Source organism: Streptomyces sp. CB02009 (assembly GCF_001905825.1).
GTDB lineage: Bacteria > Actinomycetota > Actinomycetes > Streptomycetales > Streptomycetaceae > Streptomyces.
This window is the reverse complement of record NZ_LIVV01000002.1, coordinates 729,627-960,312: the sequence shown is the minus strand read 5'-3', so window position 1 is coordinate 960,312 and position 230,686 is coordinate 729,627. Positions and strand designations below refer to the sequence as shown.

Annotated in this window: 172 protein-coding genes and 1 pseudogene (1 of these 173 running past the window's edge); 104 read left to right on the top strand and 69 right to left on the bottom strand. The window is 73.2% G+C overall.

What is annotated here, in order from left to right; all coding sequences use genetic code 11:
- Positions 1 to 342, bottom strand: the beginning of a protein-coding gene (locus AMK27_RS11350; RefSeq protein ID WP_073905196.1) for an alpha/beta fold hydrolase. Its footprint begins 495 nt before the window's first position; only the first 342 of its 837 coding nucleotides appear in the window; its start codon is at positions 340 to 342; the stop codon falls past the left edge of the window.
- 368 nt (positions 343 to 710) lie between these two features.
- Here AMK27_RS11350 and AMK27_RS11345 point away from each other — a divergent pair, with 368 nt between their 5' ends.
- A complete protein-coding gene (locus AMK27_RS11345) occupies positions 711 to 1,703 on the top strand; it encodes an AraC-like ligand-binding domain-containing protein (RefSeq protein ID WP_073905194.1) in 993 nt (330 codons plus the stop codon).
- A 136-nt stretch (positions 1,704 to 1,839) separates the two neighbouring features.
- Positions 1,840 to 2,790: an alpha/beta hydrolase gene (locus tag AMK27_RS11340; protein WP_107425552.1), complete on the top strand. Its 951-nt coding sequence runs from the start codon at positions 1,840 to 1,842 to the stop codon at positions 2,788 to 2,790.
- 55 nt (positions 2,791 to 2,845) lie between these two features.
- Here AMK27_RS11340 and AMK27_RS11335 read toward each other — a convergent pair whose 3' ends face one another.
- The 11 genes and pseudogenes from AMK27_RS11335 to AMK27_RS43565 form a co-directional block, all read right to left on the bottom strand.
- Positions 2,846 to 3,487, bottom strand: coding sequence for a GPR1/FUN34/YaaH family transporter (locus AMK27_RS11335; protein WP_241847467.1), 642 nt, complete (start codon positions 3,485 to 3,487; stop codon positions 2,846 to 2,848).
- A gap of 134 nt (positions 3,488 to 3,621) precedes the next feature.
- Positions 3,622 to 5,517 (bottom strand): amidohydrolase, encoded by a 1,896-nt coding sequence (locus AMK27_RS11330; protein ID WP_073905189.1) that lies wholly within the window; start codon positions 5,515 to 5,517, stop codon positions 3,622 to 3,624.
- Entirely contained in the window at positions 5,514 to 6,467 is a 954-nt protein-coding gene (locus AMK27_RS11325) for an alpha/beta hydrolase (protein WP_073905187.1), read from the bottom strand. Before AMK27_RS11325 ends, AMK27_RS11330 begins: the two co-directional genes overlap by 4 nt.
- A 104-nt stretch (positions 6,468 to 6,571) precedes the next feature.
- Positions 6,572 to 7,150, bottom strand: coding sequence for a Dps family protein (locus tag AMK27_RS11320; protein WP_073905185.1), 579 nt, complete (start codon positions 7,148 to 7,150; stop codon positions 6,572 to 6,574).
- Between the two features lie 193 nt (positions 7,151 to 7,343).
- Complete coding sequence (locus AMK27_RS11315; RefSeq protein ID WP_073905183.1) at positions 7,344 to 7,850, bottom strand: DoxX family protein; 507 nt, start codon at positions 7,848 to 7,850, stop codon at positions 7,344 to 7,346.
- Between the two features lie 4 nt (positions 7,851 to 7,854).
- Positions 7,855 to 8,517 (bottom strand): hydrolase, encoded by a 663-nt coding sequence (locus AMK27_RS11310; protein WP_073905181.1) that lies wholly within the window; start codon positions 8,515 to 8,517, stop codon positions 7,855 to 7,857.
- Positions 8,518 to 8,828: 311 nt separating this feature from the next.
- On the bottom strand, positions 8,829 to 11,087 hold the full coding sequence (locus AMK27_RS11305) for an ATP-binding protein (protein ID WP_073905179.1): 2,259 nt from the start codon (positions 11,085 to 11,087) through the stop codon (positions 8,829 to 8,831).
- Between the two features lie 231 nt (positions 11,088 to 11,318).
- Positions 11,319 to 11,747 carry an STAS domain-containing protein gene (locus tag AMK27_RS11300; protein ID WP_073905177.1) on the bottom strand — a complete coding sequence of 143 codons (429 nt, stop codon included), beginning with the start codon at positions 11,745 to 11,747 and terminating at the stop codon, positions 11,319 to 11,321.
- A 173-nt stretch (positions 11,748 to 11,920) separates the two neighbouring features.
- The gene (locus tag AMK27_RS43575) at positions 11,921 to 12,421 is read right to left on the bottom strand and encodes a hypothetical protein (protein WP_241847422.1); all 501 of its coding nucleotides are present in this window, start codon (positions 12,419 to 12,421) and stop codon (positions 11,921 to 11,923) included.
- Positions 12,422 to 13,153: 732 nt separating this feature from the next.
- A pseudogene (locus AMK27_RS43570) lies at positions 13,154 to 13,981 on the bottom strand (M20/M25/M40 family metallo-hydrolase); the annotation flags it as partial.
- Between the two features lie 185 nt (positions 13,982 to 14,166).
- A complete protein-coding gene (locus AMK27_RS43565) occupies positions 14,167 to 14,475 on the bottom strand; it encodes a hypothetical protein (RefSeq protein WP_241847421.1) in 309 nt (102 codons plus the stop codon).
- A gap of 242 nt (positions 14,476 to 14,717) precedes the next feature.
- Here AMK27_RS43565 and AMK27_RS11280 point away from each other — a divergent pair, with 242 nt between their 5' ends.
- From AMK27_RS11280 to AMK27_RS11235, 10 genes are all read left to right on the top strand, one after another.
- Positions 14,718 to 16,739 carry an acyl-CoA dehydrogenase family protein gene (locus tag AMK27_RS11280; RefSeq protein ID WP_073905173.1) on the top strand — a complete coding sequence of 674 codons (2,022 nt, stop codon included), beginning with the start codon at positions 14,718 to 14,720 and terminating at the stop codon, positions 16,737 to 16,739.
- Positions 16,740 to 16,963: 224 nt separating this feature from the next.
- Positions 16,964 to 18,502: an eCIS core domain-containing protein gene (locus tag AMK27_RS11275; RefSeq protein ID WP_073905171.1), complete on the top strand. Its 1,539-nt coding sequence runs from the start codon at positions 16,964 to 16,966 to the stop codon at positions 18,500 to 18,502.
- 362 nt (positions 18,503 to 18,864) lie between these two features.
- Positions 18,865 to 19,701, top strand: a complete 837-nt coding sequence (locus AMK27_RS11270) for an SAM hydroxide adenosyltransferase (protein WP_073905169.1) — start codon at positions 18,865 to 18,867, stop codon at positions 19,699 to 19,701.
- Positions 19,702 to 19,911: 210 nt separating this feature from the next.
- A complete protein-coding gene (locus tag AMK27_RS11265; protein ID WP_073905167.1) occupies positions 19,912 to 20,799 on the top strand; it encodes an ABC transporter substrate-binding protein in 888 nt (295 codons plus the stop codon).
- 10 nt (positions 20,800 to 20,809) lie between these two features.
- Positions 20,810 to 21,718 carry an amino acid ABC transporter permease gene (locus AMK27_RS11260; RefSeq protein ID WP_073905165.1) on the top strand — a complete coding sequence of 303 codons (909 nt, stop codon included), beginning with the start codon at positions 20,810 to 20,812 and terminating at the stop codon, positions 21,716 to 21,718.
- Positions 21,715 to 22,458, top strand: coding sequence for an amino acid ABC transporter ATP-binding protein (locus AMK27_RS11255; protein ID WP_073905163.1), 744 nt, complete (start codon positions 21,715 to 21,717; stop codon positions 22,456 to 22,458). The genes AMK27_RS11260 and AMK27_RS11255 overlap by 4 nt, the downstream gene beginning before the upstream one ends.
- A gap of 369 nt (positions 22,459 to 22,827) precedes the next feature.
- Positions 22,828 to 23,922, top strand: a complete 1,095-nt coding sequence (locus tag AMK27_RS11250; RefSeq protein ID WP_073905161.1) for a UDP-glucuronic acid decarboxylase family protein — start codon at positions 22,828 to 22,830, stop codon at positions 23,920 to 23,922.
- 116 nt (positions 23,923 to 24,038) lie between these two features.
- Positions 24,039 to 25,928 carry a glycosyltransferase family 2 protein gene (locus AMK27_RS11245; protein WP_073905159.1) on the top strand — a complete coding sequence of 630 codons (1,890 nt, stop codon included), beginning with the start codon at positions 24,039 to 24,041 and terminating at the stop codon, positions 25,926 to 25,928.
- A 34-nt stretch (positions 25,929 to 25,962) separates the two neighbouring features.
- A complete protein-coding gene (gene galE, locus AMK27_RS11240) occupies positions 25,963 to 26,985 on the top strand; it encodes a UDP-glucose 4-epimerase GalE (RefSeq protein ID WP_073905157.1) in 1,023 nt (340 codons plus the stop codon).
- Positions 26,986 to 27,030: 45 nt separating this feature from the next.
- Positions 27,031 to 28,467 carry a UDP-glucose dehydrogenase family protein gene (locus tag AMK27_RS11235; protein WP_073905155.1) on the top strand — a complete coding sequence of 479 codons (1,437 nt, stop codon included), beginning with the start codon at positions 27,031 to 27,033 and terminating at the stop codon, positions 28,465 to 28,467.
- 180 nt (positions 28,468 to 28,647) lie between these two features.
- Here the strand turns inward: AMK27_RS11235 and AMK27_RS11230 are convergent, their stop codons facing one another.
- Positions 28,648 to 30,363, bottom strand: coding sequence for a right-handed parallel beta-helix repeat-containing protein (locus tag AMK27_RS11230; protein WP_241847420.1), 1,716 nt, complete (start codon positions 30,361 to 30,363; stop codon positions 28,648 to 28,650).
- A 209-nt stretch (positions 30,364 to 30,572) separates the two neighbouring features.
- Here AMK27_RS11230 and AMK27_RS11225 point away from each other — a divergent pair, with 209 nt between their 5' ends.
- Together AMK27_RS11225 and AMK27_RS11220 are read left to right on the top strand one after the other, a co-directional pair.
- Entirely contained in the window at positions 30,573 to 32,003 is a 1,431-nt protein-coding gene (locus AMK27_RS11225; RefSeq protein WP_241847419.1) for a TerD family protein, read from the top strand.
- A 104-nt stretch (positions 32,004 to 32,107) separates the two neighbouring features.
- Complete coding sequence (locus AMK27_RS11220; RefSeq protein WP_073905151.1) at positions 32,108 to 33,022, top strand: aminoglycoside phosphotransferase family protein; 915 nt, start codon at positions 32,108 to 32,110, stop codon at positions 33,020 to 33,022.
- Between the two features lie 81 nt (positions 33,023 to 33,103).
- On the opposite strand, the gene AMK27_RS11215 is transcribed toward AMK27_RS11220, so the two are convergent.
- Complete coding sequence (locus tag AMK27_RS11215) at positions 33,104 to 33,745, bottom strand: HPP family protein (RefSeq protein ID WP_274535741.1); 642 nt, start codon at positions 33,743 to 33,745, stop codon at positions 33,104 to 33,106.
- Positions 33,746 to 33,987: 242 nt separating this feature from the next.
- Here AMK27_RS11215 and AMK27_RS11210 point away from each other — a divergent pair, with 242 nt between their 5' ends.
- Positions 33,988 to 34,269 (top strand): DUF6296 family protein, encoded by a 282-nt coding sequence (locus AMK27_RS11210; RefSeq protein WP_073905149.1) that lies wholly within the window; start codon positions 33,988 to 33,990, stop codon positions 34,267 to 34,269.
- 16 nt (positions 34,270 to 34,285) lie between these two features.
- Here AMK27_RS11210 and AMK27_RS11205 read toward each other — a convergent pair whose 3' ends face one another.
- Positions 34,286 to 36,502, bottom strand: a complete 2,217-nt coding sequence (locus AMK27_RS11205; protein WP_073905148.1) for a SpoIIE family protein phosphatase — start codon at positions 36,500 to 36,502, stop codon at positions 34,286 to 34,288.
- Between the two features lie 183 nt (positions 36,503 to 36,685).
- Here AMK27_RS11205 and AMK27_RS11200 point away from each other — a divergent pair, with 183 nt between their 5' ends.
- Positions 36,686 to 37,930 (top strand): PP2C family protein-serine/threonine phosphatase, encoded by a 1,245-nt coding sequence (locus tag AMK27_RS11200; protein ID WP_073905146.1) that lies wholly within the window; start codon positions 36,686 to 36,688, stop codon positions 37,928 to 37,930.
- A gap of 60 nt (positions 37,931 to 37,990) precedes the next feature.
- On the opposite strand, the gene AMK27_RS11195 is transcribed toward AMK27_RS11200, so the two are convergent.
- On the bottom strand, positions 37,991 to 39,325 hold the full coding sequence (locus tag AMK27_RS11195; protein ID WP_382510331.1) for a geranylgeranyl reductase family protein: 1,335 nt from the start codon (positions 39,323 to 39,325) through the stop codon (positions 37,991 to 37,993).
- A gap of 123 nt (positions 39,326 to 39,448) precedes the next feature.
- Between AMK27_RS11195 and AMK27_RS11190 the strand changes: the two genes are divergently transcribed.
- Both AMK27_RS11190 and AMK27_RS11185 read left to right on the top strand, forming a co-directional pair.
- Complete coding sequence (locus AMK27_RS11190; RefSeq protein ID WP_338014302.1) at positions 39,449 to 40,276, top strand: SMI1/KNR4 family protein; 828 nt, start codon at positions 39,449 to 39,451, stop codon at positions 40,274 to 40,276.
- 217 nt (positions 40,277 to 40,493) lie between these two features.
- On the top strand, positions 40,494 to 41,687 hold the full coding sequence (locus AMK27_RS11185; RefSeq protein ID WP_073905144.1) for a hypothetical protein: 1,194 nt from the start codon (positions 40,494 to 40,496) through the stop codon (positions 41,685 to 41,687).
- A gap of 106 nt (positions 41,688 to 41,793) precedes the next feature.
- On the opposite strand, the gene AMK27_RS11180 is transcribed toward AMK27_RS11185, so the two are convergent.
- From AMK27_RS11180 to AMK27_RS42685, 9 genes are all read right to left on the bottom strand, one after another.
- On the bottom strand, positions 41,794 to 43,317 hold the full coding sequence (locus tag AMK27_RS11180; protein WP_073906021.1) for an MFS transporter: 1,524 nt from the start codon (positions 43,315 to 43,317) through the stop codon (positions 41,794 to 41,796).
- A gap of 204 nt (positions 43,318 to 43,521) precedes the next feature.
- A complete protein-coding gene (locus AMK27_RS11175; protein WP_241847418.1) occupies positions 43,522 to 44,235 on the bottom strand; it encodes a hypothetical protein in 714 nt (237 codons plus the stop codon).
- A gap of 59 nt (positions 44,236 to 44,294) precedes the next feature.
- Positions 44,295 to 45,137: a hypothetical protein gene (locus AMK27_RS11170; RefSeq protein WP_073905142.1), complete on the bottom strand. Its 843-nt coding sequence runs from the start codon at positions 45,135 to 45,137 to the stop codon at positions 44,295 to 44,297.
- A 190-nt stretch (positions 45,138 to 45,327) separates the two neighbouring features.
- The gene (locus AMK27_RS11165; protein WP_073905140.1) at positions 45,328 to 46,449 is read right to left on the bottom strand and encodes a glutamate--cysteine ligase; all 1,122 of its coding nucleotides are present in this window, start codon (positions 46,447 to 46,449) and stop codon (positions 45,328 to 45,330) included.
- Positions 46,450 to 46,510: 61 nt separating this feature from the next.
- Positions 46,511 to 46,684, bottom strand: a complete 174-nt coding sequence (locus AMK27_RS11160) for a CsbD family protein (protein ID WP_073905139.1) — start codon at positions 46,682 to 46,684, stop codon at positions 46,511 to 46,513.
- A gap of 83 nt (positions 46,685 to 46,767) precedes the next feature.
- A complete protein-coding gene (locus AMK27_RS11155) occupies positions 46,768 to 47,499 on the bottom strand; it encodes an HAD family hydrolase (RefSeq protein ID WP_079188345.1) in 732 nt (243 codons plus the stop codon).
- A 143-nt stretch (positions 47,500 to 47,642) separates the two neighbouring features.
- Entirely contained in the window at positions 47,643 to 47,828 is a 186-nt protein-coding gene (locus AMK27_RS11150) for a CsbD family protein (protein ID WP_073905137.1), read from the bottom strand.
- 144 nt (positions 47,829 to 47,972) lie between these two features.
- Positions 47,973 to 49,598: a phospholipase D family protein gene (locus AMK27_RS11145; RefSeq protein ID WP_073905135.1), complete on the bottom strand. Its 1,626-nt coding sequence runs from the start codon at positions 49,596 to 49,598 to the stop codon at positions 47,973 to 47,975.
- 144 nt (positions 49,599 to 49,742) lie between these two features.
- Complete coding sequence (locus tag AMK27_RS42685; protein WP_158076915.1) at positions 49,743 to 49,883, bottom strand: hypothetical protein; 141 nt, start codon at positions 49,881 to 49,883, stop codon at positions 49,743 to 49,745.
- A 120-nt stretch (positions 49,884 to 50,003) separates the two neighbouring features.
- Here AMK27_RS42685 and AMK27_RS11140 point away from each other — a divergent pair, with 120 nt between their 5' ends.
- Complete coding sequence (locus AMK27_RS11140) at positions 50,004 to 51,041, top strand: hypothetical protein (RefSeq protein ID WP_241847417.1); 1,038 nt, start codon at positions 50,004 to 50,006, stop codon at positions 51,039 to 51,041.
- 72 nt (positions 51,042 to 51,113) lie between these two features.
- On the opposite strand, the gene AMK27_RS11135 is transcribed toward AMK27_RS11140, so the two are convergent.
- A complete protein-coding gene (locus AMK27_RS11135; RefSeq protein WP_073905133.1) occupies positions 51,114 to 51,944 on the bottom strand; it encodes a RimK family alpha-L-glutamate ligase in 831 nt (276 codons plus the stop codon).
- A gap of 321 nt (positions 51,945 to 52,265) precedes the next feature.
- On the opposite strand from AMK27_RS11135, the gene AMK27_RS11130 reads away from it, so the two are divergent.
- From AMK27_RS11130 to AMK27_RS11095, 8 genes are all read left to right on the top strand, one after another.
- A complete protein-coding gene (locus AMK27_RS11130; RefSeq protein ID WP_073905131.1) occupies positions 52,266 to 54,200 on the top strand; it encodes a glycoside hydrolase family 5 protein in 1,935 nt (644 codons plus the stop codon).
- Positions 54,201 to 54,407: 207 nt separating this feature from the next.
- Positions 54,408 to 55,478 carry a mechanosensitive ion channel family protein gene (locus tag AMK27_RS11125; RefSeq protein ID WP_073906015.1) on the top strand — a complete coding sequence of 357 codons (1,071 nt, stop codon included), beginning with the start codon at positions 54,408 to 54,410 and terminating at the stop codon, positions 55,476 to 55,478.
- A gap of 367 nt (positions 55,479 to 55,845) precedes the next feature.
- Positions 55,846 to 56,226: a hypothetical protein gene (locus tag AMK27_RS11120; RefSeq protein WP_073905129.1), complete on the top strand. Its 381-nt coding sequence runs from the start codon at positions 55,846 to 55,848 to the stop codon at positions 56,224 to 56,226.
- A 70-nt stretch (positions 56,227 to 56,296) separates the two neighbouring features.
- Positions 56,297 to 56,878, top strand: coding sequence for a carbonic anhydrase (locus tag AMK27_RS11115; protein WP_073905127.1), 582 nt, complete (start codon positions 56,297 to 56,299; stop codon positions 56,876 to 56,878).
- Positions 56,875 to 58,398, top strand: coding sequence for a SulP family inorganic anion transporter (locus AMK27_RS11110; RefSeq protein ID WP_073905126.1), 1,524 nt, complete (start codon positions 56,875 to 56,877; stop codon positions 58,396 to 58,398). The genes AMK27_RS11115 and AMK27_RS11110 overlap by 4 nt, the downstream gene beginning before the upstream one ends.
- 182 nt (positions 58,399 to 58,580) lie before the next feature.
- A complete protein-coding gene (locus AMK27_RS11105; RefSeq protein WP_073905124.1) occupies positions 58,581 to 58,898 on the top strand; it encodes a DUF3040 domain-containing protein in 318 nt (105 codons plus the stop codon).
- Positions 58,899 to 59,122: 224 nt separating this feature from the next.
- Positions 59,123 to 60,238, top strand: a complete 1,116-nt coding sequence (locus AMK27_RS11100; protein WP_073905122.1) for an AI-2E family transporter — start codon at positions 59,123 to 59,125, stop codon at positions 60,236 to 60,238.
- A gap of 167 nt (positions 60,239 to 60,405) precedes the next feature.
- On the top strand, positions 60,406 to 61,941 hold the full coding sequence (locus AMK27_RS11095; RefSeq protein ID WP_073905120.1) for an amino acid permease: 1,536 nt from the start codon (positions 60,406 to 60,408) through the stop codon (positions 61,939 to 61,941).
- Between the two features lie 49 nt (positions 61,942 to 61,990).
- Here the strand turns inward: AMK27_RS11095 and AMK27_RS11090 are convergent, their stop codons facing one another.
- Positions 61,991 to 62,677, bottom strand: a complete 687-nt coding sequence (locus AMK27_RS11090; RefSeq protein WP_073905118.1) for a TetR/AcrR family transcriptional regulator — start codon at positions 62,675 to 62,677, stop codon at positions 61,991 to 61,993.
- Between the two features lie 300 nt (positions 62,678 to 62,977).
- On the opposite strand from AMK27_RS11090, the gene AMK27_RS11085 reads away from it, so the two are divergent.
- From AMK27_RS11085 to atzF, 4 genes are read left to right on the top strand one after another with little or no spacing between them, the layout of a single operon-like run.
- A complete protein-coding gene (locus AMK27_RS11085) occupies positions 62,978 to 63,739 on the top strand; it encodes an urea amidolyase associated protein UAAP1 (RefSeq protein ID WP_079188343.1) in 762 nt (253 codons plus the stop codon).
- Positions 63,736 to 64,377 carry an urea amidolyase associated protein UAAP2 gene (locus AMK27_RS11080; protein ID WP_073905116.1) on the top strand — a complete coding sequence of 214 codons (642 nt, stop codon included), beginning with the start codon at positions 63,736 to 63,738 and terminating at the stop codon, positions 64,375 to 64,377. The genes AMK27_RS11085 and AMK27_RS11080 overlap by 4 nt, the downstream gene beginning before the upstream one ends.
- On the top strand, positions 64,374 to 67,961 hold the full coding sequence (uca, locus tag AMK27_RS11075) for an urea carboxylase (protein ID WP_073905115.1): 3,588 nt from the start codon (positions 64,374 to 64,376) through the stop codon (positions 67,959 to 67,961). The genes AMK27_RS11080 and uca overlap by 4 nt, the downstream gene beginning before the upstream one ends.
- Positions 67,958 to 69,652 carry an allophanate hydrolase gene (atzF, locus tag AMK27_RS11070; protein WP_073905113.1) on the top strand — a complete coding sequence of 565 codons (1,695 nt, stop codon included), beginning with the start codon at positions 67,958 to 67,960 and terminating at the stop codon, positions 69,650 to 69,652. The genes uca and atzF overlap by 4 nt, the downstream gene beginning before the upstream one ends.
- Before the next feature lie 101 nt (positions 69,653 to 69,753).
- Here atzF and AMK27_RS11065 read toward each other — a convergent pair whose 3' ends face one another.
- Together AMK27_RS11065 and AMK27_RS11060 are read right to left on the bottom strand one after the other, a co-directional pair.
- Positions 69,754 to 70,260 (bottom strand): sortase, encoded by a 507-nt coding sequence (locus tag AMK27_RS11065; RefSeq protein WP_073905112.1) that lies wholly within the window; start codon positions 70,258 to 70,260, stop codon positions 69,754 to 69,756.
- A 382-nt stretch (positions 70,261 to 70,642) separates the two neighbouring features.
- On the bottom strand, positions 70,643 to 72,304 hold the full coding sequence (locus tag AMK27_RS11060) for an FAD-dependent oxidoreductase (protein WP_073905110.1): 1,662 nt from the start codon (positions 72,302 to 72,304) through the stop codon (positions 70,643 to 70,645).
- Between the two features lie 233 nt (positions 72,305 to 72,537).
- Between AMK27_RS11060 and AMK27_RS11055 the strand changes: the two genes are divergently transcribed.
- The 7 genes from AMK27_RS11055 (at position 72,538) to AMK27_RS11025 (ending at position 77,859) form a co-directional block, all read left to right on the top strand.
- Positions 72,538 to 73,659, top strand: coding sequence for a SchA/CurD-like domain-containing protein (locus AMK27_RS11055; protein ID WP_073905109.1), 1,122 nt, complete (start codon positions 72,538 to 72,540; stop codon positions 73,657 to 73,659).
- A gap of 66 nt (positions 73,660 to 73,725) precedes the next feature.
- On the top strand, positions 73,726 to 74,196 hold the full coding sequence (locus AMK27_RS11050) for a cupin domain-containing protein (RefSeq protein ID WP_073905107.1): 471 nt from the start codon (positions 73,726 to 73,728) through the stop codon (positions 74,194 to 74,196).
- Complete coding sequence (locus AMK27_RS11045; protein ID WP_073905106.1) at positions 74,193 to 75,461, top strand: beta-ketoacyl-[acyl-carrier-protein] synthase family protein; 1,269 nt, start codon at positions 74,193 to 74,195, stop codon at positions 75,459 to 75,461. The genes AMK27_RS11050 and AMK27_RS11045 overlap by 4 nt, the downstream gene beginning before the upstream one ends.
- Positions 75,458 to 76,705: a ketosynthase chain-length factor gene (locus AMK27_RS11040; protein WP_073905104.1), complete on the top strand. Its 1,248-nt coding sequence runs from the start codon at positions 75,458 to 75,460 to the stop codon at positions 76,703 to 76,705. The genes AMK27_RS11045 and AMK27_RS11040 overlap by 4 nt, the downstream gene beginning before the upstream one ends.
- Positions 76,706 to 76,729: 24 nt before the next feature.
- A complete protein-coding gene (locus AMK27_RS11035; RefSeq protein WP_073905103.1) occupies positions 76,730 to 76,990 on the top strand; it encodes an acyl carrier protein in 261 nt (86 codons plus the stop codon).
- A gap of 2 nt (positions 76,991 to 76,992) precedes the next feature.
- The gene (locus AMK27_RS11030) at positions 76,993 to 77,472 is read left to right on the top strand and encodes an SRPBCC family protein (protein ID WP_073905101.1); all 480 of its coding nucleotides are present in this window, start codon (positions 76,993 to 76,995) and stop codon (positions 77,470 to 77,472) included.
- Positions 77,473 to 77,526: 54 nt separating this feature from the next.
- Positions 77,527 to 77,859 (top strand): TcmI family type II polyketide cyclase, encoded by a 333-nt coding sequence (locus AMK27_RS11025; protein ID WP_073905086.1) that lies wholly within the window; start codon positions 77,527 to 77,529, stop codon positions 77,857 to 77,859.
- Positions 77,860 to 77,940: 81 nt separating this feature from the next.
- Here the strand turns inward: AMK27_RS11025 and AMK27_RS11020 are convergent, their stop codons facing one another.
- A complete protein-coding gene (locus AMK27_RS11020) occupies positions 77,941 to 78,990 on the bottom strand; it encodes a methyltransferase (RefSeq protein WP_073905085.1) in 1,050 nt (349 codons plus the stop codon).
- Positions 78,991 to 79,042: 52 nt separating this feature from the next.
- Positions 79,043 to 80,107 (bottom strand): right-handed parallel beta-helix repeat-containing protein, encoded by a 1,065-nt coding sequence (locus tag AMK27_RS11015; protein WP_073905083.1) that lies wholly within the window; start codon positions 80,105 to 80,107, stop codon positions 79,043 to 79,045.
- Positions 80,108 to 80,316: 209 nt separating this feature from the next.
- On the opposite strand from AMK27_RS11015, the gene AMK27_RS11010 reads away from it, so the two are divergent.
- The 8 genes from AMK27_RS11010 (at position 80,317) to AMK27_RS10975 (ending at position 102,018) form a co-directional block, all read left to right on the top strand.
- Positions 80,317 to 81,840, top strand: coding sequence for an MFS transporter (locus AMK27_RS11010; RefSeq protein WP_241847416.1), 1,524 nt, complete (start codon positions 80,317 to 80,319; stop codon positions 81,838 to 81,840).
- A gap of 466 nt (positions 81,841 to 82,306) precedes the next feature.
- Positions 82,307 to 85,573, top strand: coding sequence for a non-ribosomal peptide synthetase (locus AMK27_RS11005; protein WP_073905080.1), 3,267 nt, complete (start codon positions 82,307 to 82,309; stop codon positions 85,571 to 85,573).
- Positions 85,574 to 85,674: 101 nt separating this feature from the next.
- A complete protein-coding gene (locus AMK27_RS11000) occupies positions 85,675 to 91,467 on the top strand; it encodes a non-ribosomal peptide synthetase/MFS transporter (protein WP_073905079.1) in 5,793 nt (1,930 codons plus the stop codon).
- Entirely contained in the window at positions 91,464 to 94,967 is a 3,504-nt protein-coding gene (locus tag AMK27_RS10995) for a non-ribosomal peptide synthetase (protein ID WP_073905077.1), read from the top strand. The genes AMK27_RS11000 and AMK27_RS10995 overlap by 4 nt, the downstream gene beginning before the upstream one ends.
- A gap of 152 nt (positions 94,968 to 95,119) precedes the next feature.
- Entirely contained in the window at positions 95,120 to 98,179 is a 3,060-nt protein-coding gene (locus AMK27_RS10990; protein WP_241847415.1) for a class I adenylate-forming enzyme family protein, read from the top strand.
- 141 nt (positions 98,180 to 98,320) lie between these two features.
- On the top strand, positions 98,321 to 99,829 hold the full coding sequence (locus AMK27_RS10985; protein ID WP_073905074.1) for a DUF4246 domain-containing protein: 1,509 nt from the start codon (positions 98,321 to 98,323) through the stop codon (positions 99,827 to 99,829).
- Positions 99,830 to 99,882: 53 nt separating this feature from the next.
- A complete protein-coding gene (locus AMK27_RS10980) occupies positions 99,883 to 100,629 on the top strand; it encodes an ABC transporter permease (protein WP_073905073.1) in 747 nt (248 codons plus the stop codon).
- Positions 100,630 to 100,770: 141 nt separating this feature from the next.
- The gene (locus AMK27_RS10975; protein ID WP_073905071.1) at positions 100,771 to 102,018 is read left to right on the top strand and encodes a DUF2254 family protein; all 1,248 of its coding nucleotides are present in this window, start codon (positions 100,771 to 100,773) and stop codon (positions 102,016 to 102,018) included.
- 159 nt (positions 102,019 to 102,177) lie between these two features.
- Here the strand turns inward: AMK27_RS10975 and AMK27_RS10970 are convergent, their stop codons facing one another.
- From AMK27_RS10970 to AMK27_RS10960, 3 genes are all read right to left on the bottom strand, one after another.
- Complete coding sequence (locus tag AMK27_RS10970; RefSeq protein WP_073905070.1) at positions 102,178 to 103,326, bottom strand: DUF475 domain-containing protein; 1,149 nt, start codon at positions 103,324 to 103,326, stop codon at positions 102,178 to 102,180.
- A gap of 244 nt (positions 103,327 to 103,570) precedes the next feature.
- Positions 103,571 to 104,338: an SDR family NAD(P)-dependent oxidoreductase gene (locus tag AMK27_RS10965; protein ID WP_073905068.1), complete on the bottom strand. Its 768-nt coding sequence runs from the start codon at positions 104,336 to 104,338 to the stop codon at positions 103,571 to 103,573.
- Between the two features lie 189 nt (positions 104,339 to 104,527).
- A complete protein-coding gene (locus AMK27_RS10960) occupies positions 104,528 to 105,451 on the bottom strand; it encodes an NADP-dependent oxidoreductase (protein WP_073905067.1) in 924 nt (307 codons plus the stop codon).
- Positions 105,452 to 105,593: 142 nt separating this feature from the next.
- Here AMK27_RS10960 and AMK27_RS10955 point away from each other — a divergent pair, with 142 nt between their 5' ends.
- Together AMK27_RS10955 and AMK27_RS10950 are read left to right on the top strand one after the other, a co-directional pair.
- Entirely contained in the window at positions 105,594 to 106,637 is a 1,044-nt protein-coding gene (locus tag AMK27_RS10955) for a GlxA family transcriptional regulator (RefSeq protein WP_073905065.1), read from the top strand.
- A gap of 174 nt (positions 106,638 to 106,811) precedes the next feature.
- Positions 106,812 to 108,038 carry a cation:proton antiporter domain-containing protein gene (locus AMK27_RS10950; protein WP_073905064.1) on the top strand — a complete coding sequence of 409 codons (1,227 nt, stop codon included), beginning with the start codon at positions 106,812 to 106,814 and terminating at the stop codon, positions 108,036 to 108,038.
- An 82-nt stretch (positions 108,039 to 108,120) separates the two neighbouring features.
- Here AMK27_RS10950 and AMK27_RS10945 read toward each other — a convergent pair whose 3' ends face one another.
- Genes AMK27_RS10945 through AMK27_RS10920 form a run of 6 tightly spaced genes read right to left on the bottom strand, consistent with a single transcriptional unit; the run spans position 108,121 to position 115,440 of the window.
- Positions 108,121 to 109,095, bottom strand: coding sequence for an ABC transporter substrate-binding protein (locus tag AMK27_RS10945; protein WP_198955836.1), 975 nt, complete (start codon positions 109,093 to 109,095; stop codon positions 108,121 to 108,123).
- 1 nt (position 109,096) lies between these two features.
- The gene (locus tag AMK27_RS10940; protein ID WP_073905062.1) at positions 109,097 to 111,064 is read right to left on the bottom strand and encodes an ABC transporter permease; all 1,968 of its coding nucleotides are present in this window, start codon (positions 111,062 to 111,064) and stop codon (positions 109,097 to 109,099) included.
- On the bottom strand, positions 111,061 to 111,342 hold the full coding sequence (locus AMK27_RS10935) for a hypothetical protein (RefSeq protein ID WP_073905060.1): 282 nt from the start codon (positions 111,340 to 111,342) through the stop codon (positions 111,061 to 111,063). The genes AMK27_RS10940 and AMK27_RS10935 overlap by 4 nt, the downstream gene beginning before the upstream one ends.
- Positions 111,342 to 112,412: a quaternary amine ABC transporter ATP-binding protein gene (locus AMK27_RS10930; RefSeq protein WP_073905059.1), complete on the bottom strand. Its 1,071-nt coding sequence runs from the start codon at positions 112,410 to 112,412 to the stop codon at positions 111,342 to 111,344. Before AMK27_RS10930 ends, AMK27_RS10935 begins: the two co-directional genes overlap by 1 nt.
- Positions 112,409 to 113,935, bottom strand: a complete 1,527-nt coding sequence (locus AMK27_RS10925; protein ID WP_073905058.1) for a GMC family oxidoreductase — start codon at positions 113,933 to 113,935, stop codon at positions 112,409 to 112,411. Before AMK27_RS10925 ends, AMK27_RS10930 begins: the two co-directional genes overlap by 4 nt.
- Entirely contained in the window at positions 113,932 to 115,440 is a 1,509-nt protein-coding gene (locus AMK27_RS10920; RefSeq protein WP_073905057.1) for an aldehyde dehydrogenase family protein, read from the bottom strand. Before AMK27_RS10920 ends, AMK27_RS10925 begins: the two co-directional genes overlap by 4 nt.
- A gap of 265 nt (positions 115,441 to 115,705) precedes the next feature.
- Between AMK27_RS10920 and AMK27_RS10915 the strand changes: the two genes are divergently transcribed.
- The gene (locus AMK27_RS10915; RefSeq protein ID WP_073905056.1) at positions 115,706 to 116,047 is read left to right on the top strand and encodes a YkvA family protein; all 342 of its coding nucleotides are present in this window, start codon (positions 115,706 to 115,708) and stop codon (positions 116,045 to 116,047) included.
- Positions 116,048 to 116,216: 169 nt separating this feature from the next.
- Here AMK27_RS10915 and AMK27_RS10910 read toward each other — a convergent pair whose 3' ends face one another.
- The gene (locus AMK27_RS10910; RefSeq protein WP_073905054.1) at positions 116,217 to 116,885 is read right to left on the bottom strand and encodes a flavodoxin family protein; all 669 of its coding nucleotides are present in this window, start codon (positions 116,883 to 116,885) and stop codon (positions 116,217 to 116,219) included.
- Between the two features lie 71 nt (positions 116,886 to 116,956).
- Here AMK27_RS10910 and AMK27_RS10905 point away from each other — a divergent pair, with 71 nt between their 5' ends.
- Positions 116,957 to 117,325: a MerR family transcriptional regulator gene (locus AMK27_RS10905; protein ID WP_073905053.1), complete on the top strand. Its 369-nt coding sequence runs from the start codon at positions 116,957 to 116,959 to the stop codon at positions 117,323 to 117,325.
- 52 nt (positions 117,326 to 117,377) lie between these two features.
- Here the strand turns inward: AMK27_RS10905 and AMK27_RS10900 are convergent, their stop codons facing one another.
- The 3 genes from AMK27_RS10900 to AMK27_RS10890 all read right to left on the bottom strand — a co-directional run bounded on the left by AMK27_RS10900 (position 117,378) and on the right by AMK27_RS10890 (position 121,750).
- On the bottom strand, positions 117,378 to 118,973 hold the full coding sequence (locus tag AMK27_RS10900) for an alpha/beta hydrolase (RefSeq protein WP_073905051.1): 1,596 nt from the start codon (positions 118,971 to 118,973) through the stop codon (positions 117,378 to 117,380).
- Between the two features lie 268 nt (positions 118,974 to 119,241).
- Positions 119,242 to 120,123, bottom strand: coding sequence for a diacylglycerol/lipid kinase family protein (locus AMK27_RS10895; RefSeq protein ID WP_073905050.1), 882 nt, complete (start codon positions 120,121 to 120,123; stop codon positions 119,242 to 119,244).
- A 31-nt stretch (positions 120,124 to 120,154) separates the two neighbouring features.
- On the bottom strand, positions 120,155 to 121,750 hold the full coding sequence (locus AMK27_RS10890) for an FAD-binding oxidoreductase (protein ID WP_073905048.1): 1,596 nt from the start codon (positions 121,748 to 121,750) through the stop codon (positions 120,155 to 120,157).
- 75 nt (positions 121,751 to 121,825) lie between these two features.
- On the opposite strand from AMK27_RS10890, the gene AMK27_RS10885 reads away from it, so the two are divergent.
- The 3 genes from AMK27_RS10885 to AMK27_RS10875 all read left to right on the top strand — a co-directional run bounded on the left by AMK27_RS10885 (position 121,826) and on the right by AMK27_RS10875 (position 126,346).
- Positions 121,826 to 122,425: a TetR/AcrR family transcriptional regulator gene (locus tag AMK27_RS10885; protein ID WP_073905047.1), complete on the top strand. Its 600-nt coding sequence runs from the start codon at positions 121,826 to 121,828 to the stop codon at positions 122,423 to 122,425.
- Positions 122,422 to 123,999: a glycerol-3-phosphate dehydrogenase/oxidase gene (locus tag AMK27_RS10880; RefSeq protein WP_073905045.1), complete on the top strand. Its 1,578-nt coding sequence runs from the start codon at positions 122,422 to 122,424 to the stop codon at positions 123,997 to 123,999. Before AMK27_RS10885 ends, AMK27_RS10880 begins: the two co-directional genes overlap by 4 nt.
- 253 nt (positions 124,000 to 124,252) lie before the next feature.
- Entirely contained in the window at positions 124,253 to 126,346 is a 2,094-nt protein-coding gene (locus tag AMK27_RS10875) for a SpoIIE family protein phosphatase (protein ID WP_073905044.1), read from the top strand.
- Between the two features lie 130 nt (positions 126,347 to 126,476).
- Here AMK27_RS10875 and AMK27_RS10870 read toward each other — a convergent pair whose 3' ends face one another.
- Positions 126,477 to 127,541: a LacI family DNA-binding transcriptional regulator gene (locus AMK27_RS10870; protein ID WP_073905042.1), complete on the bottom strand. Its 1,065-nt coding sequence runs from the start codon at positions 127,539 to 127,541 to the stop codon at positions 126,477 to 126,479.
- A gap of 210 nt (positions 127,542 to 127,751) precedes the next feature.
- Between AMK27_RS10870 and AMK27_RS10865 the strand changes: the two genes are divergently transcribed.
- The 23 genes from AMK27_RS10865 (at position 127,752) to AMK27_RS10755 (ending at position 159,415) form a co-directional block, all read left to right on the top strand.
- Positions 127,752 to 130,217, top strand: a complete 2,466-nt coding sequence (locus AMK27_RS10865) for a polysaccharide lyase 8 family protein (protein ID WP_073905041.1) — start codon at positions 127,752 to 127,754, stop codon at positions 130,215 to 130,217.
- A 99-nt stretch (positions 130,218 to 130,316) separates the two neighbouring features.
- On the top strand, positions 130,317 to 131,102 hold the full coding sequence (locus AMK27_RS10860) for a heparin lyase I family protein (RefSeq protein WP_073905039.1): 786 nt from the start codon (positions 130,317 to 130,319) through the stop codon (positions 131,100 to 131,102).
- 573 nt (positions 131,103 to 131,675) lie between these two features.
- The gene (locus tag AMK27_RS10855; RefSeq protein ID WP_073905038.1) at positions 131,676 to 133,157 is read left to right on the top strand and encodes a sugar transferase; all 1,482 of its coding nucleotides are present in this window, start codon (positions 131,676 to 131,678) and stop codon (positions 133,155 to 133,157) included.
- A 73-nt stretch (positions 133,158 to 133,230) separates the two neighbouring features.
- Positions 133,231 to 134,550, top strand: a complete 1,320-nt coding sequence (locus AMK27_RS10850; RefSeq protein ID WP_073905036.1) for a nucleotide sugar dehydrogenase — start codon at positions 133,231 to 133,233, stop codon at positions 134,548 to 134,550.
- A 1-nt stretch (position 134,551) separates the two neighbouring features.
- The gene (locus AMK27_RS10845; protein WP_107425530.1) at positions 134,552 to 135,805 is read left to right on the top strand and encodes a glycosyltransferase family 4 protein; all 1,254 of its coding nucleotides are present in this window, start codon (positions 134,552 to 134,554) and stop codon (positions 135,803 to 135,805) included.
- Positions 135,802 to 137,208, top strand: a complete 1,407-nt coding sequence (locus AMK27_RS10840; protein WP_073905033.1) for a polysaccharide biosynthesis protein — start codon at positions 135,802 to 135,804, stop codon at positions 137,206 to 137,208. The genes AMK27_RS10845 and AMK27_RS10840 overlap by 4 nt, the downstream gene beginning before the upstream one ends.
- Positions 137,205 to 138,728: a Wzz/FepE/Etk N-terminal domain-containing protein gene (locus tag AMK27_RS10835; RefSeq protein ID WP_073905032.1), complete on the top strand. Its 1,524-nt coding sequence runs from the start codon at positions 137,205 to 137,207 to the stop codon at positions 138,726 to 138,728. Before AMK27_RS10840 ends, AMK27_RS10835 begins: the two co-directional genes overlap by 4 nt.
- A gap of 3 nt (positions 138,729 to 138,731) precedes the next feature.
- Complete coding sequence (gene asnB / locus AMK27_RS10830; RefSeq protein WP_073905030.1) at positions 138,732 to 140,666, top strand: asparagine synthase (glutamine-hydrolyzing); 1,935 nt, start codon at positions 138,732 to 138,734, stop codon at positions 140,664 to 140,666.
- 16 nt (positions 140,667 to 140,682) lie between these two features.
- On the top strand, positions 140,683 to 142,863 hold the full coding sequence (locus AMK27_RS10825) for a bi-domain-containing oxidoreductase (RefSeq protein ID WP_073905029.1): 2,181 nt from the start codon (positions 140,683 to 140,685) through the stop codon (positions 142,861 to 142,863).
- Positions 142,860 to 144,821, top strand: coding sequence for an alginate lyase family protein (locus tag AMK27_RS10820; RefSeq protein WP_073905027.1), 1,962 nt, complete (start codon positions 142,860 to 142,862; stop codon positions 144,819 to 144,821). The genes AMK27_RS10825 and AMK27_RS10820 overlap by 4 nt, the downstream gene beginning before the upstream one ends.
- An 8-nt stretch (positions 144,822 to 144,829) precedes the next feature.
- Positions 144,830 to 146,428, top strand: a complete 1,599-nt coding sequence (locus AMK27_RS10815) for a right-handed parallel beta-helix repeat-containing protein (protein ID WP_073905026.1) — start codon at positions 144,830 to 144,832, stop codon at positions 146,426 to 146,428.
- Between the two features lies 1 nt (position 146,429).
- A complete protein-coding gene (locus AMK27_RS10810; RefSeq protein ID WP_073905024.1) occupies positions 146,430 to 147,722 on the top strand; it encodes a hypothetical protein in 1,293 nt (430 codons plus the stop codon).
- A 7-nt stretch (positions 147,723 to 147,729) separates the two neighbouring features.
- Positions 147,730 to 149,010, top strand: coding sequence for a glycosyltransferase family 4 protein (locus AMK27_RS10805; RefSeq protein WP_073905023.1), 1,281 nt, complete (start codon positions 147,730 to 147,732; stop codon positions 149,008 to 149,010).
- Entirely contained in the window at positions 149,007 to 150,242 is a 1,236-nt protein-coding gene (locus tag AMK27_RS10800) for a class I SAM-dependent methyltransferase (protein WP_073905021.1), read from the top strand. Before AMK27_RS10805 ends, AMK27_RS10800 begins: the two co-directional genes overlap by 4 nt.
- Positions 150,239 to 151,042 carry a glucose-1-phosphate cytidylyltransferase gene (locus AMK27_RS10795; protein ID WP_073905020.1) on the top strand — a complete coding sequence of 268 codons (804 nt, stop codon included), beginning with the start codon at positions 150,239 to 150,241 and terminating at the stop codon, positions 151,040 to 151,042. The genes AMK27_RS10800 and AMK27_RS10795 overlap by 4 nt, the downstream gene beginning before the upstream one ends.
- Complete coding sequence (locus AMK27_RS10790; protein ID WP_073905018.1) at positions 151,039 to 151,686, top strand: PIG-L deacetylase family protein; 648 nt, start codon at positions 151,039 to 151,041, stop codon at positions 151,684 to 151,686. Before AMK27_RS10795 ends, AMK27_RS10790 begins: the two co-directional genes overlap by 4 nt.
- 3 nt (positions 151,687 to 151,689) lie before the next feature.
- Positions 151,690 to 152,715: an NAD-dependent epimerase/dehydratase family protein gene (locus AMK27_RS10785; protein WP_073905017.1), complete on the top strand. Its 1,026-nt coding sequence runs from the start codon at positions 151,690 to 151,692 to the stop codon at positions 152,713 to 152,715.
- Positions 152,716 to 152,756: 41 nt separating this feature from the next.
- Complete coding sequence (locus AMK27_RS10780; RefSeq protein ID WP_073906009.1) at positions 152,757 to 154,010, top strand: DUF4910 domain-containing protein; 1,254 nt, start codon at positions 152,757 to 152,759, stop codon at positions 154,008 to 154,010.
- 1 nt (position 154,011) lies between these two features.
- Entirely contained in the window at positions 154,012 to 155,325 is a 1,314-nt protein-coding gene (locus AMK27_RS10775; RefSeq protein WP_073905015.1) for a hypothetical protein, read from the top strand.
- On the top strand, positions 155,322 to 156,269 hold the full coding sequence (locus tag AMK27_RS10770; protein WP_073905014.1) for a glycosyltransferase family 2 protein: 948 nt from the start codon (positions 155,322 to 155,324) through the stop codon (positions 156,267 to 156,269). The genes AMK27_RS10775 and AMK27_RS10770 overlap by 4 nt, the downstream gene beginning before the upstream one ends.
- Positions 156,266 to 157,504: a polysaccharide pyruvyl transferase family protein gene (locus AMK27_RS10765; RefSeq protein WP_073905012.1), complete on the top strand. Its 1,239-nt coding sequence runs from the start codon at positions 156,266 to 156,268 to the stop codon at positions 157,502 to 157,504. Before AMK27_RS10770 ends, AMK27_RS10765 begins: the two co-directional genes overlap by 4 nt.
- Positions 157,501 to 158,049, top strand: coding sequence for a dTDP-4-dehydrorhamnose 3,5-epimerase (gene rfbC, locus AMK27_RS10760; RefSeq protein WP_073905011.1), 549 nt, complete (start codon positions 157,501 to 157,503; stop codon positions 158,047 to 158,049). Before AMK27_RS10765 ends, rfbC begins: the two co-directional genes overlap by 4 nt.
- A 22-nt stretch (positions 158,050 to 158,071) precedes the next feature.
- Positions 158,072 to 159,415, top strand: a complete 1,344-nt coding sequence (locus AMK27_RS10755; protein WP_198955835.1) for a glutamate-1-semialdehyde 2,1-aminomutase — start codon at positions 158,072 to 158,074, stop codon at positions 159,413 to 159,415.
- Positions 159,416 to 159,456: 41 nt separating this feature from the next.
- Here AMK27_RS10755 and AMK27_RS10750 read toward each other — a convergent pair whose 3' ends face one another.
- The gene (locus AMK27_RS10750) at positions 159,457 to 160,077 is read right to left on the bottom strand and encodes a phosphatase PAP2 family protein (protein ID WP_073906005.1); all 621 of its coding nucleotides are present in this window, start codon (positions 160,075 to 160,077) and stop codon (positions 159,457 to 159,459) included.
- Between the two features lie 194 nt (positions 160,078 to 160,271).
- On the opposite strand from AMK27_RS10750, the gene AMK27_RS10745 reads away from it, so the two are divergent.
- On the top strand, positions 160,272 to 160,820 hold the full coding sequence (locus tag AMK27_RS10745) for a GNAT family N-acetyltransferase (protein ID WP_073905009.1): 549 nt from the start codon (positions 160,272 to 160,274) through the stop codon (positions 160,818 to 160,820).
- 58 nt (positions 160,821 to 160,878) lie between these two features.
- Here the strand turns inward: AMK27_RS10745 and AMK27_RS10740 are convergent, their stop codons facing one another.
- From AMK27_RS10740 to AMK27_RS10730, 3 genes are all read right to left on the bottom strand, one after another.
- Positions 160,879 to 162,144: an MFS transporter gene (locus AMK27_RS10740; RefSeq protein WP_073905007.1), complete on the bottom strand. Its 1,266-nt coding sequence runs from the start codon at positions 162,142 to 162,144 to the stop codon at positions 160,879 to 160,881.
- Positions 162,141 to 163,535 carry a GH1 family beta-glucosidase gene (locus AMK27_RS10735; RefSeq protein ID WP_107425529.1) on the bottom strand — a complete coding sequence of 465 codons (1,395 nt, stop codon included), beginning with the start codon at positions 163,533 to 163,535 and terminating at the stop codon, positions 162,141 to 162,143. The genes AMK27_RS10740 and AMK27_RS10735 overlap by 4 nt, the downstream gene beginning before the upstream one ends.
- 203 nt (positions 163,536 to 163,738) lie before the next feature.
- A complete protein-coding gene (locus tag AMK27_RS10730; RefSeq protein WP_073905004.1) occupies positions 163,739 to 166,078 on the bottom strand; it encodes an LPXTG cell wall anchor domain-containing protein in 2,340 nt (779 codons plus the stop codon).
- Between the two features lie 201 nt (positions 166,079 to 166,279).
- Between AMK27_RS10730 and AMK27_RS10725 the strand changes: the two genes are divergently transcribed.
- The 4 genes from AMK27_RS10725 (at position 166,280) to AMK27_RS10710 (ending at position 170,132) form a co-directional block, all read left to right on the top strand.
- Positions 166,280 to 166,864: a hypothetical protein gene (locus AMK27_RS10725; RefSeq protein ID WP_241847414.1), complete on the top strand. Its 585-nt coding sequence runs from the start codon at positions 166,280 to 166,282 to the stop codon at positions 166,862 to 166,864.
- Positions 166,865 to 166,945: 81 nt separating this feature from the next.
- Complete coding sequence (locus AMK27_RS10720) at positions 166,946 to 167,368, top strand: hypothetical protein (RefSeq protein WP_073905001.1); 423 nt, start codon at positions 166,946 to 166,948, stop codon at positions 167,366 to 167,368.
- The gene (locus AMK27_RS10715; RefSeq protein WP_073905000.1) at positions 167,365 to 169,257 is read left to right on the top strand and encodes a GMC family oxidoreductase; all 1,893 of its coding nucleotides are present in this window, start codon (positions 167,365 to 167,367) and stop codon (positions 169,255 to 169,257) included. Before AMK27_RS10720 ends, AMK27_RS10715 begins: the two co-directional genes overlap by 4 nt.
- On the top strand, positions 169,254 to 170,132 hold the full coding sequence (locus tag AMK27_RS10710; protein WP_241847413.1) for a hypothetical protein: 879 nt from the start codon (positions 169,254 to 169,256) through the stop codon (positions 170,130 to 170,132). Before AMK27_RS10715 ends, AMK27_RS10710 begins: the two co-directional genes overlap by 4 nt.
- 53 nt (positions 170,133 to 170,185) lie before the next feature.
- On the opposite strand, the gene AMK27_RS10705 is transcribed toward AMK27_RS10710, so the two are convergent.
- Positions 170,186 to 171,067, bottom strand: coding sequence for an endo alpha-1,4 polygalactosaminidase (locus AMK27_RS10705; RefSeq protein ID WP_073906000.1), 882 nt, complete (start codon positions 171,065 to 171,067; stop codon positions 170,186 to 170,188).
- Between the two features lie 329 nt (positions 171,068 to 171,396).
- Here AMK27_RS10705 and AMK27_RS10700 point away from each other — a divergent pair, with 329 nt between their 5' ends.
- Complete coding sequence (locus AMK27_RS10700) at positions 171,397 to 175,113, top strand: discoidin domain-containing protein (protein ID WP_241847411.1); 3,717 nt, start codon at positions 171,397 to 171,399, stop codon at positions 175,111 to 175,113.
- 100 nt (positions 175,114 to 175,213) lie between these two features.
- Here AMK27_RS10700 and AMK27_RS10695 read toward each other — a convergent pair whose 3' ends face one another.
- Together AMK27_RS10695 and AMK27_RS10690 are read right to left on the bottom strand one after the other, a co-directional pair.
- Positions 175,214 to 177,088: a CAP domain-containing protein gene (locus AMK27_RS10695; protein ID WP_241847410.1), complete on the bottom strand. Its 1,875-nt coding sequence runs from the start codon at positions 177,086 to 177,088 to the stop codon at positions 175,214 to 175,216.
- Positions 177,089 to 177,251: 163 nt separating this feature from the next.
- Positions 177,252 to 178,286 carry a multicopper oxidase domain-containing protein gene (locus tag AMK27_RS10690; RefSeq protein WP_073904998.1) on the bottom strand — a complete coding sequence of 345 codons (1,035 nt, stop codon included), beginning with the start codon at positions 178,284 to 178,286 and terminating at the stop codon, positions 177,252 to 177,254.
- A 206-nt stretch (positions 178,287 to 178,492) separates the two neighbouring features.
- Here AMK27_RS10690 and AMK27_RS10685 point away from each other — a divergent pair, with 206 nt between their 5' ends.
- Together AMK27_RS10685 and AMK27_RS10680 are read left to right on the top strand one after the other, a co-directional pair.
- On the top strand, positions 178,493 to 180,985 hold the full coding sequence (locus AMK27_RS10685) for a ThuA domain-containing protein (protein ID WP_073904997.1): 2,493 nt from the start codon (positions 178,493 to 178,495) through the stop codon (positions 180,983 to 180,985).
- 53 nt (positions 180,986 to 181,038) lie between these two features.
- Positions 181,039 to 183,207 (top strand): OmpL47-type beta-barrel domain-containing protein, encoded by a 2,169-nt coding sequence (locus AMK27_RS10680; protein ID WP_079188401.1) that lies wholly within the window; start codon positions 181,039 to 181,041, stop codon positions 183,205 to 183,207.
- Positions 183,208 to 183,320: 113 nt separating this feature from the next.
- Here the strand turns inward: AMK27_RS10680 and AMK27_RS10675 are convergent, their stop codons facing one another.
- Complete coding sequence (locus AMK27_RS10675; RefSeq protein WP_073904995.1) at positions 183,321 to 185,120, bottom strand: ATP-binding SpoIIE family protein phosphatase; 1,800 nt, start codon at positions 185,118 to 185,120, stop codon at positions 183,321 to 183,323.
- Positions 185,121 to 185,255: 135 nt separating this feature from the next.
- Between AMK27_RS10675 and AMK27_RS10670 the strand changes: the two genes are divergently transcribed.
- From AMK27_RS10670 to AMK27_RS10655, 4 genes are all read left to right on the top strand, one after another.
- Positions 185,256 to 185,630, top strand: coding sequence for a PadR family transcriptional regulator (locus tag AMK27_RS10670; RefSeq protein WP_241847409.1), 375 nt, complete (start codon positions 185,256 to 185,258; stop codon positions 185,628 to 185,630).
- Entirely contained in the window at positions 185,627 to 186,190 is a 564-nt protein-coding gene (locus AMK27_RS10665) for a hypothetical protein (RefSeq protein ID WP_073904993.1), read from the top strand. Before AMK27_RS10670 ends, AMK27_RS10665 begins: the two co-directional genes overlap by 4 nt.
- Before the next feature lie 99 nt (positions 186,191 to 186,289).
- Positions 186,290 to 187,708, top strand: a complete 1,419-nt coding sequence (locus AMK27_RS10660) for a diacylglycerol/lipid kinase family protein (protein ID WP_073904991.1) — start codon at positions 186,290 to 186,292, stop codon at positions 187,706 to 187,708.
- Positions 187,709 to 187,788: 80 nt separating this feature from the next.
- A complete protein-coding gene (locus AMK27_RS10655) occupies positions 187,789 to 188,181 on the top strand; it encodes a hypothetical protein (RefSeq protein ID WP_073904990.1) in 393 nt (130 codons plus the stop codon).
- A 38-nt stretch (positions 188,182 to 188,219) separates the two neighbouring features.
- Here the strand turns inward: AMK27_RS10655 and AMK27_RS10650 are convergent, their stop codons facing one another.
- From AMK27_RS10650 to AMK27_RS10635, 4 genes are all read right to left on the bottom strand, one after another.
- Positions 188,220 to 189,521: an MFS transporter gene (locus tag AMK27_RS10650; RefSeq protein ID WP_445194846.1), complete on the bottom strand. Its 1,302-nt coding sequence runs from the start codon at positions 189,519 to 189,521 to the stop codon at positions 188,220 to 188,222.
- Positions 189,522 to 189,658: 137 nt separating this feature from the next.
- Positions 189,659 to 190,588: a hypothetical protein gene (locus tag AMK27_RS41760; protein ID WP_073904988.1), complete on the bottom strand. Its 930-nt coding sequence runs from the start codon at positions 190,586 to 190,588 to the stop codon at positions 189,659 to 189,661.
- 4 nt (positions 190,589 to 190,592) lie between these two features.
- Positions 190,593 to 191,174: an RNA polymerase sigma factor gene (locus AMK27_RS10640; RefSeq protein ID WP_073904987.1), complete on the bottom strand. Its 582-nt coding sequence runs from the start codon at positions 191,172 to 191,174 to the stop codon at positions 190,593 to 190,595.
- A 79-nt stretch (positions 191,175 to 191,253) separates the two neighbouring features.
- On the bottom strand, positions 191,254 to 191,730 hold the full coding sequence (locus tag AMK27_RS10635) for a hypothetical protein (protein WP_073904985.1): 477 nt from the start codon (positions 191,728 to 191,730) through the stop codon (positions 191,254 to 191,256).
- A 941-nt stretch (positions 191,731 to 192,671) separates the two neighbouring features.
- On the opposite strand from AMK27_RS10635, the gene AMK27_RS10630 reads away from it, so the two are divergent.
- The 10 genes from AMK27_RS10630 to AMK27_RS10585 all read left to right on the top strand — a co-directional run bounded on the left by AMK27_RS10630 (position 192,672) and on the right by AMK27_RS10585 (position 209,837).
- Positions 192,672 to 194,759 (top strand): BTAD domain-containing putative transcriptional regulator, encoded by a 2,088-nt coding sequence (locus AMK27_RS10630; RefSeq protein WP_073904984.1) that lies wholly within the window; start codon positions 192,672 to 192,674, stop codon positions 194,757 to 194,759.
- A gap of 154 nt (positions 194,760 to 194,913) precedes the next feature.
- Positions 194,914 to 197,169: a TOMM precursor leader peptide-binding protein gene (locus tag AMK27_RS10625; RefSeq protein ID WP_073904982.1), complete on the top strand. Its 2,256-nt coding sequence runs from the start codon at positions 194,914 to 194,916 to the stop codon at positions 197,167 to 197,169.
- Positions 197,159 to 199,228 carry a TOMM precursor leader peptide-binding protein gene (locus AMK27_RS10620; protein WP_073904981.1) on the top strand — a complete coding sequence of 690 codons (2,070 nt, stop codon included), beginning with the start codon at positions 197,159 to 197,161 and terminating at the stop codon, positions 199,226 to 199,228. The genes AMK27_RS10625 and AMK27_RS10620 overlap by 11 nt, the downstream gene beginning before the upstream one ends.
- 41 nt (positions 199,229 to 199,269) lie before the next feature.
- Positions 199,270 to 200,997 carry a nitroreductase family protein gene (locus AMK27_RS10615; protein WP_073904979.1) on the top strand — a complete coding sequence of 576 codons (1,728 nt, stop codon included), beginning with the start codon at positions 199,270 to 199,272 and terminating at the stop codon, positions 200,995 to 200,997.
- Between the two features lie 12 nt (positions 200,998 to 201,009).
- Complete coding sequence (locus tag AMK27_RS10610) at positions 201,010 to 203,826, top strand: lantibiotic dehydratase (protein ID WP_073904977.1); 2,817 nt, start codon at positions 201,010 to 201,012, stop codon at positions 203,824 to 203,826.
- Complete coding sequence (locus AMK27_RS10605; RefSeq protein ID WP_073904976.1) at positions 203,814 to 204,986, top strand: lantibiotic dehydratase C-terminal domain-containing protein; 1,173 nt, start codon at positions 203,814 to 203,816, stop codon at positions 204,984 to 204,986. Before AMK27_RS10610 ends, AMK27_RS10605 begins: the two co-directional genes overlap by 13 nt.
- Positions 204,983 to 206,089: a M50 family metallopeptidase gene (locus AMK27_RS10600; RefSeq protein ID WP_073904974.1), complete on the top strand. Its 1,107-nt coding sequence runs from the start codon at positions 204,983 to 204,985 to the stop codon at positions 206,087 to 206,089. Before AMK27_RS10605 ends, AMK27_RS10600 begins: the two co-directional genes overlap by 4 nt.
- A gap of 21 nt (positions 206,090 to 206,110) precedes the next feature.
- Positions 206,111 to 207,100 (top strand): ABC transporter ATP-binding protein, encoded by a 990-nt coding sequence (locus tag AMK27_RS10595; RefSeq protein ID WP_073904973.1) that lies wholly within the window; start codon positions 206,111 to 206,113, stop codon positions 207,098 to 207,100.
- 2 nt (positions 207,101 to 207,102) lie between these two features.
- Positions 207,103 to 207,858 (top strand): ABC transporter permease, encoded by a 756-nt coding sequence (locus AMK27_RS10590; RefSeq protein WP_073904971.1) that lies wholly within the window; start codon positions 207,103 to 207,105, stop codon positions 207,856 to 207,858.
- A gap of 5 nt (positions 207,859 to 207,863) precedes the next feature.
- Positions 207,864 to 209,837: a TOMM precursor leader peptide-binding protein gene (locus tag AMK27_RS10585; protein ID WP_241847408.1), complete on the top strand. Its 1,974-nt coding sequence runs from the start codon at positions 207,864 to 207,866 to the stop codon at positions 209,835 to 209,837.
- Positions 209,838 to 209,976: 139 nt separating this feature from the next.
- On the opposite strand, the gene AMK27_RS10580 is transcribed toward AMK27_RS10585, so the two are convergent.
- Positions 209,977 to 210,147 (bottom strand): thiazolylpeptide-type bacteriocin, encoded by a 171-nt coding sequence (locus AMK27_RS10580; protein ID WP_030757923.1) that lies wholly within the window; start codon positions 210,145 to 210,147, stop codon positions 209,977 to 209,979.
- 154 nt (positions 210,148 to 210,301) lie between these two features.
- Here AMK27_RS10580 and AMK27_RS10575 point away from each other — a divergent pair, with 154 nt between their 5' ends.
- Positions 210,302 to 211,609 carry an amidohydrolase gene (locus AMK27_RS10575; protein ID WP_445194845.1) on the top strand — a complete coding sequence of 436 codons (1,308 nt, stop codon included), beginning with the start codon at positions 210,302 to 210,304 and terminating at the stop codon, positions 211,607 to 211,609.
- Here the strand turns inward: AMK27_RS10575 and AMK27_RS10570 are convergent.
- The 6 genes from AMK27_RS10570 to AMK27_RS10545 form a co-directional block, all read right to left on the bottom strand.
- Complete coding sequence (locus AMK27_RS10570) at positions 211,599 to 212,486, bottom strand: DUF1684 domain-containing protein (RefSeq protein ID WP_073904968.1); 888 nt, start codon at positions 212,484 to 212,486, stop codon at positions 211,599 to 211,601. The genes AMK27_RS10575 and AMK27_RS10570 overlap by 11 nt on opposite strands.
- Positions 212,487 to 212,873: 387 nt before the next feature.
- A complete protein-coding gene (locus tag AMK27_RS10565) occupies positions 212,874 to 213,962 on the bottom strand; it encodes a chitinase (RefSeq protein WP_107425528.1) in 1,089 nt (362 codons plus the stop codon).
- A 126-nt stretch (positions 213,963 to 214,088) separates the two neighbouring features.
- Positions 214,089 to 215,231 (bottom strand): S1 family peptidase, encoded by a 1,143-nt coding sequence (locus AMK27_RS10560; protein WP_073904967.1) that lies wholly within the window; start codon positions 215,229 to 215,231, stop codon positions 214,089 to 214,091.
- 196 nt (positions 215,232 to 215,427) lie between these two features.
- Positions 215,428 to 216,324 carry a geranyl diphosphate 2-C-methyltransferase gene (locus AMK27_RS10555; RefSeq protein WP_107425527.1) on the bottom strand — a complete coding sequence of 299 codons (897 nt, stop codon included), beginning with the start codon at positions 216,322 to 216,324 and terminating at the stop codon, positions 215,428 to 215,430.
- 3 nt (positions 216,325 to 216,327) lie between these two features.
- Positions 216,328 to 217,782 carry a family 2 encapsulin nanocompartment cargo protein terpene cyclase gene (locus tag AMK27_RS10550; protein WP_073904964.1) on the bottom strand — a complete coding sequence of 485 codons (1,455 nt, stop codon included), beginning with the start codon at positions 217,780 to 217,782 and terminating at the stop codon, positions 216,328 to 216,330.
- A gap of 310 nt (positions 217,783 to 218,092) precedes the next feature.
- A complete protein-coding gene (locus AMK27_RS10545) occupies positions 218,093 to 219,514 on the bottom strand; it encodes a family 2B encapsulin nanocompartment shell protein (RefSeq protein WP_073904962.1) in 1,422 nt (473 codons plus the stop codon).
- Positions 219,515 to 219,970: 456 nt separating this feature from the next.
- Here AMK27_RS10545 and AMK27_RS10540 point away from each other — a divergent pair, with 456 nt between their 5' ends.
- Both AMK27_RS10540 and AMK27_RS10535 read left to right on the top strand, forming a co-directional pair.
- Positions 219,971 to 221,431, top strand: a complete 1,461-nt coding sequence (locus tag AMK27_RS10540; RefSeq protein ID WP_073904961.1) for a basic amino acid/polyamine antiporter — start codon at positions 219,971 to 219,973, stop codon at positions 221,429 to 221,431.
- Positions 221,432 to 221,493: 62 nt separating this feature from the next.
- Positions 221,494 to 222,756, top strand: a complete 1,263-nt coding sequence (locus AMK27_RS10535) for an arginine deiminase (RefSeq protein ID WP_073904959.1) — start codon at positions 221,494 to 221,496, stop codon at positions 222,754 to 222,756.
- An 85-nt stretch (positions 222,757 to 222,841) separates the two neighbouring features.
- Here the strand turns inward: AMK27_RS10535 and AMK27_RS10530 are convergent, their stop codons facing one another.
- The 5 genes from AMK27_RS10530 to AMK27_RS10510 form a co-directional block, all read right to left on the bottom strand.
- On the bottom strand, positions 222,842 to 223,345 hold the full coding sequence (locus AMK27_RS10530; protein WP_073904958.1) for a DUF1269 domain-containing protein: 504 nt from the start codon (positions 223,343 to 223,345) through the stop codon (positions 222,842 to 222,844).
- A 39-nt stretch (positions 223,346 to 223,384) separates the two neighbouring features.
- Positions 223,385 to 224,026: a hypothetical protein gene (locus tag AMK27_RS10525; protein WP_073904956.1), complete on the bottom strand. Its 642-nt coding sequence runs from the start codon at positions 224,024 to 224,026 to the stop codon at positions 223,385 to 223,387.
- A gap of 64 nt (positions 224,027 to 224,090) precedes the next feature.
- Positions 224,091 to 225,185, bottom strand: a complete 1,095-nt coding sequence (locus AMK27_RS10520; protein WP_073904955.1) for a baeRF3 domain-containing protein — start codon at positions 225,183 to 225,185, stop codon at positions 224,091 to 224,093.
- A gap of 50 nt (positions 225,186 to 225,235) precedes the next feature.
- Complete coding sequence (locus tag AMK27_RS10515; protein ID WP_073904953.1) at positions 225,236 to 225,724, bottom strand: DUF1269 domain-containing protein; 489 nt, start codon at positions 225,722 to 225,724, stop codon at positions 225,236 to 225,238.
- Positions 225,725 to 225,981: 257 nt separating this feature from the next.
- A complete protein-coding gene (locus AMK27_RS10510; protein ID WP_073904952.1) occupies positions 225,982 to 226,563 on the bottom strand; it encodes a TetR/AcrR family transcriptional regulator in 582 nt (193 codons plus the stop codon).
- Between the two features lie 383 nt (positions 226,564 to 226,946).
- On the opposite strand from AMK27_RS10510, the gene AMK27_RS10505 reads away from it, so the two are divergent.
- From AMK27_RS10505 to AMK27_RS10495, 3 genes are all read left to right on the top strand, one after another.
- Positions 226,947 to 228,131, top strand: coding sequence for an agmatine deiminase family protein (locus AMK27_RS10505; protein WP_073904951.1), 1,185 nt, complete (start codon positions 226,947 to 226,949; stop codon positions 228,129 to 228,131).
- A 73-nt stretch (positions 228,132 to 228,204) separates the two neighbouring features.
- Positions 228,205 to 229,086: a DUF4436 domain-containing protein gene (locus AMK27_RS10500; protein ID WP_079188337.1), complete on the top strand. Its 882-nt coding sequence runs from the start codon at positions 228,205 to 228,207 to the stop codon at positions 229,084 to 229,086.
- Between the two features lie 182 nt (positions 229,087 to 229,268).
- Positions 229,269 to 230,519, top strand: a complete 1,251-nt coding sequence (locus tag AMK27_RS10495; protein WP_073904949.1) for a serine hydrolase domain-containing protein — start codon at positions 229,269 to 229,271, stop codon at positions 230,517 to 230,519.
- Positions 230,520 to 230,686: the final 167 nt, after the last annotated feature.

The following is a 230,686-nucleotide window of genomic DNA, read 5'->3' as shown; positions in this document are numbered from 1 at the left end:
GGAGCCGTACCGGGAGATGTACCGGGCCACCTCGCCCGTACCCATCGAGAAGCCGACCAGCACGACGTCGTCGAGATCGAGGGTCTCCAGGACGGTGTTCAGGTCGGCGGCGAAGGTGTCGTAGTCGTAGCCGGTGGCCGGCTGGGAGGAGCGCCCGAATCCGCGGCGGTCGTAGGTGATCACCCGGTACCCGGCGTCGAGCAGCGCGGCGGTCTGCCGCTCCCAGGAATGCCCGTCGAGCGGGAACCCGTGGATGAGGACGATCGGCTGCCCCGTGCCCTGGTCCTCGAAGTAGAGCTCGACGGGGCTGGTGTTCTCCTGGCCCACGGTGATGAACGGCATGGTGTCTCTCCTCGGTATGCGGTGGTGTTCCACGCTTCTGCGCTGCCCGGAACACCGTCACGCTAAGCCGCCCGGCGGCACGTCTGTTGCCGTGTGGCGCACGGCGTCTTGCCCGAGGGCGCAGATCCTCCGCCAGGGCCGACCGGAGCTCGGACGTGCACATCGGGCCCGGTCATTCCTGCCTGCGGTTCTGCCTGGAGGCGGAAAAGTCCCGCTGGTTGGCTGATCAGTGCGGGCAGGCGCCCGGGGTCCGCCGGCAGGTTCCGGTCGCACTCCGGTGAGCGCGCCGCGTCCCGCGCCTTCCGGGGAGACAGCGACGGTTCCCGCATGCCGTGCCCCGGGTCTCTTCCCCCTGACCGGAGAACAACGTGAGTTTGGTGTTGACGACCGCTTCCGTACCCGACCGTGACAAGGTCGCGTACTGGAACGACGCGGTGAGCAGGACGCTGGTGCCGATGACGGTCACCCCACGGGGCGACGGACCGTTCGACGGCCGGATCGCCACCGACCGCCTCGGGTATCTGCAGGTCTCCACGATGGAGGCCGACGCGGAGCGCGTCCGCCGCACCCCTGCCCTGATTGCCGCCTCGTCCGACGCGCTCGTCGCCGTCGGCGTGCAGGTGTCGGGCACGGCCACCTTCGTCCAGGACGGCCGACGGGCCGAGGTGAGCGAGGGCGACCTGGTGGTGTACGACACCGCCCGCCCGTACTCCATCGACTATCCGCGGCGGTTCGCCACGCACGTCTTCCAACTGCCGCGCCACGCGCTGGGCGTGCCGGACGGCGACATCCGCCGGGTCACGGGCCGGGCCATCAGTACCGGGGACGGTTTCGGGGCGATGCTGCTCCCCTTCCTGGCCGCGTTGGCCTCGTCCCCGTCCGGCGGCTACCCGCCGACCGTCGCCAACCGGCTGGCGGGAAACGTCGTCGACCTGTTCGCCACGCTGATCGAGGAGCGGGCCCACGCGGATCGCCCGGACGGGGGCGAGCGGGGCCACCTGCTGCCGCGTGTCCTCGACCACATCAACCTCAACCTGGGGGACCCGGGCCTCTCTCCGGAGCGCATCGCGCACCACCACGGGATCTCGGTCCGGTACCTGCACCGCCTGTTCCAGGGTGAGGGGATCACCGTCGGCCGGCTCATCCGGCAGAGGCGCCTCGAGGAGTGCGGCCGGGAACTGGCCCGCCGCGGCCGGACGGCGCCCACCGTGTCCGCGGTGGCCCAGCGGTGGGGCTTCGTCAGCCCCGCCCACTTCAGCCGGGCCTTCCGCGACGCGTACGGCGTCTCCCCCCGCGAATGGCGCGGCCTGCGTGCCGCGGGGGACGACCTCACGGCCGCCCCTGCGGTCTCCGGTGGATGACACCCGCCGCCCCTCACACCCGCACACCCTTTTCGCTTCAGGACATCCCGTCAGGAGACCGCGTGTGGCCGCCTTCGACCCTCCGTCCGTTCCGTCCGCTCGGCGGCCGGAACTGGACGACGTGACAAGGGCGTTCGTGGCCCGCCACGCATGCCCCCCGGCGGCCCACGACCCGGATCCGGAACGGGCCCGACGGGACCTCGCCCGTCTCCAGGACCAGGACCCTCCCGACTCTCCCGACCCTCTCGACGCTCTCGACGAGGAGGCCACCCACACGGAGTGGTACGCGCTGCCGGGAGGACCGACCGGTCACGTACGGGTCCAGGTCGTCAGGCCCGCCGGGAGTGTCGGCGCGCTCCCCGTCGTGCTCTTCCTGCACGGCCTGGGCTGGGTCCTGGGCGACGCCGCCACCCACCGGCGCCTGGTGCGCGCCTTCGCCCTCGGCACGGACGCGGCCGTGGTCGTCGTCGACTACGAACGGTCCCCGGAGGCCCGCTACCCGATCGCCCTCGAGCAGTGCTACGCGGCCGCGCGGTGGATCTGTGAGGAGGGCGGCGAGATCGGTTTGGACGGCGGCAGGATGGCCGCCGTGGGTGATTCGGCGGGAGGCAACCTGGTGGCGGCGCTGACCCTGCTCGCCAAGGAGCGCGGTGGGGTGCGGATCCTCCAGCAGGTGCTGCTCTGCCCGGTCACCGACGCGGGCTTCGACACCGCCTCGTACGAGGAGTTCGCCGAGGGCTCCTTCCTCCGCGCGGAGACCATGCGCTGGTTCTGGGACCAGTACCTGCCCGACGTACGACTGCGGGGCCGGGCCACCGCGTCCCCGCTCCGGGCCTCGCTGGAGCAACTGGCCGGACTCCCGCCCGCTCTGGTGGTGACCAGCGAGGCCGACGTGCTGCGCGACGAGGGTGAGGCGTACGCGAGGAGGCTGCGGGCGGCCGGGGTGCCGGTGGTGTCCGTGCGCTATGCCGGGACGGTCCACGGCTTCCTGGTGCTCGATCGGCTGCGCGACACGGACGCCGCGCGCGCCGCCCTCGTCCAGGCCCTCGACACCGTGCACGTCGCCCTGCACCGGCACGACCTCTGAGACCTCGCTGAGCGGGGAGCCTGGGCGGCTAATCGACGGGGTGGACCGGGTGCCGTCAGAGCGTGCGGCGTACGCCGGCCTGGCGTTCGAGGTTGCGGAGCTGGACGGACAGATCGCCCTCGACGGCGAGGTGGGCGGGACCGCTGCGCCCGATCGGCAGGACCTCCCCGCTGCGCATGTCCTCCAGCATCAGGGCGAACGCCGTGTACATCGCGACGAGCGCCACGGCGAGACCGAGGGCCCCGGCGGTGCGCGTGAGCCAGTCGGCTCCGGTGACACCCGCGAGGCCGGTGGCCGCCCAACGGGGCAGGGACACCACCAGGACGAGCCAGAGCGCGCGCTTCGGTCGCGTGACGGCGGTCATCAGGGCGCCGAAGACGAGCAGCGCGAGGTTGAACACGCCCAGGACCCGGGGTCCGTCGGCCGCGCCGCTGAGCACCACGAGCGCGTAGGCCGGCCAGCTGCCGGCGAAGACCGCCATCAGCGTCGCCGCGATCACGTCTCGGGCACCGAAGGCCAGGTGGGCCACCAGGAGTTGCAGGACGAAGGCGGGCAGCACGGTGAGGGCGACGGCGGTGCGGGCCGCTTCGCCGAGCAGCCCGAGCTGGAGGCAGCCCGTCATGACGGACGCGATGGCGATCGTGAAGAAGCCGAGCGGCATGGGTGAGGCGATGGGGCGCAGGTTGATGCGGGTCATCGTCCGGAGGTCGGGCTCGAAGCGACGACCCGGCGGAGCGTCCGTCCGGACGGGCCGGGCGTCGTCGCCGTCGTCGCCACTGTCGGCGGCGGCAGCGTCGGAGGAGGAGGCTGCGGGCATGGGGGCTCTCTCTTTCAGTGCGCGAAGCAGGGGTCGACGAACGACGGCGGATTCTCCGGGGCGGCGCCGCGCGCGACGCGCCACCGCCGGTGCTGCTCGGATTCGGCGGCGGCCTCCGCGACGAGCGCTGCCTGACGGGCGCCGGTCCGGTCCCGCTGGTAGCCGCCGAAGCGCGCCACCGGGCTCCACTCGGGGCCGACCGGCGGAAGCTCCTCGTCGAGCCCTTCATACTCCGAGGCCGCGTAGACGATCCGGCCGCCGACGACGGTGAGGACGGACTCGATGTCGGGGATGTCGTCCTCGGGCACGGTGAGGAAGTCGGCCGACAGCACCGCGAGATCGGCGTAGCGGCCCTCGCGCAGGGTGCCCTTGACGTCCTGCTCTCCGGTGAGCGCTGCACCCCCGCGGGTGTAGAGGCCGAGGGCGACCTCCCGGTCGATCAGGTTGCCGGCCGGGTACAGCGGCGTGCCGCCGATCGTTCGCCCGGTGACCAGCCAGTGGAGGGAGAGCCAGGGGTTGTACGAGGAGACGCGGGTCGCGTCGGTGCCCGCGGCGACGGTCAGCCCCCGGTCGAGCATGCCGCGGACCGGTGGGGTGCGCGCGGCGGCCTCGGCGCCGTAGCGGTCGAGGAACGCGGCGCCCTGGAAGGACATCCGGTTCTGCACGGAGAGGGCGCCGCCGAGCGCCGCGATGCGGTCGAGGCTGGCGTCGGAGACGGTCTCCGCGTGGTCGAAGAGCCAGCGGTTGCCGCCGGGGAACAGCCCCTCGGCCGCGAGCTTCTCGAACACCGCCAGGTCGCGGCGGATCGTCTCGTCGTACGTGGCGTGCAGCCGGAACCCCCAGCCGTTCTCCAGCAGCAGCCGGACCGCCTGCTCGAACTCGGCCTCGTATCCGGCGGCGAGTTCGGGACGGGGCTCGGAGAAGTTCTCGAAGTCGGCGGCGGCCCATGTCAGGTTCTCCCCCGCGCCGTTGAGCCGTAGCCACTCGTCCCCGCCCCCGGGCTCGACCGTCTCGGTCCAGCGCCGCAGGTCGGCGAGTTCCTGTCCGGCCGTCTGCGGGAAGAGGTGGTAGGCGATCCGGAGGGACAGCTCTCCCGACCGGGCGAGGTCGGCGACCGTGGCGTAGTCGCCGGGGAAGTTCTGGAACCCGCCGGCGGCATCGACCGCGGACGTCAGGCCGAAGCGGTTCAGCTCGCGCAGGAAGTGCCGGGTCGACGTCCGCTTGTCGGCCGCGTCGAGGGTCGGCGCCTTGGCGAGGGTCGAGTACAGGATCAGGGCGCTCGGCGCCGCGAGGAGGACGCCGGTGGGCTCGCCGTTACGGCCCCGGACGATCTGGCCGCCGCGGGGGTCGGCGGTGTCCTTGGTGAATCCGGCGGCGCGCACCGCGGCCCGGTTCATCAGCGCCGACTGGTACAGGTGGAGGACGAACACCGGGGTGTCGGGAGCGGCGGCGTTCAGCTCCGCCACGGTCGGCATCCGGCGCTCGGCGAACTGCTCGGCGGTCCAGCCGCCGACGACGCGGATCCACTGCCCCTTGGGGGTGCGGCCGGCCTGTTCGCGGAGCATCGCCAGAGCGTGCCGAAGGCTGCGCACCCCGTCCCAGCGCAGTTCCAGGACGTAGTTCAGTCCGCCCCGGATCACGTGCAGGTGCGAGTCGTTGAGCCCGGGGACCACCCGGCGGCCCAGGGCGTCCACGACCCTCGTGCCCGGCCCGACGAGGCGGGAGAGGTCGTGGTCGTCGCCGAGGGCCGCGATCCGGCCGTCGCGGACGGCGACGGCACGGGCCTCGGGGCGGCGGGGGTCGCCGGTGTACACCTTGGCGTTGCGGACGAGGAGGTCGGCGTGGTCCGCCTCCCGGTGGGGGGCGGGCACGAGGCCCGCCACCGGCATGCTGGTCGACGGCAGCGTCATGCGAGGGCCTTGCGCAGGGTGCTGGTGGCGAGACCGATGGCGAGCTCCGCGGCCTGCGTACCGCGCAGCGCGTTCAGCATGACGAAGTCGTGGATGGTTCCCAGGATGCGCAGCGCGGTGACGGGCACCCCGGCGGCGCGGAGCTTCGCCGCGTACGCCTCGCCCTCGTCGCGCAGGACGTCCGCCTCGGCGGTGATGACGAGGGCCGGCGGCAGGCCGGAGAGCTGCTCGGTGGAGGCACGCAGCGGGGACGCGGTGGCCAGGTCGCGCTCGGCCTCGTCGGTCGTGTACTGGTCCCAGAACCACCTCATGGCGTCGCGGCGCAGGAAGTAGCCCTCGCCGAAGGCGTGGTAGGAGTCGGTGTCGAAGCTCGCGTCCGTGACCGGGTAGAAGAGGACCTGCTGCACGAACGTCACATCACCGCGTTCCTTGGCCATGAGGGTGAGCGCGGCGGTCATGTTGCCGCCGACCGAGTCTCCCGCGACGGCGATCCGGGTGCCGTCGAGCTGCCTCTCCCCGCCCTCGCGGGCGATCCACCGGGCCACGCCGTAGTTCTGCTCGACGGCCACGGGGTACCGGGCCTCGGGCGAGAGGTCGTACTCGGGGAACACGACGGCCGCGCCGGTGCCGACGGCGAGTTCGCGGACGAGCCGGTCGTGGGTGTGGGCGTTTCCGAACACCCATCCGGCGCCGTGGACGTACAGGACGACGGGCAGCGGTCCGGTCGCGCCGCGCGGACGGACGATCCGCGTACGGACGTCGCCGGCCGAGCCGGTGGGGACGGTGACCCACTCCTCGTCGACGTCGGGGAGATCGGTTCCCCCGCCGCTCTGTACGTCGTCGACCGCCTTGCGGCCTTCGGCCACGGGGATCTGGTACAGGTACGGCGGCTGGGCGGTGGCGTCGGCGAACGCCTGCGCGGCGGGTTCGAGGATCGGGCGGTTCTTCATCGGGGATTCTCCTCCGAGAGATGGACGGGGGTGGGTGAACAGGGGTGGGTGAACGGGGTCCGAGGGAACGGGATGCGGGTGGGCAGGACGGGCGTCCGAGTCCGTCAGCCACGCACCAGGGGGGTGTCCACCAGGTGCTCGGCCAGGAACCACACCTGCGCCTCTCCGGTGCGGATGACGTCGGACACGAGCAGGTCCGCGCTGCCCTCGTCGCCCGCCTCGGAGAGCCGGACGACGGCGTCCCTGACATCGACGAGGATCCGCTCGTGCGCGTCGAGCAGCCGGGACAGCATGACCGGGACGGGCTCGACGCCGTCCGGGGGACGGGGAACCGCCGTCAGCTCCGCGACGTGGCGCGGATCGCCGACGGCGACGCCGCCGAGGCTCTGCACGCGCTCCGCCAGCGCGTCGACGATGGCCAGTTGGGCCTCCGCGTGCTTGTCGAGCATCAGGTGGAGCGCGTAGAAGGTGGCCCCGCGCATGAGCCAGTGGTGCTTCTTGTAGAGGGAGTACAGGACCTGCGTGTCGGCGAGGACACGGTTCAGTCGCTGGCAGGCGTACAGCCGGGTGTCATGGGCGAGGGCGATCGGCAGCAGCTTCAGCGTGCCGAACTCCTGGGTCTCCGCGCCCTTCTGGTGCAGCAGCGGCTGACCGCCGCCGTACGCGGGCATGGGGGTGTCCATCGATTGCTCCTCTTCGGGAGGGAGGGGGAGAGGGAGGGGGTGGGGGTGAGAAGGGAAGGCCGTGGCAGGGAGGAGCGGGGTACGCGAGCGGCGGGGCCGGTTCGCGCGGGGGCTTCGGCCGGGGGCCTCGGGCGGCGGGGTCGACAGCGTGCCGGAGCCCCCCGGCGACGGACCGGTCCCTGGTGCCACGGCCTCACCGCCCGGCGGCCGCCCGGGCGGTGGGCCGGTGCAGGACGATCCGGGTGAGCAGGCCGCTGCCGGTTCCCGCCGCCAGCACGACGGCCGCCCACCACGACGGGTACGGGGTGAGACCGAGGACCGCGTCGAGGGACCAGGCACCGGGGCCGGTGGCGCTCAGGGCGGCGGCGGTGCCGATGAGGACGAGCGGGTACTCGTACCCGTCGTTCTGCACCCAGAGCCCGTTGTGCCGCTTCACGGTGAGCGCGACGGTCATGACGCCGACGACCCCGGTGGCGGCGAGCGGGGTGAGGAAGCCGGCGGCGAGGAGCAGCCCCGAGCCGATCTGGCCGCCGCCCGCCGCCAGGGCGGTGAGGGCCCCGCCGCGGAAGCCGTCCGCGCGGAACTCCTCGGTGCCGCCCTCCAGGCCCTTGCCGCCCAGGTGCCGGCTCACCTTCTGCACACCGTGGCCGGCGACGAGCAGTCCGACCAGCAGCCGCAGGATGAACAGGCCGGTGTCCACGGGGTCAGCCGGCCGCGTGCTCGCCGATGACGCTCTGCGCGTACACGACGCCGAGGCCGTACGCGCCCGCGTGGGCCTTGACGATCTCCATGACAGCGCCGTAGGTCTCCTGGCGGGCCCAGTCGCGCTGCAGCTCCAGCAGGACCTGGACCCAGGTGACCGGCACCGCGCCTGCGGCGGTCATCCGCTGCAGGGCGTGCTCGTGGGCGGCCGGGGTGACGCCCCCGGAGGCGTCGGAGACGACGTACACCTCGTACCCCTGCTCCAGCGCGGAGAGGGCGGGCAGGACGAGGCAGACCTCGGTCCACAGACCCGAGAGGATGATCTTCTTGCGGCCGGTCGCCCTGACGGCCGCGACGAGTGCCTCGTCCTCCCAGGCGTTCATGCTGGTGCGGTCGATGATCTCGTTCTTGGGGAACACCTCGGCGAGCTGCGGCAGGAGCGGCCCGGAGAACGACTCGGCGGCGACCGTGGTCAGGACGGCCGGTACGTCGAAGGCCCGCGCCGCCTTGGCCAGACCCACGGTGCTGTTGATGATGGCGGTGCGGTCGCCGCTGCCGGTGCCGAAGAACATCTGCGGCTGGTGGTCCACGAAGAGCATGACCGCGTTGTCGGGCGTGAGCAGGTCCTTGCCCGGGGCGGCGCTCACCTGGTCGATGTCGAACATGAGGGGTCCTCTCGGAGCGATCGGTGGCGTGCCCGCCGCTTCCGCGGCCCGGCACCTCTTCACGCTACGAGCGACCCGGTCGACCGGTTTGACCTTCTGCGACCGGGAGTTGTACCGACAGCGCACGACCGGTCCGGGAGGTCACCGGTCACCGGTCACCGGCCCGGGAGGACGCCGGTCCCCGGTCCGGGAGGAGGGACGAGCGCTGCCGGTCACCTCGCACGCGGCCGCGGGGCACCTCGCACGCGGCCGCGGGGCACCTCGCACGGGCCCGTGGGCGGACCGTCGGTTCGGCGGTCGGCCGGGAAGGATCACGGGGTGGCCTCCAGTGCGGTGAGGCGTTCCCCGGCCTCGGTGAGGCGGGTCGGGTCGGCCGTGGTGCCGAGGGCGAGGCAGGCGGAGAACGCGTCCCGGGCCTCGGCGAGGTGCCCCGCGGCCAGCAGACTGTTGCCGAGGTGCACCAGGGCGCGGCTCTCCAGGGCCGTGTTGCCGCTGGCGCGGCACAGGTCCACGGCGATGCGCAGATGGGTAGCGGCCTCGGACCAGTTCTCCAGGTGGGCGTGGGCGCCGCCGATGACCACCTGCAGATTGGTGCGGGTGAAGTCGGCGATGTGGGGCTCGACGCGGTCCCCGACCTCGTCGAGGAAGGACAGGGTGTCCAGGATCTCCGCGATGGACTCCTCGTACCTCCCCGCGTCCACGAGGATCTGATCGTGTTCGACCCTGCACTGGAGCGCCCCGTGAAGGTCGCCGGCGGCTTCGAAGAGGGTGGCCGCCTCCCGGTTGTGGCGCACCGCCGCGGCGTAGTCGCCGAGCAGTCTGAAGGCCCAGGCGGTGTACTTGTGGGCCCACCCCTGCTGGGAGGGATCGCCCGCCAGCAGTGCCGCTGCGAGGGCCTGGGCGGAACGGGCGAGGCTGTCGTGGTGGCGGCCTTCGCAGACGAGCAGGGCCCAGGCGTGGTAGTTGAGGTGGGTGGCCTCCAGGAGGGGGTCGCCCAGGGCCTGGGCCGAGCGGGCGGCGGTCGCGAAGACCTCGGGCCAGTGCCCCCAGAAGATCCACTGGTCGGAGAACCAGTGCAGGGCCTCGGTCACCTCCACGACGCCGGCGTGGTCGCCCGCGGCAGCGGCCGCGCGGAGGGCGGCCAGCCAGTTCGGGCCCTCGGTCTGAAGCCACTGGCGGGCGTGCTCGGCGCTGGACAGGTCGACGCTGCCCCGCCACGTGACGGGCGGGGCACCGTGGTCGGGTTCGTACCAGCGGCCCGCCATGACGGTGTTCTCCAGCAGCCAGCGGTGCAGCGCCGACCGGGCCGCCTCGGCGTCCCCCGCCGGCTCGTCGCTCCGCAGCCGGCCCCGCGCGTACAGGCGCAGCAGGTCGTGGAAGCGGTAGCGGTCCCGGTCCGTGTCCAGAAGACCGGTCTCGACGAGCTCCTCCAGGGTGTCCTCCGCGTCGAACAGCGACTGCCCGGTGAGCTGGGCGGCGCCGGCGGCCCCCGCGTCGGGCCCCTCGACCAGGGACAGCAGCCGGAACATGCGGGCGGCGGCGGGCGTGAGCTGACGGTACGAGAGGTGGAAGGCGGCCGGGAGGTGGAGGTCACCGGCGGTCAGGGCGTCCAGGCGGCGCTCCTCCAGCGCGAGACGGTCGGCGAGACGACGGACGGCCCAGCCGGTGCGGGTGGCGAGCCAGTTGCCCGCCACGCGCAGGGCCAGGGGCAGGTGTCCGCAGTGGCCGGCCACCTCCGCCAGCGCTCCCGGATCCGCGTCCGCGCGTTCCCGTCCCACCAGGGCGGTGAGGAGGACGGCGGCCTCGGCCGAGGACAGCGTGCCGAGGGACAGCCGGTGGACGCTCTCCAGTCCCGTGAGCATCCGGCGGCTGGTGACCAGCACCATCGAGTCGCCCGCGCCCGGGAGCAGCGGACGCACCTGGGCCTCGTCGCGGGCGTTGTCCAGCACCAGCAGGCAGCGCCGCTCGGCCAGGACCTGCCGGCACAGCCCGGGGTGCCCCTGCGGGCCGGTCATGGCCAGCTCCCGGTCGGCGACCCCGAGCGCCTTCAGTACGCGGAGGAGGAGTTCGGCGGCGTCCGGTGGGTCGTCGTCCATGCCGCGCAGGTCGAGCATCAACTGCCCGTCCGGGAAACGTTCGGCCAGCTCGTGGGCCGCTCGCAGCGCCAGAGTGGTCTTGCCCGTGCCGGGTGGCCCGGACACGGCGACCACCACGGGTATCCCCGCACCTTCCCGTGCGGCCAGCGCGGCCAGCCGCGCGAGTTCCGCCTCCCGGCCCACGAAGTCGTCGATGCCGCGGGGGAAGGCCCGCAGCCCCTTCGGGTGCGGACGGGGGTTGCGGCCGGCGCGGGCGGTGGCGAGCAGGTGCTCCCGCTCCGTCCTGCCCAGCCCCAGCCCGTCGGCGAGTGCGGCCACCGTCCTGCGCTGGGGGGTGGCGACCCGTCCCCGTTCCAGGTCGCCGATCCCCCGGACGCTCACTCCCGAAGCCTCCGCCAGTCCTTCCAGCGTCAGCGAGGCCTCCACGCGCAACCGCCGCAGCAGCACGCCGAACTCCAGACCTGCCTGGGTCACGTCCTCATTCCTCCACCACTTCCCCGACCTGCAATGATGTGATCATCTTGCCCGAGCGCGCACCGCGCCCGGACCACGCGGGGAAGGCACGGTCGCGGGAGTGCCGCGAGCGGCGGCCCGCGGTGGTGGAGGGTGGAGCGGAACGCCGTCAGGTGCGGGTGAGCCGGTCGTACGAAGTCCGCCGCCCTCCCCCCGTGCAGGGGCGTGGACGGCGGACTTCTCCCAGGAGCGTCACGCCCCTTGCCTGGCCTTCCCCCTTCCGATGTGCGCGTGCCTGCGGCAGGTGGACGGGCATCCCCAGGCCGCCGCCCTCAGTCGCTCCATCGCGGGCGTCACGCCGGTCAGGCGCAGACGGCATCCGTGGTCGGTCCAGTCGCGCAGGATCCTCAGCAGGGCGGAGTCCGCGAAGGTGACGAGTGACGTGTCCAGGATGAGGGAGCGGTATCCGAGCCTTCGGGCCGAAGCCAGCAACAGGCGCAGGGGGCCGGCGCTGTGATGGTCGATCTCGCCTTGCAGCGCGACGGTCAAGCCGTCGTCGCCGTGCGCGGTGAACGAGCGGACGCTCGTTTCGCGGGGCGCGGCGTCCGCGTCGTCCTCGCGCGGCGTGAGTTCGGGAGCGCGGGAGCCGGACAGTATCGGAGGGTTGTTTGATGAGGTCACGCCCCCTCAACCGGCCTGCCTGCGGACCGGACACGGCAACTCACCCGACCGCGAGATCACTTCGCACGTACGAGGGTATTCACCTCCGAGCCGCATCCACGACGACGGGTTCGACACCGCGGCACACGCGGGAGGGCGCGGGGCGCGGCTCCCTCGGCGCGCCGGGGTGACGGCTAGTTCGGGGCGATGCCGACCCGCAGTCCGATCAGGGTCTGCGGGCTGCCCTGGGTGTCGGACCACGCGGTGAAGCCGAACGGCTTCGTCAGGGTGACGGTGAAGCCGGGACCGGTCTCGTACGTCGTGGCCGTGGCGCGGACCTGGACGCGGGCCGCGAGTTCACGGGCCGTGGTACGGAACGCGTAGGGGCGGCCGTCGGGGTTGGCGGCCGAGAAGAAGACGTCGCGGTTGACCGGCACGGGGGTGGTGTCACGCGGGATCAGCAGCTTCTTGTCGCGTGCGGGGAAGGCGGACCAGCTGCGGGCGAGGTAGCGGTCGCCGTCGGTGAGGTAGGAGTAGCGGGCGTCGCGCACGGACCAGCCGGCGGTGGTGGTGCGGGCACGGGCCTGGCGCAGGTCCAGGATCGCGACGCCGTTCGGGCCGAGGACGGACAGGCGCTCGTCGGTGGTGCCGGGGTTGTCCACGACGAGAGCGGTGTTCTCCTCGAGGGCGTACACCCGGTCGTGGTGGGTGTCGGCGGCGAGGCGCAGGGCGCGCCCCTCACGGCCGTAGGCGCCGGTGTGGGTGTCGACGAGTAGCGGTACTGGTCGCCGCCGCCGAAGAAGAAGCCGGTCATCTCGTTGACCTGGGCGACGACGCGGTCGGAGTCGGCGTTCGCGATGTGGTCGAGGTCGATGGGGATCCACTGGGCGTCGGCGGCGCCGTGCCGTGTGAAGAGCTCGGCGTGATAGGTGCCGTTGCAGGCGGAGTTGCTGCACCGGTCCGGGTCGGCGGCGTCCGGGTCCTGGCTCTCGGGCACGGAGGCGGCGGTGATGACGCCGATACGGGCCTTCGCGCCGGCGCGCTTGATGATCTCGCCGTAGATCTGGGTGTCGTCGTCCTTGAGGCCGCCTCCCACGAGCACGAGCGAGCCGGGGTGGTGCGGGGCTGCGGGGGTGGCCTGCGCGGCGGGCGCTGCGGAGACGAGACCGAGGACGAGTGCGGTGCTGCCGACCAGGACGACGCGACGTGCGGGTCCGGGATGTGCGCGCATGATGCCTCCGTGAGGGGTGCTGACGGGGGGACTCAATGAGTGGATGACTGGATGACCAGGGCCTTGCGGCCGACGCCGCAGGGCCCTGGTCGTGCCCCGGCAGGGCGACGGGGAGAACTGCCGGGGAGTCGGCGGGGCGGACTGCTGTGCCGGGCCCGCCGGGGGGCTGCCTCGCCTCGCCCGGTGGGCCGGGCGGTCAGGAGTCGTTGCCGGCGCTGCCGAGCGAGACGATGAGGCAGGCCAGCATCGCGACGCGGTGCGGGACGCTGGACGTGTCGAGCCATTCGCCGGGGGTGTGGTCGGACCCTCCCACGGGGCCCAGGCCGTCGAGCGTGGGAACTCCCGCACCGGCGATGAGGTTGGCGTCGCCGACTCCGCCGGTGGCCGCCGCTCCCAGCCGCAGCCCGTAGTCGGAGGCGGCCCTGCGCGCCGCATCGAAGACGCGCCGCGAGGAGGGGGTGTCCTCCATCGGCGGGCACAGGTCGATCTGCGCGACGACGACGGCGGTGCCGGGGACGGCGGGGTGGGCCGCGGCACGGTGGATGGCCTCGGTCGTGCGCCTCATGCCCGCGCCGGTGGCGGCCCGCACCTCGATGTGCAGTTCGGCTTCGGCACACACGATGTTGGGGCGGGTGCCCGCGCGGACGACTCCGACGTTGACGGTGACGTCGTCCCAGAGCCCGTTGAGCCCTTGCAGCTCCACCGTGAGGTGAGCGGCCGCGAGGGCCGCGTTGGCCCCGCGCTCCGGCTCGATGCCGGCGTGCGCGGCGCGGCCGGTGACCGTCAGCCGGAAGTCGGCGACGCCCTTGCGGGCGATGACGAGGTCGCCGTTCTCCCGCGCGCACTCGAGGCCGAGGCCGTAGTGCATGCCGCGCGCGGTCCGCTCGATGAGCGGTCGGCTGACCTGCGAGCCGATCTCCTCGTCGGGGGTGGCGAGGAACACCAGCTCGCCGAAGTCCTCGACGGAGGCCTCGTGGAGGATCTCCAGGGCGGTGAGGCCGGCCAGGAGTCCTCCCTTGTCGTCGCTGACTCCGGGCCGGACGAACGCGACGTCACGCCGCCGTGAGCGGCCCTCGGCGGCGCGGACGGCTGCCTACAGGGGCATGTCCGTCTCACCGCACGTGGCGACGCTGACCGGCGCGAGCCACGGGTTCAGGTGAGGCGCGAAGGGCTGAGAAGTCCCCCGATCCGCCACCCGTCGCCTTGTCGTCACGCTCGTTGGATGAGGCCTCCGTTCACCGCGCGAACGAAGAGCCGCTGGTGCCACTCGTTGGCGTCCGGTCCGGGATCTGCGGCCAGGACAGGGTTCGGGCCGGTCTCTATGAGGTGCATGAGCGCCCAGGCGACGCCGTAGCAGTCGTCTGGGCCGAAGCAGGAGACGAGCGCTCGGGCTTCCTCTCTCGTGACCGGCTTGGGGATCGCATCGAGTTGCTCTGCGCGCCTGTCGATCTCCTCTTCGCTCGCGTCCCAGTCGGGGAGCGGACCATCGACGACGAAAGCCTGCACTTCGGGTCTCATCGGTGAATGATCGGTTACCTGCGCCGCCCCGGGCAAAGTGCAGACCGGCCGTCGCCCGTCCTCTTTCGCCGGCGGATCACACCAGTCCTTCGTCCGGGCCGGTTCCGGACGGACCGGAGCATCGCAGCGGAGTGCGCGGCCCTCGTACCGAACGCAACGGTCCGCCGTCAGCTTCGCCGTGCCGCCCCCGGCGCGCGGGTCAGGTCCGGTATGACCGGCGGCCGGGAGGGTAGCGGAGATCCATGGCACCTGACGACACTTCCGCCGCCGCGAGCGGCTATGTCCAGCCCGAGATCGACGTCAAGGCCCTGGCAGGGCTGCTCGACGGGGAGTACGCGGAGATCCGCGACCTCGTCCGGACCAATCTGGCGGCCCATGCCTCCGTCCTCGATGACGCCGAAGCGCTCGGCATGGACGCGTTCCGCGAGCGGGTCCGCGACGTCGTCGTCGAGATGGCCGGGACCGGCCAGACCGGGATGGGCTTCCCCGCGTCCTACGGCGGCGGCGACGACATCGGCGCGTCCGTCGCCGCCTTCGAGACCCTGGCCTTCGGCGACCTGTCGGTGCTGGTCAAGGTCGGGGTGCAGTTCGGGCTGTTCGGCGGCGCGATCCTGCAGCTGGGCACCGAGCGCCACCACGACGCCTACCTGCCGGACCTCATCGCCGGCCGGCTGATGGGGTGCTTCGCGATGACCGAGACCGGACACGGTTCCAACGTCCAGGCACTCGGAACGGTCGCCCGCTACGACGCCGACGCCCAGGAGTTCGTCGTCACCACCGAGGGCGACGCGGCGCGCAAGGACTACATCGGCAACGCCGCCCGCCACGCCGAGCTCGCCGTCGTCTTCGCCCAGCTGGAGGTCGGCGGCGAGGCCCGCGGCGTCCACGCCCTCCTCGTACCGCTGCGCTCCGGCGGCGAGGTCCTGCCCGGCGTCGAGATCGAGGACGACGGCCGCAAGATGGGCCTCAACGGTGTCGACAACGGCCGCATCCGCTTCCGCGGCGTCCGCGTCCCCCGCGAGGCGCTCCTCAACCGCTTCGCCGACGTCACTCCCGACGGCACCTACGTCAGCTCCATCGACAACCCCAACCGCCGCTTCTTCACGATGCTCGGCACGCTCGTCCAGGGCCGCGTCTGTGTCGGCGGCGCCGGAGTCGGCGTCGCCAAGGTCGCCCTCACCCTGGCCGTCAAGTACGCCGTGCGCAGGCGTCAGTTCGAGGCCTCCACGGATACCTCAGGTACGTCGCGCACCTCGGGCTCCTCGGGCGCCCCCAGTTCCTCAGGTGCCTCGGGTGCCGAGGAGCAGCTCCTGCTGGACTACGGGCTGCACCAGCGCCGTCTGCTGCCGCTTCTCGCCCGTACGTACGCGCTCCACTTCGCGCAGGACACGGTCCGCGGGCAGCTCCACGGCGTGTTCTCCGGCGACGAGGACCCGCAGGCGCGCCGGCGTCTGGAGTCACGCGCCGCCGGCACCAAGGCGCTCGCCACCTGGCACGCCACGAGCACGGTGCAGGAGTGCCGCGAGGCGTGCGGCGGCGCCGGCTATCTCGCGGTGAACCGCTTCGCCGCCCTGAAGGCCGACAGCGACGTCTTCACCACCTTCGAGGGCGACAACCACGTCCTGCTCCAGCTCGTGGCGAAGGGCCTGCTCACCGACTACGCCAGCGAGTTCGAGGACCTCGACCAGCTCGGCATGGTCCGTTACGTCACCGGCCTGGCGGTCGAGACCGTCATCGAGAAGGCCTCGGTCCACAAGCTCCTGGAGCGGGTGCGCGACCTGCTGCCCGGTGGCGACGAGTGGGACCGGGAGGCCGGGCTGCTCGACTCGGAGTACCAACTGGCCATGCTGCGCTACCGCGAGGAGCACATGCTCGCCGGCCTGGCCCGCCGTCTGAAGGCCGGCGTCGACCGGGGGCGTGATCCCGGCGCGGTCTTCTCCCAGGTCCAGGACCACGTCATCGCCCTCGCCCGGGCCCATGTCGAGCGGCTGGTACTCGAGTCGTTCGTCGACGCGTGCGGGACCCACCCCGAGGGTGGCAACAAGGCCGCGCTGGGGCTGCTCTGCGACCTGTTCGCCCTGTCGACGATCGAGGCGGACCGGGCCTGGTTCATGGAGCACGGCCGTCTGACCGTCCAGCGCTCCAAGGCGATCAGCCGCGAGGTGAACGACCTCTGCCGCAAGATCCGTCCCCTCGCCGTCGACCTGGTCGACGCCTGGGCCGTCCCGCCGCAGATGCTGCGGGCACCGGACCTGCTGGCCTGAGGACGGCCGGCCTGTACTCCCCGCGGACGGGCCGCCAGCACGCCCGGACCGGACACCGCGTACGGACCGGGCCCCTCCAGCGAGAGCGGTCGGGCCTCGGAGCCCGGTTGTACGGGGTCGGCGCGGGGGCGTTAGGGAACACTAGGCCCGCGTTAGCGCGGTGTTCCAGACTGTCCGACGACCTCCGTCACCTCAGGCGATCCGGGCACGTGAAAGGCGATCGAATGACTGCAAGGCGTCCCCAGGACGGACCGGCCCGGGAGAACGGCGACCAGGGGCGGCCCCCGTCCCACAGGGCCGCCGAGCAGGGGCGCGGGGTGGAGACGGGTCGCCTGACTGCCCTTCAGTCCGTCGCGGGCAACGCGGCGGTGGTGCAGATGCTGCACCGCGCGGGCCACGGCTGGGTCCACGAGCAGCACCAGCACGGCGCCGGCTGCGGGCACCAGCAGGCCGTGCAGCGTTCGGCGGTCCACGAGGTCCTCAGGGCTCCCGGTCGGCCCCTGGACGAGGCGACCCGTACGGACATGGAGTCCCGGCTCGGGGCGGACTTCTCCGACGTCCGTATCCATGACGACGCCGCGGCCAGGGCTTCGGCCGGGGAGGTCGGGGCCCATGCCTACACCTCGGGCAGTCATGTCGTCATCGGCGACGGTGGCGCGGACAAGCACACCCTCGCCCATGAGCTCACACATGTGATCCAGCGGCGGCAGGGGCCCGTGGCGGGCACGGACAACGGCGGCGGCCTCAAGGTGTCCGACCCGGGAGACCGCTTCGAGCGGGATGCGGAGGCCAACGCGCGCCGGGCCATGGCGAGTTCGCCGGTGCAGCGGGACGCCGTGGAGGGCGCGGAGGCCGTGGAGAGTGCGGAGGCCGTGGGGACCTCGGCAACCGTGGGGACCTCGGGAACCCTGGGAACCTCGGAGGTCGCACAGGAGCGGACGCCCGCGCTCGGTCCCGCCGTCGTTCAGCGCTACCACGAGGGCTCTCTCGTGGGCCCGGGCAATAAGCTGGTGCACCTGAAGGTGTCGCAGACCGGCCAGTACTTCATGATCGTCGACAGGTACGACACCACCACCATCTGGGGCAGTGTGAACGCTGCCGTGCCGCGCTACTGCAGGCCGACCGAGCAGCAGAACGTGACCCTCACCATCCACGTGGGAAACCAGCCCCTCACCGGCGCCTATACGGAGTACGAGCCGGAATCGGCGTTCCTGGCGGACTGCTCGCACACCGCCGAGGAGATCATGCACCGCAGGCGCCTCCAGATGGGGCAGGACGCCAGCCGGATCCGCGGCGGTGCGGTGTTCGGGGGCGAGGGGCACAACGGCAACGTCCAGGAAGCCCTCGCGTACGCGTGGCGACGGGGAGCGGGGAACGGCGAGGAGCGGCCGAACCCCGGTGAGGCGTTCTCCATCATCGAGACCATGTGGGACATGGACGACGCCGACCATGAGCACGCCTCTCCGTCGAACGAGTCCGGGTGGCCCTATCACGTCGCCGCGGTCGTGGCCGTGGACGGCGACGACCGCATCACGATCGAGCAGACCGCGGGGTCGAGCGACGCCGTCCAGAACCAGGGCTACGAGGGCATCATCGACATCTACACGTCGGGAAGCCTCGCGGGCGGTGCGGCGCTGCCGGCCAGCTTCCACGGGCGGCACGGCGGAGCGTTCTCCCAGGGGGCCGTCACCGTCACGCTCGCCCCGATCAACGAAGGCCGGCTGCGACAGGAACGCGGCGCCCGGCGGTATACGGCGGGCTAGGGACCGCGTAGCAGCCGGCCGGCCGTACGAAACCGGCCCGGCCTCGGGTTCTGAGCGCTCCGCCCCACCGACCGGCCGCCCGGAAAGACGTGTCCACCATGTGGAAGGGTGTCTGAGACGGCGCTCCCCGGTGTTAGCGTGCACCCATGCAGCACACCGCCACCCTCGCCATGATGCGAATGATGCCCCCGCCCCCGGAGGCGCTTCGCTAGCGAAGCCGTGTGCGCGCAGGACGCGACGGACCCTCCGGAAACGGAGGGTCCGTTTTTTGTTGTCCCGACCCGCCGCCGAGCCCGTCGGCCCCCGCACCTCCACCCCCACCCACCCCGTGTCCTCCTCCGCCAGAAGGGCGAAGTACCACCATGACCCCTCCCCCGGTCGTCTCCCTCACCGACTGCGCCGACCCCAACGCCCTCGCCCGACAGTCCACCCGGATCGCCACCCTCTTCGGCTCGACGCCGACCGTCCTGCCGCTCGGCGGACCGGACCCGGAGGGCGCCGCCGCCCTCACCCTGCTCGACCTGCTCCGCTCCACGGACCTGATCGGCGGTCCGAGCCGACCCGTCGTGGTCCTCGTCAACATCGCGCCGAGGGACGGGCACTGGCCCAACGGCGTGCCTTTCTGCTCCTTCCGGCACGGGAACCACCTGGTCGTCAGCACGCTGAACCAGCGGGTCCTCGCCCCGCTGGCGACCTACCTGGACCTGAAGGAGGTCCAGGTCACCGACGTCCGCGAGGTGCTGGAGGCCGCCGCAGGCGACTGGGCCGAGCTGACCCCGGCCGAGATCGAGGAGATGGTACGGACCCAGTTCCGGAGCCTCTGGTACGCGCCGCTGCTGGCCCGCTGGCTGGTGGACGGCCACCCCGTTCCCGCGCGGCCGACGGCGGTGCGCCCGTCCGTCGCCGACGAGGTGCGGATCGCCGTCGTCGACAACTTCGGCAACTGCAAGCTGGACCGCCCGGCCGCCGAACTGCCCGGCTACGACACCGCCGAGGGCCTTCTCGTACGCAACCGGCTCGACGGCCGCGACATCCGGGTGCGCTGTTACGACCGGCTCCCCGACGTCCCGCTCGGCGAGCCCGGAATCACCGTCGGGAGTTCCGGAGTCGGATTCGCCGAACTGGTGGTCCGCGGAGGTTCCGCGGCGGAGGTATTCGGACTGCGCCAGGGCGACCGCGTATTCGATCTCACCAGCTGACATGTTATCAACGCGTTACCCCGGCAAGGGTCTTCCCGATTGACGCCGGTCTCCGCGAGCCGGAATGCTGAATAGCATGTCCGGAACTCTCCTGCTGGTACGCCGCCGCCACGTGGACCACGTGCGCTGTGCGGCCGATCTGTGTCGCTGAGCGCACAGCACCGGCCCTCTTTCCCGTACCTTTCCCGGACTTCTCCCTAAGGACCTCCGATGTCCCGTACCCGTACCCGTACCCGTATCTCCCTGGCGGCCTCCGCCGCCGCCCTCCTCGCGCTGGCGGCCGTCGGCTGCGCGCCGCAGCCGCAGAGCACCCCCGAAGCGGCCGGGTCCAAGGGCGGCGCCCGGTGCACGACCGACAACCCGGGCCTCCACAAGCGCGGCCAGCTCACCGTCGCGACCGACTCCCCGGCCTATGAACCGTGGTTCGACAGCAACACCCCGTCGAACGGAAAGGGCTTCGAAAGCGCCGTGGCCTATGCGGTGGCCGGCAAGCTGGGCTTCGAACGCGACCAGGTGAAATGGGTCATCGAGCCCTTCGCCCATTCGTACGCCCCCGGCCCCAAGGCTTTCGACTTCGACATCAACCAGATCTCCATCACACCGCAGCGCGCGAAAGCCGTTGATTTCTCCACCAGTTACTACACGGCCAATCAGGCCATTCTCACGCTCGACGGATCCGCGTTCGCGAAGGCCACGTCCCTGAGCGCCTTCAAGGACGCCAGGATCGGCGTGCAGGTCGCGACGACCAGCTACCAGGCCGTGCTCGACCAGATCAAGCCCTCGAAGCAGCCGAACGTCTTCAGCACCACCAAGGACGAGGTGACCGCGCTGCGGAACGGTCAGATCGACGCGATCGTCACCGACCTTCCCACCGTCTTCTACCTGGCAGGGGCGGAGCTGGAGAACGGCGAGATCGTGGGCCAGTTCGGCTACGCGGGCGGCACCCCCGAGAAGTTCGGCCTGCTGCTGCCGAAGAACAGCGGGTACACCTCCTGCGTCAACCAGGCCCTCGACGCGCTCAGGGCCGACGGCACGCTCGCCCGGCTCACCACGCAGTGGCTCTCCGCCTCGGCGAACGTCCCCGAGCTGAAGCGATAACGGGCCGGCTGTGGACATCAGCAAGACGGCCGTACCGGACCGGTCGGCCACCGCTCCCGGCACTCCCGACACCGGCTACCGGCCCAGCGACCACGAACAGGAGCGGCAGCGGTACCGCCGCTCCCGCAAGCGCCGCCACACCTGGGTCTCCACCCTCTGCACCCTGCTCGCCCTGGTGGCGGTGGGCGCGGCCGCGGTGGCCTCACCGGGCTGGGAGCGCGTCGACACGCTGTTCTTCGACGGCGCCGAGTTCCGCTCCGCCTTCCCCGACCTCCTCCGGGGCTTCTGGCTCAACATCCAGATGTTCCTCGTCGCCGAGGTGCTGATCCTCGTCCTGGGGCTGCTGATCGCCCTGGTGCGGGTGACGCGCGCACCGGGTCTCCAGCCGCTGCGGCTCGCCGCTACGGTCTACGTGGACGTCTTCCGCGGCGTACCGACCCTGCTGCTGGTCTTCCTCGTCGGCTTCGGACTGCCGGCGCTGCAACTGCAGGGCACGCCTTCCGAGCCCTGGATCCTCGGCGTGATCGCCCTCACCCTCTCCTACACCGCGTACGTCGCCGAGGTGTTCAGGGCGGGACTGAACTCGGTCCACCCGGCGCAGCGGAACGCCGCCCGGGCCCTGGGCCTCAACGAGCGGCAGACGCTGCGGCACGTCGTCCTGCCCCAGGCCGTGCGCAACGTGCTGCCGCCCCTGCTCAACGACTTCATCGCCCTGCAGAAGGACACGGCCCTGGTCGCCGTCCTCGGTCCGCTCGAGGCGCTGCGGGCCGCGCAGATCAAGGCGGACTACGACTTCAACTACACCCCGTACCTGGGAGCGGCCCTCTTGTTCATCGCGGTGACCATCCCGCTGACCCGCTTCGCCGACCGGCTCCAGCTGCGGGCGGCGCGGCGCACCTGGGCGGGGGCGGGCCGATGAGCGGGTCGCTGCTGCGCATCCGCGGCCTCCGCAAGCAGTACGGGGAGCGGCTGGTGCTGCGCTCGATCGACCTGGACGTCGCCGAGCACCAGGTCGTCTGCCTGATCGGCGGCTCCGGTTCGGGCAAGTCCACCCTGCTGCGCTGTGTGGACCTGCTGGAGGTCGTCGACGACGGGACCGTGCACCTGAGCGAGACCGAGCTGACCGATCCGCGTCTCGACCCCGACGTCGCCCGCCGTCGGATCGGCATCGTCTTCCAGGCGTACAACCTCTTCCCGCATCTGACCGTGCTGGACAACATCACGCTCGCGCCCCGCCGGGTCCACGGCGTCCCCCGCCGGAAGGCCGAGGCCTCGGCCCGCGAGCTGCTCGACCGCCTCGGGCTCGGGGACAAGGCGCACGAGCACCCCGACCGGCTCTCCGGTGGACAGCAGCAGCGGGCGGCGATCGCCCGTGCCCTGGCCACCGAGCCGGAGCTGCTGCTCTTCGACGAGATCACCTCGGCCCTCGATCCGGAGCTGGTCGGCGAGGTCCTGGACGTCGTCGCCGATCTGAAGCGGCGCGGGCTGACCATCCTGATGGCCACCCACGAGATGGACTTCGCGCGGCGGGTCGCGGACCGGGTCTGCTTCCTGGAGGACGGCGTGATCGTGGAGCAGGGCACCGCGGAGCAGGTGCTCACCGCTCCCCGGGAGCAGGCCACGCGGCGGTTCCTCGCCCGCGCGCTCGACCGTTCGTAGCACCGTCTCCCTGACGGCGGAAGCCGGTTCCTCCCCCTGCGGCGGGGAGGGACCGGCTTCCGCCGTTCGAGGTGCTCCCGTATGTCCCGCACGGGGTGTCAGGACACGTGCGGGTGACACCGTCCGCGTACGCCATTCGACATGTGACACAACCACGCACCAGGCGGTCGGGCTTCCCGCGCCCCCTTGAGGCACCCGCCGATCAGCCTAGTTTCCGAATTGCCTCCGCAAAAATGCCTACATATGCCCATACTCTCGTCGTGCGTGTTCCGGGACGGCCTGATGCTCGGATCGTCAGGCCGTCCCGTCATTCGGTGGTCCGCGCGAGCGGATCTCGAGGTCAATCCGCTTCTCATTACTGGAGAACACATGCGCGTTGCCGTGACCGGTGGCGGTGGTTTCCTTGGGTCTCACCTGTGCGAGGCGCTCCTGCGGCGCGGCGACTCCGTGGTGTGCCTCGACAACTTCTCGACGGGCGACCCCGAGAACATCGCCCCTCTCCTGCCCCATCCGGCCTTCGAGTTCCAGCACGCCGACGTGAGCGTGTCCGTGGAGGTCGCCGGCCGTGTGGACGCCGTCGCCCACCTGGCGTCCCCGGCCTCCCCTCCCGACTATCTGCGCCACCCGCTGGAGACGCTCGCGGTCGGGAGCCGCGGCACCGAGAACGCCCTCCGGCTGGCCCAGCGTCACAACGCCCGCTTCATCCTCGCGTCGACGAGCGAGATCTACGGCGATCCGCTCCTCCACCCCCAGGAGGAGACGTACTGGGGCAACGTCAATTCCATCGGCCCGCGCAGCGTCTACGACGAGGCGAAACGATACGCCGAGGCGGTCTCGGCGGCGTACCGCCGCACGCACGGAGTCGACGTGGGCATCGCCCGGATCTTCAACACCTACGGTCCCCGCATGCGCCCGCACGACGGTCGTGTGGTGTCCAGCTTCATCACCCAGGCCCTGACCGGTGAGCCGCTCACGATCTACGGCGACGGCGGGCAGACCCGCAGCTTCTGCTACGTCGACGACCTGGTCCGCGGCCTGGTCGCCCTCCTCGACTCCTCCGAACTCGGCCCCTTCAACCTCGGGAACCCGGTCGAGCGCACCGTCTCCGAACTCGCCGGCCTGGTACTGGAGATGACCGGCTCGGCATCCGAGGTGAAGCACCACCCGCTGCCGGTCGACGACCCGGTCCGCCGCCGCCCCGTCATCACCCGCGCCCGCGAGGTACTGGGCTGGGAGCCGGAGATCGACATCACCGAGGGCCTGCGCCGCACCGTCGCGTACTTCGCCGCCCACGCGGACCGCCTCGCCGCCTCGGCCGCGTCGATCCGCGGCGGCCAGGACGAGACGGTCCCCCTGGCCGCGGCTTCGCCGGCGCCCCTCGCCCCGCAGACGATCCCCGGACCGGCCGGCGCCGCCACCGGCGTGCCGTCCTCCGCGCCCGGGGCCACCGTCGCGGGCGGCTGATCCGCCTGCCGCGGCGGGACCGGCGGGCCTCCCGCCGGCCCCGCCGCGGCTCCGAGTCCGTCGGGCCTGCTCTCCCGGGCCCCCACCTTGTCGCACCGCCTGGAGAACCTGCTGCCATGACGTCGTTGGAGCAAGGTCCCGCCCATGGGACCGGCACCGCCCAGGAACCGCCGCTTCCCTCACCGGCTCCCGGTTCGCCGGCGGAGTGGGAGGCGCTCGGCGCGCAGATCCACGCCCTGTCGCACGGCGCGGTGGCCTCCATCGGCCCGGACGGCCCCGTCCTCGCCCGCCCGGCCCACGGATTCACCGCCCTCCCGTCCAGCTTCGTCCGGGCGTTCTCGCCCTCCGACCGCTTCCTGGTCGCGCTGCTGTCCCTCGGCTGGGCGGCCTGCCTGGTCTGGTTCTGGGTCTGGTGGCTCGAACCGTCCCACCGGATCGGTTGGACGGGCCTGATCGTCAACAGCGCCCTGCTGCTGTACCTGACCTATCTGCCGGTGCACTTCCTCGTCGCGCTGCTGGGGATGCGCCGCTTCGATCCGGCGGTCCGGGTGCCCCGGCTCCGTACCGCGTTCGTGGTCACCCGCGCCCCGTCCGAGGGCTGGGACATCGCCCGGCGCACCCTGGAGGCGATGGTCGCCCAGGACTTCCCGCACACCTACGACGTCTGGCTCTGCGACGAGGACCCCAGCGAGGAGATCCTCGACTGGTGCCGCACCCATGACGTGAACGTCTCCTGCCGCCGCGGCCGCGCCGACTACCACCGGGCCGACTGGCCCCGGCGCACCCGGTGCAAGGAGGGCAACCTCGCCTTCTTCTACGACCACTGGGGCTACGAGCTGTACGACGTGGTCGCCCAGCTCGACTGCGACCACGTCCCCGGGCCCACCTACCTCGCCGAGGTCGTCCGCCCCTTCGCCGACTCCGCCGTCGGCTACGTCGCCGCCCCCAGTGTCTGCGACTCCAACGCCGACGAGTCCTGGGCGGCCCGCGGGCGGCTCCACCGCGAGGCCATGTTCCACGGACCCGTGCAGTTGGGCCACTCCGCCGGCCTCGCGCCGGTCTGCATCGGCTCGCACTACGCCGTCCGCACGAAGGCGCTGCGGGACATCGGCGGTCTGGGCCCCGAGCTCGCCGAGGACTTCTCCACCTCGTTCCTGCTGACTTCGGCGGGCTGGCAGGGCGCGTTCGCCATCGACGCGGACGCGCACGGCGAAGGCCCCCTCACCTTCGGCGCGATGATCACCCAGGAGTTCCAGTGGTCCCGCAGCCTGGCCGTCATGCTCCTCGGCATGCTGCCGCGCCATCTGGGCCGCATGCCCCTGAAGCTCCGGGTGCGCTTCGCCGCGGCGCTGATGTACTACCCGCTGCTGGCCGGCGCCACGGTCATGGGGATCCTCCTGCCGCCGATCGCCGCGATCACCGGCGCTCCGTGGATCGACGTCAACTACTTCGCCTTCCTGGCCCACTTCTGGAGCATGTCCGTCTGGCTGATCCTGCTGACGCTGCTCTGCCGCCGCCGCGGTCTGATGCGCCCCAAGGACGCGCCGATCCTCAGCTGGGAGATCTGGCTCTTCGGACTCTCCCGATGGCCGTACGTCGCCTGGGGCGTCCTGGCCGCGGTGACCCAGAAGGTACGGCCCCGCCAGATCACCTTCAAGGTCACCCCGAAGAAGCGCGACGGCCTTGAGCCGCTTCCGCTGCGGACCGTCGCCCCGTACCTGCTCATCACGCTCTTCCTGTCCGGCTCGGCCCTCGTCGGCCAGTTCACCGGCCCCGCCGTCGGCTATGTCTTCCTCTGCCTCCTCGGCTCGGCCTCGTACACCGCGGTGACGCTGGCGGTCGGCGCGCTCCACGTCAAGGAGACGGCACGCGCCACCGGTGTCCCCGCCCTCCGGGCGCTGCGCACGGCCGCGCTGCCGCTCCTCGCGGGCCTGCTGTCGCTGGCCCCGCTGGGGTTCGCGGCCGCCGTCTTCCCCACCTACCTCACCGGCTTCTACGCCTGGTGAAGGACCCTGCGACCGATCCAGAAACGAGGTTCCCGTGCCCCAGACCGTCCTGGTCACCGGCGGCGCCGGTTTCATCGGCAGCCACACCTGTGTCGAGCTGCTCCGCGCCGGCCACGAGGTCGTCGTGCTCGACGACCACTCCAACAGCTCGCCCGAGGTCCTCGAACGGGTCGCGAAGATCGCGGGCCGCCCCATCGCGGCGGCCCACGTCGCGGACGTGCGGGACCGCCGGGCCCTCGACGCCGTCTTCACGAGCCACCCGATCGACGCGGTGATCCACTTCGCCGCGAAGAAGGCCGTCGGGGAGTCGGTCCGGATCCCGCTCGCGTACTACGACATCAATGTCGGCGGCACGACGGCCCTGGTCTCGGCCATGCACGAGCACGGAGTGCACCGGCTGGTGTTCTCGTCCTCCTGCTCGATCTACGGCGACGTCACCACCGTCCCGCTGACCGAGGAGTCGCCGGCCGCGCCGACCAACCCGTACGCCACCACCAAGTGGACCTGCGAGCAGATCCTCGCGGACGTCTGCCGGCACGTGCCCGAACTCCGGGTGCTGGCCCTGCGGTACTTCAACCCGGCCGGCGCCCACCCCACCGGGCTCCTCGGCGAGGACCCGAGCGGTGTGCCGAACAACATCATGCCGTTCCTCACCCAGATCGCCGTGGGCCGCCGCGACGAACTCAGCGTCTTCGGCGACGACTTCCCCACTCCGGACGGCACCGGGATCCGCGACTACGTCCACGTGGTCGACGTCGCCGAGGGGCACCGCACCGCCCTGGACCACATCGACGACGAGCCGGGCATGCGGGTCTTCAACCTGGGTACGGGGCGCGGCGCGTCCGTCCTGGAGCTCGTCCGCACCTTCGCGCAGGTGACGGGGCGGCCGATCCCGCACCGCGTCACCGAGCGCCGCCCCGGCGACGTCGCCGAGCTCGTCGCCGACCCCTCGAAGGTCGCCTCGGCCTGGAACTGGACCGCACGGCGCGACCTGGCCTCCATGTGCCGCGACGCGTGGGCCTTCCAGCAGCAGAACCCCCACGGCTACGCGCCCTGACCCGTCGTACACCCCCGCTTTCGCGTTCAGACAGGAGAGCACCGCATGCGGTTGACCGTCATCGGAACGGGCTACCTCGGAGCCGTGCACGCCGCGTGCATGGCCGACATCGGACACGACGTCCTCGGCGTCGACGTCGACGCCGACAAGATCACGGCCCTCGCGGAGGGCCGTCCCCCCTTCTACGAACCGGGCTTCGACGAGGTGCTCACCCGCGCCCTCGCCTCCGGGCGTCTGCGCTTCGGCACCAGCCTGCGCGAGGCCGCGACGCACGGCGAGGTCCACTTCATCTGTGTGGGCACGCCCCAGCGGGCCGGCTCCCACGCGGCCGACCTGCGGTACGTCGACGCCGTCGTCGACGGGCTCGTGCCGCACCTGCCCGCCTCCTGCCTGGTGGTCGGCAAGTCGACCGTGCCGGTGGGCACCACGGCGCGCCTGACCGACCGCATCGCGGGGCTCGCCCCGGCCGGTGTACGGGCCGAGGTGGCGTGGAACCCCGAGTTCCTGCGGGAGGGCTTCGCCGTCGAGGACACCCTGCGGCCGGACCGGATCGTCGTCGGCACGGTCGGCCGGGAGGCGGACGAGACCCTGCGCCGCGTGTACGCCCCGATGCTGGAGGCGGGCGTCCCGTACATCAGCACCGACCCGAGCACGGCCGAGCTCGTGAAGGGCGCGGCCAACTCCTTCCTCGCCACGAAGATCTCCTTCATCAACGCGATGGCCGAGGTGTGCGACGCCTCGGGAGCGGACGTGGTCACCCTCGCCGACGCCCTCGGCCACGACACCCGGATCGGCCGGCGGTTCCTCAACGCCGGCCTCGGCTTCGGCGGCGGCTGCCTGCCCAAGGACATCCGGGCGTTCACCGCCCGTGCCCAGGAGCTCGGCGCCGGCCCCGCGGTGGACTTCCTGGCCCAGGTCGACGAGATCAACGAACGGCAGCGGACACGGACGGTCGACCTCGCCCGTCGACTGGCCGGCGGCGACCTGGCCAACCGCCGGACGGCCGTCCTGGGCGCCACCTTCAAGCCGAACAGCGACGACGTGCGCGACTCGCCGGCGTTGGCGGTGGCGGCGGCGCTGCACCGGGAGGGCGCCGACGTCCGGGTGCACGACCCCGAGGGCATCCCGAACGCTCGCCGCGCCCGTCCGGAACTGCACTGCGAGGCCGACCTCCTGACGGCATGCCAGGGGGCGGAGCTCGTCCTGCACCTCACCGAGTGGGGACAGTACCGCGAGCTGGACCCGGTGAAGCTGGCCCGGGTGGTCCGCAGGCCCGTCCTCGTCGACGCGCGCAACACGCTCCCGCACGACGAGTGGCGGGCCGCCGGCTGGACCGTCGAGGCGCTCGGCCGTCCCGTACCGGCGGACCGGGCGCAGGCCGCCCGGGCGGACAAGCCGCTCCGGGCCACGATCGCCTCGCCGACCGTCGAGACCGCCCCCACCGACCTCCGGTCACCGGCTCTGCCGACCGGCCGGTCCTAGACCGCCCCGGCACGCCGACGCCGTCCCGCCCGTCCGGTCGTCGACCGGGCGGGCGGGACGGCGTCGTGGCACGTCGGGTCGGCGAGGGCGTCGCCGGGAACGCGCCGGAGAGTCGGTGAGTCGGAGACAGACGTCGTGTGCCCGGCCCCGGGGGGGGCGATGTCCGGCTCGGCGGTTGCGCTACTGGGCGGCGCCGGGGCGCAGGACGTCCGGGAGCCGGTGGCCGAAGTAGTCGACGGGACCCGCGTCGATGCCCGAGGCCTGCGGGCCCATGCTCACGGACACCTCGTCCTCGCAGCGCGGCACCATGTTCTCGGCCCCGGCCGGGTCGGTGACGGGTACCGTCAGCGCGCGCAGACAGGGGTCGTCGCCGGTTCCGGTCGCCCCACCGTCGACGAGTTCCTGACCGGAGGCGGTACGCCAGTCGGCGAGGTCCGTGAAGCGGCGGCTCCCCCAGCCCAGCGACCAGGGGCCCATGCTGTGGTAGACGTTGCGCCGCAACTGGTGCGTGCCCGGAAGGTACGACGACTCGGCCTCGACCAGCGGACCCCCGTCGGTGGCCAGGATGTTGTCGTGGATACTGACGCCGCTCATGCCGTCGCGCAACCGCAGGGCCGGAGGCCGGTTTCCCGCCGCCTGCGCGGAGGCGAGGTTCCGCGTCCGCATCACGACCGTGTTGTGGTAGATGTCCAGGTTCTTCATGAGGGAGCCGTAGGCGACGATGCCGCCGTACTCGGGGAGCTTCCGCGCGTCGTCCCAGCTCATGTTGAAGCGGACGACGTTGTCCCGATGGGCCCCGGTCGCCTGTCCGGAGTAGACGAGGAACCCGGGCCCGTCGTTGCCGTAGGCGAGGTTGTACTGCACGACCGAGTGCGACACGTTGTTGTCGAGGCCGAAACCGCCGCCGTCCACGCGCGAGCCGGTCCGGTTCCGGTAGGAGCGGTTGTTCTCCAGGACCACGTCGGTCGAGTCGTAGACCCAGATGCCCTCGGGGCCCTCCTGGGCGTCTGCGGCGGAGCGGGCGCCGTTGTCGTGGGCCACCGAGCGCGTCACCCTCGCGTCCCGGACGCTGCCGAGGGCGATGCCACTGCCGGTGTTGCGCCCGGCGCTGTCCGGGTCGCCGGTGTTGGAGTACGCCGTGACCCGCTCGATCCGCAGCCCGGAGTGCGCGTAGGCGGGGCCGTCCGCCTCGAACTCCGGTCCGTAGAAGACGAGTCCGGCCTCCAGGTTGTGATGCACGGAGACATCGCTGATGCGCACGTCGCTGTAGCCCGTGACGGCGTCGCCGTCCGTGCCGACGCTGATCCCGTTCTGGAAGCCCCGTGCCTCCACGTTCGTGATCCTGACGTGGGCGAGCCTCCGCTCCCCGGGGCGGGTGGCGCGAAAGGCGATCCCCACTCCTTCGCGCAGCGCCGTGCGGTCGCCGACCAGCGCGATGTTCCTGATCTCCACGCCCGCCGTGTCGTGCACGGTGATGCCCGAGGTGCCGCGGGGCTCGATGGTGGCGCGGCCCGTGCCGTACGACTCGATCACCACGGGCCGCGCGGCGCTGCCCGCCTCGTCCTCCTCCAGGGTGACGGTGCCGGGGAACCGTTCGCCGCCCTTGAGCCGGAGCCTGTCGCCGGGCCGGAAGTTCGCGGTGTTCGCGTGGTCGAGGGTCCGCCAGGGCCTCTGCGGCGTCATGCCGTCGTTCTGGTCGTCGCCGTCCGGACTCACGTAGAAGGTGAACGGACCACCGCTCGCGGGGCGGGCGGGGCGGTAGACCCCCGGCACGTCGCATCCCGCGAGCAGCAGGAGCACCGCGGCCGAGACTCCCGCCGCGGTCCTCGTCGTCCGGCTCCGCTTCACCGCGTTCACCCGCACCCCCTGGGGATGTTCCAGTGCCCTGTCAGGCATATGAAGCAGCAGACTGCCAGAAAAGGGACATACGAAACGCCGACGAACGCGCGGCATCCGAGTCACGTACGGCCCGACACGTCGTCAGGGGGTGGCGTCGTGGCGGCGGCAGGGGCTCCGCCGCGGTCAAGAGCGCGTCCCGGCCGGAAGGATGTGTTCCGCGCCGGAGATCTTCTCCGGGCATCCGCTCCGCTGTCACCATGTGCCGTATGACGTACATGATCAAGGGTGCCAACGCGCCCGTCCCCGCCGTCCCTCTGCGTGTCGCCGTGGGCCGGCAGTCGGTGCCCGGTGCGCCGACCGTGTCCGCCGCGGCCCTGCTGCTCGACGCCGCCGGAGCGGTGCGCGGCGATGCCGACATCGTCTTCCACCACCGGCCCGTCCACCCCTCGGGCGCCGTCCGGCACGTCGGTACGGGGCAGGGCGCCGGACAGCTCGCCGAATGGCTGGAGGTGGACCTGCTCCGCGTCGAACCCGACGTCCAGCGGGTCCTGATAGTCGGATCCTGCGCGGACGGGACCTTCGGGCAGGTGCCCGGTCTCTACGCCCAGGTGAGCACGTTCGACGCCGCCGTCGTCGCGCAGTACGCGGTCACGGACGCCACCGCCGAGACCGCGTTCGTACTCGGTGAGCTGTACCGGCGCGACGGCGCATGGCGGTTCCGCGCGGTGGGGCAGGGCTACGAGGACGGGCTCGCGGGCCTGACCAGGGACGTGGGGGGCTCGGGGGCGGTGACGGCAGCGACGGCGGTGACGGCAGTGGCTGCACCGGCGCCGGTGACCCCCTCGCCTGCGCCGGTGACCCCCTCGGCGTCGCCGGCCGTGCCCTCCGCGCCCGGCCCGGTGCCGCTCGCCGGGGTGGGCAAGGTGTCGCCCGCGCCCGGTACGTCGAGCGACGCCGCTCCGTACGCCGCCTCACCCGTCCCGCTCGTCTCTGCGCCCGCCGGGTTCGTGCCCGCGTACGCCGCCGGGGCGCCCGCCGTCGGCGCATCCGTCGAACCCCCCTCCTGGGCGGCCGGCTTCTTCACGTTCGAACCGCGCGTCTATCGCGGCAAGGGGGCGAAGACCGTCACCGTGGACCTGCCGTTCCCGCCCAACGGGGAGCCGGTGATCCTGGAGGCACGAACGGAGGAGTACAACTTCCTCTCCGTCAAGATCCCCGGCCGCGAGGACGATGTCTTCCTGTCAGACCTGCCCGATCACTACGGCCGGCAGCTGATGGTGCCCCACCGCAAGGGCGGGCCGCTCACTCTGAAGGTGCGCAACTCCGGGGCCTGGCAGCTCACGGTCCTGCCCCTGTCGGCGGCCCTGCCGCTGGACTTCGGCACCGTCACCGGCAGCGGCCATGAGGTCTTCCTCCGCACCGGCCCAGCGGCCGAGTTGAAGGTGCGGGCGGAGGACCCCCACAAGGGCTGGTTCCAGATGCACTACCACTGGGGTGACACCCCCGGTGACCTGAGGCGCCCGGCCAAGCGGATCGTGTACGAGTGGAACGGTCGCCGGGTCAGGGAGAAGGTCGCCCTGCCCAGCGGGCCCCTCCTGGTCACCATCGACAAGAGCAGGCACCAGTGGGAACTTACCCTCGACGCGGCCGCCCCTGACGAGCCGGCCCGAGGGGCACGGAAGGGCTGGCTTCGCTAGGGGGTCCGGCCGGGCCCGCTGGGCCTGCGAGCACGCCCCGGGGCCGGATCGACAGGCGATTGCGGGCGATCCTCCCGTCCCCTGCCTCAGTACTGTGACTCCGCATGACCGACACCGAGTTCGAGATCACCGCAGACCTGGTCCGCGACCTGCTGCGGGAGCAGCATCCCGACCTTGCCGGGCTCGCCGTCCGCGAGGTGGCGGGCGGCTGGGGCAACCAGATGTGGCGCCTCGGAGACGAGTTGGCCGTGCGCATGCAGCGCATGGACCCCACCCCGGAACTTCAGCTCAAGGAGCGGCGCTGGCTTCCCGTGCTGGCCCCTCGCCTGCCGCTCCCGGTGCCGACGCCGGTGCGGTCCGGCGAACCGTCCGAGCGCTTCCCCAAGCACTGGACCGTGATGACGTGGGTTCCCGGCGAGCCGCTGGACCACGGCTCGATCAGCCGCGGCGCCCACGCGGCCGAAGCGCTGGCCGGGTTCCTCCGGGCGCTCCATGTGCAGGCCCCCGCCGACGCGCCGGCTCCCCGGGACCGCGGCGCCCACCCCCGGGACTGCACGGACGGCTTCGAGCAGTTCCTGCGGGCCGCCGCCCCCGACGACCTCGTGACCGGCCTCCGGGCCGTCTGGGACGAGGCCGTCGCGGCCGGGGCGTGGGAGGGCCCGCCCTTGTGGGTGCACGGCGACCTCCATCCCGCGAACGTCGTCGTCTCGGACGGGACGCTCGCGGGCGTCGTCGACTTCGGCGACATGTTCGCCGGCGACCCGGCGTGGGACCTCGCTGCCGCGTGGGTGCTGCTCCCCCCGGGCACGGCCTCCCGCTTCTTCGACGTGTACGCGGTCGCGGACGACGCGGCGATCCGGCGTGCGCGCGGGCTGGCCGTGCTGAAGAGCCTCTTCCTGATGCTCATGGGGCAGAGCGGAGATCGGGGTCTTCCCGGAGGCAAGTCGCACTGGGGACCCGTGGGCCGGGCGGCACTCGATCGCGTGCTGGCCGAGCGGGGCGACCGTCGGCGCTCGTGACGCCCGCGGGGAGCCCGGCGAGGACGACCGGAGCGGCCTGGGGACCGGAGCGACGGGAGCGACCGGGGCGACCGGGGCGGCTCACCACCAGTAGGCGGGGTACCTCGGTGCCGCGCGCCGGACGCGGGACGCGGCGTACGCGGTCAGGACGAGCAGCACCGTGGACCCGAACAGCAGGGGGACGAACCTGCCCGGCGCGGGATCCTGGAGGACGATGACGACGGCGGTGGCGCAGGCGGGCGAGTGCGGAGTCCGGGCCAGGGTCGTGAGGGCGAGGGTGACACCTGCGGCGAGCGCGGCGGCCCATGCGCTGCCGTGCCCCGCGAGGCCCACCGCGTATCCGGCGGCGGCGCCGAGGAGGTGGCCGACGACCACGCTTCGCGGCTGGGCCAGCGGCAGCGCGGGGGCGCAGTGGACCAGGGCGGCGCTGGCGGCGAGCGGGGGTATGAGTACGGGCTCGTGGAGGGCGGCGCCGATCGCCACGAGCGCGAGGAGGGCCGCGGTGGCGGCGCTGACGTTGTGGGCGGCGGCCGCGGGCGCCGGCCGCGCCGGGGCACGGCCGGCCAAACGGGCCAGGCGCGACCGGCGGCTGAGGGGGACGGCGCCGGAGCCGGTCACGGAGGGATCGGTCGCGGCGGGATCCGTCGTGACGGAGCCGGTCGCGACGGGGCCGGTCACGGCAGGGGCGATGGCGGCGGTGTCGGTCACAGCGGGTTCGGTCACGGCGGGGTCGGTATGCGGAGCGATGTCGGTACTCATGTGATGCGGTGTTTCCGGGGCAGGCGGCCGTGGGCCGTACGAGGCGGAGTGGGGGCGTTCGTTCTCCCGGGCCCCTGTGGTCGACAGTCGGCCCGGTCCCGCGCCCGGCCCTCGTGCGGCGGCGCGGCCCGGCACCACTCTAACCAGCGGGTTCTCGGCCGGTCGGCCGGGGGCGGGCCGGGGGCTCGCGGCGTAGAGTGGGCGAAATGAGCCCAGTCCGATACGAGCTGGTATTCGCCGACGAAACGGGTTCGGCGCAGGACGTCGTGACCGTCGAGCGCACCTCTTCCAAAGGGCCCGGCGGCCACGCGGTCTACGCCGACGCCACCGGCATCATCCGAGCGGAGATCAGCGAGCAGGACGAGGTGCGCATCCTCGCCTCGGGCGGGCACCAGGCTCCTGCCCAGCACGTCCTGGCCCGCCGCCTCACCGAGACGGATCCGAACGATCCCCCCGGTACCGCCGGTACCTCCGCGGCCCCGGCCTGACGATCCTCGGCCCCAGTCACGCCTCGGTGGTCGTTCCCTCGGTGGTCGTTCCTTCGGTGGTCGTTCCCTCGGTGGTCGTGTCGAGGGTCCTGGACGCCCAGAGCGTCTTGCCGCGGCCTGAGGGCCGCACGCCCCAGCGCTGGGTGAGGTGGGCGGTGATGAACAGGCCCCGGCCGTTCTCGTCCGTGTCCAGGGCGCGCCGGAGGTGGGGACTGGCGCTGCTGTCGTCGGAGACCTCGCACACGAGCGCGCCGTCGTGGATGAGGCGCAGCTGGATCGGCCCCTTCGCGTAGCGCACGGAGTTGGTGACCAGCTCGCTGACGACGAGGGCGGTGTCGTCGATGACGTCCTGGGCCATTCCCCATTCCGCGAGCTGGTCCACGACTCGTTTGCGGGCCTGCCCGGCGCTCTCCGGAGCGTTCGGAAAGGTCCACGCCTTCGTCTGGGAGTCGCCGAGGGTGCGGGTTCGGGCCAGCAGCAGATACGCGTCGCGAAGCGGCTGCTCGGGCACGAGGGCCTCGGCGTACCGGTCGCACGCGGCCTGAAGCGAGGGATGCGGGTCGGTGACGAGGTCGGGCAACCGGCTCAGCAGCGCGTCCCGGCCGCCGACCGCGGTCAGCAGAGCGGTGTTGCAGATCAGCAGGGTGCTTCCTTCGGGCAGGACGCGTTCGGTCAGCCTGTACTCCGCGAGGCCCTGCCCGAGAGGGGGTCCGGCCGCGACGTCCAGCGGTTCGACGGTGCCGCCCGGGTGGACCAGGACGGGCGGCGGGTGGCCCGCGCTCGCCGCGGTGCACAGGCGGGTGACCGGATCGTAGACGAGGCAGAGGCAGGTGGCGCGCGCTCCGTCACCGTCGCTGCCATCGGCATCGGCGCCGTCGCTGTCCCCGGCACGGACGTGGGCATGGACATCGGGCGCGGCTGCGTCCGGCGGGGTGCTCGGGCGGCTGGCGAGGTCGTGCAGGCGCTGAAGGATGTCGTCCGGCGGCAGGTCGAGGTCGGCCAGCGCCTCGATCGCCGCGCGCAACTCGCTCGTCGCCGAGGGACGCGACGTCCCGGAGGTGGTGTCCCCGGCCACGAGGGCGACCCTGGAACCGGAGAGGGAGATGGCGTCGGACCAGCCGCCGCCCGTGCCGGCCGGCAGGTGGGTGCGGGCGAGTTCGACGGCCGTCACCACGGACGCCTGCGCCTGGGCGAAACCGCCGGACAGGACGCGGGCGGCCGAGCGCTCGCGCCCGTAGAGGCGCGCGTTGTCCAGGCACTGGCCCGCGAGCGTGGTGAGCTGCTGCGCGAGCCGGAGGTGCCGGTGGTCGAACGGGGTCGGTTCGCGCCAGCGGTAGAAGCAGGCCAGGCCGAGCACCACACCGCGCGCCCGGATCGGAACCAGCAGCATGGAGTGCGTCCGCGCGTTCAGGATCCGGGCGTACCGGCGGCGCCGGGGGTCGAGCCAGGGGGCGTCCGGGCGCAGTCGTCGGATCAGTTTGGGGGCCAGGGTGTCCAGGGCGGTCCGGTGGGGCGTGCCGGGCGGGTACACGTCCACCTCGCCGACGGCGGGAACGCCCTGCCGGTCCGGTCCTGCGACCGAGCGGTATCCCACGCGTCGCACGGTCTGGTCCCGGTCGCGGGCGTCCGCGGCGGGCGCCCGGCCGCGCAGGACCACGTCGTAGACGTCGACGGTCACGGTGTCGGCCAGGGCCGGGGAGACGACCTCGCAGAACTCGGCCGCCGTACGGAAGACGTCGAGCGTGGTTCCGATCCGCGCGGCCGCCTCGTTCTGCAGGCGCACCTCCGCCTCGGCCCGTTCCCGGGCGGTGATGTCGGTCAGGGCTGCGGCCAGCCCCAGCACGGTGCCGTCGGCCCGCTGCAGGCGGAACGCGGACGCCGAGGAGACGGTCTCGACCGGGGGGTCGCGGCGGTCGCGGAACCGGATGCTCATGTCGAGCTCGGGCACGCCGGTCTCCAGCACGCGGCGGGCGGCCCGTTCCACGGCCGCGGGGTCGGTGATGTCGAAGGACCCCAGGATCTCCGGCAGCGTGCGCCCGAGCACCTGGTCGACCGGGAACTCCCGCATCAGCCGGGCCGCCGTGTTCACCCGTATCAGACGCAGCTCCGCGTCGTACACGTGCAGGCCCAGGGGCGACTGGGAGAACAACGCGTCCAGTACGGCGTCCCCCAGCCCCTCGGGGACGGACCGGCCGTCCGGATGATCTTCACCGACCACTGTGTGAACGCCCATTCGACGAGACGGGTGGACCAGGCTCCCTCCCATGCAACGCCCACCCCGCGCACCCGGCCACCGCAGAGGGGTGGCCGGGTGACGGCGGCCGGTCCCGCCGGGCGGGCCCGCTGGGGCGCGGGCGGCCGGAGCGCTGCGTACGCTGGTCGGAGGGGGCCTCTCGGGACGAGGAGCGGAAGGTCTGTGAGGCCTGAGATCGACCACGGCGCGTTGTTCGCCGCGACGCCCAGCCCGTATCTGGTCCTGGCACCGGATCTGGTGATCGTGGATGTCAACGACGCGTACCTCCGGGCCACCGGCCGCACCCGGGAGGATCTCCTCGGGCAGCACATGTTCGACGCCTTCCCCGACAATCCCGCCGATCCGGGCGCGGACGGCGTGAAGAACCTCGGAGCGTCGCTGCGACGGGTCCTGGCCACCGGCGAAGCGGACACCATGGCGGTGCAGAAGTACGACATCCCCGTCGTCGCGCAGCCCGGTGTGTTCGAGGAACGCTGGTGGTCCCCCGTGAACACCCCGGTGAAGAACGCGGACGGGCGGGTCTCGTGGATCATCCACCGCGTGGAGGACGTGACGGCGTTCATGCGGTCCCGGCGGTTCCGGGGCCGGAGCGAGGGGCGGCGGATGACCGAGCGCGAGGAGGGGATGGAGGCCGAGCTGTATGTCCGCGCCCGGGAGCTGCAGCGGCTGAACGAGGAGCTGCGGGCGGCGCACGCCCGTGAGCGGGAGGTCGCCGTCACCTTGCAGGAGGCGATGCTGCACTCCCCCGACCTGGCCCGGCACAGCGACGTGGCGGTGCGCTACCTGCCGGCGATCGGTTCGCTGAACGTGTGCGGCGACTGGTACGACACCGTCGACCTGGCCGAGGGGCGCTTCACCGTCGCCGTGGGCGACGTCGTGGGGCACGGGCTGGAGGCGGCCACCGTCATGGGCATGCTCCGCAGCGCGCTGTCCGCGGCCAGCCGGGCGGTGGCCGGGCCGGCCGGGGCGCTGGAAGTGCTCGGCATGTACGCCCGCTCGGTGGACGGCGCGCTCGCGGCGACCGCGGTCAGCGTGCTCGTGGACACCCGCTCCCATCTGCTCGTGTACTCCAGCGCGGGGCATCCGCCGCCGGTGCTGCTGCACGCGGACGGCACGTGCGAGCTGCTGGACCAGGCCACCGACCCGCCGCTCGGAGCCAGACCCGAGCACGTTCCCCGGCCGCAGGCAGGCATGCCCTACCACCCGGGTGACACCCTCGTCCTCTACACCGACGGGCTGATCGAACGCCGTGACGAGGACATCGACACCGGCCTGGACCGGCTCACCACCGCCCTGGGCGACCTCGCAGGCCGCGAACCCGATCAGCTGGCCGACGCGCTGCTCGCGCGCCTCGACGTCGCCAGCGGGGCCCGCGACGACATCGCCCTCGTCATCGTCCGTGTCTGACCCCCGGAGGTCACCGGGCGCACGGCGTCCGGGCGTTGCGTCCTCCGAGCCGGGTGGTGACTACCTCCGTGGAAGGGGAACGAGCCGCAGCAACCCGTGGAGGACGGCGTCGATGGTGTCCTGTGCGGGCTCGTCGGCCACATGGGTGAGCAGCCGGGCCAGGGTGCGCAGCACGTGGGGCGAGGCCATCACACGGGGGTGCAGGACGGGCCGGAAGCCGTAGCGCGAGAGGATCAGGTCCCCCGCGAGGTTGCCCAGCCGGTAGTAGCGCGCCCAGCGCCGCTGGATCTCGGCCGGGTACTGGTGCAGGGCGTGTTCCCGGCGGGGTCCGGCCGGGCGGGCCAGGGCCAGGGCGATGATGTCCGCCGCCACCTCGGCGGCCTCCATGGCCTGGGCGATGCCCTCGCCGCTCCACGGACTGACCATGCCGGCGCTGTCGCCGACGAGCAGCACGCCCCGCCGGTACTGCGGGCGGCGGTTCAGTCCCATCGGCAGCGGCGCGCTGCGCAGCGGCGAGTCGGCGGTCTCCTCGTCGAGCCCCCAGTCCGCGGGCAGGCGGGGCAGCCAGTGCTCCAGCGTCGCTCGCAGGTCCACCGGCCTGCGTCGCCGCTGCTGCGGCAGGACGCCGAGGCCGACGTTGACGCGGCCGTCCCCGAGGGGAAACACCCAGCCGTACCCGGGCAGATCCCGACCGGTGCGGGGACAGCGCAGGTCGGCCCAGAGCTCCAGGTAGGGGTCGTGCGTACGGGCCTCGCTGCGGTAGTACCGGCGGGCGGCGGCTGCGACGGGCCGCTTGTCGTCCCGTTCGAAGCCGAGGCCGAGAGTCGTCCGCGCCGAGGCTCCGTCGGCGGCGACCACCAACGGCGCCCGGTAGCGGACCGGCTCCTGCCCCGGCCCGCGGGAGGCGGACACTCCGACGACGTGTCCTGCCCGGTCGGTCAGCGGGCCCGTCACCTTCACATGGGTACGGAGGCGCGCGCCGGTGGCGCGGGCGTGAGCGGCGAGCAGGTCGTCGAAGTCGTGCCGGCTGCGGGTGAGCCCGAAGTCGGGAAGGGCACCCAGGCGCGGCCAGTCGATCTCCGCCTGGTGGCCGCCGCAGACCCAGCGCATGCCCTTGTTGCGCATCCAGCCCGGCGCGTCGATGTCGATGCCCATCCGCACCAACTGGTAGACGCTGCGCGGTGTCAGCCCGTCGCCGCACACCTTCTCCCGGGGGAAGCCGCCCTTCTCCAGGAGCAGCACGTCCACACCCGCTCGCGCGAGGTGCACCGCGGCGGAGGAGCCCGCCGGGCCCGCTCCCACCACGATGACCTGTGCCTCTTCGTCACCGGCGCCGTCGGAGCCCGAGCTGTCGGCGTCGCGGCCGTCGCCGGCCTCGCCACGTTTGGTGATCACCCCACCACTATGCCCAGGGCGGAAGCCGGCGGAACGTGCGGCACGGCCGAAGCCGCCGCGCGTACGGACCAGGTCACTATCCTGGACGTCCCCAGGCCCTGAGCCCGCTCCCGGAGACATCTGATGCACCCTCACGTGGAACGGCTCACGCGCGTCGTCCCGCCGCCGGCGGGGCAACGGCCGCGGGCCTGGACCGAGATCGAGGAGCGCCTGGGCGGTGCGCTGCCGGTGGACTTCAAGGACCTCGTCGACACCTATGGCGGGGGCGTCTTCGACGAGACGATCTGGATCCTGGAGCCCGACTGCGCGGAACCCGGCTACGACCTCCTGGCCGTGAAGGAGGAGCGCGCCGAGGTGGTGGCCCGGCTGTGGGAGATCGGCCCCGAGCCCCGCCCCGAGCAGCTGGAGACCCCCGGAGCGGGGTTGCTTCCCTTCGCGTACATCGAGGGGACCGGCGCCCACCTCTACTGGCTCACCTCCGGGGACGTGCACCCCGACGACTGGACCGTCCTGGCGAACGCGGGCCGTGGACCGGAGTGGGAGCACCACCCGGTCTCCCGCGTCCGGTTCGTCCTGTCCGTGCTCACGGGCGAGATCCGGTCCGGCATCCTCGGCGACCTGCCGGCCGACGACCACGGCTTCGATCCGAACGCCGAGGTCCTGCGGCTGACGGGCCGTCTCCCCCGCCCCACCGAGGCGGGGCAGGGTCTCCCGGGAGCCCGCACGGCTCTCAGGCCCAGCCGCCGCCCCGGACACGAGCAGGAACGCAACATGAACCGTCCTCGCGTACCCGCCCGGCTCCTCGCCCGTCGCTCCACGTGGAGCGCCCCGTCCGCGGACGGCGCCGACGTCGCGTACCCGCGGACGCCGGGCGTCTCCGCCGTGCCGCTCGGCGACGGCACGTGGCTCACCCATGACGAGGAGACCGTGCGGCGCTGGACCGCCCCCTGACGACGCGACCGCGTCCCGGCGTCGGTGCCCCGTGCGGCCCCGCCTCGCGTGCAGCCCCGCCCCGAGACAGGCGGCATCGTCCGTACGGATGACCGAATGCGTTCACCTGCGCCGGGCCGCCGTACGCGATCCACGACGCCATGGAAGGGGTACCGCTTCCCTCGCCCGGACTGCGGAACCATACTGGTCGGGACCTGCTCGCCCACCGAACGGTTCCATGGCCAAGAACAGCACTTCATCGACCACCGTCCCCGGCACCGCCTGGCTCGGGCGCGGGCGTCACCTCGGGCCCGAGCCCGAGCGGGACGTCCGGCGCAATCTGCTCGCCCTCAAGGCGGCCCGGGTGATCGACGACTTCCTGGACCTCGACCCCGTCGAGGCGGCGACCTCCACCGACCTGTACCCCCGGGACGAGTCGGCCGACCCCGGCCCGTCCGCGCGCCGCCTCTTCGAAGCCCGCTGGCGCGTGGCCGACGACGTCACGGTGCGCGCACAACTGACCACGTACGAGCCCGAGTCCCGCCGCGCCAAGGCCGGGGGTGTCTCCTGGGCGCTCGCCGCCGAGGCCGAGCGGGCGTGGGAACCGGGCTGGCCCTCGCCGGCCACTGTGTTCTGGCCCGACAGCGAGCAGGTCCCGTGGGACCACGAGACGGTGCCGGACGTCCGTCTGCGGTCGGCGAACCACCTCCCGAAGGACGACGACGAGCTGCGCCGTCTGCTGCGGGCCTGCACCCGGCAGAGCTGGTTCATCCATGTCGTGGTGCACGAGGCGATGACGCCGGACGCCCTGGGGCGCCGGCCGATCACGGCGTTCCTGCCGCCGAGCCTGCGGCACCGGGTGGTCGAGCACCGTGCCACGCCGGACCAGGCGCTGATCGCCGACTTCGTGATGAAGCGTGAGCTGGGCGTCGGGATACCGCGCGGCGGCGCCGTCATCCTGCCCCCGACACCGCAGGCCGTCGACTACGACGCGGAGCGCTTCACGGTCCCCAACGTCTTCCTGGACGGTACGGAACCCACCCGACTCCTGGAGAGGATCCAGGAGTTCGCCGCGCTGCCGCAGCCGATGCCGACCGAAGCCGAACAGGTGCTGACCCGGCTGCGCCAGGGCTGGCACCTGCTCACCCCCGACGAGGAACTGGCCCACGCGCGGGCCATGGTCACCAGGTACGCCAAGGCGCTCGAAGCCATGACGGCATCCTGCGACCTGTACCGGGAGGCCGCAGAGTCGGCGCTCGAGGCCCTCGCCGAGGCGAACGGCGGCGACGGCGCCCCCCGGTCGGTGTCGCAGGCGACGGCCAGGCAGGATCCCTCCCCCTGGAAGAGCCTCACGAAGAGCCTCTCCCGCTTCCGGGGCCCGACCCCCCAGACACCGGATCCGGAGGTCCCGCAGCGTCCGCCGGGCGAGTGAGAGCGGCGCGCGGCGTCGGTCGCGGGTTCCTCACGGGGTGCCCGCGGCGCCACCGTCCGCCGACACCGAGGCGGATCACGGTCGGGCGCCGGGCCCTGTCGGTCCGTCACTTGGGAGGGGTGGGCTCCGGGTCCTTCGGGGTGGCGCGGTCGCCAGGGTGGCGGACGGCGCACAGGAAGCCGAGTGCCAGGGCCACGGCCATGCCGTAGAAGACCCACTGGTTGGCCTGGGCGAAGTCCATCTGGATGGACGACATCGCGTCGCGGGTGGCCTCGGCGACCTGGCCGGTGCCGGTCGGCGGGGTGGCGTCGCCGTGGCCGGAGACGGAGTCGGTGATGCCGCGTGCGACCTGGTCGGCGACGGCGGGGTCGATGCCCCTCCCCCGGAGCGTGTCGGTGACGTTCTCCGTCATGGCGCGGGACAGCAGGGTGCCGAACACGGCCAGGCCGATGCTCGCCGCGTAGTTGCGGACGGTCTGCGTGATGCCGGTGACCTCGCCGTACGAGGCGCCGATGGCCCGGTTGACCGCGTCCGTCGAGGCGGGGGCCAGGATGAAGCCGATGCCCGCGCCGGCGAGGGCCGCGTAGGGCCACTGGTCGTGCATGGACAGGTTCGTCAGTTCGTTGGCCCACAGGGCGAAGCCGACCGCGCCCAGGATCGTGCCCGTCTTCAGCGCCGGGCGCGCGCCCCGTTTGTCGAGGATCCGGCCGCCCCACTGGGAGGCGAGGGCGAAGCCGACGAAGAAGTACAGCAGGAAGAGCGCCGCCTGGTTCGGAGAGGCACTGAGGGACACCTGCGCGTAGACGGAGGAGAAGAAGAACACCGGCACGAAGGCGAGCATCGCGAAGAACAGCACGGCCGAGTCCACCGTGAACGCCTTGTCCTGGAAGACCCGCAGGTCGATCAGCGGGTGGCGGACGCCGCGCTCGTACCGTACGAACACGTAGAGGATCACGAGGCCGCCGACGACGCACAGCCAGGTCGCCCAGTTCCCCCATCCCCATGACCAGGCCTGCTGGAAGCCGAGGACGCTCAGGCCCATGCCTGCGGCGACGAGGACGGCGCCGGGCACGTCGAGCGTTCCGGGGCGCGGGCGGTCGGCGATGTGCGCGAGGCCGGTGAGGATCAGGGCGATGATCGCGACCGGCACGTTGACCCAGAACACGGCGCGCCAGGTCCACGAGGCCGTGAGCCAGCCGCCGAGCAGCGGACCGACGGCGGTCAGCGCTCCGGAGATCCCGAAGAACAGGGCGAGGGCCCTGCCCCGCCGTTCGACCGGGAACACCGCCACGACCACGGCCAGCGCGGCCGGGAAGAGCAGTGCCGCGCCGAGACCCTGCACGGCCCGGAAGGTGATGAGCCAGGGCTGGGCGTAGTCGCCGGAGGGGACGCATCCGCAGAGGACGGACGCGATGACGAACACGAGGGTGCCGATGATGACGATGCGCCGTGGCCCGTAGAGGTCGGCGAGACGACCGCCGAGGGCGAAGAACGCGGCGAGGGCGAGGAGGTAGGCGTTGACCACCCATTGCATGCCCGCGCTGGAGAGTCCCAGTTCGCGCACGATGTCGGGGGCGGCGATGGAGACGATGGTCTGGTCGATGAAGGTCATCGCGACCGCGAACATCATCGCCGCGAGGGCCACCGTCTGGTTCGGGAGTCGCGCGCCCTTCTGCTGCGTGGGGTGCGGCTGCGGATCAGGCTCTGTGCGGCTGCTCACTCTGTCCAGTCTGAGCCCGTCCGCGGCGTCGCGCACGCCGCGCGCGGGCAGGCGGGTGCCGGAGGGAGCGGCCGAGAGGACGGGGCGGCGGAGTGGGAGTGGGGCGGTGCCGTCTCAGAAGGGGTACTGGGCGCACACCTCGCCGTCGAGGCAGTGGGCGGCGTGACGGCGCATCCGGGGCCCGTAGGTGTCGTGGCGGGACAGGGACGTGTAGGAGCCGGGGTCGCGCGTGACGAGGCCGGCGGTTTCGGCCAGGTAGACGTCGAAGCCGGGGTACATCAGTCCGACGAAGGGCAGGTCGTCCATGTCGAGGGCGAGAACGGGGTACTCCCCTTCCTCGTCGGGCTCGGTGACCGCCAGGACGCGCCGGGAGTCGGAACCGCCGGGCAGCAGGAAGCATTCGGGGAAGCGTTCCGCCAACGGGGCGAAGTCCTCCGTCCACCAGGCGCCGAACTCGTCGCCCACGAGCCGGTCGAGCGGGCGCGGGGTGAGTACGCCGCCGCCCTCCGGCGCGAACCAGCCGTGCCGCTCCAGCAGGGTCGTGTCGAACCGGAGCCAGGCGCGCAGACTCGGCGACAGCGGGCGGCCGGACGGGAACACGGTCCGGGCGAGGACGTCCTCGGGGAGCGGGCGAGGCGCGGCGCCGGACACCCAGGGGACGTCCCGGTAGTCCAGGGCCGAGGCGCCGGGGTCCTGCCGCACCTGTTCGATGACCCGCCGGGTCAGTCCGGCGCCGTGGTGGGCGGTGCGGGCAGAGGTGTGAGGGGTGGTGTGGGCAGGGGTGTCGGTGGTGGTGTGCGCAGGCGTGTGCGCGCCCTCGATCGTCATGGGGCGGACCCTAACAAGCCGGTCCGACAGTCGGAGGGCGGTCGGTGCGGCCCGTCCCCCTAGGGACGTTCGAAGGCCTGTAGTACGCCGCCGAGTGCGAAGCACAGCGCACCGCACAGCGTCCCCCAGTTGGCGATGTCGGCGTTGACCAGGCTCTGGGTGGCGGGCCGGGTGAAGGCGGCCGCCGCGGAGACCATGAAGAGCACCGACCCGAACTGGTTCACCACGACCACCCACCAGCCGAGGCTGCGCGAGCGGACGCAGGGCCGGGAGCGGTGGCAGATCTCGGCGAACGCGAGATGGCCCGACACCAGGAACAGCACGCAACCGACCACGTCGGGGGCCCAGATCAGGCGGTTGGTCTGCTGGACGGTGAGCCCCTGCAGGAAGGAGTCCAGCAGGTTGACGCCGAACACGAGCGTCCCGGCGAACAGCACGAACGTGCTGAGCCAGTCCAGACGCATCGGCTCGTAGCCCCACCACCGCCAGCCGGTCGTCGCCGGCGGGCCGCCCCGGGGTGAGTGGCGGGGTGCGTTGAGCACCTGGAGGAGCGAGGTGTAGCCCCCGACGTTGAAGAACAGTCCGCCCGCGAAGTAGACGGAGGCGCTCTCGGTCGGGTCGCCGGAGCCGAACTGGGCGAGGGCGGCGCCGAGCGCGAAGAGGATCCCGCCGAGGAAGAACGCAGCCGATGCGACGGAGTTGAGCCTCCGGAGGCGGTCGAGCGTCTTCGCGTCGGCGGTCGGGGAGAGGGTGACCGTGCCCCCGGGGTCGCGGACGGACAGCGCCCCGCGCTTGCGCGCGAGCCGCGACTCCCATACGACCGTCCCCCCTTCGGGGTGGTGCCAGGTGAGCCGGGTGGTGAACGGTCCCGCGCCTTCGGCGCGGTGCGCAGGCTGTTCCACGGCACGAGCCTAGTTTCCGTTCCGCTGACGTGCGGCCAGCGAAACGGGGACGTTGCGCGTCGACCCACCGCATGTGTCGGATCGCCGTCTCCCTCGCCGCATCGCCGTCTTCCCCTTCGGATCGGCGTCTCTTTCTTCGGATCGGCGTCTCCCTCGTCGGGATCGGCGTCTCCCTCGTCAGGATCGCGTCTCAGGCCGGGGAGTCGCCCGTGATCCCCGCGCAGTGGGTCACCACCGAGGCGAGGCTGCCCTGCGTACGCAGGAGATCGCGCTGGACGCGGGCCCCGTTGCCCCGTTCCAGCAGAGCGGCGATGCCCGCGCGGACCCGCTCGTCGTCGCCGCTCTCGACCAGGGCCTCCCGGACATGGGCCTGGAGGGCCCTGACGACGTCCGCCGCCGGTTCCTGCCGCAGGGTCGCGGGGTGGAGGAGGGGGCCGTCCATGCCCGACCGGCCGGCCCGCCACGCCGCCAGCCGGAGCAGGCTCGTGCTCACGCGCGAGGGCGGCTCTCCGGCCCGCCAGGCCCTGGCTGCGGTCTCGACCAGGCCCCGTACCAGGGCGGCGAGGAGTACCGGCATCGACGCGTCGAGGCACACGTCCAGCGCCCTGACTTCCACGGTGGGGTAGGTGGCCGAAAGGCGGGCGTCGAAGTAGATCATTCCCTCGTCGCGCAGGACGCCGGTGTCGAGCATCGCACGGACCTGCTCGTGGTACCGGTCGGCGGATCCGAAGACGTCCGTCGGCCCGGCCGAGGGCAGCCGGTTCCACACTCTGCTGCGATAACTCGCGTACTGGCTGTCCTGGCCCTGCCAGAAGGGCGAGTTCGCGCTCATCGCCGTCAGAACGGCGAGCCAGGGCCGCATCCTGTCCAGGACCGCGACACCCTCCTCGTCCGACTCGACCGACACGTGGACGTGGCACCCGCAGGTGAGCTGCTCCTGTGCGGTCAGGCCGAACTGTTCCCCCAGCCAGGCGTATCGCTCGCCCGGGTTCAGCGAGGGCAGGGCCGGCAGCGGTGAGGTGGCGAGGGCGGCGACGAGGGCGCCCGCGGAGGCGGCGTGGCGACGTGCCTCGGCGCGGCAGCGGACGATCTCCTCCTGGAGTTCGCCCATCTCCGTCACCGGCTCGGTGGCGAACTCCACCTGCTCCTTCTGCAGTTCCTTCTCGAAGGCGTGCTCCGGCTCGCCCTCGTCGTCCGGCCGCCGGCCCACGGACCGGTCCGCGGCCGCGAGGACCGCGCCGGCCAGCGCGAGCGGCTCGCCGCTGCGGGCGTGCACCAGCAGCAGCTCTTCCTCCACGCCCACGCTTCTCATCGGGCCACCGCCGTTCGACCCCGCAGGTGAGGGCGAGCCGCCGTCTCCCACCGCGGCCGGGTCAGCCCTTGAAGACGTCCTTGATCTTCTCCTTGGCCTGCCGGGCGTTCCCCTTCGCCTTCTCGGCACGCCCCTCGGCGGTCATGCGCTCGTTGCCCAGCACACGGCCGACCATCTCCTTGAGCCTGCCCTTGACCTGCTCGGCCTTGGCCCGGCCCTTCTCCTTGTCCGACACGACCGATCACTCCCCGGAAACGGGAACAAACGCTACATAGGGGTTCTGGCCGACCTGGCGCACGGCAAACCTGGCACTCCATGTCATCCCTCGGCGGCCTCGGTGCCCTCGACGGCTTCGATGCCTGCGACGGCCTCGACGCCGTCGCTCCCGCCGGGGAGGGCGAACGGACTGTCACCGAGCCGGGCCAGCAGATCGGCCGGATCGCGGTACACGGCGGCGGCACCGGCCTCTTCCAGGTCGGCCCTCGGGATACCGCCGCAGAGCAGGCCCACGGCGGTCACACCGGCGCGGGTCGCCGCCCGCATGTCCCACACGGTGTCGCCGACGAACACGGCCCGCTCGGGTGGCACCCCCGCGCGTCGAAGGGCGTGCCGGACGGGTTCCGGTGCGGGCTTGCCCTGCTCGACGTCATCGGACGTGCCGGCTTCGGCGATGGCGTCGTCGGCGCCGATGGCTCTGCGCAGGGCCGAGAGTTCCCGGTCCTTCGCCGACGTGACGAGCACGACCAGCCAGCCGCTGCCGGCGAGGGTGCGCAGCAGGTCGGCGGCCGAGGGCAGGGCGGGCAGGCGGTCGAACCAGGTGGCGTACAGGGTGTCGTGCGCGGCGCTCAGGCGGTCGTCCCGGGTGCGGTCGCGGTCGTCTCCCAGGAGGTGGTCGAGCAGGTCCTCGCCGGGCAGCCCGATAGCCCGGTGGACGGAGTGCGCCGGCACCCGGTGCCCGGCCTGGCGCAGCGCCTCGGACCAGGCGACCACGTGTGGGTAGTTGGTGTCGGTGAGGGTCCCGTCGATGTCGAAGAGCGCGGCGCGGTCCATGGTTTCGGTCTTCCTCCTCACAGCGGCGCGGGGCGGAGCGGGCGTGCCTGCTCCTTGCCACGGAAGGGCGACAGGCTCGCGAGAGTGCCGTCACGGCGACCGACCGCGTCCGCAGCCCACCGAAGCGCGAACCCTCCGTCGGTCTACCTCTCGGGATCCAGGGAGTCGCGGACGCCCTTGGCCCGCTCGCTGACCGCCTTGCCCGCTTCCCTGACCTTTGCCTTCACCTGGTCCGTCTTGCCTTCCGTCTCCAGGCGCTTGTCGCCGGCGGCCTTTCCGGCGGCTTCCTTCCTCTTGCCCTTCGCCTTCTCCGTACCCTTGCCTGTCATGATGCGGCCGCCCCTTTCATATGGATTGGTTCCACGGGTCACGCTAGTCATGCAGCGGGAATCCCGCCCGTCGGCGATCGCACGACCCAAGAAGCACGTTCGGCCGTCCTCACGGAGCCGACCGCACGAGAGGTCACGAGGTGTTCAGAACGCGTTGTGCCGGCGCAGCCGGAGCGGCCGTCCGTCCGGATCGACCAGAACGTGGTGCAGGGGAGTCGCCAGCGCCCGCCGCACCGCGGACAGGTCCGGGGGCGTGTAGCGGCGCAGGCGGCCCGCCGGGCGCGGACCACCGCGGCCGGTCGCGTGCCAGGCGTCGAGTGCCGCGGCGGCCGCCTCGAAGGCACGGAACGCGCTCGCCGGGTCGCACAGCGCGTCCGGCTCCGCCGCCGCCCGCCGCCCCGGGTCCTCCCCCACGTCCAGGTGCTCACGCATCAGCCCCAGGCGCAGCTCCCGGGCGAAGACCCGCGCTCCGTCCCCGAGCCCTCCGGGATCGCGGGGGCGCCGCTGGTCCAGGCTGCCGTCGACGACCGCGCAGCTGAGCTCGGAGTCGTGGGTCCACGAGCGGAGGTTGATGTTGTCGGAGCCCACGGAGGCCCATACGTCGTCGATCACGCAGACCTTGGCATGGACGTACACGGGGGTCCCCGCATGGTTCTCCAGGCCGTAGACCGCGACCCGGTCGCCGCCGGCCCGGCGCAGCTCGTCGAGTGCCGTGATCCGCCCGATCAGGTTCATGGGCAGGGTGAGTCTGCCGTCCTGCTCCGGGACCGTGGGGATGACGCCGATCATCAGCAGTCCGGGGTTCCTGGCCAGTGCCTGGGCGAAGGAGCGCACCACCCTCGGGGACCACAGGTACTGGTCCTCGACGTAGATCAGGGCCCGGGCCCGTCGCAGTGCCTTGAGGTACCCCCGTGCGATGCTCCGTTCTCCGTCGGGTGCGAAGGGATACCCGTGCAGCAGCCGGTTCGGGTACGTACGGAGCAGCTGCACGGTGTGCGTGCCGCACGGAGCGGGATCGGGGTTCTGCGGCGGCAGTCCGTCCGCGTCGGCGTCCTCCCGGTGCATCAGCGCGCGCAGGCGCGTGGCCGGGCTGCGACTGAGCGGAGCGGGGTCCTGCCACCGCTCGCGGAACACCGCCTCGACGTCGCCGACGACCGGGCCGCGAAGGGCGAGCTGCACGTCGTGCCACGGCGGGTGCGGACCGTAGGCGGAGGCCAGGGGCAGGGACTGGCGGTCGCCGGAGTGGGTGGCGTCGTCGTTCCGGTTGTGGCAGAGGTCGATCCCTCCGACGTAGGCGACATCCAGTTCCGGCCGGCCGGGGTGGCGCAGCAGCACCATCTTCTGGTGGTGCGAGCCTCCGGGCCGCACCCGCATGTCGAGCAGGCACTCACCGCCCGCCTCCTCGATCTCCGCGCCGAGGCGGCGGTTCTCCTGCTGGCTGAACCGGAGGCCGTCCACGTGGGAGCGCCACAGCAGCCCCTTCACGACGACGTGGCGTTCGGCCGCCTCACGCAGGACGGTGCCGATCTCGGTGCCCGGACCGGCGAGCCGCTCGTCGCGATCGCCGCGCCAGTCGGTGAACAGGAGGAGGTCGCCGGGGCGCAGGGCACGGACGACCTCCAGCAGCTCCGCGAAGTACGTGGAGCCGTGCACCAGCGCCTGGGCGCGATTCGCCTCGGACCAGGCCTTCCCGTCCTGGCGGCGCGCGTCCAGGCGTGTCGCGGAGTTCCCGCGTTCGCCGGCTGCCAGAAGCCACTCCGTGCGCGTCACGTCGTCGGACCTCCAAGGCCCCTCCAGGGCCCTCCCGCCACCGGTCGCGGTGGCGGGTCCCTGCCACCACCAGTACCGGTGGCGGCGGACGGGGTGCCGCTTCGCGTCCGGCTCTGCCGGGCCTCGCCGGTACCACCCTCACCTTCAGACTGCCACTCCCCGGCGGCTCGCGACATCACGGCGTGTCGAGGAGTCGTCCTCCCCCGGCGTCTCGTGGACGTCCTCGGAGACCTCGCCGGAGTCCTCCTCACCGACCTCAGAGTCCTCGTCAGGCCCCTTGTTCATCGCGATGACCTCCTCAAGGGGCGAACGCCTCGCCTGTCTCGCCGGACCTCGTCCGGGTGGACGTAGGGCAGGACCTAGGATGCCGGGGTTCGGACGTGCGGGACATCGGGGGTACGTGGCATGAGCGGTTACGGCAGTGGCGGGTACGGCGACGGGGCGGCCAGCGGGGGCGGCGGCGTGCACCTGCCGCAGGGACACCCCTACGCTCCTCCCGCGCCCCCGCGGGGACACCCGAACTCCCCGCCCGCGCCCCCGCAGGGACAGCCGTACGCGCAGGCCGGGCCTCCCCCGGGGTACCCGTACACGCAGTCCGGCCCTCCCACGGCCTATCCGTACCCCCGGTCCGGCCCGCCGCCGGGTTACCCGTACCCGCCGGTCCACGGCCCCGTCCCGCCTCCGCGGGCGGAGCCCTCGCGGGCCCGGAACATCCTGCGGGGCCTCTACAACCCGCTGTACGCCGCCCAGCGGGCCTTCCGTCCCTCGCGCCCCGGGATCGTCCACGACCCGGAGGTCCGCAGGCTCCAGCTGTGGCGGACGGGGCTGGGGCTCCTCGCCTGGGTGGGTCTGACGGTCACGTACAACGCCGTCGCGAGCGCCGACGGCGTCCAGGGAGTGGCGGGAGAACGGCTCGACCAGAGCTGGTCCAGTGTGCTGGTCCTCGTCTGCACCTTCCCCGTGGTGGTCGGCGCCTTCGTGGCGGCCGCACGGGGCGGCCTGCGCCGGATGTACCTGCGCCGGACCCTGCGCCCCCTCGGTTCGGTCCTGGCCGTCATGGGGTCCATGGGCACCTCCGCCCTCGCCATGGCCCCGGAGTTGGCGGGCTTCCGGGACGCCGTGGGGCTGCCCGGGAGGGTCGCCCTCATCGTGCTGGTCCTGTGGTCGATCGGCTTCGCGCTCTACGGCATCGGGCTGTCACTGGTGCACGTGTTCCGCACCGCCGACATCCACGAGGTGCTGCCGCCGATCCTCGCCGGTGTCCTGGTGTGGGAGATGGCCCTCCTCGATGTCGTCACCGGGTCCTACGACCAGGTGCCGACCGGTGCCCGGGTGGCCTTCGTCCTCGGTGCCCCCCTCACGGTGACGGCCCTGTCCTGGTGGGAGCTGTACCGGCTGCGGCGCGACCACGGCCTCACGCTCCGCACGGCACTGGGACGCTGACCCGCTGTCGCCGGAGGCAGCGGGTCCGGGGGCAGCGGGTCCGGGGGCCGCAGGCCCCGGGACCAGCAGCGCTCACCCCTCCGCGTCGAGACGGCTGCGGCAGGCGGCGGCGACGGCTTCGGCGATGCCGGGCATGTCGGGCCGCCAGGTGGGGTTGCAGTTCACCTCGCACACGGTGAACGAGCCGTCGGCCTCGAAGAGGAGGTCGACGCCGGCGACGCCGAGGCCGATGGCGTCCGCCGCCTCGACGGCCAGCGCCTCCGCGTCCGGATACCGGCCGGTGCAGACGGTGTGGGTGCCGCCCTGCGCCAGGTTGGAGACGAGGCGGTCGTCATCGGCCGTGCGCACGGCGGCGGCCACGGCCCGGCGGTCGACCACGACGACGCGCAGGTCCCGGCCGTGGGAGTGGGCCACGTACCGCTGCAGGAGGTAGGGGTGCCGGTCGTCCAGACTGCCCGCCACTGCGCGCAGCCCCGTGTCGTCGGGGGCGAGGAAGACCCTTCGGCCGCGGTGGCCGCGCACCGCTTTCACCACGCAGGGCTGCGGTGCGCCGGCGTCGAGTACGTGCTCAAGGGGCGCGTCGGTGTGGGTGCGGGTGTCGGGCACGGGGATGCCCGCGGCGGCGAGCTGCTGGAGCTGCCAGAACTTGTTCACCGCCGCGAGGACCGCCTCCGCGGGGTTGATCAGTCGGGTGCCCATGGCGGCCAGGTGCCGGAGCAGGGTGATCTCCCGGTCGGTCGACAGCCGCGGCGTCGACAGGCGGGCGTACGCCACGGCGGGCGCGGCGACGGGTCGTCCGCCGGTGTCGGCGAGGGTGAGCAGCCCGCCTTCCACCCCGAGCACGAGCCGGCTGCTGTGGACCACCGCGGCCCGGTGCCCGAGTTCCGCGGCGAAGGCGGCCATCAGCGAGGACGTAACCGGGCCCGGACCTCTGCCGGGGCCGCCCTGACCGCCCCTCCTGAGCCCGGGGCACAGGAGCAGCCAGGCGCATGCTGCGTTCGCTGACGACATGCCGGTCCCTTCGTCCACGGGTGCCCTCTGCCGGTCCCGACCGATCATAGGGCGGGCGTCCGCCGGAAGGCGTGCGCCGTGGTCCTGGCGAGGCATACCAGCCAACAGGCCGTGAAGTAAGGTTACTTGTGGGTACGGAGTCTTGTCAGCCGCCCGTTGTTCTCGCGAACATACTGCGGCACGGCCCCCGCCCGTCACCCATCGAAGGCCTTCATGAAGAAGTCACTGCTGGGAGTCGCGCTCGCCGCGGTCCTCATCGCCGCCGGGTCTCCGGCCGGCGCCGCACCCGCCCGCGCGCATGCGCCCGCACCCGCACCGACACCCGCGTCCTCGTCCGTCTCGTCCGTCTCGCCCGCCGGCTCCCTGCTCGCCGAGAGCTGGCAGCCCCCGCTCAGCACCCGCGGCCGGTACGTCGTGGACGCCCGCGGAGCCCGCTTCAAGCTCAAGTCCGTGAACTGGCACGGCGCCCAGGGCTCGTACAACGGCAGCGGAGACGTGAACGACCCTGCCAGCCACCACGACGCCGAGAAGTCCGACCAGGTCCCCCTGGGCCTCGACCGCGTCCCGCTCGCGAGCATCCTCGCCGACTTCCACCGGCTCGGCGCCAACAGCATCCGTCTGCCGTTCTCCAACGAGATGCTGCACGACCAGCGCCCGGTGCCGGACGCCGCCGTCGCGGCCAATCCGGCCCTCCGGGGCAGGACCCCGCTCCAGGTCTTCGACGCGGTGATCGCCGCGACCACCGCCGAGGGGTTCGCGATCGTCCTCAACAACCACACCAACACCTCCCGTTGGTGCTGCGGCCTGGACGGCAACGAGCGCTGGAACACCAGCCAGTCCACCGCGCAGTGGGAGGCCGACTGGCTGTTCCTCGCCAAGCGCTACAAGAGCGACAAGCGGGTCGTCGGCGCCGACCTCTACAACGAGGTCCGCCGCACGGTCATGGACGACGCCAACTGGGGCTGGGGCAACGACCACGACTGGTGGGCCGCCTCCCAACGGGTCGGCGACCGGCTGCTCACCGAGGCCAACCCCGACCTGCTGGTCGTCGTCGAAGGCATCAACTGGCAGGGCATCCCCACCGATATCACCCCGCACGGGCGGCCCACCCTGGAACCGGTCCGCGAGCTGTCCCACACCCTGGTCGCCTCGGACAAGCTCGTCTACTCGGCCCACTTCTACGGCTACACCGGCCCCCGGCACACCGGCGCGACCGGCACCGGCGAGACCAGCGACTGGCGCTACCAGGAACTCCCCCGCGACGAGCTGTTCCAGACCCTGCGGCGACAGGCCCTCTTCGTCGCCGACGACACCCGGCGCCACTACACCGCGCCCGTCTGGATCAGCGAGTTCGGCATCGGCGCCGACGAGACGAACCCGCAGGGCAGGACGTGGTTCGCGAACTTCGTCGACTACCTCATCACGCAGGACGTCGACTTCGCCTACTGGCCGGCGGTCGGCTTCACCGGCCACGGACGCTGGAAGCTGCTGGACTACGACCTCCAGGGCCGGCGCTCCGGCGTCCTCGACGGCGACGACTGGCGCACCCCGCACTGGCAGCGGCTCGTCGACGCGACCGGCAGGTCCGGCGCCGTACCCGTCACCGATTCCTGGGACATGCTCACCACGGACCACACCGACTTCGTCCAGTCGCTCCGCGCCCGCGCGAAGGGCGACTGGGACCACGGCGCCCGCAAGGCGGCCTGCCCCGACGGCCAGCGGATCGTCGGGCTCTCCCACGACAGCGGACGGGGTCTGTGCACCGACACCGGAGCCCGCGGACTCGCCTCCCCCGTCGGCGCGTTGACCGTCGTGACAGACGAACGGCACGTCACCGACGGGGACTGGGCCGGCGGCTACACCAAGTTCCAGTGCCCCGCGCAGCAGTTCATGGTCGGCTACAGCCTCCGGGGCAAGGCCGTGTCCGCCGTGCTGTGCGCCGAGGCCGCCCGGGCCCTGCCGAAGACCGGCCGCACCCTCTGGTTCGACCGCGGCGACAACCGTCCCACCGGAGCGCCCGGCGGCGAGTTCGCCCTCGGCGCCTACAAGGGCCAGTGCGGCAGCGACGAGTACGCCGCCGGGGTCGCCCACAGCGGCGCCTGGGCGCGGGGCAACAAGCCCGCCGCCCTCCTCTGCCGAACCCTCTGAGCGCCGGCCGGCCGCCGTCCGGACCCCACGGACGGCGGCACGGTGCCGGCGGGCATCGGACGCAGCCGTCCGCGGCGTCCGCCGGCATCGGCGGCCCTGCCGGGGCCGCCGCCCGTGCTCCGGCTCGGCGCGGCCCCGATGTTTGACGACCTCGACGGCGGTGAGGCGTACGGGACGACCGCGTCCGACTCATTCACTGGGGAGCACATGGAGACCGTAGTTCGCCTGGCGATTTCCGTCGGCGGCTCGGCACTTGCCGCCTTCGTCCTCTGTCGCGCGGCGGACGTGCTGGCACGGTTCGCCGACGCGCGGCACCCGGAGACCCCGCTGTGGGGGCTGCTGCGCCGCTGCCGCACGCCGCTGTACGTCGTCGTACTGACCGCCCTGCTCAGATGGACCTACCCGGTGGCGGCACCCGCGGAGGGGCCGCTCGCGGAGCACGGGGAGGTGGTGAGCCGCGTCCTGCTGCTGAGCCTGATCGGCGGCGGCGCCTGGCTGACGGTGCGCATGGTCGCGGCCGTCGTCGAGTCCTCGTACGCGCGGTACGCAGGCCGTTCGCGCGACGCCGCCCGGCTCCGCCGGGTCCGCACCCAGGTCACCCTGATCATGCGGGTGGTGACCGTAGCCGTCGGGGTGATCGCCGCGGCCGCGGCCCTCGTCACCTTCCCCTCCTTCCGCACCCTCGGAACGTCCCTGCTCGCGTCGGCCGGCATCATCGGCATCGTGGCCGGCGTGGCGGCCCAGTCGACGCTGAGCAACCTCTTCGCCGGGTTCCAGATCGCGTTCGGCGACATGGTCCGCATCGGTGACACCGTCGTCGTGGACGGCGAATGGGGTGTGGTGGAGGAGGTGACCCTCACCTTCCTCACGGTCCGGACCTGGGACGAGCGCCGGGTCACGCTCCCCGTCTCGTACTTCACCTCGCGGCCGTTCGAGAACTGGTCGCGCGGCGGCGCGGAGATGACGGGGGCGGTGTTCCTGCACTGCGACCACACGACACCGGTCGCGCTCGCGCGGGCGCACCTCGAGAAGTTCCTCACCACGTGCGACACCTGGGACGGGCGCGGCTGGGACCTCGCCGTCACCGACACCTCGCCGACCGGCATCACGGTACGGGCGATCGTGACCGCCAAGGACCCCGACGACCTGTGGACGACCCGCTGCGCCGTACGGGAGGAACTCGTCGGCTGGCTGGCCCGCGAGCATCCGGGCGCCCTCCCGAAGGTCGTCACCGCTCCCGCGGCCGATGTCTTCGAGGAGGCGGGGGCCGACCGGTAGCGGGAGGCGCGTCCGGAGCCTCCGCGAGGCTCCCACCGCCGAACGACAGGGCGCCCACCCGACCGGTGCGGTCGGGTGGGCGCCCTGTCGTTCCCCGGGCGGCTCCTGCTCCCGTGGCGCGGTGCGGCGCCGGGGGTTCGACGGCGTGGCCCCGGCGCCCGCGAACCTGACGGATTCCGGGAGCTCCGGCCGTCCCGACGCTGCCGTTCGCGTCAACATCAGGCTGATTCCATTCGAAAACGTTCGTACAGCACGGGTGTCGCAAGATGCTGTTCACATGGGCGCATTACCCTTCGTTGACCCAACCTTGGGCTTGCGTTGGTGAATTCTGATGACGGTGTGACCAGAGGAAGGAGCGTTCCTGCTGATGTCAGTCCGCGCCTCCGCGGTCGTGCGCGCCGCCCTCCTTCTCGTCCTCGCCCTCGTCTGCGGCACGTTCGTGCTGCCCACCCCCGCCGGCCCCTCGCTCCAGCCCGCACAGCCCCGCGTCCAGCAGGCCGCGCCGGCCGCCGCGTACGAGTCCGCGCACGCGGGGGACGGCGAGGCCGACGCCCCCAGGGGCTCGGTCCTCCACCGCGACCGGCGGCGGGCCGGCGCCGCGGCCGCCGGTCCTCCCGGCCCGCCGCCGGTCCTCACCCGCACCGCTCCGTTCACGGACCCGCCGGCCGGCCGGACCGGCGGCGCGGACAGTCGGCCGAGACCGTTCGCCGCCCACGACTCCTCCACCCTCCAGGTGTTCCTCTGCTGACAGGCGGCACCACCCCTGCGCCGACCTGTCAGCCCGACGCGCCCCAGCGGCGCGCCAGGAGGAAAACTTCATGCAGCCCCTCATCGACCACGCCCGCCGATTCGGACAGCGCCCTGAGGAGTTCGCCCCGCACGCCGCGGGCCAGTCCCCGGCCGTGCTGTTCGTCACCTGCTCCGACTCCAGGGTCGTCCCCGCCCTGATCACCGGTGCCCGACCGGGCCAGCTCTTCGAACTGCGCACGGCCGGCGGCATCGTGCCCCCCTACGGCCCCGGCAGCCCCAGCGGGGAGGCCGCCACCATCGAGTACGCCGTCGAGGTCCTCGGCGTCGAGGACGTCGTCGTCTGCGGCCACTCCCACTGCGGTGCGGTGGGCGCCCTCGTCCGGGGCGAGGACCTGAGCGCCGTGCCCGCCGTACGGGACTGGCTCGCCCACGCGGCGCCCGACGGAGCCCCGGGCCGCCCCGACGACCCGGCCGTCACCGACGCCGTCCACGGCCATGTCCTCGCCCAACTGCTGCGCCTGCGCTCCTATCCGTGCGTCGGACGGAAGCTCGCGGACGGCGGTCTCCGCCTGCACGGCTGGTACTACGAGGTGCACACCGGCGCCGTCCTCGAGTACCGCCCCGGGTCCGACGCCTTCGAGGCGCTGTGACCGGGGACGTCCGGACGCCGCGCTCCTTCCCGTTCCTGCGGCGGGACTTCGCCGCGTCCCTCGTCGTCTTCCTCGTCGCCCTCCCGCTCTGCATCGGCGTCGCCGTCGCCTCCGGCGTCCCCGCCGAACTGGGTCTCATCACCGGCATCGTCGGCGGCATCGTCACCGGTCTGATGCGGGGCAGCAGCCTCCAGGTCTCCGGCCCGGCCGCCGGTCTCACCGTGCTCGTCCTCGAGGCGGTCCGCACCTTCGGCCTCCCCGCGCTCGGAGTCATCGTCCTCGCGGCCGGCCTGCTGCAGATCGCCATGGGCCTGCTCCGCTGGGGCCGCTGGTTCCGCGCGATCTCCCTCTCCGTCGTCGAGGGCATGCTCGCGGGCATCGGCCTGGTCATCATCGCCGGGCAGCTCTACGCGGCGGCGGGAATCCCCGCCCCCGACTCCGGAATCGCCAAGCTCACCGGCCTGCCGGGCGCCCTCGTCGACGCCCTGGGGAGCCGGACGGCCCTGGTGTCGCTCGCCATCGGGGTCGGCACCGTCGTCCTCGTCGTCGGCTGGCGGCGGATGCCGCGCCGGGCCCGAGCGGTGCCCGGCGCCCTCGTGGCGGTCCTCCTGGCAGCCCTCGCGACCGCGCTGTTCGACCTCCCGGTGGAGACCGTGCGGGTGAGCGGGGTCCTGGAGGCCGTCCACCTGCCGGGCTCCGAAGCCCTCTCGTCCCTCGCCGACCCGGCCCTCCTCGGCACGGTCCTGGCGTTCGCCCTGATCGCCTCCGCCGAGTCGCTGTTCAGCGCGGCGGCGGTCGACCGGCTGCACTCGGGTACGCGCACGGACTACGACAGGGAACTCGTCGCACAGGGAGCGGGCAACACCCTCTGCGGTCTGCTCGGCGCCCTGCCGCTCACCGCGGTCATCGTGCGCAGCTCGGCCAATGTCGAGGCGGGCGCACGGACGAAGGCGTCCCGGGTCCTCCACGGGGTCTGGCTGCTGCTCTTCGTCGCCCTGCTGCCCGCCGTGCTCGCGTACATCCCGCTGGCGGCTCTGGCGGGGATCCTCGTGCACGCCGGCTGGAAGCTCATCCCGTTCAAGGGCGTCGTGACGCTCTGGCGCCGTCACCGGGGCGAGGCCCTCGTCCTCGTGGCGACGGCGACGGCCATCGTCGCGGTGGGCATGTTCGAGGGTGTCGTGATCGGCCTCGCCCTCTCGGTCGCGAAGGCCGCCTGGGAGGCGTCGCACCTCAGGATCGAGCACAGTGACGACGGGCGCGGCGCGATCCGCGTCCGGCTCCAGGGGACCATCACCTTTCTGCGGCTGCCGCAGATACTCGACAGCCTGGAGGCCCTGCCCGGCGACCGCCGGGTGGTCCTGGACCTCACCGGGGTCCACCACCTCGACCACGCCTGCCGGGCGGCACTCGAGACCTGGGCCGAACGCCACGGCGGCGCGGACGCCGAGGCCGTCCGCGCCGACACCTCCCCGGGCCGCCACGACGACTCGGCCGCGGGCTCGGTGAGCACCCCTCGCTGAGGGCCGGACGGGCACGGGGGCGGCGCTTCGCGCGTCGCCCCCGTGCGCGGACGTGCAGGTGGAACCCGCTCCCGTCGTCTGCGGAGGCCCTCCGGGGCGCGAGCCGTCACAATGAGACGCGGGTGCGGTCGAGGAAACGTCCAACCTCCGATCCGCCTCCGCGTGGTACCGAGGAGGTCGCCATGAGTCACTCCACGGACGACCGGCGCGTGCTCGCCGAGATCGAGCGGCGCCTCGCACACGACGATCCCGAGCTCGTCGCGCTCTTCGTCACGCTGGTCCAGCAGTTCCCGCCCGCACCGGAGGAGCCCCGCCCGGCGGCGCGTCCGGAGCGGAGGAGACGCCTCCGCCGCAAGCCGGCCGTGATCGTCTTCCTGCTGATCGCGGTGCTCGGCCTGATCCTCACCGCGGTCCTGAGCGCCCCGCCGTCCCCGTCGCCCGGCGAGGACGCACCCTCGGGCACCCACTCCGGGTCCGTCCTGGATCCTCCGGGCCGGTGACCGCGCGTGCCGGATCGAGGCCGTGATCGATCGACGGCACCACGTGCCGCCCCGGTGCGCTCGACGCCGCCGGAGGGCCGGGGGCGGGGGTGACCTCACGCCCTGAGCCCGGTGCGACGTCACACCCTGAGCCCGGTGCGACGTCCCACGTGGCGGCGGGCGGATGATCCCCGTGGTGGGGGCGGGGGCGGGGTAAGCACCGGCGGGTCCCTAGGGTGAGGCCCATGTCTGCCCCCTTGAGTCCCGTGAAAGCCGCCGCCGCCCTGCGTACGGCGGCTCGCGTGTCCGCCGAGTCCTTGTTGGTCCTGCTGATGGCCGGGGTGGCCCTGTGGGTCCTGGGCCGGATGTGGCCGGTCATCTGGCCCCTGGTCGTCGGGCTGATCCTCACGACCCTGACCTGGCCGCCGGCCCGCTTCCTCCGCCGGCACGGCTGGCCGCCCGCCCTGGCGGCGGCGGTCGTCACGGTGTCGTTCGTCCTGGCCGTCGTCGGCATCGTCGCGCTCATCTCGGTGCCGGTCGCCTCCCAGTCCGGGGAACTCTCCGACGGTGTGGTCGAAGGAATCCAGCGCCTGCGCGAGTGGGCCGCCGGGCCGCCGCTCAACATCGGCGACGACGAGATCTCCGGCGCTCTCGACTCGGCGATGGCCCGCCTCCAGGACAGCGTGGGCAGCATGGTCACCGCGATCGCGACCGGCGTGGGCACGGTGTTCAACGGGGTGGTCACGGCCTTCCTCGCCCTCTTCCTGATGTTCTTCTTCCTCAAGGACGGCCCCCGGTTCCTCCCGTGGCTCACCCGCCAGCTCCCCGGGCGGCTCGCCGTCGACGTCCCGGTCGTGGCGGAGCGGAGCTGGAACACGCTGGGGGCGTTCGTGCGCAGCCAGGCCTTCGTCGGGCTCATCGACGCCGTGCTCATCGGCATCGGCCTGTGGTTCCTCGACGTGCCCCTGGTGCTGCCGCTCGCCGTCCTGACCTTCGTCACCGCGTTCGTACCGATCGTGGGCGCCCTGTTCGCCGGCCTGGTCGCGGTGCTCATCGCGCTCGTGTCGAACGGGGTCACCGACGCGCTGATCGTGCTGGCGATCATCGTCGTGGTCCAGCAGTTGGAGGGGAACGTGTTCCAGCCCATGATCCAGAGTCGCGGACTCGGCCTGCACGCGGCCGTCGTCCTGCTCGCCGTCACGCTCGGCGGGAGCCTGGCCGGCATCGTGGGCAGCCTGCTCGCCGTCCCGGTCGCCGCGCTCATCGCGGTCTTCTGGAACTACCTGCGGGAGCAGCTCGGCGACGAGAGGCCCGAGCGGGACCCGGACGAGGCGGACAGCCCCGTCCCCGTCGTGTCCTGAGCCGACGGCCGACCCGGCGGCCGGAGGGGGTCCCTCGGCGGTCGCGCCCCGGAGAGGAGTCACTAACGGTCGGGACATGGACGCGACACGCGGCGGAAACGGGCCGTCCCTAATTTCTGTCAACCGACAGGAACTCGCAGGACCTCACTCCGCGACAGGGGACCGCCATGACCGTGACCACCGATCCCACTCCCCCGGCTCCTCCCCCGGCCGGCGCGCGGGGCGAAGGCCCGCCCGGCGGATCGCCCGACGCCTCGCTCGCCTCGTTCGGCTATCCGCAGGAGCTGCGCCGCAGGATGGGGCGGTACGCGTCCTTCGCCGCCGGGTTCTCCTTCATCTCCGTACTGACCACCGTGTTCCAGTTCTTCTCCCTCGGCTACTCCTTCGGCGGGCCGGTCTTCTTCTGGACCTGGCCCGCCGTCCTCGCCGGCCAACTCCTGGTCGCCGCCTGCTTCGCCGAACTGGCAGCCCGGATGCCCATCTCAGGGGCGATCTACCAGTGGGCGAGCAGGCTCGGCAGCCCGTCCTTCGGCTGGTACGCGGGCTGGATCATGGTGACCGGGCGGATCGTGGTCGTGGCGGCCGCCGCCCTCGCGCTCCAGGTGGTGCTGCCGGCCGTCTGGCCCGGCTTCCAGGTCGTCGGCGGCGACCCGTCGCCCACGACGACCAGCGGCGCCGCGAACGCGGCCCTCCTCGGACTGGTCCTGCTCGGGCTCACCACCCTGCTCAACGTCCTCGACAACCGGGCGCTGTCGGCCGTCAACACGGTCGGCGTCACCGCCGAGATCGTCGGCGTCGGACTCATCGTCACCCTCCTGGCCACCCACGCGGAGCGCGATCCCGGCATCACCCTGCACACCGGCGGCCACGGCGGTCCGATCGCGGCGCTCCTCGTGGGCTCGTTCACCGCCGCGTACGTCCTCATCGGCTTCGAGAGCGCCAGCGAGATGAGCGAGGAGACCGTCAACCCCCGGCGCACCGCCCCCCGTACGACGCTCAGCGCCCTCACCACCTCCGGCGTCTGCGGCGGGCTGCTGCTGCTCGTCGGGCTGCTCGCCGCGCCCAGCCTCACCGACGGACGGCTCGCGACCGAGGGACTGGGGTACGTGCTCACCAGCACCCTGGGCGACGGTCTCGGCCGGGTGCTCCTGGCCGACGTGGCCCTGGCCGTCTGCGCGGCGACCCTGGCCATCCAGACCTCGGCGACCCGGATGCTCTACTCGATGGCGCGCGACGGTGTCCTGCCGTTCTCGGCGCGACTGGCGCGGGTGCCCCGGCGGACCGGGATGCCCGGCACGGCCGCCGTCGTGGTCGGGGTCTGCTCGGGACTCCTGCTCCTGCTCAACCTCGCCTCGCCGCAGGCGATCCTGGCCATCGGCACCACGTGCATCGCGATGGTGTACCTGGCGTACGCGATGGTCACGGGTCCGATGCTGGTCCGCCGTCTGAGGGGCGAGTGGCCGCCGCCGGCCGACGACGCACGGGACGAGCTCGGCCGACCGCTGTTCTCGCTCGGCCGCTGGGGGCTCCCCGTCAACGCGCTCGCCGTCGTGTACGGGATGTTCATGACGGTCAACCTGTCCTGGCCGCGCGCCGAGGTGTACGACCCGGAGGGCGGCCACTGGTACTTCCGGTGGTTCACCGTCCTGGTCCTCGGCGCCACGGTCGCGACGGGAGCGGCGTACCGCCGGTACCGCCGCTAGGGGGTGTCTTGTCGATCATGCCGGGCTCGCCTGATCGGCAAGTCACCCCCTAGTTCTGTGCCGCGAGGAGCAGCTGCCCCTCGCGGCGCAGTCGTGCCAGGGACCGCTGCGGCACGCCCGCCACCCGCAGTGCCGCGTCGGCCGTCGCCACCGCCAGGGTGCGGGGGTCGCGGTCGGGTTCCGCCCGCCGGATGAGGATCACGCTCTCGGTGAGGCCGAAGAGCAGGTCCGCGCGGAGCGCCAGGTCGTCCTCGGCGAGCCCCGTCCCGGGTTCCGTGGCCGCCAGCAGCTCCGCGTAGCAGGACTTGAGCGCGGACCGGATCCGGTGGAAGTCGGCGAAGCGCTCCGTCCGCACCTCGGGCAGCAGGTAGAGCGCGCCGAGGTTGTGCGGGCCCGCGCACAGCAGTGCCGCGTCGGAGTGGCACAGCGCCCACAGCCGCGCCTCGGGGTTCTCCTCCGTACGGGAGACGAGGTCGCGTGCCACCTCCAACGAGGGCCGGACGGTGCCTTCGAGCAGCTCCGCGAGGATCGCTTCCTTGCCGTCGAAGTAGTGGTAGAGGGATGCCTGGCGCAGGCCGGCGCGCTCGGCGATCGTCCGGGTGGAGGTCGCCGTGTAGCCGTGGGCGGTGAACAACTCGGCTGCCGCCGCCAGGACTTCGTCGCGCGGTGCGAGACCTCCGGCGGGACGCTTCTGGACCCGCGGGCGGCCGACTCTTCTGCTGGTGGGCGTGCTCACTCCGCGATCCTCGCACAGGGTCGCGTGTCGTCTCGGAGCCGAGCTGCGGGGTGAGTTTCCGGTAACCGACGCGAAATCGGCGGGCAACGGCGGCGAAGCGCCCGCTGCCTAATTTCTGTCGAGCGACAGAAATGAGTCCAGCGACCTGGAGGCCCAGCCATGGCGACCCCGTCCGTGACAGCGACCGCGTCGGCGACAGCGACAGCGGCCCCGTCGTCGAAGCCGAAGCCGTCGTCGACATCGACGACGTATCGCGCGCGCGACCATGCCCGTGCCCAGGCGGGCACGGAGGTGGACGCCATGCCCGTGCTGCCCGCGAGCGGCTGCCCGGCGCCTCCCGAGGGCGTCGCCGCCGAGGACGTCGTCTGGGCGGAGACGGTGGCGGGCGGCAACTACACCCACAAGGTCCTCGCCCGCGGCACCGAGCTGCGGCTGACCGACCTCACCGGCGACGCCTGCGCCCATCTCCTCCTCCACTGCGCCGACCGCCCCTGGGAGCGGCTCAACACGGCCGACACCGTCAAGGTGTTCTGGAACGCGTACCTCGGCAAGGGGCACCTGCTGCTCTCCGACCAGGGGCGGGTGCTCGCCTCCGTCACCCGGGACACCTCCGGCCGGCACGACGCCCTCACCGGCACCTCCAGCCTCGCCCGCAACACCGCGCGGTACGGGGACGGGACCGCGCAGTCCGCCTCACCGGCGGGACGCGAGCTCTTCAAGCTCGCCGCGCTCAAGAACGGCCTGACCCCGCGCGACCTCCCCCCGTCCGTCTCCTTCTTCCAGGGCGTACGGATCGCGGAGGACGGCACGGCCGAGTTCACCGGCTCCGTCGGCCCGGGCGGGACCGTCACGCTCCGCGCCGAGCAGGACGTCACCGTCCTCCTCGCCAACGTCCCCCACCCGCTGGACCCGCGCCCCGCGTACACCTGCGGAAACCTCGGCGTCCTCGCCCACCGCGCCCGGCCCACCGCACCCGGCGACCCGCTGTGGGAGGCCACGCCCGAGGGCCGCCGGGCCTTCCTCAACACCGCCGACCACCTCACCGCCCGGGGGATCGCATGACCGCCACCGCCCGTCCCGGCCGTGTCGTCACCGACGACATCGTCCCCGCCCGCGCCGCCTGGTCCGCCGTCGTGCGCAAGGGACAGCTGCTGACCCTCACCGACCTGCACGGCAACCAGGCCGCGGACTTCCTCCTCTACGACGCCCACGACTCCTCCGTGCGCTACAGCGCCCCCGACACCGTCCAGGCGCAGGGCTCCGTCTTCCTCACCACCGGATCGGTGCTGATGTCGGACGAACACACCCCCCTGATGACCGTCGTCGAGGACACCTGCGGACGGCACGACACCCTCGGCGGCGCCTGTTCCAAGGAGTCGAACACCCTCCGCTACGGCCACCACACCTGGTCGCAGCACGCCTGTGTGGAGAACTTCCTCGCCGAGGGCGCCCGGCACGGCCTCGGGAAGCGCGATCTGGTCTCCAACATCAACTGGTTCATGAACGTGCCGGTCGAGCGGGACGGCACGCTCGGCATCGTCGACGGCATCTCCGCCCCGGGCCTGAAGGTCGTGCTCCGCGCCGAGACCGACGTCCTCGCGCTGCTGTCCAACTGCCCCCAGATCAACAACCCCTGCAACGGGTTCGAGCCGACCGCCGTGCGGATGACGATCGAGGACGACGAGGACGGAACCCGATGACGTTCGACACCCTGCTGGTGGCCAACCGTGGCGAGATCGCGGCCCGGATCATCCGCACCGCCCGGCAGCTCGGCCTGCGCACCGTCGCGGTCTACTCCGACCCCGACCGGGGCGCCGCACACGTCCGGCTGGCCGACGAGGCCGTCCGCCTCGGTCCGGCCCCGGCCAAGGAGTCCTACCTCGACGCCGGACTGGTCCTCGACGCGGCCAGGGCCACCGGCGCGGGCGCCGTCCACCCCGGCTACGGGTTCCTGTCCGAGGACGCCGGCTTCGCACGCCGCTGCGCCGACGCCGGAATCGTCTTCGTCGGTCCGACCCCGGAGCAGCTGGAGCTGTTCGGGGCCAAGCACACCGCGCGCGCCGCCGCACAAGCGGCCGGCGTGCCGCTCGCCCCCGGCACCGGGCTCCTCCCCGACGTCGGTGCGGCCCTCGCGGCGGCCGAGGAGATCGGCTACCCGGTGATGCTCAAGGCCACCGGCGGCGGTGGCGGCATCGGCATGCGGGCCTGTCGCGACGCGGCCGACCTCGCCGACGCCTGGGACCGCGTGCAGCGGGTGGCCGCCGCCTCCTTCTCCTCCGCCGGGGTCTTCCTGGAGCGCCTGGTCGAGCGCGCCCGCCACGTCGAGGTGCAGGTCTTCGGCGACGGTCTCGGCAAGGTCGTCATGTTCGGCGACCGCGACTGCTCGCTGCAGCGCCGCAACCAGAAGGTCCTGGAGGAGGCCCCGGCCCCCGGGCTGCCGGACCGGGTGCGCCGCGGACTCGCCGCCGCCGCCCGGGACCTGTGCGCCTCGGTGGACTACCGCTCCGCCGGCACGGTGGAGTTCGTGTACGACGCCGCCCGCGAGGAGGCGTACTTCCTGGAGGTCAACACCCGCCTCCAGGTCGAGCACCCGGTCACCGAGGAGATCTACGGAGTCGACCTCGTCGCCTGGATGCTGCGCCTGGCGCAGGGCGACACCGCGGTCGTCGCCGAGCCGCCCACGCCCTCCGGCCACGCCGTGGAGGCCCGTCTCTACGCGGAGGACCCGTCCCGCGGCCACCGTCCCAGCGCCGGCCTGCTGACCCGCGTCGCCTTCCCCGAGGGCGTCCGCGTGGACGGCTGGGTCGAGACCGGCACGGAGGTCACCGCCGCGTACGACCCGATGCTCGCCAAGGTCGTCGTCCACGGCGCCGACCGTGCCGACGCCCTCGACCGGCTGGACGCGGCGCTCGCCGCGACCCGTGTCGACGGCATCGAGACCAACCTGGGCCTCGTCCGCACCGCGCTCCGGGACGCCGGTGTCCGCACCGCCACCCACTCCACCGCCTCGCTCGCCGCCCTCGCCGACCCGACCCCGCGCATCGAGGTCGTCGCCCCCGGCACCCTGACCACCGTGCAGGACTGGCCGGGGCGCACCGGCTACTGGCAGGTCGGCGTGCCCCCGGGCGGTCCGATGGACGACCTGTCCTTCCGGCTCGGGAACACCGCGCTCGGGAACGACGAGGGCGCGCCGGGTCTGGAGTGCACCCTCCAGGGCCCCTCCCTGAGGTTCAGCCACCCGACGACCGTCTGTGTCACCGGCGCCCCCGCCCGGGTGACGGTCGACGGCAGCCGCGCACCCCAGTGGGAGCCGGTCACCGTCGAGGCCGGGCAGACCCTCGCCGTGGGTGCCCCCGACGGGCCGGGCCTGCGCACGTACGTGCTGGTCGCGGGCGGGCTCGACGTGCCGGAGTTCCTCGGCAGCGCGGCCACCTTCACTCTCGGCGGGTTCGGCGGGCACGGCGGCCGGGCGCTGCGCGCGGGCGACGTCCTGCACGGCGGGGAGGTGCGCGCGGAGACCTCCGTCACCGCCCTCGACGAGCGTCCCGCGTTCGGCACCGAGTGGCGGATCGGCGCGGTCGAAGGACCGCACGCCGCACCCGAGTTCTTCACCGAGGACGACATCCGCGCGTTCTACGCGGCGGACTGGAAGGTGCACTTCAACTCGGCGCGCACCGGCGTCCGCCTGGTCGGTCCCCGGCCTCGCTGGGCGCGGGCGGACGGCGGGGAGGCAGGTCTGCACCCGTCCAACATCCACGACACGCCGTACTCCGTCGGCGCCGTCGACTACACCGGCGACATGCCCGTCCTCCTCGGCCCCGACGGGCCCTCCCTCGGCGGCTTCGTCTGCCCGGCGACGGTCGTCACCGGGCAGCGCTGGAAGCTCGGTCAGCTCCGTCCCGGCGACACCGTGCGGTTCGTGCCCGTGACGGCGGAGGCGGCCGCGCTGCTGCGGAGGCGGCCCGCCGCCGCCCCGCGCGCCGACCGCGGCGCCGTCGTCGACGGCGGGATCCTCACCCGTCGGGCGGAGACCGCGGCCCGTCCGTCGGTCACCTACCGGCGGAGCGGCGACGACAACCTGCTCGTCGAGTACGGGCCGATGCAGCTCGACCTCGCCCTGCGCATGCGCGTCCACGCGCTCGCGGAGGCGCTGGCCGAGCGCGGGATCCCCGGTGTGGTCGACCTGACCCCGGGCATCCGCTCGCTCCAGATCCGGACGGACCCCGACGTCCTGCCGCAGCACGCGCTCCTCGACATCGTGCTGGGCGTGGAGGAGGAACTGCCCGCCACCGACGACCTGGTGGTGCCGAGCCGGATCGTGCACCTGCCGCTGTCCTGGGACGATCCGGCGACGCGCGAGGCCATCGCCCGCTATGTCGCGGGCGTGCGCGACGACGCCCCCTGGTGCCCGTCGAACATCGAGTTCATCCGGCGCGTCAACGGGCTGGAGACGGTCGACGACGTGTACCGGACCGTCTTCGACGCCGAGTACCTGGTGCTCGGCCTCGGCGACGTCTACCTGGGCGCGCCCGTCGCCACTCCCCTCGACCCGCGGCACCGCCTCGTCACGACCAAGTACAACCCGGCCCGCACCTGGACAGCCGAGAACTCGGTCGGCATCGGCGGCGCGTACCTGTGCGTCTACGGGATGGAGGGTCCCGGCGGCTACCAGTTCGTCGGCCGCACCACGCAGGTGTGGTCGGGCTGGCAGCAGCGCGGTGCCTTCGAGCCGGGCAGGCCCTGGCTGATGCGCTTCTTCGACCGGATCAGGTGGTACCCGGTCGGCGCCGTGGAGCTCCTGGAGCTGCGCGCCGACATCACCTCCGGCCGCTTCGTGCCGAGGACCGAGGAGGGCACGTTCTCCCTCGCCGCGTACCAGGACTTCCTCGCCGCGAACGCCGCGTCGATCGCCGCCTTCCGGGACCGTCAGAGCAAGGCGTTCGGCGCCGAGCGCGACGCCTGGGAGGCCGCAGGCGAGTTCGCGCGCGCCGAAGCTGCTTCCGAGGCCGCCGCGCCGGCCGCCGACGTCAAGGTGCCCGAGGGCGGCCGGCTGGTCGAGGCGGAGTTCACCGCCTGCGTCTGGCAGGTGAACGTCGAGGTCGGCGACCGGGTGTCGGCGGGTCGGCAGCTGGTCGCCCTGGAAGCGATGAAGATGGAGGCTCCGGTACCGGCCCCCGCCGACGGCATCGTCGTGGAGGTCCTGGTCAGGCCGGGCAGCCAGGTGGAGGCGGGGACCGCGCTCGTCGTCCTCGCCGCCGTGGAGACCGCGGAGGTGGGCGCATGAGCGGCGCGGTGGAGCGGGTGCGGGCGGCGTACGCCCGGATCGCGCAGGTGGACCGGCCCGAGGTGTGGATCGGTCTCCGGTCGCGGGAGGAGGCGGAGGCGGACGCCGCCGCGATCGACGCGCGCCGCGCCGCCGGGCAGCGGCCGCCGCTGGCCGGGACGGTGTTCGCGGTGAAGGGCAACATCGACGTGGCCGGGCTGCCGACCACCGCGGGCTGCCCCTCGTACGCCTACGAGCCGACGGCCGACGCCCCGGCGGTGGCGCGGCTGAGGGCGGCCGGCGCGGTGGTGCTGGGCACCACGAACCTCGACCAGTTCGCGACCGGCCTGGTCGGTACGCGCAGCCCGTACGGCGCGGTGCGCAACGCCGTCGACCCGTCGTACGTCGCGGGCGGGTCCTCGTCCGGCTCGGCGGTCGCGGTCGCCCTCGGCATCGTGGACCTGGCGCTCGGCACGGACACCGCGGGCTCGGGCCGGGTCCCGGCGGCCTTCAACGGCGTCGTCGGCCTCAAACCGACCCGCGGCCTGGTGCCGGCCGACGGCGTCGTGCCGGCCTGCGCGTCGCTGGACTGCGTGACGGTCTTCGCCCGGACGCTCCCGGAGGCCGAGCGGGCACTGGCCTTCATGGCCTCTCCCCCGGGGCGCGGGCTCCCCGCCCTGGAGCAGCGGCGTCCCGGCCCGTGGCGGATCGCGGTCCCCGGCCCGGGGCAGCTCGGCGAGCTGGACGAGGGGTGGGCCGAGGCGTTCGGGGCGGCGGCGGTCCGGCTGGCGGACGCGGGCGCCGAGCTCCTGCCCGTCGACCTGGCGCCGTTCACCGAGGCGGCCGCGCTGCTGTACGAGGGCGCGTTCGTCGCGGAGCGCTACAGCGCCGTCGGCGGCTTCGTCGACGTGCACGCGGGCTCGGCGGACCTCGACCCGACCGTGGCCGGGATCATCTCCGGGGCCCGCGCCGTCCCGGCCCACCGGCTCTTCACGGACCGGGAGAGGCTGGCCGCCCTGCGCACCAGGGCGCTGGCGTCGCTGGGGGACGCGGACGCGCTGCTCCTGCCGACGGCGCCGGGGCACCCGACGCTCGCGGAGGTGGCGGCCGACCCGCTGGGCGCGAACGCCCGGCTCGGCCGGTTCACCCACTCGACGAACCTGTTCGACCTCGCGGCGGTGGCCGTCCCGGCGGGCGAGGTGGGCGGGCTGCCGTTCGGCGTCATGCTGGTCGGCCGGGCGTTCACCGACGAGCGGCTCGCCCGCGTCGCGGGCCTGCTCACGGCCCCGCCGCTGCGGCTCGCCGTGGTCGGCGCGCACCTGTCGGGTCAGCCGCTCAACGGGCAACTGCTCTCCCTCGGCGGCCGCCTGGTCCGTACGACCGCCACCGCGCCCGCCTACCGGCTGTACGCCCTGGACACCGTCCCGCCCAAGCCGGGCCTGGTCCGGTCCCGTGACGGCGGTGCGCCGATCGAGGCCGAGGTGTGGGAGCTGCCCGCCGAGGGGCTCGGCGCGCTGCTCGCGGCGCTCCCCCGCCCGATGGCCCTCGGCACGGTGGAGCTCGCGGACGGGTCCTTCGTGACCGGCTTCCTCTGTGAGCCCGAGGCCCTCGACGGTGCCCGCGACATCACGGCGTACGGCGGCTGGCGTGCCGCCCTTCCCTCGCTCGGCCGCTCCGGGGCGCCGGGCGGGGGGCGTCCGTCCCGCGGCTGACCGCGGGGTGCGGGTCGTGCCTCCGGCGAACGGCGGGGCCCCGGATCCCTCTCGGGGATCCGGGGCCCTGACGGTGTGGCGTGGGGTGGGAAGGGGTGGGCTCAGGCGGAGTTCCGCGCGGCGACGGTTCGGCGGCGCATCCTCACCAGGACGCCTGCGGCGGCGCCGCCGAGGAGCAGCGCGCCGAGGGCGTACGGGCTGCCGCCGCCGTCCTCTTGCGGGCCGGCCGCCCATCCGAAGCCCGCTTCCACGGCGCCGTTGGGGCGGCCGGAGATCTGGTAGGTGACGGTCTGCTGGATGCGGGGCGGGCACTTGAGGGTCACGGTGTCCGTGCCGGAGGCGGCGTCCAGCGGGAGGGTGAACCGACCCACCAGGACGCCCTCACGGTCACCCGGCAGGAGGTGGAACTTCCCGCCCGCCACCGACTCGCCCTTGCCGTACGTCTCCGTGCCGCAGGCGGTGGTGCTGACGGTGACGGTCGTGCCGGGGGTCGCCCTCCCGGGATTGATCCGGACGTCGCCGCCGGGCGCCGCGACGGCGGAGGGTGCGGACAGGGCGAGGGCGCTCAGGACCAGGGCGAGCTGGGTGCCTGTACGTGCGAGACGCATGCTTCTTCTCTCCTTCGGCGGAGCCTTCCTGGCCGGCTGGGCCGCGCGGCGCCTGTGCTGTGCTCCGTGCACGAGAAGATCCCCGGCCGCTGATCACCGCAACGGGAGGATCGTGGCCGATGTCCCCCGGTCGGAGGCTTGATCATCCCGGCTGGTGATCATCACCGCAGGTCACGGCGGCCCGCGCGGCGCTCGGGATCGAATTGCGTCCTGCACGCGAACGGGTTAGGCACCCGTCCGCCGGCCCCGGACCGGCGGGCTGGCGATGGGCCGCGCCCGCTGTCGGGCGGGGAGTCCGGGGGCTCGGCCGTCGGAGTGACGCACCGGTCGACGTCCGGCCCCCGGGGCCTCCCCGCTGTACGGGCCCCCCACGGGACAAGGGTCAGTCCCTGCTCAGGATCGCCGTGAGGGCCTGCCGCAGCTCCGCTCCGGGGTCCGCCGACGCCCCTTCGGACCGCCAGGCGACGAACCCGTCGGGGCGGACGAGGACCGCGCCGTCGGCGGTGACGCCGTGGGCCTCCGCCCAGTCCGTGTCACTCGCCGGGGAGAGTTCCGCGTCGGGGCCGTCGCCGATCCGGTACGCGTCGAGCGGCACCGACAGCTGCTGCCCGACGTGTGCCGCCGCGGCGTGCCACCCGCCGGCGCCGTCCTCGGAGCTCAGGAGCACCAGGGACCGCTCGTACAGGTCGAGGGTGGAGATCCGGGTGCCGGCGCGGTGCAGCCACACGTGGGGTGCCCGGCTTCCGGGTTCGCCCGTCAGACGCAGTGCGTCGGCGACGACCGGCGCGGTCGGGTCGATGCCGAGGACGGCGCCCTGCGGATAGCGGTAGCCGATCACCTCGTTGAGGATGCCGCCCCGCTTCCCCTTCGGGCCGCCGGCTCCGGGGGCGGGGACGTACCCGGGGTGGCTGTGCTCGACCGACCGCGCCGCGGCGCGGGCGCTCGTCACCTCCGCGACCGGCCGGCGCTCCGCGTCGTAGGACGCGAGCAGGCCGGGGCCGGCCCAGCCGCCCAGGACGGCGGCGAGCTTCCAGGCGAGGTTGTGCCCGTCCTGGATACCGGTGTTGGAGCCGAACGCCCCGGTGGGCGGCATCTCGTGGGCGGAGTCGCCGACGAGGAACACCCGGCCGTCCGTGTACCGTTCGGCGATCCTCTCGGCCGCGTGCCAGGGAGCCCTGCCCGTGATCTCCACATCGAGGTCCGGCACGCCCACCGCCCGCCGGATGTGCTCCTTGCACCGCTCGTCGGTGAACTCCTCGAGCGTCTCGCCGTGTTCGGGGTGCCAGGGGGCGTGGAACACCCAGCGCTGCTGGTTGTCGACCGGCAGCAGGGCTCCGTCGGCCTCCGGGTTCGTCAGGTAGCAGACGATGAAGTGCCGGTCGCCGACGACGTCCGCGAGACCGCGGGAGAGGAAGGTGATGCTCACGTTGTGGAACAGGTCGCCCTGACCCCGCTGGCCGATGGCGAGCCGCTCGCGCACCGGGCTGCGCGGGCCGTCCGCCGCGACGAGGTAGTCCGCGCGGATGGTGGTGTGCTCACCGGTCTCGCGGCTCTTGACCTGTGCGGTCACCCCTTCGGCGTCCTGCTCGAAGGACATCAGTTCCGTCGAGAACCGCAGGTCTCCGCCCAGCTCGCCGGCGCGCTCGCGCAGCACGGGTTCGAGGTCGTTCTGGCTGCACAGGCACCAGCCGGAGGGGCTGAAGCGGGCGACTCCGCCGCCGGGGTCGATCTCCTTGAACAGCCATTCGCCGACATCGCCCACCAGGCTCGGCGCCTGCAGGATGCCGTTGTTGCGTGCCAGGACGGACGCGGCGTCCTGGATGGCCGACGCGATCCCGGAACCGCGGAACAGCTCCATCGTCCGCAGGTTGTTGCCGCGGCCGCGCGGATGGATCGAGGTGCCCGCGTGGCGCTCGACCAGGATGTGCGGCACTCCGAGACGCCCCAGGAACAGCGCGGTGGACAGGCCCACCAACGAGCCGCCGACGATGAGTACGGGCGTGCGGTGACCGGCTTCTTCGCCGGCCACGTCGAATCGGTTCATTGTTCGTCTCCGGCGTCACGTGCGACGCGGGTCGGGGATGGGATGCAGATTCATTCCCTTCGGGGAAGGGTCCGCGTGCCGGAGGCACCCGGATGACACGCGGTTCACTCGTCCGCTCTTTCGGGCTCGCGCGCTGTCGGCGCTCCTGTCAACCATCGACACATCACGACTGCGGCGCTTCGGTCACGCAGGTCGTTCCCACCCCCCCACCGAGAAGAGAAGAGGTGTGCCGGATGGCCCCCTCGGGACGCATCTCACAGTCGGCATTCGACGGCTCCAGGCTCCGGGTGATCCTCCTGCTCGACCTGTACGAAGGAGCGCAGGAGGAGTTCCTGGACGCGTACGAACTCATGCGCAAGCAGGTCGCCTCCGTTCCCGGCCACATCAGTGACCAGCTGTGCCAGTCCATCGAGAACCCCTCGCAGTGGCTGATCACCAGCGAGTGGGAGAGCGCGCCGCCGTTCCTCGCCTGGGTGAACAGCGAGGAGCACGTCGACACCGTCAAGCCCATGCACAGCTGCGTGCGGGACACCCGCTCGATGCGCTACAGCATCCTCCGGGAGACCGGGCCGTCCCAGCAGGCCTCGCCCGCCGCGGCCTCGACGGGCATGCAGGTGGCCGCCCGCGTGGGCGACGGTGTGGCCCGCCACGCCCTCACCTTCACCGTCAAGCCGGGCTCCGAGTCGAAGGTGGCGGAGATCCTGGCGGGGTACGAGTCGCCCCGGGCCCAGGTCGACGAGACCACGCGGCTGCGTCGTACCTCCCTGTTCATGCACGGCAACCGCGTCGTGCGGGCCGTGGAGGTGGAGGGCGACCTCCTCGTGGCGCTGCGGCACGTCGCACGCCAGCCCGAGGTGCGGGCGGTCGAGGAGGCCATCAACCCGTACCTGGAGCAGGACCGGGACCTGACCGACCCCGAGTCGGCCCGGGTGTTCTTCACCCGCGCGGCGCTCCCGGCCGTCCAGCACGTGGCGTCGAGCCGGCCGGCACCGGCCGAACTGCGACGGCACGCGCTGTACTACCCGGCCAAGGAAGGCTGCGGGATGGAGCTGGCCCGGCTGCTCGCCGACCAGGACCGGGACGCCGCCGACGACCCGAACAGCCCGGTGTACGGCAGCACCGTGTTCCAGCGCGACGACATCGTGGTGCGCCTCATCGACATCACGGGTGAGCTCGACCTCGACCCCGCCGCCTCGCTCGGGCTCAAGGACGCCCAGAAGGCCGGGGAGCTGGAACTCCTCCTCGACGGCCCCGCGATCGGCGTCGAGGGCTCCCTGCAGACGGAGCGCAACGTCAACCGGCTCCTGTCGCACTCCGACATGCTGCCCGTCACCGACCGCTCGGCGGACTCCTGACGGCCAGTCGCGGCTCCACCCCCGTCGCTCTCCAGCACGTCACTGCCACATCCGGAGGTAACAACCATGCTCAAGCAGCGTCCACGCATCGTGAACCTGAGCGAGACGGAACCCAACCGCAGGCGCGGAGGTGACCTGAGGGCCATGCTCACGCCGGCCACCGTGGGTTCCACCAGCGGCTTCATGGGCCTGGCCATCGTTCAACCGGGCGAGCGCATCGGCGAGCACTACCACCCGTACTCCGAGGAGTTCGTGTACGTCGTCTCGGGCGCGCTGGAGGTGGATCTGGACGGCGACACGTACGCGCTCCGGTCCGATCAGGGGCTCCTGATCCCGATCGACGTGCGGCACCGCTTCCGCAACGTGGGCGACGTGGAGGCCCGCATGGTCTTCCACCTGGGCCCGCTCGCGCCGCGGCCGAGCCTCGGCCACGTCGACACGGAGGAGACCGAAGAGGCCGAGCTCGCCGCCGCGGGCCCGCACCTGACCGTGGGCGACCCGGGTCAGGTGTCCGAGCGGAGCGGGGCCATCGAGTGACCCGCCGAGTGGCCGTCACCGGCATCGGTGTGGTCGCTCCGGGCGGCACCGGAGCGAAGGCGTTCTGGGACCTCCTCTCCGCCGGCCGTACCGCGACCCGCGGCATCACCCTGTTCGATCCGGTCGGGCTGCGCTCCCGCATAGCCGCCGAGTGCGACTTCGACCCGGCGGAGCACGGCCTCGACGAGGACCTGAGCCGCCACGCCGACCGGTACATCCAGTTCGCCGTCGTCGCCGCCGGGGAAGCCGTCCGCGACTCCGGACTCGACACGGACGCCGAGGACCCCTGGCGCGTCGCCGTCTCCCTGGGCAGCGCAGTCGGGGGCACCACCCGGCTCGAACACGACTACGTGCTGGTCAGCGAGGGCGGGCGACGGTGGGACGTGGACCACCGGGCGGCCGATCCCAAGCTGCACATGGCGTTCTCGCCGAGCACCCTCGCCTCCGTCGTGGCCGAACAGTTCGGCGCCCGGGGCCCGGTGCAGACGGTCTCCACCGGATGCACCTCCGGCCTCGACGCCGTCGGCTACGCCTTCCACACCATCCAGGAAGGCCGGGCGGACGTCTGCATCGCGGGCGCGTCGGACTCCCCGATATCCCCGATCACCATGGCCTGCTTCGACGCCATCAAGGCCACGTCGCCCGACAACGACGACCCGGAGCACGCCTCCAGGCCCTTCGACAACAACCGCAACGGTTTCGTCATGGGCGAGGGTGCGGCCGTCCTCGTCCTGGAGGACTACGAGCACGCCAGGGCCCGCGGTGCGCACATCTACTGCGAGATCGGCGGGTACGCGACCTTCGGCAACGCGTACCACATGACCGGTCTGACCGGTGAGGGCCTGGAGATGTCCCGGGCGATCGACTCCACACTCGACCAGGCCCGGCTCGACCCCACGCTGATCGACTACGTCAACGCGCACGGCTCGGGCACCCGGCAGAACGACCGGCACGAGACGGCCGCCGTGAAGCGGTCCCTGGGCGCGCACGCCTACGACACGCCCATGAGCTCCATCAAATCCATGGTGGGGCACTCGCTGGGCGCGATCGGCGCGATCGAGGTGGCTGCCTGCGTGCTCGCTCTGAAGCACCAGGTGGTACCGCCGACGGCGAACTACGAGACCCCCGACCCCGAGTGCGACCTGGACTACGTGCCGCGCACCGCCCGCCCCCGGAAGCTCAGGAACGTGCTCTCCGTGGGCAGCGGATTCGGCGGCTTCCAGTCCGCGGTGCTCCTGACGGGAACGGGCGGGAGGACACGATGAGCACTGAGCACCTGAGGCGCGCGGTCGTCACCGGCGTCGGTGTGATCGCCCCCAACGGACTGCGTGCCGACGCGTACTGGAAGTCCGTCAGGGAAGGGGTCGGCGTACTGGACCTGATCACCCGCGAGGGGTGCCAGGACCTGCCCCTGAAGGTCGCGGGCGAGGTCCGGGGCTTCGACGCCAACGCCCTGATCGAGGAGCGTTTCCTCGTCCAGACCGACCGCTTCAGCCACTACGCGATGGCGGCGGCGCAGCTCGCTCTCGACGACGCCGGCCTCTCCCGGGAGAACCCCGAGGAGCCGTTCGAGATCGGCGTGGTCACCGCGGCCGGTTCGGGCGGCGGCGAGTTCGGCCAGCGCGAGCTCCAGAAGCTCTGGGGCCAGGGATCCAAGTTCGTCGGCCCGTACCAGTCCATCGCCTGGTTCTACGCCGCGAGCACCGGCCAGATCTCCATCCGGAGCGGCTTCAAGGGTCCCTGCGGTGTGGTCGCGAGTGACGAGGCCGGCGGCCTCGACGGCATCGCCCACGCGGCCCGGGCCGTTCGGCGCGGGACCGGCGCGGTGGTCGTCGGAGCGGCGGAAGCCCCCCTCGCCCCGTACTCGATGGTGTGCCAGCTCGGATACCCGGAGCTCAGCACCGTCGAGGACCCGGATCGCGCCTACCGGCCCTTCACCGCGGGAGCCTGCGGCTTCGTCCCGGCGGAGGGCGGCGGGATGCTCGTCGTGGAGGACGAGTCCCGCGCCCGCGACCGGGGGGCGGCCGTCCGGGCCGTCGTGGCCGGCCACGGCGCGACGTTCACCGGCGCCTCCCGGTGGGAGGAGTCCCGGGAGGGACTCGCCCGCGCCATCCGGGTCGCCCTCGACGAGGCCGGGTGCGCCCCCGAGGAGGTCGACGTCGTCTTCGCCGACGCCCTGGGCGTACCGGAGGCGGACCGCGCCGAGGCGCTGGCGATCACCGACGCCCTCGGGGCGCACGGCCGCCGCGTACCCGTCACGGCGCCCAAGACGGGCATCGGCCGTGCCTACTGCGGCGCGCCCGTCCTGGACACCGCCGCCGCGGTCTTCGCGATGGAGCGCGGCGTGGTCCCTCCCACCCCCAACGTGTTCGACATCTGCCACGACCTCGATCTGGTGATGTCCCGCGCTCGCCCCGCCGAGCTGCGCACGGCCCTGGTCCTCAGCCGGGGACTCATGGGATCCAACGCGGCGCTGGTCGTGCGCCGCGGCGACGACACCGCCCGGTAGGACCGGGCGGGAAGGAGAGTACAGATGCTCACCACCACACTGACCTTCGACGAGCTCGCCGCGCTGATGAAGCAGGCGGCCGGCGTCACCGTGGACGTCCGGGACCTGGAGAAGGCGCCGGACGCGCCGTTCGCCACCCTCGGCGTCGACTCGCTCGGCCTGCTCGGCATCGTCGGTGAGCTGGAGAACCGGCACGGCGTGGCGCTGCCGACGGACGCGGAGCGCTGCAAGACGCCCGCCGAGTTCCTCGGCCTGGTCAACAGCGCCCTGAAGACGGGAGTCTGACGTTGTCCGGTCACACTGACAACAGCATCACCATCGACGCGCCGCTCGACCTCGTCTGGGACATCACCAACGACATCGAGAACTGGCCGAACCTCTTCAGCGAGTACGCCTCCCTGGAGGTGCTCTCCCGCGAGGGGAACTCCACGACCTTCCGCCTGACCATGCACCCGGACGAGTCCGGGAAGGTCTGGAGCTGGGTGTCGGAGCGCACCGTCGACCGGCCCGGGCGGACGGTCCGGGCGCGCCGCGTCGAGACCGGCCCGTTCGACCACATGGACATCCGGTGGGAGTACGAGGAGACACCGGCCGGGGTCCACATGCGCTGGGTGCAGGACTTCGCGATGAAGCCCGAGGCCCCGGTCGACGACGCCTGGATGACCGACAACATCAACCGCAACTCGCGCACGCAGATGGCCCTCATCCGGGACCGCATCGAGCAGGTCGCCCGCGACCGCCGGGGCGCCTCGGTCCTGCCGGGCTGACCGCACACGGCCCCACCGGGCCGCGCACCACCGCACTCCCTGGAAGGAAGGTCTATGCACCACGCTCTGATCGTCGCCCGCATGGCGCCCGGTTCGGCGCCGGCGATCGCCGATGTGTTCGCCGCGTCCGACCGCGGTGAACTCCCCCACCTGGTCGGCGTCACGCGTCGTCGCCTGTTCCAGTTCGGCGACGTGTACCTGCACCTCATCGAGTCGGAGCAGGACCCGGCTCCGGCCATCGCGAAACTGACCGGGCACCCCGAGTTCCGGGACGCGAGCGAGAAGCTGTCGGCGTTCGTCAGCGCGTACGACCCGGAGACGTGGCGTGGCCCCAAGGACGCCATGGCGCAGTGCTTCTACAGCTGGGAGCGGGACGCCGGTTCCTGATCTCCCGTGAGCACACCCGAGGCCGCCCGCCCCGCGATCGACGCGGAGCGGGCGGCCTCGGGTTTCCCTCGTTCGTGCCGGTCAGCCGGGGACGGTGCACTCGAAGGCGTGGAGGTACGCGTTGACCGGCCGGATCTCGCCGATCAGGAGGCCCGCGTCCGTGAGCCGGTCGACCATGCTCTGCCGGGTGTGCTTCGCACCGCCGACGTTGAGGAGCAGCAGCAGGTCCATCGCGGTCGTGAACCTCATCGACGGCGTGTCGTCCACGAGGTTCTCGATCACGACGACCCGGGCGCCGGGGCGCGCCGCCGCGCGGACGTTGGCGAGCGCCCTGCGGGTGCTGTCGTCGTCCCACTCCAGGATGTTCTTGATGATGTACACGTCCGCCTGGACCGGGATGTCCTCGCGGCAGTCGCCGGCCACGACACGGACCCGGGAGCTCAGCGCGCCGCCGTCCCGCAGGCGCGGGTCGGCGTTCCCCACGACCCCGGGGAGGTCGAGCAGCGTGCCGTGCAGGGTGGGGTGCCGCTCCAGCAGACTCGCCAGGACGTGCCCCTGACCGCCTCCGATGTCGGCGACGGAGGCGGCTCCCCGCAGGTCGAGCAGGTCGGCGACGTCCCGGGCGGACTGCTGGCTCGACGTGGTCATGGCCCGGTTGAAGACGTACGCGGACTCGGGCGCCTCCTCGTTGAGGTACGTGAAGAACTCCTTCCCGTACACGTCCTCGAAGGCGTTGCGGCCGGAGCGCACGGCCTCGTCGAGCTTCGGCCACACGTCCCAGGTCCACGGCTCGGTGCACCACAGGGCGATGTACCGCAGGCTGTGCGGGTCGTCCTCGCGCAGCAGGCGGGACATCTCCGTGTGGGCGAAGGTGCCGTCGGCGTTCTCCGTGAAGACGCCCTGGCAGGACAGTGCGCGCAGCAGGCGGCGCAGGGTCCGCGGCTCGGTCCGCACCGCGGTCGCCAGGTCCTCCACGGTCATGGGCGTGTCGTCCAGGGCGTCCGCCACACCGAGGCGGACGGCCGCGCGGACGGCGGCGGCGCGGGCCGCCCCGAACACGAGCTCCCTGAGCCGCATGGGCGGCGGAGGAGCCGGGTCGACAGTCGGGGAAACCGGATCAACAGTCGTCATCTGTCGCCTTGTCTGTGCAGTGGTGCCATGGGTGGGGAAGCGGAGCCGGCCGTCAGCACATGCCCGCGGGCTCCGAGACCCCGCAGGTGTTGCCCCGGAAGGTGTTGCCCTTGCCGGTGTCGCGGTTGGCGAGGTCGGCCGAGCCGTTGCGGAGTACGACGTTGTCGCGGATCTCGTTGCGCTCGTTGAGTGCGCCCACGAAGCTCTTGAAGAGCACGATGCCGCCCGAGAGCGGCGAGGCACCGACGTTGTCCACGATCCTGTTCTCCGCCACCAGCGTCTCCTCGGCGCCGGTGAGGACGATGCCCGAGCCCTGCAGGAAGGGCAGTCGGGGGGTCTTGGGGCAGTGCTTGCTGTTGTCGTGGATGTTGTTGCGGCGCAGGGTCATCGCCCCGGCGCGGGGGGTGGACTCGTCGCCCACCACGAACACGGCGGCGCAGTTGCCCGTCGCCTCGTTGCGTTCGACGGTGAGGTTCCGCAGGCGCCGCACGGTGACGCCGATCCTGTTGCCGGAGACGCGGTTGTGGCTGATCACCGTCCCCCGGGCGTCGACGGCGCCCGACTCCGTGTCGGTGGTGTTGGAGACGAAGAGACCGGCGTCGGCGTTGTCGCGGGCGACGTTGTGCGTCAGCACGCTGCGTACGGACCGCTCCAGGGCGATGCCCCAGTTGCCGTTCTTCTCCGCGGTGACCCGGTGGATCTTCAGCCGGTCGGTCCGCGAGGCCCACAGCCCGTTCTTGGTGAAGCCCTGGAGCTTCAGCGAGCGCACGGTGACGCCCTCCACCGGCCGGTCGGCGGTGCCGGTCACACAGACACCGTGGCCGGCCGCGGCGCAGGTGTCGCCGGCGGCGGCCTTGCCGGGCACGAGGACGGTGGGGAAGACGGTCGAGCCCCGCAGGGTCAGGTTCGACGTGGTGATGCGGACGCTCTCACGGTAGGTGCCCGGGGAGAGGACGATCGTGTCCCCGGGCTTCGCGGCGTCCACTGCTTTCTGGATCGATTCGCCGGGCTTGACCCGGTGCACCGTCAGGTGGCCGGCCGCCGGAACGGCGGCCCCCATCCCCGAGACCACGAGGGTCACGGTGCACGCCAGGTAGGCGATCTGTCGTCTGGTCATACGGCGAAGCTATGAGCGGGTCTTCGGCCACGCCACCGCTGATCGTCCAGGCGGACCTAGGCATACCTCCCTGCGGTCCACACGACGGGCGTGGCGCGCGGGTCCTGCCGGGAGATGCCGCTCCGCCGTGGATCATGGGGCGCCGCCGGGGGCGATTCTCCGGGGCGGCGGGCAGGTAAGGGGTTCGGATGCGCGTGTGGTGGCCTCTGGTGGCGATCTGTCTGGGCACCTTCATGCTCCTGCTGGACGTCACGATCGTGACCGTGGCGCTGCCCGCGATGGCGGCGGACCTCGGCACCACGCTCGCGGATCTGCAGTGGGTGGTCGACGTCTACGCCCTGGCGCTGGCGGCGCTGCTGCTCGGCGTCGGGTCCCTCGCGGACCGGATCGGCCGCAGGAAGGTGTACCTCGCCGGGTTGGTCGTCTTCACCGCCGCGTCGGTGGCGTGCGCGGTCGCCCCGGACGCGGGTGTGCTGATCGGCGCCCGGGCGGTGCAGGGACTGGGCGCAGCCGGGATGTTCGGCACGACGATCGCCCTGCTCGGCACGCACTACGAGGGGCGGCGGCGGGGGGTGGCCTTCGCCGTGTGGGGTGCCACCAACTCGGTCGCCGCGGCGGCCGGGCCGATGGTCGGCGGGCTCCTCACCCAGTACCTGGACTGGCGGTGGATCTTCTTCGTCAACCTGCCGGTCTGCCTGGTCGCCGTCGTGCTGACGCTGCGTTCGGTGCGCGAGGTCAAGGGCGCCGGGCGGCAGCGGGCGGACGTGCTCGGCGTGGTCACCTTCACGGTGGCGAGCGGGGCCCTCACGTTCGGGCTGATCCGCGCCCACTCGGACGGCTGGACGGCGCCCCTCACCCTCGGTCTGTTCGCGACGGTGGCCGTCGCCCTCGCCCTGTTCGTGGTGGTCGAGACGAGGCACGAGAACCCCGTTCTCGATCTGTCGCTGTTCCGCAGGCCGTCGTTCACCGGCATCATGGTCAGCGCTCTTTTCCTGCAGGGCGCCGCGTTCGCGTCCCTGCTGTTCGCGTCGCTGTGGATGCAGTCGGTCCTGGGGTACGAGCCCGTCGAAGCCGGTCTGTACATCCTGCCCATGTGCGCCGCGTCCTTCCTCGTCTCGGCGCTGGCGGGCCGCTTCGGCCCCTGGTCGCCCCGGGTGACCATCGGCGGAGGGCTGGCGCTCACCGCCCTGGGCTCCGCGATGCAGGCCACCCTCGACGCGGGGTCGACGGGCGGTGGCATCGTGGCGGGGCTCGTCGTCTCCGGTCTGGGGGTCGGGCTCGTGACCCCGAGTCTGGCGGCGGCGGCCCTGGGCACGGTGCCGCCGGAGCGCGGAGGCATGGTGGGCGGCGCGGTCAACACCTTCCGCCAGTTGGGCTTCGCCCTGGGGATCGCCGTGTTCGGCCTGATCTTCCAGTCGCGGATCGAGCGTGTCCTCAGGGCCGACGGCGGTGTTCCGGATCCGCACGGGACGGCCGCCGCTCTGAGCGGCGGGCAGGCCCGTTCGATCGTGGCCGGGTGGCCCGAGGGTGAGCGCGCCGAGCTGGCGCACCTGGTACGTGAGGCGTTCGCGTCCGGTCTGAACGCGGTGCTGGTCGTGGCGGCGGCGCTGGGGGCGGTGGGCTCCCTGCTGGTCGTCGCTACGGTGCGCGTCCCGGCGGGCGGAGCGGAGCGGCGGCCGGAGGCGGGCGCGAGTCCGCACGGTCAGGAGACGCGGGCGGACGCCGCCCTGTGACGGCGGCCGGCGGAACCTGAGATTCGACTGATGTTCCCCCGGATGTACGGATGTTGACGTTGCATCAGGGCCGATCATACACACGGATGTTTGGGTGCAAGTCGGTTGACCACGGCGCGGACATGGAGGTTCATTCCGGGCAGCGGACGGCTCTTGACGGTGCTGGGGCGGTGTGCGAATCTCTCGACAGGTCTGGACCAATGGTCTGCATCGGACGGGGCCGTCGATACCAGACGCCTCGGGGCATCCCGGCATGTCCTGCGGTCCCGACCAGTCACGGCCGTCGGCCGGTCCCCGGGGGGTGGACCAGGTCGCACGACGGCCGTATCCGTCACCGAACCCGGTGCCGCGGGCTGCCCTTGGCGCCCGAAGCGCCGAGTCGCGGTAGTCCGTGCCCCACGCCGGCGTCCGCGCGTTCCCCCGCGCTGCTCCTCCGCTCTGCTCCGACGTCCTAAGTGAGCCGCCGATGTCCGAAGTCCTGCCCTTGACCGACCGCATTCCGGCCTCCCCCGCTCAGCAGGGGGTCTGGCTGACCGATCGGCTGGGACTGGCCCGCGAGGCGTTCCACATGCCTGTGCGGATCTCCTTCGACCAGGTCGACACCGCGGCGCTGGTCCGCGCCGTGACCGCTGTGACCAGGCGCCATCCGGCCCTTGCCGCCCGTCTGGTGGAACGTGACGGGCAGGTCTGGCAGGAGCCCGCGGAAGACCGGCCCGTACTGGAACAGCGCGAGGCACCGCAGGACCGGGCCGATGTGGAGAAACTGCTGGAGGAGGAGGCCGCTCGCCCGTTCGCCCTGGAGACCGGACCGCTCAGCCGCTTCACGCTGTACCGCCGCGCCGACGGGAGCGCCGAGCTGCTGGTCACCGCCCACCACGCGGTCTTCGACGGCAACTCCAAGGACGTGCTGACCCGCGACCTCGCGGCCGCGTACGGATCGGCGGCCCTGAACGCGCCCACCCCGCCGGTCGGACCAGCGGCGCTCACCGCGCCGTCGGCGGATCCGGACACCGTGCGGCGGGCCGCCGAGTGGTACGGGCCGCGCTGGGCGGGCGCCACCGAGCCGGTGCTCCCCGGCACACCGCGCGGCCCCGTCTCGACCGGGGCCGGAGGTTCCGCCGGGTCCGCCGGGACCACTGGACTTGCCGGATCCGCCGGCTCCGCCGGACCCGCGAGTTCCGCCGGATCCGCGGGCTCAGGCGAAGCCGTCGAATGGCGTCTCGACGGCGCCGAGGCCGACGAGTTGGCCGCAGCGGCCGCGCTCTCCGGCACCACGGTCTTCGAGTTCCTGCTCGCGGCCCTGCACGGGCTGCTGCGCCGCTACGGCGGGGAAGCGGTGCCGGTGTCGGTCCCGCTCTCCACTCGGACTTCCGAACTCCGCGACGAGATAGGCATGTTCGTCAACGAACTGCCCGTCCACCCGCCCGCGGCGGACGCGTCGCAGACCTTCGCCGACTTCGCGGCCGCCGTCAGAGCGGAACTGCGGGCCGGATACGCGTACCGCAGCGTGCCCTTCGGCTCCGCGGTCCCCGGCCTCGGCCCCCGCGTCGGCCTGGCCCCGGTCTCGCTCGGCTACCGCCGGCGCGGAGCGGACCCGGAGTTCGGCGGCACCCGTGCCCGGGTCTCCTGGGCAGTGCACAACAGGACCGCCCGCAACACCCTCCACCTCCAGATCGTGGAAGCCCCCGAGAGACCCGGCGCCCGGAGCGGCGACCTCGACTTCAGCCTCCAGTACGACCCGTCGGTGCTCGCCCCGGACGCCGCCCGTCGTATCGCCGGCCACTACCGCACCCTGCTCGCCGGCGCGGTCGCCTCCCCCGGCTCCCGACTCCTCGACCTGCCGCTCCTGGACGCCGCCGAACTGCGGGCCGTCACCACCGCGCCGAACGCCACCGACCGGCCCTACCCGGCCGACCGGACCGTGCTCGACCTGATCCGCGCCCAGGCCGCCGCCACCCCCGACGCCATCGCGGTCAGCGCCTCGGGCCGGCACCTCACCTACCGCGAACTGATGCTTCGTACCGCACAGTTGGCCACGACACTGCGTACCGGCGGCGTCCGGCCCGGCGACCTGGTCGCCCTCCACCTGAGCCGCACCGCGGACCTGCCCGCCGCACTGCTCGCCACGCTCGCCACCGGGGCGGCGTACCTGCCGCTGGATCCCGGCTATCCGGCCGAGCGCCTCGCGCTCGTCCTGCGCGACTCCGGAGCCGTTCTGGTCCTCGCCGACCGGGAGCCCGCGCCCGCGGTCGCCGCTGCCGCCCCCGCGGTCCTGCGGCTCCCGGCACCACCGGCCGGGGACCGGGCCGACGCCGCCCCCGGAGCCGTCTCCGGCCCCCTCCCCGACGGCGCCCACGGCACCGCCCCCGGGCCGGGCGACGTGGCCTACGTCCTCTACACCTCCGGCTCCACGGGCCGCCCCAAGGGCGTCGCCGTCGGCCACCGGGCCCTGGTCAACCTGCTCACCTCCTTCGCCGACCGGCTCGACTCCGGCGCCGGACACGCCTGGCTCGGTCTGACCTCGCTCTCCTTCGACATCTCCGCGCTGGAGCTCTACCTGCCGCTGATCACCGGCGGCCGCCTGGTCCTGGCCCCGGACGGTCTCGCCGTGGACGGCCCCGGGCTGCTCGGGCTGATCCGCGGCGAAGGGGTCACCCACGTCCAGGCCACCCCGTCCGGCTGGCGGGTCATGCTCACGGCGGGGACCGGTGTCGACGCGCTCGGCACCGTCACGGGCCTGGCCGGCGGCGAGGCGCTTCCGCTGCCGCTCGCCCGCGAGCTGCGGGCGCGGACCGCCCGGCTGTTCAACGTGTACGGGCCCACCGAGACCACCATCTGGTCCACCTGCGCCGAGCTTCCCGCCGCACCCCGACGGGTCGGGATCGGCCGCCCGATCGCCAACACCCAGATCTACGTCGTCGACGAGCAGTTGCGCCCCACCCCGCTCGGCATTCCCGGAGAGCTGCTGATCGGCGGGGACGGCGTCGCCCACGGCTACCTCGGCCGCCCCGAGCTGACGAACGAACGCTTCGTGCCGAACCCGTTCGGACCGCCCGGCACCCGGCTCTACCGCACCGGGGACCAGGCCGTGTGGACGCCCGACGGCGAACTCGACTTCCTCGGCCGGATCGACGACCAGGTCAAGATCCGCGGTCACCGGATCGAACTCGGCGAGATCGAGTCCGCCCTCCTCGAACACCCGGCCCTGGCCCAGGCCGCCGTCGCCGTCCGCGCCGAGGAGGACGGCGAGCCCTTCCTGGCCGGCTACCTGGTCCCGGCCGCCGGAGCACGGCCGCCCGTCCCCGCCGAACTGCGCGACCACCTGCTGCGCACGCTGCCTGCCGCGATGGCGCCGCAGCGCTGGCTCATCCTGGAGAGCCTGCCGCTCACCCCCAACGGCAAGCTGGACCGGCGGGCCCTGCCCGTACCGCCCCGCGAGGTCCCGGCGCCGCACGCCGGTGCCGCCACCGGTACTGGTACCGGCACCGGCACCGGCACCGGCACCGGCACCGACGAGACGACCGCGACGGTCCGCCGGATCTGGGCCGAGGTGCTGGGACTCCCCGACGTCGGTCCCGAGGACGACCTGTTCGACCTCGGCGGACACTCCCTGACCGTGGTCCAGATCGCCGCCAGGATCCGGGACGCGCTCGGCGTGGAGGTCGACTTCGACGTCTTCTTCGACGTCCCGACCCCGGCCGGCATCGCCGCCGCCGTCCGCGAACTCCGCTAGCGCCTCCCCCGGTTCACCGGGTACGGCCCTCCCGGCCGTACCCGGACCCCGCCGCGTCCGCACCCCCTCGACTCCTCACCGAACGCCCGAACAGGAACCCGATGACGGATACCCAGGACCTGCCCACCGGCTGGTCCCCAGCCAAGCGCGCCCTGCTCAGCCAGCGGCTGCGCGGCGCCGCAGCCCCCGCCCGGGCCGTGGACCCCCGCCCGGCGGACACCGCACCGCCGCTCTCCAGCGGTCAGGAACGGCTCTGGTTCATGGACCAGTTCACTCCCGGCTCCACCGCCTACACGCTGGCACCGGCCCGCCGGTTCCGGGGGCGGCTGGACCGCGCCGCGCTCGACGCCGCGCTGACCGACCTGGTGGCCCGGCACGAGAGCCTGCGGATGACCTTCCACACCACCGAGGCCGGCACCGCCGAGGTCGAGGTCGCCGAGCCGGCGCCGTTCGCCGCCCGGTACCTGGACGCCCGCGCGGATCCGGACCCCGAGGCGCGTGCCGCCGCCGCACTCGGCGAGGTGATCGCGGAACCCTTCGACCTCCGAACCGGCCCGCTCTTGCGCGCCCTGGTCGTCCGCATCGCGGCCGACGACCACGTCCTCGCCCTGGTGATGCACCACATCATCAGCGACGGCTGGTCGATCGACCTCCTCAACCGCGAGCTGGACGTCCGGTACGCCCACCACGCGGACGGCCTGCCAGGTGAACTTCCGCCACTTGAGGTGCAGTTCGGCGACTACGCGGCATGGCAGCGGGACCGTCTGGAGAACGGGCAGCTCGCCGCCTCGCGTGCGTACTGGCGCACCGAACTCGACGGCGTCCCGGCCCTGGAGCTGCCTTCCGACCGGCCCCGGCCGCCGCTGCTCACCTTCGACGGGGCCGCGACCGAGTTCCGCTGGAGCGCCGAGCTCGCCCACCGGATCAACGAGGTGGCGCGGGCCTACGGCGCCTCCACGTACATGGTGCTGATGGCCTCGTTCCAGGCCCTGCTCGGCCGGCACAGCGGCCGGCGCGACTTCGCCGTCGGATCCGCCGTCGCCGGCCGTCTCCACCGTGAACTCGAGAACGTGGTGGGGGCGTTCGTCAACATGCTGCCGATCCGAGCCCGGCTCTCCGCCGACCTCGAGTTCGGACAGCTGATCAGCCGGGTCCGCGAGACCACGCTCGACGCGTACGCGCACCAGGAGGTCCCCTTCGAGCAGATGGTCAGCGATCTCGCGGTGGAACGCGACGTCAGCCGCGCCGCCGTCTTCCAGACCACCTTCGCCTTCCAGAACTACGGCGACCGGGCCGCCGTCCCGGCCGCCGGGCCCGCCGGCCTGGACTCCGAGGGCTTCGGCTACGAGGCCACCACCACCCACGCCGACCTCGCCCTCTACATGCGCGAGGAGTCGGACGGCGGCCTCTACGGCCTGTTCACCTATCGCACCGACCTCTTCGACGCCGGCACCGTCGAGCGCATCGCCGAACGGTTCGAGCTGCTCACCGCGGCCGCCGTCGCCGATCCCGGGCTGCCGGTCGACCTGATACCGATGCTCGGCGAGGCCGAGCGGACGGCGGTGCTCGAGACCTGGGCCGCCGGTCCCCCGCTGCCGGACGGCGGCCCGGCCACGCTCACCGAGGCACTGGCCCGGACGGCGGCCCGGACACCGGATAGGCCGGCGCTGGTCTTCGAGGACCGCACGCTGACCTACGGCGACCTCGACCGCCGCGCCGACTCCCTGGCCCGGCGCCTCCGGGCGCTGGGCGTGGCCCCGGACGACCGGGTGGCGGTCTGCCTGGAGCAGTCCCCCGAACTGGCGGTCGCCCTGGTCGCCGTCCTCAAGGCCGGTGGCGGCTACCTGCCGCTCGACCCCGAGCAGCCCCCCGCACGCCTCGCCCACCTGGTCGGCGACTCCGGCGCCAAGGTCCTCGTCACCGACACCGCGCTGCGGGCGCGGTTCGGCGACCACCCGGCGATCGACCTCCTGACCGACGACGGCACCGGCGACGGCACCGATAGCGGCACCGATGCGGCGGAGGCGAGGCAGGAGGACGAGGCTCCCCTGGCGGAGGTCTCCGGCGCCGACCACCTGGCGTACGTGATCTACACGTCCGGGTCCACCGGCACGCCCAAGGGCGTCGCGGTGCAGCACCGCCAGTTCCTCAACTACCTCACGGGCGTGGGCGAGCGGCTGCGGATCGAGCCCGGGGCCTCCTTCGGGCTGCTGCAGTCGCTCTCCTTCGACTTCAGCATGACCATGCTCTACCTGGCGCTCACGACCGGCGGCCGGGTGCACCTGCTGCCGAGGCGGATCGCGGGCGTGGAGCTGGCCGCGGAGATCGAACGGGCCGGCATCGACTACCTGAAGATGACGCCCTCCCACCTCGCTGCCCTGACCGCCGACGCACCCCTCGCGCGACTGCTGCCGCGCCGTGCGCTGGTGCTCGGCGGGGAGGCGAGCAGCCGGTCCTGGGCGGCGGGCATCGCGGCGCTGGGCCGGTGCGCGGTGTTCAACCACTACGGGCCGACCGAGGCGACGGTGGGGATCACCGTCCACGAAGTCACCGCCGAAGGCCTGGACGTACCGGGCAGCACCCCGATCGGCACCCCGCTGGCCGGTGCGCGCTGCTACGTGCTCGACGAGGCCCGCAACCCCGTTCCGCCGGGTGTCACCGGTGAGCTGTACCTGGGCGGGGACCGGCTGGCCCGCGGCTACCTCGGGCGGCCGGACCTGACGGCCGAGCGGTTCCTGCCCGATCCGTACGCCGGCCCGGCGGGCGGGACACCGCACGGGGCCGACCCCGCGGGCACGGAGCCGTACGGGGCCGAAGCGTCCGGCACCGGCCGGGACGCCCCGGGAGCCGACGGCCCCCGGATGTACCGTACGGGCGACCTGGCGCGCTGGCGGAACGACGGGACACTGGACTACCTCGGCCGCGGCGACGACCAGATCAAGGTCCGCGGCTACCGGGTCGAGCCCGGCGAGATCGAGGCCGCGCTCACCGCGCTGCCAGGCATCACCCAGGCGGTGGTCCTGGCCCGGGGCGAGGGCGTCAGGCAGAACCTCGTCGCGTACCTGGAGCGGCCCGCCGGCGGCGAGCCGCCGGCCACCGCCGAACTGCGGGCCACCCTGGCCGAGGTCCTGCCGGACTACATGGTCCCGGCCCGCTACGTGGTCCTCGAACGGCTGCCGCTGCTCGCCCACGGCAAGGTCGACCGGAAGGCGCTGCCCGCGCCCGTGGACGGGCCGCCGGCCGGCGCCGGGGTCGACCCCGAGGGCGCGACCGAGGAGGTGATCGCCGCGATGTGGGCGGAGCTGCTCGATCTCCCCCGGGTCGGCGCGCTGGACGACTTCTTCGAGCTCGGCGGCCACTCCCTGCTCGCCACCCAGGTGGTCGCCCGGATGCGGCGGGCCTTCCCCGAACTCGCCACCCCGGTCGGCGTGATGGACCTCTTCACGTACCCGACCGTCCGTCGGCTGGCCGCACTGGTCTCCGCCCCCGAGGGCGAACGCGGGCCGCGCCGGCTGCTGCACCTGCTCACCCCCGAGCGCCGCGAGGTGGCCGCCAGCGTGGTCTGCGCCCCGTACGGCGGCGGCAGCGCACTGATCTACAAGCCGCTCGCCGACGCCATGCCCGCGGACTGGGCGCTGCACTCCATCGCCGTGCCCGGCCACGAGCTGGGCGAGGAGGCGATGGACATCGACGAGGTCGCCCGGCTCTGCGCGGAGGAGATCGTCGCGAACGTGGCGGGGCCGCTGGTCCTCTACGGGCACTGCGGGGTCGGTGTCCGGCTGACCGTGGAGATCGCCCGCCGGGTGGAGGCAGCCGGCCGCGAGATCGACGCCGTCCACCTCGGAGGCATCTTCCCGTTCGCCCGTCCGAAGGGCCGCGGCGCCGCCCTGGCCGAGCGTTTCGCCGAGCTGTCCGCCCGGCTGCGCAGCGACCAGGGCATGATCAACGCGCTGGCCGCCGCGGGGCTCGACGTGGACGAGGTCGACGAGGAGCAGCTGCGGCTGATCGTGCGCAACCGCCGGGTCGGCACCCAGGGTGCCGAGCGCTACTTCGGCGAGCTGTACGAGAGCGAGGGCGGCACGATCACGGCTCCGGTGATCGCCGTCTGCGGCGACCGCGATCCGGCGACCGAGTTCTACGAGGAGCGGTTCCGCGAGTGGCACCGGATCACCGGCACCGCCGCCGTGGTGGTCCTGGACGAGGCCGGGCACTTCTTCCTCAAGTACCGCGCCGAGGAGCTGGCCGACATCCTGACGGGGGTGCACCGCTCGATCGCCGCCGGCGAGGAGGCGCGGCACGAACGCACCGAGGACGCCACCTGGTGGCTGGCCGGCCTGTCCCACGGCGTCGCCGGGAAGGAACCCGACCTGGGCCCGGAGACCGGGCAGCCCGGGGCGGGGAGCCGCTCCGGGACGCCCGGGGCATCCGGGACTCCTCGGGCATCTGGGACGCCCGGTGCGCAGGAGAAGCCCGGTGCGCGGGAAAGCTCCCGCAAGGACCGCGCACGCCGTCCCGTCCGCCCGACCATGGGCCGCTTCCTGACCATCGCCACCGGCCAGCAGCTCTCCATGATCGGCTCGGCCCTCACCGAGTTCGCGCTGCCGATCTGGGTCTACCTGCAGTCCGGCTCGCTGTTCCACCTCGGTCTGCTCGCCGCCTTCGGCCTGGTGCCGGGCATCGTGGTCGCTCCGCTGGCCGGCGCCATCGTCGACCGCGGAGACCGGCGCAAGGTGATGCTCTGGGGCGACGTCGCGGCCGGCCTCACCCAGGCGGCCCTGCTCGTGCTCCACCTCACCGGCACGCTGGAGATCTGGCACGCCTACGTGACGATCTCCCTGCTCTCCGCCGCGCTCGCCTTCCAGCGCGTCGCCTGGGGCTCGGCGGTGCCGCAGCTGGTCCCCAAGCGCTACCTCGGCCGCGCCAACGGCGTGGTCCAGATGGCGCTCGGCCTGGCCCAGTTCCTCGTTCCGCTGATCGCGGTCGGCATCCTGCACCTGATCGGCCTCGGCGGCATCCTGGTCTTCGACGTCGTCAGCTATCTGATCGCCACCGGCGTCACCCTGCTGGTGCGCTTCCCCGACGCGATGGCCGCCACCCGCCGCGAGAGCGTCGGCGCCGAGATCAGGGCGGGCTTCCGACGGGCACTGGGAAGCCGCTCCTTCAGGGCCATGCTGTTCTGGTTCGCGGTGCTGAACATCTTCCTCTCCCCGCTCTTCCTGCTCGTCACCCCGCTGGTGCTGTCCTTCTCCACGACCGCCGCGGCGGGCTGGGTCTCCACCGCGGCCGGCCTCGGCGCGGTCCTCGGCGGCCTCACCCTGCTCGTCTGGGGCGGCCCGCGCCGGATGCGCCTGCGCGGCGTCCTGTTCGCCACCCTCGGGCTCGCCGCCGCCTGCGCCGTGACCGGGCTGCGGCCCTCGGTGGCCGTGGTCGCCGTCGGCGCGTTCGGCATGACGTACGGGCTCGCGCTGCTCAACGGGATCTACGCGACGGTCGTCCAGACCAAGGTGCCGATGCGCTTCCACGGCCGCGTGATCGCGGTGAACACCATGGTCGCCTGGTCCACCCTCCCCCTCGGCTTCGCCCTGGTCGCCCCGGCGGGCCCCGGGCTGCTCCAGCCCCTGATGGACGAGGGCGGCGCGCTGGCCTCCAGCGTCGGCGCGCTGATCGGCACCGGCGACGGGCGCGGGATCGGCCTGCTCTACCTCGTGTTCGGCCTCGCCATGGCCGTTCTGGTGCTCGTCAGCTTCTGCATCCCCGTCCTGGCCCGCTTCGACCTGGAAGTCCCGGACGCCGAGTCCGACGATCTGATCGGCCTGGAGACCCTGCGGGCCCGCGCGCGGAGCGCCGGCCCCGAGTCCCCGCAGGCCCGCGTGGAAAGCAAGAGGAACGCATGACCTCCCCGACCCCGGTCGCCCGCCATCCGCTGACAGACGAGCAGCGCCGCCTCTGGTTCCTCCAGCAACTGAACCCGCAGGACGCCGGGTTCAACATGTACCTGAACCGGCGCTGGTCCGGCCCGATCGACCCGCGGGCGCTGAGCACGGCACTCACCCGGCTCACCGCCCGGCACCGCGTGCTGCGCACCCGGTTCGCCCTGGACGGCGACCAGCCCGTTCAACTCGTCGAGCCGGTACGGGACATCGAGATCGTCCGGGTCGCGGTGGCGGACCCCGCGGAGGAGTCCTTCACCGCGGCCTGCGCCCCCTTCGTCAACGCGCCCTTCGACCTGGGCGAGCGTCCGCCGCTGCGGGTCGTGCTCGTCAGCGCCGGCGAGCACGAGCACGCGCTGAGCGTGGTGGTCCACCACATCGTCTCCGACGGCTGGTCGTTCACCGTGCTGTGGCGTGAACTCCTCGCGCTGTACCGCGAGGAGATCGGCGAGGGACCCGCCGGACTCCCGGAGCTCAAGCTCCAGTTCGGGGACTTCGCGGTCGCCGAGCGGACCCGGCTCGACGGCGGCGCGGCCGAGGAGGCGGTCCGGTACTGGAGCGGACGCCTGTCCGGTGTCGGCACCCTGCGGATGCCGCTGGACCACCCCAGACCCGCCGAGCCGGCCCATCCCGCCGGCTTCGCCGAACTCGCCCTGGGGCCCGACCTGGTCGCCGGTCTCGACGCCCTGGCCCGTGAGCAGCGCTGCACCGCGTTCATGGTGCTGCTCGCCGCCTACCAGTGCGTGCTGGCCCGCTGGACCGGCACCCACGACTTCGCCGTCGGCACCCCTCTGGCCGGCCGGAACGAGACCGCCCACGAGGCCCTGCTCGGCTACTTCTCGCGCACCGGGGTGATCCGGGCGGATCTCACCGGTGAACCGGACTTCCGCACCGTGCTGCGCCGGGTGCGCTCCGCCACGATGGCCGCGCTGTCCCATCAGGACGTCCCGGTCGAGCGGGTGGCCGCCGACCTCGGGCTGCCCGTGCTGCCCGGCGTCGGCCCGCTCTACCAGGCGGTGTTCGTCCATCAGAGCCAGTACGAGCTGGCCGGTGCCGACGAGCGGTCCGGACTGCCGTCGGGCGTCCGGACGGCGAGCATGGACTCCGGTTTCGATCGGGCCAAGACCGATCTGCTGCTGGACAGTTGGCGCACTCCGGACGGCGGGATGACGCTCTCGTTCTGCTTCGACCGGGAGCTCTTCGAGCGCGCCACGGTCGAGGGCCTGGCCCGCCGGGTCCGCGACCTGCTCGACCGAGCCGTCGTGGACGTGGAGGTCCCGCTGCACGGCGACTGGCTGGTGCCCGGTGAGGAGCGCGCCGCGCTGCTCGCCCTCGGCTCCGGAGCCGCCGTCACCGAGGACGCCCGGCCGATCCTGCGCGGTTTCGCCGAGCAGGTCGCCGCCCGCCCCGACGCTCCCGCGCTGGAATGCGCGGGGAAGGTCCTCACGTACGGGGAACTCGACCGCGCTTCCGACGCGTTGGCCCGGCGGCTGGGTCCCGAAGTGGGCGGCCGTACGGTGGGCGTCCGCATCGCCCCCTCCTTCGCACTGGTCACCGCCCTGCTGGCAGTCTGGAAGGCCGGCGCCGGCTACCTGCCGCTCGACCCCGCGCACCCGGCCGAGCGCCAACGGCTGATGCTCGGTGAGGCGGACGCCGCTCTGGTGCTCATCGGGGGCGGCCGTACGGAGCCGGGGCTCCAGGACCCGGGTGTCCCGGACTCGGATGTCTCAGACGCGGGTCCCGGGGAGTGGGGTGTCCCCGAGCTGAGCGTCCCGGAGCCGGTCGGGGCCGAGCGGGGCGCCCCGGGATCGGGCGTCGCCGAGCCGGGTGCCCCGGGATCGGGCGTCGCCGAGCCAGGTGTCACGGGGTCGGGCGTCGCCGAGCCAGGTGTCACGGGATCGGGCCTCATCGAGCAGGGTGCCCCGGCGCCGGCCCTCGCCGGTCCGGGCTCCGGGGCCGGTCCGGACTCCGGAACCGGACCGGCAGGAGCCGTCGGCGTCGAGTCCGGGAGTACGGGGACCGCGGAGGCCGCGACGCCGCCCGGGACCGCGCCGAACGGGCTCGCCTACGTCCTCTACACCTCGGGCTCCACCGGCGTCCCCAAGGGCGTCGCCGTCGAGCACGCGGCTCTGGCCGAGCGCGTCCGGTGGATGGCAGGACCGGACGGCTACGGGCTCGGGCCGGGCGACCGGATCGTCCAGTTCGCCTCCATCGGGTTCGACACCCACGCCGAGGAGATCTGGCCCGCCCTGACCGCGGGCGCCTGCGTCGTCCTGCTGCCCGGCGGCGGCCGCACCCTGCCCGACCTGCTGCGCGGCGAGGAGGGGCGGTCGGTCACCGTACTCGACCTGCCGACCGCGTACTGGCAGGAACTGGTCGCGCTCGGAGACCAGGCGCCCTGGCCGCCGGCGCTGCGCCTGGTGATCCTCGGCGGCTCCGAGGCTCGGGCCGTGACCCTCGCCCAGTGGCGGGAGCGGCACGGCGACACCGTGCGGCTGGTCAACACCTACGGCCCGACCGAGGCCGCCGTCATCGTGACCGCGGGCGACCTCGGCGGCAGCCCCGTCGACGGACCCGCCGCCGAGCGGCGCCCGCCGCTCGGCCGTCCGCTGCCGGGTGTGCGGCTCTACGTCCTGGACGAGCGCGGCGGACTGCTGCCCGCCGGTTCCGAGGGCGAGCTGAACATCGGCGGCCGCGGTCTGGCGCGCGGCTACCTGGCCCGGCCCGAACTGACGGCGGACGCCTTCCTGCCGGATCCGTTCGACACCGCGCCGGGCGCCCGGATGTACCGCACCGGGGACCGCGTGCGGTGGCGGGCCGACGGGCAGCTGGAGTTCCTGGGCCGCGGCGACGACCAGGTGAAGGTCCGCGGGTACCGGATCGAGCCCGCCGAGATCGAGGCCGCCCTCTCCGCCCACCCGGCTGTCGGCCGTGCGGCCGTGCTGGTCCGCGACGGCCGCAGGCTGATCGCCTACGCCGTCCCGCGCCCGGCCACCGTGGCAGGGGTCGCGGCCGTACCGGAGGCGGGCGAACTCCGTGAGCACCTGGCGCTGCGCCTGCCCGCGTACATGGTGCCGGACACCGTCGTCGTGCTCGACACCCTCCCGCTCACCGTCAACGGCAAGCTCGACGCCGCGGCCCTGCCCGACCCGGAGCCGGCGGGCACGGCCGACGGGTATCTGGCGCCCCGCACCGAGGCGGAGGCGCTGGTGGTCGGCCTCTGGCAGGAGGTGCTCGGCGTGCCGAAGGTGGGCGTACACGACGACTTCCTCGCCCTCGGCGGGGACTCCCTCCTGGTCACCCGGGTCGCCGCCCGCATACGGGCCGACGTCGGCCTCGACATGTCGATCCGCGATGTCTTCGAGAGCCCCACGCCGGCAGCCCTGGCGGCCCGGGTGGAGGCGCTCCTGATCGCCGAGATCGACGCCCTCAGCGAGGAGGAGGCCGCCGGTCGGCTGGACTGACCGCCGACGCCGGCGGACGGGCGGCGGAGCAGCCGGGCGGCAGAGTCCGCCCGGCTGTCCGCCCTCCGCAACACCCCACCGGATCCCACGCCGCCCCGCCCCACCCCACCCCACCGCTTCGCTTCGCATCGGAGATCGCCATCACCACCACCGTGCCGCCCGCCGCGACGACCGTCCCCGAGCTCCTCGACGCGCGGGCCACCGAACACCCGGACCACACCGCGCTGCAGGTCGTCGGCGGCGGGCGACTCAGCTACCGCCACTGGCGCGAGGAGGCGCTGCGCGCCGCCGTCGGGCTGGCCGCCGCCGGGGTCGGACCCCACGACAGGGTGGTGCTGCGGTTCTCCAACGCGCGCTGGGACCGGTACGCCGTCGGATTCCTCGCCGTCCAGTACACGGGCGGGGTGCCCGTCCCGGTCCGTGAGGACCTGTCCGAGACCGACGCGGCCTCGCTGGCCGCGCTCGCCGAAGCCGGGACGGTCGTGACGGACGACGGGCTGCCCGGCCTTCCGGGCCTGGTGGAGCTGCGCCTGGACGACCTGCTCGCGGCGCACCCCGAGCCGCCGGCCGGGCCGCCGCACCGGGTCGGTCCGGCCGACCCCGCCCAGGTGATCGGCACCTCCGGCACCACCGGGGTGCCGAAGGGCGTCGTCGCCGCGCACGGAAACCTGACCGCGGGCCTGGCCGCGCACCCCCGGCGCCGCGCCTACGCCCACTCGCGGCACGCCCTGCACGCCTTCCCGATCGGGACCAACGCGGGCCAGGTGATGCTGCTGACCGCGCTGACCGCCGCGCCCACCACCCTCACCCTGCCGCGCTTCGACGCGGAGCAGTTCGGCGCCGCGGTCGAGGAGTTCCGGGTGGGCACCGCCTTCCTGGTGCCCTCCATGGTGATCGAGCTCGTCAACGCGGGCACCGCGGGGCGCCACGACCTGGGGAGTCTGCGCCTGGTCAACTCCTCGGCCGCCGCGCTTCCCGTACCGGTGGCGGCAGCACTGGCCGCGGCGCTGCCGGGCGCCACGCTGGTCAACACCTACACCTCCGCGGAGGCCTCGCCCGCGCAGATCTCCACCGTGGTCGACACGCGCCGCCCCGGCTCGCTGGGCCGCCCGGCGGACCCCCGTGACCTCCGGATCCTCGACGCGGACGGGGTGCCGCTGCCCGCCGGGCAGGTCGGCGAGGTCTGGCTGCGCCAGCCAGGGCCGCCGCGCGGCTACCTGGGCGCGGCCGGGCAGAGCGCCCAGGTGTTCCGGGACGGCTGGGTGCGGATGGGCGATGTCGGACGCCTCGACGCGGACGGCTATCTGTACCTGGTCGACCGGGAGAGCGACGTCATCAAGAGCGGTGCGCTGAAGGTCTCCACGCTGCGGATCGAGGAGGTGCTGCACGAGCACCCCGCGGTCGCGGACGCCGCCGCGCTCGGTCTGCCGCACGCCGTGATGGGGGCGGTTCCGGTGGCGGTCGTGGTGGCCGGGCCGGGCGGTCTCGACCTGGACGGGCTGCGGCTGTTCCTGAGCGCCCGGCTGAGCAGGCCCGAGCTGCCGGTGCGGATCCTGCTCGTCGACGACCTGCCAAGGAACCCCAGTGGCAAGGTGGTCAAGCACCGGCTCCGCCCGCTGTTCGACGTGCCCGCGGAGTCGGCCGCCGCCGCGGTCGCTCCGGCCACCCCGACGGAACTGCGGCTGGCCGCGCTGTGGCGGCGTCTGCTCGGCCGACCGGTCACCGACGTGGCCGCCGAGTTCTTCGCGCTCGGCGGCGACTCGTTCCGGGCGGTCCAGCTCGCCGCCGGCATCAGCGGCGAGTTCGGGACGCGGGCGGGCACCGCCCTGGTCTTCGAGCGGCCCTCGCTGCGGGCCCAGGCGGCCTGGGTCGACGACCACGACCGACGGCCGGCCGCTGCCGGCGGGGCACCGGCCGGGGCCGAGACCGTCACGCCCTACCTGACCGCGCTCCGGGCGCAGCCGCACGCCGTCCCGCTCACCTCGCAGCAGGAGAACTTCTTCCGCTGGATGGCCGAGGCCCCCGGGCGGGACGCGGGCGCCGTGTCCGCTCTGTTCCGGGTGGCCGACCGGCTGGAACCGGAGACCCTGGGCCGGGCCCTCACCGAGGTGGTCCGGCGCCATCCGGCGCTGCGCACCCGGTTCGAGACGGTGGCGGACGGGGTCGTACGGGCGGTGCTCGACGAGGAGCCGCGGGTCAGGATCACGCTGACCGAGGCCCCGGGGGCCACGGACGCGGAGGTGGACACCCTGCTCCTCGCCGAACGCGACCGTCTCACGGACCTGGCCCGCGATCCGATGACGCGCCTCCTGGTGGTCAGCAGGTCGGAGACCGACCACGTGGTGCTGGTCGGGACGCACCACATGGTGTCCGACGGCTGGTCGGTCGGGGTGGTGCTCGCCGACCTCGGCGTCTGCTACTCCGCGCTGCGGCGGGGCCGGTCGGCTCCGCCCGTCCGCTCCGGACCGGGCTACCGGGAGCTGGTGGACTGGGCGAACGCGCACTGGCCGGCCTCCCGGGCCCACTTCGGGACCGCGCTGGCCGGAGCGCCGGAGGCCGTCGAGCGGTTCGCCGGCCGCCGGGTCGTGGACGAAGTCCTCGTCAAGGCGCACGAGTTCGAGGTTCCGACGTCGCTGGCCGAGGCCCTGCGGACCCGGGCGGCCGCGCTGGGCGCCACGCCCTTCCTGGCCGTCGCCGCGGCCTGGACCGGATTGCTGGCGCACCGCAGCGGCCACCCCGACCTGGTCGTGATGACCCCGGTGCCCGGCCGCCCCCGTCCGGACGCCGAGCGGACGGTGGGCTGCTTCGTGCAGTCGCTGCTCCTGCGGGTGGACGCGAGCGGGCAGCCCGGTTTCGCCGAGCTGGTCGACCGGCTGCGGGTGGTCTACACGGAGGCTCTTGACCACCAGCTGTACCCGTTCGCCGAGTTCAGTCCGTCCGCGCCGTTCGCCGCCTGGCTCCGCTACGAGGCGTGGGCCGCGCCCGCGCAGCTGCCCGGCCTGGCCTGCGAGCCCTGGGAGCTGCCGCGCGGCAGCACCGTCCCCTGGCCGCTGCCGGGCGGCGACCGGGGCGTGCCCGAACTGACCGTGGTCGAGCAGCCGGACGGCGGCCTGCGGTGCTGGCTGCAGTACAACGCGCTGGCCTTCGACCTGCCCGTGATCACCGAGCTGGCCGAGGAGTTCACCGCCGCCCTCGCCACCGCCTGCGGATGACCGGCCGGCGGCTCCCGCACACCGGCCGGGAGGCGGCCGGGAAGGTCCCCGGGAGGGCGGCCGGGAAGGACCGGAACGGCGCTGTCAGTCCGCTGAAGTAGGCTTCCCGCCACCGCACACCGACTCGGAGGACCCAGAGAATTGACCGGCATGCCCGCCTTCCCGCTGCCCTTCCACTCGTCGCGCTCCCTGCCGTTCGCGACACCGCGCACGCTGCGGGAGGTCGAGATGATGCAGTGCAGCTCCCACCTTCGGGCGAAGCCGGAGTGGTTCGACAAGATGAACGACCCCGAGATCGTCGCCCGGTGGACGCGGGAGGCGATCGACCAGGGGCTCACCGAGGCACAGGTGCGCTACGTGCTCGCCGAGCTCGCGCACTACGCCTCGCTGCGGGACCCGCGCACCGGTGCCGAGCCGTCGGCCGTCGACGGGGTGTGGCAGTCGGACACCCTGGTCGACGACAAGCTCGAGGCCCGGCTGCGTGAGGCGGTGCGGGTTCTGGAGGAGGTCCCCGAGGCCGATCGGGACTGGCATCCCGGATCCGGCGGTCAGGTTCTCGACCTGGTGCATCCTTCGCTGTTCTGCCTGGTGAAGGACGTGAGCGGGGCACACGAGCAGGCCTGGAAGAACCCGACGCACCAGTACGCCAAGTACGAGTTCTCGGAGCGGTTCCAGTGGCTGCCCACGGACGTCGACGTGGATGCCGACGGCGGGGTCGCCTTCCGTTCGTACGTCAACAACGTGCATCCCGAGGCCCATCGGGAACTGGCCGCGGTCCTGCCGGACCTGTTCGCGCGCATGCGTCCGCTCCTGGAGAACGTGCTCACCGACCTGCGCCACCCGCGGCCCGTGCGGATCGAGACCGACCCGTGGGGCTGGTACGGCTCGGCCCCGAAGCGTCCGGACAGGTCGGCCTTCGACGATGACACGGCCTACGACGAGGCCGTCCGCGCGTGGGCGAAGGAGGAGGACCTCTGGTGGGAGAACCGCCGCCCGGTCGTCCCGGACGCCCCGGCCTTCACCCCGCCCGAGGTGCCCGACGCGGCCGCCCGGGTCGACCTGCGCGGCCGCGGCCTCCAGGTGATCGTCAAGCTCGCCACCATCCATCTCACCCCGGAGAAGCCCGAGTACGCGGGCGGTTCCTGGCATGTCGAGGGAATGCTGAACGAGCGGATCGTCTCGACCGGCATCTACTACTGGGACAGCGAGAACATCACCGAGAGCCGGCTGAGCTTCCGGGCCGCCCTCGACGACCCCGAGTACGAGCAGAACGACGACAACGGCATGCGCGACGTGTACGGGCTGGAGGACGAGGACGCGCTGAACCAGGTGCTCGGATCGGCCTCGACGCCGGCGGGCCGCTGCCTGGCCTTCCCGAACGTCCTGCAGCACCGCGTCGGCTCGTTCCGCCTCGCGGATCCCACCCGGCCGGGGCATCGCAAGATCCTGGCGTTCTTCCTGGTCGACCCGTCGGCGAAGATCGTCTCGACCTCCGACGTACCGCCGCAGCAGCCGTGGTCCGACACCTCGACCATGACGCGCGCGCAGGCCGAGGAGTTCCGCGAGGAGCTGATGCGGGAGCGCAAGTTCTTCGTCGACGAGCACAACGAGCAGCTCTACGAGCGGGAGTTCTCGCTCTGCGAGCACTGAGCCCGGCGGAGGGCGTCCGGCCGTCGCACGGCGACAGGGCCTAGGGTTGGCGTGTGCTGCTCCATGTGAACGCGACCTTCGCGGCACTCCTCGCGACGCTGCTCGCCCTCGCCGCCGGGGTGGTCGCCGTCGCCCGGCTCGGCCGCCCCCGCGACACCCTCCTCGCCGGTGCGCGCGCCGCCGTCCAGCTCGTCGCCGTCTCTCTCGCGATCGGCTGGGTGGTGCGCGCGCTGCCGCTCCTGCTCTGCTTCCTGCTGCTGATGTACGCGGTGGCGGTGCGCACCGCCGGCCGCCGGGTCGTCCCCGCGCCCGGGCGCGCCTGGCTGTGGACCGCGGTGCCGATCGGCGCCGCGGTCCTGCCCGTGGTCGTCGCCCTGCTGCTCACGGGAGTCGTGCCGCCCGAGGGCATCGCCCTCGTGCCCGTCACCGGCATCCTCATCGGTGGCGCGCTCACCGCCACCGTGCTGGCGGGCCGCCGTTCCCTCGACGAGCTCGCCACGCGCCGGGGCGAGGTGGAGGCCGGTCTCGCCCTGGGTCTGACGGACCGGGAGGCGCGCATGGAGGTGGCCCGCGAGGCGGCCTCCGACGCGCTCCTCCCCGGCATGGACCAGACCCGTACCGTCGGCCTCGTCACCCTTCCGGGCGCCTTCGTCGGCATGCTCCTCGGCGGCGCGTCACCGCTGCACGCGGGAGCGGTGCAGCTCTTCGTGCTCGTCGCCCTGCTCCTGGTCCAGGCCGTCGCCACGGCCGTCACCCTGGAACTCGTGACCCGCGGCCGTCTCGCGCGCGCCGAGCCGTAGCCCCGTCATCCGTTCGTACGCCAGCACGGGCACGCCGCGGGCAAGCCGCGCAGAGTGGGTCACGACGCCGAGACGGGGTGGTGGCGATGCCGACTCACACGATCCGCTGCCGCGCGCGGGAGCACGCGAGCGGACCCCGTCGTGGCTGAGCCGCCGACGGCCACGGTGGGCGCGGGCCACTCGGCCGAACGGGTCGTCCGCCCGCGGCGGGCCCTGCGCGCCGGGCTCACGCATGCCGTGGCCGTCGGCGTGGCGGTGGTCCTCGGCATCCTGCTCCCGGCGATCGACGGCGGCTCACGGGTCGCCGGGGACCGCGTCGTGGCCGTGCTGAACGTGCTCGGCGTGGGCGTCCTCAGCGTCACCGCGCTGATCTTCTCGCTGATGTTCCTGGTGGTGCAGTGGGCCGCGGGGAACTTCAGCCATCGCCTCGCCCTGTTCCGCACCGACCCGCTGGTGTGGCGCGTGTTCGCCTTCGTCATCGGCGTGCTGGTCTACTCGGTCACCGCGGTCCTGGCCATCGGCTCGCGTGACACGGTGTCCGTGGCCGTACCGATCGCCGCCCTGGTCATGGCGGCGGTCGCGTTCGTGCTCGTCCGTCGCCTGCAGCTCGTCGCGCTCCGCTCGATCCAGCTCTCCCACGTGCTCGACGAGCTGCGCGACCGCGGCCTCCACGTGCTCGACGTCTACTGTCCACCGGGCGGGGCGGCCGGCGCCGGGGACTCCCCGCCGGTGGCGGCTCCGCCGCCCGGGTCCGTCACCGCGTCGGTCCGCTGGCGGGGTGCGTCCGTGCTGGTGGAGCAGTTCAACCTGGTTCCGCTGGTGGCCGCGGCGGGACGAGGGGGCGCGTCCGTCGTCCTGCGGGTGAAAGTGGGGGATGTCCTCTACGACGGTGACGTAGTGGCCGACGTCCATCACGGCACGGTCCCGGAGGCCGAGGTCCTGAGGGCGGTCGTCGGCGGTCCCGAGCGCACCTTCCACCAGGACCCCCTGCTCGCCTTCCGGCTGCTGTCCGACATCGGCCTGCGGGCGCTGTCCTCGGCGATCAACGACCCCGCCACCGCCGTGCAGGCCCTGGACGCCGTCGAGGACCTGCTCCGGCGTGCCGCCGCGGGTCCGATCGGGCAGGAGACCCGGGCGATCGCCGACGCGTCCGGCACGGTGCGGGTGATCCTGCCCGTGGCCGGGTGGGACAGCCTCCTCCGGGTCGGCCTGGACGACATCCTCGTCGCCGCGCCCGGTATGCCGATGGTGCTCGCGCGCTGCCGGAAGCTCCTGACCGGGGTGCTCTCCGTCGCCCCCGCCCCTCTCCGCCCGCCGCTGGAGGAGCGACTGGCGTGGACGGAGCAGCAGCTCGGGAACCGTCCGCCGTTCCTGCGGGACGAGAGCTGAGCCCCGCGCATCTTGAGGAGAGCGTCGGCCCCGCGCTGGTGCGGCTCGACGTTGAGGAGTTCGAGCTCCTCACCGCCGTCGGCAGACAACGGAACGGTGCGGACCTGACCGACGTGGTCGCGTCCGGCGCGCGGCCGTGATGCGCGCCGGACGGCCGGCTCAGACGCCGGAGGGGACCTCGGCCTTCTCGGCGGACCCCGCCGGCTCTCCCTCCTCCGCCGCCAGCCTGCGGTTGCGGCGCACGGAGGACCAGAAGGACCAGGCGATCAGGATGACGCCGATGAGACCGGTGACCACCTCGGGGATCTGGTAGCGGATGGAGACCATCAGGATGACGGCCAGGGCGCCGATCGCGTAGTGCGCGCCGTGCTCCAGGTAGACGTAGTCGTCGAGGGTGCCCTGGCGGACCAGGTAGACCGTCAGCGAACGGACGTACATCGCGCCGATGCCGAGGCCGAGCGACATCAGGACGATGTCGTTGGTGATGGCGAAGGCGGCGATGACACCGTCGAAGGAGAAGGACGCGTCCAGGACCTCCAGGTAGAGGAACATGAAGAACGCCGCCTTGCCGGCCATCACGACCGCCGGGACCTTCTTGCCGCTCTTCCTGGCCTCCTCCTCGGCCTCGTGCTCGCGCTCCTCCTCTTCCTCCAGCTTGTTCTCGAAGAAGCCGGAGAGACCGCCGACGACGAGGTACGTGATGAGGCCGAAGACGCCCGAGAGCAGGACGGTCGCCGCCTTGTCGACGTGCAGGCCGCCGTGCTGGTGGGCCTGGGTCGCGAAGGTCATGGCGCTGATCGCCAGGACGACCAGGGCGATGCAGACGGACAGCATGTCGATCTTGCCGAGCTTGGCCAGCGGGCGCTCCAGCCAGCCGAGCCACTTGATGTCGCGGTCCTCGAAGATGAACTCGAGGAAGATCATCAGCAGGAACATGCCGCCGAAGGCCGCGATCGACGGGTGGGCGTCGGTGACGAGCTGCTCGTAGCGCTCGGCGTCGTTGATCGCCAGGTCGACGGCCTCGATGGGACCGACCTTGGCGCTGATGGCCACGATCACGACCGGGAAGACCAGCCGCATGCCGAAGACGGCGATGAGCACGCCGATGGTGAGGAAGATCTTCTGCCAGAAGGCATTCATCTTCTTCAGGATCCCGGCGTTGACCACCGCGTTGTCGAAGGACACCGAGATCTCGAGGATGGACAGGATCGCCACGATCCCGAAGGCCGCCCATCCCCCGTAGAGCACCGCTACGACGAGGCCGAGCGCGGTCACCGCGAACGACCAGCCGAACGTCTTCAGAACCACTGTCTACCCCATCGTTTCGTGCGGGGCTCCCCCGCGGTCCGTGCCTGGCTTTGCCAAACACTGACCGAGTCTAGGGCGAAGCAGGGGACTCCCAGCACGTACCGGCCAACCTACCGTCGGTGCGCGGCACTTGAAGACGCACCGGACGGGAGAGGTGCCGCAGAGCGGAGAACCCGCCGAATCCGCCTACCGCGTGACGTCGACGACGGGGACCGGGGGCCCGCCGGCGGCTTCGCGAAGGATGTCAACTGCGGAGGTGCGAGGCTCCGTTGAGGTCGAGGATCGTTCCGGACGACCACTCCGCGGCGGGAGACGCGAGCCACAGGACCGCCTCCGCGATCTCGGCGGGCTCGGCCACCCGGCCGAACGGGCTCTGGGCCCGGATCGCGGCCCCCTCGGCCCCCTCCAGGCGGGACGAGACCCGCTCCGTGGCGAAGAATCCGGGCGCGACCGAGGCGACGGCGATCCCGTACGGGGCGAGGGAGACCGCGAGCGACTGGCCGAGCGCGTGGACGGCGGCCTTGGTGGCTCCGTAGGCCGGGTGGTCGGGCTCGCCGCGGAAGGCTCCGCGGGAGCCGATGTTCACGATGCGGCCCCCCGCACCCTGGTCGATCATCCGCCGGGCCGCGAGATGGCTCAGGTTCGCGGTAGCGAGCAGGTTCACGGACACGTGGCGCTGCCAGACCGCCACCCACTCCTCGTACGGCGTCTCGGGGAGGGGGTGACGGAGGTTCACCGCCGCGTTGTTGACCAGGACGTCGACCCCGCCGAGCGCCTCGGCCGCCGCGTCGACCACGGCCACCGCCCCCGCAGGGTCCGAGAGGTCCCCTCCGACCAGGACGTGGCCCGTTCCGTCGAGGGACTCCAGGGTGGCGCGGGCCTCCTCGGCGCGCGAGCCGAAGTGGACGGCGACCCGGTCGCCGTTGGCCGCGAAAGCCCGGGCGACCGCCCGGCCCAGCCCTCGGGAGGCACCGCTGACGAGGACACGACGGCCGGAAGCGGGCAGTTTCATGGGAGGGCCTTCCGCGCGGGGACGTAGCGAAGATCATTCTGCACGGCGCCCCCGTGGCCCCGGACGACGGGACGAGACCCGGAAGCCCGCCGGACGGCCCTGGGCGCGCGTCAGGCCACCGGCTGACGTTCCCGCCCGCGACCGGGACCGCCCGCGACCAGGGCGCCCGCCGCGAAGCACCGCCCCGGGTCAGACCACGGACAGGACGATCTTGCCCGTGGTGCGGCCCTGCTCGCCGAGCGTGTGGGCCTTCGCCGCCTCGGCCAGCGGCACGACCGCCTCGACCACCGGCCTGAGCAGGCCGCGCTCCACCAGGGCCGCGATCTCGCGCAGGCCGAGGTGGTCGGGCTCCACCAGGACCCAGGACGCGCGTACGCCGTCCCGCGCGGCGGGGACGTCGTCCGGGCCCGGCAGGGTGATCAGCCTGCCGCCGTCGCGGAGCACCTTCAGGGAGCGTTCCGCGGTCTCCCCGCCGATGCCGTCCAGGACGACGTCCACCTCGGAGACGACGTCCTCGAAGGGGGTCTCCCGGTAGTCCACGACCTCGTCGGCGCCCAGCTCGCGCACCAGGTCGTGCTTGCCCGCGCTCGCCGTGCCGATGACGTACGCGCCGCGGGCCTTGGCGATCTGCACCGCGAGGTGCCCCACGCCGCCGGCCGCCGCGTGCACGAGCACCCGCTCCCCGGGGCGGACGTCCGCCGCGTCGACCAGGGCCTGCCAGGCGGTGAGCGCCGCGAGCGGCAGCGCCGCGGCCTCCACGTGCGTCAGGGAGGCGGGCTTGGGGGCGAGGTGCCGCGCCGGGGCCACCACGTACTCCGCGTACGCGCCCGCCTGCCGGGGGAAGAGCGGCATGCCGAAGACCTCGTCGCCGGGACGGAGGATCCCCACGCCCGGACCCACCGCCTCCACGGTGCCGGAGACGTCCCAGCCGACGGCCGGGACGGCGCCCCACTCGATCAGGCCCCCGCTGACGCGGGTCTTCCAGTCCACCGGGTTCACACCGGCCGCGTGGACCCGCACCAGGACCTCGCCGAGGCCCGGCTCGGGGCGCTCCACCTCGCGCTCGACCAGGTTCTCGGGTCCGCCCCACTGCTCCACGACCACCGCACGCATGCTGTCCGCCTCGTTTCCTTCTCGATCGGTGCGCCACCGGACCGTTCCGGCGGCGATGCGTCCACGATCCGGTACGCCGGTCCCGCGTGGTGTTGGCCGTTTGGCCAGCATGTGACAGGATCTGGCCATGGGACGAAGCGGCATGGAACAGACCAGGAGGACCACCGGGGAAGCGGCGCCCGCGCCGCCGCACCGGGTCGCCGTCCTGGCGCTGCCCGGAGTGCCTCCGTTCGAGCTCGGCATCCCCTCCCGGGTCTTCGGCAGCGCCGAGGACGCCGACGGCCGTCCCCTGTACGAGGTCACGGTCTGCACGGCCGACGGCGCCCCGGTCCTCAGCGACGCCGGGTTCACCGTGCAGCCCTCGGCCGGCCCCGAGGCGCTCGCCGCCGCCGACACCGTGGTCCTCCCGCCCACGCACGCCATGCCCGAGCTCGGCCGCGGCGGCCCGCTGCCGCCCGAGGTCGCCGCGGCCATCGGCGGCATCCGGCCCGGCACCCGGCTGGTGTCCATCTGCACCGGGTCGTACGTGCTGGCCGCCGCCGGGCTCCTCGACGGCCGGCCTGCCACCACGCACTGGAACCTGGCCCCGGAGTTCCGCAGGGCCTACCCGCGGGTCAAGGTGGACGAGGACGTGCTGTTCGTCGACGACGGCGACGTACTGACCTCGGCGGGCGTGGCCGCGGGCGTCGACCTGTGCCTGCACATGATCCGCCGCGACCACGGCGCCTCGGTCGCCAACCGCGCCGCCCGGATGTGCGTCGTGCCCCCCTGGCGGGACGGCGGGCAGGCCCAGTTCATCGACCGGCCCGTACCGGAGCCCACCCTGGCCAGCACCACCGCCACCCGCGCCTGGGCCCTGGAGCACCTCGGCGAGCCCCTCACCCTGGCCCGGCTCGCCGAGCACGCCCGGATGAGCCTGCGGTCCTTCACGCGGCGGTTCCGCGACGAGGTCGGGGCGACCCCGGTGCAGTGGCTCACCGCGCAACGCCTCGAACTGGCCAAGCAGCTCCTGGAGACGACCGACCTGCCGATCGACGTCGTCGCCCACCGCGCGGGCCTCGGCTCGGGGAACTCCCTGCGGGCGCACATGCGTACGGCCTTCGGTGTCTCGCCCGCCGCCTACCGCCGCGCGTTCGGGACCGGCGCCCTCGCGGGACACGGAGACGAGAGGGAGATGTCCGCCTGAGCGGTGCGCGGTCCCCGGGGGACGTCGTCCGCCCGAGCGGTGCGCGTCCCCGGCGGACGCCGTCCCGGGAGGGACGGCCTCGGCGTGCTGCCACGGGACGGTGCGGCATCCGCCGTACGCTGCAACGCCGGGACGAACCCGCCGGGACCGAACCTCCCCGAAAGCGCGGATGTCTTGCTTGCCGTCACCGTCATCGCGGGCATTCTGTTCACCTGGTGCGTCCTGTCGCGCAGGCTCGCGCTGTGGAGCGTCACCGCGCCGATCGCCATGATGGTGGCGGGCATCGCGCTCACCAGTGGCTCGGACCCGCCGCTCGTCTTCGACTTCGGCGACCTGGCCGGCTTCGAACGCGCCGTGGAGGTGGTCCTCGCACTGCTGCTGTTCGTCGACGCGACCGAGGTTCCGGCAGGAGGCATCCGGCGGGAGCGGAGCGTCGTCGCCCGGCTGCTGGGCGGTGCGCTGCCCCTGACCCTGGGCGCCGCCTTCCTGGCCGCGCTCGCCTTCTTCCCCGACCGGCCCGGCTGGGTCCTCGCGACCCTGGCGACGGTCGTCGTCCCCCTCGACCTGGCGCCCGCCGCGGCCCTCGTGCGGGACGAACGCATCCCGGCGCGCCTCCGGGAGGTGCTCACCGTCGAGGGCGGCCTCAGCGACGGAATCGTCTCACCGGTGTTCCTGATCTGCGTCGCCGCCGCAGCCGAGTACCACACGGCGGGCTCCGACTACGCCGAGGCGCTGCTCGCCGCCGTGGGCGCGGCGGGCTGGGCCGTCGGTGCCGGATCGCTGGTCGGCTATCTGGCCGGATGGCTGCTGCGCCGGTCCTGGGCGAGGGGCTGGACGCTGCCGACCGCGGCGCGGCTCGCGGTGCTGAGCGTGCCCCTCGCCGCGTACTCCCTGTCGGTCTTCCTCGGCGGCAACGGCTTCGTCGCCTCGTTCGTCGCCGGTGTCTGCGTCGCCCCGGCGATGCGGCACCTCCCCGAGGGCACCGTGCGGATGACGGACGACCTGGTCACTCTGTCGACCCTCGCCCTGTGGTTCCTCTTCGGGCAGTTGGTCAGCGACGAGTTCTGGGACGGCTTCCACCTGTCCGTCGTGCTCTACGCCGTCCTCGCCTGCACCCTGGTACGCCTGGTGCCCGTGATGCTCGCCCTCGTCGGTACGGATCTGGCCCTGTCCGACCGGCTGTTCCTGGGGTGGATGGGGCCCAGAGGAGTGGCCTCGGTGGTCTTCGGCCTCCTCGCCGCGATCGAACTGCCCGCGGCCGGCGGCGGCGACTTCATCTCGCGGGTGATGGTGATCACCGTGATGGTGAGCATCGTGCTGCACGGCCTGAGCGCCGAACCCCTGGGCCGCCGGTACGCCCGAGGGCGGCGCGCCGCACCGGCACCCCGGGGCGGGGGCTGAGGGGGTGCCGGTGCGGCGTGCCGGGGCGTGGGCTGAGGGGGGTGCGGCGGGCCGGCGCTCACGTCCGGCCCGCCGCACCCCGTCAGGTCGGGAGCCACGTCCGCCAGGTGGCCTCGTTCTCCTTCACCCAGCGGCCGGCCGCCTCCTGCGGCGACAGCTTCTGGTCGGCGATCATCAGGGCGACGTCGTTCTGCATGTCGGTCGTCCAGCGGAACTTCTTCAGGAAGGCCGCCGCGTCGCCCCCGCCGTCCGCGAAGCGGGCGTTGAGGAACTTCTGCAGGGGCGTGTGGGGGTACGCGCAGGCCACCTTCTCCGGGTCGGCGTCGCAGCCCTCCTTGTACGCGGGCAGCTTCACCTCCGTCATCGGGACCTTCTCGAACAGCCACTGGGGCTTGTACCAGTAGCTGAGGAAGGGCTTCTTCTCCTTGGCGAACTGCTTGATCTGCGTGATCTGCGCCGCCTCCGAGCCCGCGAACACGACCTGGTAGTCGAGGCCCAGGCTGTTCACCAGCGCCTTGTCGTTCGTCACGTACGACGGGGAGCCGTCGAGGAGCTGGCCCTTGCCGCCGCTCTCCGCGGTGCGGAACTCGTCGGCGTACTTGTTCAGGTTCTTCCAGTCGGTGACGTCGGGGTGCTGCTCGGCGAAGTACGTCGGCACGAACCAGCCGATGTGGCCGGTCACCCCGAGGTCGCCGCCGCGCCGGATCGTGCCCTTGTCGTCGATGTACCGCTGCTCCTGCTCCGGGTGGCCCCAGTCCTCCAGGATGGCGTCCACCCGGCCCTGGCTGAGCGCGTCCCAGGCGGGTACCTCGTCGATCTGCACGGTGTCCACGCGGTAGCCGAGCTCGTGCTCCAGGAGGTACTGGGCGACGGCGACGTTGGCCTGTGCGCCCACCCACGACTGCACCGAGAGCGTGACCGTGCGGGAGCTCTTCGCGTCGGCGTACGGGGAGGACTGGCGGGTCATGTCGGCCGCGCCGCAGCCCGTGAGGCCGGCCGCCAGGGCGGCGGCGGTCACGAGGGCGGAGCCGCCGAAAGCGATGCGTGTGCGAGCCATGTCAGGCCCCCTTTCCCGCGAGGTCGCGGCGCTGCGTCGGCTGGGTGACACGGTCGAGCATCAGGCCGAGGCAGACGATCGCCGCGCCCGCGACCAGACCGGTGGCCAGGTCGCCCTGGGCGAGGCCGAAGACCGCGTCGTACCCGAGCGCTCCGCCGCCCACGAGGCCGCCGATGACGACGACGGCGAGGACGAGCACCACGCCCTGGTTGACGGCGAGCAGCAGCGCGGGCCGTGCCAGCGGGAGTTGGACCTGGAAGAGCTGCTGCCGGCCGGTCGCGCCGAGCGAGCGCGAGGACTCCACGGCGGCCGGGTCCACCCCGCGTACGCCCTGGGCCGTGATCCGTACGACCGCGGGCAGCGCATAGACCACGGCGGCGGCGACCGCCGGGGCGCGGCCCACGCCGAACAGGGCGACCACGGGGATCAGGTACACGAACTGCGGCATCGTCTGGAAGACGTCGAGCACCGGGCGCAGCGCGCGTCCGAGGCGGGTGCTCCGGGCCGCGGCGACACCGAGCGCGACACCGAGCACCAGCGTCACGGCGACGGCGGCGAGGACCTGCGACAGGGTGTCGAGCGCCGGGTCCCAGACGCCCAGCACGCCGATCGCCGCCATCGCGAGGACCGCGGTCAGGGCGGTGCGCCAGGTGCCGATGAACAGGGCGAGGGCGCCGACGGTCAGCAGGACCGCCCACCAGGGCAGCCACTGCAGGCCGTCGCGCAGGGGGTTGAGGACCCAGGTGGTGAACCGGCCCGCCCAGTCGGCGGTGCCGCCGACGAGGGGCACTCCGGAGTAGAGGTGGGCGGTCATCCAGTCGACGGCGTCGTTGACCGGACCGGCCAGGTCGACGGTCCACGCGGCGGGCCAGGTGAGCCGGTCGGTCAGGCGGCCCGCGACGGCGGCGACGGCGGTCCCCACGAGGGCGACGGCCCAGCCGAGCCGGGCCCGGCGGACGGGGGCCGCGCCGATCCGCTCGCCGGCCGCTGCGGTGACCCGGTCCAGGACGATCGCGAGCAGCACGATCGGGACGCCGGCGGCGAGCGCGGCGCCGACGTCGACGGAGGCCAGGGCCTGGTAGACGCGGTCGCCGAGACCGCCCGCGCCGATGACGGACGCGATGACGGCCATGCCGAGCGCCATCATGATCGACTGGTTGACGCCGAGGAGGAGCTCCTTGCGGGCCAGCGGCAGCCGGGCCGTCAGCAGTCGCTGCCGGCCGGTGGCGCCGAGGGACGCGGCGGCCTCCATGACCCCGGCGTCCGCGCCGCGCAGCCCGAGCGCGGTGAGCCGGGCCATGGGCGGGGCGGCGTAGACGACGGTGGCGAGGACGGCCGCGGGGACGCCGATGCCGAAGACGAGGACGACAGGCAACAGGTACGCGAAGGCCGGGAGCACCTGCATGGTGTCGAGGACCGGCCGCAGGATCCGGTTCATGCGGTCGGAGAGGCCGGCGGCCAGGCCGAGGAGGCCGCCGCACAGGACGGACGCGGCGACGGCGACGGTCATCAGGGCGAGCGTCTGCATGGTGGGGACCCACATGCCGAGCAGCCCGCAGACTCCGAAGGCGGCAACGGAGGTCAGCGCGAGGCGGAGGCCCGCGACCCGCCAGGCCAGCAGCCCGGCGGCGGCGGTGACGCCGACCCAGCCGAGCGCGAGCAGCAGCAGGTACACCGCGCGGACGGACACGACCACGGCGTTGCTGACGTGCCCGAGGAAGTAGAGGAACAGCGGGTGGCCGTCGCGGTTGTCGATGATCCAGTCGCTGGTGCGCTCAAGCGGCCCGGAGAGGTCGACGGCGAGCGAGGACGGCCAGCTTCCGCCGCCCAGGAGGACGGCTCCGAGGACGAGCGCGACGGCCGCGCCGGCGCCGATCAGCCGGCCGCGGTGGCGCGCGAGCGCGCGCAGCGCACCGGGCGCGGCGTCGGATGCGGTCGTGGGGCGGGGCGGGGTGGCGGTGGCGGTCATCGGCCCCACCGCCCGAGGGAACCGGGGGCGGTCGCGGCGCGTCGCGGCGACCGGTTCGAGGCGTCGGCGTCGGGGCGGTGCGGCGACCGGTTCGAGGCACCGGCGTCGGCGCGGGCGGGCGCTGAGCAGCGCGGCGCCCGGTTCGAGGTACAGCCGTCGGCGCGGCGCGGCACCCGGTGCGCGGCGCCGACGTCGGCGTCGGCGTCGGCGCGGTGCGGCGCCCCGGTCGGGGTGCCGGTCGTGCCGCCCGGCGGCGGCCAGGTCGTATGGGCGTACATCAGGCGACCGCCTTCCGCGTCGCGGCGGGGACCCCGGCGACGACACCGAGGAGTCCCGCGTGGTCGACCACGCCGAGGCAGCGGCCGTTCTCGACGACCCGCGCGTTGGCACCCGTACGGGCGACGGCCTCGATGGCCTCGTGGACGGTGGCGCTCGGGGCGAGCGCGGGGCCGGCCTCGTGCTCGCCGGCGTGCGCGGGGCGCATCGCCGAGCGGACGGTCAGCACCTGCTCGCGCGGCACGTCGCGGACGAAGTCCCTGACGTAGTCGTCGGCGGGACTGCCCACGATCTCCTCGGGGGTGCCGAGCTGCACGATCCGGCCGTCGCGCATCAGCGCGATGCGGTCGCCGAGCTTCAGCGCCTCGCTCAGGTCGTGGGTGATGAAGACCATCGTGCGGCCCTCCTCCCGGTGCAGGCGGACGACCTCCTCCTGCATGTCCCTGCGGATGAGCGGGTCGAGTGCGCTGAACGGCTCGTCGAACAGCAGGACCTCGGGGTCAACGGCGAGCGCGCGGGCCAGTCCGACCCGCTGCTGCTGGCCGCCGGACAGCTGGCTCGGCCTGCGGTGCTCCATGCCCTCGAGGCCGACCTTGGCGACGAACCCGGCGGCGCGCTCGCGCCGTTCGGCGCGTCCCACGCCCTGGATCTCCAGGCCGTACGCGATGTTGTCGAGCACCGTCCGGTGCGGGAGCAGACCGAAGTGCTGGAAGACCATGGCCGCCCGGTGCCGGCGCAGCTCGCGGAGCCGCCCGCTGTCCATGGACAGCACGTCCTCGCCGTCGATGGAGAGGGCGCCGGAGGTCGGTTCTATGAGCCGGGTGAGGCAGCGGACGAGCGTGGACTTGCCCGAGCCGGAGAGGCCCATCACCACGAAGACCTCGCCCTTGCGGACGTCGAAGGAGACGTCGCGGACGGCGGCGGTGCAGCCGGTGCGCTCGCGCAGTTCCGTGGCGTCGAGCGAGGCGAGCTCCGGGTCCGCGGGCACGCGGTCGGCCTTCGGACCGAAGACCTTCCACAGCTCGCGTACGGAGAAGACGGATGCGGCGGTGTCCTGCGTCAGGTCGTTCATCGTCGGGTACCTCCCAGCAGATCCACGCATTTCTCGCCGACCATGAGGACGCCGATCATCGGGTTGACGGCGGTCATGGTCGGGAAGACGGACGCGTCGGCGATCCGGATGCCGTCGAGGCCCCGGATCCTCAGATCGGGTGCGACGACGGCGAGTTCGTCGTCCGCGGAGCCCATCCGGCAGGTGCCGGCCGGGTGGTAGACGGTGTGCGCGACCTGGCGGGCGTAGGCGCTGAGCTCCTCGTCGGAGGTGACCTCGGGTCCCGGGGCGACCTCGCGCTTCAGCCATCCGGCCAGCGGTTCGCTCGCGGCGATCTGCCGGGCGATGCGGATCCCGTCGACGAGCGTCCGGCCGTCGTAGTCGTCCTCGTCGGTGAAGTACCGGAAGTCGAGGGCGGGCTTGTCCTCGGGGTCGGCGCTCGTGAGGTAGAGCCGGCCGCGGCTGCGCGGCTTGGGGATGTTCGGGGTCATGGACACACCGTGCGGGGGCCGTTCGTAGCCGATCCGCTCGGGGTTGTCGGTGAAGGGGATCTGGTAGAAGTGGAACATCAGGTCCGGCCCCTCGGACTCCGGGTCGCGGCGGACGAAGAGCCCGGCGTCGGAGTCCATCGCGGAGTTCTCCGGAATGGGGCCGTGCGTCTCCCAGACGATGACCGACTCGGGGTGGTCGAGGAGGTTCTCGCCGACGCCGGGCAGGTCGTGCACGACGGGGATGCCGAGCTTCTCCAGGTCCGCGCGCGGTCCGATGCCGGAGTGCAGCAGCAGGCGCGGGGTGTCCACGGCCCCCGCGCACACCAGGACCTCGCGCCGGGCGCGGACGACGTGCTCCTCGCCGTCCTTGGTGCGGATGTGCACGCCGGTGGCCCGGCTGCCTTCGAGTTCGAGGCGGAACGCCCAGGTCTCCAGGGCGATGTGCAGGTTGGGCCGGTCCAGGAACGGGTGCAGATAGGCGACCGAGGCGGACGACCGCTTGTTGTTCTCGGGGTGGTAGGCGAGGTCGAAGAAGCCGACGCCCTCGTGGAAGGGCTGCCGGTTGAAGCCCTCGACGCGGGGCACGCCGAGCGCGGTCTGCGCCGCGTCGACGAAGTCCCGGGCGATCGCGTTCCGGTCGGCCTCGTCGACGGGGACGATGTTGTTGCGCAGCCGGGCGAAGTACGGGTCCATCGCCGCCGGGTCCCAGCCCTCGGCGCCGGCCTCGGCCCACTCGTCCCAGTCGGAGGGCAGGGGCTTGAAGGCGATGAGGGTGTTGTGCGAGGAGCAGCCGCCGAGGACCCGGGCGCGGCTGTGGCGGATGAACGAGTTGCCGCGCGGCTGCTCGGTGGTGGGGTAGTCGTAGTCGAGCTCGCCGCCGAGCAGCCCCATCCAGCGGCGCAGGGTGAGGACGTCGTCGCGGCCGACGTCGCTGGGGCCGCCCTCGATGACGGCGACGGTGACGTCCGGGTCCTCGGTCAGCCGGGAGGCGATCACCGAACCGGCGGTGCCGCCGCCGACGACGACGTAGTCGTACACGTGCTGGTCGTTCATGCCTGGCCCTTCGCCGTCGTGCCCGCGAACCAGCGCACGGGGCGCGGGGCGAGGTTCTGGTAGATGTGCTTGGCCTCGCGGTACTCGGCGAGGCCGCTGGGGCCCAGTTCGCGTCCGATGCCGGACTTCCCGAAGCCGCCCCACTCCGCCTGGGGCAGGTAGGGGTGGAAGTCGTTGATCCAGACGGTGCCGTGGCGCAGCCGGGCCGCGACCCGGCGGGCGCGGTCCGCGTCGGAGGTCCACACCGCTCCGGCCAGGCCGTACTCGGTGTCGTTGGCGAGGGCGACGGCCTCGTCCTCGGTCCGGAAGGTCTCCACGGTGAGGACGGGGCCGAAGATCTCCTCGCGGACCACGCGCATGCGGCGGTGGCACCGGTCGAGGACGGTGGGCCGGTAGAAGTAGCCGGGGCCGGCGGGGCGCTCGCCGCCCGCGCGCAGGACCGCGCCCTCGCCGAGGGCGGAGGCCACGTACTCCTCGGTCCGTGCCACCTGGGCGGCGGAGACCAGCGGGCCGCACTCGACGCCCTCGTCGGTGCCGCGGCCGAGCCGGATGAGTTCGGCCCGGCGGGCGAGCTCGGCGACGAAGCGCTTGCGCAGCGGCTCCTCGACGATGAGGCGGGAGCCGGCGGAGCAGACCTGGCCGCTGTGGATGAAGGCGGCGTTGAGTGCCTGGTCGACGGCGGTGTCGAAGTCCTCGGGGGTGGTGCAGGCGTCGGCGAACACGACGTTGGGGTTCTTGCCGCCCAGTTCGAGGGCGACCTTCTTCACGCTGTCGGCCGCGGCCTTGGCGACCTTCGTGCCGCTGACGAGGCCGCCGGTGAACGAGACCAGGTCGACGTCGGGGTGTTCGGCGAGCCGGGCGCCGACGGTGTGGCCGGGGCCGGTGACGATGTTGGCCGCTCCGAGCGGCAGCCCGGCCTCCAGGAGGAGTTCGACCAGCACGACGGTGCTCAGCGGGGTGATCTCGCTGGGCTTGATCACGAACGTGTTGCCGGCGGCGAGGGCGGGCGCGATCTTCCAGCTGGCCTGGAGCAGCGGGTAGTTCCACGGGGTGATCAGGGCGCACACGCCGACGGGCTCGTGCACGACGACGCTGCGGATGTCGGCCGATCCGGCGTCGACGATCCGGCCGCCGTCCTCCTTCTCGACGAGGTCGGCGAAGTAGAGGAAGGCGTCGCGGACGCAGTCGACGTCGACGCGGCCCTCTTCGAGGGTCTTGCCCGCGTCCTGGCTCTCCAGGGCGCCGATCCGCTCGCGGTCGCGCTCCAGAAGGTCGGCGACCCGCCGCAGCAGGGCGGCGCGGTCCGCGACGGGGGTACGCGGCCAGGAGCCGTCGTCGAACGCGGCGCGGGCCGCGGCCACGGCGTCGTCGGTGTCCAGGACACCGCCCTCCGCCACGACCGCGAAGGCGGTCTCGTCGACGGGGTCGATGATCTCGCGCGTGGCCCCGGTCAGGGCCGAGCGCCACTCTCCGCCCACATGGATGGTCTGTTGTGCTGCCGTCACGTCGGGTATGGCCTTTCGTTCCTCTGAGTCCCCCTGCCGGTGTCACCGGCGGTTCGGCCGCCTTCCCGGGGTTCCCGGATCCATGCGCGAAGCATTGCGGAGAGTGTGCTGAGTCACGCTTCAACCAGCCCTAAATGGGGCATACCGCCAGGCGGTCCGTACGGAGGGGTTCCGGCGAGGACTCCGGGCGGCGGGCCGGGCGTCGTACCCTGGCAATCTGCGCGCCTACGGCGCGGCCGAGACCTCACGGACGAAGGAGAGCGGCGTGGACGGCAGCCTCTGGCTCATCCTGGTCGTGGTGCTCCTGCTCGCGGTGGCCGGATGCGCGGCCGTTCTGCTGGTCCGCGTCCTGCGGACCCGCCGGCTCCTGGTGGACGCCGGCGTGCCGCTCCAGTCCAAGGCCCTGTTCTGGGCTGCGGTGGTCTACACGATCTCGCCGGTCGACCTGATCCCCGACCCCGTCTACCTGGACGACATCGGCGTCCTCCTGATCGCCCTGCGGGCGCTGCACCTGGCGGTCGCCCGGAGCGGGGCGGCCCCCGAGGGCCTGCCCACGGGTCCGGACGCCCCGCTCGGCGGCCCGGGCAAGCTGCCGCCGCGTCCCTGAGGACAGCGAGGACGACACTGAGGCGCCTGCCCCGGGCTTCCCGCCCGGGTCAGGCGCCTCTCGGCCGACTCGGCCGTCACACAGCGCAGCCGTCGCGTACGGATGCGTCAGCCCCGCCGCTCCGCCGGCTCCGCGCGGTGAGGTCGCCGCTCCGCCGGCTCCACGCCGGTCAGGCCGTCGCGCCGACGGCCTCCGCCGCCCGCTCCTCACCCGCCGGCCGCTGCTCACGCTCCGCCTGCTTCTCGTGCGGGAACAGGGCCGCCGGGGCCTCCCCCGCGAAGTACGTCCTCGCCCTGGTCAGCGCCCGCTCGTCGCCGCGCACCTGGCCCGGCCGGGAGCCGTTGCCGAGGAGGACTCCGCCGAAGCGCATCCGCAGGTACGCCGCCGTGTTGTTGAGGGTGGCGGCCATTCCGTCGGCGACGGCCTCCTCCTCGTCCGACATGGCCGCCACCGCCCACAGGGTCCGGCCCGCCATCCGCTTCTTGAAGTCGAGGCCGGGGACCCCGAGCCAGCCCGACCAGTAGTCGAGGTACCGCTTCGTCTGGGCGGAGAGGGTGTACCAGTACAGCGGTGAGGCGATCACGATGTCGGTGGCCTCCATGGTGGCCTCCCGCAGTGTCCGTTCGGCCTCCGAGACCGGCCAGTCGCCCTCCTCGTGGCGGCCGTCCTGGAAGTCCGGCAACGGCAGCCGGTTCAGGTCGATCCACCGCTGCGGGATGTCCGCGGGCAGCGCCTCGGCGGCGGCCCTGGCGAGTATCTCGGTGTTGCCGTCGGCGCGCGAGCTGCCGAGCACGAACAGGAAGGAGCGGTCCGCGGGAAGCGGGGAATGATTCGTCATGGCTGGACGCTAACCGTTGACACTGATGTCAAGGTCAAACGGTCCGGTCCGGGGCGGAAGGCGGAGCACGCATGCTGATCGGGGAGTTGTCCCGGCGTACCGGGGTGAGCACCCGGCTGCTGCGCTACTACGAGGCGCAGGGGCTGCTGGAGGCGCGGCGCGGCCCGAACGGCTATCGCGCGTACGACGAGGACGCGGTGACCGCCGTCCGCAAGGTCCGGGCCCTGCTGGCCGCCGGGCTGCCCACCGAGGTGATCCGGGTCGTCCTGCCGTGCACCGGCGAGGACGGGGCGGCCTTCGACTGGTGCGCCGACATCCGCGATCTGATGCTCCGTGAACTGGCGGCCACCGACGCCCGCATCGACGATCTCCACCGCCGCCGCAGCACTCTCGCGGGCTTCCTGGCCACGACCGCCGAGGAACCCGCCCCGCACCGCTGACAGGGGCCCTCGGGGCATGAGGGCCCCCGTCAGCGGTTGTCGGCCGTGCCCGTCAGGAGCGGCTCAGACCGGGGATGCCCTGCGGAGCGGGCAGCGGGAGGTCGAGGCGGTTCTGCGCCTGGGCCGGCGTGGCCCGGCAGGTCAGGTCCGCGGCCGGCAGCCGTCCCGTCGTCAGGTAGGCGGTCGCGGTCTTGTCGGCGCAGGACTTGGAGCCGTAGACGCCGTGGCCCTGGCCGCCGAGGACGGTGACCATCCGGGAGCCCTTCATGGCCCGGCGCAGCCCCTGTCCGCTGACCAGCGGGGTCTGGGAGTCCCACTCGTTCTGGAGGATGAGCGCTCCGACGGAGTTGTTCACCTGGGTGGCGGGTTCGGATCCGTTCTTCCAGAACGCGCACGGCTTGATGTTCGACGCGAAGTCGCCGTACAGCGGGTACCTGGCCTTGTCGCGGATCGCGTCGCGGCGGTACTGCTCCGGGTCACGCGGCCACGCGCGGGTGTCGCCGCACGCCACGGCCCAGAACGCCGCGTCCGAGTTGTCCGAGGGGACGGCGCGGGCGAACGACGGCGGTACGTGACGGGGCGCCGTGCTCCGCCTCGACGGCGCCGGGGCGGGGGTCCCCTCGGCGGCCTTCCTGAGCTCGACGACCGCTTCGGCGGCGCCCTGCACGTCGAAGAACACCGCCCGGCCGGCGCGGATGTCGTCGCCGGTCAGGAGCGTGCCCTGGATGTCGATCGGCTCACGGTCCGCCCGGGCGACCAGGTCCCAGAAGGCCTTCCCGACCTGGGCCGGGGTGGCGCCGAGCCCGTAGGTGGTGTGCCGCTCGGCGGTCCACTCCGTCCAGCGCGTGAACGCGGGCTCCGCGCCCTCCGCCCACACCTGGATCATGCCGCGCCAGATGCGCTCCGGGTCGACCGCGCTGTCCAGTACGAACCGGTCGGTCCGCTTCGGGAACATCTGCGTGTAGACGGCGCCCAGGTAGGTGCCGTAGGAGTACCCCAGGTACGAGACCTTCTTCTCGCCGAGCACGGCGCGGATGACGTCCATGTCCCGCGCGGTGTTGCGGGTGGTGATGTGCGGCAGGACGGCACCGTTCCTCGCACGGCACTTCTCGGCCACGGTCCGCGCCCACCGCACGTCCTTGTCGAACGCCGCCGCCTTGTACGGGCGCTGCCAGTTCAGCTCCGCCTCGTTCAGGCCGCAGCTCACGGGCGAGCTCTGGCCGACACCGCGCGGGTCGAAGCCGATGAGGTCGTACTGCTCCTTCACCGCGGTCGGCAGCTCCGGCGCCATCCACAGCGGCATGTCGAGGCCCGGGCCGCCGGGGCCGCCGGGGTTGAGCAGCAGGACACCGCGCCGCTTCTGCGGGCTGGTCGCCTTGACCCGGGACACGACGACATCGAGCTTCCTGCCGTCCGGCCGGGCATAGTCGAGCGGCACCTTGAGCGTCGCGCACTGGTAGGCCGCCGGCGCCTCGGCCTCGCAGCGCTTCCAGCGCGGGGTCTGCTGGGTGTACTGCCTGAGCGGATCGGCGGTGACCGTCCGCCGGGCGACCGGTTCGGCCGCGGAGGCGACGGCGGGCGTGAGGGCGGGCACGAGGGTCGCGACCGCGCTGATGGCCACGAGGGGCGCTATGCGTGTTCTTCGCACAGAGTCATGTCCTTGCGGGAGGTGGATGATGCGTCTCATGCACCCTTGCGCATAAGGCAGTTGTGCGAAATCCCTCCCTCGGCCATCAGCGCGTGCGACCACAGGAGGAGCGCGCCCCGGGGAATGGTTCCGGAGGCGGAGAACGCGACCCGCGGTTTTCGCGTCCGCCCCCCTGGGACGTCAGGCCGACGAGGAACCGACCGGCCCCGCGCTCGTCCGGCGCGGACCCGCCGGACGCGCGCGGGCCCGACGGCCCGACGGCGTCCTGTCAGGCCAGGACGTTCAGCGCGGCCGGACGCACCCTGAGGGTCACCGGCAGGACCGCGTCGACCTCGCCGTCCGCGCCGTACGGGAGAGGGCGGTCCGCTTCGAGGCGGACCTCCTTGCCGCGCAGGATCTCGACCTCGGGCCGGTTCACGTGCACGCCCGTCTTCAGCTCGTTCATCATCGCGAAGAAGAGGCGCTTGGGCGCCTGCTTGATGACCACGACGTCGAGCAGCCCGTCGTCGATCCGCGCACCCGGTGCGACGTTCCTGCCGAACCCGTAGAAGCCCGAGTTCGCCACGACCACCGTGTAGCCGGTGCGCGCGTGCCGCACCCCGTCGACGGTGACGCGGTACGCGGCGGGCTTCCAGGCGAGGACCGCCCGCAGACCGCCCGCGTAGTACGAGGCGGCGCCGCGCAGCACGCGGGAGGCGTTGGCGTGGCGGTTGGCCACCGCGTCGACGCCCGCGTACACGCTGCCGAGGACGCAGGTCCGCGCGTGCACGGCGGACTCCACCTCGATCGTGTCGACGGCCCGCGGTGCGCCGCGGAGCAGTATCTCCACGAGCCGCGGGGCGTCCGTGGGCAGGCCCAGGGCACGGGCGAAGTCGTTGCCGCGCCCCGCCGGGACGAGGCCGAAGACCGTGTCCGTACCGCTGAGCGCGCCTCCGACGCAGCCGGCCATGCCGTCACCGCCGACGGCGAGCACGACGTGCCCCCGCGCCCCGGCGTCCTGGGCGAGCTCTCGGGCGTGCTCCAGGCTGCGGCTGTAGACGGTGTCGAGCCTGGCGCCCGCCTCCCGCAGCAGACGGGCCAGCGGGAGCAGACCCGCCGTGCCGCTGGAACCCCCTGCGGTGGGGTTGACGACGGCGGTGAACTGTCGCATGGATCTGGCCTCCGGGCGGCAGAAGAAGGGATCAGCGGACGGGGATGAGGACTCCGGGGCTGAGCACACCGGAGGGGTCGACCTCGGCCTTGACGGCCTGCAGCATGCGGATGCCCAGGGGGCCGATCTCCCGGGCGTACCAGTCGCGGTGGTCGGTGCCGACGCCGTGGTGGTGGCTGATGGTGCCGCCCGCGGCCAGGATCGCGTCGTTGGCCGCCCGCTTCACGGGCTCCCAGTGCGCGACGGCGTCCTCCCCCTGTGCGGAGACGACGGTGAAGTACAGGGAGGCGCCGTTCTCGTACGTGTGCGAGATGTGGCACATGACGAGCGGCGGCGTGCCGGCCTCGGTGAGCGTGCTCGTCAGCGCGTCCCGCACGGCCGCGTAGAGGCCGGGGATCGCGGACCAGAAGGCGGCGGTCTCCAGCGTCTCGGCGAACGCGCCCGCGTCGAGCAGCGCGTCCCGCAGGTAGGGCGCGTTGTAGCGGCCGTGCTCCCACTTGTCGCCGGGCTCCTCGCCGACGAGCTCGCCGTCGCAGGCGAGGAGGACCTCGCGGGCGAGGGCACGGCGGGCCGTCGTCTCCTCCTCGGTGCCCTCGTAGCCGACGATGGCCATGCAGCCCGGGTTCTCCGGCAGTGCGGCACTGCCGATGGCGTCCGGCTGCGCGAGACCGATGAAGGTCTCCGACTCGTCCGACAGCCGCAGCACCGTGGGCCGCGGGCCGTCCTGGGCCAGCCGGCGCAGTGCGGCCGTACCGGCTTCGAAGGAGGCGAAGCGCCAGCCCTCGTAGACCCGCTTCGACGGGAGCGGGCGGATGCGCACGGTCACCGCCGTGATCACTCCGAGGGCGCCCTCGGAGCCGAGGACCAGCTGGCGCAGGTCGGGGCCGGCCGCCGAGCGCGGGGCCCGGCCGGTCTCCAGGGTGCCTTCGGGGGTCGCGACCGTCAGGCCGAGGACCATCTCGTCGAACCGGCCGTAGCCGGCCGACGCCTGGCCGCTGGAGCGGGCCGCGGCGAAGCCGCCGACGGTCGCCCATTCGAAGGACTGCGGGAAGTGCCCGAGGGTCCAGCCCTTCTCGTTGAGGAGCGCCTCGGCCTGCGGGCCGCGCAGTCCGGGCTGGAGCGTCGCGGTGCGGGACACCTCGTCGACGGCGGTCAGCCGGTCGAGCCGTCGCAGGTCGAGCGCGACGAACGGGCGCTTCGTGGTGGGCGCGAGGCCGCCGACGACGGAGGTGCCGCCGCCGAACGGCACGGCGGCGACGCCGTGTTCGGCGCAGGCCCGCAGCACGGCGAGGACCTCGTCGTGGTCGCCCGGCAGCACGACGGCGGCCGGGATGTCGTCGACCTCGCCGGCGCGGATGCGCAGCAGGTCGGGGGTCGACTTCCCGCGGGTGTGCCGGATGCGGCTCTCGGCGTCCTCCCGCAGGGCGTCGGGCGCGCCGACGGCCCCGAGGAGGGCGGCGCGGGCCTCGTCGGGCAGTGCCGGGGCGGGCGGTTCGATGTCGGCGAGGGCGGCGGGGCCGCTCTCGCGAGGGGTGACGCCGAGCAGGTCACGCAGCAGGCCGGTGACCGAGTCGGGCAGGGGTGCCGCCTTGGCCGGGTCGCCCCAGCCGCTCCACAACATGTCCACTTCGAAAGGGTTCCTCACGGTCTGTTTCACGGATGGCGCTGCCACGCGGCCGACGCTGGCATTACACTGTGACAGATGACGCCCATTCGTCACAACCATGAAGACGCAGATCCCGTGCTCGACGCCGCACGCGACTGCGTACTCGCCGTCGGGGTACGGCGCACCACCCTCACCGACATCGCCCGGCGCGCGGGCGTGTCCCGGATGACGATCTACCGGCGCTGGCCCGATGTGCGCAGCCTGGTGGGCGACCTGATGACCCGTGAGTGGATCGCCGTCGCCGCCGGGGCCATGCCGGCCTCCGACGAGGACCGGCCCGAGCGGGAGCGGATCGTCGAGGGCCTCGTCGCGGGAGCGGCGGCGTTCCGGGCCCACCCCCTCTTCCACAAGATCATCGACGTCGACCCCGAACTGCTGCTGCCGTACATCCTCGACCGCAGGGGCGCCAGCCAGGACGCCCTGCTCGGACTCCTCCACACGGCGCTCGAGGACGGCCACGAGGACGGCTCCGTACGCCGTGTCCGGGCGGACCTGCAGGCCCGATCCCTGCTGCTGGTCGTCCAGTCCTTCACGCTCTCGCTGCGCACCATGACCGACGACACCGATCCCGAACTGAGCGAAGCCGCCTTCCTCGACGAGCTGCGCACCCTGCTGGAGAGGACCATCGCCCCATGAACCCCACGAGCAGCCCCGCCCTGCCCGGCTCCTCACTCGACGCCCGGCGGCGCCTGCGCGAACTGGACCGCCTCGCCCAGGGTGACGCCGAGAGCGTGGTCGACGTCCTGGTCGTCGGGCTGGGCGCCACCGGCGCCGGAGCCGCGCTCGACGCGGCCACCCGCGGGCTCACGGTCGCCGCGATCGACGCCCACGACCTCGCCTTCGGCACGTCCCGCTGGAGTTCCAAGCTGATCCACGGCGGACTGCGCTACCTCGCGTCCGGACAGCTCGACGTCGCCCACGAGAGCGCGGTCGAGCGGGGCATCCTCATGGAGCGCACCGCCCCCCACCTCGTCCGCGCGCAGCCCTTCGTGCTTCCGCTCACCCCGCTCGTCAGCCGCGGCCAGGCCGCCCTCGCACGCGCCGGATTCCTCGCCGGCGACCTGCTGCGCGTCGGCGCCCGCACCGCGCGGAGCACGCTGCCCCAGCCGCGTACGCTCTCCGCCGTCGAGACCCGGCACCTCGCCCCGGCACTTCGCCCCACCGGACTGCGCGGCGGACTGCTCTCCTGGGACGGCCGGCTCTCCGACGACGCCCGCCTGGTCACCGCGATCGCCCGCACGGCGGCGGCGTCCGGCGCCCGCGTCCTCATCCGCACCCGGGCCCTCGAACTCCACCGCGACGGCGCGCTGGTCCGCGACGAGACGACCGGCCAGGAGCTGCGGATCCGCGCACGGACGGTCATCAACGCGGCCGGCGTCTGGGCGGGCGGCCTCGTCGACGACGTACGCCTGCGGCCCTCCCGCGGCACCCATCTCGTCCTGCGCTCCGAGGACCTCGGCCGGCTCTCCGCGGGCCTGCACATCCCGATCCCCGGCGAGACGAACCGCTTCGTCCTCGTCCTCCCGCAGGGCGACGGACGCGTGTACGTCGGCCTCACCGACGAGCCCGTCGACGGCGACATCCCCGACGTGCCCGAGGTCCCCGAGACCGACATCGGCTTCCTCCTCGACGTCCTCGGCTCCGCCCTCGACGTCACCGTCCACCGTGCCGACGTGGTCGGGGCCTTCGCCGGCCTGCGGCCCCTGCTCGACACCCGGGACGCGGCGGGCCGCACCGCCGACATCTCGCGCAAGCACGCCGTGCTCACCTCCCCCTCCGGCGTCGTCACCGTCGTCGGCGGCAAGCTGACCACGTACCGCCGCATGGCCCAGGACGCCGTCGACGCCGTCGTGACCGCGGGCGGCCTGACCGCCGGTCCGTGCCGTACCGCGTCCCTCCCCCTCGTCGGCGCCGCCGGGCCGAAGGCGCTCGCCGGGCTCGACGTCCCGGCCAGGCTCGTGTACCGCTACGGCTCGGAGGCACCCGCCGTGCACGCGCTCGGCCTCGAAGACCCCGCCCTCGCGCGTCCCGTCGTCCCCGGCCACCCGGTCACGGGCGCCGAGCTGGTCTGGGCCGTCCGCCACGAAGGCGCCCTCGACACCTCCGACCTCCTGGACCGCCGCACCCGCATCGGCCTGGTCCCGGAGGACCGCGCGGCGGCCGAGGAGGCCGCCCTGAACGCCCTGGCGGAGTCGCCCCGGGTGCGGTGACGTGCAGTGACGTCGGCGCGGGACCGGCTTAGCGGGGTCTGCGGCACAAGGCCGACGTGGTGAGGTCCGCGGCACGGGACCTGCGCGGCGGGATCCGCGGCGCAGGGGCGCCGTGGCGAGGTCCGCGGCGCCTTCCCGGCCCGCGGTTCCCCGTGATGTCCGATCCGGCGAGCGCGGGCAGAATTGACGGGAGAGTCCCGCTCGGCCGGCGGGCAGTGCCCCGCCGCCCGTCCCTGCCCGGAAAGGGGGCCGCGTGTCCTCGCCTCGACCGGGGGGTCGGCCGGGGGACGAACCGGCTCCCGGGCCGCTCTGGTCGGAGCCGGGGACGCTGCTCGAGCACGTGGCCGTGGCCGTGCTCGGCATCGACGAGGACGGCCGGATCTGCTACTGGGGCCCGGGTGCGCAGCGGCTCTTCGGCCACGGGGCCTCGGACGTGCTGTCGCGGCCGGCCGCCGTCCTCTTTCCCGCCGCTCCCCTCGACGGCGCCGGTGCGGCGGAGCGCCTCGCGGAGCGCGGCCGCACGCTGGGGTACTGGCGGGCGCGGGTGCCGACGCTGCACCGGGACGGCAGGGTCTTCGACTGCGGCTTCCGGGTCTTCCCGGTGACCGGCGCGGGCGGCCGCTCCGTCATCCTGGGTCTCGCGAGCGAGAGCGTCGGGCTGGACCGGGTGAAGACCAACCTCGCGTTCCTCGACGCGCTGTTCGCGACCTGCCCGATCGGTCTGGTGATGCTCGACGAGGACCTGCGGTACGTCCACCTCAACCAGGCGCTCGCTGACATGGACGGGACCCCGATCGAGGACCACATCGGCCGGACGACGGCCGAGTTCATGATCACCTCCGACGGCGGCGACTTCCAGCGCATGCTCCGGGCCGTCGCCGACGAGGGCCAGCCCGTCGTGAGCGCCCTGGTCGTGCTGCGCACACCGGGCCGTCCCGACCGGGAGCAGGTGCGTTCCGTGAGCCTGTTCCCGCTCAGCCGGGCCGTCGGCACGCGGGCGGGCGTGGGCGGTCTCCTCGTGGACGTCACCGACCGTGAGCAGGCCCTGGTGGAGGCGGCCGCAGGCAGGCAGCGGCTCGCGCTCCTCGACCGGGCCGCGGCCCGGATCGGCACCACGCTGGACGTGAACGTCACCGCCCGCGAACTGGTCGGGACGGTCGTTGCCGAGTTCTGCGACGCCTCCGTGGTGGAGGTCGTGGAGTGGAAGGACGAACGCGAGGTCTTCGATCCGGAGTCGGTGCTGCTCACCCGCCGGATCGCCGCCGGCACCTGTCTGCCGCCGCCCGCCCCCGAGCTGGTCGGCGGCCTGGAGCGGGTGACCTATCCGCCCGGCTCCACCATCCACCAGGCCCTCACGACCGGGCGCCCCGTCTGCGTCCCCGTGAACGCCGACTTCATGACCCGCACGGTCATCCACCAGGCCCGCGCCCGGCTCCTGATCGACAGCGGTCTGACCTCGCTGCTCATCGCCCCGCTGATCGCGCGGGGCACGGTGCAGGGCATCACCATGTTCGGCCGCTCCGGCGGCCGCCCGGACTTCACCGCGGAGGACCTCAGCCTGGCGGGCGAGCTCGCCTCCCGGGCCGCGCTGTGCCTGGACAACGCGCGGCTCTACAGCCGGGTCCAGGACATCGCGCTCACCCTCCAGCGCGCGCTGCTGCCCACCGCCCTGGCGAGCGGCCCGGCCGTCCGGGTCGCCCACCGCTACCTGCCGGGCAGCCAGGCCACCGAGGTCGGCGGCGACTGGTACGACGTGATCGATCTGCCCGGCGGCCGGGTGGCCCTGCTGGTCGGCGACGTGATGGGACACGGCGTGCCCGCGGCGGCGGCGATGGGACGGCTGCGCATCACCGCCAAGGCCCTGGCCCGCCAGAACCTGGCTCCCGACAGCCTCCTGGAGGAGCTCGACGCCTGCGCCCAGGACGCCGGCATCGCGTACGCCACCTGCCTCTACATCCGCTACGACCCGGTGACGGGCCTGGCCCGCATCGCCAACGCGGGTCATCTGCCGCCGCTGCTCCGCCGGGCGAACGGCGCCGTCGAGTCGGTCGACGAGGTGCTGGGGGTTCCGCTGGGCGTCGGCGGAGTGCCGTTCCGTACGACCGAGATCGAGCTCCACGACGGCGACACGCTCGCCCTGTACACCGACGGCCTCGTCGAGGCCCGCGGCATCGACATCGATGCGGGAATCGCCGCGCTGCGCACCCAACTCGAAGGCGGCGACGGTACGTTGGAGGAGACGGCGGACGGTGTCCTGGCACGGCTGCTGCCCGAGGCGCCCACCGACGACGCCGTGATCGTGCTCGCCCGCATCCGGCGCGAAGGCCTCGGGGGCGCCCCGGCCTGATCGACGCGCCTCCCCGCCTCGACACGCCCCACACATCGACGCCCCCGGCATCGACACGCCCCAGACATCGTCCCCCGGCTTCGACACGCACCCCCGGAATCGACGCGCCTCCCGGCGCGGCCGGCTCCGCTCAGCCGCCGCTGGAGGAGCGCACCCGCAGTCGCGGGAGGACGAAGAGCCGGTGCCGGGGGGCGTCCGGCTGCTCGATCCTGCGCACCAGCAACTCCACGGCGGACGCGCCGACTTCGTGCTTCGCCGGGGCGATGGCGCTGAGCGGGACGTCGGCGAGTCCGGCCACCTCGTCGTCGTACGCCACGATCGCGACGTCGCCGGGGATCCGGACGGATCGCGCGCGCAGCCTCCTCAGCAGCGCGAGCGCGTGGTTGTCGGGGTGGGCGACGACCGCGTCGACGCGGCCGGCCGCCACGGCGTCCAGCAGCTGCTCGACCGGGTCGTCGTACTCCGGGCTCCCGGGTCCCGCGTCGCCGGTGTCCAGGACGGACACCGGAAGGGGGGCCTCGAGACCGGCCGCTCGGACGCCCGCCTCGAAGCCCTCGACGATCCACTGCGCGGTCGGGCTCGTGCCGCGCACGAGCAGCGCGAGGCGCGTGCGGCCCGCCTCCGCGAGGTGCCGGACGGCGAGGCGCGCCCCGTGGACGTGGTCGGACACGACGTGGTCGATGCCGGCCATCTCGTCCGACTCGGGGCGGCGCTCCACGATGACGACGGGGACCGGCAGGTGCTCGTACCAGCCGCGCGGTCCGGTGGGGACGACCAGGAGTCCGTCGACGCCGTCGCCGATCATCCTCTCGGCCTGCGCGCGTTCCTCGTCCGCGTCGTACCCCGAGATGTCGAGCACCAGGCGGGCGTTCCGGGCGGCGGCCGCCTCCCGCGCGCCCTTGATCACCTCGGGGTAGTAGTAGTCGGCGGACGGCACGATCAGGCCGATGACGCGCTCCCGGCCGCGGGCGGGTGCGGCGGGGTCCGGGTCGGCGGGTGCGGTCTCCGCCCAGGTCTCGGGCAGCATGGCTCCGCCGTGCACCCGGGCGACCAGACCGCGGTCGGCGAGGATCTCCACGTCGCGGCGGATCGTGACCGGGGAGACGCCCAGCTCGGCGGCGAAGTCGCTGACCCGCAGGGAGCCTTCTTCGCGCAGCCTGCGCAGGATCGCCTGATGTCTGTGCTCCGCGTGCACTTCCCCGCTCCCCTCGGACGACGGCCCAGTTCAGGAGCAGTGTAGCCAGCTCGCGATCGTTTCTGTCTGTTCTTTGTCGAATGGACAATCGATGGCGTTTCTTGTTCAAACCGTTGCCCTCTTGGTTTTCTGCGTGTTAGAAACCCCACGCTTACGAGCCAGCGACAGCGCCGAGGCAACGACGCGCTCCTCCCGTAAAGGTCGTCTCCCATGCCATCTCCCTGGCCTCGCCGCACCTTCCTCCACGCCACCGGCGGGGGCGCGCTCGCCCTCGGACTCGGCGGGGCCCTCGCCCACCCGGCCGGCGCCTCCGAAGTCCCCGCGTCCGCGGGGACGTTCGCCGCCGCGCCCGCCGCCACGTCCGACGCGGAGTCCGACGCGGAGTTCGACGCGCTGCGCGCCAAGTGGCGCGACCTCATCCTCGGTACGGGCTTCAGCCCCACCGCGGAGCCGTTCCGGACCATCCTCAGCGCCCTCGGCACGACGGCGGCCGGCTACCTGGCGACCATGGCCCCGGCGAGCGGTTCGCTCTGGCCCGGCCGCTCCTGGGCCGATCCGGAGCCTGATCTCGACGCCGAGTCCTACGCCTTCTCCGCCACCATGAACGACAGCTACAACCGGCTGCGGACCATGGCCGAGGCGTACTCCCAGCCGGGCACCGGACTGACCGGGGACACCGGGCTCAGGGACGCCGTCCTCACCGGCCTCGACCACCTCTGCTCCGAGGTCTACAACGAGCGCACGACGCGGTACGGCAACTGGTACAACTGGCAGATCGGCGCCCCCCAGGCGCTGATGGACACCTGCGTGCTGATGTACGACCACCTGTCGGCGACGCAGATCGCCGCCTACTGCAGGGCCGTGGACGCGTTCGTGCCGGACACGGTGTTCGCCTCGTACACCGGGACCAGCACCGGCGCCAACCGCGTCGACCTGTGCCGCGGCGTCGTCCTGCGCGGCATCGTCGGCAAGGATCCGGCCAAGATCACGCTGGCCTCGCAGGCGCTGGCGCCGGTCTTCCCCTACGTCACCTCGGGCGACGGCTTCTACGACGACGGATCGTTCGTCCAGCACCGCAACGTCCCCTACATCGGCGGCTACGGCGCGGTGCTGCACGACGGCGTGGGCCGGCTGCTCGCCCTGCTGCGCGGATCGAGCTGGGAGGTGACGGGACCGGACACGCAGCTCTTCCTCGACACGATCGAGAAGGCCGTCGCGCCCTTCCTCTACAACGGCCTGATGATGGACAACGTCAGCAGCAGGGGCATCAGCCGGATCGGCACCGACGAACACCGGCGCGCCCACGGCCTGATGGCGACCATCCTGCTGGTCGGCCAGGGGGCGAGCCCCGAGGAGAACGCCCGCTGGCGGGCGATGGTCAAGGGCTGGCTGCGGCGCGACTACTACTACCCGGCGCTCAGCAACCCCGGCCTCAGCCTGATCAGGGCATCGCTGCTGCAGTCGCTGCAGGACGACGCCTCCGTGAAGGCCGCCCCCGAGCCCGTCGAGCACCGGCTGTTCCCCAACATGGCCCGGGCCACGCACCGGCGCCGCGGCTGGGCGGCCTCCTTCTCCATGGCCTCGAACCGCATCGCCCACTACGAGTTCGGCAACGGCGAGCACGCCCGCGGCTACCACACCGGCGCCGGATGGCTCTCCTGGTGGGGCGACGACTTCGGTCTGGAGCAGTACTCGGACGCGTACTGGCCCACCGTCGACCCCTACCGCCTGCCCGGCATCACCGCCTCGCGCAAGCCCCTCGCCGACGGCGAGGGCGGCAACTGGGGGCAGCCCATGCCGGACGCGGCCTGGGTCGGCGGCACGACCGACGGCGAGTTCGCCGCCATCGGCCAGCACCTCAAGGGCCTGTCCAGCACCCTGGACGCCAGGAAGTCCTGGTTCTGCCTCGACGACTCCGTGGTCTGCCTCGGCGCCGGCATCACCGCCGCGGACGGCCACGCCGTCGAGACGACCGTCGACAACCGCGCCCTCGGCGCCGCGGGCGCCCCGGTGCTCACGGTCGACGGCCGGCCGCAGCCCCTGACGCAGGGCTGGCAGGCCACGTTCGGCGGGGCCCGCTGGGCCCACATCGCCGGCCAGGCGGGCTACGTCTTCCCCGGCGGCACCACCCTCGGCGCGGTGCGCGAGGAACGCACCGGCTCCTGGCGGGACATCAACACCGGCGGCTCGCCCGACCCGGTCACCCGCCGCTACCTGACCCTCTTCACCGACCACGGCGTCGACCCGGTCGACGGCACGTACGCCTACGTCCTGCTGCCGGGAGCGAGCGCCTGGACCACCGCTCGCCGCGCCCACGACCGGAGCCGGCTGCGCATCCTCGCCAACTCCCGTACGCAGCAAGGCATCCACGTGCCGCGGCTGGGCCTCACGGCGGTGAACTTCTGGAGCGCGGGCACCGTCGAGCGGCTCCGGGCGAGCGCTCCCGCCTCCGTCCTCGTACGCGAGCACCGCAACGGCACGGCGACCCTCGTCGTCTCGGACCCCGCGCGGCAGGCCGCCTCCCTGGACATCGTCTGGAACCGCAGGGTGACCAAGGTGCTCTCGCGGCCCGCCACGGTCACCGCCGCCTCGACCGGCTCCTCGCTGACGCTCGCCTTCGGCGACCTCAGAGGGCAGGCCGGCGCACCCCAGAAGGTCACCGTCCGCCTCGGCTGACACCGAGGCCCGGGGCGCGCGCCCCCGACCGCTCACCCCCGGCCCGGCCCCGGCGCGCCCCCCTCGCGCAATCCGCCCCCCTCTCCCCCGGAGGAACCCATGCAGTACGGCGACACCCGAGGCGTCCCCCACGCCTCCCCCTCGGCCACCCCCCGCTCCCCCGCCGGCCGGCGGGCGACGCGCCGGCTGCGCCGGTGGTCCCCGACCGCGACGGCACTCGCCGCCGCGCTCCCGCTCGCCCTGGCGACCCCCGCGCACGCCGCGGTCGAGTGGGACGGCGACGCGGACAACGGCGGCACCGCCGTGTTCGACGCGGTCCTCTGCGACTCCCCGTCGTACGTCTACCAGCCCGACTGGAACGACGGCCGGGGGAAGGTCTTCGGCTTCACCAAGGCGGTGGGCTCCGAGCGGTGCGAGGGGCACGGCATCGCCGGCCACACCCTCACCTCCGGCCGGACGTACTGGTTCGGCTGGGAGTCCATGACCAAGACCGGCAACGCCCAGACCGTCTTCCAGTGGAAGTCGTGGGGCACCGGAGCCGAGCACGACCAGAACTACCCGGTGATCATGAAGGTCGAGGACAGCCGTCTGAAGATCTGGTACGTCGCCCCGGGCGAGCAGTGGACACCCATCGGCGACGTCGCCTGGACCCCGGGCACCTGGAACAGGATCGAGCTGGGCATCGACGCCCGCTCCTCCACGACCGGCTCCGTACTCCTGTACGTGAACGGCCGGTTGGTCGCGGACCACCGGAACGCGCGGACCTGGGACCTCAAGGGCAATGTCCCCCGCTGGGGTTCGTACGGCTCCACCATCACCGACGTCGAGTCGGTCCACTGGGTCGACGGCCTGAAGATGGGCGCCGCACGCTCCGACGTCGACTGAAACATGCGAACGGCGGGCGGGCGGCTCAACAGAGGGGGGCGCGGGGGCACTTAGGCGCGCGCAGGCTAAAGAACAAGCCAAGCATGACCCGGCCGGAACCTCGGGATCGGCTCGGAATCGGCGGCGCCGGCAGCCCGCTGTGATCGCGTCGTCACAGGTCACACGACATGTCCCCACCGTCAACGCGGTTCCGGGCCGTCACCCCGCGGTGACGTGACCTTCAAAGGTTCAGCACAAATTGCATACATCCCCTCTCCAGGCGGGTTCCGATGCTCTAGATTGACCATGCTTCACAGCTCGGACACCAGGCGACAAAACATGATCTTTCGATCCAGCGTCGGGGACGGCCTTCACCGCCGTCCCCGGTCGCCTGACTGAGCACCAACGCATGACGTCGCACCACCGGTACGTCATGCGCGGGGCAGGCGGGGACCTGCCCTGATGTGAGGAACAGCGCGGCGCGGGAGGCGGGGGCCTCCCGAGGGGAGGAGCGGCGCGGGGGGCGGGGGCCTCCCGGGGGGAGGAACCGTGTGGAGCCAACACGTCGAGCCCACTGACGCCCTGGGGGGGTCTGTGCAGCAGGGTGAGTTAGTCAGTCCATTTCCATCGGCGCCCCCCGGGCGCCTGGACAACGGGTCGATCGGCAGGACCACGATCGACTGGGAGCAGCGGTACCGCCGGGCCGTGATCATCAGTGACACCGTGGCCACCGCCCTCGTGGTGGCGTCGATCGGTGGCTTCTTCGGGGTCCGGGACGCGGCCAACTGGCACGAGAAGTGGAGGATCCTGGCCTTCGCCACCGAGCTGCTCGTGCTCGCGGCGCTCGCGGTGAGCCGGTCCTGGTCCCCGGCCGTACTCGGCCAGGGTGCGGAGGAGTTCCGCCGGCTCGGACGCTCGCTGTGCACGGCCGCCGTCGTGCTGGCCCTGGTCGGGATCGCGCTGACCTCGCGCAACATCAAACTCTGGATCTTCGTCGCGATACCGGTGATCGCGCTCGTGACCATGACCGAGCGCTATCTGCTCCGCCTCTGGCTGCACAGACAGCGGAAGGAAGGACGGTGTCTGCGCCCGGTGCTCGCCGCGGGGAGCCCGGCCACCGTGCGCGACCTGATCACCCGGACCCGCAAGTTCCCGCACCTCGGCTGGCGCGTGGAGGCGGTGTGCACGGCGGACGGTGCCGGGCTCGACGTCGACCAGGTCGACGGAGTGCCGGTCGTCGGTGAACTGGCCGACGTCGCGGGCCATGTGCGCCGCAACGGCTACCGGGTCGTCGCGGTCACACCGGACCCGCACTGGTCACCGGACCGGCTGCAGCGGCTGGCCTGGAACCTCGAAGGCAGCGATGCCGAGATGGTCGTGGCCCCGGTGCTCATGGAGGTGGCCGGTCCGCGGCTGCACGTCGACGCCGTGCTCGGCATCCCGCTGCTGCGGGTCAGCATGCCGACCTTCACCGGCGGCCGGCGGGCGGTCAAGGAGGTCGTCGACCGGATGGGCGCGGCGCTCCTGCTGCTGCTGTTCGCGCCGCTGATGCTGATGGTCGCGCTGTCCGTCCTGGTGGACAGCCGGGGCGGAGCGGTCTACCGCCAGCGCAGGGTGGGCAAGGACGGCCGCGAGTTCACCATTCTCAAGTTCCGCACCATGGTCGTCGGCGCCGACGCGGCGCGCGCCGAGCTGGCCCACCGCAACGAGGGCGCCGGCCTGCTGTTCAAGATGCGCCGCGACCCGCGGGTGACCCGGGTGGGAACGGTGCTGCGCCGGTACTCGCTCGACGAACTGCCGCAGCTCTTCAACGTGCTCACCGGCTCCATGTCGCTGGTCGGCCCGCGGCCCCCGCTGCCGGAGGAGTCCGCGGCGTACGGCCCGGACATCCGGCGGCGGCTCCTCGTGAAGCCCGGGCTCACCGGCCTGTGGCAGATCAGCGGGCGCAGCGACCTGTCGTGGGAGGAAGCGGTCCGGCTGGACCTCCGGTACGTGGAGGACTGGTCGCTGGCCCTGGACACGGTGATCTTGTGGAAGACGCTGCGCGCGGTGATCCATGGCAAGGGGGCCTACTGATGCGCGGGGGGCGTCGTCCGATCGGCTCGGGGACGGCAGGCCGCAAGGGCCTGCCCAGGGGGAGGAACAGGGCATGAGAGTCAGCGTTTTCGGGCTCGGCTACGTGGGCTGCGTGTCGGCCGCGTGCCTGGCCAGCCTCGGTCACGAGGTCATCGGAGTGGACGTGAACCAGGTGAAGGTCGACCTGGTCAACGACGGCAAGGCGCCGGTCGTCGAGGAGCGGATCGGCGAGCTCATCGCCGACGTCGTGGGGGCCGGTGCGTTACGCGCCACCCGTGACGTCCGCGAGGCGATCATGAACAGCGATGTGTCGCTGATCTGCGTGGGCACGCCGTCGGAGCCCAACGGCAGCCTGTGCACCACCTATCTGGAGCGGGTCACCGAGGAGATCGGTGCCGCGGTGGCCGAGCGGGGCGGGCGGCAGACCGTGGTGTTCCGCAGCACCATGCTGCCGGGCACGTGTCTGAACCTGCTCGTGCCGATCCTGGAGAAGTTCGCCGGCGGCACGGCGGGGGTGGACTTCGGGGTCGCGGTCAACCCGGAGTTCCTGCGCGAGGGCACGAGCGTGCGGGACTTCTTCGACCCGCCGAAGACCGTCATCGGCGAGCTCGACCCGGCGAGCGGCGACGTCGTGGCGGCGCTGTACGACGGCCTGCCCGGCGAGGTGTTCCGGGTGCCGGTCCCGACGGCCGAGGCGATCAAGTACGCGGACAACGCGTTCCACGGGCTGAAGATCGGCTTCGCGAACGAACTGGGCGCCGTGTGCCAGGCGCTCGGGGTGGACTCCCACCAGGTGATGGACGTGTTCCTGGCCGACCGCAAGCTGAACATCAGCCCCGCCTACCTGCGGCCCGGCTTCGCCTTCGGCGGCTCCTGCCTGCCCAAGGACCTGCGCAGCCTGGTCCACGCGGCGCGGCGGCACGACGTCTCCGTGCCGATCCTCGCCCATGTGCTGCCCTCCAACGCCGACCATCTGCAGCGCGCGGTGGATTTGGTCGAGCGCACCGGCAAGCGCCGGGTGGGCATGTTCGGCCTGTCCTTCAAACCCGGTACCGACGACCTCCGCGAGAGCCCGCTCGTCGAGCTGGCGGAGCGGCTCTTCGGCAAGGGGTACGACCTGCGGATCTACGACCCCAACGTGAACCTCTCCCGGCTCCTCGGCGCGAACCGCGAGTACATCGAGACCCGGCTGCCGCACCTGGCGCAGCTGCTCGCGGACTCCGTCGACGAGGTGCTCGACCACGCCGAGGTGTGCCTGGTCGGGACCGGGGATCCGGCTGTCCTGTCGGCGCTGCCCGCCGGCGGCGACGGCCCCGTGATCGTCGATCTCATCCGCCTTCCCGACGCCGACGCGCGCCGGGCCGAACCGGGGTACGTGGGCCTTGCTTGGTGACATGAACGGGGACGACGGGCCGGCTCGGCGCGCGCTCGTCCTGGTGGAGAACCTGTCGGTGCCGTTCGACCGGCGGGTGTGGCAGGAGTGCACGACCCTGCGCGACGCGGGCTGGGAGGTGCACGTCATCTGCCCCCGCGGCGAGAAGCGGGACACGGAACCGGAGGCGGTGATCGACGGGGTGCGGATCCACCGCTACCCCCTGCGCGCCGCCACCGGCGGTCCGGCCGGCTACCTGCGGGAGTACGGGACGGCGCTGTGGCACACCCTGCGGCTGGCGCGCGAGGTCGGCCCGGTCGACGTGGTCCACGCCTGCAACCCGCCGGACCTGCTGTTCCTGCCGGCCCGGTGGCTGAAGCGGCGCGGGGCGCGGTTCGTCTTCGACCAGCACGACCTGGTGCCCGAGCTGTACCTCTCGCGGTTCGACCGCGGCGAGGACCTGCTGTACCGCGCCGTGTGCGCGCTGGAACGGATGACCTACCGGGCCGCGGACGTCGTGCTCGCCACGAACGAGAGCTACCGGGACGTCGCGCTGCGCCGCGGCGGCCGGCGGCCCGAGGACGTGTTCGTGGTGCGGAGCGCGCCCGACATCGACCGGTTCCACCCGGTGCCGCCGGAGCCGGAACTGAAGCGCGGCAAGCCGCATCTGCTGTGCTACCTCGGTGTCATGGGGCCGCAGGACGGCGTCGACTACGCCCTGCGGGCCCTCGCGAAGCTGCGCGACGAGCTCGGGCGGACCGACTGGCACGCGGTGTTCGTCGGCGCCGGCGACGCCTTCGACGCGATGGTCGAGCTGTCCCGGCAGCTGGGGCTCTCGGAGCAGGTGCAGTTCACCGGCCGCATCCCGGACGCCGACCTGGTGCGCTACCTGTCCACCGCGGACGTCTGTCTCTCGCCCGATCCGCGCAATCCGCTCAACGACGTGTCGACCATGAACAAGGTCCTCGAGTACATGGTGATGGGCCGGCCGATCGTCTCGTTCGACCTCCGGGAGGCGCGGGTCTCCGCCGGCGACGCCGCCGTGTACGCGCCGGCCAACGACGAGGGCGCGTTCGCCGGGCTCGTCGCCCAGCTCCTCGACGATCCGGAGGAGCGGGCCCGGATGGGCAAGATCGGCCAGGAGCGCATCGGCGGGCAGCTCGCCTGGCGGCACTCGCAGGAGTCGCTGCTGGCCGCGTACGCCGCCGCCTGCCGTGATCACACCCCCGTGTCGCAGAACGGCCCGGTCCGGACGGGGAGAAGGCCGCGCCGTTGAGCGATGACACCATACGTCTGGTCACGATCGGACGGATCTTCCGCCGGCGTGGGCGGCTGCTCACCATCCTGGCCGTGGTGGGCGCGCTCGCCGGCTACGGCACCTCCCTGCTGCTCCCGCCGCGGTACACGACGTCGGCGTCGGTGCTGCTGCCCGGGGCGTGGGAGGAGCGCGAGCTGCTGACCCAGGCGGAGATCGCGACCAGTTCGGTGGTGGTCGACCGCGCGGCCGGCGCGCTCGGCTGGCCCGGTGTCGACGGCATCGAGCTGCGGGACCGGGTGAGCGCGGCGGCCGCGGACGGGAACATCGTCAAGATCTCGGGTACGGCCGACACGCCGGAGCGCGCACAGCTCCTCTCCGACACGGTCGCCGAGGAGTTCGTGACCTTCGCCGCGCAGATCATGGGCGACAACACCGACCCCGAGAAGGCGGCGCAGCCCGAGGCGCTGCGGCAGCTGGTCGCGAAGACCACCCGTCGCATCAACGAGCTGGCCGACGAGGCCGGTCCGGGGCAGAGCGTGGAGAGCGTGCAGACCCGTACCGAGCTCGCGAAGCTGCGCACCGCGCTGCAGGAGGCCGTGGACAAGCTGGACAAGGCCGACCCGGAGGCCGACCGGCCCGGCATGGTCGTCATGGGCCCGGCGGCCCGGCCGGCCGGCGAGGCGCCGCCGACGCGGCCGCAGCTCGTCGTGGGCGGTGCGCTGCTGTTCGTCCTGTTCGCGGTCATCGGTCATCTCGCCGCGGCGCGGGTGGGCCGTCGGCCGCGCACCGGGGCGGACATCACCGCGGTCCTGGGCACGACGCTGCTGGGCGCCGTCGACGTGCCGGGTGAGCGGGCCGCGGACCGGCCGAGGCGCGGTGGCCCCCGGGCCCTGTTCCGCCGGCTGCTCGGCGTCGACGTCCGCTGGGACACGCCGTCCCCCGCGGCCTCAGGCGACGACGAGAGCAGACTGATCCGCTACCGGCGGGTGTGCGCCCGTCTCCGGGACCGGCTGCCGGCCCCCCGGCGGCTGCTCGCCGTCGTCCCGGAGGGCGACGAGACCGCCCGCCGGGCCGCCGTGCAGCTCGCCGCCGAGGCCGCGAACGACGCCTCCCCCGACTCCTCGGGCGGCGGGCTCCTCACGCTGCGCGTCGTGGAGGTCCCGGTGTCCCGGCCGATGGTGCCGGACCGCGCGGGCGAGTCCGGTGCGGTGATCGTGGTCAGCGCGGGCAGCTGGGCCGCGGCGGAACTCGCCGGGATCGCCGAGGCGTGTGCCGACGCCGGGCACGAGGTGGTCGGCAGCGTCCTCGCCAGCACGGTCTGGGTACGGCCCTCGCGCTCCGCCGGCCGGTCCGGCCGGTCCCGCCGTGCCGCGACGCCGGTGCCCGCCGTCGGCGGCGACGCCGCGGGGGGTGCGAAGTGACGACGCGTACGACGCCGGAGTCGTCGGCGCCCGCTCCCCTGCTCGATCTCCAGGTCCTGGTCGTGGCCGTGCGCAGGCGGCGCCGCCTCTGGGGCTCGCTCGCCCTCGTCGGGCTTCTCCTCGGCGTGGCGATGGCCGTGCTGCTGCCGCCGCCGCCGACCGCGACGACCAAGCTCCTGGTCGCCCATCAGGAGGACCAGCCGAACGACCCCGGGACCCTGATACGGACCGACGCCGCGCTGCTGCAGACCACCCGGATCGCCGACCAGGCGCTGCGGTCCCTCGGCTCCCGGGAGAAGCCCGAGGAGTTCATGAAGGACTACGAGGGTGTCGGCCTGACCAACAACCTGCTGCAGATCGATGTGGCGGGTGACAGCGACGCGGAGGCCGTCGCGCGCGCCAAGGCGCTCGCCGACGCGTTCGTCGCCGACCATGTCCGGCGGATAAGGGAAGCGGCGAACGCGGAGGCCAAGGCGCTGCTCGACCAGCGCGACCGGCTGCGGTCCGACCTCGCCCAGGTCGACAAGGCCATCGGGGAGGGATCGTCGGAGAGCGGGCCGAAGGTCTCGGCCGACATGGAGTCGCTCTTCGCGCGCCGGGCCGAACTCACCTCGCAGATATCGGACTTCGGCCGACGGGCCGCGGAGGCCCGGATCGGCACGCCCCGGCTGGTCTCCGGCACGCAGATCGTGGACGCCCCGCGCGCGGTGCGGCACTCCCTGCCCAGGGCCGCCGCCACCCAGGCGGCGATCGGGCTCGCCCTGGGCCTCGCCCTGGGGCTCGCCGTGGCCGCGGTGGGCGCGGTCGTGGCGGACCGCCCCGTGCTGCGCCGCGAGATCGCCGCGCACATCGGAGCCTCCGTCCTCGCCGAACTTCCGGGCCGATCGCCCCGGTTGTGGCAGCGCCGACGGGTGCGGGCGGCCCGTACGAGGCTCACCGCGTCCCTGGCGCGCACCGTACGCGGCTCCGCGGGACCGGTGTCCCTGCTGGAACTGGGCTCCGTGCGCGCCACCACCGGGATCGCCCTGGACCTCGCCGGCGCGCTCGGGGCGGACGGGCCGGTGGCCGTCGTCGACGGCCTGCCAGGACTGCCGCTGACCCACCGTCGCCCGAAGCCGGGGGATCCCACGGTGGTCAGCGCCGAGGGGGCCGCGTCCGTCCCGCACCAGCAGCGCCGGCTCGGCGTCGGCTCGGTGGCACCCGGTACGGCGTGGACCGACCTCCAGCACCTCGGCACCCGGACGGTCCTCGTGGTGCGGGCCGGGCACGGGAGTGCCGCATGGCTGCACACCGTGGCGCGGCACCTGTCGGACCAGCGCATCGAGGTGATCGGTGTGGTGCTGATCGACCCCGATCCGGCCGACCGGACCGACGGCACGCTGTGGGACGGGCCGTACGCCGCGCGACGCGGCGAGGGAGAGCGGCCGGCCCGGCGGAACGGGACGGGCCGGCGACGGGCGGAGCGGCTGCCGATGTGGGCGGCGCGGGTCCGGGACAGTGACGACCAGGGGGAGCGGTAGGACATGTGTGGCATCGCAGGCACGTACCGGTGGCCGGACGGGAAGGTCGTGACCGACCGGCTCACCGACACCCTCGCCCATCGCGGCCCGGACGGGGCGGGCCGGTACAGCCATCGCGCGGGTGACGGCGAGGTGCACCTCGGGCACCGCAGGCTGGCGATCGTCGACCTGTCGGAGACCGGCGCCCAGCCGATGGCCAAGGACGGCCTCGTCCTGACGTACAACGGCGAGCTGTACAACGCGCCCGAGCTGCGGGCCGAACTGGCGGCCGCGGGGGTGCGCTTCCGCGGTACGTCCGACACGGAGGTCCTGCTCGAGGCATGGCGGCGCTGGGGCACGGACTGCCTGCCGCGGCTGCGCGGCATGTTCGCGTTCGGCGTCTTCGACGAGCGCACCGGGGAGCTGGTGCTCGTGCGCGACCAGCTCGGCATCAAGCCGCTGTTCCTCCTCCGGCGCGGGGAGGGCCTGGTGTTCGCCTCCGAGCTGAAGGCGCTGGCCACCGCCACCGGCGCACCGCTGGAGGTGGACGACGCCGCGCTGGTGGCGTCGCTGCTGTACTACTGGGTGCCGGACTCGCGGTGCGCGTTCCGTGAGGCGGAGAAGCTGCCGCCGGGCAGCTGGCTCCGGTGCCGGCCCGACGGCCGGGTGGACCGCGGCCGGTTCTGGCACCTCAGGGACGTCGCCGCCGAGGGCCGGGAGCGTGCGCTGAGCGGCGAGCTGCCGGACATCGCCGCCGTCGTCGAGGAGTCGACCCGGCGCCATCTGCTCGCCGACGTCCCGGTGGCGACGTTCCTGTCCGGCGGTCTCGACTCCAGCTATCTGACCGCGCTCGCGGCCCGTGACCGGCCCGGCATCTCCGCCTACACGATCGGGTTCCGCGCCGAGGACGCCAGGTTCGAGGCGATGCCGGACGACCTGCGCTACGCACGTCAGGTGGCCGAGCGGTTCGGCGTGGACCTGCACGAGATCGAGATCGCCCCGGACGTGCTCGACCTGCTGCCGCGGATGACGTACCACCTGGACGAGCCGATCGGGGACCCGGCCGCGATCAACACCTTCCTGATCTGCTCGGCCGCCCGGGAGGCCGGGGTCAAGGTGATGCTCTCGGGGATGGGTGCCGACGAGCTGTTCGCCGGCTACCGCAAGCACCTGGCCAACCTGGTGGCGCTGCGCTACCAGCGCGTCCCTGGCCCGCTGCGGCGCGGCCTGTCCGCTGCGGTGGACCGGCTGCCGGTCGCCACGGCCCGCCGGGGCTACCGGTCGGTGCGCTTCGCGAAGCGGTTCCTCTCCTTCGCCGACCTGCCGGAGGAGACCGCGTTCCGGCGCAGCTACACCATGTACGACCAGGAGGAGCTGATCTCCCTGGTCGATCCGGACCTGGCCGGGACGGTCGGGGACGTCCTGACCGAGCACGCGGACGTCTACGAGGACAACGACCTCGACGACTTCGTCAACCGCATGTGCCTGGGCGACGCCCGGATGTTCCTGCCGGGCCTGAACCTCGCGTACACGGACCGGTCGAGCATGGCGGCGTCGACCGAGGTCCGGGTGCCGTACGTGGACGTCGAGGTGGTCAGGGCGGCGTTCGCCGTGCCGGGATCCCGCAAGATCGTCGGGCGGCAGGGCAAGGCCGTCCTCAAGGAGGCGGCGACCTCGGTCCTGCCCCGGGAGATCGTGTACCGGCCCAAGGGCCTGTTCAGCGCCCCGCTGCGCGCCTGGATGAGCCGGGACCTGGCACCGCTGGTGCGCGAGGTGGTGAACGACGGGGTGCTCGTGCGGAACGGCTTCCTGCGCCGCGACGCGCTGGCGCGCATGGTCGCCGAGGACGCGGCCGGGCAGCGGGACTTCTCCAAGCATCTCTGGCATGTGCTGACCCTCGAGTACTGGTATCGCGGCGCGACCTCCGGGTCCGGCCGGGATACGCACGAGAAGGCTTAGAAACAAGGGGACTTCGGTGAAACAGGTTGTACAGAACTACAAGACCGGCGAACTCGCGGTGCTCGACGTGCCGGTACCGGGGTGCAAGCCGGGCGGTGTGCTCGTCCGCACCTCGTACTCGCTGATCTCGACCGGGACCGAGCTCATGAAGGTCTCCGAGGCCGGCATGTCGATGCTGGGCAAGGCCCGCTCCCGCCCGGACCAGGTGGCCAAGGTCATGCAGAGCGTGGCCACCAACGGGCTCCCCGCCACCTACCAGAAGGTGATGGGCAAGCTGGACTCCTACACCCCGCTGGGCTACTCGCTGTGCGGGGTGGTCGAGCAGGTCGGCCCCGGCGTCGACGACGTGAAGGTCGGCGACGTCGTGGCCTGCGCGGGCAACGAGCACGCCCTGCACGCCGAGTTGAACTGGGTGCCGAGGAACCTCTACGCCAAGGTGCCGGACGGCCTCGCGCCCCGGCACGCGGCCTTCGGCACCGTCGGCTCGATCGCGATGCAGGGGGTCCGGCAGGGCGAGCCGCAGCTCGGCGAGGTGGCGCTCGTCATCGGTCTCGGACTGATCGGGCAGCTGGTCGTCCAGCTCCTCACGGCGGCGGGCGTGCGCGTCGTCGGGGCCGACCCCGACCCGGCGCGCTGCGAGCTCGCCGAGCGCCTGGGCGCCGCGGCCTGCGGCGACCCCGGGTCCACGGCGGTGGAGGCGGCCGTCGCCGAACTCACCGACGGCCACGGCGTGGACCAGGTGTACCTGGCCGCCGGCGGCGCCAGCAACCAGCCCGTCGAGCTGGCCGCCCGGCTGTGCCGGGACCGCGGCCGGGTCGTCGACATCGGCAAGTGCCGGCTGGACCTGCCGTGGAACGCGTACTACGAGAAGGAGCTCGACGTCCGCTTCTCGCGCTCGTACGGCCCCGGGCGCTACGACCCGGAGTACGAGCTGGAGGGACGGGACTACCCGATCGGCTACGTCCGGTGGACCGAGCGCCGCAACCTGGCGTGCTTCCTCGACCTCATGGCCCGCGGCCGGGTCGACGTGGAGCCCCTGGTGTCCCACGTCGCCGACTTCGAGGACGCCGTCGAGACGTACCGGCGGCTGAAGGACGGCGATCTGAAGGCCGTCGCGGTGCTGTTCCGGTATCCCGAGGAGAAGAGCGAGGCACCGGCCCCGGCGGTGGCCGTGCCCGCGGTGCGGCGCGGCGGCGGAGTTCCCGCCCAGGCCCGGCCGGCGAAGCGGCCGGTGCGTCTCGCGTTCGTCGGCGCGGGGAACTACGCGACGTCGATGCTGCTGCCGCACCTGGTCGGCCGCGACGGCGTCGAGCTGTCCACGGTCGTCACCACGACGGCGCTGTCCGCGGCCAACGCGCAGCGGAAGTTCGGCTTCGCGGAGGCGACCACCGATCTGGACGCCGTGCTCGGGGACCCGTCCGTCGACGCGGTGTTCGTCGTGACCCGGCACAGCTCGCACGCCGACCTGACCCGCAAGGCGCTGCTGGCCGGCAAGACGGTGTTCGTGGAGAAGCCCCTCGCGCTCTCCGAGGACGAGCTGGCCGGGGTCCTCGCGGCGGTGGAGGAGTCCGGCAACGACCGGCTTCAGGTGGGCTTCAACCGCCGGTTCGCGCCGCTGCTGCAGGAGGCGAAGTCGCGGTTCGGCGTGCGGACCGGTCCGGCGAACCTCCGCTACCTGGTCAACGCGGGCCGGCTGCAGCACGGCAGCTGGTACCTGCAGCAGGGCACCGAGGGCTCCCGGTTCGCCGGCGAGGGCGGGCACTTCATCGACACGGCGAGCTGGCTGCTCGGTGCCGACCCGGTCTCGGTGTACGCGGTCTCCACGTCCGGCAACGACGACCTGCAGGTCGTGCTCCGCTACCCGGACGGGTCCACCGCCACCATCAGCTACGTCACCACGGGGCCTTCGAGCTTCCCCAAGGAGACGCTGGACCTCGTCGCGGACGGCAAGGTGCTGCGGCTCGACGACTTCGTCCGTGCCTCGGTCTACGGAACCAAGCGCTGGGTCAGCTCCCGGCTGCCGCAGGCCCGGGACAAGGGGCAGAACGCCGAACTGGCCGCGTTCGTCCGGGCGGTGCGGACCGGCGGGCCGATGCCGGTGCCGCTGGAGTCGCTGGTCGCCACGACGGCGGCCACCCTCGCCGTGCGGGCCGGTCTGGCCGGCGGTGCGCCGGTGACCCTGGCGGGGGCGCGATGAGCATGAGTGCGGGCTGGTACCTCCGGCGCCTGTCCCGGATGGGACCGCAGGAGGTCGGCGGCCGGGTCGGCGACACGGTGCGCAGGCGGCGCTGGCGGTCGGCGCTGCCGGACGCGCCGAGCGTGACCGGCGCCCGGTTCACCGCCGTGCTGCCCGCCGGGGCGGTCGCCGCGGTGCCGCCGGACGCGGTGAAGCGGCTCGTCGCCGAGGCGGACCGGCTGATGGCCGGGCACGCCGAGTACTTCGGGGTGCACCGCGACGACCTGACCGACCCGGACTGGTGGTACGACCCGAAGACCGGGCGCCGGGCTCCGTGGGGGTACGCCTTCGACGTGCCGTACCGGAAGGAGGAGGCGGTCGGGGACATCAAGCAGATCTGGGAGCTGTCCCGGCACCAGTACCTCACCGTGCTCGCCGCCGCCTACGCGGTCACCGGGGACGAGCGGTACGCGGAGCGGGTGGCCAGGCACCTGCGGTTGTGGTGGGCGGCGAACGCGCCGCTGCGCGGGGTGCACTGGATCAGCGGCATCGAGCTGGGGATCCGGCTGCTGTCCTGGGTGTGGATCCGGCGGCTGCTCGACGGGTGGCCGGGCGCCGCGGCGCTGTTCGAGGACAACCCGGTGGCGCGGAGGCAGATCTGGCACCACCAGCGCTGGCTGGCCGCCTTCCCCAGCCGGGGGTCCTCGGCGAACAACCACATCATCGCCGAGGCCGCCGGGCAGCTCGCCGCCGCCTGCGCGTTCGGGTGGTTCCCCTCGTCACCGCGCTGGCGGGCCGACGCGATGCGCTCCCTCGACCGGCACCTGCGGAGCAACACCTTCGGCTCCGGCCTCAACCGCGAGCTGGCCACCGAGTACCACGGGCTGGTGCTCGAACTCGGCCTGGCCGCGGTGGCCGAGGCGGATGCCGCGGGCGTCGCGGTCCCTCCGACGGTCCGGCTGGTGCTGCTGCGGATGACCGACGCCCTCGCCGCCGTCGTGGACGGGCGGTTACGTCCGCCGCGCCAGGGCGACGCGGACGACGGACACGGTCTGATCGTGGACGGCGCGGGCACCGACCGCTGGGCCTCGCTCCTCGCCACCGGGGACGCCGTGTTCGGCCGGCTCGACTGGTGGCCCGAGGTGACCGGCACCGACGTACGCACGCCGCTGCTCTCCTCGCTCGTCCGGCCGTACGCGAAGACGGGACCGGCGGTGTCGCGGCCGGCGAGCCGGCCCGCCCACTTCGCCGACGCGGGCATGACGATCCTGCGCGGTCCCGACGAGATCTGGTGCCGCTGCGACGGCGGCCCGCACGGGTTCCTGTCCATCGCCGCGCACGCCCACGCGGACGCGCTCTCCGTGGAGGTCCGGCACGACGGGGTCGATGTGCTCGCCGACCCGGGGACGTTCTGCTACCACGGGCAGCCCGAGTGGCGGCAGTACTTCCGGTCGACGCTCGGTCACAACACCCTTCAGTGGGACGGCGGTGACCAGTCCGTCTCGGGCGGCCCGTTCCTGTGGACCCGGCACGCCCGGACGCGCGTCCTCGTCGCGGACCCGTCCTTCGCGACCACCGGGGGAACGGCCCGCTGGTGCGCCGAGCACGACGGATACCAGGGCTCCGTGCACCGCCGGCGGGTGGAGCTGACCCCCGCGAGCCGGGAGGTCCGGGTGGTGGACGAGGTCCGCGGCGACTCCGGGACCGTCCGTCTGGCGTTCCACCTGGGTCCGGCGATCTCCGCGGACCTGGCGGGGAACCGGGCGGTGCTGACCTGGACCCGGGACGGCGAGGACCGCTCGGCGGTGCTCGACCTGCCCGGGGAGCTGTCCTGGCGGGCGCACCGCGGGGAGACCCACCCGCCGCTGGGCTGGTACTCCGCCGGCTTCGGGCGCAAGGAGCCCGCCACCACGCTGGTCGGCACCGGTTTCTCCGGCGGCGTGTCCGGGTTCACCACCGTGCTCGGGTTCCGCGGCTAGGGGGGCGCATGGGGATCGGGGGGAGGTACGGGGGGTGGGCGGTGGCACCGCTGACGGCGGTGCTGCTGGTGGCGACCGGCTGCACGGGCACGCCGGACGCCCCGACGCAGGCGGCGGCCGGTGGAACCGGCGGTTCCGGCGTGTCCTCCTCCGGCGTGCCCTCCTCCCCCGGCGTCCCCGACGCGTCCGGCGCGGCAGGGGCGCGCTCCGCCCCCGCCCGGGTGTGCGGCAGGGCCGCGCCCGGGCCGTCGAAGGCGCCGGCGGGCGCGGTGACGGTCGACCCCGCGGTCGTCGGCGACCTGGCCGTGAAGACCGAGAACAGCCCGCCGAACACCACGTTCTGGCTCCGGCCGGGCAGACACACGCTCGATCCGGACCCCTATGCCCAGGTCATGGCCAAGAAGGGCAACCGCTACCTCGGAGCGCCGGGCGCGGTGCTCGACGGCCGGCGGATCAACCAGTACGCGTTCAGCGGCACCGCCCCCGGCGTCACCATCAGCCACCTCACCGTGGAGCGTTTCGCCGCGCCGCACGACGAAGGCGTGGTCAACCATGACATGGCCGACGGGTGGGTGATCGAGCACGCGACCGTCCAGGACAACTCCGGGGCGGGGCTGATGGCCGGTGCACGCCAGCGGGTCCGCGCGAGCTGCCTGCGGAACAACGGCCAGTACGGCATGAACGCGTACAAGACCGGTGACTCGATCCGCGGCCTGGTGGTCGAGGGCAACGAGATCACGGGCAACAACACCGACGACTGGGAGCGGCGGCGGCCGGGCTGCGGCTGCACCGGCGGGATCAAGTTCTGGGCGGTGGACGGCGCCGACGTACGGGGCAACTGGGTGCACCGCAACCGCGGGACCGGGCTGTGGGCCGACAACAACAACAACGACTTCCGTATCGAGGACAACCTGCTCGAGTCCAACGACGGGGCCGCGCTGATGTACGAGACCAGTTACAACGCGGTCATCCGGAACAACACCATCCGGCGGAACAACTGGGTCGAGGGCCGCGCGTACGCCAAGGACGGCGACGGCTTCCCGTACGCGACCGTCTACGTGTCCGAGGCGGGTGGCGAGCCGCGGATCCCGGCCCGCACGGACCGGATCGAGATCGAAGGGAACGTGCTGGAGGACAACTGGAACGGGATCACCCTGTGGGAGAACGCCGACCGGTTCTGCAACAGCCCGGCCAACACCTCGACCGGCTACTGCACCCGGCTGGTGAAGGACACCGGCCGCTGCGCGCGGCCGGCGATCGCCACCGAGCCGCTCTACGGCGACTGCCGGTGGAAGACGCAGCGGGTGGACATCCACGGCAACCGCTTCCTCCTCGACCCGTCCGTCGTCGGGTGCGCGACGGAGTGCGGCCGCATGGCGGTGTTCGCCAACGAGGGCACCTCCCCTGACTGGTCGCCGTACAAGGGCGGGCGGGTGGCCGAGGCGATCACGCACCGGCAGCAGAACCGCTGGCACGGCAACGTCTACCGAGGGCCGTGGAGCTTCGTCGCGGGCGACGGGAGCCGGACGCTGGACTCCCGGCAGTGGCAGGGCACGCCGTACCGGCAGGACGCCGGCAGCAGCTTCGGCCCCCGGGCCGGTGGTTGACATGGACGGGGACCTGAGGCGCGACCGGCGGCCGGACGGAGCGGACCCGTCGGGCACCGCGCCCGCCACCGCCTCGCGCCCGGGCGGCACTCCGAAGGCCGTCGGGATCGTGTGGGCGCTGCTCGGCCTCAACACGCTGGGCTCCGCAGGGGCGAAGACCGTCGTCGCGATCCCCCGCTCGCTCATCCAGATGGCCACCATGGGCGCGCTGGTCGCGGCGTTCGCGCTGGCCCTGGCGCTCAACCCGCGGCTGCGCATCCGGCCGAGCGCCTTCGTGTTCCTGCTCACGCTGCTGCTCGTGCCGAGCCTGATCGCCAGCGTGCAGATGGGGCTCGGGGTCGGCGCGCTGTTCCGCTGCGCCCGGCTGGCTCTCTTCGTCGCCACGCTGTGGCTGCTCAGCCGGTGGTGGGACGGCAGCCTCACGTTCGTCCGCCACCACATCCGGATGTACTTCGCGGTCCTCGTCCTCGTGGCCGCGGGGCTGGCCGTCTCCCCGGCCACGGCGATGCCCGAGTACTACGGCGGGCGTCTGGTCGGCGCGTTGTGGCCGCTCACCCCGCCGCAGATCGGGCAGTACGCCGCGGTGGTCATCGGACTCGCCGTGCTGCTGCTGCTCGGCCGCCGGACCACCGGGGCCGGTGCCGCGGTGGTCATCGTGCCGTCCCTCGTCCTGCTGGCGATGACCCACACCCGGACGGCCACGCTCGGCCTGCTGATCGGTCTCGTGCTCGCGATCGGCTCGCTCGTCCTGACGAGCGCCGCCGCCCGGCGGTTCTTCGCCTGGGCGGTGCTGTGCGCCACGGTGGCCGCGGTGGTGTTCAGCTCCGCGCTGCGGGCGTGGTTCCTGCGCGGGCAGAGCCAGGAGAACTTCGCCAACCTGACCGGGCGGGCCAAGGTCTGGGACGCGCTGCTCTCGGCGCCCCGGACCACTGGGGAGAGGGTGTTCGGGACCGGCCTGGGCGACAAGTCGTTCGACGGGCTGCCGATCGACAACAGCTGGCTGGCCGTCTACGACGAGCAGGGGCTGGTCGGCGTCACCCTCGTGGCGGCGATCGTCATCGTGCTCGGCGGGGTCGCGCTGCTGCGGCCTCCGTCGCTGCCGAGGGCCTGCGCGATCTTCCTGATCAGCTACTGCGGGATCTCCTCGTACACCGAGGTGGGCCTGGGCGACGCCTCGGCGTATCTGCTCCATCTGGCCCTGGCCGCCTCGCTCCTCGCGCTCCCCGCCCCGGCCGCGCTCCTCCCGACGCACGACATCCACCGACGCCGTATCCCGCTCTGGGCCAGGAGGTGACCTGACCATGCATGTCCTTGTGGTCCACAACCGTTACTCGTCGGCGCAGCCGAGCGGGGAGAACAGGGTCGTCGACGAGGAGGTGGGGCTGCTGCGCGCGGCCGGCCACCGGGTCGACCTGTTCGAGCGGCGCAGTGACGACATCGCGGCCCGCTCCCTGGCGGGCAAGGTCGCGGTGCCGCTGCTCGTGCCGTGGAACCCGTCGGCCCGCGCGGAGCTCACCGCCCGGCTCCGCGCCGACCGGCCGGACGTGGTGCACGTCCACAACGTGTTCCCGCTCCTGTCGCCCTCGGTGCTCGCCGCCTGCGCGGACGTCGGCGTGCCCGTGGTCGCCACGCTGCACAACTACACCCAGGTCTGCCCGCCCGGCACGCTGCACCGGGACGGCCGGCAGTGCACCGAGTGCGTCGGGGCGGCGCTGCCGCTGCCCGCCGTCCGGCACGGCTGCTACCGCGACTCCCGGCTGGCGACGGTGCCGCTCGCGGTCAGCCTGTCGGTCAACCGGCGGCGGTGGTGGTCCGGCGTGGACCGGTTCTTCTGCATCTCGGGGGCGCAGCGCGACGTCCTCGTGCGGTCCGGCATGCCGCCCGAGCGGCTGGCCGTGAAGCACAACTTCGTGCCCGACCCGGGTACCGCGCGGTCGGGCCCCGGCGAGCAGCTGCTCTTCCTCGGCCGGCTCGCGGAGGCCAAGGGCGTGCGGCTGCTCATGGCGGCCTGGGACGAGGTCGCCGCGGACGGCGGCGTGGGGCTGCCGCTCGTGATCGCCGGGGCGGGGCCGCTGGAGCCCGAGGTGACCGCCTGGGCGGCGGGCCGGGACGATGTCCGGTACGCCGGGCTGTGGGACCCGGCGGAGTGCCGGCGGGCCCTCGCGCGGTCGGTGGCCGTGGTGGCTCCTTCGCTGGCCATGGAGACCTTCGGCCTGGTGGTCGCGGAGGCGATGGCGGCGGGGGTCCCCGCCGTCGCCGCCGCGCACGGGGCCTTCGTCGAGCTCGTCGAGGACGGGGTGACCGGCCTGCTGCACACGCCCGGTGATCCGTCCTCGCTCGCGGACCGACTCCGCCGTATCTCGGCGGAGCCGGACCGCAACCGGGAGATGGGCGAGGCGGCCCGGCGCCGTTACGAGAAGGGGTTCAGCCCGTCCGTGGGGCTGGAGCGCCTCCTCGAGGAGTACCGCACCGCGATCGCGGGACGGTCGGGCGGCGGGAACAGCGCGCCGCCGGCAGGGAACGAAGAGACCGGCTCGTCGCGGAGCACCCGCGCGAGCGGAGATGGGGGGCAGAACACATGACACGATGCCGACTCTGCGGATCGGCGGCGTTGACCAGCGTCGTCGACCTGGGGGCGACTCCGCCGTGCGAGAGCTTCCTCGCCGCGGACCGACTCGACCAGCCCGAGCCCGCGTACCCGCTGCACCTGCGGGTCTGCACCGACTGCTGGCTCGCTCAGATCCCGCCGCTGATCACGCCAGAGGAGACCTTCCAGGAGTACGCGTACTTCTCGTCGTACTCGACCTCCTGGGTCGAGCACGCGCGCACCTTCGTCGCCGACGCCGCGGAGCGGGTCGGGCTCGGCCCCGACGCCTTCGTGGTCGAGGTCGCGAGCAACGACGGATACCTGCTGAAGCACGTGGTGGACCGGGGGATCCGCTGCCTCGGCATCGAGCCGTCGGTGAACGTCGGTGGCGCGGCACGGGACGCGGGTGTGCCGACGCTCACCGCGTTCCTGTCCCCGGAGACCGGCTCGGGCGTCCGCGCCGAGCACGGCCCGGCGGACCTGGTCGTGGCCAACAACGTGTACGCGCACATCCCCGACGTGGTCGGCTTCACCGAGGGGCTGCGCGCCCTGGTCGCCGACGACGGCTGGGTCTCGATCGAGGTGCAGCACCTGCTGACCCTGATCGAGGAGAACCAGTACGACACCATCTACCACGAGCACTTCCAGTACTACACCGTCGCGTCCGCCGCCCGGGCGCTCGCGAGCGGCGGGCTGGCGCTCGTGGACGTCGAGCTGCTGCCCACCCACGGCGGATCCATCCGGCTGTGGGCGCGGCCTGCCGAGGCCGCCGGCGAGCCGAGCCGCCGGGTGGCCGAGGTGCTCGACCGCGAGAAGGCCGCCGGGCTCCAGGAGCTGTCCGGGTACGCGGAGTTCTCCGCCCGGGTGGCCAAGGTGCGCAGGGACCTCCTGCGGTTCCTCATCGACGCCGCCGAGCGCGGCGAGACGGTCGTCGGCTACGGCGCCCCGGGCAAGGGCAACACCCTGCTCAACCACTGCGGCATCCGGCCCGACCTGCTGGCCTACACGGTCGACCGGAACCCCTACAAGCACGGGCGGTTCACGCCGGGCACCCGCATCCCGATCCTGCCCCCCGAGCAGATCGCCGCCGACCGGCCGGACTACGTCCTCGTCCTGCCGTGGAACCTGCGGGAGGAGCTGGTCGAGCAGCTCTCCTTCGTGCACGAGTGGGGCGGCCGGCTGGTCTTCCCCATCCCGGAACTGAGCATTGTCGAGGTCAAGGCATGAAGGTCGTCCTGTTCTGCGGCGGTTACGGACTGCGCATGCGCAGCGGAGCCTCCGACGACATCCCCAAGCCGATGGCGATGGTCGGGCCCCGTCCGCTGATCTGGCACGTCATGCGCTACTACGCGTCCTTCGGGCACACGGAGTTCATCCTGTGCCTCGGGTACGGAGCGCACCACATCAAGAACTTCTTCCTGACCTACGAGGAGACGACGTCCAACGACTTCGTGCTGCGGGGCGGGAAGACCGAGCTGCTCTCCACCGACATAGCCGACTGGACGATCACGTTCGCGCAGACCGGCATCGAGTCGCCGATCGGGGAGCGGCTGCGCCGGGTGCGGCACCACCTGGACGGCGACGAGATGTTCCTCGCCAACTACGCCGACGTGCTCACCGACGCCCCGCTGCCGGAGATGATCGACCGGTTCTCCCGGCGCGACGCCGGCGCGTCGATGATGGTGGTGCCGCCGCAGTCCTCGTTCCACTGCGTGGACCTGGGCGACGACGGTCTGGTGGGGGGCATCACGGCGGTGAGCGACATGCCGCTGTGGGAGAACGGCGGCTACTTCGTGCTCCGCCAGGAGGTCTTCGACCACATACCGGAGAACGGTGACCTGGTCGCCGACGGCTGCGCCCAACTGGCCAAGCGGGGACGGCTGGTGGCGTACCAGCACCGCGGGTTCTGGAAGCCGACCGACACCGTGAAGGAGCGGGCCGCGCTCGACGCCGCCTACACCCGCGGCGACCGGCCGTGGGCCGTGTGGGAGCGGGACGGCGCGGGCGCACCGGTGGGGACCGCGTGATCCGGCTCGGCTCGGGGCGCCTCGACCGGGTCGTCGCGGTGGGGGCGCACTGCGACGACATCGCCATCGGCGCCGGCGGCACGCTGCTCACGATGTGCCGCGCGCGGCCGGGCATCCGGGTCGACGCCCTGGTGCTCTCCGGCGGCGGCGGCGAGCGCGAGGACGAGGAGCGGGCCGCGCTCGCCGCCTTCTGCCCGGGGGCCGACCTGCGGCTGACCGTGCTCAAGCTGCCGGACGGCCGGCTGCCCGCGCACTGGGAGGAGGCCAAGTCCGCGGTCGAGGATCTGCGGGCCAGGACCGAGCCCGACGTGATCCTGGCACCGCGCACCGACGACGCCCACCAGGACCACCGCGGCCTGGCGCGGCTGCTTCCCACCGCGTTCCGCGACCATCTCGTGCTCGGCTACGAGATCGTCAAGTGGGACGGGGACCTCGGCCGTCCGGCGGCGTACCAGCCGCTGTCGCCGGAGGTCGCCGAGGAGAAGGTGCGGCTGCTGCAGGAGCACTACCCCTCGCAGCGGCACCGCCCCTGGTACGACCGGGAGGCCTTCCTCGGCCTCGCCCGGATCCGCGGTATCGAATGCCACGCGCGGTACGCCGAGGCGTTCGCGGTCACCAAACTCACTCTCGATCTGGGGGAATGAACCTTGCGCGTACTGCTGACGGGACACCAGGGCTACCTGGGCACCGTGATGGCCCCTGTCCTCGCGGCCGACGGGCACGAGGTCGTCGGTCTCGACTCCGGCCTGTTCGCGGACTGCGTGCTCGGGCCGACGCCCGCCGACCCGTCCGGGCACCGGGTGGACCTGCGCGACGTCACGGCCGAGCACGTGGCCGGGGTGGACGCCGTGATCCATCTGGCCGCGCTCTCCAACGACCCGCTGGGCTCGCTGGCGCCGGACCTCACGTACGACATCAACCACCACGCCTCGGTGCGGCTCGCCCGGCTGGCCAAGGACGCCGGGGTGCGGCGCTTCCTGTACGCGTCCACCTGCTCGGTCTACGGGGCCGCGGGCGGTGACGAGCTGGTCGCGGAGGACGCCCCGCTGCGCCCGGTGACGCCGTACGCGGAGTCCAAGGTGCGGGTGGAGGACGACCTGCACGCCCTCGCCGACGGCGACTTCACCCCGGTGTACATGCGCAACGCCACCGCGTTCGGCTTCTCGCCGCGGCTGCGCGCCGACATCGTGCTGAACAACCTGGTGGGCCACGCCCTCCTGTCCGGCGAGGTCCTCGTGATGTCCGACGGCACGCCCTGGCGTCCGCTGGTGCACGCCGCCGACATCGCGCGGGCCTTCTCGGCCGCGCTGACCGCGCCGCGCGAGGCGGTGCACGACCGGGCGTTCAACATCGGCAGCGAGACCAACAACGTGACGGTCGCCGAGATCGCCGCGCAGGTCGCCGAGGCGGTGTCCGGGGCGAAGGTGGTGATCACCGGGGAGACCGGTGCCGATCCGCGGTCGTACCGGGTGGACTTCTCCCGCTTCCGGGCCGCGCTGCCCGGCTTCGACTGCGAGTGGACGGTGAAGCGGGGTGCGCTCGAACTCGCCGACGCCTACCGGGAGTTCGGTCTGACCCGGGAGGACTTCGAGCGTCGCTTCACCCGGCTCGCCGTGCTGCGCGCGGCGTCCGGGACCGGTGCCGTCGACGACACCCTGCGGTGGCGCCGGTGACCGCGGCCTTCGAGGAGCGGACGGGCTCGGCAGGCGAGCGGATGCACGCGCTGGTGGAGCGGCTGTACCCGCTCTGCCGGAGCATCACCGGCGACGGGGTGCGCGCCACCCTGGACATCGTCGGCGAGTACGTTCCGCTGGAGGTCCACGAGGTGCCGACCGGGACGCAGGTGCTCGACTGGACGGTGCCGCAGGAGTGGAACATCCGGGACGCCTACATCGCGGACTCCACGGGACGCCGCGTCGTCGACTTCGCGGCGTCCAGCCTGCACGTGCTCGGCTACAGCGTGCCGGTGGCGCGGCGGATGCCGCTGGCCGAGCTGCGGGAACACCTGCACACCCTGCCGGACCACCCGACGTGGGTGCCGTACCGCACCAGCTACTACACGCCGGAGTGGGGGTTCTGCCTGGCCCAGGAGACCCTGGACGCGCTGCCGGACGGCGAGTACGAGGTGCGCGTGGACTCCACGCTCGCGGACGGCCACCTCACCTACGCCGAGCACGTGGTCCCCGGGCAGGTCTCCGACGAGGTGATCGTCTCCTGCCACGTCTGCCACCCGTCGCTGGCCAACGACAACCTGGCGGGCATCGCGGTGGCGACGTTCCTGGCCAGGGCGCTGGCCGAGGAGACCCCGTACTACACGTACCGGTTCATCTACGCGCCGGGCACCATCGGGGCGATCACCTGGCTGGCCCGCAATGCGGAGCGGATCGAGCGGGTCAGGCACGGGCTGGTGCTGGCCTGCGCCGGCGACCCGGGCCGGCTGACGTACAAGCGGAGCAGGCGCGGCGACGCGGAGATCGACCGGGTGATGTCGCATGTCCTGGCCGCCTCCGAACGCCCGCACCAGGTGAACGAGTTCACGCCGTACGGCTACGACGAGCGGCAGTACTGCTCCCCCGGGTTCGACCTCGGCGTGGGCTCGCTCAGCCGTACTCCGTACGCCGGGTACCCCGAGTACCACACCTCGGCGGACAACCCCGGCTTCGTCTCCCCCGAGGCGATGGAGGACACGCTGGCCGTCTGCCGCGAGGCGTTCTCGGTGCTCGACCGGAACCGGCGGTACGTGAATCTCAGCCCGTACGGCGAACCGCAGTTGGGGCGGCGCGGGCTGTACGACTCGCTCGGCGGCCGCAGCGACGCGCAGCAGGCCCAGATGGCCATGCTGTGGGTGCTCAGCATGGCCGACGGCGAGCGCGGTCTGCTGGACGTCGCCGAGCGGGCCGGGCTGCCGTTCGACTCGGTCGCCGGAGCGGCCGACGCGCTGGCCGCCGCCGGACTGATCAAGGCGTGAGATGACGAGCGCCGAGAGGGAGAAGACGACGACGGCCGCGGACCTGGCCGGACCCGCCCGGCCGAACGCGCGGCGGGCCATGGCCGGCCGGCTGTCCTGGGGTCTCGCCGACCAGGCGGCGTCCAGCGCGACCAACTTCGTGGTGGGCATCTACGTGGCACGCTCGCTCGGGCTGGCCGCGTTCGGCGTGTTCAGCCTGGCCTGGGTGACCTTCGGCGTGGTGCTCGGCATCTCCCGCGGCCTGGCCACCGACCCGCTCATGGTGCGCTTCAGCGGTGTGCCGGAGGCGTCCTGGCGCGGGGCGGTGGCCCGCTCGTCGGGCACCGCCCTCGGTGTCGGCGGCGTCGTCGGCGCGGTGTGCCTGGCCCTCGGACTCGGGATCGGCGGCCCGGTGGGGTCGGCGTTCGCCTGCCTCGGCGTCGTCCTGCCGGGGCTGCTGCTCCAGGACGCCTGGCGGTTCTCGTTCTTCGCCGCGGGCGCCGGCCGCAAGGCGTTCGTCAACGACCTCGTGATGGGCGCCGCGCTCGTCCCGGCCATGGTCGTGGCGGCCCGCGTGGGCAGCGTGGGCGCCTTCGTGCTCGCCTGGGGGGCGTCCGCCGCGGTGGCCGCGGCCTACGGCCACCTCCAGTCCGGCATCCGGCCCCGGCCGGCCGGGGCGCGCGCCTGGACGCGCGAGCAGCGCGACCTCGGTTACCGGTACCTCGTCGAGAACGTCGGCGTCAGCGGCGCGGGACAGCTGCGGGCGTACGGGCTCGGCGCGATCGTCGGTGTCAGCGCGGTCGGCGTGATCCGGGGCGCCGAGCTCCTGCTCGGCCCGTTCCTCGCCGTCCTGATGGGCCTGTCGCTGGTGACCGTCGCGGAGGCGGCACGGGTGCTGCGGCAGGCCCCGCACCGGCTGCGCGCGTTCTGCCTGCTGCTCGGCGGCGGGCAGGCCGCCGCCGCCCTGCTCTGGGGCGCGGCGCTGCTGCTCGTACCGGACCGGCTCGGCGAGTTCGTGCTCGGCGACGTCTGGCAGGCCGCCTCCGGGCTCATCGTGCCGGCCGTGCTCGGCGTCGCGGCCGCGAGCCTCGGCACCGGCGCGGCGGCCGGACTCCGTGCGCTCGCCGCGGCCCGGCGCAGCCTGCGCTGCCAGCTGATCGCCTCCACCCTCTATGTCGGCGGCGGGCTCGGCGGCGCGGTCGTCGCCGGCACGGTCGGCTCGGCCTGGGGCGTCGCCGCCGCGACGCTCGGCAGCTCGGCCGTGTGGTGGCTGGAGCTGCGGTCCGCCCTGCGCGAGCACCACCAGAAACCCCTTCCCGAAGTGAGGACACCATGACCGCCCCACCCCGGCTCGGCATCGGCCTGCCCGTGTACAACGGCGAGGAGTACCTCGCCGAGGCGCTCGACGCCCTGCTCGGTCAGACCTACGAGGACTTCGAGCTGGTCATCTCCGACAACGCCTCGACCGACGGCACCCAGGACATCTGCCGGACGTACGCGGCACGGGACCCGCGCATCCGGTACATCCGGCTGACCCGGAACATCGGCGCCGCGCCGAACCACAACTACGTGTTCACCCAGTGCCGCGGCGAGCTGTTCAAGTGGGCCTCGCACGACGACCTGTACGCCCGGGACCTGCTGCGGCGCTGTGTGGACGCGCTGGACGAGCGGCCGGACGTGATCCTGGCCCACGCTGACCAGGCCGTCATCGACGGCGAGGGCCGGGTGAAGGTCCCGTACGACTACACGCTCGCCACCGACTCGCCGCGCGCGCCGGAGCGCTTCCGCAGCATGCTGTTCGAACCCGGCGGAGACGACTTCTACGGGGTGATGCGGGCCGACGTGCTGCGCCGGGTGAAGCCGCACGACAGCTACCACCACGCGGACCGGACGTTCGTCTCCGAGATCGGCCTGCACGGGCCCTTCCACCAGGTGCCGGAGCTGCTGTACTTCCGCCGGGACCACCCGACCCGCGCCGAGCGGGCCAACCCCTCCAAGCGCTCCCGCTGCGTGAACCTCGACCCGCGCCGGGCCGGGCCGCTGCACCCGACGCCCCGGCTGCTCGCCGAGTACGTGTGGGGCTTCGTCGCGGCGATCCGGCGGGCGCCGCTGTCGCCCGCGGACCGGCGCGCCTGCTACGGCCACCTCGTCTCGTGGGCGGCCAGCCGGTCGCGGCCGGGCGCCGGCGAGCGGGTCGAGGACCGCGCCCCGGTCGATCCGGAGCGGCTCTCCGTCTCCCTCGACGCGATCGTGGCCGGCCGGGAAGGCAGGCGGGCGTGAGGCCCCCGACGGGGCCTCCGGTCCGCGTCGGACTGTTCGGACTGCTCGGTTCCGGCAACCTCGGCAACGACGGGTCGATGGAGGCCGTGCTCGGGTACCTGCGCCGGGACCACGGGGAAGCCGCCGTGGACGCGATGTGCGGCGGCCCGGAGGTCGTACGGCTGCGGCACCGGGTCCCCGCGACGCGGCTGCACTGGTACCGCGGGGAGTACCGGACCGCGTCGCGGGCCGGCGCGATCGCGGGGAAGGGGCTCGGGAAACTCGTCGACGCCGTCCGCACCGCCGCCTGGGTGCGCCGGCACGACGTGGTGATCGTGCCGGGCATGGGCGTCCTGGAGGCCACGCTGCCGCTGCGGCCGTGGGGCTTCCCGTACGCGCTGTTCCTGCTCTGCGTGTCCGGACGGCTGTTCGGCACCCGGGTCGCGCTGGTGGGCGTGGGCGCCGCCCCGATCGGCAACCGGGCGACCCGGGCCCTGGTGCGCGGCTCGGCCCGGCTCGCCGCGTACCGGTCCTACCGGGACGACCAGTCCCGCGACGCCCTGCGGGCGATGGGCGTGGACACCACGCGCGACGAGGTCCACCCCGACCTCGCCTTCGCCCTGCCGGCACCGCCGCCGGGCGCCCCCTCGGGGACGCCCGGCCCGGTGTGCGTCGGCGTCATGGCCTTCCACGGCGGCGACGACGACCGCGCCCGGGCCGAGGAGATCCACCGGCGCTACCTCGACGGGACGACCCGCTTCGTCCGCGCCCTGGTGGCGGACGGCAGGCCGGTCCGGCTGCTCACCGGCGACGAGGCCGACCGGGAGGTGGTCGCCGCGATCCTCGACGCGGTGGACTCCCCGCTGGTCACCGCCGCCGAGACGGCCTCGCTCGCCGACCTGATGAAGGAGATGGCGGCCGCGGACGCCGTGGTGGCGACCCGCTACCACAACCTGGTCTGCGCGCTGAGGGTCGGCGTGCCGGCGCTCGCGCTCAGCTACGCCGCGAAGAGCGACGCCCTGATGGACCGGATGGGTCTCGGCGCGTACTGCCACCCGGCCCGCGAGGTCGACGCCGACCGGCTGCTCGCCTCGTTCCGGGAGCTGGAGAAGCACGCGGCGGAGCTGCGGCTGACCCTCGCCGAGCGGCACCGGACGGTCGCGCGGCAGCTCGACGAGCAGTTCACCGCCCTCACCGCGGCCGTGTTCCCGAGAACCGGCCGTGCCCACGCCCACGCCCTGCGGGAGACCCCATGAAAGCGATCCTCGTCCCCGAGATCGACGGCGCGTACCTGTTCGAGCCGACGCCGTACGCCGACGAACGCGGCTTCTTCTGCCGCACGTTCGACGCCGACGTGATCCGCTCGGTGGGCCTCGACCCGGAGGCCTTCGTCCAGGACAGCGTGTCCCGCTCGGTCCGGGGCGTGCTGCGCGGCATGCACCTGCGCTCCGGCGCCGGCGAGGCCAAGCTGGTGCGGTGCTCGTACGGCAGGATCTTCGACGTCGTCGTGGACCTGCGGACGGACTCGCCGACCTACCGCAACCGGGCCTTCTTCGAGCTGTCCGGCGAGACGCAGTCGACGCTCTACATCCCGGCGGGGTGCGCGCACGGCTTCCAGGCGCTGACCGAGACCGCCGACACCTCGTACCGGATCGACCGCCCGCACGACCCGGCCGAGGACGTGACGATCGCCTTCGACGACCCGGAACTCGCCATCCCGTGGCCGCTGCCGCCCGTGTCGATGTCCCCGCGGGACCGGGAGGCCCCGAGCCTCGCCGAGGCCCTGAAGCACCAGCCCTGACGCCCTGGAGAGTGAAGTCCGCGTGGACACCGAAGTGACCGAAGAGACCGAAGAGTTCTCCCTGCCGCGGTCGCGGCAGGCGAACGAGCGGCTGCACGCCCTGATCCCCGGGGGCGCGCACACCTACGCCAAGGGCGACGACCAGTACCCCGAGAACCTGGCCCCGGTCATCAGCCACGGCCGGGGCGCCCATGTGTGGGACGTCGACGGCAACCGCTACATCGAGTACGGCTCCGGGCTGCGGTCGGTCAGCCTCGGCCACGCCCACCCGCGCGTGCTCGAAGCGGTACGGCGGGAGATCGACCGGGGCGGCAACTTCGTCCGGCCGTCCATCGTGGAGGTCCAGGCCGCCGAGCGCTTCCTCGCCACGGTGCCGACGGCCGACATGGTCAAGTTCGCGAAGAACGGCTCCGACGTCACGACGGCCGCGGTACGCCTCGCCCGCGCCGTCACCGGCCGCCCGCGGGTCGCCGTCTGCGGCGACCACCCGTTCTTCTCCGTCGACGACTGGTTCATCGGCACCACGCCGATGTCCGCCGGCATCCCGGCGGCGACCACCGAGCTCACCGTGTCGTTCCCCTACGGGGACCTGGCCGCCACCGAGGAGCTGCTCACCCGGTACCGGGACGAGGTCGCCTGTCTGATCCTCGAACCCGCCGGGCACACCGAACCCCCGCCCGGGTACCTCGCCGGACTGCGCGAACTGGCCGACCGGCACGGCGTCGTGCTGGTCTTCGACGAGATGATCACCGGTCTGCGGTGGTCCGAGGCCGGAGCGCAGGGCCTGTACGGCGTCGTCCCCGACCTCTCCACGTTCGGCAAGGCGCTGGGCAACGGGTTCGCCGTCTCCGCGCTCGCCGGGCGCCGCGAACTGATGGAGTGGGGCGGGCTGCGCCACTCCGGCGAGCGGGTGTTCCTGCTGTCCACCACGCACGGCGCGGAGACGCACGCGCTGGCCGCCGCGTCGGCCGTGCAGACCACCTACGTCGAGGAGGGCGTCACCGCCCGGCTGCACGCCCTCGGCGAGCGGTTGGCCGCGGGAGTCCGCGAGGCCGCCGCCGCCATGGGCGTCGGCGACCACCTGGTCGTCCGGGGCCGGGCCAGCAACCTGGTCTTCGCCACCCTCGACGAGCACGGGCAGCCCTCGCAGGAGTACCGCACGCTGTTCCTGCGCCGGCTCCTCGCGGGCGGGGTGCTCGCCCCGTCCTTCGTGGTGAGCAGCGCGCTCGACGACGCCGACATCGACCGCACGGTCGACGTGGTGGCCCAGGCGTGCGCGGTGTACCGGAAGGCGTTGGACGCCGCCGACCCCGCCCCGTGGGTGGCCGGGCGGCCGGTGAAGCCCGTCTTCCGTCGTCTGGTGTGAGCGGCTCGGCGTGACGTCACCCGACGTGGGGTGACGTCACGTCAGCGAGTCCTGTGCGGCCCGGATCCGGCCACCCGGTCGACCGCCCACGCGGTCGCCGGGATCACCGCGAGCGCGGTGAACCAGCCGCCGAGGGCGTCGGTCGGGTAGTGGGCGCCCAGGACGACCTGCGCCCAGCCCATGGCGACACCGGCGACCAGCGCCACGAGCAGCACGAGCACGGCGCCGGCCGTCCTGCCGAGGCCGGACCTGCCGGTCGCGAGCAGCGTCACGACCAGCGCGAGCGCGGTGAGGAAGGCGGTGTGCCCGCTCGGGTACGAGAGGTTCTCGTCGCCGTGGATGGTGCGGCCCACCAGGTGCTTGAGCACCCTCGTCGTCACCACGGCGAGCCCGACGCCCGCGACGGCGAGGACCGCCCCGCGAGGGCGCCGCAGCAGCAGGCAGCCCGCGACGACGGCCGCGACCAGAATCGCCGCGCCCAGCGGCTCGCCCAGGAAGTCGGTGGCCAGGGCGATGTGCCGCGCCCGCGGCCCCGTGCCCTCGACCGCGGCCAGGATCCGGGCGTCCACACCGCCGGGACGGCCGCCGCCGGCGTACAGGACTCCGAGCACGACGACGACCAGTGCGGCGACCGCCGCCACCGGCCCGAGCCATCCGCGCATCGGCCCCGGCAGCACCGCGGGCGCGGGCCGGTCGAGTTCGGCCAGGCGTTCCAAGGTGAGCCCCCCTCATGTCCGACCGTCGTCACAGGGCCGGCCTGCAGCGACCCTATACCGCCGGTGGGGACGGTTTTGGGCCGATTCCGGACGGAGCACAGGATCGGCTGACCACCGGCGTGCGGGGATAACGTTGGCCCATGCTCACCACCCCGTCACGGATCGCACTGCACCCGCTCACCCTCGCCGACCAGGACGAGTTCTGCTCGCTCGTGCGCGCCAGCGCCGAGTTGCACGGACCCTGGATGCAACTGCCCGGCACCGCGGAGGAGTTCCGGACCTGGATGCGCCGCTTCGAGGACGGCACCAACCTGGGCCTGCTGATCCGCGTCAAGGAGACCGGCGCGGCCGCCGGCATGGTCAACATCAACTCGATCATCCGGGGCCGCTACCAGGGCGCGTCCCTCGGCTATGCGTCCTTCGCCCCGTCCGCGGGGCGCGGCTACATGACCGAGGGGCTGACCGCCGTCCTGGAGTACGCGTTCACGGAGCTGCGGCTGCACCGTCTGGAGGCCAACATCCAGCCGGGGAACAAGGCCTCCCTGGCCGTGGTCCGGCGGCTGGGCTTCCGCCACGAGGGCCTCTCCCCCGCCTACCTCTACATCGACGGCGGCTGGCGCGACCACGAGCGCTGGGCCCTCACCGCCCCGGCTCCCTGGTCGCCCGATCCGTCCCTTCCCGAGGTCTGAGCGTCTAGAGGGTGTGCCGCCGGGAGGACGCGCGGGCGGCACACCGGCGCGCCTTCTCCTACGGGACCGAGCGGATGCGCCGCACCAGGACCGAACCCGCGAGGGCCAGGGCACCCGCGAGGGCGTACAGGGCGGTGTAGCCGCCGAAGTGGGTGACGACCGGGGCCGCGACCACGGGGGCGAGGACCTGCGGCAGCGCGTTGGCGATGTTGATGACGCCCAGGTCCTTGCCCCGGTCCTCCGCCGTCGGCAGCACGTCGGTGAGCAGGGCGAAGTCCACGGCCGTGTACACGCCGAAGCCGAGGCCGAGCACCAGCGAGGCGACGACGGCGCCGGTCCAGGTCTGCCAGACGGCGAGCAGCAGGGTGGCCGCGGAGATCACGAGGCCGGACCGGATCACATAGGACTTCCGCCGTCCGCTGCGGTCCGACCGGATGCCGCTGATCACCACCGTGGAGAGCAGGGTGAGGGCGTTGAGCGCCGTGAGGATGAGGACGCCGTTGTCCGCGTCGCCGTCGTAGCGCACGGCGTCGGTCAGGTAGTAGAGCAGGTACATCGTGCTGATCGAGTACGACAGGTTCATCAGGAACCGGGTGAGCCAGGCCCACCCGAAGTCGGGATGGCGGCGCGGGTCGATCCAGAAGCCGCCGAGGAACGTCCGCCACCGGAAGGCCGGCCGGGCGGCCGGGGAGAGCGGCGTGTCGCGTCGCGTCACGACGTACGGGACGGCCGCGAGCACCGTGAAGACCGCGCAGGCCAGATAGCCGCCGACCACTCCGCCCGCGACGGTGGCGAGCGCCGTGCCCACCAGGATGCCGACGACCTGGGAGACGCCGAGCCACCCGCCCACCAGACCGCGCCGCCGCGGCGGAACCTGGTCGGGGACGGCCGCGGTGAGCGCGGCGAAGGCCGCGTTGAGGGCCAGCTGGACCAGGCACCAGCCGGCGATCACGGTCGCGACGCTCTGCGCCGCGGCGAGGACGAGCAGTCCTGCCGCGCCGCCCAGCACTCCGCCGGCCACCCAGGGGATCCGCCGCCCCACGGACGCGGTCGTCCGGTCGGAGAGCGCGCCGAAGACCGGGTTGGCGATCATCGACACCGCCGCTCCGACTCCCGTCACGAGGGCGAGGGTGGACGCCTTGTGGTCGGGGGTGAGCTGCTCGGCCTGGCGGGCCAGGAGCAGTTGGAGCGGGCCGAACCAGCCGACCCAGACCCCGAGGTTGGCGAGGGAGAGCGCGCCCACCCACCGGCCGCCGGCCGGACCGGTGGGCTCGGGGGCCGGGCCGGCGGCGGTTCCCTCCGCCGCCGTCCCCTCGGTGGTCATCTGCCGCTCTTGATCAGGTCGCGGTACCAGGTGAACGACTCCTTGGGCGTTCGTACCAGCGTCTCGTAGTCGACGTGGACGAGCCCGAAGCGCTGCCGGTACCCCTCCGCCCACTCGAAGTTGTCGAGGATCGACCAGATGAAGTAGCCGCGGACGTCGGCGCCCTCGGCCATCGCCGCGTGCAGGGCGCGCACATGGCCGTCGTGGTAGGCGATCCGGCGGGCGTCGTCGACGCGTCCCGTCCCGGGGTCCGGCCCGTCGTCGTACGAGCAGCCGTTCTCGGTGACGCAGAGGGGCGGCAGCCGGTCGCCGTAGCGCTCGCGCAGGGTGCCGATGAGTTCGCGCAGTCCGTCCGGGACCACGGGCCAGCCGAAGTCGGTGAGTTCGCGTCCTTCGATCTGGCGGATGGCGAAGGGGAGGTCCGGCGGGATCTCGATGCCGCCGAAGGAGGAGCCGGCGGAGGCCGTCCCGGCGGGTGCCGCGGCGGCGGGCTGCGGAGCGCCGACGAGCATCGGGTTGTAGTAGTTGATCCCGTACCAGTCGAGGGGTTCGGAGATCACCTCGAGGTCCTCCGCGACGGGTCCGGGGAGGAGCGAGGCGAGGCCCGCCGGGTAGGTGCCGGTCAGGATCGGGTCGGCGAAGAGGCGGTTGGTGAGGGTGTCGTACAGCTCGGCGGCCGCCCGGTCGTCGTCGCTGTCTCCGGCGGTCCAGACGGGGCTGTGGGAGACGGCGATGCCGATCTCGCGGGCGCCCGCCGCGCGCAGGGCCTGCACGCCGAGGCCGTGGGCGAGGAGTTGGTGGTGGGCCGCGGGCAGGGCGTCGAAGACGAGGCGTCTGCCGGGGGCGTGCTCGCCGAGGCCGTAGCCGAGGAGGGTGACCTCGGCGGGTTCGTTGATGGTGATCCACCGGGGTACGCGGTCGGCGAGCCGCTCCGCGACCAGCGAGGCGTACGCGGCGAAGCGCTCGGCGGTGTCGCGGACGAGCCAGCCGCCGTCCTCCTCCAGGGCGAGCGGGGTGTCCCAGTGGAAGAGCGTCGGCACCGGGGCGATCCCCGAGGCGCACAGCTCGTCGACGAGCCGGTCGTAGAAGTCCAGCCCCTTGCCGTTGACGCGGCCGTGCCCTTCGGGCAGGACCCGCGACCAGGAGACCGAGAACCGGTATGCGCCGACGCCGAGTTCGGCCATCAGCGCGACGTCCTCGCGGTAGCGCCGGTAGTGGTCGGTGGCGACGTCCGCGCGTGAGCCGTCCTTGACGCGTCCCTCTTCGCCGGTGAAGGCGTCCCAGGTGGAGGGGCCGCGGCCGTCGGCCGTGAGCGAGCCCTCGATCTGGAAGGCGGAGGCCGAGACTCCCCAGAGGAATCCGGCCGGGAACTCGGGCAGGGGCGCTGTCATGAGGACTCGCTTCGATCGACGGCGTGCGGGTGCGGCGTGCGGCGTGCTCACGGCACTTTCGGGTCCCCGGGTCCACCCTGTCAATGGAAAGTGAACAATTCTCAAGTTTTCCCGACGCGGGACGGGTTCGGGCCCGTCGGCACACGCGGACGGGCCCTTCCCTCCAAGGGAAAGGCCCGTCCTCCGTACTGGTGCGGTACCGGTCAGCTCCCGCCGTGCGTCCGGCGGCGTCGCCACCACAGGAGCGCCCCGCCCGCGACGATCGCGACGGCCGCGATGCCGGCGATCAGGGCGACGGGAGCGCTGCTGCCCGTGTCGGCGAGGCCGCCGTCCGGGTCCTTCGGACCGGGCTGAGGGGTGGCCCCGGGCGACTGACCGGCGGTCGGTCCCGGATCCGACGGGGTGGGAGCCGGCGTGCCGGTACCCGTCGGGGACGGGGTCGCGGTCGGGCTCGCCGTACCGGTCGGAGTGGGCGTGGGGCTGGGCGTACCGGTCTCGGACTGCCCGGCGCTGTTGCCGCCGAACATCAGATAGCCCTGCTTGTTCGGGTCGTCGGCGATCGTGTCGACCGCGTAGCCGACCGTGCGGGGCTTGTAGCGCTGCTCGGTGCGGAACCGCACCGGGTTCATGTTGCTCTTGGGCTGCTTGGAGAAGTCGACGCCGCCCACGGTGTAGACGTAGACCTCCTCGCCGTTGGACCACTTGTACTTGAACGTGCCCTCGGTGAAGGCCTTGTAGTAGCGCTCCCAGACCTGCTTGCCGGTCCAGTCCCGGTGCGGGGCCCGCAGCGGCCAGCGGCTCACGTCGTTGCTGTTGATGATCCGGCGGTACTCGGCGGGCATGTCGGCGGCGTTCTGGCGCACCCACTCCGCGGCCACCCGGGCCGTGTAGACGCGGCGCAGGTCGGCGTAGTAGTCGCCGTTGTTGACCTTCTCCGCGACGAGCGGGGTGATGTAGCGGTCGAGCACCCGGTCGGACTGCTGCGTCTCGGCCTCGGTGAGGTCGCAGCCCTTGCCGCCGGGCGGCTGCGTGGTGGTCTGCTGCGGCACCGTGGACAGCTTCAGCGGGGTGTCGAGGATGTGGATGCCGCCGTCCTGCTCGCGCACGACCGCGGTCTCCGGCTCGATCCAGTAGCGGAAGCCGGCCCAGCAGGGGAAGCCGTCGCGCTGGGGCAGGGCGTTCATGAAGTCGCGGCCCGCCTGCGTCTCCGGGTCCATGGCCTTGAAGATGTCGTGCTTCAGCTCCAGGTCGGCCTCCAGGAGGACCCGGCCCGCGTCGGTCCTGCCGAAGCCCGCGTCGATGACGCGGTTCGGCTCGTCGGGGTTGAGGTTCACCCAGAACGTGGACGGGTCGAGGGCGAGCCAGGTGAAGAAGGCGTCGGAGATCAGGTTGCCCTTCTCCTGGCCGCCCCAGCCGGCCGCGTACTCGTCCTCGACGGACTTGGCGGAGAACGCGTAGTCCAGGCCCTTGCCGCCCTTGCCCTTGCCGATGTAGCGCAGGTCGAGAGTGGTGAAGTCGATGCCTCCGAGGCCGCGGTTCATCAGCGACCGCTCGCCGGTCCTGCCGAGCCGGTCGAGCTGCTCCTTGAGGGTCTGCGGGTTCGGCGGGGACTGGTTGACGACCTGGTTGCCGGAGCCGCGGGATCCGGTGGAGGCGCCGTTGCCCGGCGACATCGTCGTGCCGTTCGCGCGGTACGGGCCGTTCTCGGTGCCCTTGGGCGGCACGCCCTTGTGGTGGGACTGGTAGTCGTAGCTGCGGACCCGGTCGCGGCCGAGCGCGTCCTTGCCCGCGGTGTCCTTGAGCTCCTTCATGAAGTTCTTGGCGTCGCGGGTCTGGTTCTCGGCGAAGACGTAGGTGTACTTGTACGAGCGCCAGCCCTGGTTCTTGGCCCAGGCGCGGTCCGCGGGCTTCTCGCGTCCGTCGGGGTTGCCGTTGGACTTGACCTCCACGATCTCCCGGCTGCGCTTGTTGTACGCGTCGAGGCGGCGCAGGTGCTGCTTGCCGGTGTCGGGGTCCTTGAAGTAGAACTCCTTCTCGCAGATCCAGTCCGGGCCTGTCAGGCCCATCTCCCGCACGACCTTGGCCATGAAGGCCTTGCCGCGGGCGTCGTAGCCCTGGTTCGGGATGTAGACCTTCGAGAGGTAGTCGGTGAAGGACGTCCACCGCCGCTGCGCGTTGAACCGGGCGTAGATGCGCCTCGGGTCGCTGTGGTCGTACTTCTTGTAGTCGGTGCCCGCCGCGTCGAGCTCGGACCGGGTGGGGTTCAGGCCGTCGAACTGGAGCCCCGGGTTGGTGTAGTCGTACGTGTCCCACCGGTCCACCGCCCGGGAGGCGTCGCCCTGGGGCAGGCCGCCCGTGGGCACGTTCCTCACCCCGTACATCTCGTCGCAGCGCTTGCCGGGCTTCAGCTTCGGCGGCGCGGGCGCGGCCTCGGCGACGCCGGCGACGGGCTGGCCGGTGATCGTGACGGCGATGGCACAGGCGAGTGCCGGCAGGCTGATCCTGAGCGCACGCCAGCGGCGCGTTATTCGTGCTGGCTTCACAGTGTTTCCCCCGGGAGCCCCACGGGTCGATTCAGGGTTGTGCGGCGCCAGGGCCCCCGCTGCTCATGTGGGCGCCGCACAAGCGGTCCGATACTAGGGGTTTCCTTTGCCGCCGCAATGGGGTTCCGGCGGCGTGGCATGTGTCAACTCCGTGCAGATTCAGGATTCCCGCCGTCACAGGGAGGACTAGGCTTAGCTGCTGTGAGCGATGAAATCCGGGAGTACGAGGACGCCGCGGCCGACGGGGACGACGGTGCCGACGACGAGCACGCCGTCGCCGAACGCATCGACAGGGCGCATGCCGACAACCCCCGCCTGAGCGCGTGGCTGGACGAGCAGCGGGAGGGCTTCGCCGACTGGAGCCGCCACGGCGGCGGGTGGGACTTCGACGAACGCTCCCTCGACCGCGTGGAGGCCCTCGTCCGCGAGCACGTCACCTCCGCCGACGACCTGTTCGCCCGCGAGCACACCCCGCTGGTCCAGGTCGCCTGCTGGTACGTCGGCGAGGTCCACAACCGCAGCCGGGGCACCGGGTGGCGCCTGGACCCCGACCCCGCCGAGAGCCACCCCTGGTCCCGACGCCCCTATGTCATCGTGCCGTTCGACCGGCTGGACGAGTACCGGGACCCCGAGGGCATCGACTACGACGCCCGCCCGCTGCACCACCCCCTGAGCAGCTTCCTCGGTCTCCTCGGAGAGGGGGCGGCGGCCGGAACGGGCGCTCTGCGGGCCGAACTGGACGACTACGCGCCCGGAGGCGCCGACGAGGAGCGGGACCAGGGGTGATCCGTACGCCCCAGGGTCGCGATCAAGCCCTTCCCCGGAAGCGGCGCATGGCCCGGCAGGCGGTGGGGCACCCATGCCCGCGTGCACCCTACTGACGACGCGCGGCTCTTCACCTCCGTGTCCGCACGACTGACCGGCTTCGACGGAGCGGACCTGGAAGCCACCGGGATGGCCGAGGTGTACCGTGCGGTCGCCGCGGAGCAGCTCGGCCCGAAGCGGTACGCGCGACTGCTGCGCGCGCTGCCGAAGGAACCGGCCGACGCCGGTGACCCCGAGCTGCGGAAGGCGGCAGAGGCCGTCACCTACCTCTGGTACACGGGCAGTTGGCCGGGACCGCCGCCGTTCCTGGTGTCCCCGCGGGCCTACACCGAAGGACTGGTCTGGAAGGCGGCCGGCCTCAAGGCGCCCGGCACCGCACCCGGCGGATACGGGAGTTGGGCCGAGGTTCCGGACGGCCCCGCGGGCCGCTACCCGGCTACCGGGGCCGAGGGGAGCGGATCGTGAGCCGGTACGACGTGATCGTGGTCGGCGCCGGTGTCGCGGGCTCGCTCGTCGCGCACCGGCTGGGCCACCACGGGCGCCGGGTCCTGGTCCTGGAGGCGGGCGCGGCGGACCCCGGAGACGGAGCTGCCGAGACTCCGCTGACCAGGTATCTCGCCGCCTCGGGCCTGGTGCCCGGTGCGCCCCTCGGGCCCCGTCCGGAGGCCCCCGCGCCCCAGGTGAACGACATCGTCGGCACGGACGGGGTCCCTGGATACCGGGCGGCCGGGCATCTTCGGCAGGACGGGCCGCTGCCCTACGCCAGCGGATACGTCCGTGCCAACGGCGGCACCGGAAACGTCTGGACCGGGCTCGCGCCGCGCATGCTGCCGGAGGACTTCGACACGGAGGCCTTCGGGTACGGGCGCCGGTGGCCGCTCGGCTACGCGGACCTGGAGCCCCATTACCGGGCGGCCGAGGAGGAGCTGGGGGTGGCCGGCGACGCCGACGAGCAGCGCGAGCACGCCGGGCTGCCGCTCCCCGACGACTACGTGTTCCCCATGCGGCCGCTGCCGCCCGCGCGCCTGGACGGTGTCCTCGCGGCCCGGCTCGACGGGCGGCGCGTGAAGGACCCGGTGGCCGGGCACGAGGTCGAACTGCGGGTGGTCGGCACCCCCCACGCGCGCAACGGCGTCCCGGACCCCCGGTACGGCGGCGGTCGCGGGTACGTCCCGCGCGGCCGCCACGGACGGCCCGACCCGGACAGCCGCTGCGTGGGCCACGCGAGCTGCATCCCGCACTGCCCCTCGTACGCGAAGTACACCCCGCTCAAGACCCAGGGCCGCTGGAGCGCCGGTGTCACCCTGCGGGACCGGTCCGTGGTGAGCCGCGTCCTCGTCGACGCGAACGGGCGGGCCACGGGCGTGGAGTACCACGCGGCCGACGGGAGGGTCTCCGTCGCGCACGCCGACGTCGTGGTGCTCGCCGCGCACGCGGTGGAGAACGCCCGGCTGCTGCTCCTCTCCGGGCTCGCCGGCCGCAGCGGCCAGGTCGGCCGCAACCTGATGGACCATCCCGTCCTGCTGACCTGGGGTCTGCTGCCCGAGGACGCGGGACCCTACCGGGGGCCCGGCTCGGTCTCCGGCTTCGAGGGCTTCCGGACGGGCCCGGCGCGCCGGCTCCGGGCGCCCTTCCGCGTCGAGTTCGGGACCTGGGGCTGGGTCTGGTCGAAGGGCCCCGTCGACACCGACGTACGGCACTTCCTCGCCGGACGCGGCCTCTTCGGGGCCGACCTGCGGAAGGCGGTCGGCGACCGGATCCGCCGCCAGTTCACCCTCCAGTTCGAGATGGAGCAGAGCGCGGACCCGGCGAACCGGGTCACGCTCCACCCGACCGCGCGCGATCCGCTGGGCCTGCCCCGCCCCCTCGTCACCTACGACCTCGACGGGCACGTCAAGGCGGGGATGGCGGCGGCCCGGGCGGTGTCGGACCAGATCTTCGGGCTCCTCGGTGCCGAGGACCACACCGACTACGCGCCCGCGGCGGCCTGGCCCGGCCGCTTCGAGCAGGACGGCCGTACGTACGGCTACCGCGGGGCGGGCCACGCCGCCGGCACCCACGTCATGGGCGACGCGGCGGCCACGTCGGTGGTCGACGCCTGGCAGCGCTGCTGGGACCACCCCGGCCTGTACGCGGTCGGCTGCGGCAGCATGCCCTCGGTGGCCACCTCCAACCCGACGCTGACCATGGCCGCGCTCGCCCTGCGGAGCGCGGAGCGCGTCGAGGCCGACCTGGCGTCCCGCGACCGCCCGGCGGCCCTCGCCACGCCCCCGACCTCCCCCGCCTCCTCCCCTACCCCTGCCCCGGCCTCCGGCCCCGCCGAGACCGCACCGACCCGAGGAGTCCCGGAATGACCCCACCCGTGCCCCCGTTGCCCCTGCCGCCCGTGTCCGAGCCCTTCCGTCTCCCGTTCCACTACGGCGCGCTGCACCAGATCGGCCTCGACTGGCTGGTCGCACCCGGGCCGGTCCGTGAGCTGCTGGCGAAGCACCACCCGGACCTGACCGCGGCCGCGTTCGAGGACGGGCGGGCCCTGGTCTCCCTCAACTACCAGCTGTACTTCGCGCAGTACGCCTTCGGCGGCGGTGTCACGCAGGAGATCGAGTTCAGCGTCGTCGCGTTCCCGAGCGGCGCGGAGGGGCGGCTGCCGCGGCTGAGCTACGCCCAGTACGCGCAGGGCTGGGACCAGACGAAGCTGCTCGGCATCGCACGCGTCCACGTCGTCTGCGACAACCCGTTCGCGATCAGGGCGGGGCGCGAACTCTACGCCGAGCCCAAGCACCCGGGCCGGTTCGAGGTGGATCTGCCGTCGCTCAACGGCCCCGCGGGCGAGACCTGGAGCGTACGGTGCAAGGCGGCGGCCATCGGCGCCGACGACACCCTGGAGCAGGACCTGGGCCCGCTGGTCGGCCTCACGGCGGAACTCGACGGCCTCGTCCCCGAAGTCGCCAACTCCGCCCCGATCACCGGCTACGGCACCGACCTGGAGGGGCGTCTGCTCGCCGGCCCGATGAACGTCTACCAGCCGTACCGCTGGTACGACCTGGCCGCTCCCGAGCACGCGGGGCGGGCGCGGCTCGCGGTGCACGCCCCGGAGAGCGACCTCGGCCGCGACGTCCTCGATCTCGTCGGCGACGAGGCTCCGGCCACCGGTGCCTGGACGTACCAGTCGCCCCCGGTCGCCGCCCACAACCGCCCGTACTACGTGCCGGCCGCCGCCCGTCCCTGACCGGTCGGGGGCGGCCCCCGGCCGAGCCGGGTCCGCGCCGTGGGCCGCCCCCGTCAGCAGGTCTCGCGCACGTACCCGGCTTCGCCCGCGGGGCGGACGTCGGTGTCGCGCAGGACGACGGAGAGCGTCCCGCCCCAGCGTGCGCAGGCCCGCTCCATACCCCGCCGCTCGTACTCGATGACGAGCACCCGGTTGTCGAAGGCGTCGGCGTAGGGGCCGCATTCCTCGTACTGGCCGCACTCCTCGGCGACCGCGAAGTCGAAGCCGAGCTGTCTGCCCCGCTGCGCGAGGTCGGGGGCGTTCTTCTGCCCGATCGCGAGTCCGGCCGTGTGGGCGCGGGCGACGAGCAGCCGGGCGAAGGCGAGGTCGTGCTCACGCGTGAGGCGGCCCTGGGACCGTTCGTAGGAGTCGAGGTTGTCGGCCTCGACGGCCTGGTAGCCCGCGTCGGCGCAGCCGTCGATCCACTCGCCGACGATCGCGGCGAGCCGTTCGCGCTTGGCCGGGGTGGAGACGTCGAAGAGCGCCTCGTCCCAGTCCTCGTCGACGACCGGTGTCCCGTCGGCGCTCCGCAGGAGGAGGTCGGGGTGGTTCTCCTCCCACCAGTCGGTGGCGTCCGGCTGGGCCTGGAAGGCGTTGACGTAGCAGATGTTGTACAGACCCTTCGCCGGCTTCGCCGTACGGTCGCGGGAGACGGCTCCCACGCCGGGAGGTGGCGCGTAGGGTCCCCCGATCTGGTAGTCGAATCCGACGTGGGGCTCGGGCGGGACGACCGTGCGGGCGGACGAGGGCGGCGGGGAGGAGGGGGCGGAGTCGCCGTCTCCCCCGTCGCGGGACGAGGTGCATCCGGCCGCTCCGGCGGCGAGGAGACCGAGCAGGGTCAGGGCCGCCAGGCGGCGCCGGCGCACGCTGCGGAGGGGGCGGGGTTCGCGGGCGATCACGTGCGGGCTCCTGGTCGTCGATTCCTCGGGGCGGCGCGCGGCCGTCCACGGGCCTACGGTACGTGCCCTTTCCGACCGGGTCGTGGCGTTCTGCCGGATACCTCGGGAACGGTCCGGCACCGCCCGCGCGGGCATCAAAGCCTCCCGTGGACCACATATCTGAACTCAAGTCATGTCTGCGGATCGTGCGCGAGGCCTTGCGTCGCCCCCTCCGCCGTCTCTACTCTCCCGCGCAATGGTTAGGAACACTTCCTAACCGTCGGTAGACCATCGCTGCGATCCCCCACCGCTGCCTTCGCGCAGCACTCCCACCCAGAGGACGTCGGATGTCATACGCACATCAGGCACGCCCCGCACACAGAGACCGCGCCCCGCGACGGCGCCGCCCCCTGGCGGTCGCCGTGGCCGCCGCCGCGCTGACGGGCCTCACCGGCCCGGCCGGCGGCACCGCCGCCGCCGTTCCCCACGACGACCGGGCCACCACCGCCGCTGCCACCCTCGCCACGGCGGCCACCAGCGGCGCGGCGACCGCCGCCCTGCCCGACCTGACCTCCGCGAACCGGCGGGCACCCGTCGCGGGCCTCCCCGACTGGAGCCGGGCGGGATACCGGGGCGGCGCCCCGCTGCCCGGCCCCACCGAGGCCCACCCCGACGCCGCCTGCCACATCACGGCGCAGGAGCTCGCCTCGCGGTACGGCGTGCGCGCCGACGGCGGCGACGCCACGGCGGGCCTCCAGGCGGCCGTCGACGCCCTCAGGACCGGCTGCACGCCGTCGGCCGGCTACACCCGGCTCTCCTCGATCACCCTGCCGGCCGGCCGGATCCTCGTGACCCGCCAACTCGCCCTGGATGCCGACTACATGGTGCTCCGCGGGGCGGGCATGGGGCAGACCACGCTCGCGTTCCGGCCGGACGCCGACACCCGGTACGACACCCTCACCCCGGACGGCGGCGACTGGGACGAGGACGGCATGACCCACGGGGCGGGGAAGGGCGGCTGGACCTGGCCGGGCCGCGGCCTGCTCCGGGTCCAGACCCGCGAGGTCTCGCCGAAGTACACGAGCGACCACGCCTCCGCACCGGCCGGCCGCAAGGACCTCTTCGAGGGCAGCGTCAACCAGCACTGGGCGAGCGGTGTCCCGCTGCGCGAGGGGTCGGCGCTCGGCAGCACGCAGATCAGGCTCGCCGCCGGCACGGACATGTCGCGTTTCAAGGCCGGCGCCCATCTCTGGGTCGGCGCGGCCAACACGGCGAAGTTCTACCAGCAGCAGACGATCACCGATCCGTCCACGTACGTGAACCTGCATATGCGGCAGCAGATCTTCCAGATCGCCGCGGTGGACACCACGGGCAAGAACCTCACCCTCGACAAGGCCCTCGAGTACGACCTGCCGCTCAACTCGACCTCGGACGGCTCGGCCCCGATCGACGGCACCGTCTACCCGAGCCGTGTCACACCGCTCAAGGTCGTCCAGGGCGTCGGGATCGAGGATCTGAGCATCACCCAGGAACTCGACGGCATGCCCAGGCTCGGCGGCGGTACGTACGACGTCGAACCCGCCGACGCCAAGGCGAACTTCGGCAACATCGCCCCGGAGTACGCCCAGCACGGCATCGTCCTGAAGTGGGCCGCCAACGTCTGGATCCGGCGCGTCGGCACCCGGATGACCGGCTCCCACGCCGTCGTCACCGAGTCCGCCAAGAACATCCAGGTGCAGGAGTCCTCCTTCGACGGCTCCTGGAACAAGGGCAAGGGCGGCAACGGCTACTTCCGCGGCTCCCGCGTCTGGGACTCGCTGTACGCGTACAACACCAGCCGGAACCTGCGCCACTTCACCTTCCAGTGGTCCGCGTCGGACAACGTCGTCGTCGGCAACGACTTCGACAGCGACCTGAACCTGCACGGCGGCTGGGAGCGCCGCAACCTCTTCGAGAACAACAGGGCCGCGGTCCCCTTCGAGAACTCCTCGAAGAACTGCCGCGCGAACTGCGGCGAGGAGGGCGGCGGAACCCCCGACGACTCCACCTGGTGGCCGATCTGGTGGGGCGCGGGCCGCAAGGCCGTGAAGTGGTCCGGTGCCACCGGGCCGCAGAACGTCTTCTACGGCAACGACCTCAGCAAGCAGACCGCGGCCGGCGGCGCGTACCAGCCGTACTACGCCGACCGGCGGCGCCTGTACCAGCTGGGCAGCGCCGCCGCCGACGCGTCGGCGTACCAGCACCTGGCGGAGAACGGGGCGCCCGTCCCCGACTGGGCGGGCCGGGAGAACCTTGACTACAGCAGGGCCCCGCACGCCGGCGTGAACGCCACGAGGACGGACACCTCCGGTTCGCTCTTCCTGAAGTCGACGGCCCCGGGCCCCGACGGCGACACCGAGGCGCCGAGCGTCCCGGGTGCGCCGCGGAGCACCGGCACCACGGCGGACAGCGTCTCGCTCGCCTGGGACGCGTCCACCGACGACCAGGGCGTGACCGGCTACGACGTGTACCGGGGCGGCACGCTCGCGGGGACGACGACCTCCACCGCGTACACCGACACCGGCCTGACGGCCTCCACCGCGTACAGCTACACCGTCAAGGCCCGTGACGCCGCCGGGAACACCTCCGCCGCGAGCGGCACCGTCTCCGCCACCACGCGGAGCGGCGGCGGCACGCCCGCGCCGGCCCTGGTCTCGCGCGGCAGGCCGGTGACGGCCTCCTCCGTCGAGACGGCCGGCTTCGAGGCCTCGCGCGCGGTGGACGGCGACGGCGGGACCCGGTGGGCCAGCGCGGAGGGCGTGGACCCGCAGTGGCTCCGCGTCGACCTCGGGTCCGCGCACGACATCTCCCGGGTGCGGCTCGGCTGGGAGGCCGCGTACGGCAAGGCGTACCGGATCCAGACCTCGAACGACGGCACGAACTGGACCGACGTCCACTCCACCGCCACCGGCGACGGCGGTGTGGACGACCTCACGGTGACCGGCACCGGGCGGTACGTCCGGATCCTCGGGACCGCGCGCGGCACGGCGTACGGCTACTCCCTGTGGGAGTTCGAGGTGTACGGCTCCCCCGCGCCGGCCGGCGGCGGCGGTCCGGTCGTCGACGTGTCCACGGCGGGACAGCTGCAGAGCGCGCTGGCGAACGCGCAGCCGGGGCAGACCATCCGGCTGGCCGCCGGCGAGTACCGGGGCTCGTTCGTGACGCAGCGGGCGGGAACGGCCGCCGCGCCGATCACGCTCACCGGTCCGCCGAACGCCGTCCTCGTCAACGACGGCCCGTCGGGCACGGCCCCGTCCTGCCCCGTGCCGACCGCGGGCTGGGACTCCGGTTACGGGCTCTGGCTGTACGGCGCGCCGTACTGGCGGCTGACCGGCTTCACCGTGAAGGAGTCGAAGAAGGGCGTCGTCCTCGACGACTCCCCCCATGTGACGCTCGACGGACTCTCCGTCCACCACGTCGACGAGGAGGCGGTGCACTTCCGGCGCTCCTCGGCCGACGGCGTCCTCAGGAACGCGACGATCAGCCACACGGGTCTGGTCCAGGCGGGGTACGGCGAGGCCGTCTACATCGGCTCGGCGGGCTCCAACTGGGCCTGCCACGGCAACCAGGGCGGCGTGGACCGCTCGGACCGCGTCCAGGTGCTGGACAACAGGATCGGGCCGTCGGTCGCCGCCGAGCACATCGACATCAAGGAGGGCACCCACGACGGCGTGATCCGCGGGAACACCTTCGACGGGACGGGGATCAGCGGCGCCAACTCGGCCGACTCGTGGGTGGACGCCAAGGGCGTCGGCTATCTCATCGAGGACAACACCGGGACGTTCTCCTCCCCCGGCACTTTCGCGAACGGGTACGAGACCCACAACCCCGCGACGACGCCGTCGTTCCCGAACGGCTGCGGCAACGTGTGGCGCGGCAACCGCTCCGACCTCGGTGGTGTGGGCGCGTACGCCGTCAGGATCACCTCGACGTCGAAGTGCGCGGCCGACCCGAACGTCGTGCACGCCTCCAACACGGTGACGAACGCCCGCAGCGGCCTGACGAACGGCCCCGTCACGCCCTGACGGACGCGCGGACAAGGAGGAGGGGGTGCGGGCCGCGTCGCCGCGGGCCGCACCCCCTCCTTCGTGTCACAGGGCCCGGGGGCCGCCTGCTCCCACCGGGTCAGCGGGCGCCGAAGACCTGGGTCCAGTACGGGCCGCCCTGGGAGTGGATGCCGACGCCTATCTCCTTGAAGTCGCAGTTGAGGATGTTGGCGCGGTGGCCCGGGCTGTTCATCCACGACTCCATGACCTGCTCCGGGCTGCTCTGGCCCATGGCGATGTTCTCGCCGTAGGTCGACCACGGGTATCCGGCGGCCGTCACCCGCTCCCCCGGTCCGGCGCCGTCGGGGTTGGTGTGGTCGAAGAAGTCGCGGGCCGCCATGTCCTCGGAGTGGCCCTGCGCCGCCCTGGTCAGGGTCGCGTTCGCGCTCAGCGGGCCGCAGCCGGCCTTGGCGCGCTCCGCGTTGACCAGGGCGATGACCTGGTCGGCCTCCGAGCTCTGCCCGTTGTCGTTCTGCGGGCCCGCGCCCGTCCCGTTCCCGGCCTCGTCGCCCGAGCCCCCGCCGTTGCCCGAGCCGGGCCTGGTCGGCGGGGTGTCCGGGGTCGGTGCCTCGGTCCGCGGCGGGGTCGTCTTCACCGGGGCGGGCTTGCTGGTGCGCACCGGGCTGGGCGACGCGGTGGTGGGCTTCGCGCTGGGCGACGCCGAGGCGGGCGGGCGTCCGGTCGCGGACTTGGAGGCGGACGGCGAGGTGGAGGGGGTCGTCGCCGCCGCCGACGGGGTGCCGGAATGGGTGGACGGGTCCTGGTCGAGGGGCAGTTCGAGCTCCGGGGCCGTCACGCGGTTCGCCTTGAGGATCTCGTCGTCGCCGCCCCTGCCCCCGGACAGCGAGAACGCTCCGCCGGTGACCGCCATGACCACGACACCGGCCGCGATGACGGCGCGGCGCCGGCTCCGCTCCTGTGTCTGGCGACGGCGCCGGAGCGCCGCGCGCGTGCCGTGCCGGCCGGGCGCGGCGGAGGCGGGTGCGGAGCGGGGCACGTGGGGGCGGGTGTGCGCCGACTGGCCGGCCAGGACGTACGGCTCCGTCAGGTCCGCCGTGTGCTCGGGTCCGTACCCGCCGAGCGGGGCCGTGGCGGAGAGGCTCGTGTCCTCGGACGTGCCGTACGGGTCGCCGACCGCGGCCGTGTACGCGGCCGGGGCGGTGCCGGGCCCGTCGGCCGCGGCCGCGAACGCGGCGGCCCGCGTCGGCGTCTCCCGGACGGCCTCGTCCGTCCGGGCCGCCAGGACGGGCGAGGTCGCCGCGAGCAGGACCTCCGCCGGGACCAGCGCGTGCCAGCGCGGGGCGCAGTGCCCGCAGCCGATCGTGTGGTGGGCCAGGTGGTCGCGCCACGGGGCGGAGGGCCGGCCGTCCCATTCGGCGGCCTCGCGGCCCAGGAAGGGGCAGCCCGGGTTCCCGGCCAGCGCGCCGACGACCACGCGCGCGGCGTCGAGCCGGGCCCGTACGGCCTCGATCCGGGCCGGCGCCTCCTCGGCCGACCACCGCAGGGCGGCGGCCGTCTCGTACCGGGTCAGCTCGCCCGCGCACTCCAGCCACCACAGGGCCAGTTGCTCGCCGTCCTCCGGGTCGAGCCAGCGGGCCGCCTCGGTGATCTCGTACGCCTGCCCGTGGGCGGCCGGCGGGGCGGCCTCGCCGCCGTACCCGGCCGGCTGCTGGTGCCGGTGCCGCCGGATCCCGTCCACGGCGATGGCGACCAGCCAGGGCCGGAAGACCCCGGGGTCGGTGAGGGTGGGGAGCCCGTCCAGGGCGCGCAGCATCGTCTCCCGTACGACGTGCTCGACGTGCTCGGCACCGTGGCGGCCGTTCATGGCGAGTGCCACGGTGGTGTGGATCAGGGGCAGGTGGGCGGTGATCAGCTGGTCCCGCGCCCACGGGTCACCGTTCCGCGCCGCGAGGACCAGCTCCGTGTCCCGCTCGATTCCTGTGCTCTGCCGCACGCCGACCGTCCCGTTCGTTGGAGATGATTGCGCAGGGGAGAGCCTGGGGCCGGGCGCGGATAACGAAAAGGCGGCGGACGGCGAAAGTGATGTGGGTCACGTGGCAGGTGTGGCCGGCGCGGACCCGGCCGCGAAGACCGCGGCCGGGTCCGCGCCGCGGGGTTCAGTGGTGGTGGCTCCCGCCGGGACCCGGGGCGGCCGGTTCCTCCTTCGCCGCCGCCGCGCCGTGCGTTCCGTGGTCCCCGTGGCCCGGTACGGTGCCGTCCGGCTTGGCGACCAGGAAGAGGCCCGCCATGCCCATGTCGGAGTGGCTCTGGACATGGCAGTGGTACATCCAGGCACCGGCTCCGACGTGCTCGCCCGCGATGACCTGGAATCCGAACGAGTCCGCGGGTCCGGTGATCTTGTTGTCGACGACCCGGCTCACGTCCTCGGGGCCCGAGAGGAGGCCCGTGCGGTTGTCGGCCCAGCGATGACCGTGCATGTGGAACGTGTGGTAGTACTCGCCGTGCGTGATCATGACGATCTCCACCCGGTCGCCCACGGTGGCGAGGAAGTCCGGCGGATCGGCGGCCGGCCGGTTGTTGATCGTCATGTCGTTGAAGACGATGGTGAACTGCTTGTCCGGCAGGATGTCGCCCTTGCGGCGCACCACGAGTCCGCCGTAGAGGCCCTTGCGGATGCCGCCGGTCCCGTGGTCCGTGCCCACGACGTGGTCGTGGTAGTGCCAGTACCCGGCGCTGCCGGGCCGCCAGGTGCCGTCGGGGCGGCGGCCGGGGGCGTGGGTGCGCCAGGTGTACGTGCGGGTGGCGCCCGCCTCGACGTGGCTCCCGCTCATCCTCGTGCCGTCGTTGTCGATGTCGTAGTCCACGCCGTGCGCGTGGAGGCTCACCGGGACGTCCATCAGGTTCTCGAACTCGATGTGGAGGGTGTCCCCTTCGTTGAGCTCGATGAGCGGTCCGGGTACGGAGGCCTTGCCCTTCTCCAGGCCGTAGCCCATGCGTCCGTCGGCCAACTTCTCCGCGTACAGCTTGAGATGGCGTATCTGGCCGCCGGCCGGGGCAGTTCTCAGCGTGGCGGCCGTGGCGGCCGCGTCGGGTGTGGCACTGGAGGCGGAGGCGAGGGACAACGATGTCACGCCGGTCGCGGCGACCGCCCCGCCCGCGAGCAGGCGGCGGTTGAAGCTGCGTCTGTCCATGTCGAACTCTCCGGTCTTCAGAGGAGATTGACGGGGTGCGGGGCCAGCGGGGGCTCCTGGGGACGGCCCACACCGTAGCGGGACGGGCAGGGTTTATCCACACCCAGGACAAAGTTCGTCCGGTTGCGGCCATAGCCCTTGGCGAACCGCGCAAAGAGGTCTAGCTTCAACCGCTGTCGTTGTGACCTCAGAGGGATGGGTGACCCATGAAGCGCACACCACATCGCCGGTCGAGATCGAGAACAGGCTTCGCCGTGGCGGCACTCGGGGCGGGCGCCCTGACCGCCTCCCTGCTCGGCGGCAACCCCGCCGTCGCCAAGCCGGATCCGGACCCGCCGTCGGCCAAGGCGGCGACAACGTTATCGCTGCCGTCGCCACCCGGCGGCGCGAACGTCCGGGTCCTCGTCTTCCACGGGTCCGCGACGGCCGAGTCCCCGACGGTCGACGCGGGCATCGCGGCCGTCGAGAGCATCGGCCTCACCGGCCCGGCCGCCGGCCGCTTCCGTACGGTGGCCACCGACGACCCGGCCGCCTTCACCGACGCCGAGCGGCTCGGCACGTACAACGCGGTGGTCTTCCTGACCGGCGGCGGCGACGTGCTGGACCCCGAGCAGGAAGCGGGCCTGGAGGCCTACATGGAGGCGGGCGGCGGTTTCGTCGGCGTCCACGAGGCCGCCCGCACCGAGCCCTACTCCGGCTGGTTCACGGGCCTGATCGGCGCCCGGCCCACCGGCGCCCCGAGCGGCACGCAGCGCGCGGTCGTGGAGGTCGGCGACCGGCAGCACCCGGCGACGAAGTCCCTTCCGCTGGAGTGGAAGCGGCCCGACAAGTGGTTCAACTGGGACCGCAACCCGTCCGGCACCGTGCACACCGTGGCACGCGTCCGGGAGGCCTCCTACCAGCCCGCGGCCAAACCCAACGGCTGGGACCACCCGGTGTCCTGGTGCCGCGACTACGACGGCGGCCGGTCCTTCTACACCGCCATGGGCGGCACCGTCGACAGCTACGCCGAGACGGACTTCCGCGACCACCTGCGCGGCGCGATCGCCTGGACCGCGCGGATCTCCCGGGCGGACTGCAAGGCGACCATCGACGCCAACTACACCGCGGAGCGCGTCACCAAGCCCAACCAGCCCGGCCAGAACGACCAGATCGGCGAACCGCACGGCCTCGTCGCCGCTCCCGACGGCCGCATCCTGTACATCGGCCGCGGCGGCGCCGACGCGAGCGTGCCGGTCGTCACCGACTGGAACAACCCGGACATCGGCAAGGGCAACGGCGAGATCCACGTCTACGACCCGAGGACCAAGCAGGTCACCAAGGCCGGCGCGCTCACCGTCTTCGGCAACAAGGGCGGCGGCGACGAACTGGTCAAGAACGAGGAGGGGCTGCTCGGCATCGAGCTCGACCCCGGCTTCATGACCAACGGCTGGGTCTACCTGCACTACACGCCGCACTCCCGGATCGACCGCGTGGAGCACATGGGCGAACGGCGGGTCTCCCGCTTCACCCTCGATCTCGCGACGAACAGGCTCGACCCGGCGAGCGAGAAGGTGCTGCTGAGCTGGCCGGTGCAGATCCACAGCTGCTGCCACGCGGGCGGCGGGATGGCCTGGGACTCCAAGGGCAATCTGTACATCGCCACCGGAGACACCAACTCCTCCGGCTCCAGCGGAGGTTACTCGGGCAACAACCCCGCCCCGAACTTCCGGGGCGTCTCCTTCGCGGACGCGCGCCGCACCGCCGGCAACACCAACAACCTCAACGGGAAGATCCTGCGGATCCATCCCGAGCCCGACGGCACGTACACCCTCCCCGCCGGCAACCTCTTCACCGGCGAGGAGAGCGACGAGGGCGGCGGCAAGACCCGCGGCGAGATCTACGTGATGGGGGTGCGCAACCCCGCGCGCATCTCCGTCGACCGGACGACCGACATCCTCTACGCGGGCTGGGTCGGCCCCGACGCGGGCGCGCCGTCCACGACATGGGGCCCGGCCAAGTACGACACGTTCGCCGCGATCACCAAGGCCGGCAACCACGGCTGGCCGTACTGCATGGGCAACAAGCAGCCCTACCGGGACCGCGGTCTGCTCGACCCGGCCAAGCCGCTCGGCTGGTACGACTGCGACGCTCCCAAGAACGAGTCCCCGAACAACGACGGCCTGGTGAACCTGCCGCCGGTGACGGGGAACACGATCTGGTACTCGCCCCAGGGCGGCGGCGTCGACTACCCCAGGGACGCCGCGGGCGTCCCGAGCTACAAGCAGGAGGAGCAGAAGCTGCTGCTGCCGTGGCTCAAGGGCGGCGGGCAGGCGACCATGAACGGTCCGCTCTACCGCTACGACGCGGCGAGCGACTCGGCGGTCAAGTGGCCGTCGTACTGGGACGGCAAGTGGTTCGTCGGCGACTTCTACGACGGGGACCAGCCGCGGCACGCCGTGCTCACCGATCCGAAGACCGTCGGCAGGGGCGGGCTCCCGGTGCACGCAGAGTCCCTGAAGAAGATCATCCCGGTCGGGCAGGGCGGCATCCGCAACCTGATGGACTGGAAGTTCGCCCCGGACGGTTCGCTGTACGTCCTCGACTACGGGCGCGGGTTCTTCACCTCGCACACCGACTCCGCGCTGTGGCGCGTGACCTACAAGGGCGGCGGGCCCACCCCGGCCGCGGACCAGCTGGCCAGGAGGGCGGCGCAGTGATCACGAGACGCAGAGGCACGAGTCTGTGGGCGGCCCTGCTGGCCGCCGTGGCGATGGTCGTCGGCCTGACCTCGGCGGCCGCCTACGGCAGGGCGGACGACACGCGGCGCGGCGACGGCGCGGGCCGGACCGCCGCGGCGCAGGTGCTGACCTGGAAGGCGGGCGATCCGATCGACCGCTTCCTGGAGTTCCCGACCACGGCGGTGGCCGGTGCGACGACGATCGTCTTCGAGAACAGCGCGGCCACCGGCAACACGACCGGCATGCCGCACACCCTGACGTTCGACGTCTCCGACCCGGAGTACAACAACGACGTCCCGCTCAACATCCTGGCCAACCCGAGCGACGCGAACGGCGGCCGGCACACGGCCGAGGTGACGCTGACCCCGGGCCGGTACCTCTTCAAGTGCACGATCCCCGGGCACGGCCAGATGCAGGGCATCCTCACGGTCACCGAGGGCGGCGGCGAGGACACCACCGCGCCGGAGACCACCGCGAAGGTCGAGGGCGACCGCAACGCCGACGGCGCCTACGTCGGCCAGGCGACGGTCACGCTCGGCGCGACCGACGCCGGTTCGGGCGTGGACAGGGTCGAGTACGCGATCGGCGCGGACGGCCCGTGGCAGCCGTACACGGTCCCGGTCGTCGTCGACCAGGTCGGCGCGCACGCCATCCGCTACCGGGCGAGCGACAAGGCGGGCAACACGGCCGCCGAGAAGACCGCCGCGTTCTCGGTCGTCGCCCGGCCCACCGACGACACGACGGCGCCGGAGACCTCGGCGACCGTGTCGGGCGAGCGGGACGACCAGGGCCGCTACCTCGACATGGCCACGGTGACGGTCACCGCGTCCGACACGGGGTCGGGCGTCAACACCATCGAGTACGCGCTCGGCGACGGCGCCTGGCAGCCGTACACCGCTCCGGTGATGGTGCACCAGGCGGGCGAGCACACCGTCCGCTACCGGGCGAGCGACAAGGCGGGGAACACCGCCGCGGTGAAGTCGGCCGCCTTCACGGTCGTCACCCAGCCCGATCCCGACACCACCGCCCCCGAGGCCGCCGCCTCGGTCGCGGGCGTGCGCGACTCCGACGGCGCGTACCTCACCAGCGCCACGGTCACGCTGTCCGCGTTCGACGCGGACTCGGGCGTCGAGCGGATCGAGTACTCGCTCGACGGCGGCCCCTACCTGGCGTACACCACCCCGGTGATCGTCGACCGCGTCGGCCGCCACACGGTGCTGTACCGGGCGACGGACAAGGCCGGCAACACCTCCGCGGCCCTGAGTACGGCCTTCACCGTCGCCGAGGGCGGCGGCGTGCCCGCGCCCAGCTGCCCGGAGTTCGACGAGCGGCTGACGGTGATCGTCGGGACCGTCGACACCGGTGTCCCCAACCGGATGACGAACCGCCGCTGCACGGTCAACGAACTCATCGAGGACGAGAAGGACTGGTCCTCGCACGCGCTGTTCCTCAAGCACGTCGACACGGTGGTCGACCGGCTGCTCGCCGACGGCGTCATCGACACCCGCGAGCACCGGAGGATCTACCGCGCGGCCCAGCAGTCGGGCATCGGCAGGCCGGGCCAGACCGAGGGGTACCGCGACCTGTTCGACGGCTCCGCGGCGAGCTTCTCGAAGTGGCAGCACGTCGGCGGCGGAAAGTTCGGGCTGAGCGCGGACGGGGCGATGACCAGCAGCACCACGGTGCCGGGCATGGGCATGCTGTGGTTCCCGCAGCGGCAGTACGGGGACTTCTCGCTCAAGCTCCAGTGGCGCGACGACGCCCCCGGTGCCGGCAACGCCAACGGCGGGGTCTTCGTCCGCTTCCCGTACGTCCACGACAACCCCGAGGAGAGCCGTCCCGAGTGGGTCGCCATCAAGTACGGGCATGAGATCCAGGTCCTGGACCGGCCCGACGGCGACATGTACAAGACGGGCTCGCTCTACGGCTTCGACCGCGTCGGCCTCGCCGGTGCCGGTGTGACGCCGAAGGGCACCTGGAACGACTACGAGATCCGGGTGGAGGGCCAGCACTACTCGGTCTTCCGCAACGGCAGGCTGATCAACGAGTTCGACAACACCGGTGGCCAGGCCTTCCAGCCGCCGCGTGGCGACGACCCGGGCACGGACGGGCGGCGTTACGCCTCCGGTTACATCGGGCTCCAGGTCCACGGCACGACGGACGTCATCTCCTACCGCAACATCCGGGTGAAGGAGCTGTAGCCGAGCCGAGGACCGCCGAGGACCCAGGAAGGGGCCCCTCTCCCACGACGGGAGAGGGGCCCTTTCCCGGCCGGTCGCACGGGGGCGGGGCAGGTGGGCGGGTTCCGCTCCGCTCAGGTGGGCAGGTTCTGCTCCGCCCACACCACCTTGCCGGAGACGGTGCGGCACGAGCCCCACCGCCGGCACAGCATGTTGATGAGCTGGAGGCCCCGGCCGCCCTCGTCGCTGAGGTCCGCGTGCTGGATCTGGGGCAGGTCGGGGCCGGTGTCCGAGACCTCCACGACCAGGCGTTCACCGCGCAGCAGCCGGAGCCGACCGGGGCCGTTCCCGTAGCGCAGGGCGTTGCCCACGAGCTCGGAGACGACGAGTTCGCAGACGTCGGCGAGTTCCGCAAGGTCCCACGCGTCGAGCTGGTCCGTGACCAGGCCGCGGGCGACGGACGCGGCCCGCCCCTCCTGCGGCAGCTGCCACTCGCACAGCTCGGCCGGGGTGCCCGGCGCCGTCGTCGCCACGAGCAGCACGGCCTCGTCGAAGCGGCTGGCGTCGGTGGGGGCGCAGTCCGTCAGGCCGCCGCGTTCGAGCGCCTCGGGGGTGAGGCCGCGCGCCGCCGACCGCAGCCGCTCCAACTGGTCGTCGAGGTCCTCGTGCCGGGACTTGACGAGGCCGTCCGTGTACATGACCAGATGGCCGCCCGCCGGGACCTCCAGGCGGATCGGGTCGTACGGGATCACTCCCGCACCGAGCGGCGCGCCGATCGGCACGTCCACGAACGCGGCGGTGCCGTCGCCGGCGACGAGCAGCGGGGGCAGATGACCGGCGCTCGCCAGGGTGTAGGTGGAGTCGGCCGGGTCGTGGACCGCGCAGAGGAAGGTGGCGACCTGCTCGTCCTCCAGGTCACGGGTGGCGAGGTCGAGCCGGGCGAGGACCCGCTCCGGGGCCATGTCGAGGGTCATGAGGGTGCGGGCGACCGCCCGCAGGCGGCCCATGGTGGCGGCGGCGGGCAGTCCGTGGCCCATGACGTCGCCCACCATCAGGGCCGTCCGTCCGCCGGGCAGGGCCATCACGTCGTACCAGTCGCCGCCCACGCCGTGGTGGGCGGTCGAGGGCGTGTACTCGGCGTGGACGCGCAGCCCCGGCGTCACCGGGGTCGCGCGGGGCAGCAGGCTGCGCTGCAGCGACACCACGTGCTCGCGCTCGCGTCCGTACAGCCGGGCGTTGTCGATGTAGACGGCGGCCTGCGAGGCCAGCTGCTCGGCGACCGCGAGGTCCGTGTCGGAGAACGGGGGCGTTCCGGGCCCCCGGACGAAGTCGGCGCTGCCGAGCAGCAGACCGCGGGCGATCAGCGGCACCGCGAGGTAGCTGTGGACTCCGGCGGCGCGCATCTTCGCCGCGGCGCTCTCCGTCGGCGCGACCCTGGAGAAGTCGTCGTGGCGCATGTGGCTCACGAGGACCGGCCTGCCCTGCCGCAGACAGAACTGGTGGAGGAGCGTCTCGTGGGCCTCCTCGGTGCGGACGAAGGTCTCGCCGACCGGGGTGGGCTCCAGGGAGGCCAGCTCGTCGACGACGCTGAGCGCGGTGGCGCGCAGCAGCGGGACGCCCGTCCCCGTCCAGCGGGAGCCCTCCTCGCCCCGCAGGACGCTCTCCAGGATGTCGACGGCGGCGCCGTCGGCCAAGGTGGGCACGATGAACTCGGCCAGTTCCTGAGCGGTGCGCTCCAGGTCGAGGGTGGTGCCGATCCTGGAGCCCGCGGAGTTCAGCCAGGCGAGCCGGTCGCGCGTGGTGACGCGGTCGAGGGGGACGTCGGCGTCGCTCCGGCCGAGCCTCCTGCGGGCGCCGGCCGAGCGGAGGACCGAGGCGCCCTTTCCGGCCGAGGCACGGCGGACGACGCGCCGTCTCCCGTTGCCATCGTTCACTCTTTCGGCCTCCAGACAGAAACTCGTCCGCTGTTGGTGCACATCATGCACCGGCCTCCCCCTCCTGGCCGATCAGGGCGGCACGACTTCTCACTCTCTTGTGGCGCAAGACAGTGGCCGATTACCATGCACCGCATGACAAAGGAGCTGCCGACGGCCGGTGACCAGCGGCGCAGTCAGCTCCTGCGCGGCGTGCTCGACCTGTGCCTGCTCTCACTGATCGCCGAACGTCCGCGGTACGGCTACGAGTTCATCGAGGCGCTCACGGAGAGCGGACTCGAACTCGTCGGCGAGGGCAGCATCTACCCGCTGCTGGCCAGGATGGAGCGCGCCGGGCTCGTCGAGCCGTTCCGCGCCCCGTCGTCCAGCGGCGGGGCACCCCGCAAGTACTACCGGCTGTCCGGGGCCGGCCGGGCCGAGCTGGAGCACGGCCGGACCGTGTGGCGGGGGTTCACCGCCCAGGCCGACCGGATTCTCACCCGAACGACCCACGGGGGAACGACACCATGACCCACGAGCACGTCCTCGCGGTCTGCCGCAGCAACTGGGAGTACCGGGGCCTCGACGACGCGACCGTGCGCGAGATGCTCGCCGAACTCACCGCCCACCTGGAGGACGCCGAGGCGGCCGGCCGCACACCGCGGGACGTCGTCGGCCGCGACGTCACGGCATTCGCCGCGTCCTGGGCCAGGGCCCGGATGCCGCTGCACCGGCGGGCCCTGAGGATGGCGGCGATGGTTCCGTTCGTCGCGGGCGGGCTGCTGCTGGTCTCGCACCTCCTCCATGGGACGACCGTCGTGGACATCGACGCCGGGCGGCTGGCCTTCTGGGCCGCCATCGGGGTCGTCACCGTGGTCCTCGAACTGCGCCGGGGCAGCCTCGGCTTCGCCAGGGGATGGATCGTGGCGCTGGTCGTCGGGCTGCCGGTGCTGGTCCTGACCGAGAGGCTGGTCGGCGAGAGGACGCTGTTCCTGGTGCCCCTGTGGGGCAGCGCCCTGCTGACGCTGCCGGGCATCGGGTACCTCGTCGCCGAACGGCGGCGCGCCCCGGGCCGCACCGCGGCGTCCTGAACCGGCCGCGTCCTCACCCGCACGGCCCGGCAGGGATGCCCGTCCGTCCCGGAGCGTGAACGCTGGGGGCACGGACCGGGCCGAGAGGTGGGACACGGGATGAGCCAGGACGGCAGGGGCGGGGCGCGGACGGCGGGATCCGGTGGGGGTACCGCGGCGCGGCTCCTGGCCCGGATCGCCGTGCTCGCGGCGGTCGGTTCACTGGTCGTCCTGGTCCTCGCGATCGGTGACGGCGGCCTCGTGGTCCTCCTGGCAGGTCTGCTGGGCCTCGTCGCCTGCGCCGCGGGCGTGTGGTGGTTCCTGGCGCACCGCGGCGCGGTACGCCTGCTCGGGGCGCTCGTCGCGGTCGCCGCGCCCGTCGGCGTCCTGGTGCTCTTCGCACACGACGGGCTGTGGCGCACGGCTCTGCTGCTGGTCGTGTGCTGGGCCCTCGCGCTGGCCTGCGCGCGGGCCGCGCTGCGCAGGGCCCGACCCCGGCGGAAGACCCGCTCCTACCCGGCGTCCCGGCCCCGGAGCGCGTTCCTGATCATGAATCCGAAGTCGGGGGGCGGGAAGGTCGGCCGCTTCGGCCTGGTCGACCGGGCGGAGGCACTGGGCGCCCGGGTGACGGTCCTCGATCCCGACGCCCCTGCCGACGTGGCCGCGCTCGCCCGCGAGGCGGTGGCCGACGGCGCCGACCTGCTCGGCGTCGCCGGCGGCGACGGAACCCAGGCGCTGGTCGCGGCGGTCGCCGCCGAGCACGACCTGCCGTTCCTCGTCATCTCGGCCGGCACCCGCAACCACTTCGCGATGGACCTCGGCCTCGACCGCTCCGACCCGTCCCGCTGTCTCGACGCGCTCACGGACGGCGAGGAGCTCCGGATCGACCTCGGCGACGTCGGCGGGCGGCCCTTCGTCAACACCGTGTCCTTCGGCGTCTACGCCGATGTCGTGCAGCGCCCCGAGTACCGCGACGACAAGGCGGGCACGGCGCTGACCCTCATGCCGGACCTGCTGGTCGGCGAAGGGGTGCGCCGGCTCGACGCACGGATCGACGACACGGCGCTGACGTCCCAGCAGGCCCTCCTGATCAGCAACAACGCGTACACCTCGCCCGACGTCCTGAGCGGCGGCGGCCGCCGGCCCAGTCTGGACGACGGGGAGCTGGGCGTGCTGGGCATCCGGGTGGAGGGCGCGGCGGAGGCGGCGGACCTCGCGGTCCGCGGCTCCCAGTCCACCGGACTCACGGTCACGACCGCCCGCCGGGTCGAGGTCACCTCGACCGTGACGGGCGAGTCGGGCCCGGACGACACCGGCGGGGGCGACTCGGGTACGGAGGAGATCCCCGTCGCGGTCGACGGGGAGGCCCTGCGCATGACCACGCCGGTCGTCTGCACGCTCCGCCCGGGCGCCCTGCGGGTCGTGGTGCCGCGCCACCGCCCCGGCGTCGTCGCCCCCGCCCCGCGCGTGGACTGGCGGCGGCTCTTCGACCTGGCCTTCGGCCGTCCCGTGCCGAGCCCCCCGGGACAGGACGGCTGACCGCCCGGGAGAATGGCACCCCGGGCCGTTCCGCGGACGTACGTGGTCGTGGCCCGACCGAGCGGAGAGACGAAGGACCGATGACGCTGAAAGTGGGCCGGCGCGTGCGGCTGGCGGTGGAACTCGCCCTGACGGGTCAGGTCGTCCCGGCCGGGGAGACCCCGGCGGAGCCGGCCGCCGCCGTGGGCTTCCTCGCCCTCGCGGCGGGCACCGAGGGAACCGTCGAAGAGGTGGAAGACGACCGCCGGGAGAGCACGGAGGTCCGCGAGTACGCGCGCCTCAAGTCGCTCCTGGACGACTTCGGCCACCAGATGCCGCCGGGGAGCCGGGCTCAGCTGGAGGAGCAGGTCGCCGCCCTGGAACCGGCGTGGATCGCGTACCAGGAGGCGGAGATCCCGGTGCGGGTCCGGGTCCGCCTCGACAACGGCTTCGTCCTGCGCGACACGGCGGGGAACGTCTTCGTCGCGGTCTGACCCGGCGGGGTGTCTTCGCCGCCGGCCGGCTCAGCCGGTCACGGGCCCTTCGCCGGGACCGGTCGCCGGATCAGGTACGCGGCGGCGGAGGCGACGAGCACCAGCATGCAGGCGATGAAGACCAGACCCGCCCCCTCCAGGCCGAGCGGATCGGCCAGCACTCCCACACCGATCACCGGGATCGAGATGCCGGTGTACGCGACCACGAACAGCGTCGAGATCACGGCCGCCCGCCGGTCCGGCGGCGCCGCGGCGGCGACGGAGGCCAGGGCGGCGCGGAACGCCAGGCCCTGGCCCACTCCGCCGACCACGGCGGCCAGGACGACCAGCGCGAGAAGGTCCGTGTACAGCGCCGCCCCGAGAAGGACGAGACCGCCGAAGAGCACCACGCAGCCCAGGGGCAGCGAGCGCGCCACCCCGACCCGGTCGACGGCGAGCTGCCCGGCGGTGGAGGCGAAGAAGGCGAGTGCCACGATCAGACCGCTCACGGCGTGGTTGTCGACGTGCAGGTACCGGGCGAGGAACGCGGGGCTCACCGAGGTGAACACCCCGAAGAGGGCGAACCCGACGAAGGAGGCGATCGCCGCCGGTACGAACACCGCCCGCACCTGCGGCGGCAGCGCCGGCCGCTGCGGCCGCACCGCCGCCGGGCCGCGCCGGTCCCGTACGGTCTCGGGGAGCCACAGCAGGACGCCGACGGAGACCGCCACCAGGCCGAGGTGCACGGCGAACGGCAGGACCAGGGGGTCGGGGGCGTACTCCGCGAGGAGTCCGGCGAGCAGCGGCCCGCAGCCGAGCCCTCCCATGTTGGCGGCGGTGGCCACGAGCGTCGCCCGCGACCCGCCGCCGCGCGGGGCAAGCTCCATGACGTACGCGGTCGCCGCCCCGGTGAAGAGGCCGGCCGACAGACCGGAGAGGAGGCGGCCCGCGTAGAGCCAGCCCAGGGCGTCGGCGAGCAGGAAGCACACGGCGCTCGCCGCCGCGAACCCCAGGCCGCAGAGCAGGGTCGGGCGTCTGCCGACGGTGTCCGAGGCGTTGCCCGCCAGCAGGAGGACGCCGATGACGCCGAAGGCGTACACGGCGTAGACGACGGTCACCGTCAGCTCGGAGAAGCCGAACTTCTCCTGGTAGAGGGGGTAGAGCGGGGTCGGCAGCGTGGTGCCGGCCATGCACACGACGAACACGGCTCCGGCGAGCAGACACCGCAGCCAGCCACGACGGTCACCCTGCTCGCCGGCGTCACCCTGCTCATCGGGGTCACCTTGCTCGCCGGGCTTCACCTCCGAGCCGGCATCGCCCTCCATGCCCCGATCGCGTTCCCCACCACGTTCGCGTTCCACGCCCCGGTCACCTTCCATGCAGCGGACCGTATCCCCGCCGAGCGCCGACCCAGGGGCGCGAACTGCGGCAATGGCGTGGACGTCACCCGGTCGACGAGGGCGAGGGGCGGGCGGGCGGGCGAGGGGCCGTCGGAACGTCAGGGCTGGGCTCGGCCCGGGTCGTTCCCCGGCCCCTTCCCCGGTGCGCCGGCCGGTGCGCGGGGCGGCGCGTCGGACGGGACGTCAGCCGGCGCGTCGGTCCGGGAATCCGCCGACGCGTCGGTCCGGGCCCTGCTCGGCGTGGGCCCCGGTCCCTTCCCCGGTCCACGCTCGTGGCCGTGCTCGTGCCCAGGTGCGTGGCCATGCGCGGGGCCGTGCTCGTGCCCGGGCGCGGGGCCGTGCGCGGGGCCGTGCTCATGCCCGTGCCCGTGCCCCGGCCGCTTCCTCTGTCCCTTCTCCGGACCGTTCCCGCCCCCGCGGTCCGGTCCGTTCCTCTTCCCGTGCTCCCGGTCCGTTCCCTGGCCCGGGCGCGTCGCCGGCCGCGTGGCCGGGCTCGGGGGCAGGGGTGCGGATGTCTCCGCCGCCGGCGGGGTCGTGGTGCCGGCCACCGTGGCGGCGGTGGTCCCGCCGAGCGTGGGAGCGGAGGTCGCCGGGACGGGCGCCGGCTCGTCCGCGAAGGGGCTGGGCAGGTCCACGGCGGCGAGAGCCGCTCCGCCCAGCGTCACGCTGGCGACGGCGGCGACGAGGGCGGTCCTCAGGGAGCGCCGGCGAAGTCGCCGCGCGGCGCCGGGAGTCCAGTCGTCGCGACGGCGTGCCCGGCGCGTACGGGCGGGGACGTGCAGGCCCGCGTCCCGCGCGGCGCGAAAGGCGGTGAGCGCGCTCGCCTCCGTCCTGCCGACCGCTTCACCGAGTGTCGTCCCGCTCTCGGCGGCCCCGCCCGCCACGGCCCCGTCCGTCGTGGCTCCACCCGTCACGGCCCCGCCCGTCACGGCCCCGTCCGTCGTGGCCGGGGTCGGCGTCTCCCGGCCGCCGCGCAGCGCGGACCGCAGAGACCGCTCCAGACCCTCGTACCGGTGCTCCTCGGGCATCCCCTCACCTCCCTGTTCCCCTGAGTTCCCGCGCCAGCCGCTTCAGTCCCCGGTGTGCGGCGGACCGTACCGCACCGGGGCGTTTGCCCAGAACCCGGGCGGCCGTCGGGCCGTCGAGGCCGACGACGACCCGGAGCAGCACGGCTTCGGCCTGCTCCCTCGGCAGGCCCCTCACGAGGACGAGGGCCCGCTCCGTGGAGAGGGCCTCCAGGGCTTCCCCCGCCGTGTCGGCGGCGGCGGGCAGTTCGAGCACGTCCGGTTCGAGCAGGGCCGGCCGGGGACGGGACCGTGCCCGCCGGAGATGGTCGAGTGCCCGGTGCCGGGCTATGGTCGCGGTCCAGCCGCGGAAGCCCACGCCGTCGCCGCGGAACCGGCCGAGGTCGCGGGCGATCTCCAGCCAGGCGTCGGAGGCCACGTCCTCTGCGTCCTCGCCGACGATGCCCCTCAGGTAGCCGAGGAGCCCCGGAGAGACGGTCCGGTACGCGTACGCGAAGGCCTCCTCGTCGCCCTCCTGTGCCCGCGCGACGGCCGAGCCGAGCTCGGAATCGCGCGCGGCGGCGGGCGCACGCCCGGTCCCCTCGTCCACACGTTCCTCTTCACCCCGGGTACGTCCGCGAACCTCCGGTCGCGTCGGTGTACCGGAAGCCAGTCATCCTGTCAGAGCGTCAGCACGTGCCCGCCGCCAGGCCGTCCGGCGCCCGGACCGGCCGTCTGCGGCTTCGCGGCGGCCGTCTCCCGTGCACGGTGAGGAAGTAGGTCTGGAGGGATTCCTGCGGTCCGATCTCGAAGCGGTTCACGGTCCGGCCGAGCGGATTCCACACCCGGCCGTCCGGCATCCGCGACCCGACGGGGTGGGCGAAGACGGAACGGAGCAGGTGCTCCGGGGGGATGTCGACCCAGACCGCGCCCGCCTCGCGCACCAGCACCTCGCCGAGGTAGGCGCCGATGCCGATCAGGGGTCCGGCCAGGTCCTGTCGTCCGGCGCCGCCCTGCCGGAGTCCGTCGACGAGCCGGTCGACGACGCGCAGGCTCGCCGCGGTGTAGTCCAGCGGCAGCCGCGCCCTGGCGGTGGCGCGCCCGACGAACTCGGCCGCGTGCCGCCCCATGTCCGCCGCGGACAGCGTCAGGTCTTCGCGGTCCATGCGTGATCGCCCTTCCCTTTCCCTTCGAAGCGGCGTGATGCGCCGGATGATCAAGCGGAAGTCGGCCCGGAAACATCACGGAGGCCGCACGTGACGCTGGTCACACGCCGTCGCGGGGCGTCGGCCGCCGTCCACGTTCCGCGGCGTTCTCGTTCCGTCGCGCTGTCGCTCCGTTGCGTTCTCGCTCCGCCGGGGTCTCACTCCGGGGCGTTCTCGCTCCGTTGCTTTCTCGTCGCGTTGGCCGGAAGTCGCCGGGAGCGCCCCGCCGCCGGCGGCACCGCGGGGCCTCCGGCAAGGACCGGTCCCGGCTCGTCCACCGTTCGCGCGGGGGACGTTTCGTCGAGACGTGTCGTTCACGCTGGTCACGGGCCGCGGGTCGAACCGCCGGACGGAGTGCGGCGGAACGCCCGCCCGGAAGCCTCCGGGGCAGCCGCCGTTCACGGCCACCGGGGCCGATGCCGGACGGTCGGAAAGCGGCCATTCTTGGCCTCGGGCCCGCTCCGTCGACGATCTCCCCGGGGCGGCGGCTCGTTCCCGGCGGTCGTCCGGATACCGGACGGGCAGTGTCATGACCTCATCACAACTCTCGCTGGCCCGCACACCCCCGCCTCATTGCACGCCCCGAACCGAACCGTCAACCACGCACCGGCAGATGTCCGGAAGAACTCAGGCCCCATCCCCTCCCCGGCACCGCCGCTGTACCTTCCTCCTGACCCTGAGGCCGACCGGGGTCGCCCCCGCTCCCGCCCCGCCCGGGCCGCTCCGGCGGCCACAGCAGCCCAGCGCGTCGCACTTCCCCCCGTGCCCCCTCTGCCTTCCCCGGTGGTTCGCCATGCCCGCTGCACCCGCCCGGCCCCCGACCTTCCGCCCCCGGCCGCAGGATTCCGGCCGACCCTAGGGACCCCACCTGGCATCAGCGGACGAGGAAGGCGGACACGACGGTGCGATTCCAGTTACTCGGGCCCCTGAGCGTCACCGACGGGCGGGACGTCGTGATGCTCCCGCCCTCCAAACCGACGGCGCTCCTCGCCGCGCTGCTCCTCCGGCCGGGTTCGATCGTCCCCACCGACCGCCTGCGCGACATCGTCTGGGGCGAGGAGCACCCCACGACGGCCAAGACCGCCCTGCAGAGCTGCGTCCTGCGCCTGCGGCGGCTGTTCGCCAAGTACGGCATCGAGCACCAGGCCGTCCTCGCGGTGGCCGGCGGCTACCGCATCGACGCCGACGCCGACACGCTCGACCTGCTCCACTTCCGCCGACTCGTCGCACGGGCGGCCGCGTCCGGCAACGACTCCGAGCTGTACACGCTGCGCAGCGCGCTCGCCCTGTGGCAGGGGGGCCTGCTCTCCAACGTCCCCTCCGATCTGCTGCACCGGGACGAGGTGCCCCGCCTCGCGGAGGAACGGCTGCGGGTGCTGGAACGGGTCTGCGACATCGAGCTGGAGCACGGCCGATGTCGCGAAGCACTCGTTGATCTTTGGGAGGTTACGCGCGTATACCCGGCCCACGAGCGGTTCGCCGAACAGCTCGTCGAGGCTCTGTACCGGACCGGCCGGCAGACCGAGGCGCTCGCGGAGTACCGCAGGATCAAGGGCCATCTACGGGAACGGCTCGGCGTCGACCCCCGGGCCGAACTCCAGCGCCTGGAGATGGCGATCCTGCGGGGCGAGGACCTCGGCCGCGCCGAACCGACGCGACGACGGGCCGCGCCCTCGGAGCGGACCGCGATCCCCGGCGCGCCGAGGCCCCAGGACACCCCGGGGTCCCTGGCCACCCCGAGGTCCCCCGACTCCCTGGGGTCCCTGGGGTCCTCGGGCTCGCCGGCTTCTCCGGCTTCTCCGGCCTCTCCGGGCTCTCCGGGCTCCCCGGCTCCCGCGGACCGGGAGGCCGTCGCCACCTCGATCGCCTCCCCCGTCGCCTCCCCCGTCGCCACCCCGATCGCCTCCCCCCTCGCCTCCCCGCCGCCCCCACCCCTCCCCTCCGTCCCCGGCTTCACCGGCCGAGAGGCCGAAGTCGACTCCTTGGTCCATCTGTTGACGGCCGAGAGACCCGAAGGTGACGCCGAGAGAGCCCCGTTCGCCGTCCTCTCCGGAGCGCCCGGTATCGGCAAGACCGCCCTCGCGCTGCATGTCGCCCACCTGGTGGGCCGTCACTTCCCCGACGGCTGCCTCCTGCTGCCGCTGACCCGTCCGGACGGCAGCCCCCGCCCGGCGGAGGAGGCCGCCGACGAGCTCCGCCGGGCGCTGCCGGCAGGGCGCGGAACCGGGCTGAGCGGGGGCCGCTCCCTTCTCGTCCTCGACGACGTCGTCCACCCCGACCAGGTCCGCCCGCTGCTGACCGCGTACGCCTGCGGCGCGGCGATCGTCACCAGCCGGATGGGCCTCGCCGCGCTCGTCGCCACCCACGGCGGCACCGTGCACCGGCTCGGCGCCCTCGACCCGGAGCAGTCGCAGGCGCTGCTCACCGCCGTCGTCGGCCGGGAGCGGATCGCCGCCGAGCCCACGGCGGCACTCACCCTGGCGGCGGCCTGCGGCCACCATCCGCTCGCCCTCCGGATCGCCGCGGCCCGGCTGCTCACCCGGCCCCGGCTGCGCCTCGCCGACTACGCGGGCTGGCTCCGGAACGACCCCGTCGGCCGGCTCAGCCTCGCCGACGATCCCCGCATGTCGGTTCCGCAGCGGCTCGACGAGGCCCTCCAGCGGCTCCCACCGGCCCTCGCCGACGCCCATCTGCGCCTTGCCGGGTCACCCCACCACCCGCTCACCGCCTCCGGGGCGGCCGGTCTCCTCGGCCTTCCCGAGGACACGGCGGAACAGGTCATCGAGCGCCTCCTCGACGCGGGCCTCCTGGAGGAGGGGCAGCCCGGGGACTTCTGGACGCACGACCTGCTGCGGGCGCACGCCCGCCGTGCGGCCGCAGCAGGTCGTGCGCCCGGCTCGTCCGTAGGCCACGCCCCCGCACTGCTGCGCCCGCCCCGGCACGGGGAGTCGCCACAGCTCGACGGGAGCAGGCCGGCCGCCCTGAGGTGACGGCGGGCACTCCTCCCCCGTTCGCCGCACCGAGCCGGCACGACCCGACCCGAAACCCGACCTGGCCCGCCCCGCACCCCGCACCCCGCACAGCAGTCGGCCCACCACCCCGGGCTCCATCTCGCCACCCCGCAACGAGAGGTGTGACGCACGCATGACCCTTACGTCGTACGCGGAGATCGCCGGAACCCGGCCCCGAGTCCGTCGCGATGTCCTGTTCACCCAGACCCCCAACGGCGTGATCTTCCACAACGCCGACGGCGGGTTCCAGCTCACCGCCAAGTCCGGCTACCGCTTCGCCACGCTCCTCATGCCGTATCTGGACGGCAGCCGAGCGGTCGAGGAGATCTGCGCGGGGTTCGGCGACACGCAGAAGGCCATGGTGGGTGAGCTGGTGCAGGCGCTCTACGGGCGCGGCTTCGCCCGCCCCGTGCCGGCGCCGGAGGAGACGGCCGCCGAGCCCGTGCCCTCCCCGGAGGCGGCGGCCCGCTTCGCCCCGCAGATCGCGTACATCGACCACTACGCCGACGACGCCGCGGGCCGCTTCGCGCGGTTCCGGGAGACCCGGGTCGCGGTCCTCGGCGACGGTCCGGTGGCCCGCTGGTGCGTGCTCTCCCTCGTCCGGAACGGCTGCGCCGCCGTCGGCGTCGAACGCTCCCTCGCCGAGGGGACCGCCGGTGTGACGCCGGAGGAGTTCGCGGCCGTCCGCACGGAGGCCGCAGCCCTCGCCGCCGAGGGCTGTCCCGTCGAACTGCCCCTGCTGCCGGGGCGGGGCGCGGCCGACGGCGGGAAGGCCTGGTCGCCGTACGAGGGGTACGACGTGGTGGTGGCCGCCGCCGGGTCCGACGTGCCGGGTCTGGTGCTGCCGCTGCTGCGGGAGGGTGTGCCGCGGGGCCGTACGCTGCTGCCCGCCTGGACGTTCGGCGGCTCGGCCGTCGTCGGCCCCGCGACGACGGCGGACTCGGCTTCCTGCTGGTCCTGCGCCGCGCTGCGGCTCGGCGCGGCCGGCGGTTCCGCCGCCTCGGATGCCGCCGAGCTGTGGAGCGGTCTCGCCCTCGGCACCGGCACGCCGGGCGCCCTGCCGACCGGGCCGCTCGCGGCGATGCTCGGGAACCTGCTCGGGTACGAGGTGTTCCGGCTGGTCACCGGGGCCCTGCCGGCCGAGACCCGGGAGCGGGTGCTCGTCCAGTCCATGGCCAGCCTCGATGTCGCGTCGGAGCCGCTGCTCGCCCACCCGCACTGTCCGTTCTGCTCGTCCGCCGCGGGCCTGCCCGAGCCGGTCGACGTGACGTCGGCACCGGCGCGTCCCGCGTTCCTGCCGACGGTCGCGACCGCCCCCGACGACGACGCCGCCCAGGGACCGCTCGCCGAGCTGGAGCGGCGCTCGTCGCTCGTCCGGCCCTTCACGGGGGTCTTCACCGCGTACGCCGACGAGCCGCTGACGCAGACGCCCCTCAAGGTGGGCTCGGTGGTCCTCGGCCTGGGCGCGCGGGGCACCCGTACGATCACCGCCTTCGACGTGCACCACACGGCCGGTGCCCGGCTGCGGGCGCTCGACGCGGCGGCGGTGGTCTACGCCGAGCACGTGGTTCCCGCCCCGGTCTCCACGGAGCCGCTGGACGCCCTTCCGCCGGTCGCCCCCGACACCCTGACCCTCGCGTCGGGCACGGGCGGCTCGGGCGGTGCGACACGCTGGACCCCGGCCGCCTCGCTGCTCACCAAGGAGCTCGTACGGGTGCCCGTCGGCGCCGTGCGCCCCTTCGGCCCGGACAACGCCGACCGCCGCTTCGAACCGACCAGGGCGGGAGCCGGAGCCGGGTCGGACCTCCCGGAGGCGGCGGCCGCGGGACTGCTCTCGGCCCTCGCCCACGACGCCCTGCGCCGGGCCGTGACGGGCTCCGGTGACACCACCCGGATCGCGCCCGAGGTCTTCGGCACGGACCCGGAGACGACGTTCCTCCTCCGGTCGGCCGCGCTGCTCGGCCTCACGGTCGAGCTGCTCGACCTCGGCGAGCGGGACCGCTCCGGCGCCTCGGTCGTCCTGGCGAGGACGGCGACCGGTGAACCGGACCCCGGCCGCTGGGCCGTCGGCGCCGCCCTGGACCTGGCCGCGGCCGCCGTCGACGCGGTACGGGACCTCCTGGGGGAAGTCCAGCTGGCCGCGGAGGGGCGGGACACGGACCCGGGCGACCCGCTGCTGCGGGACCTGGCCGTGGCCCTCGTGCCGGTCACCGGCGACGGGTCCGCGCGGGCGCCGGGCGATCCCGTGGACTGGCCGCACGTCCTGGAACGCCTCGCCGCCACGGGTCGGGACGCCTTCGTCGTCCCCACCCACGCCACCGACCTGCCGACGGCGGGCATCCACACCGTGCGTGTCCTGCTCACCCGGGCGGCCGCCGATGCGAGCTGAGACCGTGGCACCGCCGCAGGGCCGGACCGCAGGCCCGCCGCACGCCGACACCTCCGGCCCCTCTGTCGCCTCCGGCGCCTCCGGCGCCTCCGACGGCTCGGGTTCCTCCGGCGTCCCCGGTACGGGAGCCCGCGCCGGATCGTCGTCCCGGTTCGCCGTCGCCCTGCGCGCGGCGCTCGACGAGATCGGCCCCGTTCCGGACGGGCCCGTGCCGGATCTGACGGTCGCCCCGCTCGGCGTACGGGACGCGTACCGGAACACGTACCGGGACACCCCCGACGACCAGGGGCCCCTCCGCAACTCCGCCGCCGCCCACCCGCTCCCCGTGCACCTCTACGGGCGTCAGGTCATCGTCGGCCCGTGGCCCGCGGCACCCGGGGGAACCGCCCGCACGGACCGCGCCGGCTGCGCGACCTGTCTCCGGCGCCGCTGGCAGGGAGTGCGGTCCGTGCCCCTGCGCGAGGGACTCGAACTCGGCTCGGAGACCCGGTCCGCGGGCGACTGGCCGTACGGCGTCCCCTTCGCCGCCGCCGCCGTCGCAGCCCTGATCGCGGGGCTCGCGGAGCAGCGGCCCGCGCCAGGACCGTACCCCCGTGTCCAGTTGGTCGACCTCGACAGCCTGACCGTGCGGAGCCATCCGCTCGTGCCCGACCCCGAGTGCCCCTCCTGCGGGACGCCCGAGGAGGACACCGCCGAGAACGCGGCGCTGACGCTGCGTCCGGCGCCCACGTACCGGCCGGGGGCCTTCCGGGTCCGCCGGATCGAGGACCACCGGCTGCCCGTGGACGCGTTCGCCAACCCCCACTGGGGCGCGATCGGCCCGTCCGTCGTCTGCGACGTCGCCTCCACCACCACCTCGGCCACCGTCGGCTGCTTCTCGTCCCGCTCCGGGGAGTACCTGAGCGAGACGTTCTGGGGCGGCCACGCCGACAGCTACGCGGTGAGCCAGCGCATCGGGGTGCTCGAAGGCCTCGAACGCTACGCGGGGATGCGCGCCCGGACCCGGCGGGCCCACCTCCGGGCGTCGCTCGACGCCCTCGGACCGGTGGCCGTGGACCCGCGCGAGACCGGGCTGTACGCGGCCGCGTTCCACCGCGACAACCCCCGGGTGCGGCCCTTCGCCCCGGACCGGAAGATCCCCTGGGTGTGGGGGTGGTCGCTGCGCGACGCGGCGCCGCGGGCGGTGCCGGAGATCCTGGCGTACTACCACGCGCCGGGCCTGGAGAACCGGTTCGTGCAGGAGAGCTCCAACGGGTGCGCGTCCGGCGGCAGTACGGAGGAGGCCGTCTACTTCGGCCTGATGGAGGTCGTCGAGCGGGACGCGTTCCTGCGCGCCTGGTACGCACAGGTGCCGCTGCGCGAGATCGATCCGTCGACCAGCACCCGGGCGAGCACCCGGCACATGGTCGACCGGCTGGCGATGTACGGCTACCGGGCGCGCTTCTTCGACACCCGGGCCGACCTCCCGGTCCCGGTGGTCACCGCGTGCGCCGAGCGGTTCGACGGGGGCGTGGGCCGCATGTGCTTCGGCGCGGGCGCGGGACTCGACCCCGAGTCGGCGCTGGACTCGGCCCTCTGCGAGATCGCCACCGACTCCGTCAACCTCGTCGGGCGGACCCGGCGCGACGAGGCCCGGCTGCGGGCGATGGCCGCCGACTTCGACCGGGTCACGACGCTCCACGACCACCCGCTGGTCTACGGCGTCCCGGAGATGGGGCGGCACGCCGACTTCCTGTTGCGGCAGCGGGACCGCCGGCCGCTCCTCGCGGTCGCCGACCTCGCGTGGCCGGACGCCGAGGGCGCCGCCTTCTCCACGGACCTGCGCGAGGACCTGCTGCGTGCCGTGGGCGCGGTGACGGCCGCCGGCTTCGACGTGGTCGTGGTCGACCAGACCCTGCCGGAGCAGCGCGCGCTCGGTCTGCACACCGTCAAGGTCCTGGTGCCGGGCCTCCTGCCCATCGACTTCGGCTGGTCCCGGCAGCGGGCCCGCCACATGCCCCGGATGCGCGCGGCCCTGGGCGCCGCCGGGCTCCACCCCGCGCCCCACCCCTTCCCGTAGCGGCGCCCGTCCCGCACGCCGTCCGAAAGGAGGCCTCCCCCATGGGGTACGCCCATGAGTACGCCGACGCCGTCCTGCACCGCGGCCGCGTTCCGATGGAACCCGCCGACTTCGTCCCCGACTGGCCCGACGGGCCGCGCAGGGGGAAGTTCTACCCCGGTGCGGAGGCCTACGCCCTGCCCGACGGGGACGACGTGCCCGACGCGCCCGCGTGGGCCGGGCTCCTCCCCGGGTCCGGCGGCGGGCCCACGGCCGGAGCGCCGGCCGGTCCGCCGGGGGCGCCCGGCGGATTCACGCTGCCCCTGCTGTCCGCGATGCTCAAGGACTCGTACGGGCTGACCGGCCGCCGGCTCGGGATCCAGGCCAACAGCGACCTGTCCGGGCTGCCGTTCTACACCCACGCCAACTGGTCCCGCGGTACGGCGGGCGGCGGCGGTCTCTACCCGGTCGGCGTCTACTGGGCTTCGGGTCCCTCGGGCCCGCTCACACCCGGCGTCCACTACTACGACGTCCAGCGGCACGCCGTGCAGCGGCTGCTGACGGGCGACGTGACGGCCCGGGTCCGCGCGGCGCTGGGTCCTGACGCCCCCGCCGAGGCCGTGGAGACCGACCAGTACCTGGTCCTCGGCGTGAAGTACTGGCAGACGGCCTTCAAGTACAACAGCTTCGGCTACCACGTGGTCTGCACCGATGTCGGGACCCTCGTGCAGACCTGGCGCGTCTGGGCCGCCGCCCGCGGCCTGCGGACCGCGCCCGTCCTGTGGTTCGACGAGCCCCGGCTGAACGACCTGCTCGGGACGGTCGGCGAGGAGGAGGGGGTGTTCGCCGTCGTGCCCCTGCGCTGGGACGCCGACGGTGACAGCAACGGCAACGGCAACGGCAACGGCACTGTCCCGCGTACGGCGGTGGGCACGGAAACCGGCACGGCGGTACGCGCCCGTGCCCGGGGCGCCGGGGGCCGTGGCGGGGTCGACGGCCCCGGCCCGGCGGTGCGGCACCGGGACGTCGAGCGCTCGCGCACCGTCATCGCGTTCCCCACGGTGCTCGCGATGCACACGGCGACCGTGGCCGGCGCCGCCGACCGGCCCGCGCCCGGGGCACTCGCCCCGGCGGCCGCCCGGCCCGTCCCCGCGGGCGGCACACGGGTTCCGCTGCCGGCGCCTTCCTTCCCCGATGTGCCGGTGCGCCGCGTCCTGCGGAGCCGGCGCAGCAGCTTCGGCCGCTTCGACGCGGCAGAGCCCGTAACGCCCGGCCAGCTGTCGTCCGTCCTCGCGGCCTGCGCGGCGGCCTCCCTGGGCGGGGAGGCCGATCCGGACGGCGCGCTCCGGCAGGTCCGGCTGTACGCCTTCGTCAACCACGTCCGGGACATCGCGCCGGGCGCGTACGTCTACGACCCCGCCGCGGGCGATCTCGCGCTGGTCGTCCCCGGCGCGCAGGGGGCGTTCCTCCAGGAGAACTACTTCCTGGCGAACTACAACCTGGAGCAGGCCGGCGTCGTCCTCGTGCCGACGGTGCGGACGAAGGCCGTCCTGGACGCGGTCGGAGACCGCGGTTACCGGCTCGCCGTCGGCACGGCGGGCGCCGTGGCCCAGACGTTCTACCTGGCCGCGTCCGCCCTGTCGCTCGGCGCGGGAGTGGCGCTGGGCTTCGACAACGTGTCGTTCGTCGAGCGGCTCGGCCTGGAGGGCACCGAGGAGGCGCCCCTGCTGATCATGCCGCTCGGCAACGAGCGGCCCGGACCAGCCGACTTCCGTCACGAGATCGCCTGAGGGGGAGCCGCGATGACACTGCTGACAGGCACAGGCACAGGCACCGACACCGACACCGACACCATGGTTCCGCGTCCGGTCTCGTGGGAGGTGGGCCGGCGTTTCCTGCTCCGCGCCGCCGGGCTGCCCGTGGAGACCGTGCACGGGCTGCGTTGCCCGCGGACCCGTGACTGGGCCGACGAGGTCCTGACCCGCGAGGAACGCCTCGCCGATGGCGGCGCCGCCCTGAGCGAGGAGCTCCACGCCCTGGTCGAGGCGGCCGACGCCGTCGGCGACGACGCCCGCCGGGCCCTCCTCGCCCTGCGCCGCCGGCTCTTCAACAACCGGCTGCCCGCCGACCCGGCGGCGGCCGTACGACTCGTGACCGGACTCGACGGGCCGACCGGCGCGCGGGTCTCCGCCTGGCTGGACGACCGCGTCGCGCACGGCGCGCTCCTCGGCGCGGGACCGGCCCTCCTCGCGGAGGAACTCCGCACCGCACGAGCCGAGTTGCGGGCCGCGCTCGCCCTGGAGCCGCTGCGCCGGGGCCTGCTCCTGGCCTCACCGGTCCTCGACGGCCGGCTCGACGCCTACCTGGGTGACACCGGGGCCGAGCCGGGGAAGCGGATGCGCAAGGTCGAGCGGTCGGCCCTCGCGTACCTCTACCGCACGGCGTGCAAGACCAGTCCGTTCAGCACGCTCACCCCGGTCGCCACCGGGGTCTTCGACACCGGGGCGAGCGAGGGCGCCGACCTGCGCGTCGACGGGCCCGAGGCCTGGACCGGTCACGTACGGCTCAACGTGGTCGCCCTGGGGCGGCTCGCCGAGCTGATCCTCGCCGACCCCGTGCGCCGCCAGGACCTCCCGGTCGCCCTGTCCCCGGGCTGGGGCCGCGACGAGGACCGGATCCGCTACGTGCGGCAGTGGGTGACGAGCGGCGACGACGACGCGTCCGTCACCTTCGACTCCGTCCGCGACCGGCTGTTCTACCTCCGGGGCAGCGGGACCCTGGAGCGACTGCTCGCGTTCCTCGACGGGCGTGCGGGGCTGCGCCACCGCGACCTGGTCGACTGGCTCGGGACGGAGCACGGTGCCGAACCCGCCGAGTGCGAGCGGTACGCCGACGCGCTCCTCCAGCTCGGCATGGTCCACGTCCCCAGCCTGCGCACCGATGTGCACAGCCCCGACCCGCTGCGGTCCTTCCGGCTCGCCCTGCGCGAGCCGGCCGTCCCGTGGGCCGACGCGGTGGCCGACTCCCTCGGCGGCCCGGCCGCCTGCCTCGCCGCGTACCCGGCCGCCGGTCTCGCCGAGCGGCGCGCGCTCCTGCGCACCCTTCGCGAACAACTCCTCGACGTGCAGCGGCAGCTGGGGGCGGAGGAGCCCACCCTGCCGCGCACCCTGCTCTACGAGGACGTCGACGCGGGCGCCGACCTGCCGTGCGGCACGGGACTTCTGGCGGGTGCGACGGGGCGGGCGCTGCGGGCGGTCGAGGGGGTCCTGCCGATGTTCGACCTCACGCTGCCCCACCGCATCACGCTGCACGGCTTCTTCCTGGCACGCTACGGGCGCGGCGGCCGCTGCGACGACCTGCTCGGCCTGGTGCACGACTTCCACGAGGACTTCTTCGACCAGTACGTCTCGTTCGCCGCGAAGCGCACGCCGTTCGACGGGAACGGTGAGTACGTCCCCGAGGAGAACTGGCTCGGGCAGCCCGCACTGCGCGCCCTCGACGACGCCCGCCGCCACTTCGCCGCGGGGATGCGGGAGTTGTGGGAGTCGTGGGAGCGGAGCGGCGCGGAGGACGAACTACGGCTCCCCGAAGCTCTGCTCGCCGCCGTGGCGGGTGAACTGGAGTCCCTGGTCGACGACTTCGTGCCCCAGAGCCATCACCTCCAGGTGGCCCAGCCCGGTCCGGGCGGCGAGGCGCGTCCCCGCGTGGTCCTCAATCGCTCGTACGGCGGACTCGCCTTCCCCTTCAGCCGTTTCACCCACGCCTTCGACGGGGTGACGGCGGCCGGGCCGTCCGATGGGACCGGGCTCTCGGAGCGGTTGCGCACCGAGCTGCGCGACCGCGGGCCGAGGGGGGCGGTGTTCGCCGAGCTGACCGGCGGGCCCGTCACCAGCAACCTCAATCTGCACGGCAGGCTGACGGACTACCAGATCGTGTGCCCCGGCGAGACGTCCACGGTTCCGGAGGACGCCCGACTCGCCCTGGACGACCTGTCGCTGGAGCACGACGTGCGGACCGACCGTCTCGTCCTGCGCTCGCGCCGGCTCGACCGCGAGGTCGTACCGGTCTACCTCGGGTACCTGGTGCCGGTGGCCCTGCCGGAGATCCCCCGCACCCTACTGCTGCTCTCGCCGAGCTCCATGACCCCGACCGACGTCTGGGGCGGTGTTCCCGAGGGTGCGGCCGTCGACGGCGTCACGCGCAGGCCGCGGGTAGTGCACGGCGACATCGTGCTGAGCCGTCGCGGCTGGACGGCGGACGCCGCGGTGCTGCCGGTCCGCCGCCCCGGCGCGGACCAGGCGTCGTGGTACCTGGAGTGGCGGCGCTGGCAGCGCCGGCACGGCCTGCCCGACCAGGTCTTCGCCACGGTGCTGCGCGAGGGCCGCAGGGCCCTGGGGGCCAAGCCCGTGTACGTGGACTTCGCGAGTCCGCTGTCTCTGACCTCATTCGACGCCCTGGTGGACCAGGAGCCGGGCGCCGGGGTCGCGCTGCGCGAGATGCTGCCGGCCGAGGACGCGCTGCATCTGGCATCCCCGCAGGGCCGGCACGTGGCCGAACTGGCCGTGGAGACCTTCACCTACCGCCACCGCACCGAGGACGGCCCGACATGCCGGAACTGATCTCCCCGCACCCCTCACCCGCCCCCGCGCCCCGCGTCACGCCCGGCCCCGCCCCGGCCGCCCACGGCTCCCCCGCCCAGGGGCCGGGCGCGTGGATCGCCCTGCACGTGTTCTACGCCGCCAGCCCGCGGCCGATGCTGGTGGACTGCGTGCGGCCGCTCGTCGCCCGGCTCACCGAGGAGGGGCTGCTCGCGGGGCACTTCTTCATCAACTACTGGCTGGAGGGCCCGCATGTGCGGCTGCGGCTGCGCCCCGCGAGCGCGGCGGCGGCTCCCGAGGTGAGGCGGCGGGCCGAGGAGGCGCTCACCGCGTTCCTGAAGAGCCGCCCCGCGCTGTACGAGGTCGACTCCGGCTTCCTCAAGGACTTCTACAACGCCCTGTTCGACATAGAGTTCCCCGGGGAGGACCGGGGACGGTACATGGGCGACGACGGCCGGATGAGGCTGCGGCCGAACAACACGTTCAGCGAGGAGCCGTACGCTCCCGAGTACGCCAAGTACGGAGGCCCGGCCGGTGTCGAGCTCGCCGAGTGGCACTTCCGCCACTCCAGCGAACTGGTCGTGGACGCCTTCCGCACCATGAACCTGCACCTCCGCACCGTGCTGCTCGGCACCTCCGCACAGCTGATGATGGTGATGGCGAGCTGCTTCCTGCCGGAGGAGGAGAAGCTCGCCGACTACCTCGACGGCTACTACGCGTTCTGGCACCGCGCCTTCCCCGGGACCGGTTTCATCGGGTCCAAGGAGTACGAGCGGAACTACGCAGAGATGGCGCCCGCCCTGGGCCGCCGGTTCGCCGCCGTCCGCGCCGCGATCGCGAGCGGCGAGCTGGAGCGGCTCCCCTCCTTCCTCCGGGGCTGGGCCGAGCACTGCCAGGAACTGCGTTCACGCATAGAGGAGTTGACGCTCCGGGGCGAGCTGCTCTTCCCGCCCCGGGAGGGCCCCGCCCGCGAGGACGCCGGGCAACTGCGCGCGGAACCCGTGGACTCCGTCCCGACGGCGCCGCTCCTCCATCTGCCGTCGGTCCTCCCCCGGCTCCTCTCCCCGTACATGCACATGACCAACAACCGGCTGCATGTGACGATCCGCGACGAGGCCTATCTCTCCTTCGTCCTCGGCCAGGTCCTCAGAGACCCGCACGTCGCGGCGGCGGACGCGTGACCGCCACCGCCGCGCGGGCCTATCGCCCCGCCCTCCGGCCGGGCGTACTGCTCAGCCCGCCACTGCTGCGCGGCCCCCGGACCGTGCACCTCGTCAGGCACCCCGTCACCGGAGCCGCGTTCGAGGTCGGGATCAAGGAGCACTTCCTCATGGCGCGGCTGGACGGCACACGCAACCTGGACGACCTCGCCCCCGTGTACGCGGAGCGGTTCGGCCGGCGGCTCGGCGAGGAGCACTGGAACCGGCTCCTCGGCCTCCTCGGCACCCGGGGCCTCCTCGTCGGCGCCCCCGATCCGGCCCCGCCGGCCCCCGCGCCCCCACGCCCCCACTCCTTCTGGCGCGGCACCCGTCCGATGGTCGCGGACGCCGAGGCGACCACCGCCCGACTCCACCGCACGCTGCGCCCCCTGCTGCACTCGGCCGTCCAACTCCCCCTACTGGCAGCTGTCTTCGTCCTCCTGGGCCTCCTCGCCTGGCGCTCGGGGGCGCTGCTCGACGGCACCGCCGAGCTGGTCGGGCGGCCGTTCGCGCTGATGGGCGTCGCCCTCTTCCTGTGGGCGAGCATCACGCTCCACGAGCTGGCGCACGGGATCGCCGCCCAGCACTACGGCGGGCACGTCGCCGAGATCGGCCTCCGCTGGCGGTTCCCCGCCGCCCTCCTCTACTGCACGGTCGACAACTACCTGTTCCTGCCGGGCCGGAGGGCCAAGCTGGTCATCGCCGGGGCGGGCGCCTACCTCAACATGCTGCTCCTGCTGCCCTTCGGCGTCTGGTGGTTCCTGCTCTCCGCCGACGCCCCGGAGCGCTCCCCCCTGGCCGGAGTCCTGGTGCTCGGCACCATCCAGGCGCTGAGCAACCTCGTACCGCTGCCGCCGCTCGACGGGTACCGGATGCTGGGACACGCCGTCGGAGCCGATCACCTCGCCCCCGAGACCCGGACCTACCTGGCGTTGCGTCTCCGCAGGGCCGCCGGAGCCGAGGCCCTGGCCGGCTATCCGGTACGGGCCCGGCGGATCTACACGGCGTACGCGCTCGGCTCCGCCGTCCTGGTCCTCCTCCTCGCGGCGGCCACGATCACCTTCGTCCTCCACCTGCTCGGCTGACCCGAAGGAACCACGCACCACATGAGTGAGGTACAGACCATGTCAACCACATCCGCCGCGGGCGGTTCGCCGACCGCCGCCGTCCAGGTCCAGGGAGTCTCCAAGCGGTACGGGGACCGCCAGGCCGTGGACGACGTCTCCCTGGAGATCCACCGGGGCGAGTTCTTCGGTCTCCTCGGCCCCAACGGTGCGGGCAAGTCCACCCTGATCGAGATCATGGAAGGGCTGCGCCGGGCCGACGCGGGCACGGTCGCCGTCTTCGGCGAGTCGCCCTGGCCCCGCAACACCGCGCTGCTCCCCCGGCTCGGCGTGCAGACCCAGAGCTCCGCGTTCTTCGTCCGGCAGACTGCCCACGAGCATCTGCGCACCGTCGCCGCCCTCTACGGGGCGCCCCGGAGCGCCGTGGACGCAACCCTCGACACCGTGGGCCTCACCGAGCAGCGGGGCGTCCAGGTCGAGAACCTCTCGGGCGGTCAGCGGCAGCGCCTCGCGATCGCCTCCGCCCTCGTCCACGGACCCGAGCTGATCTTCCTGGACGAGCCGACCGCCGCCCTCGACCCGCAGGCCCGCCGCGCCCTGTGGGAGGTGCTCCGGAGCCTGAAGGCGGAGGGCCGCACGATCGTGCACACCACCCACCACCTCGACGAGGCCGAGGCGCTCTGCGACCGGATCGCCATCCTGGTGGACGGCCGGATCGCCGTGACCGACTCCCCGCACAACCTGGTCGGCGCCTCGCGGGCCCCGAGCCGTCTGCTGCTTCCCCTGGGCCGGCTGGACGAGGGACGGGCCGCGGCGATCGAGGGCGTCGAACGGGTCAGCGTCGAGGGAGGCTCCCTCGTCCTGGAGACCCACGCGTCCGGTCGGGTGCTCTCCGCCGTGGACAGGCTCGTCGGACTCGACGGCGTCCAGACCCGCTCGGCCAGCCTGGAGGACGTCTACCTCGACCTGACCGCCCGCCTCGCCGGTGCCGGACGGACGGCCCACCCCCGCACCGAGACCACGGAGTCCTGACCATGAGCGCCTACGCCGCACTGACCGGGGCGGGCTACCGGGCCCAGGTCCGCGACCGGACCACCCTCTTCTTCACGTTCGCCTTCCCCCTCCTCTTCCTCGTCGTCTTCGGGCTGATCTTCCGCGGCCAGGCCGTGCCGGAGAGCGGCCTGTCCTACCTCTCGTACACCGCGTCCGGCGTGCTGTCCTGGGGAGTGGCGAACGCCGCCGTGTTCGGCATCGCGTTCACCCTCATGCAGTGGCGGACCGACGACATCCTGCGGCTGATCCGGATGTCCCCTGCCCCGCTGTCCGCGGTCATTGGCTCCCGCTACGCGATCGCGCTGGTGGTCGGCGCCGTCCAGTCGCTGCTCTTCGTCGGGGTCGCGATGCTGCCGGTGTTCGGCCTCGAACCGGCCGCTGGATGGCCGCTGTTGATCCCGGTCCTGATCCTGGGCATCACCACCTTCCTGCTGCTCGGCGTGATCATCGGGTCGTTCGCCGACACACCGGAGTCGGTCGCGGCCGTCGCCAACTTTTTGATGCTCCCCATGGCGTTCCTCTCCGGGTCCTTCTTCCCGCTCGACTCGATGCCGTCCTGGCTGCAGAACGTCTCGCTCGCCATGCCGCTGCGCTACCTCAACGACGCCGTGTCCCACGCGCTCGCCGGCCGGGGCGACTCCTCGGACGTGTGGGTGGGATGCGCCGGACTGCTCGTGTTCGCCCTGGTCTTCGGCGCGGTCGCGGTGAGGACCTTCCGCTGGACCAGGTCCTCGTGAGCGCCGTGGCGAGCACCCGGGGCGGGACCGCGCCGCCTCTGCCGCTGCCCCTGCCGCTGGACGAGGCGCGGGCGGGCCTCCGGGCCGCGCTCGCCGCGCGTCTCGGGCGGGACGTGTCCGTCGTCCCGGTCGGGGCCACAGACGCCGGCGCGCCGCTCGGCGGCCGGGGAGCCCCGGACCCATGGGCGGCCGAGCGCGCCGGCGCCCGTGTCCACCTCACGGCCTCCGCCGTGCTCGTCGGCCCGTGGGGCGGCGACGGCACCGCGCCCGCGTGCGGGCGCTGCCTCGCGCTGCGCTGGCAGCGGTTGCGCAGCCGCAGCGAGCGCGACGCGCTGGAGACCGGCGGTCCGGACGGGCCGCGCCCCGCCGGGGTGTGGCCACTGCTCACCGACCATGTGTACGACGCGGTCGCGGCCCTCCACCGGGCGGTGCTCGACGGCCCGCACGGCGTCGAGCCCGCCGCGGCCGACCCCGCCGACCGGTCGCTGCCGCAGGTGTCCCGGATCGATCTGACGACGCTCGCGGTCCGCACGTACCCGCTCCTCGCCGATCCGCTCTGTCCCGACTGCGGCCCCGACCGCGCCCCGGCCGGGCCGCGCCCGATGGCCCTCGTCGAGCGGCGGAAGCCGGACCCGGGCACGTACCGGCTGCGTGCCGCGTCCGCGTACCCCCTGCCGCGCGAGGCGCTCGCCAATCCGGTCTGCGGCGCGCTCGGCGGCGGCACGTGGATCAGCGTCACCTCGCCGACGACGGCGCCGGTCGCCGGGAGCGTGTTCGTGCGCGGATACGCCGGTCTGAACGACGTGACGTGGAGCGGCCAGGAGAACACCTTCGCCACCAGCCGCACCCTGGCCTTCCTGGAGGGGCTCGAACGGTACGCGGGAACCCACCGGCGCGGCCGGCGCACCCCCGTGCACGGCTCCTGGCACGAGCTCCGGGACGATGCCGTCGACCCGGCCGTCTGCGGCTTCTACGATCCGCGCACCTACCGCGACGATCCGCTGGTCGACCCGTTCGACCCGGACCGCGCGATCCCCTGGGAGTGGGGCTGGTCGCTCCGCGACCTGCGTCCGGTCCTGGTCCCCTCCCGGCTCGTGTACTACAGCGCGGGTCTCGCCGCCGACAACTTCGTCTTCGAGTGCTCCAACGGCTGCGCCATCGGCGGCAGCCTCGAAGAGGCGGTCCTCGGCGGACTGCTCGAACTCGTCGAGCGGGATGCCTTCCTGAACGGCTGGTACGGCGACGCCAGGCTCACCGAGATCGACCTGGCCACCGTCGGCGGCCGGACGTCCGCCGCCATGGCCGAACGCGCGGCGCTCCAGGGGTACGACGTCCACGTCCTGGACAACCGCGTCGACCTGCCGGTCCCGGTGGTCACGGCGGTGGCGGTACGCCGGGACGGCGGCCCCGGCACCCTCTCGTTCGCGGCGGCGGCCTCCCTCGACCCCCGGTCGGCGGTGGAGGGCGCCCTGTCGGAGGTGCTCACCTACATCCCGCACCTCTCCCGCCAGACGCGGGAGCGGAGGGACGAACTCGAAGCCATGGCGGAGGACTTCGGCCTCGTCCGCCATCTGAAGGACCACGCGCAGCTGTACGGGCTGCCGCGGATGGCCGTGCACGCCCGGGGCTATCTGGAGCCCCGGGCGGTACGCCCCTTCGAAGAGGTCTACCGGGACTGGGAGTCGACCGGCCGGCCGCGGACGGACGACCTCCGGGACGACGTCCGGGCCGTGACCGACATGCTCGCGGGGGCCGGCCACGACGTGATCGTCGTCGACCAGACCACCCCCGAGCAGGAGCGGATGGGGCTGTGCACGGTGAGCACCCTCGTACCGGGTCTGCTGCCGATCGACTTCGGCTGGAACCGGCAGCGTGCGCCGCTGCTGCCCCGGCTCCGGACGGCCCTGCGCCGGGGCGGTCACCGGGCGACGGACCTGACCGACGCCGAGATCCGCCGGGTCCCGCACCCGTTCCCGTAGCCGCGCGGCCGGGAAGGCTTCGCGTTCCGCCCTTCCCGTAGCCGCGGGGCCGGGAAGGCGGCGGAACGCGAGGCGCCCGGTGTCCGAGGGACGGACACCGGGCGCTCCTCCGGCCGCGGTCCGGCCGGTGGGACGGCGATCAGGCCGAGCAGGAGGTGGTGCTGGTGGTGGAGCTGCACGTCGAGGTCGAGCTGGTGCTGGTGGAACCGGCCAGGACGACCTCGCTGGCGTCCGAGTAGTCGGAGATCTCGAAGGTCTCGGCCTCGAGCTCGAGGATCTCGTCGGCGAGCGTGCTCAGGTCCTTGTTCATGGCGCCTCCTCATGACCGCGGTCCCGGACGGGACCGCCCGGGGGGTGGGTTCGTCTCCCATTCCACCGCCACCCGCTCACCGTTCGGCATGTCTCCCGCACGCACATCGCTGGCACGCGACGCCAGCGGCGCGCCCTCACCCCTCTGGAGTCCTGTGAACCAGCCCGGATCCCCCGGTCCCGCCGCGGCGGGCCGACCCGAGTCCTTCGCTCCGGTCCTCGCCTCGGCCGGTGCGGCGCTGCGTCCCGCGCTCACCCTCTACCTGGACGTCCACCGGACGCCGGAGCTGTCCGGCGAGGAGCGCCGCACGGCCGGGCTGTTCGCGGACCGGCTGGCGGACCTGGGCCTCGACGTCTCCCGGGGCGTCGGCGGCCATGGCGTGGTCGGCGTCCTGCGCAACGGCGAGGGACCACGGGTGTACCTGCGGGCCGAACTGGACGCCCTCCCCGTGGAGGAGCGGACCGGGCTGCCGTACGCGAGCGGGAACGGCGCCATGCACGCCTGCGGGCACGACCTCCACCTGGCCGCGGCGGCCGGGGCCGCGGACGTCCTGGCCCGCGGGGCCGCGCACTGGCGGGGCACGCTCGTGGTCCTCGGCCAGCCGGCCGAGGAGACGCTGACGGGTGCGCGCGCGATGCTGGAGGACGGGCTGTACGAGCGGTTCGGCCGGCCGGACGTGGTCCTCGCCCAGCACGCGGCGCCGCTGCCCGCAGGCATGGTCGCGCACGGCACCCCGCACGCCCCCATGACGGCGGCGAGCACGGCCCTCGACGTCGTCGTGCACGGGCGCGGAGGTCACGCCGGGACGCCCCACCTGGCCGTGGACCCGGTGGTGACGGCCGCCGCCGTGATCACCCGCCTGCAGACGATCGTCTCCCGCGAGAGCGCCCCCGCCGACCAGCTCACGCTCACCGTCGGCACCCTGCGGGCGGGCACGGCCGTGAACGTGGTGCCGGACACGGCGGAGTTGGGCATCGGCCTGCGGGCGCTCACGGACGCCTCCCTGGACCGGGCGCTCGCGGCGGTGGAGCGCATCGTCCGGGCCGAGTGCGCCGCCTCCGCCTGCCCGCGCGAGCCGGGGATCACGGTCGTCTCCCGTGCCCCGGCCCTGTGGGGCGATCCGGCCGCGACCCGGGCGGTCCGCGCCGCCCACACCGGGCTCTACGGCTCCGCCCGGGTCGCCGACTGGCCTCCTTCGCTGGCCTCGGAGGACTTCCCGCTGTACGGCGGCGCGGGCGCCGCGCTGCACGGCGAGAAGGACGTCCCCCTCGTCTACTGGATGACCGGCACCGCGAGCCCCCGCCAGTGGGCGGCCTCGGCGGGCCGGCTCCCGCCGAACCACTCCCCTCTCTTCGCGCCCGACGTGCGGACGGCCCTGCCGCCGGCCGTGACCGCGCTCGTGGCGGCGGCTCTCGGCACCCTGGCGGGGCCGGAGGTCCCGGACCGGGCGGCTACGGGGTGACCGGACCGCGCTCGTGCGGGATCTTCTCCCCCGCCTCGACCGCGACGGGCAGCCGGTTCTCCGCGGGCGGCAGCGGGCAGGTCGCGAAGTCGGTGTACGCGCAGGGGAGGTTGGTGGCGCGGTTGAAGTCGAGCACGACCTCGCCCTCGGGGCCGGGCGCGTCGATCCGCAGGCTGCGGTTGGCCGCGTACGTGGTGACGCCCGAGGTCTCGTCGGTGAAGAGGACCGAGAAGCCGCCGGGGGTGTATCCGTTGAAGGCGGTCAGGCTCAGGTCCCGGCCGTCGAGCCGGAAGGTGATCGCGCCCGGTGCGTCGTAGACGTGCTGCAGCCCCTCGACGGAGGCGCCGACGGTGGTCGGCCGCGGCGCGGCGAAGGGGACGTACCGGCCGGTGACGACCCAGCGCGGATCGGGCGCGTACGCGGGTGTCCCGGCGAAGCCGACCCGCAGCGGGTGGCCGGGGCGCCTCGGCCGGACGATGTGGTGGCCGCCGCGCTTGGCCACCTCGATCACGGTGTCCCCCCAGACGGCGTCGACGCCGCCGCGCTCCGGGATGACGCCGAAGTCGTACCGTCCGCGGACGACCGCGCCGTCGACGACGAGTTCGGTCCCCTCGTCGAGTTCGACGGTGACGCTCTCGGGTCCTGTCGACCAGAGGCCGGGGGCGTCGGTGACGCGCTGCGGCTCGTCGGTGAGCCAGTGCAGGCCGGTGATGGCGAGGAAGCCGTGCTCGGCGGCGAGCCGGTCGTCCTTGTCGCGGTGCCACTCCTCCCACGCGGTGGTGAAGGCCTTCACCTCGGATGCGGCGTCGGCGCCGGCGTCGGTCCCGGTGGCCGGAACCGGAACGGTCGCGGGAACGGAGACATTGCGGGTGGTCATGGGTCCTCCTGATGTCGTCTGCGCGTCGTGTGCGGGGCTTGCACCGGGAGGCCGCTCGCACCCGCCCGTGCCGGCGGGGCCCGAAGGGGCTGCCGGAGGGTGGCGCTCAGGGGTGCGACGGGGGCTCGGTGGTCGCGCGGGCGACGGCCGGCTGCCGGGACGAGGGCCTCGGGGTCAGCCGGAACAGGACGTGGTCGTGACGCGCACGTAGTCCACGTGTCGGCGCGTCACGAGCAGGGTCATACGGCCAGCAAAGCACAACTGCCGTGCTCGGTACCAGTGATCCCGGCTTCCGGATCACTGGTACCGAGCACGGCACGCGCCGGCAGGGCCGGCCTCGCGGGGGCCCAGAAGGCGGCAGGAGGGCTCCCGGAGGCGGTGGGGGCGCTACCGGCCCTGGAGGGCCTTCACGTTGTCGCCGAACGTCCAGCCCTTCGACCCGTCCCAGTTCGCCGACCAGGTCATCAGGCCCTTGAGCGCCCCGTTGTAGTGGTTCCAGGCCTGCGCCACGAGCGACGGCGCCATGTGGCCGCCGCCCGCGCCCGGCTGGGCGGGGAGGCCGGGGACCTGCTTGTCGTACGGCACCCGGATGGTGGTGCCCTGGATCACCAGGCCGCGGTTCAGGCAGTCGGTCTGCGCGACGAACCCGGCGACCGTGCCCGCCGCGTACGAGTCGCCCGAGCATCCGTACATGCTGCCGTTGTAGTACTGCATGTTGAGCCACCACAGGCGCCCGTTGTCGGCGTACTTCTTGACGATCGGCAGGTACGCGCCCCAGATCGAGCCGTAGGCGACGCTGCCGCCGGTGACGTACGCCGTCTCCGGTGCCATCGTCAGCCCGAACCCGGCGGGCATGCGGGCGAGGACGCCGTCGATGATGTACACCAGGTTGGCCTGGGACGCGGACAGCGTGCCGATGCTGCCGCTGCCGACGAGACCGGTCTCGATGTCGATGTCGATCCCGTCGAAGTTGTACGTCTTCAGGATGGGCACGATGGTGGCGATGAACCGGTCCGCGACGGCACGGGAGTTGAGGTCGATCCCGGCGGCGGCTCCGCCGATGGACATCAGGAGCGTCGCCCCCGTCGCCTTGGCGTTGCACATCTGCGCCGGGGTGGAGACGCGGACGGTGCTGTCCATGCCGTCCTGCCACAGCACCGTTCCGTCCGAACGGATCACGGGGAAGGCGGCGTTGATGACGTTGTAGCCGTGAGCGGCGAAGCGCGGGTCGTCGATGGGTGCCCAGCCGAAGGGCGGATGGACGCCGTTGGCCGCGCCGTCCCAGTTCTCCCAGTAGCCCTGGAGCACCTTGCCCGTGGGCTTCTGCTTGAGGGCACAGGTGTCGGCGGCCGCGGCGGACGGGGCCGCCGGGGCGGTGGGCGGGGCGGCCGAGGCGACGGGAGCCGCGAGGGTGGCGGCGGCGAGCAGGGTGGCGAGACCCGCTCCGACGAGACGAGCGATCCGGGGCGCTGGCATGCGTGCTCCTGGGGACGTGGGGGGATGGTCCTAGGGGTGGCGCGCGCTCCAGCAGACCGTAGGTTGGTCCAGACCATTCGTCAACCACCCTCGCGGACAAGGGTGTTGCCGGTTCCCTTCAGTCCGTCATGCCGTGTGCAGCGTGAGGCCGTAGCGGCTGAGGATCTCGTTCACGGGCTGGAACCAGGTCTCTCCGCCGGACGAGCAGTTGCCCCAGCCGCCGGACGTGACGCCCTGGGCCTGGTCGCCGCTGATGAACGCGCCGCCGGAGTCACCGCCCTCCGCGCACACACTGGTCTTCGTCATCTGCTGCACCGCGCCCTGGCTGTAGTTCACGGTCTCGTTCTTGGCCAGGACACTGCCGCAGTGCCACTTGGTCGTGGAACCGGAGCGGCAGATCGACGCGCCGATCGGCGCCTCGGCCGAGCCCTTGACGAGCCGGTCCGGTATCACGCCCCAGCCGAGCACGACCGGCACCGTCCACCAGCCGCTGTGGACGCTCACGTACGCGTAGTCGTTCCCGGGGAACGAAGAGCCCTGGAAGGTTCCCATCGCGGAACCGTCCCAGCCCCGCACGGCCGCCCCGGCCCCGCCGCAGTGCCCGGCGGTGACGAAGCCGCCGTGCACGGAGAAGCCGATGGAACAGCGGACGTTGCCGGTGTAGTACGGGTCGCCGCCGACGGTTCCGGCGGCGTACGTACGGGGTGCGGTCGCCGTCTCGGCGACGGTGACGGGTCCGGTCTCGCGGGCCCGCTCGACGAAGGCCCGCACGGCGGGGGCGTTCCGGTCGGCGCGGACGACGGTGACGACGACGCTGTTGGAGCGGGGGTCGACGTGCCAGCCGGCGACACCGCTCGGAGCGGGGCGGGCGTCGAGCCGCGCCTTGGCCCGGTCGAGCGCGCCGGCACTGTGCCGGACGAGCCGGGTGTCGGCGCCGAGCGCCTCGACCTCGGCCACCTCGTCGCGGTCGGTGAGGGCGACCACGAGCCGCCCGGTGTCCGCGTCGAACCAGGAGCCGCCGTACGCTCCTCCGGCGGCCTTCCTGGCCTCGGACTCGACGCGGGTCGCGGCGCGTTCGGCCGCCAGCCGCTCCTCGGCCTGCCGCGCGGTGAGCCCGAGGTCCTGGCGCATCGCGTCGAGGAGTCCCGCCGACGCGGTGGGCGCGGCGGCGGTGGGGACGGCACTGGCGGGCATCGCCTGGGCGGCGCCGAGTCCGACGGTGAGCAGCAGGGCCGCGGCGGCGGCGCGCAGGGCGGACGTACGTTTCACAGGAGCCTCCTGGTGGGGGGAGCACGTACTGAGAGCGCTCTCAAGCGAGCGCGTACGTCACCGTAGCGACAGTCGACTTGTCAGGTCCAGACCACGAACGCACATTCGGCCGGAAGGCGACGGGGGCCGCACGCCCGCAGGGCCCGGTCCGTCGCGCGACGGACCGGGCCCTGCGGTGCCCGTGGGACCGGCCGGTTCAGACCCGGTCGGCCGCGATCAGGACGTACTGGAAGGAGCCGTCCCTGTAGGAGTTGATGAACGCCTCCTCGATGCCGGTGACCAGGGACGACGTGGCACGCAGCTCCCAGTAGGGCAGGGTGTCCGGCGTCAGGTCGATGACGGCCTGCGGGACCAGGCGGTTGTCGGCCATCGCGCGCAGGTACTCGCGGCGGGAGTGGATGTTGCACTCGAAGTGCGCGTTGATCTGGGAGACCCACTTCGAGGGCTGGCCGTACCGCGGGTTCCAGCAGCCGGTGATGGTCACGTAGCGGCCGCCGACCTTGAGGAAGCGGGAGTGCTCGGCGAAGAGGTCGTCGAGGTCGACGTACATGCTCGACTCGTTGTTCCACGAGGCGGCGATGCTGCCCTTCTCGAACGGGGTGTCCAGCATGTTGCAGACCTGGGCGTGGACGTGGTCGTCGATGCCCAGCTCCCTCGCACGCCTGTTGCCGAAGTCGGCCTGCGTGGAGGAGAGGGTGACGCCCTCGACCTTGCAGCCGAAGCGCTGGTGGGCCATCACGCTCGAACCGCCGCGGCCGCAGCCGGCGTCCACGAGCGTGTCGTCACGCCCGATGGCTCCGAGGTTGTCCAGGAGCACCTCGGCCTGCGCGGACTCCAGCCGGTGCAGTTCGGTGATCAGCTTCTTCTCGTACTCGCTGTCCGCGCTGCTCCCGAGGGCGGCGTGGTCGACGGCGCCGATGCCGTAGTGGTGGTGGTAGAGCCCGTCGACGTCGCCCAGACGCAGGTTCACCGGCCTGGCCTCGTCGTTCCAGTAGCGGGCGATGTCACCCTGGTACGGCGTCGCGGGGGACGGGACGAACGCGGAGGTGCCGGTGACGGTGGTGTACTCGGTGCTGGTCACAGATAAGTCCATTTCTTACCAGAAATCGGGCAGGCTGTAGCGATAGGTGTTGGTCTGGTGCCAGTAGTGGTTGCCGTCGACCCACACGGCCACGCCGCGCAGGAAGCGCTGGACGGTCGGGACGGGGCAGGCCTCGGCGAGGGCGGCGGCCTCGGCCTCGAAGTCGCGCATGAGGTCGTTGTGGACCTCGACGGCCTTCAGATAGCCCTCGCGGTCGGACACGCCTTCGCGGTGGGCGATCACCACGGGCAGGTTCAGGTGCGTGCCGGGGCTGTCCAGTTCCTTCATGTACGAGTACAGGTCGTTCACGAGGGTGGTCGCGTTCCCGGCGAGCGCGAGGACGCGCTGCATGGCCGGCTGGGCGTGCAGGTCCGCCGGGAGTTCGTAGCCGCCGACGGTGTCGGTGATGGTGGGGCAGGGGCGGAAGTTGTTGAACTGGCGCATCGCCAGGTACTCCCACACCTCCGGCATGTGGTCCGTCTCGGCCCAGGCGGCCTCGGCGAGGTAGCCCATGTGCAGCCGGGCCATGTCGTGCCGGAACCGGTCGGCCTGGGAGGGGGTCGACTGGGCGACGAAGTACTCCATGGCGGAGCGGTAGGCGCGTCGCGGGGCGTCCGCGTGCAGCGACTCCGCCCAGAGCGGCTGGTACTCCGTCGTGGTGTGGAGCGGGTCGAGGGCGGTGTGCGCGAGGAGGAGCCGTCCGCCGAGGCCGATGGGCGAGCCGCCGTGGTCCTCGCAGTAGCAGTCGTCGACGGCGTTCTCGGCGACCATCAGGCGCGTGGCGATCATCAGGTGCTCGACGGTCGGGGCGTCGGGGTGGCAGGCGACCATGTAGCGCCCGACGGAGAATCCGTCGAACTCGCCCTCCCAGTCCTCGGGGTAGAGCTGCACCTCGTCGAGCGCCCAGGCCTTGATCCTGCGGCTGACCTCGTCGACCCGTACGGGGTCGGGTTCGGGTACGGGGTGGAAGTAGAGGCCCGGGATCGGCCGGCCCACCACGGGTGCCTCGGGCTCCGGGGTTTCCGGCGGCTCGGGGGCGGTTGCCCGCCGGCTCAGGGACAGGGCCGCCGTGCCGAGGCCGGTGGGCCCGGGCAGGACGAACCCCGCCCCGGGAAGCGGCGGCGCGGTCACGGCGGCGGGAGGCACGAGGGCGGCCACGGCGGCGGGAGCGACGACGGCCGCGCCGGCGGCCACGGGTACGGCGCCGATCGCCGGCACCGTACCGATCGCGGGCGCGGGCACGGCGCCGATGAGGGCGGCCGGAGCGGTCACCGGCGCGGTGCCGGGCGCGGGCGTCGAGGCGGTCACCGGCGCGGTGCCGTCACCGGTCGCGGCGGCGGCCGTGGCCGTGAGCGCGGCCGCGCCGGCCGTCTCGGTGGGAGCGGCCGCCCGTCCGAGGACGTGGAGCCCGAAGTGGGCGGCGGCGGTGGGCAGGCTCGACTGCAGAGGGGAAGGCCCGGGTTCGGGCATCCGTGGCTCCTTGGTGAGGGTGGTGGGCTGCTGTCCGTGGTCCCGGGCACGGTCGGCCGGCCCGGGACGCTCCGGACCGTCGCGGCCTTCGTGGCGGCCGCGGGACAGCTCCGATAGGCCGTCTCTTTCGGATCTTGCCGGTCAAACCCGTGTCGTCCGGCGCCTGGGGCCTCCCCAGGCCCGCCAGGGCCGAGGGGACGCATCGCAAGGCGGAGAGGTACCCGCGTACTGGACGTACTCGGGTGCCTCGACAACGCGGCGAGGTGCGGTGCCGGGCGGCACGGGTCAGGCAAGATCCGGAAGAGACGGCCTAGTGCCTGCGGGCGATCTCCACGTTCTCCAGCACGCCCAGCGCGTTCGGCACGAGGATGGCGGCGGAGTAGTACGTGGTGACGAGGTACGACATGATCGCCTGCTCGCTGATGCCCATGAAGCGCACCGACAGGCCGGGCTCGTACTCCTCCGGGAGTCCGGTCTGGCGGAGGCCGATGACGCCCTGGTTGTCCTCGCCGAGGCGCATGGCCAGGATGGAGCTGGTGTTCTCCTTGGTGATCGGGATCTTGTTGCAGGGCAGCAGCGGGACTCCGCGCCAGCTGAGGACCTGCTGGCCGTCGAGGTCGACGGTGCCCGGGTTGAGGCCGCGGGCGTTCCACTCGCGGCCGATCGCGGCGATCGTCCGGGGGTGGGCGAGGAAGAGTTTGGTGCCGCGGCGGCGGCAGAGGAGCTCGTCGAGGTCGTCCGGGGTGGGCGGGCCGGAGTGGGTCTGGATCCGCTGCTTGAAGTCGGCGTTGTGGAGGAGGCCGAACTCCCGGTTGTTGATCAGCTCGTGCTCCTGGCGCTCGCGCAGCGCCTCGATGGTGAGCCTGAGCTGCTCCTCCGTCTGGTTCATCGGCCCGTTGTAGAGGTCGGCGACCCGGGTGTGGACCCGCAGGACGGTCTGGGCGACGGAGAGTTCGTACTCGCGCGGGTTGAGCTCGTAGTCGACGAAGGCGCCCGGCAGCGCGAACTCGCCGGTGTGGCCGGCCGACATCGCGATCTCGGCCTCGCCGTGCTTGTTCTGGCGCTGCAGCGGGAGCGAGCTGAACGCCTCGATGTGGGCCTGGAGGGCCGGCGACGAGGCGAGCACCGCGGCGAACTCGGCGCGGGAGAGGGTGAGCAGCGTGCCGGAGGTCTCCGCGGTGGCGGTGTAGTCCCAGCGGGCGTCGGCGTCCAGGAGGGCGTTCTCGCCGAAGCGGTCGCCGTCGGCGAGGACGGCGACGGCCACCTCGTCGTCGTACTTGCCGAGGGAGGTCTGGTTGATGCGCCCGTGGGCGACGAGGTGGATCTCCTCAGCCGGGGTGCCGCGCGTGACCAGGACCTCGCCCGCGCCGAAGTCGCGCTGGACGCAGCGGCCGGCCAGTGCGTTCAGCACCTCCTCGTCGTCGAAGCCGCGCAGCAGGGCGAGTTCGCCGAGTTCGCGGGGGATCACCCGGACGTGCGCCCCGTCCTGGACGAAGTCGATGCGCCCGTCCCCGACGGTGTAGCTCAGCCGGCGGTTGACCCGGTAGGCGCCGCCCTTGGTCTCGACCCAGGGGAGCATCCGCAGCAGCCAGCGGGAGCTGATCTCCTGCATCTGCGGGGCGGACTTGGTCGTGGTGGCGAGGTTCCGGGCGGCGGCGGTGCTGAGGCTGGACTGCTTCGGCGCGTCCTGCTGGGTGTCCTGCTGTGCTTCCGGGCTCGTGTCGACGGTCATGGGGCGGGCTCTCCTTCGCAGGGGGGTGGTGACCGGCGCGCACGGGTGCCCCGGTCAGTGAAAGAGGAGGAGTTCAAGAGGCGGTGAGGGCGGGGCGGGTGGTGCGGGTGGTGGAGGCGGCGGCGAGAAAGGCAGGGAAATGCGATCAAAGGGGAGAAAGAGGGATGAAGATCTGGGAATCCGTCCAGATCTCGGGGAACAGTAACGGCCGCCGGACCCCGTACACCCCGTAGACCCAAAGGCATTACCTCGAAGCGGCGATCTTGCCCCGCCAGAGGTTTAACCCGATGATCTGCGGCATTCGGGCCACGTGGCCGAGAGCTCACGGATCGAACCGTCACGGCCCACGCAAAGAGGTGTGTACGCGGACAAATGGATCCTTATCCGGCTAGATTCGGCTTCCAGTCATCTCTCGTCGCTTCCAGGGGTGGGCACCGGGTGCCCCCGAGGTAGGTCATGTCGCACGCTGATTCCGGAACAGACGCCCCCGCCGCCGGGTCCCCGCCGGCGGCCAAACTGACGCTCGTCACCCTGACCGCGATGGTCGTCGGCTCCATGGTCGGCGCCGGTGTCTTCTCGCTGCCCCGCCGGTTCGCGCAGGAGACGGGTGTCGCGGGCGCGCTCATCGCCTGGGCGATCGCCGGATTCGGCATGCTGATGCTCGCGTTCGTCTTCCAGGCGCTCGCGGTGCGCCGCCCGGACCTGGACGCGGGTGTCTACGCGTACGCGAAGGCCGGTTTCGGCGAGTACCTGGGCTTCTTCTCGGCGTTCGGCTACTGGGCGAGCGCCTGCGTCGGCAACGTGACGTACTGGGTGCTCATCATGTCGACGATCGGCGCGATCTGGCCGGCGCTCGGCGACGGCGACACCGCCCTCGCGATCATCCTGTCCTCGGCCGGGCTGTGGGCGTTCTTCCTGCTCATCCGGCGCGGGGTGAAGGAGGCCGCCGCGATCAACCGGATCGTGACGGTGGCCAAGGTCGTGCCCATCATCGTCTTCGTCATCCTGGCGCTGTTCTGTTTCGACGCGTCCGTCTTCGCGGACAACTGGGGCGGCGCCGACTACGCCGGCTCGCTGTTCAACCAGGTCCGCGGCACCATGCTCGCGACCGTCTTCGTCTTCCTCGGGGTCGAGGGCGCCAGCGTGTACTCCCGGCACGCCAAGCGCCGCGAGGACGTGGGCCGGGCGACGATCCTGGGCTTCCTCAGCGTCTTCGCCGTCTTCGCCTCGGTGACCATCGTGTCGTACGGCATCCTGCCGATGAGCGAGATCGCCGAGCTGCGCCAGCCCTCGATGGCCGGGGTCCTGGAGGCGGCCGTCGGCACCTGGGGCCAGGTCTTCGTCAGCGTCGGCCTCATCGTCTCCGTCCTCGGCGCCTATCTCGCCTGGACCCTGATGGCGGCCGAGGTGCTGTTCGTGGCGGCCAAGGACGAGGACATGCCGCGCTTCCTGGGGCGCTCCAGCGGCGACGACGTTCCCGTGCCCGCACTGCTCATGACCACGGCCCTCAGTCAGGTCGTCCTCGTCGTCACGGCGTTCTCCGACGACGCCTTCAACTTCGCGCTCGACCTGACCAGCGCGCTCAGCCTGATCCCGTTCCTGCTCGCCGCCGCGTTCGCGGTGAAGATCGCGGTGCGGCCCGAGCGGGAGAAGGTGGCGGGCCGGAGCACCCGGGGCGAGCTGGTCGTGGCCGTGCTCGCCACGGTGTACACGGCGTTCCTGCTGTTCGCGGCCGGGCTCAAGTTCGTCCTCGTCTCCTTCATCATCTACGCGCCGGCGACCTTCCTGTTCGTCAAGGCCCGGCGCGAGCAGGGCAGACAGCTCTTCTCGCCGCGGGAGCTGGTCATCCTCGCCGTCTCGATCGCCGGCTTCGTCATGGGCGTCGTGGCCCTCGCGGCCGGCTGGATCAGCCTCTGAGCCCGCCGCGGCCCGCTCCGGTCCGTCCGTCCCGTCGTCACCCCGCTCCCGAAAGGCCCCGCATGACCAGCAACGACGCTTCCGCCAGGCCCGCGCTCGGCGTCCACTCCGAGGTCGGACGGCTCCGCAAGGTCCTTGTCTGCTCCCCGGGGCTCGCCCACCGCCGGCTGACCCCGACCAACTCGGACGACCTGCTGTTCGACGACGTGATGTGGGTGGAGAACGCGCAGCGCGACCACGCCGACTTCGTCAACAAACTGACCCAGCGGGGCGTCGAGGTCGTGGAGCTGCACCACCTGCTCACCGAGACGATGGCGATCCCCGAGGCGCGGGCCTGGCTCCTCGACCGGAAGATCATCGCCAATGAGGTCGGTCTGGGCCTGATCGACGACACCCGCGCCTTCCTGGAGTCCGTGTCGCCCCGCGATCTGGCCGAGTACCTGATCGGCGGCCTGTCGACGGCCGATCTGCCCGACGCGTTCCGTTCCGGCTACCTCTCCCTGGCCCGTGAGGCCACCGGGGTGCGCGAGTACCTGATGCCGCCGCTGCCGAACACGCTCTACACCCGTGACACCACCTGCTGGCTGTACGGCGGCGTGACCCTCAACCCGCTGTACTGGCCGGCGCGGCACGGCGAGACCCTGCTCATGAAGGCGGTCTACACCTTCCACCCCGACTACCGGGACGCCACCGTCTGGTGGGGCGACCCCGAGCGGGACTGGGGCCAGGCCACCTTCGAGGGCGGCGACATCATGCCCGTCGGCAACGGCGTGGTGCTCATGGGCATGAGCGAGCGCACCTCCCGGCAGGCCATCACCCAGGTCGCCGCCTCGCTGTTCGAGAGGGGCGCGGCCGACCGGGTCATCGTCGCGGGCATGCCGAAGCTGCGTGCCGCGATGCACCTGGACACCGTCTTCACCTTCGCCGACCGGGACATCGTCACGCTCTACCCGAAGATCATGGACTCGGTCCACACGTTCACGCTGCGGCCCGGCAGCAAGGCGCCCGGCGTGGACATCATCGACGAGGGCGGCACCCCGTTCGTGGACGTGGTCGCCAAGGGCCTCGGGCTGCCGGGGCTCCGGGTCATCGAGACGGGCGGCGACGTGTACGCCTCCGAGCGGCAGCAGTGGGACAGTGGCAACAACGCCGTCGCCCTCGAGCCCGGCGTCGTCTTCACGTACGACCGGAACACCCAGACCAACACGCTGCTGCGCAAGGCGGGTGTCGAGGTCATCACCATCGTGGGCGCGGAGCTCGGCCGGGGGCGCGGCGGCGGCCACTGCATGACGTGCCCGCTGATCCGGGACGCGGTCGAGTTCTGACCGCGCGCGAACGGACCGGCCGCCCCCGCGAACGGACCGGCCGCCCCCGTGGAGGGGACGGCCGGTCCGGTGTGCTCCGGCCGGGTCAGCCGGTCGCGTCGGGGCCCGCCAGCTGCTCGGCGAGCTCGCGCTCGCTCTCCTCGGGCAGCGAGGTCTTGAGCACGGTGCCGCCGAAGGGCTCCACGGCGGCGCCGAACTTGTCCTCCGCGACCTTCGACGCCATCACCACGACGGCGGACGAACCGGGTGTCAGCAGCGACTGGACCTTGTCGCGGAACGTGTTGTCGACGCCCATCTGGTTCAGCTTGCCGATGAGTCCGCCGACGGCGGCGCCCACCACACCGAGCCCCGGCGTGAGGATGATCATGCCGAAGACCAGACCCCAGAGGGCGCCGGCGGTGGCCGAGAGGGCGGCCTCGCCCTTCCGCCTCGCCGGGGTGTCCACATGGGTCTTGCCGTCCGCGTCGACCGAGACGACGGCGAGCCCGGTCAGTTCGACCGCGTGGCTGTCCCCCAGCTTCTGCACCTCGGCGAAGACCCTGTTCGCGACGGCGCGGTCGTCGTAGCCGAGGACGATGAGTTCGGACATACGGCTCTCCTCCTGTCTCCTCCTGTGTCGGGCCTGGCCTCAGTACCGCTGCGCCTTGGTGAGCCGCGGCGTCAGCACCGGCTCGGCGGGCTGCCGGCTGATGACCAGCGGCTGCTGGCGCGCGCCCGGCTGGAGGTCCTCGACGCCGACGAACTGCGTCTCGACGACCTTGCCCGAGGGGTCGAGGAAGTCGACCTGGACGGCGTAGGAGGCCTCTTCGTCCGTCTTGTTGGTGATGTTCAGGACGACGGTCAGCTTTCCGCCGGTGTCCGCGCGGGGTTTGCCGGTCATCGCGACCTCGTTCCGCGCGTTGCCCGGGGCCTTGACGTCCTCCAGCTCGTCCTCGGCCTCCTGGCGCGAGCGCTCGACCGCCGCGCCGATGGACGCCTTGCGCTCGGCCTCGCGCGCGGAGGCCGAGGCCGCCGCGGAGGAGGCCGACGCGCGGGCGGACTCGACCGCGGCGGCTCCCGACGAGGCGACGGAGGAGGGCAGTTCGCCCGTGAAGTCGGCCGTGTCGGGGGCCGAGGGGCGCGCGCTGACGGGGGGACTTCCGGTGTCGTCGTTCCCGCTGTCGCAGGACACGAGGCCGACCGCGCCGAGGGCCGTGACGACGACGGCCGTGGCCGCGCTCGCGGCCCGTGCGCGGACCGCCCGCTTGGCGCGCGCCGATGTGGGGTTCACAGGATGCGTCCTCTTCTCGTGTGCGTTCGTCGTACGGCCGGGTGCGGCCTTGGCGCGGTCGCCGTCAGTAGCGCAGGACGGCGGCGATGCGGTCCATGTCGAGCAGGGTGTCGTCGCGGACGAACTGGACCTCGGCGCCGGTGTCGAGGGCGCGTTCGACGATCTCGTCGACCATGTCGTCGCGTGACGCGGGCTCGGAGGGCTCGGCGGGCTCCAGGTGGCCCCCCTCGTCCCGTACGACGGTCCGGTAGTGGTCCTCGACGGCGAGCAGCCGGATGCGGCCCTCCTTCACGGCCTGCCACACCTCGTCGATGCCGCCGGCGAACTCGCGGCGTCCCCGGGCGGCGTCGAGTTCGGCCAGGACGGTGGTCGCCGCGGCGTTCTCGCGGGCGACGCGGGCGGGTTCGACGGCCTCGTGGACCGCGGCGGCCGGTCCCTTCGCGAGCCCTCCGCGGTGGACGGGTGTCGCGCCCGGCTGCAGCGGTCCGGTCTCCTCGAGGAGTGCGAGGGCGGCGGGTTCACCGATCACGTACAGCGGGCGCGGCGCGGAGGCGAGGACCGTGCGCAGCGCCGTGTGCGCCTCGCGCAGGAACTGGCGGGTGGCCTCGTCCTGGAAGGTGCTGGGCAGGTCGCCGATGCGCTCCTTGCGCTCCGCGTCCGGGTCTTCGAGGCTGCGGGTGAAGGGGAAGCCGTCCCCGGTGTGCTCGGTGACCCGCTCGGGGCTGCCGCTCCACAGCGAGACGCGGTCGGCGGAGACGGCGAGTGCCCAGGAGGGCTGCTCGGCGGCCTGGGCGGCGACGAGGTTCCTGGTGAGGAAGGTGTCGGCGATGACGACGCGCTCGGGGACGGACCGGGCCACCGTCCACACGTGGTGCTCCCCCGGGGCCACGAAGACGACCAGGCCGTCCTCGGCGTGCGCGAGGTCGGTCTCGGCCACCGCGCGGCTGAGCTGGTCCATGACGTCGGCGCGCCGTTCCCGGGTCACCGCCGGGTCGTCCTGGACGGCCTTCTCCACCGCGGCCACGAGGTTGCGGAGCCGTACGGGGTCCTGGGTGTTGTCCGGCTCACGGCGGTGGGTGGGCATCACGAGGGACACGGCGGGGTACGGGCGGGGCTGTCGCAGCTTCGCGAGTACGTCGCTGCTGAGCGCGGGGTCCATGGGGGGAGCCTTCCTGACGGGTTCCGGCGGTCCTGCGGTGGGGCGGCCGGCTACTGGGGGCCGGCGAGCTGCTCGGCCAGCTCCTTCTCGTCCTCGTCGCTGAGCGAGGTCTTGAGGACGGTGCCGCCGTGGGGCCGCATGGCGACGGTGAACTTGTCGTCGGTGACCTTCGAGGCCATGATCACGACGGCGGCCGAACCGGGCTTGAGGAGGTTCTGCACCTGCTCGCGGAACCGGTCGTCGACACCGGACTTGCTGATCTTCCCGACGAGGCCGCCGAGGGCGGCTCCGGTCAGGAGTCCCACACCGGGGAGCAGGAAGAGAAGGCCGAAGATGGCGCCCCACACGGCACCGGAGGCGGCGGAGGTACCGACGACGCGGCTGTCGGTGTCGACGTGGGTGCCGCCGTCCGCGTCGACGGAGACGACGGCGAGACCGTTGAGGTGCACGACGTAGTCCCGCTGCAGCGCCTGCACCGTGTCGTACGCCTGCTCGGCCACGTGGGGGTCGTCGTATCCGATGACGATGAGCTCAGCCATTCCCGCCTCCGGGGAGAAGGGGCCATGAGGTGTCATCGTGTCCCGATATGGCCACCCTCGCGACTCGGTGTTCCCCTCAACGGGCGTACGGGGGCCGCGCGGGCGCGCAGCCGCGCGCCCCGACGGTCGGCGGCGGCTCGGCCCCGTCCGGGCCAGGTCGAAGGACCCGGCCCCGTCCGGGCCAGGCCGAAAGACCCGGCCCCGTCCGGGCCAGGCCGAAAGACCCGGCCCCGTCCGGGCCAGGCCGAAGGAGAGGCCTAAGGCCGGTCGAGCGAGGTCAGCTCCACGTCGACGGCTTCCCGCAGCAGGGTGCGCGCGTGGTCGATGCCGATGCCGCCGCTCAGCCAGCGCATGCTCAGGCCCTCCAGGAGTGCGGTGAGCCGTTCCGCGGCGGAGGCGAGCGCGGCCGCCGGAGCCATCGGGCGCACCTGCCCCAGGAGTGCGGCGACTTCCTGCGTCCAGGTCAGGGTCGCCCGCGCGAGGTCCTCGCGCAGGACCGGGTCGAAGACGGCGCTCGCCCGCAGCTCGCCCCAGGCCGAGCTGTTCTCCCGCACCTCCGGTGTGTCCTGGAGTTCCAGGAGGAGCACCTCGTCGAGTTCCTCGCGGGCGCTGAGGGGCTCCGCGTCGGGGTCGCGCTCCGTGGTGTACCGCTCGGCCCGGTCGTTGATGAACTCGAGCGTGTGCCGCAGGATCCCGGTCCGGTCCTTGAAGTGGTAGTAGATCAGGCCGGTGGAGACCCCGGCCTCCGCGGCGAGCTCCTCCACGCGCAGGCCGCGCACGCCGCGCCGGGCGATCACCCGGGCGGCCGCTTCCAGGATCTGAGTACTGCGAGACGACATGCCCCGAACCCTATCCGCTCCCGTCCTCCGGCTGTCCCGTCGAGGTCCGCAGGTCAGGGGGACGGGCGCGCACCGCCCGCTCGCATCATTGACCTGGTTTTCAGTCCACGGGGGTACAGAGCCGCTCGACCGGGGCCGCGCCGGCGGCACCGACAGGGTGGATCCGGGCGCGCCATGCCCCGTATGCGCTTGACTGAAAATCCAGTCAGTGTCAGAGTGGCGCCACGGCCCACCCCCACTCACGTCCGGGTACCCGCGACCGTCTCCGCACGGCGGTCACCCGTGTGAAGCCCAGGCCCGCGAATCCGGCACGCCGCGCGCGTTTCGCCGCGATCCGCCCGCCGCCGCTGGATAGTCTCGCCAGCCCATGATCGGAGCACAGCGTGTCCCACCCCTCCCCCACCCGCCGCACGGCCCTGCGGGCCTTCGCCGGCATCAGTGGTGCCCTCGCCTTCGGCGCCGCGGGCTGCGGCCCCGGTGACTCGACTCCGTCCGGTGCCACCGGTGTCTCCACCAGCCCGGCCACCGGTTCCGCCCGCCCCTCCTCCGAGGGCGGCGAGCGCCGCTTCGGCGCCGAGTGGGACAGCCACACCCGTACGTTCATGTCGTGGCCCGCGCTCGCCTCGGTGTGGGGGGACGAGCTGCCCTACGTCCGCGAGGACATCGCCCGTATCGCCCGTGCCGTCGCCGGGTACGAGGCCGTCGTCATGATGGCCCGGCCGGCGCAGGTCGCCGCGGCCCAGCGCGCGTGCGGCGCGGACGTCGAGGTCATCGCGATGCCGGTCGACGACCTGTGGGCACGCGACACCGTGCCCGTGTTCGTCGAGGACGGCGACGAGCTCATCGGGGTGGACTTCAACTTCAACGGCTGGGGCAACAAGCAGGAGCACACCAACGACTCCCAGGTGGGCCGGCTGCTGCTCCGCAAGTACGGCATCCCCCGCGAGGTGGCGCCCCTCGTCGCCGAGGGCGGCTCCTTCGAGACCGACGGCGAGGGGACCCTCCTCGTCACCGAGAGCTCGATCGTCAACGACAACCGCAACCGGGGGAAGACCCGGGACCAGATCGAGGACGAGCTGATCGAGACGCTCGGCGTCGAGAAGGTGGTCTGGCTGGCGGGCGTCCGCGGCCAGGACATCACCGACGCCCACGTGGACAGCCTCGTCCGGTTCACCGCCCCCGGCGTGGTCCTCCTGGACCAGGCCTTCCCCGGCTCTCCCCCGGACTCCTGGTCCCGCTCGGCCGACCAGGCCCGCTCGGTGCTGGAGAAGGCCACCGACGCGCGCGGCCGCCGCTTCGAGATCATCGACCTGCCGCAGCCCGACCTCGACCGGATCACCGGCGAGGGCGACGACTTCGTCTCGACGTACGCCAACTTCTACGTCGCCAACGACTCCGTCTTCATGCCCAGGTTCGGCGACCGCGCGGCCGACGACCGCGCCAAGGGCATCCTCCAGGACCAGTTCCCCGGGCGTGACGTCGTACAGGTGCAGATCGACACCATCGCGTCCGGTGGCGGCGGGATCCACTGCGCGACCCACGACCAGCCCGGCAAGCCCGCCGCCTGACCCGCGCGCCCCGACCCCCTCGTCCCTCCTTCTGCCCTCTCCCCCCCCTTCCCCCTTCCCCTGGAGCACGTGCGTGTCCGTCAAGCGTCGTCAACCACGGTCCCCCGGCGGGCCGCTGAGCGCGGGACTCGTGCTCCTGGCCGTCGCGGCGGCCGCTCTCTGCGGGCTCTGGCTCCAGTTCGGCGAGCGCCAGGACCTGGACACCCGCCACACCGCCGGAAGCCAGGCTCCCGACCGGATCGACATCGACGCCTCCGTGCAGCGCGTCGACGCCGCCGGCCGGGAGCTGGTCCTGCGGGTCCTCGTCACTCCCCGCGGCGAGCTCGCGGAGGCGGGCGGCATCTCGCCCGCCGAGAACCTGACGCTCCAGACCTCGTCGTCGGTACGAGGGGACCTCACGTTCCCCGCCCACAGCCGGATCGCGAGCGTCGACGTGCCCGTCACCCTGACCGGCGGCCCGATCACGGACTATCCGTTCGACGCGTACGAGACGGACATGGAGTTCGGCGCCGTCCAGGGCGGCGAGAGCGTACCCGTGCGCATGACGCTCACCAACCGGGACGCCCTGTTCTCCCTCGCCGTCGACACCTCCGAGATCAAGGGTGCGGCCGTGTTCTCGGCGGAGGTGGCCCGCTCCCGCAGTGTGCTCGTCTTCTCGGTGTTCATGATGCTGGCGATGTGGGCGCTCGCGGTCGCGGTCCTGATGGGCGGCTGGCACCTCGTACGGCGGCGCATGGGGCTGACCTGGCCGGCGCTCGGCTGGATGGCTGCCACGCTGTTCGCCCTGGCCGCCTTCCGGAACACCGCCCCCGGCACGCCGCCGATCGGCAGTCTCCTCGACTACCTGGCGTTCTTCTGGGCCGAGACGCTCATCGCGTTCTGCGTGATCGTGGTGGTCGTGCGGGCCGTACGGGCGGAGGGCCCGCCGCCGCCGCGCGGCACGCCCGGCTCCTGACCCGGGGCCGGGCGGGCGCGGCCCACTCCGGCCGCCCACGCCGGCTGCCCACTCCGGCCCCACGTCGGCCGCCCCACGACGCGGCCGGACGGCGCTGCCGTCTGCCCCACACGGGCGGGTCTCACGCGGTCTGCGGAGTGTTCGCCCGGGGGTCGGCCTCGTGCCCGGACATAGTGCGGGGCATGACGCACACCCCCCTCTCCCCGCGCACGCGCAGGCGTGCCCGGTCCCGCAGGGCCCTGCTCTGCGCCGCCCTCCTCGCCCTCACCGTCCAGACCACGGCCGTGGCCCCCGCGCTCGCCGAGGGTCCCGGCGGCCGCGGCGGGTCCGACTGCGTGCGGACCGAGGGCCGCCTGGGCGGGAAGGCCCGCCAGGTCCTGGACATCACCCGCAAGGCCAAGAAGGACCTCAGCCTGAACGCCGTGCAGGTACGGGTCACGGTCGACGGGCGCGAGGTCCTCACGGACGCGCTCGGCGAGTCCATGACCGGTGTCCCGGCCGAGCCGGGCATGCACTTCCGCGCCGGCTCCGTGGCCTTCGCCCACATCGGGACGGCCCTCCTCAGGCTGGTCGAGGAGCGGCGGGTCCGGCTCGACGACACCGTGGAGCGCTGGCTGCCCGATCTGCCCCAGGCGGACCGGATCACCCTGCGCATGCTGGCGTCCAACACCACGGGCCTCCACGACTACGTCACGGACCCCGCGTTCCTGGAGGAGCTGGTGGCCCACCCCTTCCGGGCGTGGACCCCCGAGGAACTGGTCGCCTATCCGCTCCGCCACTCCTTCTGGTACGAGCCGGGGACGAGCTGGAGCTACTCCCACGCCAACTACGTCTACCTGGTCGAGGCGCTGGAGAAGATCACCGGCGTACGGATCGACCGCCTGGTGCGGGAGAAGGTCACGGGGCCGCTGGAGCTGCGGAACACGCAGAACAACTTCACGCCCGACATCCCGCGCCCCGTCCTGCACGCCTTCACCTCGGACCGCGGCCTCTACGAGGAGTCCACGTTCTGGAACCCGTCGTGGACGACCGCGCCCGGCGCCGTGATCACCACCGACATCTGCGACCTGGCGCGCTCGGCGCAGGCCATCGGCAGCGGCGAGCTCCTCTCCCCCCGCTCGTACCGCACCCTGCTCAACCCGGGCACGGTCGGTCTCGGCGGCGAGAGCGCGACCTGTCCCGCGACGATCTGCCTCAAGCAGACCGAGGAGGCCCACTTCGGCCTCGGGGTCATCGTGGTCGACAACTGGATCGTGCAGAACCCGTCGTTCTCGGGGTACGCCGCCATCCAGGCGTACCTCCCCTCCGAGCGACTGGCCATCGCGGTCTCGGCGACCAAGACGGCGACCACGCCGGAGGGCAACCAGGCCGAGGTGGTCGCCGAGCGGATCGCGGCCGCGCTCGCCCCGGGGGACCCGCTCGGGATCAGCTGATCCCCGGACCACGTGACCCGGGCGGGCGGCGTGCCCCGCGTGCGTGACCCTGGCCGCGTACCCCGGACGGGTCACCCGGTCCGCAGGCCCTCGACCGCGTGCCCCTGGCCGTGCGGCTCCGCCACCCACCGGCGGAGCCGCACGGCCGCGTCACGCCCCCGACCACC

What these genes read in the sequence shown, in the direction of transcription:
- AMK27_RS11040 (WP_073905104.1), top strand. Translation starts at nt 75,458, where the DNA reads ATGAGCACTGAGCACCTGAGGCGCGCGGTCGTCACCGGCGTCGGTGTG.
- AMK27_RS11020 (WP_073905085.1), bottom strand. Translation starts at nt 78,990, where the DNA reads ATGACGACTGTTGATCCGGTTTCCCCGACTGTCGACCCGGCTCCTCCG.
- AMK27_RS11275 (WP_073905171.1), top strand. Translation starts at nt 16,964, where the DNA reads ATGACTGCAAGGCGTCCCCAGGACGGACCGGCCCGGGAGAACGGCGAC.
- AMK27_RS11025 (WP_073905086.1), top strand. Translation starts at nt 77,527, where the DNA reads ATGCACCACGCTCTGATCGTCGCCCGCATGGCGCCCGGTTCGGCGCCG.
- AMK27_RS10545 (WP_073904962.1), bottom strand. Translation starts at nt 219,514, where the DNA reads ATGACCGTCGACACGAGCCCGGAAGCACAGCAGGACACCCAGCAGGAC.
- AMK27_RS11105 (WP_073905124.1), top strand. Translation starts at nt 58,581, where the DNA reads ATGAGTCACTCCACGGACGACCGGCGCGTGCTCGCCGAGATCGAGCGG.
- AMK27_RS43565 (WP_241847421.1), bottom strand. Translation starts at nt 14,475, where the DNA reads ATGAGACCCGAAGTGCAGGCTTTCGTCGTCGATGGTCCGCTCCCCGAC.
- uca (WP_073905115.1), top strand. Translation starts at nt 64,374, where the DNA reads ATGACGTTCGACACCCTGCTGGTGGCCAACCGTGGCGAGATCGCGGCC.
- AMK27_RS10495 (WP_073904949.1), top strand. Translation starts at nt 229,269, where the DNA reads ATGACGCACACCCCCCTCTCCCCGCGCACGCGCAGGCGTGCCCGGTCC.
- atzF (WP_073905113.1), top strand. Translation starts at nt 67,958, where the DNA reads ATGAGCGGCGCGGTGGAGCGGGTGCGGGCGGCGTACGCCCGGATCGCG.
- AMK27_RS10965 (WP_073905068.1), bottom strand. Translation starts at nt 104,338, where the DNA reads ATGAAACTGCCCGCTTCCGGCCGTCGTGTCCTCGTCAGCGGTGCCTCC.
- AMK27_RS10610 (WP_073904977.1), top strand. Translation starts at nt 201,010, where the DNA reads ATGACACTGCTGACAGGCACAGGCACAGGCACCGACACCGACACCGAC.
- AMK27_RS10550 (WP_073904964.1), bottom strand. Translation starts at nt 217,782, where the DNA reads ATGCCCGAACCCGGGCCTTCCCCTCTGCAGTCGAGCCTGCCCACCGCC.
- AMK27_RS11180 (WP_073906021.1), bottom strand. Translation starts at nt 43,317, where the DNA reads ATGATGTTCGCGGTCGCGATGACCTTCATCGACCAGACCATCGTCTCC.
- AMK27_RS11055 (WP_073905109.1), top strand. Translation starts at nt 72,538, where the DNA reads ATGGCCCCCTCGGGACGCATCTCACAGTCGGCATTCGACGGCTCCAGG.
- AMK27_RS10690 (WP_073904998.1), bottom strand. Translation starts at nt 178,286, where the DNA reads ATGGACAGACGCAGCTTCAACCGCCGCCTGCTCGCGGGCGGGGCGGTC.
- AMK27_RS11050 (WP_073905107.1), top strand. Translation starts at nt 73,726, where the DNA reads ATGCTCAAGCAGCGTCCACGCATCGTGAACCTGAGCGAGACGGAACCC.
- AMK27_RS10880 (WP_073905045.1), top strand. Translation starts at nt 122,422, where the DNA reads ATGAACCCCACGAGCAGCCCCGCCCTGCCCGGCTCCTCACTCGACGCC.
- AMK27_RS10605 (WP_073904976.1), top strand. Translation starts at nt 203,814, where the DNA reads ATGCCGGAACTGATCTCCCCGCACCCCTCACCCGCCCCCGCGCCCCGC.
- AMK27_RS10960 (WP_073905067.1), bottom strand. Translation starts at nt 105,451, where the DNA reads ATGCGTGCGGTGGTCGTGGAGCAGTGGGGCGGACCCGAGAACCTGGTC.
- AMK27_RS10820 (WP_073905027.1), top strand. Translation starts at nt 142,860, where the DNA reads ATGAGCATGAGTGCGGGCTGGTACCTCCGGCGCCTGTCCCGGATGGGA.
- AMK27_RS10945 (WP_198955836.1), bottom strand. Translation starts at nt 109,095, where the DNA reads ATGGCTCGCACACGCATCGCTTTCGGCGGCTCCGCCCTCGTGACCGCC.
- AMK27_RS10800 (WP_073905021.1), top strand. Translation starts at nt 149,007, where the DNA reads ATGACACGATGCCGACTCTGCGGATCGGCGGCGTTGACCAGCGTCGTC.
- AMK27_RS10795 (WP_073905020.1), top strand. Translation starts at nt 150,239, where the DNA reads ATGAAGGTCGTCCTGTTCTGCGGCGGTTACGGACTGCGCATGCGCAGC.
- AMK27_RS10775 (WP_073905015.1), top strand. Translation starts at nt 154,012, where the DNA reads ATGACGAGCGCCGAGAGGGAGAAGACGACGACGGCCGCGGACCTGGCC.
- AMK27_RS10565 (WP_107425528.1), bottom strand. Translation starts at nt 213,962, where the DNA reads ATGCCAGCGCCCCGGATCGCTCGTCTCGTCGGAGCGGGTCTCGCCACC.
- AMK27_RS11220 (WP_073905151.1), top strand. Translation starts at nt 32,108, where the DNA reads ATGACCGACACCGAGTTCGAGATCACCGCAGACCTGGTCCGCGACCTG.
- AMK27_RS11035 (WP_073905103.1), top strand. Translation starts at nt 76,730, where the DNA reads ATGCTCACCACCACACTGACCTTCGACGAGCTCGCCGCGCTGATGAAG.
- AMK27_RS11185 (WP_073905144.1), top strand. Translation starts at nt 40,494, where the DNA reads ATGGCCAAGAACAGCACTTCATCGACCACCGTCCCCGGCACCGCCTGG.
- AMK27_RS10555 (WP_107425527.1), bottom strand. Translation starts at nt 216,324, where the DNA reads ATGGACTTATCTGTGACCAGCACCGAGTACACCACCGTCACCGGCACC.
- AMK27_RS10850 (WP_073905036.1), top strand. Translation starts at nt 133,231, where the DNA reads ATGAGAGTCAGCGTTTTCGGGCTCGGCTACGTGGGCTGCGTGTCGGCC.
- AMK27_RS11330 (WP_073905189.1), bottom strand. Translation starts at nt 5,517, where the DNA reads ATGACGCTGCCGTCGACCAGCATGCCGGTGGCGGGCCTCGTGCCCGCC.
- AMK27_RS11335 (WP_241847467.1), bottom strand. Translation starts at nt 3,487, where the DNA reads ATGACCCGCATCAACCTGCGCCCCATCGCCTCACCCATGCCGCTCGGC.
- AMK27_RS10580 (WP_030757923.1), bottom strand. Translation starts at nt 210,147, where the DNA reads ATGAACAAGGACCTGAGCACGCTCGCCGACGAGATCCTCGAGCTCGAG.
- AMK27_RS11115 (WP_073905127.1), top strand. Translation starts at nt 56,297, where the DNA reads ATGCAGCCCCTCATCGACCACGCCCGCCGATTCGGACAGCGCCCTGAG.
- AMK27_RS11245 (WP_073905159.1), top strand. Translation starts at nt 24,039, where the DNA reads ATGACGTCGTTGGAGCAAGGTCCCGCCCATGGGACCGGCACCGCCCAG.
- AMK27_RS10925 (WP_073905058.1), bottom strand. Translation starts at nt 113,935, where the DNA reads ATGAACGACCAGCACGTGTACGACTACGTCGTCGTCGGCGGCGGCACC.
- AMK27_RS11150 (WP_073905137.1), bottom strand. Translation starts at nt 47,828, where the DNA reads ATGACAGGCAAGGGTACGGAGAAGGCGAAGGGCAAGAGGAAGGAAGCC.
- AMK27_RS10680 (WP_079188401.1), top strand. Translation starts at nt 181,039, where the DNA reads ATGGTCGTCGGCCTGACCTCGGCGGCCGCCTACGGCAGGGCGGACGAC.
- AMK27_RS11095 (WP_073905120.1), top strand. Translation starts at nt 60,406, where the DNA reads ATGACCGTGACCACCGATCCCACTCCCCCGGCTCCTCCCCCGGCCGGC.
- AMK27_RS10735 (WP_107425529.1), bottom strand. Translation starts at nt 163,535, where the DNA reads ATGACAGCGCCCCTGCCCGAGTTCCCGGCCGGATTCCTCTGGGGAGTC.
- AMK27_RS11265 (WP_073905167.1), top strand. Translation starts at nt 19,912, where the DNA reads ATGTCCCGTACCCGTACCCGTACCCGTATCTCCCTGGCGGCCTCCGCC.
- AMK27_RS10710 (WP_241847413.1), top strand. Translation starts at nt 169,254, where the DNA reads ATGACCCCACCCGTGCCCCCGTTGCCCCTGCCGCCCGTGTCCGAGCCC.
- AMK27_RS10910 (WP_073905054.1), bottom strand. Translation starts at nt 116,885, where the DNA reads ATGACGAATCATTCCCCGCTTCCCGCGGACCGCTCCTTCCTGTTCGTG.
- AMK27_RS11310 (WP_073905181.1), bottom strand. Translation starts at nt 8,517, where the DNA reads ATGTTCGACATCGACCAGGTGAGCGCCGCCCCGGGCAAGGACCTGCTC.
- AMK27_RS10530 (WP_073904958.1), bottom strand. Translation starts at nt 223,345, where the DNA reads ATGTCCGAACTCATCGTCCTCGGCTACGACGACCGCGCCGTCGCGAAC.
- AMK27_RS10940 (WP_073905062.1), bottom strand. Translation starts at nt 111,064, where the DNA reads ATGACCGCCACCGCCACCCCGCCCCGCCCCACGACCGCATCCGACGCC.
- AMK27_RS11060 (WP_073905110.1), bottom strand. Translation starts at nt 72,304, where the DNA reads ATGAACCGATTCGACGTGGCCGGCGAAGAAGCCGGTCACCGCACGCCC.
- AMK27_RS10935 (WP_073905060.1), bottom strand. Translation starts at nt 111,342, where the DNA reads ATGTACGCCCATACGACCTGGCCGCCGCCGGGCGGCACGACCGGCACC.
- AMK27_RS10520 (WP_073904955.1), bottom strand. Translation starts at nt 225,185, where the DNA reads ATGGACCCCGCGCTCAGCAGCGACGTACTCGCGAAGCTGCGACAGCCC.
- AMK27_RS11205 (WP_073905148.1), bottom strand. Translation starts at nt 36,502, where the DNA reads ATGGGCGTTCACACAGTGGTCGGTGAAGATCATCCGGACGGCCGGTCC.
- AMK27_RS10740 (WP_073905007.1), bottom strand. Translation starts at nt 162,144, where the DNA reads ATGACCACCGAGGGGACGGCGGCGGAGGGAACCGCCGCCGGCCCGGCC.
- AMK27_RS11125 (WP_073906015.1), top strand. Translation starts at nt 54,408, where the DNA reads ATGGAGACCGTAGTTCGCCTGGCGATTTCCGTCGGCGGCTCGGCACTT.
- AMK27_RS10655 (WP_073904990.1), top strand. Translation starts at nt 187,789, where the DNA reads ATGACGCTGAAAGTGGGCCGGCGCGTGCGGCTGGCGGTGGAACTCGCC.
- AMK27_RS11120 (WP_073905129.1), top strand. Translation starts at nt 55,846, where the DNA reads ATGTCAGTCCGCGCCTCCGCGGTCGTGCGCGCCGCCCTCCTTCTCGTC.
- AMK27_RS10540 (WP_073904961.1), top strand. Translation starts at nt 219,971, where the DNA reads ATGTCGCACGCTGATTCCGGAACAGACGCCCCCGCCGCCGGGTCCCCG.
- AMK27_RS10615 (WP_073904979.1), top strand. Translation starts at nt 199,270, where the DNA reads ATGGGGTACGCCCATGAGTACGCCGACGCCGTCCTGCACCGCGGCCGC.
- AMK27_RS10665 (WP_073904993.1), top strand. Translation starts at nt 185,627, where the DNA reads ATGACCCACGAGCACGTCCTCGCGGTCTGCCGCAGCAACTGGGAGTAC.
- AMK27_RS11140 (WP_241847417.1), top strand. Translation starts at nt 50,004, where the DNA reads ATGAGCGGTTACGGCAGTGGCGGGTACGGCGACGGGGCGGCCAGCGGG.
- AMK27_RS10865 (WP_073905041.1), top strand. Translation starts at nt 127,752, where the DNA reads ATGCCATCTCCCTGGCCTCGCCGCACCTTCCTCCACGCCACCGGCGGG.
- AMK27_RS10860 (WP_073905039.1), top strand. Translation starts at nt 130,317, where the DNA reads ATGCAGTACGGCGACACCCGAGGCGTCCCCCACGCCTCCCCCTCGGCC.
- AMK27_RS10770 (WP_073905014.1), top strand. Translation starts at nt 155,322, where the DNA reads ATGACCGCCCCACCCCGGCTCGGCATCGGCCTGCCCGTGTACAACGGC.
- AMK27_RS11235 (WP_073905155.1), top strand. Translation starts at nt 27,031, where the DNA reads ATGCGGTTGACCGTCATCGGAACGGGCTACCTCGGAGCCGTGCACGCC.
- rfbC (WP_073905011.1), top strand. Translation starts at nt 157,501, where the DNA reads ATGAAAGCGATCCTCGTCCCCGAGATCGACGGCGCGTACCTGTTCGAG.
- AMK27_RS11085 (WP_079188343.1), top strand. Translation starts at nt 62,978, where the DNA reads ATGCCCGTGCTGCCCGCGAGCGGCTGCCCGGCGCCTCCCGAGGGCGTC.
- AMK27_RS41760 (WP_073904988.1), bottom strand. Translation starts at nt 190,588, where the DNA reads ATGCCCGAGGAGCACCGGTACGAGGGTCTGGAGCGGTCTCTGCGGTCC.
- AMK27_RS10750 (WP_073906005.1), bottom strand. Translation starts at nt 160,077, where the DNA reads ATGCGCGGATGGCTCGGGCCGGTGGCGGCGGTCGCCGCACTGGTCGTC.
- AMK27_RS11190 (WP_338014302.1), top strand. Translation starts at nt 39,449, where the DNA reads ATGCACCCTCACGTGGAACGGCTCACGCGCGTCGTCCCGCCGCCGGCG.
- AMK27_RS10510 (WP_073904952.1), bottom strand. Translation starts at nt 226,563, where the DNA reads ATGTCGTCTCGCAGTACTCAGATCCTGGAAGCGGCCGCCCGGGTGATC.
- AMK27_RS10685 (WP_073904997.1), top strand. Translation starts at nt 178,493, where the DNA reads ATGAAGCGCACACCACATCGCCGGTCGAGATCGAGAACAGGCTTCGCC.
- AMK27_RS11250 (WP_073905161.1), top strand. Translation starts at nt 22,828, where the DNA reads ATGCGCGTTGCCGTGACCGGTGGCGGTGGTTTCCTTGGGTCTCACCTG.
- AMK27_RS10895 (WP_073905050.1), bottom strand. Translation starts at nt 120,123, where the DNA reads ATGCGACAGTTCACCGCCGTCGTCAACCCCACCGCAGGGGGTTCCAGC.
- AMK27_RS11210 (WP_073905149.1), top strand. Translation starts at nt 33,988, where the DNA reads ATGAGCCCAGTCCGATACGAGCTGGTATTCGCCGACGAAACGGGTTCG.
- AMK27_RS10590 (WP_073904971.1), top strand. Translation starts at nt 207,103, where the DNA reads ATGAGCGCCTACGCCGCACTGACCGGGGCGGGCTACCGGGCCCAGGTC.
- AMK27_RS11165 (WP_073905140.1), bottom strand. Translation starts at nt 46,449, where the DNA reads ATGAGAAGCGTGGGCGTGGAGGAAGAGCTGCTGCTGGTGCACGCCCGC.
- AMK27_RS10635 (WP_073904985.1), bottom strand. Translation starts at nt 191,730, where the DNA reads ATGGACCGCGAAGACCTGACGCTGTCCGCGGCGGACATGGGGCGGCAC.
- asnB (WP_073905030.1), top strand. Translation starts at nt 138,732, where the DNA reads ATGTGTGGCATCGCAGGCACGTACCGGTGGCCGGACGGGAAGGTCGTG.
- AMK27_RS11320 (WP_073905185.1), bottom strand. Translation starts at nt 7,150, where the DNA reads ATGGACACCCCCATGCCCGCGTACGGCGGCGGTCAGCCGCTGCTGCAC.
- AMK27_RS11175 (WP_241847418.1), bottom strand. Translation starts at nt 44,235, where the DNA reads ATGACGATCGAGGGCGCGCACACGCCTGCGCACACCACCACCGACACC.
- AMK27_RS11000 (WP_073905079.1), top strand. Translation starts at nt 85,675, where the DNA reads ATGACGGATACCCAGGACCTGCCCACCGGCTGGTCCCCAGCCAAGCGC.
- AMK27_RS11005 (WP_073905080.1), top strand. Translation starts at nt 82,307, where the DNA reads ATGTCCGAAGTCCTGCCCTTGACCGACCGCATTCCGGCCTCCCCCGCT.
- AMK27_RS11080 (WP_073905116.1), top strand. Translation starts at nt 63,736, where the DNA reads ATGACCGCCACCGCCCGTCCCGGCCGTGTCGTCACCGACGACATCGTC.
- AMK27_RS10885 (WP_073905047.1), top strand. Translation starts at nt 121,826, where the DNA reads ATGACGCCCATTCGTCACAACCATGAAGACGCAGATCCCGTGCTCGAC.
- AMK27_RS10780 (WP_073906009.1), top strand. Translation starts at nt 152,757, where the DNA reads ATGCACGCGCTGGTGGAGCGGCTGTACCCGCTCTGCCGGAGCATCACC.
- AMK27_RS10595 (WP_073904973.1), top strand. Translation starts at nt 206,111, where the DNA reads ATGAGTGAGGTACAGACCATGTCAACCACATCCGCCGCGGGCGGTTCG.
- AMK27_RS11015 (WP_073905083.1), bottom strand. Translation starts at nt 80,107, where the DNA reads ATGACCAGACGACAGATCGCCTACCTGGCGTGCACCGTGACCCTCGTG.
- AMK27_RS10535 (WP_073904959.1), top strand. Translation starts at nt 221,494, where the DNA reads ATGACCAGCAACGACGCTTCCGCCAGGCCCGCGCTCGGCGTCCACTCC.
- AMK27_RS10700 (WP_241847411.1), top strand. Translation starts at nt 171,397, where the DNA reads ATGTCATACGCACATCAGGCACGCCCCGCACACAGAGACCGCGCCCCG.
- AMK27_RS10930 (WP_073905059.1), bottom strand. Translation starts at nt 112,412, where the DNA reads ATGAACGACCTGACGCAGGACACCGCCGCATCCGTCTTCTCCGTACGC.
- AMK27_RS10905 (WP_073905053.1), top strand. Translation starts at nt 116,957, where the DNA reads ATGCTGATCGGGGAGTTGTCCCGGCGTACCGGGGTGAGCACCCGGCTG.
- AMK27_RS10810 (WP_073905024.1), top strand. Translation starts at nt 146,430, where the DNA reads ATGGACGGGGACCTGAGGCGCGACCGGCGGCCGGACGGAGCGGACCCG.
- AMK27_RS11065 (WP_073905112.1), bottom strand. Translation starts at nt 70,260, where the DNA reads ATGCGTCTCGCACGTACAGGCACCCAGCTCGCCCTGGTCCTGAGCGCC.
- AMK27_RS11100 (WP_073905122.1), top strand. Translation starts at nt 59,123, where the DNA reads ATGTCTGCCCCCTTGAGTCCCGTGAAAGCCGCCGCCGCCCTGCGTACG.
- AMK27_RS11280 (WP_073905173.1), top strand. Translation starts at nt 14,718, where the DNA reads ATGGCACCTGACGACACTTCCGCCGCCGCGAGCGGCTATGTCCAGCCC.
- AMK27_RS10570 (WP_073904968.1), bottom strand. Translation starts at nt 212,486, where the DNA reads ATGACCACCCGCAATGTCTCCGTTCCCGCGACCGTTCCGGTTCCGGCC.
- AMK27_RS11230 (WP_241847420.1), bottom strand. Translation starts at nt 30,363, where the DNA reads ATGCCTGACAGGGCACTGGAACATCCCCAGGGGGTGCGGGTGAACGCG.
- AMK27_RS10670 (WP_241847409.1), top strand. Translation starts at nt 185,256, where the DNA reads ATGACAAAGGAGCTGCCGACGGCCGGTGACCAGCGGCGCAGTCAGCTC.
- AMK27_RS10805 (WP_073905023.1), top strand. Translation starts at nt 147,730, where the DNA reads ATGCATGTCCTTGTGGTCCACAACCGTTACTCGTCGGCGCAGCCGAGC.
- AMK27_RS11225 (WP_241847419.1), top strand. Translation starts at nt 30,573, where the DNA reads ATGACGTACATGATCAAGGGTGCCAACGCGCCCGTCCCCGCCGTCCCT.
- AMK27_RS10845 (WP_107425530.1), top strand. Translation starts at nt 134,552, where the DNA reads ATGAACGGGGACGACGGGCCGGCTCGGCGCGCGCTCGTCCTGGTGGAG.
- AMK27_RS11255 (WP_073905163.1), top strand. Translation starts at nt 21,715, where the DNA reads ATGAGCGGGTCGCTGCTGCGCATCCGCGGCCTCCGCAAGCAGTACGGG.
- AMK27_RS10660 (WP_073904991.1), top strand. Translation starts at nt 186,290, where the DNA reads ATGAGCCAGGACGGCAGGGGCGGGGCGCGGACGGCGGGATCCGGTGGG.
- AMK27_RS10515 (WP_073904953.1), bottom strand. Translation starts at nt 225,724, where the DNA reads ATGGCTGAGCTCATCGTCATCGGATACGACGACCCCCACGTGGCCGAG.
- AMK27_RS11325 (WP_073905187.1), bottom strand. Translation starts at nt 6,467, where the DNA reads ATGAAGAACCGCCCGATCCTCGAACCCGCCGCGCAGGCGTTCGCCGAC.
- AMK27_RS11270 (WP_073905169.1), top strand. Translation starts at nt 18,865, where the DNA reads ATGACCCCTCCCCCGGTCGTCTCCCTCACCGACTGCGCCGACCCCAAC.
- AMK27_RS10995 (WP_073905077.1), top strand. Translation starts at nt 91,464, where the DNA reads ATGACCTCCCCGACCCCGGTCGCCCGCCATCCGCTGACAGACGAGCAG.
- AMK27_RS10955 (WP_073905065.1), top strand. Translation starts at nt 105,594, where the DNA reads ATGGAACAGACCAGGAGGACCACCGGGGAAGCGGCGCCCGCGCCGCCG.
- AMK27_RS11155 (WP_079188345.1), bottom strand. Translation starts at nt 47,499, where the DNA reads ATGGACCGCGCCGCGCTCTTCGACATCGACGGGACCCTCACCGACACC.
- AMK27_RS11135 (WP_073905133.1), bottom strand. Translation starts at nt 51,944, where the DNA reads ATGGCCGCCTTCGCCGCGGAACTCGGGCACCGGGCCGCGGTGGTCCAC.
- AMK27_RS10745 (WP_073905009.1), top strand. Translation starts at nt 160,272, where the DNA reads ATGCTCACCACCCCGTCACGGATCGCACTGCACCCGCTCACCCTCGCC.
- AMK27_RS10625 (WP_073904982.1), top strand. Translation starts at nt 194,914, where the DNA reads ATGACCCTTACGTCGTACGCGGAGATCGCCGGAACCCGGCCCCGAGTC.
- AMK27_RS10815 (WP_073905026.1), top strand. Translation starts at nt 144,830, where the DNA reads ATGGGGATCGGGGGGAGGTACGGGGGGTGGGCGGTGGCACCGCTGACG.
- AMK27_RS11130 (WP_073905131.1), top strand. Translation starts at nt 52,266, where the DNA reads ATGAAGAAGTCACTGCTGGGAGTCGCGCTCGCCGCGGTCCTCATCGCC.
- AMK27_RS10620 (WP_073904981.1), top strand. Translation starts at nt 197,159, where the DNA reads ATGCGAGCTGAGACCGTGGCACCGCCGCAGGGCCGGACCGCAGGCCCG.
- AMK27_RS42685 (WP_158076915.1), bottom strand. Translation starts at nt 49,883, where the DNA reads ATGAACAAGGGGCCTGACGAGGACTCTGAGGTCGGTGAGGAGGACTCC.